Here is a 230,686-nt window from a genome sequence, read left to right on the forward strand (position 1 = left end):
TTCGAGCTGTCCCTTGAAGAGCTCGGTGCGCGGGTCGTGGCCCACCGCGATGAACAGGCCGGTCACCGCGAGCTCGGACGTCTCGCCGGTCTTGGTGTTCCGGAGGGTCAGCCCGGACAGCTTCTGCTCGCCGTGTACTCCGGCAACCTCGCTGTCCCAGGCGAACTTGATCTTCGGGTCGGCGAAGGCGCGGTCCTGCATGGCCTTGGAGGCGCGCAGCGAGTCACGGCGGTGGACGATGGTGACGGACTTGGCGAAGCGGGAGAGGAAGGTTGCCTCCTCCATCGCGGTGTCGCCGCCACCGACCACTGCGATGTCCTGGTCCTTGAAGAAGAAGCCGTCACAGGTCGCGCACCAGGAGACGCCGCGACCGGAGAGGGCGTCCTCGTTGGGCAGGCCGAGCTTGCGGTGCTGCGAGCCGGTCGTCACGATGACGGCCTTGGTGCGGTGCACCGTGCCGGCCGTGTCGGTGACCGTCTTGATGTCGCCGGTGAGATCCACGGAAACGACATCGTCGGGGACGAGCTCGGCGCCGAAGCGTTCGGCCTGGGCGCGCATGTTGTCCATGAGCTCGGGGCCCATGATCCCGTCCTGGAAGCCCGGGAAGTTCTCCACGTCGGTGGTGTTCATCAGCGCACCGCCGGCGGTGACGGCGCCCTCGAACACCAGCGGCTTCAGGGAGGCGCGTGCGGTGTAAAGGGCTGCGGTGTAGCCCGCGGGGCCGGAGCCGATGATGATCACATTACGGACGTCGCTCACGGGTTTCTTCCTCGTCTCTGCAGACTGCCTACTGTCCACGCCTACTGGGGTCGACTCAACGACTCTCACCCCACCCAACGGATCCTACGGGGGATGCATTCCCGACGTGCCGGGGCCGCGTCCGGCGCGATTTTCAGGGGCGCGCGTAGGCGCGGGTCAGCAGTAGCTTCCCCTTGGCGCCGGGCTTTTCCCGAACGCAGGCCGCGTCGACGACATACGCCTGGACGCGGGTCACGTCGGAGGGGTGCGGCAGGACGACGAGGAACGCATCCGCGCCCTCGTAGGTGCCTTCCTCCACGGCGAGGGCCGCGGCCTTCCGCCCAATGCCCTGCTCCACGCAGAGGGGAACGGACACGACGGGTGTGCGCAACGGCGTTCGAGGCGGCTCGGTCCCGGGAGGGTCGCTCTTGGGCGTCGACTGAATGCCGACGGACGGCGGTGCCTTCTTCTCGGTGACGGTGCCCTTGGGACTCGACGGCCCCGTGCCCGAGCCCAGAAGGAGCGTCTGGACCCGGCCTTCGAGTGTGGAGGCCGAGAAGGTTCCCGCGCCCTTCGCCGCGGAGCTGGAGCCCCGGTCCGCAGCCTTGAGGCCGGCATCCTCCTGGGACGGCTGGACGTTCTGCAGCATGAAGACGCCCACACCGACCACGGCTGCCCCGAGTGCGGTGCCGAGCACGGCTGAGCGGCGGCGCCGGGCCGGTCGGCGGCCGGGACCGGTGGTGGTGACCCGGGGACGTCCGGCAGGGCGGTCCGGGAGACCGAGCTCCGTTTCCGGCTTCTGCGCCGCAGAAGGTTCTGTTTCACGTGAAACATGCGCCGTGCCGACGGGCGCCGCGGTACTGAGAGCCTCGGCGGCGAGCGCGGCGTCGAGGCGGTCCGCGACATCGTCGGGCATGTGCTGGGGTGCGGGCACGGTGCCGAGCAGCTCGCGGATCTCCATGAGTGAGGCATGGACATCGCCGCAGAGTTCACAGCCGTCCACATGGCCGCGTACCTCGGCCGCACGTGACTGCGGGAGCAGCTCCTCCGTGAGATCGGAGATCTCCGAGACGTCCGGGTGCCGGTTCATGTCGGTCGTTGATGTCATGCGCGTCCACCTCCGCCCTTCACTGCAGCAGGATCGCTTGTACCGGCGTCCCTCGGCCCCGACGCGGGTGGGACGGATGCGCGAGGCGTCCGGTTCCTTCCCCCATCGGGTTCCTCGGCTCCTGTGCCCTCACTGCGGAGGTGAGTGAGCAGAGGGGCCAGCCGGGCTCTGCCCCGCGCGCAGCGACTCTTCACGGTGCCTGTCGGGACGTCGAGGATGCGAGCTGCTTCGGCCACGGGGTATCCCTGCATGTCCACGAGGACCAGGGCGGCACGCTGCTCGGCGGGGAGAGTAGCGAGTGCGGCCAGGAGCTCGCGGTGCAGGTCCCGGCGCTCCGCCGGGGCTTCCGCGGACTCGTGCGGTTCGAGGAGCTGGTCGAACCGTTCGGTGTCATCGACCGGCGAGGTCTTGCGGGTGGCTGCCTTGCGGACCCGGTCGAGGCAGGCATTGACGGTGATGCGGTGCAGCCAGGTGGTGACGGCGGACTGGCCGCGGAAGGTGTGGGCGGCCCGGAAGGCGGAGACCAGCGCGTCCTGGACGGCGTCGGCGGCTTCCTCGCGGTCGCCCAGGGTCCGCAGGGCCACGGCCCACAGCCGGTCGCGGTGGCGTTGTACGAGCTCGCCGAAGGCGTCGGGTTCACCGGCCACATGGCGAGCGAGGAGGTCTGAGTCGCTGAGTGGTTCCGACGGCTCGGCGGCCACCTCCTCCTCCCTCCCTCTCTGCGTCAAGGTGCGTCTGTCTATCACGATTCGAGTGAGCAGGGGCAGTGGGCGGCAGCCGTTCCTTAGGGGATCGTCCCGGTCGGCGGTCGGCATGCGAAAGGCCGGTGGGGGCTCCCCACCGGCCTTTCGCGTCAGCCGAGTACCGAGATCTCCGAGATTCCGCCGCGGTAGCCGTCGGACGTCCCGTCCGACGGCAACTCCGTGATGTGGATCAGCACGTAGCGGGTCCGTACGGGCTTGGCGAGGGACTCCTTCAGCTCGCCCCCCACCATTCCGAGCTTGGTGAGGCGGTGAGAGAAGTCCGAGAGCGACGACGGGGCGGAGGCGTTCGCGTCGGCCGCGAGCACTTCGGCCTTCTGCCCACTGCGAAACATCTCGACCTTGATGCCGTTGACGTCCTGAACGCTGCCCAGATCGACGATTATGCCGCTGCCGTCCCGGCGGTTCGGGATGTTGCCGAAGTTGGCGTAGCCCTGGTAGCGGTACGTGATCCAGGCGGTACTCGCATTGCCGTCGACGGCCTTCGGCGCGTCCTCCGGCTTCATCCCCGAACCGCTGGGCATGAACTCCGTCGCAGCGGCTATCCGCAGCGGCTTGAGAGGGGCCGGAGCCTTGTTGTCCTCGTTCTTCGGGGTCGTCTGCGTGGTGTCGTCGCTCCCCGAGTCGTTGCTGTGGTCGAGGAGCGTCTCGGCGAGCTGCCAGCTGCCGAGGCCCAGCGCGGCGATGAGCAGTGCGGACACCGCCCACTTGAGGACCTTGCCGGTGCGGCTCTGGAGCGGGGCCGGGGGCACGGCGATCACGGGCTGCGTGGTGACACCGGAGGCCGTGGGCGGGCGCCCGTAGGTGCCTTGCTGGTAGGTCGTGCGCTGGTACTCCGGGGGCGCCGTGAAGGTGGGCTCCGGAGGACGGATGCGGGGCATCGCGGCAACGGCCTTGGCCAGTTCGTCCGGGGTGGTGCACGGCTGCTCCTGCCGGGAGGCAGTGGCGCCGTCGTTGGCGAGTGCGCGCATGGCGATCTCGGACAGGCCGCGGTGGACACCGGCCCGCACCTGGTCGGGGGCGATCAGCCCCACTCCCTTGGGCAGCCCGGACAGGCCGTAGGCGTCGGCCTCGTACGGCCAGCGCTGGGTCAGCGCGGCGTAGAGCAGGGCGCCGATCGCCTCGGTGTCCGCGCGCTGCGGGCTGTCGGAGGTGATACCCCGCAGCGCGGCGTTCACCGCGAGGCCGCGGATCCGGTACTGCCCGGTCGAGCTTCGCAGCACCGCGCCCGGGGTCAGCCTCAGATGTGCGAGCCCCTCGCGGTGTGCGGCCGCCATGGCCTGGGAGACCTGGCTGACGAGCTGGTACGCGTCGTGTGCGTCCATCGGTCCTGCGGCCAGCAGCGAGGTGAGCTCGGTGGCGTCGGGGAGCCATTCATGGACGACGTAGACGAGGTCGTTCTCCTCCACCGCGTCGAGCACCTGCACGAAGCGCGGGTCGCCGAGCAGTGCGGAGGAGCGGGCCGCGGCCAGCACCGAGCGGGCTCGGGGGTGGTCTGCGGGAAGCAGATGGACGCCGACCGCGCGGCGCAGCTTCTCGTCGACCGCGCGCCAGCTGCTGAACCCGTCCAGACGGGTGACGCACTCTTCGAGCCGGTAGCGTCTGGCAAGTTTGTGTCCGCTGTGCAGATCGGGGCTCGGCAGGGCGGTCTCGGAGCTGATGTGCTCACCGTCCGTTTCCTGCTGCTCTGTGCCCGTTGTGTCCTGAGCTTCCGCCGTCCCGTCGGTCGTGGCCTCGTCCGCCTTGGCGGCCAGCGGTTCATCACCGCTGTTGTCGGCCACGTCGACGGCAGCCGTGCTACGTTCCGCCACCGTCGTTCCTGCCTCCCCATCCGTTGCGCGATGCCAGCCAGCTCTGCACAGTCATGCCAATTGTGCCCACACTCCGGCGCTATGCACGACACGCAAGGGGCGGTGATGGTTGTGCGGCTGTGTTCCTCAGCGCCCGAGCCGCCCTCGAACCATGCCGACCATGCCGTTGATCTCTTCGATTCGCATCCGCTTGGCAGCGAGGAAGAAGACTCCCAGCAGAACGGCCCCACCGCAGATCAGCGCGACGAGTGACCCGAAGGCACCTTCGCCGAGTCCCATGAGGACAGCGAAGCCGACGCCACCGCCGAGCGCCGCCGCCGGGATGGCGGCCAGGCACAGACGGGCATAGGTGCGCACGACGTGGGAGCCGTCCAGATCGCCGCCCAGCCGGTTGCGGAGCCGTCGCCAGGCGATGCCCACGCCGACGGCGTAGGCGAGCCCGTACGAGGCAGCCATGCCGACCACGGCCCACTGGGCCGGCAGGATCATGTAGCAGAGGATCGAGGCAGCCGCGTTGACCGCGGCGACGATGACCGTGTTGTAGAAGGGCGTGCGGGTGTCCTCGTAGGCGTAGAAGCCTCGCAGCACCACGTACTGCACGGAATACGGGATCAGGCCGAGACCGAAGGCCATGAGGATGAAGCCCATGGACCGGGCCGCTTCGGTGCCCGCGGAGGCGTACAGCAGGGTGCACATCGGCAGGCCGAGGGCGAGGAACATGAAGGCCACCGGCACGATCGCCACGGCCGAGTTCCGCAGCCCCTGAGAGATGTCGTCGCGTACGGCGCCCGGGTCGTCGTCGTGGGCGGCGCGGGAGATGCGGGGCAGCAGAGCGGCCATGACCGACACGGTGATGATCGCCTGCGGCATGCCCCAGATGAGCTGGGCGTTGGAGTACGCGAGGAAACCGGCGCCGTCCTTGCCGGACAGCTTGCCGGCCGACGTCGCGAGCTGGGTGACGACGAGCACGCCTGCCTGGTTGGCCAGCACGAACAGGACGGTCCACTTGGCCAGCTTGACCGTCTTGCCGAGCCCGTGCCCCTTCCAGTCGAAGCGCGGACGGAAGCGGAAACCCGCCTCCCGCAGATACGGGACCATGGCCAGGGCCTGGACGACCAGACCGAGCAGCGTGCCGATGCCCAGGAGCCGCACGCCCTCCGGCGGGATCGTCTGGACCCCCATCTGGGATTCGGCGGAGGTGCCGTAGACCCAGATGAACATGCCGAACGTGAAGATCATGACGATGTTGTTGAGGACCGGGGTCCACATCATCGCGCCGAACCTGCCGCGGGCGTTGAGGATCTGGCCCATCACGACGTGCACGCCCATGAAGAAGATGGTCGGCACGCAGTACCGGGCGAACGTCACCGCGACGCTGTTGGCCGCCGTGTCCCTGGCGATCGTCGGCGACATCATGTGGATCAGCCACGGCGCGGCGAAGACGGCGATCGTGACGATCACTCCGAGCGCGACCATCACGAGGGTCAGCAGCCGGTTGGCGTAGGCTTCGCCGCCGTCCTCGTCGTCCTTCATGGAACGGACGAGCTGGGGAACGAAGACCGAGTTCAGCCCGCCGCCGACGGTGAGGATGTAGATCATCGTCGGCAGGGTGTACGCGATGATGAAGCTGTCGCCGAGCAGTGCCGCACCGAGCGCGGCGGTCATCACAAGCGTGCGGACGAATCCGGTGAGCCGGGACACCAGCGTGCCGGCCGCCATCAGTGCGCTGGACTTCAGCACGCCGGAGGCGCGTCCACCGGACTTGGGCGGTGCGGGCGCCGGGGCGGGCTCGGGGGCGGCAGGGACGGGCGAGGAACCCGCCGGGCCCTCCTGGTCCCGGAACAGATGTGCGAAGGCGTCCGGCTGCTCACGGACGTCGGACGCCTGGCTGACGAGATCGTCGACCCCGACGAACTGGGTGGTCGCCGGGTTGTCGCCGTACGGCAGGTGCCGCGACGGCCCGTCGGGCTCGGGCGGTGGGGTCTGGGCCCAGACGCGCGGGTCGGGTGCGTACTGCGCCGCGGGCGGCTGCTGGTAGAGCGGCTGGGGCTGCTGGTAGGTGCCGGGGGGCGGCGGCGGGTGCGCGGCGCGGTCGTACAGCGCCTCGGTCACCGGGTCCTGGACGGACAGATCCTGAGCCCGGTAGGGGTCGTAGTCGTACGCGGACTGAAGGTACGGATCGGGCGTCGGCGGAAACTGGTCCGGTCCGGGAGGGACCGGGGAGCCACCGGAAGACCCGGCTCCGCCCGCACCCTGACCGCGGTCACCGTCGTACGGCGCGTTCATCGAAACCCCACCTCATCGTCCCCGGCCGACCGGCCACGACAGACATCGCTCAACGTTCCACTTTCTCACCCGGGCCCGACGGCGCCCCGCTTTCCGGACCGGTGTCCGGTGTCGGGTCACTCGGCTGCTCGGGATCGCTGCCGTCGCCCCCGTCCGTGCCGCCGGCGTTGGCCCGCTTGCGCTGGGTGTACATCCTGATGCCTGCGAGGACCAGGAGCAGCAGCCCGCCGGCGATCACCAGCAGCACGGTCGGTGTGAGCTCGGAGACCTTCACGGTGAAGGTCATCTCCCCGCCGTAGGGAGTGCCGTCCTCGGTGTAGAGCTGTGCGGTCATCTGGACCTGGCCGTTGACGTTGGCCGCGGCGTCGAACTTCACGGACTGGCTGTGGCCGCCGGCGATACGGATCGGCTGCTCCGCCACGGCTCCGCCGTCGTTCAGCTTGAGCCGGGTCGCGTTCTCCGACTTCAGCCGGAGGACCAGGTGGTCCACGCCCTGCAACAGCCTGTTCTGCACGGTCACGGGGATCGTGGCGCTGCGGCCGGACAGGGTGACGTCCGACTTCGAGATGAGCTGGACCTCGTTGATGAGGCCCTGCAGATAGGTGCGTACCGAGTCCCGGTACTGCTGGGCCTCCAGTGGCCTGCCACGCCACGACGTCGACATGGACCGGTTGACCGCATTGCCGAAGGGGGTCACCACCCGCTCGGGGTGGGTGAGGATGACCTGGAAGTTGTTGAGCGAGGCCTGGGTGGACTTGATGTCCTGGAAGGCCTGGGTGGGCAGCTCCTGGCTGCGGAGCTTCTTCGGGTACTGGGAGGACCCGGGGACGCTGGTCGTCGCGTCCGCGTCGGGCTTCGCCTCGGCCGCGTCCACGAGCCCGAGGGGCTGGGTCCAGCGTTCGTCGTCGAGGGCGTGCAGGGCGTGGGCCATCGACTGGGCCTGGGCGACCGTCGGCATGCGCTGCGGCGCGACGACGATGCTCCGTTCCTCGTCCGTGTCCTGATCGGCCAGTGCGAGGGTCAGTGCGAGGAACTTCTGTACGGCCAGGGTGGATTTCCCCGCCTTCGACATATCGCCCTGGAAGGCCGTGGAGAGCCGGGCGTCGGCCACCACGGCGGTGGTGCCGCCGCCGATGGGACGGGCCGAGGTCGGCGTGTACGGCAGCCTGTCGGTCTCCTGGAGGCTGTCGCTGCGGGCGATCACGTTGTGCGCGCCGGCCGAGGTGGCGACGTCGACGATCGACGGGTCGATCGCCCCGTCGACGGGCCAGGCGAAGTCGGTCGACGGCTTCACATGCAGGATGGTCTGCACCGTCGTCCCGGCCACATCCGTGGCGGTCTGGAGGTGGCTGAGGGTGCCCGACACGTTCTTGCCACGGTGGGCGAGGGACGCCAGATCGGGGTCGGCGAACGGCAGCGCGATGACCTTGCCGTCGGATACCGCGGCCTCCAGCGAGGTGAGCCACTGCTTGGCGACGGCCTGGTTCTTCCCGGCGACCGTGGTGTCGCCGGATTTCACGCGGTAGTTCCGTGCCATCGCGTCGATGCTGGCCAGCAGATCCGGGTCGATGACCCACGTCACGGGCAGCTGGCTGCCCAGCGAGACCAGCTGTTCGAGGCGGCCTCCCGGGGCGAGCTCGGCGGCCAGGTCGTCGTCCGCGAACACGGGTGTCTGCTGATCGTCGGAGCCGGTTTCGGCGGTGACGTGGGGTGATGCGATGAGTGGCCAGAGGTAGGTGACCTTCGTCCTGGAGTCGCGCTGCCCCTCCTGCCAGGGCAGGAAGGTGCGCTGGATCCCCAGCACCTGGTCGTAACGGGCGCGGGGGGTCTGCCCCGACAGTGAGACCCCGAGCTGGTAGACGCCGTCGTCGCCGAGCCCCAACTTGCCGACCGGGACGGACAGCGTGAAGTCCTGGCTGATTCCGGAAGGGAGCTTCGCGAGTTTGACCGTGTACTTGCCGCCGAGCGGGGCGGGGTCGCTGCCGGGGACGTACCCGGTGCGCTTGGCGGCGGTGTCGACCGCCGTCCTGCCGTAGAGCCTCGGGCCCACCCGCAGGTCGACCTCCGCCTGTGTGATCGTCTCCTTGCCCCGGTTGGTCACGGTGCCGGAGACGGTGAGTGTGTCCCCCTTGACCGGTGCGCTCGGGGAAACGGTGTTCAGGGACACGTCGACCGTGTCGGAGACGCCGCGGACCTTGGCCGTCCCGCCGGCCTGCGCGGCGGATGCGGTCGGCCCGGCCAGCAGCGTTGCGACGAGCGGTGCCCCGATGATCAGGGCGGCTGTGCGCCGCAGCCACCGGCGGGCAGGAGAGGGACCGATCCCCTGAATGTGTGCCGCCTCGGCCACGCGCCTACCCGTCCCTCGTCGTCGTCAGCTGGTGTCGATGGTTGTCGGTTGCTGCGTCCCCGCATGGTAACGATGTGCGCGGGCATCAAGTGCTGGGGAGTCCGCTACATGATCGGAAGAGTCTCGCAGGACGGGACGAAACCAGGACGACCGGGCCGGTCCGGGCACGTACCCTTTTCAGTTGTGTCGAACGCCAATGAAGACAGCTCCCGTGCCCTGACCCAGGTGCAGCACCGCGCAGTCAGCGAACTGCTGCGGGTGTCACCGGTCGCCGACGATCTCGCCCGCCGTTTCCAGGATGCCGGATTCAGTCTCGCTCTGGTCGGCGGCTCGGTCCGGGACGCGCTGCTCGGCAGGCTCGGGAACGACCTGGACTTCACGACCGACGCCCGCCCCGAGGCCGTACTGAAGATCGTCAGGCCGTGGGCCGACTCGGTGTGGGAGGTCGGGATCGCCTTCGGCACCGTGGGTGTCCAGAAGGACGGCTACCAGATCGAAGTCACCACATACCGGTCGGAGGCGTACGACAGGACCTCGCGCAAGCCCGAGGTGTCCTACGGCGAATCCGTCGAGGAAGACCTCGTCCGTCGTGACTTCACGGTCAACGCGATGGCCGTCGCGCTTCCTCAGAAAGACTTCGTCGACCCCCACGGCGGCCTTGAGGACCTGGCCCAGCGGGTGCTGCGCACCCCCGGCACACCTGAGGAATCCTTCTCCGACGATCCGCTGCGCATGCTGCGTGCCGCTCGCTTCGCCGCGCAGCTGGACTTCGACGTCGCTCCCGATGTGGTCGCGGCGATGACGGAAATGGCCGCGCGCATCGAGATCGTCTCCGCCGAGCGGGTCAGGGAGGAGCTCAACAAACTGCTGCTCTCCGCCAACCCCCGCAAGGGTCTGGCGCTGCTCGTCGACACGGGTCTGGCGCAGCAGGTGCTGCCGGAGCTCCCGGCCCTACGGCTGGAGAGTGACGAGCATCACCGTCACAAGGATGTCTACGAGCACTCGCTGACCGTCCTTGAGCAGGCGATCGGCATGGAGGAGGACGGCCCCGATCTGGTTCTGCGCCTTGCCGCTCTCCTCCATGACATCGGCAAGCCGAGGACGCGGCGCTTCGAGAAGGACGGGCGCGTCTCGTTCCATCACCACGAGGTGGTGGGCGCCAAGATGACCAAGAAGCGGATGACCGCGCTCAAGTACTCCAACGACATGGTCAAGGACGTCTCGAAGCTCGTGGAGCTTCATCTGCGCTTCCATGGCTACGGCGACGGTGAGTGGACCGACTCCGCAGTGCGCCGGTACGTGCGTGATGCGGGCCCGCTGCTGGAGCGACTGCACAAGCTGACCCGCTCGGACTGCACCACGCGGAACAAGCGCAAGGCCGCCGCCCTCTCGCGGACCTATGACGGGCTCGAGGAGCGCATTGCGCAGCTGCAGGAGCAGGAGGAGCTGGATGCCATCCGGCCCGACTTGGACGGCAACGAGATCATGAAGACCCTGGGTGTCGGCCCGGGGCCGGTGATCGGCAAGGCTTACGCGTTCCTTCTGGAGCTGCGGCTGGAGCATGGGCCGATGGGGCATGACGTGGCGGTCGAGAAGCTCAAGAAGTGGTGGGCCGCGCAGAACTGAGACCGCTGGAGGCTCGATCGGCGCGCACCGGGAACGGGGGCGGTCATGTTTCACGTGAAACATGACCGCCCCCGCTGCGGCGAGGGGTGCTGTTTCACGTGAAACAGCACCCCTCGCGCACAGGTCAGAGCGCCCTCTCGGCACGGCCCCACCGGAACAGCGGTGCGGCGACGGCCGCATAGAGCACCGCCACCCCGATCACCACCACGAACGACCGACCATCAGGAGGCAGCATCAGGGCGGAGACCGCGGCAGCGCCCACGAACGCGACGTTGAACAGCACGTCGTAGAGGGAGAAGACCCGGCCGCGGAAGGCGTCGTCCACCGAGGTCTGCACCACTGTGTCGGTCGCGATCTTCGCCCCCTGAGTGACGAGCCCGAGGATGAACGCCGCGACGAGTATCGGCACGGGGACGAACCACAGCCCCAGCGCGGGTTCGAGGACAGCGGCCGCCGCCGCGCACACGGCCATCCAGCGGAACCGCCCGAGCCGTCCCACCGCCCACGGTGTCATCACGGCCGCCGCGAAGAATCCCGCACCGGATATGCCCACAGCCAGCCCGAGGAGGGCCAGGCCCTCGGATTCGCTGTCGGACCAGGCGTACCGGCACAGCATCAGCACCATCACGGTCAGCGCCCCGTAGCAGAAGCGGATCACGGTCATGGCGGCCAGCGCGCGGGTGGCCTGCTTCCGCTCCGCCAGATGGCGCAGCCCGTCGGCGAGTCCGCGCGCCGTGATGGCCAGAGCCTTCCGCAGCCGGATGCGGCGTCCGTCCCGGTCCGGTCCGAGGAGCCCTGTGGCGAGGCCCAGGGAGGCCAGTGCCGAAGCGAGGTAGAGCGCCGCGCCCAGCAGCACCACCGCCGCGTCGGAGTCGGCGAGCACCAGCCGTACGACGAAGGCGAGGCCGCCGCCGGCCGTGGCGGCGAGTGTGCCCGCGGTCGGTGAGAGCGAGTTGGCCAGCACCAGCCGGTCCTTGTCGACGACACGCGGCAGGGCGGCCGAGAGCCCGGCCAGCACGAAGCGGTTGACCGCGGTGACGCACAGCGCCGAGACGTAGAAGAGCCAATCGGGTGCGGAACCCAGGATCAGGAATGCGGTGCAGCAGGCGAGTGCGGCGCGCAGCAGATTGCCGTACAGAAAGACCTGACGGCGTGGCCAGCGGTCCAGCAGGACGCCGGCGAAGGGGCCGATGAGTGAGTACGGCAGCAGGAGCACGGCCATGGCGGAGGCGATGGCCCCTGCCGATGCCTGTTTCTCCGGGGAGAAGACGACGTGTGCCGCCAGCGCGACCTGGTAGACGCCGTCGGCGGACTGGGAGAGAAGCCGCACGGCGAGCAGACGACGGAAGTTCCGAAGGCGCAGCAGTACGCGCAGATCACCGACGACGGACATGTGATCAAGAGTCACATACGTCGAGGGTCCCCGGGTGGATGACCCGGGGACCCTCAACGGTGCGGAAGGGACGGAGCGTTGTCGCTCAGTACCGAACCGCGTCGACACGCCGTGTCCGGTCGCGTCAGTTGGCGACCTCGCCCTTGATGAACTTCTCGACGTTCTCGCGGGCCTCGTCGTCGAAGTACTGAACCGGCGGGGACTTCATGAAGTACGAGGACGCGGAGAGGATCGGGCCGCCGATGCCGCGGTCCTTGGCGATCTTCGCGGCGCGGACGGCGTCGATGATGACACCGGCGGAGTTCGGGGAGTCCCAGACCTCCAGCTTGTACTCCAGGTTCAGCGGAACGTCACCGAAGGCGCGGCCCTCGAGGCGCACGTAGGCCCACTTGCGGTCGTCCAGCCAGGCCACGTAGTCCGACGGACCGATGTGGACGTTGTCCTCACCGAGCTCGCGGTCGCGGATCTGGGAGGTGACGGCCTGCGTCTTGGAGATCTTCTTGGACTCCAGGCGCTCACGCTCGAGCATGTTCTTGAAGTCCATGTTGCCGCCGACGTTCAGCTGCATCGTGCGGTCCAGGATGACGCCCCGGTCCTCGAAGAGCTTCGCCATCACGCGGTGGGTGATGGTGGCGCCGACCTGCGACTTGATGTCGTCGCCGACGATCGGGACACCGGCCTCGGTGAACTTGTCCGCCCACTCCTTGGTGCCGGCGATGAAGACCGGGAGAGCGTTGACGAACGCGACCTTGGCGTCGATGGCGCACTGCGCGTAGAACTTCGCAGCGACCTCGGACCCGACGGGCAGGTAGCAGACGAGGACGTCGACCTTGCGGTCCTTGAGGACCTGGACGATGTCGACCGGGGCCTCGGCCGACTCCTCGATGGTCTGGCGGTAGTACTTGCCCAGGCCGTCGTGGGTGTGGCCGCGCTGGACGGTCACGCCGGTGCTGGGAACGTCGGCGATCTTGATGGTGTTGTTCTCGCTCGCACCGATGGCGTCCGCGAGGTCGAGGCCGACCTTCTTCGCGTCGACGTCGAAGGCAGCGACGAACTCGACGTCCCGCACGTGGTAGTCGCCGAACTGGACGTGCATCAGACCGGGCACCTTGCCGGCCGGATCGGCGTCCTTGTAGTACTCGACGCCCTGGACCAGCGAGGCGGCGCAGTTGCCCACGCCGACGATGGCTACGCGAACCGAACCCATTCCGGTTGCTCCCTGTGTGTAATGGATGTTCCCGATGAAGCCCCGCGGATCTGCGGGGACCTCACTTTGAGGTGTCGTCGGACGGATCCGGCGGGGTGTTCCCCCGATGCCGGGGCAGGCCGTCCGTCGCTCCTGCTGTGTTCTGCTGAGCTTCGCTCCCGGGCGAGGATCGTCGCTGATCCCGTCCCGACCGCTCGCTCTCGATGAGCTCGTTCAGCCAGCGCACTTCGCGCTCCACGGACTCCATGCCGTGTCGCTGCAGCTCAAGTGTGTAGTCGTCGAGGCGCTCGCGGGTGCGGGCCAGAGAGGCCCGCATCTTCTCCAGGCGCTCCTCCAGCCGGCTCCGTCGGCCTTCCAGCACCCGCATCCGCACTTCGTGCTCCGTCTGCCCGAAGAAGGCGAAACGGGCTGCGAAGTGCTCGTCCTCCCAGGAATCGGGGCCGGTGTGCGAAAGCAGCTCCTCGAAGTGCTCCTTACCTTCCGCAGTCAGCCGGTAGACGATCTTGGCGCGGCGCCCGGCGAGTGAGGACGCGGGGGCGACCGCACGGCCGGCGGCAGGCGGAAGGGCGGCCGGAGCGGTTCCCGGTTCCTCGATCAACCAGCCGTTGGCGACCAGCGTCTTGAGGCAGGGGTAGAGGGTGCCGTAGCTGAAGGCGCGGAAGATGCCCAGCGAAGTGTTGAGGCGTTTGCGCAGCTCGTACCCGTGCATCGGGGATTCGCGGAGCAGACCGAGGACGGCGAATTCGAGGATGCCGGAGCGTCTGCTCACCTTCGCCTCCTTCCTGTCCGAGTGCCCTTGCGGAGCCCTGTGCCGAGCTGATGTACCGAGCTGATGTATCGACTCGATACATCACGACGATAGATCGGTCGCCGCGCTGCGACAAGGGGGGTCATCGTGAACGGCGTCACATCGTGAATTCGTAGGCACCGACTTGCGTTGTTTGGGGTGAAGTTCGGCCCTAGGAGGGTTTTGACCGTGCGTAGTCTGTGCGGCATGCAGACCACCGGGAACCGTGAGACGGCCGCGCGCGTCAGTCTTCGCGGGCCAGCCGGATGCGCTGCGGATGAGCCTGTCGCAGGGCTGGTCCGTCATTCGGGGGGACCGGATCTCAACTGCCGCTTCCAGGCGCTCTCGCCTGCCCGAGGAGTAGTCGTTCCATGAGCGAGCACCGTCGCAAAACGCCGCAACCGCAAGGTGGCGGGCGTGCAGCGGCCAGACGAGCCGCCCAGCAGTCCTCAGGACGCCGCGCCGCTCCGTCACGCGGAGTAACTTCTGAATCACCGGCCGATTCGCAGGGCGGGGAAAGCCCGTACGGCGGGCGTGCAGCGGCCAGACGGGCCGCCCAGCGAGGTGGCGGCCGCGGTGGCGGCGGTGGCGGTGGCCGTCGGCGCGGAGGCAGCGGCGGCGACGGACACGAGGGCCCGGGCCGGGGGCGCGGCCGCGGTGGTCAGCGCCCTGTCAAGAAGCGCTTCATCGACTACCCGCGCGCCGGGAAGTACGGCGCGCGGCGCTGGGTGCCGTCGTGGAAGCTCGTCTCCAGCCTCTGCATCGGCTTCCTCGGCCTGCTGATGGGCCTGGCCGGCCTCGCGTACGCGATGGTCACCACGCCCCAGGTGAAGGACACCGCGAAAGCGCAGAACAACGTCTATTTCTGGGACGACGGCACGCAGATGGTCGCCACGGGCGGTGAGGTCAACCGTCAGATCATCGGGTACGAGCAGATCCCCGAAGCCATGCGGAACGCGGTCATCTCGGCCGAGAACAAGTCCTTCGACCACGACCGGGGTATCGACCCCATGGGCATCGCCCGCGCCCTGTACAACATGGCGTCGGGCGGCGAGACCCAGGGCGGATCGACGATCACCCAGCAGTACGTGAAGAACTCCTACCTGTCCCAGGACCAGACCCTGAGCCGGAAGTTCCAGGAACTCTTCATCACGCTCAAGGTCGCCAACAAGATGGACAAGAAGGTCGTCATCAGGGACTACCTCAACATCTCGTACTACGGGCGGGGTGCGTCGGGGATCCAGGCGGCGGCCCGTACGTACTACAACAAGGACGCCAGCCAACTGAACGCCAGCCAGTGCGCGTTCCTGGCCACGCTGCTCAAGGGGGCCACCTACTACGACCCGGCGGGCGCCCCCGAGATCGACGCCACGCAGGCCACCGAGGCGAAGAACACCGAACGGGCCAAGAAGCGGTGGAAGTGGATCCTCGACGAAGAGGTGAAGGACAAGCGCCTTTCGCCCGAGGAGCGCGCCAAGTACACCGAGTTTCCGATGCCCGTTCCGCCGAAGAAGAATGCCCAGCTGGGCGGCCAGACCGGCTATCTGGTCGACCTCGCCAAGTCGTACTTCCTCAACAACAACGACAAGGGCGTCACGGCGGAGAAGCTCGCCCAGGGCGGCTACGAGATCCACACCACCTTCAACAAGAAGAAGGTCAAGGAGCTCGACGCCGCGGTCCAGAAGGTCTACGACGACAAGATCAAGCCGAAGGAGCGCCCGCAGACGGACACCCATGTCCAGTTCGGCGGCGGGTCGGTGGATCCCAAGACCGGCGCCATCGTGGCGATCTACGGTGGTCAGGACGCGACCAAGCACTACACCAACAATGCCGACCCCACGGGCGCGCAGGTCGGGTCGACCTTCAAGCCGTTCGTGCTCGCGGCGGCGATGGAGTACGGCAAGCGCGACCCCGCGCTCGGCCCGGACCAGGCCGTGTCGCAGCGTGAGCAGGTCTCGCCGCTGAGTGTCTACAACGCCAACGACAGACTGAAGATCAAGAAGTACAACGGCCAGATCTGGACCGACGAGAACGGAAAAGAGTGGCTACAGGCCAACGACGGCCATGAGTCGAAGGGCAACATCACCCTTCGTGAGGCGATGCAGTGGTCCGCCAACTCCCCGTACGTGCAGCTCGGCATGGATGTCGGCACCGACAAGGTGAAGGACATAGCCATAGCCGCGGGGCTCAAGGACGACAACAACATGGCCGACTCGAATGTGCCGTCGTTCTCCATCGGTACGTCCTCGCCCAGCGCGATCCGCATGGCCGGCGCGTATGCGACCTTCGCCGCCAGCGGGCAGCAGCGCGAGCCCTTCTCGGTCACCGAGGTGAAGTACGAGGGCGATGTCATCTACCGGCACAAGGCAGTCACCAAGAGTGCCTTCGGTGCCGACATCGCCGACAACGTCACCGATGTCCTGAAGAACGTCGTCGAGAAGGGCACCGGTACCCCCGCGCAGCTGCCCGGCCGCGACGTGGCGGGCAAGACGGGTACGACGGACGACAACAAGTCGGCCTGGTTCGTCGGCTACACCCCGCAGCTGTCGACGGCCATCAGCATGTACCGGCTCGACGACAACGAGAAGAACGCGAACCGCGAGTTCCAGAAGATGTACGGCACGGGTGGTGAGAAGACGATCCACGGTGCTTCGTTCCCGGCCCAGATCTGGCACGACTACATGGCGGGCGCGCTGAAGGGCCAGCCGGCCCTGACCTTCCCGGAGCCGTCGCCGATCGGTGAGAAGGTCTACGGCGGCGGCGCACAGAGCCCCAGGCCGACGCCCACCAAGGAGGATTCGCCCTCGCCGCCCAAGAAGCCGTCCGAGCGGCCCTCGACGCCTCCGTCCCCGCCGGTGCCCGACCCCACCGAAACCTGTGGCGCATGGGACTGGAACTGCCAGAACGACAACGGCGGAACCAATGCCGGTGCTGCGAACGGCGGAACCGACGGCGGTCCCGGCGGCAGCCCGCCCCCGTCACCCCCGCCGGAGGGCGGCAACGGAAATGGCAACGGCAACGGCAATGGCAACGGCAACCCGAATGGTGGCGGGATCTTCGGGGGCCCGTCCGGCTGACGCCGGTCCGCCCGGACGGACCGGCGACCCGACCCGGTCATGAGGGCCGCCGCACCACACGGTGCGGCGGCCCTCGTCGTTCCCTCAGTCCCGTACGGCAGGATGAGCGGCATGCCAAGCGCAGAAGACACGAGTGTGCACGAGGAACGGCCCGTCGTACGGCCCACGCACCAGGACGAGATCGCCGAGGCCGGCAGTGAGCTGATCGGCGGGCGGTCGGGGCGCTGGGCACGTCTCGGCAGCACGGCACTCACGCCCGTGGGCGTCGTCGCGCTGGCGGCCCTCGGGATGTTCGCGCTCGGCATGGTGCAGAAGCTGCCCTGCTACAACTGGGCGTGGTTCAGGGGTGCCGGTTCGCAGTACACGCACGCCTGCTACTCGGACATTCCGCATCTCTATGTCGCACGTGGCTTCTCCGAGGGCCTCGTGCCGTACTTCGACCGGCTGCCCGGCGACATGCAGTACCTGGAGTACCCCGTTCTGACGGGTGTGTTCATGCAGATCGCGTCCTGGCTGACGCCGGGCGGATCCATCCAGCACCGTGAGCAGATGTACTGGATGGTCAACGCGGGCATGCTGATGATCTGCGCCGTGATCATCGCGGTCTGCGTCGCCCGTACGCACCGGCGCCGCCCCTGGGACGGACTGCTGGTCGCCCTCGCGCCGGCCTTCGCGCTCACCGCGACGATCAACTGGGACCTGCTGGCCGTCGCGCTGACGGCCGCGGCGATGCTCATGTGGTCCCGCGGCCGGACGCTGGCGTTCGGCATCCTCATCGGGCTCGCCACGGCCGCCAAGCTCTATCCGGTGTTCCTGCTGGGCCCCGTCTTCGTACTGTGCTGGCGGGCCGGTAAATGGCGGCAGTTCGGCCTGGCGACGCTCGGGGCGGCCCTGTCCTGGCTGGTGGCGAATCTGCCGGTGATGATCTACGCCCCCGAGGGGTGGAAGAAGTTCTACACGTTCAGCGAGGAACGGGGCATCGACTTCGGCTCCTTCTGGCTGATCATCACCCAGCGCACCGGCCAGCCCATCGAGGTCGCGACCGTCAACACCGTCTCGACCCTGGTGACGGTCCTGCTGTGCGCGGCCATCGGTGCGCTGACGCTGATGGCGCCGCGCAGACCGCGTTTCGCGCAGCTCGTCTTCCTCGTCGTCGCCGCGTTCATCCTCGTCAACAAGGTCTACTCGCCGCAGTACGTGCTGTGGCTGATCCCCCTGGCCGCCCTCGCCAGGCCGCGCTGGCGCGACTTCCTGATCTGGCAGGCGTGCGAAGTCATGTACTTCCTGGGCATCTGGATGTACCTCGCGTACACGACGAGCGGGGACAAGCACCAGGGGCTTCCCACGGAGGGGTATCAGCTGGCGATCGCCCTGCATCTGCTGGGCACGCTGTACCTCTGCGCCGTTGTCGTACGGGACATCCTCATGCCGGAGCGGGACGTCGTACGACGCGACGGGTCGGACGATCCGTCCGGCGGAGTGCTCGACGGCGCCCGGGACGTGTTCGTGCTGGGGCGGGCGGCGCGTCCGCCGCACCATGCCGTGGCCGCCGTGGAAGGGCCGCAGGCGGAATGGGACACGGCGCACGGACCGGTCGCCGACTGAGACGGGGCGCTCTCCGGGTCTCCGGAAAGCGCCCCGGCACCTTGCCGCCCGCCAGTGGCCGACGGGGCGGTCGACGCCAGTGGCCGGCCCTAGTGGTCGACGAGACGGTCGAACTGGGTGGTCGTGTGGCGCAGATGGGCCACCAGCTCGTCGCCCACCTTCGGCTCCTGCGCGTCCGACGGGACGAACAGGATCGACACCTGCATGTGCGGCGGTTCGGCGAACCAGCGCTGCTTGCCGGCCCAGACGAACGGGGACAGGTTCCGGTTGACGGTGGCCAGGCCCGCGCGGGCGACGCCCTTGGCGCGTGGCATCACACCGTGCAGGGCCTTCGGGGCTTCCAGGCCCACACCGTGCGACGTACCGCCCGCGACGACCACCAGCCAGCCGTCCGAGGCGGCCTTCTGCTGGCGGTAGCCGAAACGGTCGCCCTTGGCGACACGCGTGACGTCCAGAACGGCGCCCCGGTACTCCGTTGCCTCGTGGTCGCCGAGCCACAGCCGGGTGCCGATGCGGGCGCGGAAACGGGTCTGCGGGAACTGCCGCTGGAGCCGGCCCAGCTCCTCGGCGCGCAGATGGCTGACGAACATGGTGTGCAGCGGCAGCCGGGCCGCGCGCAGCCGGTCCATCCAGCCGATCACTTCCTCGACCGCGTCCGAGCCGTCCGTGCGGTCCAGCGGCAGGTGCAGGGCGAAGCCTTCGAGACGTACGTCCTCGATGGCGGCGTGCAGCTGCCCGAGCTCCTCCTCCTTGACCCCGTGGCGCTTCATCGAGCTCATGCACTCGATGACGACCCGTGCGCCCACCAGGGCGTGCACGCCGTCCACGGAGGAGACGGACCGGATGACCCGGTCGGGCAGCGGCACCGGCTCCTCGCCCCGGCGGAACGGGGTGAGGACCAGCAGGTCGCCGCTGAACCAGTCCTTGATGCGGGCCGCTTCATAGGTGGTTCCGACGGCGAGCATGTCGGAGCCGAAGCGGATGGCCTCGTCGGCGAGGCGCTCGTGACCGAAGCCGTATCCGTTGCCCTTGCAGACCGGGACGAGGCCGGGGAACTGGTCGAGGACGGATTTCTGGTGCGCCCGCCAGCGCGCGGTGTCGACGTAGAGGGAGAGCGCCATGGCCGGTCCGGAACCCTTCTGGTGGCTGCGGTGTGTGGGAGGTGTGCGGAGCCGAAGCCCCATTGAAACGAATGAAGCCGGTTCAGTCAGCGGGACGGTGCCTGTCAGCGGCGCGACATGTATATGTCGAGTGCCTTGTGCAGCAGCTTGTTGAGCGGGAAGTCCCACTCTCCGAGGTATTCGGCCGCCTGCCCGCCGGTGCCGACCTTGAACTGGATCAGGCCGAAGAGGTGGTCGGTCTCGTCCAGCGAGTCGGAGATGCCACGCAGGTCGTAGACGGTGGCCCCCATGGCGTACGCGTCGCGCAGCATCCGCCACTGCATCGCGTTCGAGGGCCGGACCTCGCGCTTGTGGTTGGCGGACGCACCGTACGAGTACCAGACGTGCCCGCCGACGATCAGCATGGTCGCGGCCGCGACGTTCTCGCCCTCGTGCCGGGCGAAGTACAGCCGCATCCGGTTGGGGTCCTCAGTGTTGAGGGCCGTCCACATGCGCTGGAAGTAGCCCACCGGACGCGGACGGAAGCGGTCCCGCTCGGCGGTGATCTCGTACAGCCGCTGCCACTCGTCGAGCTCCGCGTAGCTGCCCTGGACGACCTCGACGCCGGCCTTCTCGGCCTTCTTGATGTTGCGTCGCCACAGCTGGTTGAAGCCCTTGTGGACGTCTTCGAGCGACCGGTTCGCCAGCGGCACCTGGAACACGTAGCGGGGCTGTACGTCACCGAATCCGGCACCGCCGTCCTCGCCCTGCTGCCAGCCCATCTTCCGCAGCCGGTCCGCGACTTCGAAGGCACGCGGCTCGATGTGGGTGGCCTCGACGTCGCGCAGTCGCTTCACGTCCGGGTCCTGGATGCCCGACTTGATGGCGGCGGAGTCCCAGCGGCGGATGACGACCGGCGGACCCATCTTCACGGAGAAGGCGCCCTGCTGCTTGAGATGCGTCAGCATCGGCTGGAGCCAGTCGTCCAGATTCGGGGCGTACCAGTTGATGACCGGGCCCTCGGGCAGATAGGCGAGATAGCGCTTGATCTTGGGCAACTGCCGGTAGAGCACCAGGCCGACGCCGACGAGCTGCCCGCTCTTGTCGAACCAGCCCAGACTCTCCGAGCGCCACTCGGCCTTCACATCTGCCCATGCCGGGACCTGCATGTGACTCGCCGCGGGCAGGTTCTGGATGTACGCCAGATGCTGCTCTCGGCTGATGGTCCTCAGGGTCAGGCTCATGCGGGGCGCTCCTCGGCAGGTGTGTCCCCATCGGTCAGGGGCTCCGGCTCTCGCGCCGAAGCCTACTGCGACCGGGGAGCGCGCCGTCTGGCCCTATGGGACCTTGCCGGTCCGCCCCCGCCGGGACGGACCGGCAAGGTCCCGCCCCTTTTGGGGAGCGGATGGACCCGTTCCCGCCCGATGCCCGGCGCCAGGGCCCTCGGGGCTCCTCGCGCCGGGCGTCGCGCTACCGGCTGTATCTGGTCGTATGTGTCTGGTCGTATCTGTCGCGGATCAGCCCACCAAGCCGCCGAAGAGGCCACCGTGGGCCATGCCCAGGAAGAACCCGATGGCGGACGCGCCCATGCCGATGATCAGGGGGAACCGCTCGCGCGTGGTCACCGAGACGTACTGCCCGTACGCACCCACCAGGATTCCGATGAGTCCGGCCCACGAACTGATCAGATGCAGGTTGTGGAACATCGCCGTCACGAAGGCGAGCGCCCCGAGGACGAGCGTCGCCGCCACCAGGGTCTCCTGGAGCGGGTGGGGCCTGCCGTCCGTGGCGAGAAGGGAAATCCGGGGACGGGGACGGGATCGTATTGCCTGTGCCATGGAGACCTCCTGGCCGGAAGGTGGCGCGTTGTGGCGCCACTCACATCCGATGTGTCCAGATTGCGTCTCCTGACCACCGGATTTCAACCGGAAGCCGGTGTGCGGGTACTCTGTACGGTCTGCACCGGTGTCTGCCCAGGCCAGCACGTCAGCCCCCTCTCGAAGGAGGGCGTTGTCAGTGGTGGCTGTTCCACTCGGAGACACTGAATGCTCACGCATCACGACCCTCCTGCCACGGAACGACCGTGGCCGCTGAGTCCAAAGGAGGTGGGTTCCACATGCGTCACTACGAGGTGATGGTCATCCTCGACCCCGATCTCGAGGAGCGCGCTGTCTCCCCGCTGATCGAGAACTTCCTCTCCGTCGTCCGTGAGGGCGATGGAAAGGTTGAGAAGGTCGACACCTGGGGCCGTCGTCGTCTCGCTTACGAGATCAAGAAGAAGCCCGAGGGCATCTACTCGGTCATCGACCTGCAGGCCTCGCCTGCGGTCGTCAAGGAGCTCGACCGCCAGATGAACCTGAACGAGTCGGTCCTCCGGACCAAGGTCCTCCGTCCCGAGATCCACTGAGCATCTAGCTCAGCGGTCATCGGGTCCGAGTAGCAGCAAGCAGCCAGAAGCAATCCCCGCCGAGAGGTTCACCCATGGCAGGCGAGACCGTCATCACGGTCGTCGGCAATCTCGTCGACGACCCCGAGCTGCGCTTCACCCCGTCCGGTGCGGCGGTCGCGAAGTTCCGTGTCGCGTCCACTCCCCGCATCTTTGACCGGCAGACCAATGAGTGGAAGGACGGCGAAGGCCTGTTCCTCACCTGCTCGGTCTGGCGGCAGGCGGCGGAGAACGTCGCCGAGTCGCTCCAGCGAGGCATGCGCGTTGTCGTGCAGGGCCGGCTGAAGCAGCGGTCGTACGAAGACCGCGAGGGCGTCAAGCGCACGGTCTACGAGCTGGATGTCGAGGAAGTCGGCCCCAGCCTCAAGAACGCCACGGCCAAGGTCACCAAGACCACCGGTCGCGGTGGCCAGGGCGGCCAGGGTGGATACGGCGGCGGCCAGCAGGGCGGCGGCAACTGGGGCGGCGGTCCCGGTGGCAGTGGCCAGCAGGGCGGCGGCGGCGCTCCCGCCGACGACCCGTGGGCCACGAGCGCTCCGTCCGGCGGTCAGCAGGGCGGGGGCCAGCAAGGCGGAGGCGGTTGGGGCGGAAGCTCCGGCGGCTCCGGCGGCGGCTACTCGGACGAGCCTCCCTTCTAGGGCAGCTCGTACCCCCACTTCTTGATCACACAGGAGAAACACCATGGCGAAGCCGCCTGTGCGCAAGCCTAAGAAGAAGGTCTGCGCGTTCTGCAAGGACAAGACCCAGTACGTGGACTACAAGGACACGAACATGCTGCGGAAGTTCATTTCCGACCGCGGCAAGATCCGTGCCCGCCGCGTGACCGGCAACTGCACGCAGCACCAGCGTGACGTCGCCACGGCCGTCAAGAACAGCCGTGAGATGGCGCTGCTGCCCTACACGTCCACCGCGCGATAAGGGAAGGGTGACCGAATCATGAAGATCATCCTCACCCACGAGGTCTCCGGCCTCGGTGCTGCGGGCGACGTCGTCGACGTCAAGGACGGGTACGCCCGTAACTACCTGGTTCCGCGTGGCTTTGCCATCCGCTGGACCAAGGGTGGCGAGAAGGACGTGGCGCAGATCCGCCGCGCCCGCAAGATCCACGAGATCGCCACGATCGAGCAGGCCAACGAGATCAAGACCAAGCTCGAGGCCGTGAAGGTCCGTCTGGCCGTTCGCTCCGGCGACGCCGGCCGTCTCTTCGGCTCCGTGACCCCGGCCGACATCGCCTCGGCGATCAAGGCTGCCGGTGGCCCCGACGTCGACAAGCGTCGCGTCGAGCTCGGCTCGCCGATCAAGACGCTCGGCGGGCACCAGGTGTCCGTGCGTCTGCACCCCGAGGTCGCTGCTCAGCTCGGCATCGAGGTTGTTGCTGCCTAAGGGCACAGCTCACCAGAGCAGGTGAAGGGCCGTACCCCGCGGGTACGGCCCTTTGCTGTTTCACGTGAAACGGGGCGCCGGCCGATGGGTCAGCGAGTGGCACCGGTGACGATCCACCGGCCCGACCGGGTGCGCAGCCAGAGCGTCGCCATGCGAACGGTCATCATCAGGGCCATCGCCCACCACAGCGCCGTCAGACCGCCGCCGAATGCCGGAACCAGCAGAGCGACCGGAGCGAAGGCCGCCAGGGTGATGAGCATGGCCCAGGCCAGGTACTGGCCGTCCCCGGCTCCCATCAGCACTCCGTCCAGCACGAAGACCACACCGGCGATCGGCTGGGACAGCGCCACCACCAGCAGCGCCGGGAGCAGGGTGTCCTGCACGGACGGGTCGCCGGTGAACAAGGGCACGAACAGCGGCCGGGCAAGGATGATCAGGGCCCCGAACACCACCCCGGAAGCGATGCCCCACTGCACCATGCGGCGGCATGCCTCACGTGCTCCCTTGGCGTCGCCCGCTCCCAGACAGCGACCGATGATGGCCTGCCCCGCGATGGCGATGGCGTCGAGCGCGAAGGCCATCAGGCTCCAGAGCGAGAGGATGATCTGGTGCGCGGCGATCTCGGTGTCGCCGAGGCGGGCGGCGATGGCTGTGGCGATCATCAGGACGGCGCGGAGCGACAGCGTACGGACCAGCAGGGGGACGCCCGCCCGGGCGCTGGCCTTGATGCCTGCGGCGTCGGGACGCAACGAGGCGCCGTGCCGCCGCGCCCCCCGTATCACCACGATCAGATAGGCGGCGGCCATGGAGACCTGCGCGATTACGGTGCCCCAGGCCGACCCGGCGATGCCGAGTCCGGCGCCGTAGACAAGTCCCGCGTTGAGAGCCCCGTTGGCAGCGAAGCCTCCGACGGCGACATAGAGCGGGGTCCTGGTGTCCTGCAGACCGCGGAGCACGCCGGTCGCGGCCATCACCACGAGCATGGCCGGGATGCCGAGGCTGGAGATCCTGAGGTACGTGGTGGCATAGGGGGCCGCCGTGTCGGAGGCGCCGAAGATGTCCACGAGCCAGGGGGCTGCGGGAAGTGCGAGGGCGATGACGACGATGCCGAGCAGGAGGGCCAGCCAGATGCCGTCCATGCCCTGCCGGATCGCGGCGGCCAGGTCACCCGCCCCGACCCGTCGCGCCACTGCCGCCGTGGTGGCGTACGCGAGGAAGACGAAGATGCTGACGGCGGTGGTCAGCAGAGCGGCGGCGACGGCCAGACCGGCCAGCTGCGGTGTGCCGAGATGGCCGACGATGGCGCTGTCGACCATCACGAAGAGCGGCTCGGCGACGAGCGCGCCGAAGGCAGGGACGGCGAGCGAGATGATCTCGCGGTCGTGCCGTCGACGACTGGGCGGCGGGCTCGCCGGGGCCTGGATCATGGGGGTCAATCTAATCTTCCACAGGTAATGGATGCAATGCCCTAGTAGTCCTTACATTTACTCACGGTCGGCGTTCTCCCGTGCGCTGTTTGTCGTGATCTTGCGCCGACTCGGAAAGTTTTTCTCCCCCACAGCCCGTGGATGGAGAAACCCCAGGTCAGGGCGGTGATGGTCGGGGGGCTATGAGTTTGTCCACAGTGCTGTCCCCCGCTCCGTGCACAGGTTCCGCAGACTTCTCCACAGCATCTGGTCCGTCGTCCACATGCCCTGTGGATAACCAGATTGGCTGACGGTGCTGAGCGGCCTACCGTGGTCCGGCGCCCGCACTCTGTTCCGGCCTTGGAACCCCGTAGAACTCGACGCGCCGGAACCGGAGTCGGGCGTCTTGTTTGTCGGTGCTGTGCCGTAAGAAAGAGTGGCACGGCGAGGTCCGCGGAGCGGACGGGAGGAGGTGGCCCGGTGAGCATTCCCGAGCCTTTGGACGACCCCTGGGCCGACACCGGTCCCAGTGACCGTCTGCCCGTCACCCGCCAGCGCCGCGGCGAGGGCCGGGACCGCGGAGAACAGCACGAACGCGGCAGGGAGAGCGGCGGATGGGAGGGCGGTTCCCCCGGTTTCGAGCGGGTGCCGCCCCAGGACCTCGACGCCGAGCAGTCCGTCCTCGGCGGCATGCTCCTGTCCAAGGACGCCATCGCCGACGTCGTGGAGATCATCAAGGGCCACGACTTCTACCGTCCCGCCCACGAGACCGTCTACCAGGCGATCCTCGACCTCTACGCCAAGGGCGAACCGGCCGACCCGATCACGGTGGCGGCCGAGCTGGTCAAGCGCGGTGAGATCACCAAGGTGGGCGGGGCTCCGTATCTGCACACCCTCGTCCAGTCCGTACCGACCGCGGCCAACGCCTCGTACTACGCGGAGATCGTCCACGAACGGGCGGTCCTGAGGCGGCTCGTCGAGGCCGGGACGAAGATCACGCAGATGGGATACGCGGCCGACGGCGATGTCGACGACATCGTGAATTCCGCGCAGGCCGAGATCTACGCCGTCACCGAGCAGCGCACCAGCGAGGACTACCTGCCGCTCGGCGACATCATGGAGGGCGCTCTCGACGAGATCGAGGCGATCGGTTCGCGCAGCGGCGAGATGACCGGGGTGCCGACCGGCTTCACCGACCTCGATGCCCTGACGAACGGCCTGCACCCGGGCCAGATGGTTGTCATCGCGGCCCGTCCGGCCATGGGTAAGTCCACGCTGGCGCTGGACTTCGCACGGGCCTGTTCGATCAAGAGCAATCTCCCCAGCGTGATCTTCTCCCTCGAAATGGGGCGCAACGAGATCGCGATGCGACTGCTGTCGGCCGAGGCACGGGTGGCGCTGCACCACATGCGTTCCGGCACCATGACCGACGAGGACTGGACGCGGCTGGCCCGCCGGATGCCGGATGTCTCGGCCGCCCCCCTCTACATCGACGACTCCCCGAATCTCTCCATGATGGAGATCCGGGCAAAGTGCCGTCGCCTCAAGCAGCGCAACGACCTCAAGCTCGTGGTCATCGACTATCTGCAGCTGATGCAGTCCGGCGGTTCGAAGCGTGCCGAGAGCCGCCAGCAGGAGGTCTCGGACATGTCCCGAAACCTCAAGCTGCTCGCGAAGGAGCTGCAGCTCCCGGTCATCGCGCTCTCCCAGCTGAACCGTGGTCCCGAGCAGCGCACCGACAAGAAGCCCATGGTCTCCGACCTGCGTGAATCCGGATCCATCGAGCAGGACGCCGACATGGTGATCCTGCTGCACCGCGAGGACGCGTACGAGAAAGAGTCCCCCCGCGCGGGCGAGGCCGACCTGATCGTGGCCAAGCACCGTAACGGCCCGACGGCGACGATCACCGTGGCCTTCCAGGGGCACTACTCGCGTTTCGTGGATATGGCACAGACCTGAGCGAGCCATATGTAGGTTTCCGAAACGCGTGGCCACTTTCCATCGGCGATGGCCACCGCGTGGCCGATGGGACACGGGATGGAAATCATGCTCCGTGGACGAGTAGTTCCCCTCTTCGTGTACAGGACCTCCCCGGTCGTCGTCTCCACAGCCGGCCGGGGCAGGACCCCAGCGTTCGGCGGCCAGTGGGACCGCCTTCGCGAGTTCGGCCGCAGTGTCACGTTGTCGGACGCTCAAGGAAGCCGCTGACGCGCTCGGAACCCGGGACCCTGTGCCGCTTCCGACGCCTGATTCTCAGCCGGGTTGCTTGGCCATGATGACCAGACCCGGCCCGCTTTGCTCATCTGCAGGGAGCCGAAGTTCGGCGACCGGGCGCAGTCCGGCCTGCTCGATCAGGTCCACGAGTTGTTCCGGCCGCCATTTGTGTGTCGTCCAATGAACGGGTACACCCCCGTATGCCTCGGTGCGTACCGCGTCTTCGTCGCCGACGTGTGTTGCGGTGATGAAGTGTCCGCCTGGCTTCAGGGCGCGCGCGAACTGGGCGAGAACCTGGGGAAGGACGTCACGGGGGAGGTTGAACAGTGACCACCACCCGAGCACGCCGCCAAGGGACGCTTCTCCAAGGTCGAGGTCGGTCGCAGAGGCGACGCTGAAGCGGCATTGCGGATGAAGACGGCGCGCGTTCTCGATCATGCGGGGGGAGAGATCGACCCCTGACACGTCGAGTCCGCGTTCGGCGAGGTAGGCGGTCACCGTTCCGGGTCCGCAGCCGACGTCGAGGACAGGTCCAAGGTCGCTCACGGTGTCGGCGAAGGCGTCGATTGATGCCTTGAGCCATGGATGTCTACGGATGTCGCCGACTCCCGTCGTCACCACCATGTGGGCGTAGTTGTCGGCCACGCGGTCATAGGACTCACGGACCACGTCGAGATCGGCCGGGCGGTCAATACGGTGGGCGCGCATCAGCCAACGATAGGACTGTGCGACGGCCTTGGGACTGATATCGGCCTTGGTCCTGGCGGCACATGAAGTCTCAGCAAGGCTGTCATCGCCGGGTGGGATACTTACCTCGTGGACGCATCGAGGGCTTCCTGGGTCAACACGACGCACGATTGGTCCGGATTCGTTGATGCGGATCATCTGTCGTATATCCGGCAAAATCCCGACGAGTTCGCTCCGGGCGGGCCTTGGCACCTCGCCCTTGAGGTGCTTGCCTATGCCGCCGACGAAGCGGCAAGCGGGGGTGAGGGACGATGTGTCGTTATTCTCCATCCCGACGGTTCCCTGTCTGTGCGGGACGACGGACGGGGTACTGACACCCGCGTGGACGAACACGACCAGAACGTGAAGAAGCCGGTTATGGCTACGAAGGATCTCCGGTTCTTCGACTTCCCGCAGGCCGAGGCACTGCCTGACGGCTGTCCGCGGCGCGGCATGTCCGTGGTTGCGGCACTCAGCGAGTGGCTCGTCCATACCAACCGCCGCCTCAATGGCGCTTGGACCCAGCGCTACGAACACGGCGTTCCCGTCAGTGACCTTGAACCCGTCGAGGTCGACGGCACGACCGGGACGCTGGTCCATTTCAAGCCGGACAAGTCGCTGGGTTCGGTGACCCTGCCGGGGGACGGCGACCTCTCGCCCCTGGCCACGACCTGGCCTCATCTAAAGGTTCAGGTCGATGACCGGCGGCTGCGGCGTCACGGGCCGGGGTCCGCCGAATAGAGCCGCCGTCAGTGAGCGGCCGTCAGCTTCTCCATTCGCTGGGGAAGATGACACGAAAGCGGGACCGCGCCACTGACACGACCGCGGAATCCAGCCTGAAAGTGCAGGTCACTGCAGCTTCAGAGGACACGTCCCGTGCAGCCAGGACACGACCCGAAGGTCGCGTTCGTCGTTCTTCGGCATCGCGACCAGCTCGTAGGTTGTGGTGGGTCTGCCCGTGATGTCGACGGTGCGATACACGATCTGCTTTCCCCCCGTTCAGCAAGAGCCGGGTCATTCGATTGCACCGGCCCTCAGCAGTCTCGAACGGCCGGGCGCCTCCACAGTCCGGCGAACTGCCGCCCGCCCCAGGTGCTTCGGCAGGACACCCGATTCGGTGGCAGGGCCGTCTCATGCGGACCGGCGGATTCCCGCGGACGCGACGAAGCCGTGAGGCACAGCGCGTACGACATCCGGGGAGGCAGCGGCAGCAGCGGAGATCACTGCCCCGGCATACGACCGGTTCCGGGGCGGCTCAGGACGGCGGGACGACGCGCGTGACCACCAGTTCCACCAGCCGGTCCACAGTGGACTCGGCCCGGGAACCGCCCTCGGGGCCGGCGAGAAGGGCGGGCAGCGTGAAGTGTTCCAGCAGCAGGCCCGTCATGGCCAGGTAGAGCACCAGGAAGGCGTCCGCGTCGCCCGGCAGGCCCGCCTCTCGGTGGAACCGGGCGCTCTCGTCGACGTTGGCGCGGACGGACTGCGTCAGACGGTCGCGGAGCGCCGGGCGGCGGGTGGCCTCCAGACGGAGTTCCAGCATGGCGAGGTAGCCGGAGCGGTCGTCCTCCATGCGCTGCACCAGCCATCGCATCAGATCGGTGACCAGCTCACGCGAGGGTGCCGGGCGCATGGCTTTCTCGACCCTGGCCGGGTCCGGTGTCACCCGGACGGTGATACGGGCGGCCGCCTGCATGAACAGGTCGTCGCGGTTGGTGAAGTAGTTGGACGACGTGCCCACCGGGACGCCTGCGCGTGCGTCGACGGCGCGGAACGTGAGTCCTCGCGCGCCCTCGTCCGCCAGCACTTCGATGGCGGCATCGACGAGCGCGGTTCTGCGCTCGGGGTTCCTGGCCATACCTGGGCCTCCCTCGTCTTCTCTTCGGGTCCTCGGCGGAAAGGGATTGCGCAACCACTACATATGAAGCACTCTAGTTGAAGTGGTTGCGGCTCGGATACGCCGCAGCGGAACGGGGATCCTGTGCGAAAACTGACCTACTTCATCGCTTGCTCCATCGATGGTTTCATCGGAGACCCGAGTGGTGACGCGTCGTCCTTCCACCAGTTCGTGGACGAGGAGTTCCTTGAGTTCCTGAAGACGCAGTACCCGGAGACGGTGTCGACCGAGGGCCGCAAGGCTCTCGGCTTCCACGACGCCGAGAGCCGGCGGTTCGACACCGTGATCCAGGGACGGGCCAGCTACCAACTGGCGCTGGACATCAACATCACCAGTCCGTACGCCCAGCTGCGCGAGCTCGTGGCTTCGCGGACCCTCAAGGAGTCACCCGACCCGAACGTCGAGCTCATCTCCGACGACGTGGTCGCAAGGGTCCGGGAGCTCAAGGCGGAGGACAGCGGGCTCGGCATCTGGCTCTGCGGCGGCTCCCAGCTCGCCGGAGAGCTGATCGATGAGATCGACGAGCTGGTGATCAAGACGTACCCGATCGTCTACGGCTCGGGCATGCCGATGTTCGGCTCGGATTTCGCGCCCACCACGTTCGCGCTGGACTTGGTTCGCGTCTTCGACAATGGCGTGCTGGTCAGGATCTACAACCGGACGCGCTGACCGGGCAGTCGGTGGCTGCGGCGGGGTGTGGCCCGGGTGCTGTGAAATGCGTTCGCAGTGTCGGGTGTGGCCCGGGCGCTGTGAAATGGGTTCGCCACAGCTCGGGTCCTACGGGTAGTTGTTGAACATGACCTCCCCATCTGAACAGTTGCTCCCCGGTACCCGGCGCGCTCTGCTGCATCGCATCGCCATCGCGCAGTCGGAAGGCCGCGCCCCTTCGCTCGTCGCCGCGGTACAGAGGCAGGGGCAGACCGTCTGGAGCGGCACTCGCAGCTGCGTGGACGGCCACGCCCCCGACGCCGATACGCAGTTCAGGATCGGCTCGATCACCAAGACGTTCACCGCGGTGCTGGTCCTGCGGCTGCGCGACGAGGGGCTCCTGGACCTGGACGATCCGCTGGAGAAGCATCTGCCCGGTACGGGTGTTGGTGGAGTCACTGTCCACCAACTCCTGGGTCACAGCGCGGGGCTCGCAGCCGAGTCGCCCGCCCCCTGGTGGGAGAGGACTCCGGGCGCCCTGCGGCCCGAGCTCGCCGATGTACTCGGTGAGGGGACGAGGATGCACCCTCCGGGCCGCCGTCACCACTACTCGAACCCCGGCTACACGCTGCTGGGTGCGCTGGTCGAGAAGGTGCGCGGAGCGAGCTGGGCGGAGGCGCTGCGACGCGAGATCCTGGAACCGCTGGGCATGCACCGCACGAGCACCCAGCCGCAGGCACCGCACGCAGGCGGCTGGGCCGTGCATCCCTGGGCCGATGTGATGCTGCCCGAGCCGACCGAGGATCTCGGGCTGATGGCCCCGGCCGGCCAGCTCTGGTCCACCACCGGCGACCTTCTCCGCTTCGCGGCCTTTCTCGCCGAAGGGGACGACCGGGTGCTCCGTGCCGCCTCTGTGGAACAGATGCGTGAACCGTCCGCGCCGCCCGAGACCGGTGGCTGGGAGTCGCAATACGGCCTCGGTCTTCAGCTCGTACGGACGGACGGTCGCACGCTCTTCGGGCACACGGGTTCGCTGCCCGGCTTCCTGGCCACCCTGTGGGTCGACGTCGAGGACGATGTGACGGCCGTCGTCCTCGCCAACGCCACGTCGGGGCCGATGGTCGGAGGTGTTGCCGCCGATCTCGTGAAGATCGTCGCCGAGGCCGAGCCCCGCATTCCGGAGCCCTGGCGTCCTCTGCCCGCGGTGGACACGGAGCTTCTCGCGCTGACCGGTCCCTGGTACTGGGGCACGCACGCGAACATCCTGCGACTGACCTCGGACGGTGGGCTGGATCTTCAGGCTCTGCGTGGCAACGGCCGAGGCGCCCGTTTCACCGCACAACCCGACGGCACCTGGGTCGGACTCAACGGCTATTACGCGGGGGAGACGCTGCGTGTCGTCCGGAACGCCGACGGCAGCCCGAACCATCTGGATCTGGGTTCGTTCGTCTTCACGCGTGAGCCGTACGACCCCGCGGCGGCCGTACCCGGCGGTGTGGACGAAGGCGGATGGCGGGGCCTCCGAATCTGAGCCCCACGTTGTCCGCTCTCTGTCGTTTCTCCGCTGTTTCACGTGAAACGGCAGAGAGCGGACGACTCGGGCTGTCAACTCCCGTTCTGTTCGCCGCCGGTGGCGGGACCGCAGGACCGCGGGCAGCGCGGGCAGCAAGGGTCTGCCGCTCGGCACCACCCCCCCCGGACTCCGGCCTGCGGACTCCGGACTGCGATCAGAGCGCGAGCTTGAAGCCCACGTGGCTGGCGGTGAAACCCAGCCGCTCGTAGAAGCGATGAGCATCGGTCCGGGCCGCGTCGGACGTCAACTGGACCAACTGGCAGTCCTGGCGCCGGGATTCGTCCACGGCCCATTCGATCAGCCGGGTGCCGAGGCCGCTGCCGCGTTCGTCGGCATGGATGCGGACGCCCTCGATGACCGAGCGGGTGGAGCCTCGTCGGGAGAGTCCGGGGATCACGGTCAGCTGCAGGGTTCCGACGACGCGGTTTTCGCGTACGGCGACGACCAGGCGCTGGTTCGGGTCGTCCGTCAGCCGCCGGAAGGCTGCGCGGTACGGAGTGAGGTCGTCCGGCGACTCGCGCTGTGAGCCCAGCGGATCGTCGGCGAGCATGGCCACGACTGCGGGGATGTCGGCGAGAGCCGCAGGGCGTATTTCGAGATCGCTCATGATCGGCAGGTTACGCAGATCACGAGCACGGCGCGGCCGTTCTCCGGCCTCTGCGGCGGCTCACGCGACCTGTACCGGGGCCTTCAGCTCCTCGACCGCCGTGACGAGCGGGGCCAGCTCGGGGTTCCTGGCGGCTTCGTCGAGTGCGGCGCGCAGCGCGGTGTCATTGGTCGGCCGGGCTTCTGCGAGCAGGGTGAGGCCGGCCTCGGTGACGTCTGTGTAGATGCCCCGGCGGTCGGTGTCACAGAGATACCGGGTCAGCAGTCCGCGGTCCTCGAGCCGGGTGACCAGACGGGTGGTGGCGCTCTGGCTGAGCACGACGGCGTCCGCGACCTGCTTCATCTGGAGATGGCCGCCGGGACCGCTGTGCTGCCGGCTCAGGACGTCGAGCAGGGAGTACTCCCGCACGCTGAGCCCGTGCCCGGTCTGCAGCGCCCGCTCGATGCGGGCCTCGATCTTCCCGTGGAGCAAGGAGAGAGCGCACCAGCCCTGGGAGAGGGCGGTCAGTGCGGGGTCTGTCGCTGTCATGGGTCTCTCCTCCGTCTCGGAGCCGCTTGGGTCCAGGATAGGCGACCTTCGCAATAGCCCGCGCTTGCAATTAATCGGCGTCTGCAATTATTGTGGACGCTCGTAAGGCGCAGACGCAATCTTCCGGGAAGGTGAAACCCATGCCGCTCGCGCTCCTCGCCCTCGCCATCGGGGCTTTCGGTATCGGAACCACCGAGTTCGTGATCATGGGGCTGCTCCCCGAGGTTGCTGCGGACTTCCAGGTCTCGATTCCGGCCGCGGGATTCCTCGTCACGGGGTACGCCCTCGGTGTCGTCCTCGGCGCCCCGCTGATGACGGTTCTCGGCACCCGCGTCACCCGCAAGCGCATGCTCATGCTGCTGATGGGGCTGTTCGTCGTGGGCAATGTCGTCTCCGCCGTCGCCCCGGTCTTCGGCGTGATGCTCGCCGGCCGCGTGATCGCCTCGCTCGCCCACGGTGCCTTCTTCGGCATCGGATCGGTCGTGGCGGCCGATCTGGTCGCCCCGCAGAAGAAGGCCGGCGCGATCGCCATGATGTTCACCGGCCTCACCGTCGCCAATGTCGTCGGTGTACCGCTGGGCACCTACATCGGACAGAGCGTCGGCTGGCGGACCACGTTCTTCGTCGTGGCCGCGCTGGGTGTCGTCGGCCTTCTCGGTGTGGCCAGGCTCGTCCCCGAACAGCCCCGGCCCGAAGGCGTACACCTCCGGCACGAGCTGGCCGCGTTCCGCAATGTGCAGGTCCTGCTCGCCATGGCGATGACCGTGCTGGGCTTCGGCGGCGTCTTCGCCGCGATCACCTACATCACTCCGATGATGACCGAGATCGCCGGATACTCCGCGTCCTCCGTCACCTGGCTGCTGGTCCTCTTCGGGCTGGGCATGGTGGGCGGCAACCTGCTCGGCGGCAAGTTCGCCGACCGCCGTCTGATGCCGATGCTGTACGTGTCTCTGGGCGCCCTCGCCGGGGTCCTGGCCCTGTTCACCCTCACCGCCCACAACAAGATCGCGGCGGCCGTCACCATCGTCCTGATCGGGGGCCTGGGCTTCGCCACTGTGCCGCCGCTGCAGAAGCGGGTGCTCGACCAGGCCGCCGGTGCTCCCACCCTCGCCTCCGCCGTCAACATCGGTGCCTTCAACCTCGGCAACGCACTGTCGGCCTGGCTCGGTGGCCTCGTCATCGCAGCCGGCCTCGGCTACACCGCGCCCAACTGGGTGGGTGCCGCACTGGCCGCCTCCGCCCTGGTCCTCGCCGTCGTCTCCGGTGTTCTGGAACGCCGCACGGTCACCCGGAGCCGACTCGTCGCCCGGCACAGCCCCGAACCACTCGCGGCACCCACGGCCCAGTGCTGACCGCTCTCACGCCCCACACACCAAGATCCCACCCGCAAACAGCACCGCACTGCACCACACGCACTGCACCACACGCACAGCCCGCACTGCACAGCACAGCACCAAGGAGCCCCCATGAGCACCACCATTGTCGCCGTCGCCCCGCTGACCACACCGGACGCGGAGGCCCTCGTCGAAGCGGCCCGCAGTGCCGCCGAAGCCGCCGGGGTCGCCGTTGCCGTCACGGTCCTCGACGGGGGCGGTCATCTCCTGGCCTTCCGGCGGGACGACCGGGCCGTTCTCATCGCGGGCGAGACCAGTACCCGCAAGGCCTACACGGCCCTCCAGCTCGACGCTCCCACCGCCGACCTCGTCGCCGCCGTCCAGCCGGGCGGGCCCTTCCACACCCTGCCGACCGCCCTCGACCGGCCGCTGCTCTTCATCGCCGGTGGTGTCCCGGTCCATCGCGACGGCCGGCTCATCGGTGCCATCGGCGTGGGCGGAGGCGCTCCCGACCAGGATCACGGCTTCGCGAGGGCCGCCGTGAAGGCTCTCGTCTGACGCCCGTCCCACCGCCCACGGGGCGGTGACGGTCCAGCAGCCGGGTGTGTCAGCCCGTCGCCACGGTCAGCGGAGCGTAGCGACGGGCCCGGTCGCCCGGCAGGTCCGAAGCCCCGTACGTCATCACCGTGGTTCCGGAGCCCGTCCGCAGACCGCTCTCCTTGAACCAGGTGAGCAGATCCGCGTGGCGGGTGTCGATGTCCGCGCGCAGGGGCAGATCCGTCGCGCGGGCGAGCGAGGCGACGAGTGCCTGAGCCGTGGCGGTGTCGGGAGCGGTCAGCGGGCCTATCACATGCGTACGGTCGCTCGGCCAGACCGCCGCGTACCCGATGAGCTGTCCTTCGTTCTCCGCGATCCGGATGTGGTCGGCGTACGCGGGCAGGCGGGCGAGGACATGTGTCCGGTCGGCGCCGAAGACGTCCGAGTCGAGCCGGACGATGGACTGCAGGTCGTCCGCCGTGGCCGGGCGTACGGTCGCGGCGGACGCTTTGCCGCCGGTCGGCCGGAAGAATCCGGTGACCCGCTCGACGTGGCCGACGACCGAGAACCCGAGCTGTTCGTAGAGCGGTTGTCCCGCAGGTGTCGCGTACAGACTGAGGGGCATTCCCGCGGTCTCGTCGATCACGTGCCGCATCAGGAACCGGGCCACTCCCTGTCGCGCGTACCGCTCGGCGACGAGCAGCATGCCGATGGCAGCCAGTCGCGGACCGTAGGAGGTCACGACGCACGCGGCCATCAGGCCTTTGCCGCCGGGATCGTCCAGGCCGTAGCCGGTGCCTGCGGCGAGGAGCAGACCCCATCGGTGCTCGTCGCGCGGCCAGCCCCGGTCCTCGCAGAGATCAGCACAGGCGACCAGGTCGCCCAGGGTGAGACGCCGGACAGGCAATTCGGCGAGCGGGCGGGGCAGCGGGATGGGCATGAGGGTCAGGCTGTCCGACGCGGCGATCGTTCGTCCACTCCTTTACCGGCTCCGGCTTCCCGGGCTCCGGCCGTGCCGGCCCTGGCCGAGCCGCGGAGCCGTCGGCCGCGCCGGGTCATTCCCCAGGGCTTCAGCACCGATATCGCGGTGATGAACAGATACGTTGCCGTCGCCACCGACGGAGCGACGACCAGATCGATGTCGGCAGAGCCGCGCGCCGCCGCCTCGTTGATGCCGGGACGCAGCGAGAAGACCGACAGCGCCGCGGTGATCAGGGTGAGCCAGAATTTCGTCCAGACCCATCGGTGCCTGGCCAGCCCCCACGGCGTACCGAGCGCCAGGACGAGGCCGCTGAGCAGGGAGAACAGGGCTACGGGGACGATGAGCCAGTCCCCGAAGATCTTCATGGCGCGGGTGGCGGCCTGCGCGGTGGCGGGGTCGCCGGTGAGGAAGGCCGTGATTCCGAGCGTCAGTAGTCCGACGGTCAGTCCCAGCCAGCTCACGGATATCGAGACATGCGCGACGAGGAGGCTGCGGCGGGCGGAGCGGTTGAGTGGTTTCACGTGAAACACCGTGCCTGGAACGGGACACTCGGGCGTCCGACAGCGGGAGTATCCGCGCGTACCGGCCTCGGCGTACAGAGCACGCTTCTTATGGCCTTCCCGGCAAGGGCAGTTGGTGTGCCTCCCCCTGCGGCCTTCCTGGTGAGGGCAGTTGCGACCCGGTGCCGTGGCGGTGCGGAAACGGGCGGTGGCGACGGATGCACGGCTCGGCCGTGGGGCAGAGGAGCGTAACGGGAAAGCCGATTCGGATACCCGGACTTCCCGCTGTTTGTCCGGTCTGTGTCCCCGACGAGGCATGCTGGGGCGAGTAACCGCGGTCAGACGGCGGCCGACGACCGGGGGCAGCATCCGACCACGCCCGCAGACGGGGGCAGCGGGCCGCGTGGGTGCGCAGGCGACCAGAAGACGTTCGAGGCGAGGCACAGCATGGATGCTCCGGCCACCAGGTGGACCGAAGACGGAACGGGTAGATCTCCCGACGCGACCTTGATCCACCGCACCCTGGCCGAGATCGCGCCGATCGCGGATCAGGTGACTTCGTACTTCTACGCCCTGCTCTTCATCCGGCACCCCGATCTGCGTGCCCTGTTCCCGGTCGCGATGGACGTCCAGCGCGACCGCCTCCTCCGTGCGATCCTCACCGCGGCCGACCGGCTGGACGACCCCCACGCGCTCGCCGAGTACCTCGGTGAACTGGGCCGGGGGCACCGCAAGTACGGCACACTGCCCGCGCACTACCCCGCAGTGGGCGAGGCGCTTCTCGGGGCACTGAGCCGCTATGCGACCACCATCTGGGACGCGGAGACGGAAGCGGCATGGGTCCGCGCCTACACCGAGATGTCGCAGATCATGATCGATGCGGCCGCCGACGACGAGGAGCGGGCTCCCGCCTGGTGGCACGCGGAGGTCGTCTCGCACGACCTCAGGACCCGGGACATAGCGGTCCTCACGGTCCGTCCCGACCAGGTCTATCCCTTCCTCGCAGGCCAGTACGCGGCGATGGAGACCCCGTGGTGGCCTCGGAACTGGCGGCACTACTCCTTCGCCTCGGCGCCCCGCCCCGACGGTCTGCTCACCTTCCACGTCAAGGCCGTCCCGGCGGGCTGGGTCTCCAACGCCCTGGTGCACCGCGCCCGCCCCGGCGACATCGTGCGCCTGGGTCCGCCCACCGGCTCGATGACGGTCGACCACTCCACCCACAGCGGCCTGCTCTGCCTGGGCGGCGGAACGGGCATCGCGCCGATCAAGGCGCTCGTCGAGGATGTTGCCGAACATGGCGACCGGCGTCCCGTGGAGGTCTTCTACGGCGCACGCAGCGATCTCGATCTGTACGACATCGACACGATGATGCGGCTCCAGAAGACCTATCCCTGGCTGGCGGTGCGGCCGGTGGTCTCCACCGGCCGGGGGCCGGAGGGCGGTCTCAAGGGGCCGCTGCCGGAGGCGGTGCGCGCGTGCGGGCCGTGGCACGAGTACGACGCCTATCTCTCGGGCCCGCCCGGCATGATCCGCAGCGGTGTGGACGTGCTCAGGGGCATCGGCATGCCGGCCGAACGCATCCGGCACGACTCCGTCGAGGAACTGGCGGCCACCGGCCCCTTCTGACCCGGCGAGCGCCGGCCGAGCGTCCCGATGCTCCGGTCCCGCTCCCGGCGCCGGGCCCGCCGCCGCGAACGGCGGCGTCAGCCCAGGTCGGGGGCGTGCATCGCCCGTACGCCCTCGATATTGCCGTCCAGGTAGTGCCGCAGCGACAGCGGTACGAGATGAACCGCCGCGATCCCCATCCGGCTGAACGGCACCCGTACGACGTCGTACTCCCCGCAGGGGGCGTCGATCTCGGGACCGTGGCGCCGGGACAGGTCCATGGACTCCAGCCGGCAGACGAAGAAGTGCTGGACTTTCACGCCCTTCACCCCGCCGCCCTCGATGTGCTCCACGGTGTCGACGAAGCAGGGGACCACATCGGAGATCTTGGCGCCGAGCTCCTCGTCCAGCTCGCGGTGCAGGGCGTCGACGACCGTCGCGTCCTCGGCCTCGACGCCGCCGCCCGGTGTGAGCCAGTACGGATCGACCCCGGGCTTGGTGCGCTTGATGAGGATGAGGTCGTTGCCGTCGAGCAGGATGGCGCGTGCGGTGCGCTTGACCACTGGGCGTTCGGTCATGGCAAGAGAGTGGCCCACCGAACCGTTTCTGAAACACCTGACCCGCGCCGGACCGTCCTGCGCTCACCAGGCGGCGGCAGCGCGCAGCAGCCACTCGTGCGCCCGCGCGAGGTGCGGCAGTGCGAGCGTGCCGGTACGCACGGTCAGGAAGTAGGTGCGCAGCGGAGGCACGGGAGGATCGAGAAGCGCCACCACCTCGCCCCGTTCCAGCGCCCCCTCGCACAGGTAGCGCGGCAGTACGGCGAGTCCGGCGCCCGCCGCGGTGCATTCCAGTACCGCCCGCAGATCCGGTGCGATGACGGTTCCCGCGGCGGCGGGCCGGCCGTCGAAGACGGCGGCCCAGTAGCGGGAGACGAGCGGCAGGCTCTCGTGCACCTCCACGACCGGCAGCTGGTCCAGCACCACGGGCCCCTTGTGCCGCAAGGCCCCGGGCCCCAGGCGCCCGGCCCAGCGGGGCGCGGCGATCAGCACGTGTTCTTCGTCGCAGAGCGGGGTCGCGGTGAGCAGCTCACCGCGCGGACGGGCCGTGGCAATGGCCAGGTCATGATGTCCGGCGGCCAGTCCCTCCAGCGTCTCCTCGGCGTCGGTGAGGAACGTGCTGCGCAGAGCCAGGCCCTGGGCGATGAGCGGGGTGAGTGCAGGCAGGGCACGCATCGACGTGAACTCGGGTGGTCCGGCCAGATGCAGGGTCCGTACGCCCGACTCCTCGTCGAGCTCGGTCTCGGCGATCTCGACCAGCGCGTCCAGGTGGGGCGCCGCCCGGTGCGCGAGCTCGTCGCCGATGGTCGTCGCGGTCACGCCGCGGGCCCCGCGAAGGAAGAGCGGGCGGCCCAGCTGCCGCTCCAGGGTGCGGATCTGCGAGGTGACCGCGGGCTGGGAGAGGCCGAGCAGGGCGGCGGCCCTGGTGAAGGAGCCGGCTCGGTGCACCGTGACGAATGTGCGCAGCAGGGCCAGGTCCATGTCCTGTCCCCTCCCACCCTCGCGATGCTTCGGACCCGTACAACTATAAATATGTCGATAGGTCGCTGTCGCTACCGTGATTGGACACTGACGGAGAGTCAACTAGCCTTGTCCGGACGGTTCTTCGCATAGGGAACCGGGACGGTCCGAGCCACGAGGGGGGAGGCTCGGACCGTCCGTACCACCGATACCGGCTCAGCTCTCGCCGAGTGCCGCGTCCAGTGCCCGCTCCACGTCGGCCACCAGGTCGTCCGGACTTTCGGCGCCGGCCGAGAAGCGGATGAAGCCCTCCGGGACGGCGTCGCCGCCCCAGCGTGCCCGCCGCTCGGCGGTGGAGCGCACGCCGCCGAAGCTCGTCGCGTCGTCGACCAGCCGCAGCTCGGTCAGGAAGCGCTCGGCCCGCTCGCGGTCGGGGAGCACGAACGACACCACGGAGCCGAAGCGCCGCATCTGCCGGACGGCGTTCGGATACGAGGGGTCGCCGGGCAGCCCGGGGTACCGCAGACCGGTCACCCCCCGGCGTTTGCCCAGCGCCTCGGCGAGGGTCAGGGCGGTGGCGCACTGCCGGTCGATCCTCAGCTCCAGAGTGGCCAGAGAACGGTGTGCGAGCCAGGCCTCCATCGGCCCGGGGATCGCCCCGACGACCTTGCGCCAGCGCCGCACCCCCGCCGCCAGCTCCGGATCGCGGCAGGTCACATGGCCGAGCAGGATGTCTCCGTGCCCGGTCATGCCCTTGGTGTCACTGGCCACCGAGAAGTCGGCCCCCAGTTCCAGCGGGCGCTGGCCGAGCGGTGTGGCGAGGGTGTTGTCGACGGCCACCAGAGTGCCGGCCGCGTGCGCGGCCCCGACGAGCCGGCGCACGTCGCAGACATCGAGCCCCGGATTGGACGGGGTCTCGATCCACAGCAGCTTGGCGCCTTCGAGGACCGCCAGCTGGGCATCGCCGCCGGTCGGAGCGGTCCGCACCTCGACGCCGTACGCCTCCAGCTGCTCACGCACCAACGGCAGGGCCTGATATCCGTCGTCGGGCAGCACGACCACATCGCCGGTGCGCGCCTGGGAGAGCAGCACAGCCGAGACCGCCGCCATTCCGGAGGCGAAGACGGTGGTCTCGACCGGCTCGCCCGGCGCCTCCAGCTCGCCGATGGCGCGTTCCAGATGGGTCCACGTCGGATTGGTGTCCCGGCCGTAGGTGTACGGGCCGACCGGTTCACCGGAGAGATGGAAGTGCGCGGCGAAGGCCGGTCCGGGCAGGGTGGGCTCGAACTGCTCCGGTTCGGGCAGCCCGGCCCGTACTGCCCGGGTTCCGTCACCCATGGTGTCCATTCCGTTCCTCACTTCTCTCCCCGGTGTGCCACCGGTCCCGCCCGCGCTGTTCCAGTGGGTGTCGGGTCAGTCCTCGTCGGGCAGGATCACGTTCAGCGCCCACGACACGATCGAGATGATCAGGCCGCCGAGCACGGCGGTCCAGAAGCCGTGGACGTGGAAGCTCAGGCTGAACTGGCCGGCCAGCCAGGAGGTCAGCAGCAGCATGAGGGCGTTGACCACCAGGGTGATCAGCCCCAGCGTGAGGATGAAGAGCGGCAGCGTGAGCAGTTTCACGATCGGCTTGACCACGAAGTTCACCAGGCCGAAGAGCAGGGCCACCACGATCAGTGTGAGTACCTTGCGCCCGGTGCTGCCGCCGCTCAGCGTGATGTCCTGGAGCAGCCAGATGGCCACGGCCAGCGCACCTGCGTTGGCGATCGTCTTGACTACGAAATTCTTCATGTGTCTGATCGTGGCAGACATGATCGGTGGCGGACACCGGCGGTACAGAGGCAAGGGACGGACGGGCCATGAAGGCATTCAGACTGGACGAACTGGAAGCGGAACGGGCTGCGAACGACGGCGCGTATCTGCAGTTCGTGAAGGAACGGAACATGTCCGTCGGCCTGTACGCACTGGACGCCGGCGACCACGACCCGCAGCAGCCGCACAAGGAGGACGAGGTCTACTTCATCGTCAGCGGCCGCGCCTCGATCACGGTCGGCATGGAAACCACGCAGGTGGGACGAGGGAGCGTGGTGTACGTCCCCGCCGGAGTCGCCCACAAGTTCCACCACATCACCGAGGACCTGCGGGTCATGGTGGTCTTCTCCCCGCCGGAGAGCTGAGCGGCGCAGGGCTCCCGGCTTCGGGTTCCGGACTCAGGGATCCCTAGGGGGTCGATCAGGGGACTTCAAGGGCTGCGGAATCCCCGTCGGCCCCCTCCGCGCCTCTAGCATCGAGGTATCGAAGAAGCATCGGAACAGGAACTCACAGAGACGAGGCAAGGACGATGGCCGTGCGGGAGATATTCGCGGGGATGCCCTGGTGGGTGAAGTGGATCGCGGTGCCGGTCATCGCGATCGTCGTGTTCGGCGGTCTGATCGCCAGCGTGGTCGGATTCGTGATCGGTCTGCTCTTCAAGGTCCTGGTCTTCGTGATCCTGGTCGGCGGACTCGTCTTCGTCGTACGCAAGTTCATGTCGTCGTCCTCCTCGCGCGGCGACTGGTAGGACGATCGGAAGCCGACCGCGGCGATTAGCCCAGCTGAGCTAAGTAGAAGACGAAACGACACCCCTTGCGGATGCGGCCGATATGGTGGCAGTCCGCCGCCACCACCTGGGAATTAACTGTCCGTCACCACCCTGACCAGTGGTTTATACGGCGTTCGGTCTCCGAACCCCAGTCATGCGGCGGTTTGTGGGGGCGGCCCCCACAGGCGGGCTGACCGCCCGTCACCATGCCTGGGGGTGACCGTTGACCACGGCATCGAGCACTGCTGTACCGACGTTGATCGGTTCGGTTCAGCGAGCGCTGAGGCTGCTGGAAGCCGTGGGCGCCCATCGACAAGGGGCGCCCGCGAAGCAATTGGCCAGGGAAGCGGGCCTTCCCCTTCCCACCGCCTACCACCTGCTGCGCACCCTGACCCATGAGGGCTATCTACGCCGGGAGAGCGGTGTGTTTCTCTTGGGGACCGCGGCCGAGCGCCTGGTCGGGGAAGGTTCGCTGCAGAATCGTCGCAGCAGGATGACGGAGTCGCTGAGCCGCTGGCGCGACACCATCGGCGCACCGGTGTACTGCGCCGTCTACCGTGAGGGTGAGATCGAGCTCGTCGCGGTCGCCGACGCCCCCGCCACCCCCGCGGTGGCCGAGTGGGCGTCCTTCCGGGAGACCGGGCACGCCCATGCGATCGGCCAGTGTCTGCTGAGCCAGCTCGACGAGAAGGCCCGCGAGGACCATCTGGACCGGCATCCGGTGCGGCCGCTGACCCGCTACTCGGTGCGGGACCGCGCGACGCTCCTTGAGCGGTTGCGGTCATTGGAGCGGATGGAACCTGTCATCGAACGGCAGGAGTACGCCTTGGGGACGGTCTGCGCGGCCATCCCGATCACTGCCGGATTCACCGCCGCCGCGATGGCGATTTCAGTACCCCTGGAGCAGGAAGACCGGTTGCTCCCCGCAGTCGAACAACTACGTGGCGAAGTGGCCAACCTCTTGCGTTCGTTCGTGTTCTCTATCAGTATCTGAAAAATCACTCCTTGTGATCTGCTATCGCGTGCACCACGATGGCGTCAATAGGGCCACGGGGGATCATTCCTGGCCAGATTCATCTACTGCGGGGTTGAACGATGCGCGAGTCGGTTCAAGCTGAGGTCATGATGAGCTTCCTCGTTTCGGAGGAGCTCTCTTTCCGGATCCCGGTGGAGCTCCGGTATGAAGTGTGCGATCCGTATGCGATCCGGATGACCTTCCATCTGCCCGGCGACGCCCCCGTCACCTGGGCATTCGGCCGTGAGCTGCTGCTCGACGGCCTCAACAGTCCAAGTGGCGACGGCGATGTACACATTGGACCCACGGAGCCCGAGGGGCTTTCCGATGTACACATCCGGCTTCAGGTGGGCGAGGACCGCGCCCTCTTCAGGGCCGGTACGGCGCCGCTCGTGGCCTTTCTCGACCGGACGGACAAACTCGTGCCGCTCGGGCAGGAATGCACGCTGGGTGACTTCGAGGGCAACCTGGAGGAGGCCCTGGGCCGGATCCTGGCCGAGGAGCAGAACGCCGGCTGAAGAACACGGCGTCGCAGACCGGCCCGCCGGTCGAACGCGACACCTGCCGAACGGGTGAATCGCTCTCCGTACGGGGGCGTTCAAGGCTTCGTCCTGCGACGGCGGCCTCTCCCGGTCCGTACGGGTGCTGGAGCTCCGGCTTCCGCGCCGAGCCCTGTGCGGTCCGCGGAGACGACCAGCGCGGCGAGCACTGTCGTCACCGGCACCGAGGCGACCAGTCCGATCGAGCCGACCAGCGTCCGCACGATCTCCTCCGCCACCAGTTCGCTGTTGGCCACTGTCCCCACGCTGCTCTGGGCGATCGAGAACAGCAGCAGCAGCGGCAGCGCGGCGCCCGCGTAGGCGAGCACCAGCGTGTTGACGACCGAGGCGATGTGGTCGCGCCCGATCCTGATCGCCGCCCGGTAGAGCCCCCGCGCGCCCATCGTCGGGTTCGCCTGGTGCAGCTCCCAGACCGCCGATGTCTGGGTGACCGTCACGTCGTCGAGTACCCCGAGCGAACCGATGATGACACCGGCCAGCAGCAGGCCGCTCATGTCGATGTGCGGGTACAGGCCGTGGATGAGGCCGGTGCTGTCGTCGGTGTTGCCGGTCAGGCTCGCCCAGCCGATGAAGAGCGATCCGAGCAGTCCGATCAGCAGGAGCGAGATCAGTGTGCCGATCACCGCGACCGAGGTGCGCGCGGTCAGACCGTGGCACATGTAGAGCGCGATCAGCATGATCGCACTGGCCCCGATCACCGCGACGAGCAGGGGATTCGAACCCTGGAGGATGGCCGGGAGGATGAACAGGGTCAGCACGGCGAACGACACGGCGAGCGCGATCAGTGCCATCACTCCACGCATCCTGCCCACCGCGACCACGACCAGGGCGAAGATCCCGGCCAGCAGTGTCATCGGGAACTTCCGGTTCACATCCGTCACCGAGTACTGCAGGTCATGGGGCGCGTCGGGCGCGTAGGCCACGACCACGCCCTGCCCCTCGCGCAACTGACGCGGTGCGTCGGGCTGGACGATCTCGACGAAGGTCCGGCCCTTGTCGTGACCGGTCGTCACCTCGACGGTGGCCTTCTCGCACAGCCCCGGCCCGCTCCCCGACGGCGGGATGGTCTCGCCGCTGGTGGGCATCTGGGCGGCGTTCACTTCCTTGCAGTCCACCTTGTCGACGTTCACCACCTTTCCCTGCTGGGTCTGCCGGTCGAAACCGACACCGGTCCGCTCGTGCGGTGGCGCACCGCCCGGCCAGAGCACCGCCAGGCCGACGACGACCGCGGCGGCGAACGGGATGAGTACGGCCGCGATCACCTTGCGCAGATGCTTGGAGACGGGCGCGGCAGGACCATGACTGTGCGAGTGGCCGTGCTGATGGCCCTGTGGGTCGGGGTCGATATGGGGGGACGTCACCGGCCGATCATCGCAAGAAGGGAAGGGCCCTCTGTTCATCGCGCCGGACGGGGCGCTAGCGTGGAGGAACCTTTGCACACGCGGGAGCTCGGAGCACCGGGCTGAGAGGGCGCTGATATCCGTACGCCTGTACGGGACAGGCTGCGCCGACCGCCGAACCTGTTACCGGGTAATGCCGGCGTAGGGAGTAGGTCTCATGACCACATCGGACGCACGCACGCCTGCCTCGAACCAGAGCGACGAGGCCGGGAAGTCCATCGGCTGGCACAAGGGATACGTCCAGGGTTCACGCCCGGACCTCCGGGTGCCGGTCCGTCAGGTGCACCTCACCAACGGCAAGGACGTGACGCTGTACGACACGTCGGGGCCGTACACCGATCCCACCACGGAGACCGATGTCCGTCGCGGACTCGCACCGCTGCGGGAGAACTGGATCATCGCGCGCGGCGACACCGAGGAGTACCCGGGCCGCCCCGCCCGCCCCGAGGACGACGGGCTCAAGCACACCTCGCCGCGTGGCGGGCTGCGCAACCTCGACGCCGTCTTCCCCGGCCGGCCGCGGCTGCCCCGCCGCAGCCGGGACGGGCAGCCGGTGACCCAGCTCGCGTACGCCCGCCGGGGCGAGATCACCCCGGAGATGGAGTACGTGGCGATCCGGGAGAGCGTCGAGCCCGAGGTGGTGCGCGAGGAGATCGCCGCCGGCCGGGCCGTGCTGCCGGCCAACGTCAACCACCCCGAGATCGAACCGATGATCATCGGGAAGCGGTTCCTGGTGAAGGTCAATGCCAACATCGGCAACTCCGCGGTGACGTCCTCCATCGAGGAGGAGGTGGAGAAGATGACGTGGGCGACGCGGTGGGGCGCCGACACGGTCATGGACCTTTCCACCGGACGCAACATTCACACCACCCGTGAGTGGGTTCTGCGCAACTCCCCCGTGCCGATCGGCACCGTTCCCCTCTACCAGGCCCTCGAAAAGGTCGACGGCCGGGCCGAGGAGCTGACCTGGGAGATCTACAAGGACACCGTCATCGAGCAGGCCGAGCAGGGCGTCGACTACATGACGGTCCACGCCGGCGTGCGCCTGCCGTACGTCCCGCTGACCGCTCGACGCAAGACCGGCATCGTCTCCCGCGGCGGCTCGATCATGGCCGCGTGGTGCCTGGCGCACCACAAGGAGTCGTTCCTGTACGAGCACTTCGAGGAGCTCTGCGAGATCCTCGCCGGCTACGACGTGACGTACTCGCTGGGCGACGGTCTGCGCCCCGGCTCGATCGCCGACGCCAACGACGAGGCGCAGTTCGCCGAACTGCGCACGCTCGGCGAACTGAACACGATCGCCAAGCGGTTCGGCGTCCAGACCATGATCGAGGGGCCGGGCCATGTCCCGATGCACAAGATCAAGGAGAACATCGACCTCCAGCAGGAGATCTGCGAGGAGGCGCCGTTCTACACGCTCGGCCCGCTGACCACCGATGTCGCGCCGGCGTACGACCACATCACCTCGGGCATCGGCGCGGCGATGATCGCCTGGTGGGGCACGGCGATGCTCTGCTACGTCACGCCCAAGGAGCACCTCGGCCTGCCCAACCGCGACGATGTGAAGACCGGCGTCATCACGTACAAGATCGCGGCGCATGCGGCGGACCTCGCCAAGGGGCACCCGGGGGCGCAGGACTGGGACGACGCGCTCTCCGACGCCCGTTTCGAATTCCGCTGGGAGGACCAGTTCAATCTGGCTCTCGACCCGGTCACGGCACGGGAGTTCCACGACGAGACGCTGCCCGCCGAACCGGCGAAGACGGCGCACTTCTGCTCGATGTGCGGCCCGAAATTCTGTTCGATGAAGATTAGTAGAAGCATCACAGAGCAGTTCGGCGGTGAGGCGCCTGTGAACAGCGAGGATGATGTCACGGCCGGGATGCTGGCGAAGTCCGCCGAGTTCGCCGCTCAGGGCAACCGGTTGTACCTGCCGATTGCGGAGTGATCAGCCTCCTTCCCGCTGTCCTCCGGCTCGCGTGTCGAGGGACAGCAGGGCGGGAAGTTCCCACGCGGGTGCCCGCAGACGGGTAAGCACGGCGTGGGCAGGTGCGGTGCCGAACCTGCTTCTGGCCAACCCGATGGGGAGGTCTCCCAACGTCAGCCGACGGTGTCAGGCAGTTCGGCGGAGGCGGTGTCGGCCACTAGGCCCGTACTTCGCAGGTCACCCATTCGGGTAGATCAACTGATCACGGCCGATCAGTCATCGATCAGTGCAGTGGTCCGCGTTACAGAACCCGCCGAAGCGCGAAGGGAGCCGCCCGGCGGCCTCGCCACCGAGCCCGACGATCACGGCCTCGGGCGCTCGTGCGGCGGTCTGACCGCCAAGCTGCACCTGGCCGTCGAGCAGGGGCAGAAGCCCATGTCCATCGTGGTCACCGCCGGGCAGCGCGGGGACTCACCGCAGTTCGAGGCCGTCCCAGGCCGCGTCAGGGTCCCCCGGTTGAGGCCGGGCCGACCGCGCACCAGGCCGCGGCGGGTGCGCGCCGACAGGGCATATGCCTCTCGCAAGAACCGCGCCTACCTGCGCAAACGCGGCATATGCTGCGCCATCCCGGACAAGGCCGACCAGGCCCGCAACCGAAAGAAACTCGGCTCCTGCGGCGGCCGTCCGCCGAGGTTCGACCCGGAGGATTACACTCCTCGCCCACGGCGCCGATCCCGATCTCCGCGAAGATCACGGCATGGGCCGTTCCCCGCTTGACTGGGCGACGACCGGGCCCTATCCCGAAACGATTGCCATGCTTCTCGCGGCAGGCGCCCGACCGCACGACCGAGCCACGTGAACCATCCGTAGTACCAGGTCTCGTGATCCACCTTCGGCACACACCCTAGGTGGCGGAGGCGATGGCAGCACTCACTGGCGGCCCGCCCGCGGCTGCACCGACGATCCGGATCTCGCCTTGCGGCGCCCCCGAGCAGGGCTGACACTCGGAAATGTGAACACGACGGACATGTCACCGAGTGTCTCTTCGAACTCACACGGGGCACCGGCCGCCGACGTTCTGGTGGTCGGGGCCGGTCCGACCGGCCTCCTGCTCGCGGGTGACCTCGCCAAGTCCGGGGCCAATGTCACACTGTTGGAGCGACGCGACCACGAATCCAATCTGAGCCGCGCCTTCAGCCTCCATGCGCGAACCCTGGAGCAGCTCGACGCCCGAGGCCTGGCCGACGGACTCCTCCGTATCGGCACACCAACCCGGGCGCTGCATCCGTTCGGCTGTCTCAGTATCGACTTCTCCAGGCTGCGAACGCGCTTCCCTTTCATCCTCACCATTCCTCAGTGGCAGGTCGAGCGGGCCCTGCTGCGCCGGACCGAGGAAGCGGGAGCCACCATCCTCCGTGGGGCTCGGGTCACCGGGCTACGGCAGGACCCGGACGGCGTTGACGTGGACGTGTGCCATCCGGACGGCACCACGGCCACGCTTTGGGCCCGTTACGTCGTCGGTACGGACGGGGCGCACAGCACCGTCCGGCAGAGCCTGGGTATGCCGTTCCCCGGCAAGTCGGCCATCCGCTCCGTGATGTTGACTGATGTACTGCTCAACCGCGCCCCTGACGACGTCTTCAAGTTCAGCTCGAATGAAGAAGGTTTCACGTTCTTCGCGCCGTTCGGGGACGGCTGGTACCGGATCGTCGCCTGGGACCGGCACGAACAGGTGCCTGACGATGCGCCGATCACCTTGGAGGACGTCCGGGACATCACCAAGCGTACGATCGGCAACGACCTCGGGATGCACGACCCGCGGTGGCTTTCCCGCTTCCGCAGCGACGAGCGGCAGGTACCCCACTACCGGCAGGGACGAGTGTTCCTCGCGGGCGATGCCGCACACATCCACTCGCCCGCCGGCGGTATGGGCATGAACACCGGGATCCAGGACGCCGCCAACCTCGGCTGGAAACTGGCAGCCGTCCTGCACGGCTGGGCTGGTGACGCACTGCTGGACAGCTACCACGCGGAACGTCACCCGGTGGGGCGCATGGTCCTGCGCGTCAGTCACGTACTCCTCACGGCCGTCACCACCGGGTCACCTCTGATCCGCGCGTTGCGGGCCGCACTGACGACCGCCGTGCACCAGTTGGTCGTGGTGGAGGCGCGCGCAGCACGCGGCATTTCCGGCATCGGGATCACCTACCGGGCACCCCGCGGCTCTCATCCGCTCGTCGGACGCCGGGTACCGGACCTCCGCCTGGCAGGAAAACCGGCCCGGCTCTATGAGGCACTGCGGGAGGGCAAGTTCGTGCTGGTAGGCCGCGATGTTGCTGCGGTTGCCACGCCGTGGACGGGGCGAGTGGTGACAGCCTCCCCGGCGACCAGCCTGCGCCCGACCCTCCTGGTCCGGCCCGACGGCTATGCCGCGTGGGCGGCCGAGGACCCCGACCCGGACGAGGTGCGCAAGGCTCTGACGCAGTGGCTGGGCTCGGTGGACCGCCAGGAAGCGTGAACGGGCTTCCCGGTCTCGTGGGCATTGCGCCGCAGGAGACCTCTTCCCTGGCGCTGCCAGGTGGTACGGACTCACGGCGACGAGGAATACGAACGACGACCACACCATCGGGAAAGATCACCCGTACAACACAGGTGAGGAGTGACCCTTTTTGCGGGCTCCGACTGCGTGGCGGGGTCGGCCCGCCCCCGGGCGAGGCACCCGGATGCGGCTGAGCACCGCCTCGAACTGCGGGGAGTCACCCCGCTGCCCGGCCGTGATCACGAGGGACATGGGCTTTTGCCCCTGTTCGACGGCCAGGTGCAGCCTGGTGGTCAGACCGCCGCGCGAGCGGCCGAGCCCGTGGTCGGCCGGCTCCGCCTGGACGCCGCCGGGCGGCTCCTTTTGCAGCTCCCCCTTTTTCACCACCGCCAGGAAGGTGCTCATCGCCTCCTCCGGGGTGGCATCCAATTCAGCCAAGATCTCTAAGCCGGACGATTCTCCTGACATCTCGACCGGGGTCCCGAGGATCAACCATTTCCCATCGCGGATCTTTTGCTCGACACTGGTGTTCACTTGATCCTTCCAGGTCCCTCCTGCGCATCGAACCTTTGCGTCTAAGGGAGTTGAGGCCATGTCGCATGGGGCGAGACCTGACGATTGCCCCGCGCTACGGCACCCCGCCGGCACGGAGGTTCCCGCGGGCGCGCTTCGAAAGCTACGACTGCGGGTTGCTGTTCGTGTGAGGTCAACTGCTCGATGAAGATTTCCCAGGACATCCGCCGTGAGCACGGCGGTTCGCCGGAGGAGATCGAGGCGGGCATGGCGGAGAAGTCCAAGGAGTTCGCGGCGGCCGGCAACCGGGTCTATCTGCCGATCGCGGACTGATCCCGTTCGATGGGGCCGGGTGGTGAAGGCGTGCGGCAGGTCTTCGCCACCCGGCCGCTGCCCTCCCGCGGGCGCACGGCAGGGATGGGGAGGGGCGGTGCCGGAGAGCCGGTGAACGGGGGCGGGGGAAAAGCAGGTGATCAGGGCGATCGTGTGTTCGTAGGATCCGCGCATGGGCGATATCGCGGCGGAGACGACCGAGGCAGACCGGCAGCCGTGCTGGAGGGGGCGGAACATCGCGTTCGTTCCTGTCGAAGTCGATGACGCCGAGTTGCTGCAGGAGTGGCGGTCCGACCCGGCAACCGCCCATGCGATGGGTATCTGGCCGCGTTCGCTCGCGTCGCTGCGGGAGCGCATCGAGCGCAATCACGACGACCAGGACCGTGACGACTTCATCGTCGTGCTGGCCGACGGCACACCTGCCGGCCACCTGGCCCTGACCGCACAGGACGTTGCCGACGGAACGGCCGACGTCGAACTGATGCTGGCCCCGCGGCACCGCGGTCACGGATACGGCACGGACGCGCTCGATGCCCTGACGGATCTGGCGTTCGGCGAGTTGCCCATGTACCGCCTCCAGGCGGTCACCCACACGGACAACGCGGCCGCGCTCGCCGTCCTCGCCAGGTCGGGGTTCGTGCGGGAGGGGATACAGCGATCAGCGTGTCTGCACCGGGGACGCCGCCATGACATCGCGGTGCTCTCCCTGCTCCGTCCCGAATGGGAGGCACTGGCGCGCCCGAAGGCCTGGGACCTCTGACCCGCGGCGGTCTTGGCACGTGGCCGGTACGCGGTGAAGGGCGCGGGGACCGGCCGGGCCGTACGGTTCTCCTGGGAGGCCGGGGCCGGTCAGTCCGTTTCGTGCTCCGGGCCGCCGAAGTCGGGGCTGGTGAAGTCCGGGCTGGTGAATGTCGGGCGGGGGCCCGCCGCCGGGCCTTCGTCGGGGCTGGTGAAGTCCGGCCGGCTGTAGCCGATCTTCGGGATGCGGTTCGCCGAGCGATGCGGTGTGCGTGCCGCGGGTCCGGCGTCCGGGTCGGCGAGCGCATCCCTGAGGAACGGAAGGATTCCGCGCTCCAGCAGGGCGTGGCGCCACGCCTCCCTGGCGCGCGCCACATCCTCCGGCAGCTCGTTCCCGAGATCCTCGGCGGGCGGCGGCGCCGATCCGTTGCGCAGCGCGGTGACGAGCAGCCCGACGGCGGCGGCCAGCATGGCAGCAGCCATGACCGCCGCGAAGAACCAGCCTGCGGCGACCATGGTGGAGGCGAAGGACGGCGGCGGGCTGAGTAGTTTCAGCAGATAGCCAGCCAGCAGGAATATGAACGCGGCGGTGCCGGCGAGCACCGGCGCCAGGACCGTGACGACGGCTCCTATGCCGGCGCCCGACTGGTTCTGACGGATCGCGCCGTACCCGGGACCCGTGTCCTCGTCCGCCTCTTCGGCCGGTCCGCGCAGCTCTTCGCGGGCCTGCACGTAGTGCTCGTACTCCGTGGCGGCCGTCGCGGTGATCATTGCCGTGGCGTCCAGCGCCATGGTGCGCAGCTGCACGGCGTTGAGCCGCTCGCCGACCGCGGCCAGATCTGGTCGTTCATGAGCATGGCGCAGTGCGTCGTCGAGGATCCGCTCGTACTCGGGGCGGTCCTCGGCCAGCAGGTGCGGAGCGCTGTTCATGTGCATCCCCCGATGCTCCGTCGGGCCTGAGTGCCCGTGAGGACCGGGCAGTTGGGCGGAAACGGAGGAGAGCCTGCTACTGACACGCCGATGGTAGAGCGCCCACGGCACGACGTGACAGGGGGTTTCCGTAAATAGGCCCGGTGGTCGGCGTGGTCAGGTCGTGGAGCGTCTTCCCGGATGGACGTCAGTCAATGCAGGGGCAGTTGGACGACCAGTAGCTTTCCGGCCATGGTCACTCCGCCGTCCATGGCGATGGCGAGTCCGTCCGCGTAGACGTGCGGACCTTCGACCACGGGTCCGGAACTGTCCTCCCCGTCCTCCGATCCGACCTCGCCGAGGAGGTACGGAATAGGGCTGTGACCATGGACGATGCGCTGTCCGCCGTAGGCCGACATCAGCTCCCGGACGGCCTGCGGCCCCGCCTCGTCGCGGAAGGCGAACCGCTTGGTGAGCTTCCGGAAGAGGTCCCAGCACTCATCGGCGTCGTTGCGCGTGAGAATGGCGTGCACGGTGTCGTTGACGTCCTCGATGGTGTTGCCGTAGTCGAGGTACGCCGTCGTGTCGGAGTGCATCAGCAGATGCCCGTCCTCCTCGACGATCGCGTCGAGCCGGGACATCCACTGGAGGTGGACGTCCTGGAGCCGTTCCATGTCGTTCTTCTGGCCGCCGTTGAGAAGCCAGGCGGCCTGGAAGGTGGCGGTGCCCGCACCGGAGTTCACCGGGGTGTCGCTGAACCGTTTGGCGCCGATGAGCAGCAGTTCGTGATTGCCCATCAGGGCCTTGCAGTAGCCCCCGGCGGCCGCGGCCTCGGCGGACAGGCGCATCACCAGGTCGATGACGCCGATGCCGTCCGGGCCCCGGTCGGTGAAGTCGCCCAGGAACCAGAGCCGGGCATTGCCCGCGGACCAGTTGCCCTCGGCGTCGATGAGGCCCTGCTCGGCGAGGGCGGCGTGGAGCTCGTCCAGATAGCCGTGGACGTCGCCGACGACGTACAGCGGTCCGAGCCCCGGCTCCGGGATGGGCCGCGGGTCGGGGACGGCCCGCACCTGGACGGTGTCACCGCGGTTGATCACCGGAAGGTCGCGCGCGGTGGGGGTGTACCCCTCCGGCGGCTCGTCCCCCGGAACGGCATTGCCCGGGTGCGGCGGTGGAGGCGGCACCGGGGTCTGCGCATAGGGCGGTACGCGGAAGTCACGCAACGTCGCAGTCCGCACCACGGGTTCCTGACCGGCCCCCTGTGTCATCGACCCCTCCACCACCGTCGCGCCGCCGTACACCTGACGGGCCCAGCTGGTCGGGGCGGTCCGCGGTGTCGTGCGCCCATCATAGGAATGCGGATCGTGCTGTGTGACGCACCAGGGGTGGTGAATCCGGGCGCACGTCGGGTTCACCGGTTGTTTGGTCCGAAATCGCCTGATCAATCCCCGGCGGGGGAGCGGGGCGGGCTGACCGTGGTGCGGGGCGGACGGCGTTGCGAGGACGTCCGGACGATGAGCTCCGTCGGTATGACCTGCTCCACCGGTCCGTCGTGATCCACGCCTTCGATGGCGTCGATCAGGAGCTGGACGACCGCCGTGCCGATTCTGCGCGGCTTGAGCGAGAGGGTCGTGATGGGGGGCTCGGTCGTCGCGTACACGGTGGACTCGCTGCAGCAGACCAGCAGCAGGTCCTCGGGGACGCGCAGACCGTACCGGCGGGCGGCTGCCAGGAGGTCGGTGCCGTTGGGGTCGAAGAGCCCGTAGACGGCGTCGGGCCGGTCCGGGCGGGCGAGCAGCCGGTCTGCGGCGACCGCGCCCGCGCACGGGTCGTGGGCGGGGTAGGACTCGTACACGGGGTCCTGGCCCACGCGCTCGCACCAATGCAGGTATGCGGTGGTGGACAGGCGGGTGTAGGTGTCGGTCGTGGTGCCGGTGAGCAGGCCGATGCGGCGGGCTCCGGCGGCGGCGAGATGGTCGAGGAGGTCGAGCACGGCCGCCCGGTGGTCGTTGTCGACCCAGGCGGTGACCGGGAGGGTTCCGGCCGGCCGCCCGTCCGAGACGACGGGCAGCCCCTGGCGTACGAGTTCCGTGACGACCGGGTCCTGGTCGGAGGGGTCGATCACGACGGTGCCGTCGAGAGCGACGTTCGACCAGACGTCGTGGCGTGAGGTGGCGGGCAGGATGACGAGGGCGTAGCCGCGGGCGAGCGCGGCGGAGGTGGCCGCTCTGGCCATCTCGGCGAAATAGGCGAACTCGGTGAAGGTGAAGGGTTCGTCCCCGTAGGTCGTCACCGTCAGGCCGATGAGGCCGGACTTGCCGGTACGGAGGGTTCGGGCCGCGGCGGAAGGGCGGTAGCCCAGGCGCTCTGCGACCTCGCGGACATGGCGGCGGGTGGCTTCCGGGAGCCTGCCCTTGCCGTTGAGCGCGTCGGAGACGGTCGTGATGGAGACCCCGGCGGCGGCGGCCACATCCCGGATTCCCGCTCGTCCTTGCCGGCCGCCGCGCCGGGGTGTCTCCGTCCGGCTCACCTGGTGCTTCCCTGCTGCTGTCATGGCGAGCCGATAGTAGGGCTCGGACGGGAGGTTGGCCTGGTCGCATATTCGCTCGTTGACAGGCACGTTTCTGCATGATCATTAAATGCCAAATGCCTTGAGAACGAAGGGCGTTGGCGGGGTTGACCGTAGTGTGTCATGTATCGGACCCGATGGGCCTACTAAATGGTCGATGTCTCGAAGAGGTCTCATCTCACCTCTTCGAGGGACGCGCGCCACGGAGTGAGCCACCGGCGCGCGTCGGGGTGGGAAGCGCTCCCCCATTCCCGGTCGTACCGGACGAGGAAGCGGCTCCGGTCCCGGCCGTACCGGGATGTCGGGGCGCTTCGGCCATTCGCAGCAGCGCCCAATCCTCATAAGGTGAGCAGTATTGATGTGTACAGACGGTCGAGGAGGACCTGCGGTGAGCGAGACGAGCCCCAAGCTGCGCGCCGAGCTGGACGGCGTCCCCGCCTATGTGCCGGGCAAGCCGGCTGCTGCCGGTGGACCGGTCGCGTTCAAGCTGTCCTCCAACGAGAACCCCTATCCGCCGCTGCCCGGGGTGATGGAGACCGCCCTCGCGGCGGCCGCGAACTTCAACCGCTACCCGGACATGGCCTGCACCGGTCTGATGAACGAGCTGGCCGACCGTTTCGGTGTGCCCGTCTCGCACCTCGCCACCGGAACCGGCTCGGTCGGAGTGGCGCAGCAGCTGCTCCAGGCCACCTCGGGCCCGGGTGACGAGGTCATCTACGCCTGGCGCTCCTTCGAGGCCTACCCGATCATCACGCAGGTCAGCGGTGCGACCTCGGTGAAGATCCCGTTGACCGACGGCGATGTGCACGACCTCGACGCGATGGCGGACGCGATCACGGACCGCACCCGGATGATCTTCGTCTGCAACCCGAACAACCCGACCGGCACCGTGGTGCGCCGGGCCGAGCTGGAACGGTTCCTGGATCGGGTGCCGGGCGATGTCCTGGTGGTGCTCGACGAGGCGTACCGGGAGTTCATCCGCGACGCCGAGGTTCCGGACGGCATCGAGATCTACCGGGACCGGCCCAATGTGGCGGTGCTGCGGACGTTCTCCAAGGCGTACGGCCTGGCCGGTCTGCGGGTCGGTTTCGCCGTGGCCCACGAGCCGGTGGCGGCCGCGCTGCGCAAGACGGCGGTGCCCTTCGGGGTCAGCCAGCTCGCGCAGGACGCGGCGGTCGCCTCGTTGCGCGCAGAGGATGAACTCCTGGGGCGGGTGGGCTCCTTGGTGTGCGAGCGCAACCGGGTGCAGCGGGCGCTGGCGGGCCAGGGGTGGACCGTTCCGGAGTCCCAGGCGAACTTCGTCTGGCTGCGGCTCGGGGACCGTACCGCCGACTTCGCCGCGGTGTGCGAGCGGGCCGGAGTGATGGTCAGGCCGTTCGCGGGCGAGGGTGTGCGGGTCTCGATCGGGGAGGACGAGGCGAACGACCTCTTCCTGAAGGCGGCGGAGTCCTTCCGCAAGGAGCTGTAGGACGCCTGCGCGCACCGGAGGGCCCAGGGCCCCGTACCTCGTTCGGCGAGGTGCGGGGCCCTTCGCGTTCGTGGGGGAAGGCGTCCGGACGGGAGTGTTCCGGGGTGTCTGCTTCGGGGGGATTGATCGGAACATCCCAAGAGGGGTACCCCGCCCGAACGTCCCGAAAGTCCGTACGTCATAATTGCTTGTGAATGTGAACGCGTTCACAAGCGTGTCCTGTTTCCTCCCCTGATTAGTCGGATTTAACGGGCAAACTGCCGGTGCGACTACGGCGACGTAAGGAGAAGACGACGTGGAGCTAGCTCTGGCGCCGGAAACCCTGGCGCGATGGCAGTTCGGTATCACCACCGTCTACCACTTCTTGTTCGTCCCCCTGACGATCTCTCTTGCCGCGCTCACCGCCGGCCTGCAGACCGCCTGGGTGCGGACGAACAACGAGAAGTACCTCAGAGCCACGAAATTCTGGGGCAAGCTCTTCCTGATCAACATCGCCATGGGCGTCGTCACCGGCATCGTCCAGGAGTTCCAGTTCGGTATGAACTGGTCCGACTACTCGCGGTTCGTCGGCGACATCTTCGGCGCCCCGCTCGCGTTCGAGGCTCTGATCGCCTTCTTCTTCGAGTCCACGTTCATCGGGCTGTGGATCTTCGGCTGGGACAAGCTGCCGAAGAAGATCCATCTCGCCTGCATCTGGATGGTCTCCATCGGGACCATCCTGTCCGCGTACTTCATCCTGGCGGCCAACTCCTGGATGCAGCACCCGGTCGGCTACCGGATCAACAAGGAACGCGGCCGGGCCGAGCTCACCGACTTCTGGCACGTGCTCACCCAGAACACCGCGCTCGCCCAGTTCTTCCACACGATCACTGCCGCCTTCCTGGTCGGAGGCGCGTTCATGGTCGGCATCGCGGCCTTCCATCTGGCGCGCAAGAAGCACATCCCGGTGATGCGGACCTCGCTGCGGCTCGGACTGGTCACCGTGGTGGTCGCCGGACTCCTCACCGCCGTCAGCGGCGACCAGCTCGGCAAGGTCATGTTCAAGCAGCAGCCGATGAAGATGGCCGCCGCCGAGGCGCTCTGGGAGGGGCAGGACTCGGCGCCCTTCTCGATCTTCGCGGTCGGTGACGTGGCCAAGGGCCACAACACCGTGGAGATCTCCGTCCCGGGGGTGCTGTCCTTCCTCGCGGACGACAGCTTCACCTCGTACGTCCCCGGCATCAACGACATCAACAAGGCCGAGCAGGAGAAGTTCGGCCCCGGCGACTACCGGCCCAACATCCCGGTCGCCTTCTGGAGCTTCCGCTGGATGATCGGCTTCGGGATGGCGTCCTTCGCTCTCGGCATCCTCGGACTGTGGCTGACGCGGCGGAAGTTCATGCTGCCGCCGGCGATGCGGACCGGTGAGGACGAAGTTCCCCATCTGGTCCTCTTCAAGAACAAGGCCCTCAGCCCGAAGCTCGCCAAGTGCTACTGGATCGTCGCGCTCTGGACGCTGCTCTTCCCGCTGATCGCCAACTCCTGGGGCTGGATCTTCACCGAGATGGGCCGCCAGCCCTGGGTCGTCTACGGCGTGCTCCAGACCCGCGACGCGGTCTCCCCCGGCGTCTCCCAGGGCGAGGTCCTCACCTCGATGATCGGCTTCACCCTGCTCTACGCCGTGCTGGCGGTGATCGAGGTCAAGCTGCTCGTGAAGTACATCAAGGCCGGACCGCCGGAGCTCACGGAGGCCGACCTCAACCCGCCCACCAGGATCGGCGGCGACGATCACGAAGACGCCGACCGGCCGATGGCCTTCTCCTACTGAGAGCAGAGGAGCTGAGAGATGGAACTCCACGACGTCTGGTTCGTGCTCATCGCCGTCCTCTGGACCGGCTACTTCTTCCTGGAGGGATTCGACTTCGGAATCGGTGTCCTCACCAAGCTGCTGGCCCGTGACCGCAAGGAGCGGCGGGTTCTGATCAATACGATCGGGCCCGTCTGGGACGGGAACGAGGTATGGCTGCTCAGCGCGGGCGGCGCGACCTTCGCCGCCTTCCCCGAGTGGTACGCCACCCTGTTCTCCGGCTTCTACCTGCCGCTGCTGATCATTCTGATCTGCCTGATCGTGCGGGGTGTCGCCTTCGAGTACCGCTCGAAGCGGCCCGAGGAGAAGTGGCAGACCAACTGGGAGCACGCGATCTTCTGGACCTCGCTGATCCCGGCGCTGCTCTGGGGCGTGGCCTTCGGGAACATCGTGCGCGGGGTCAAGATCGACGCCGACATGGAGTACGTGGGCAACTTCTGGGACCTGCTCAACCCGTACGCCATCCTCGGCGGACTGGTCACGCTCACCCTCTTCACCTTCCACGGTGCCGTGTTCGCGGGGCTCAAGACCGTCGGCGACATCCGGGAGCGGGCGCGCAGGCTGGCGCTGAAGCTGGGGCCGGTCACCGCCGTACTCGCGCTCGGCTTCCTGATCTGGACCCAGATCGACAACGGCGACGGCTGGAGCCTGCTGGCGATGATCATCGCCGCGGTGGCGCTGGTCGGTGCGATCGGTGCGATCGCGGCAGGACGCGAGGGCTGGTCGTTCGCGCTCTCCGGCGTGACCATCGCGGCCGCGGTCGCCATGCTCTTCCTGGCGCTCTTCCCGAACGTCATGCCGTCCTCGCTGAACGACGCCTGGAGCCTCACGGTCACCAACGCCTCGTCCACCCCGTACACGCTGAAGATCATGACCTGGTGTGCGGGCATCGCCACCCCCGTCGTCCTGCTCTACCAGGGCTGGACGTACTGGGTGTTCCGCAAGCGCATCGGCACGCAGCACATCGCCGAAGCGCACTGAACCCATCCGGGCCCGTCCGGCACTGATCCGCCGGACGGGCCCCGGCCCACCGACCGAGTTCATCAGGGGCTGTTTCACGTGAAACCGATCGACCCGCGCCTGCTCCGCTACGCCCGCGCCACCCGCCTCTTCCTGGCGGCCGTGGTGGCGCTCGGAGTCGTCGGCGCGGCGCTGGTCATCGCCCAGGCCATGCTCATCGCCGAAGTGGTGGTGGGCGGGTTCGAGAACGGGTCGACCGCCTCCGGGCTGCGGACCCCGCTGATCCTGCTCGCGGCGGTGGCGCTCGGCCGGGCGCTGGTCTCCTGGCTGACCGAACTGGCCGCGTACCGGGCCAGCGCGGCGGTCAAGTCCGAACTCCGCGGCCGACTGCTGGAGCGGGCGGCGGAGCTCGGGCCCGGCGGGCTGGGCGGCCGGCACACGGGCTCCCTGGTGACGCTCGCCACCCGGGGTGTCGACGCGCTCGACGACTACTTCGCGCGCTACCTGCCGCAGCTCGGACTCGCGGTGGTCGTGCCGGTGGCCGTCCTGGCCAGGATCGTCACCGAGGACTGGGTCTCGGCGGCGATCATCGTGGTCACGCTGCCGCTCATCCCGCTCTTCATGATCCTGATCGGCTGGGCCACCCAGTCGCGGATGGACCGCCAGTGGCGGCTGCTGTCCCGGCTCTCCGGGCACTTCCTCGACGTGGTCGCCGGACTGCCGACGCTGAAGGTCTTCGGCCGTGCCAAGGCGCAGGCCGAATCCATCCGCACCATCACCTCGCAGTACCGGCGGGCCACGCTGCGGACCCTGCGGATCGCGTTCCTGTCGTCCTTCGCCCTGGAGCTGCTGGCGACCCTGTCGGTGGCCCTCGTCGCCGTCACCATCGGCATGAGGCTCGTGCACGGCGAACTCGACCTCTACACCGGCCTGGTGGTGCTGATCCTGGCCCCGGAGGCTTATCTGCCGCTCCGCCAGGTCGGAGCGCAGTACCACGCGGCCGCCGAGGGACTCTCGGCCGCGGAGGAGATCTTCTCGGTCCTGGAGACCGAGCCCCGGCGGGGCGGCACGGCGGACGTCCCGGAGTCGCTGCGACTGGAGCTGGAGGGCGTGACCGTACGGCACGAGGGCCGCAGTGAGCCTTCGCTGGACGCGGCCTCGCTGGTGGTGGACGAGGGAGAGACCGTTGCCCTGGTCGGCCCGAGCGGCGTCGGGAAGTCCACTCTTCTCGATGTGGTGCTGGGCTTCACGGCACCCGACGAGGGGCGGGTGCGGGTCGGCGGCGTCGATCTGGCGACCCTGGCGCCGGAGCGCTGGAGGGAACGGATCGCCTGGGTGCCGCAGCGCCCGTATCTCTTCGCGGGCACGATCGAGGAGAACGTACGGCTGGCCAGGCCGGACGCGGACGACGGCGCGGTGGCGGCGGCGCTGCGGGACGCGGGGGCCCACGACTTCGTGGCGGAACTGCCGGACGGCGTGCGGACGCTCCTCGGCGAGGACGGTGCGGGCCTCTCCGCCGGTCAGCGCCAGCGGCTCGCACTCGCACGCGCCTTCCTCGCCGACCGTCCGGTGCTGCTGCTCGACGAGCCGACCGCGAGCCTGGACGGCGAGACGGAAGCGGGGATCGTCGAGGCGGTACGCAGGCTCGCGGCCGGGCGGACCGTGCTGCTGGTCGTGCACCGCCCGGCGCTGCTCCCGGTGGCCGACCGGGTCGTGCGACTGGAACCGGGAGCGGCACTCCGGCCGCAGAGGCCCGAGACGTCCGTCGCGGTGCCGCGGCCGACGGGCGCTCCCGCCGGCGGAAACGAAGCGGCGCCGGAGCGCGAGGTGCTGCGGGACACCGCGGCCCGTTCCGGGCGGGTCCTCGCCCGGGTCAGGGAGGCCGCGGGGGCGCAGCGCGGACAGCTGGCACTCGCGCTGCTGCTGGGAAGTCTCGCCCTGGGCTCGGCCGTCGGCCTCATGGCCGTCTCCGGCTGGCTGATCTCCCGCGCCTCCGAGCAGCCTCCGGTGCTCTATCTGATGGTTGCCGTGACCGCGACCCGCGCCTTCGGCCTCGGACGGGCCGTCTTCCGCTACGCCGAGCGCCTGGTGTCGCACGACGCGGTACTCAAGATGCTCGCCGAGCTGCGCGTCGCGGTCTACCGGGGGCTGGAGCGCATCGCGCCGGCCGGGCTGCGCCGGACCCGGCGCGGAGACCTGCTCTCCCGGCTGGTCGCCGATGTCGACGCCCTCCAGGACTACTGGCTGCGCTGGCTGCTGCCTGCCGGTACCGCCGTTGTCGTGGGAGCGGCGACCGCCGGATTCGTCGGCTGGCTGCTGCCGGCGGCGGGCGTCGTGCTGGCCGCCGGACTGCTGCTGGCCGGAGCGGGAGTGCCGCTGATCAGCGGCGCCTGCTCCCGCCACGCGGAACGCCGGCTGGCCCCCGCACGTGCCGATCTCGCCACCCGGATCACCGATCTGCTCGGCGGGACCGCCGAACTGACCGTCGCGGGGGCGCTGCCCGCCCGCACGGCGCGGACCCGGGAGGCCGACGGCGTACTGACCCGCATCGCCGCCCGCGCGGCGACCGCCACGGCGCTCGGCGGCGGCCTCATCGCCCTGATCGGCGGCCTCACCGTCGTCGTCACCGCACTCGTCGCCCTCCCCGCCGTCCGCGACGGGCGGCTCGCGGGTGTGGAGCTCGCGGTGGTGGTGCTCACGCCGCTGGCCGCCTTCGAGGCCGTGACCGGTCTGCCGCTCGCCGTGCAGTACCGGCAGCGGGTCAGGCGCAGTGCGGAGCGGGTGTACGAGGTGCTGGACGCCCCGCTGCCCGTGTGCGAACCGGACAGCCCGGCCGAGACGCCCGGGTCGCCCTTCCCACTGGAGGTACAGGGGCTGTCCGCCCGGTACGCGGGAGCGGAACGGGACGCCCTGGACTCCGTCGACCTCCGCCTGACAGCCGGTCGGCGGATCGCCGTGGTCGGGCCCTCCGGCTCCGGAAAGACGACTCTCGCGCAGGTCCTGCTCCGCTTCCTGGAAGCACGGGAGGGGACGTACCGGATCGGTGGTGTCGAAGCCTCCGCCCTGGAGGGGGACGCGGTCCGGCGGTTCGTCGGGCTGTGCGCCCAGGATGCCCACATCTTCGACAGTTCCATCCGTGAGAACCTGCGGCTGGCCCGTACCGGCGCGACGGACGAGGAACTGCGGGCCGCTCTCGGCCGGGCACGGCTGCTCGACTGGGCCGAGGCGCTGCCCGAGGGGCTCGACACCCTGGTCGGCGAACACGGCGCACGCCTCTCCGGCGGCCAGCGCCAGCGCCTCGCACTGGCCAGGGCGATCCTCGCCGACTTCCCCGTACTCGTCCTGGACGAGCCCGCGGAGCACCTCGACCTGGCGACCGCGGACGCCCTGACCGCGGACCTTCTGGCCGCCACCCGAGGGCGCACGACGGTGCTGATCACCCACCGCCTGCAAGGGCTCGAAGCCGTCGACGAGGTGATGGTGCTGGACGCCGGCCGGGTCGTGCAGCGGGGCTCGTACGCCGGTCTCGCCGCAGAGGACGGCCCGCTGCGCCGGATGCTGGAACGCGAGCGGGAGACCGAAGGGGTGCTTGAGGAGGCGGCGGGCGTGCGGGTGTGAGCGGGAGGCCGAAGGGGTTCCCGGGGCAGCCGTCGGCGTACGGGTGTGAGCGAGGCGGCACGATAGCCGACTTTCCTCCCCTATAGGGACTAACTAGTCTCGGGGTATGCCAGAGCAGGACCCCAAGGACTCACTCGAAGCCGCGACCCGGGCGACCCGCAGCCTGCAGGGCCTGTCCACCGAACTCACCGCCCGCGTACCACAACTGCTGGAAGCCATGCGCTCCGTCGGCACGGGCCTCGAACTGCACTCCACCCTCGACCGGATCTGCGAGACGGCAGCCGAACTCGCCCACTCCCGCTACGCCGCCATCGGCGTCGTCGACGAGGAGGGCGAGGGGCTCTCCGATTTCGTCACCTACGGAGTGCCGGACGAGGTGGCGCACGAGATCGGCCGCCGCCCCGACGGCCACCGGGGACTGCTCGGCGCACTGATCCACGACCCTGCCCCGGTGAGGCTCGCCGATCTGACGGCCGATCCCAGATTCGCCGGATTCCCGCCCGGCCATCCCCCGATGCACACCTTCCTCGGTGTCCCGATCCGCGTCCAGGGGGAGATCTTCGGAAATCTCTATCTGGCGGAGAAGGACGACGGCGGCGAGTTCAACGACTACGACCTGCACATGCTGCGGGTGCTCGCCACGGAGGCCGGGATCGCCATCGGCAACGCCCGGCTGTACGAGGCGGCACGCCAGCGCGAGCGGTGGATCGACGGATCGGTGGCGGTGACCACCGCCCTGCTCTCCGGCGGTGACGCCGATGACGCGCTCGCTGTCGTCGCCGAGCAGGCCCGCCATCTCGCCGCGTCCGCCGCCGGGATCGTGCTGCTGCCGGCCGAGGAGGGCGGCTTGGAGATCGTCGCCGTCTCCGCGGACGACTCCTGTGTGCCGCTGGGGGTGATCATCGGGCCGGAGAGCCCGGTGGCGGCGAAGCTGCTGAGCGGCGAGGCGGTCTTCATCGACGACTCGGCCACCGATCCCCGCATGGTCACCAAGCTGGCCCACCACTTCGGCCCCAGCATGCTGCTGCCCCTGCACAGCGGCGGACGGGTGCTGGGCGCGCTCGCCACCCCCCGCGCCCGGGGCGACCGGCCGTTCACGGAGACGGAACGGACCCTTGCCACCCAGTTCGCCTCACAGGCCGCACTCGCGCTGATGATGGCCGAGGCACAGCGGGACCGGGAGCGGCTCGCGGTGTACGAGGACCGTGACCGGATCGCCCGTGATCTGCACGACCTGGTCATCCAGCGGCTGTTCGCCACCGGAATGATGCTGGAGAGCGCCCAGCGCCGGTCGGTCGTGCCCGAGGTGCAGACAGGTGTCGGCCGGGCGGTCGACGAACTGGACGTGACCATCCAGGAGATCCGCACCGCGATCTTCGCGCTCCAGCAGGAGCCGGCCGAGGCGCCGTCCGGGCTGCGCACCCGCGTGCTGCGCGAGATCAACATGGCGGCGGTCCCGCTGGGCTTCAAGCCCTCGCACCGCTTCCTCGGCCCGGTCGACTCGCTGGTCGGTGAACTGACCGGAAAGAATCTGATCGCGGCGCTGCGGGAAGCACTCTCCAACGCCTTCCGGCATGCCGATGCCTCGGCGATCGACGTGGTCGTCGACGCGACCGTCGCGCTGCCCGACGGGAGGGACGCGGTGAGGCTGTCGGTCGCCGACGACGGGGTGGGCATCCCGGTGGGCGGCCGGCGCAGCGGGCTGCGGAACCTGGCGCGCCGAGCGGAATCGCTCGGCGGTGCGAGCTGGTTCGGGCCCGGCATCGGGGATGACGGGGGCGGCACGACGGTGGTGTGGGAAGCGCCGATCTGAGGCGGCCGGGAATTCAGGGCCCGGGAATTCGGGCCCGGCAATTCAGGGGCCCGATCCCTCAGTGGTCCGGCGGTCCGGCGGTCCGGTGGCCCGGTGGCCCGGCCTCCGGCGGAGGGGCCGGAGGGGCCGGGCCTCGGCGGTGGCCTCAGTGGTGGGATCAGTGCTGAGCGCCGGGCATCCGGCGCTCGGCGAGGATCCGTTCGATGACGACGGCGACCCCGTCGTCGCCGTTGGTGGCGGTCCGGCCGGACGCGGCGGCGAGGGCGGCCGGGTGGGCGTTGCCCATCGCGTACGACGTGCCTGCCCAGCTGAGCATCTCCACGTCGTTGGGCATGTCGCCGAAGGCGACGACCTCGGCGGGCGAGATGCCGCGCTCGGCGCAGCAGAGTGCCAGGGTGCTGGCCTTGGAGACCCCCGGGCCACTGATTTCGAGCAGGGCTGTGGGGCTGGACCGGGTGAAGGAGGCCCGGTCGCCGGCTGCCGCACGGGCCAGGGCGAGGAAGTCGTCCGGAGTCAGTTCGGCGTGGTGGGCGAGGAGCTTCAGTACGGGGGCGCCGGTGCCCGGCGCCTCCTCGTGGAGCAGCTTCTCGGCAACGGCGACGGTGGCACCCGGGTCCAGGTGGAGGGGCGGGTAGGCCGGTTCGTAGTGGATGCCCGTGGCCAGCTCGACGGCGAAGGAGGTGCCGGGGGCGGCGGCGCGCAGGGTGTGCACGACGTCGAGGGCGATGTCGCGCTCCAGCGGGCGGACCTTGACCAGCTTGCCGTCCGCGTGGAGATCGGCGACCGCGGCGCCGTTCGCGCAGATCGCCAGGCCGTGGCCGTGGACATGGTCGCTGACGACATCCATCCAGCGGGCCGGGCGTCCGGTGACGAAGAAGACCTCGATCCCGGCCTCCTCGGCCGCGGCGAGCGCGGCGACCGTACGGTCCGAGACGGTCTTGTCGTCGCGCAGAAGGGTGCCGTCCAGGTCGGTGGCGATCAGCCGGGGAACGGCAGGCGAAGGCGAGTCGGTAGCTGAGGTCACACGCCTATTCTCACGTACGACGGTGCACGGTCGTGCGGAGGGGCGCACATATGAGGCTGCGCGCCGCTGACCGGGGAACATGCCTGGCGCATATGCCAACGGGCCCGAGTGGTCGCCCCGGCCCGTTGGGCGCTTGTACAGGAGCCGGGCCGGGGCCGGGACCGGACCCAGCCGGTTTCGAGCCGGTTTTGAGCCGGTTTTGAGCTGGGGTCCAGCCCAGCCCGGTCCGGTCCAGCCCGGCCCGCGCCGGCCCGAGCCGGGCGCCCGGTCAGCGGCCGAGCTGGGCCAGGCCCTCGGTGGCGATGCGTTCGAAGATCTTCTCGTCCGCGGCGAAGTCGGAGTCGGGGATCGGCCAGTGAATGACGATCTCCGTGAAGCCCAGCTCGAAGTGGGTGCCGGCGAAATCCACGAAGGCGTCGAAGGACTGCAGCGGGCGGTCCGGCGTGAAGCCGGTGAGAAGGACCTTGTCCAGCTCGGTGACGTCCCTGCCGAGGGACTCGCAGGCCGTGCCCAGCTTGGTGAGCTGCCCGCGGATGGCCTCCACGGACTGCTCCGGGGTTCCCGCTTCGTACAGCTTCGGGTCGCCCGTGGTGACCCAGGCCTGGCCGTACCGCGCGGCGAGCTTCATTCCGCGCGGCCCGGTGGCGGCCACCGCGAAGGGCAGCCGGGGCCGCTGCACACAGCCGGGGATGTTCCGGGCCTCGTTCGCCGCGTAGAAACGGCCTTCGTACGTCACCGAGGGCTCGCGCAGCAGCTGGTCGAGCAGCGGTACGAACTCGTCGAAGTGATCGGCTCGTTCGCGCGGCGTCCACGCCTCCTCGTCGCTCCGGCGCAGCGTCGTGGCGTCGAATCCATTGCCGCCGGCGCCGATGCCCAGGGTGACGCGGCCGTGGGAGACGTCGTCCAGCGTGATGAGGTCCTTGGCCAGCGTGACGGGGTGCCGGAAATTCGGGGAGGTGACGAGGGTGCCCAGGCGCAGCCGCTGGGTGGCGGCGGCAGCGGCGGTGAGGGTCGGTACCGCGCCGAACCATGGCCCGTCGCGGAAGGTCCGCCAGGAGAGGTGGTCGTACGTGTACGCGGTATGGAACCCGAGGTGTTCGGCCCGCTGCCAGATCTTCTGTCCTTCGGCCCACCGGTGGATGGGGAGGATCACCGTGCTCAGACGCATGCCCCCGACGATACGCGTGCTTCCTGCTGCCACGGATATGCCGACGGAGCAGATCCGGGAAGCCACGCCGACGTCGCGATGGGGTCGCTACCGTGGCGTCATGGGCACACTGGGTAGGACCGAACTCGAGGCCATGATCGAAGAGGCGACTGTCGACGCCTACAACGAGGACGAGCAGCTGACCGGTCTGTTCACCATGCTTGAGGAGTGCCTCGACCTGCCCTTCACCACCGCGGTTCTCGGCGTCGAGGCAACTGTGCACGGCGTCGACCTCACGTCCGACGGCAGGATCGTCGCCCTGTGCTCTCGTGGCCGTGTCCGGCAGTCGATCGGCATCCTGGAGCTGCCGTTGCCCAGCCCGGCGCCCGAGGGGGCGGACTGGATCGAGGCGTACCGCCACTGGGCCGGTTGAGGCCGGGCACCTCTCACTTCACGCGGAAATGGTTCGTACGAAAGGGCTGAACGTGGCTGAGGCCGCACAAGGCGCGTATCACGGTGCCGGTGAACCGTCGCTGGCCGATCTCATCGAGCACAGCGCCGAGTTGAAAGGGAAACTGGTCACCTTCGCTCAGAGCGCCTGCTTCGACCGGTGGTTGACGCCCCTCCTGCTGGATGCCGCTGGGCCCGCAAGGCAGCTGGACGAAGGTGAGGCGATCCGGATCACCGACCACTTCATCCTGCGGTATCGCCTGCCGGACGGTTCGACCGTGGTGGACCGGTTCGTCGCCGGACGGAAGGACTTGACCGCGGCCGACCGGGAGATGCTGCTCGGCTGGCGTGACCCGGTCGAGGGCATCTTCGAGATCCAGCGCAAGGACGGGGATGCCGTCGTCCTGCTGAACCTTGTCGACGACCTGGAGTACCGCACGTACTCGAATGTCGGGCCGGCGGCGTTCCGCGGAGTGTCCAAGGGGGGATTCCTCCACACCTGCCTGGTACCCGTCCACCCGGGCGACGGGGCGTGGCTGGTGTCCGGGGCGATGTCGTACTACCCCAGGTCCAGTGCCACCGACATCGCACAGGCGGCGCTCGAACTGGCCACCAGCCAACCCGAGCTGGTCTTCCGCAACCCCGAAAAGATCGAGCAGGGGTGGCAGCGGATGCGGGAGGACCGGGCCGCGTTCGTAGAGTTCTGCGGCAGCGACGAGCTGGTCCTTTCGCCTGCCGAAGCCGAGGACCTCCTCAACGCCTACTACCGCCACCGTCAGGAGGCTGCCGTCGCCGCACAGCCCGGCCGTGCCCGGCGCAGTCGGCTCCCTTGCCTGGACCTGCCCTTCTTCGAACTTCCGCCGGAACTGGCGGACTCGGACACCATCGGTGTCATCTACGACCGGATCGACGGGCTCAACTTCTACGCCGACTACGGGATGCTGCGGGACCTCTTCGCGGATCCCGCCCTCACGGGCCGCAGGCGACACCAGGATCTGCTGCGCACGTACCTGCGTGAGGAGTCGATCGCGCCATTGCCGATCCGCCGTCTGGCCGCCGTTCACCCGAAGACCGCTGACGAGGTGTTCCGGAAGCTCCTGCGGAAACCCGGCTTCACCTGGAGCGAGCATGGTGAGACGCTGCTGCGCCGACGCAAGCCCTGGTACTACGAGAACGAGCCCCGTCCGGGCGTTTCCGTCATCGGCGACCGCCTCAGCAGGCTCGCCGCCGGCAGCCGGTAGTCACCGTGAAGCGCCCGCGAGGCCCTCTCAAAGCTCTCCCGTCGGCACCGTGGCACGACCGTATGGCTGGACGTCGCCCGCAGATTGGACCTGCTCGTATTCGGCGGGGCCCGGGCGGGACTGCGCGTCGCCGCACGGGAAGGACGTGAAGGGGCGGCCCAATCCGGGATCCGGCACTCCGACGAGTGGCTGACAGGTGCCGGCAGATGTCCGAGGGACATCCTGGACGATGCCGCCCAGCACGGTGGGCCGAGGACGCGTACGCGGACTTCATGCGGGACTCGCGGGACATCGACGCCATCAGCAACCACACGCAGGGGCTGGCTCGCGACAACGGAGCGACGGGATTCTCCTCGGAGGAGACCACGGCGATCAAGAAGCATGTCTTCGACACGGAACACCCCATCGAGGACTACGAAACAGGGAAGGTCGTCGTGCGCAAGTCCGACGCCGATGCGGAGATCGCAGATGCGTGGATTCGCTTGAGATCCGGGAACTCTCTGCCCGAGGGCAGACTCCTGCTGGAGCACGAGCTGGCCGAGCTCACCTACCTCCGGGAGAACCCCGGAGCGACCTACCAGGAAGCGCATCGGGTCGCCAACGAAACGTACAATTGGCAGGATTCCGTGCCGCTGAACAAGCGGGAAGACTTTGAGGGTGAGTGGTGTGGCCGCACTCGTCTACTTCCGGAAGATCTCCGGGGAAGCGGAGCTGGTCCGCTACGAGTTCGGGGACGATCCGGACAGCTTTTCGCGACACCTGACCATGGACAAGGAATCCCGCACGTGTTCGGCCGACGACGGCCGGACGGACTACTCGTTCCTCAAGGCGTCCTGGAAGATCAACGCGATGCGCGAGGAGCGCGGTCAGTGGCCGGACCGTGGCACGAGCGTGAGTTGACCGGCCTCTGTCATGGCTTCAGTCCAGTCCCTCGTCGACCAGGGTGCTGCCGACGTCTGGGCCGTGGAGGCACGAGCAGATATCGCTGAAGTCACAGGTCAGGCCGCGATAGGTGAACAAGGCTTGACTGAGGTGACGAGGGTGCCCAGGCGCAGCCGCTGGGTGGCGGCGGCAGCGGCGGTGAGGGTCGGTACCGCGCCGAACCATGGCCCGTCGCGGAAGGTCCGCCAGGCCAGGTGGTCGTAGGTGTAGGCGGCGTGGAACTCCAGCTCCTCGGCGCGCTGCCAGAGCTTTTGGCCCTCGCTCCAGCGGTGGATCGGCAGAATCACAGTGCTCAGACGCATGACTACGACCATACGGGGCCGACATGGGCGGGCCCGTGTCCGTGGCGGCGCACCGGGCCTTGGCGGGCCGGCCGGGGATCAGTCGCGGAAGCGCAGGAACGCGGGCGGTACGGCGGCGGTGAGCCAGACGCCGTTGGCGCTGACGCAGAAGGTGTGACCCGCACGGTGCATGGCGCCCGAGTCCACGGACAGGACCACGGGGCGGCCGCGCCGGGCACCGACCCTGGTCGCGGTCTCGCGGTCGGGCGAGAGGTGGACGTGCGTGCGGTTCATGGGGCGCAGGCCCTCGCCGCGGATCGCGTCCAGCGCGCTGCCCACCGTGCCGTGGTAGAGGTACGCGGGCGGCTCGGCCGGCGGGAGAGCGAGATCCACGGGGACGGTGTGGCCCTGGCTCGCACGAATGCGGCCGTTCTCGACGGCGAAGCGCTGTTTGTCGTTGACGGCCACTACATGATCGAGCTCACTCCGGGTGAGGGGAAAGCTGTTGCGGGCCGTGGCGCGCAGCAGTTCGTCGATCGGCACCCAGCCGTGGGGGTCGAGCGTGATGCCGATCCGTTCCGGCTGGTGCCGCAGGTGCTTCGAGAGGTACTTGGACACCTTGACGGTGCGTTTTTCGTCCATTCCGTCAGAGTGCCGTCGACGGTCTGCTGGGGGCATCCGAATTTCACCCCGATTCACTACAGCAATTTTATTCGCTGTGGCAATTTTCGTCCACGGGTTTGATCCACAGCCAACACGAGTTATCCACAGGCTACTTGGCGATTCTGTGGACAAGTCGCCGAAGAATCAACCGATTTGATCAATTGGCCTTATTTTATTGTGAGATGCGGCAAGTGTGTCCAATGTCCTTGACTGCACCTCGCGTTCCGCAGCAGCCGCGACGAACGCGGAGACGTTCTGCGGTCCAACCAGCCGTTGTACGGCCCGGATCGTCTGAGCCGGCAGGTCCACCGCGCGCGTTCCGGACACCGGGACCTCGGGAGCGAGCGGGGCATCCGTGCCGAGGTGGTGCCGCAGATGGCGGGTGGCGAACGTCCGCATCGCCCGCGCGAGTTCGGCGTCCACCGTCTGCTGGGCGAGCGGGCGAAGCCTGCGCACCATGGTGGCCGCCTCCGCCGCGTCCGAGTCCGTCGGCGGACGATGACCCAGATAGCGTGCGAAGACGTGCTCGGTGGTGAACTCCAGGAACCGCGAGGCGATCTGCTCGACCTGGCCGCGAAGTTCCCTCAGATGGACGGAGATTGCGCTGAGAGGGACACCGGCGGCGTGCAACTCGACGGCGACGGCGAGCTCTTGTGGGCTGGGTACCAGGAATTCGTCCTCTCGCCCCGGGACACGTTCGAGTACACCGAGGTCCACCGCCTCGGCGACCGCCTCGTCGTCCGGGCTGCCGCCGAACCTGGCGTTCAGCTCGGCCCGGGTGATCCGGTCGGCCTGCTCGTCCGTCCAGGGGCCGTGCACCTCCGCGACGAGCCCGAGCACCCCGCCCAGACCGCGGCCCGTGTCCCATGCCTCCAGAAGTTCCTTGATGCTGGCCAGGGTGTAGCCGCGGTCCAGCAGATCGGCGATCTGCCGGAGCCGGGCGAGGTGGGTGTCGCGGTACACATTGGCCCGGCCGCGCCGCTCCGGTGTCGGCAGCAGGCCGCGGTCCTGGTAGGCGCGGATCGTACGGACCGTGGCGCCGCTCGCATGCGCCAGGTCCTCGATCCGGTACTCGGCGGCGGACCGGCCGGCCGCCGCCGACGGCGGCTGCTCACGGCCGCTCACAGCGGCGGCTTCAGCCGGGCGATCCCGCGCAGCGCACCGGGGCTGAACCGGGACAGGAACCGGGCACCGCGGGCCTCCGGAGTCACCGGCACGACGGCCTGGTTGCGCACCACCGCCTTGAGGATCGCGTCGGCGACCCTCTCCGGCGGGTAGTTGCGGAGCCCGTACAAGCGGCTGGTCCGCTTCTGCAGCCGCTTCTCCTCCGCGGCGTCGGCGCCGGCGAAGTGCGTCGTCGCGGTGATGTTCGTGTTGACGATGCCGGGGCAGATCGCGCTGACCCCGATCGACCGGTCGGCGAGCTCGGCCCGCAGGCACTCGCTGAGCATCAGCACGGCCGCCTTGGAGGTGCTGTACGCGGGCAGAGCCCGGGAGGGCTGGTAGGCGGCCGCGGAAGCAGTGTTGACGATGTGGCCGCCCTGGCCGCGTTCGGCCATCTGCCCGCCGAAGATCCGGCAGCCGTGGATGACCCCCCACAGATTGACGTCGAGGACGTTCTTCCAGTCCTCGCTCGTCGTCTCCAGGAAGGAGCCGGACAGGCCGATCCCGGCGTTGTTGACCAGGACGTCGACGATGCCGTACTCGGCGGCGACCTTCTCGGCGAGCTTCTCCATCGCCTGCTCGTCGCTGACGTCGACCGCTTCGCCCCAGGCCGCGGGGGAGCCGATCAGCCGGGCCATCTCCGCCGTCCTGGCCGCTCCCTCCCCGTCCCGGTCCACGGCCACCACCCGGGCGCCCGCCTCGGCGAAGGCGAACGCGGTGGCCCGGCCGATGCCGCCGGCCGCGCCCGTCACCAGGACCAGTTGCCCGCCGAACCGGTCCGCGTACGCCCCGGTCGGCGCGATGTCCTGCACCGGTCGGCCGTCCGCCAGCGCCTCCTCGTTGGCGGCGGCGAACTCGCCGATCCAGGAGGCGAGCCGGTCCGGCCTGGTGCGCGGCACCCAGTGCTTGCCCGGCAGGGAACGGCGTAGCAACTGAGGTGCCCACAGCTCCAACTGGTCGTACAGCTTCTGTGACAGGAAGATGTCGTCGGTCGGTGTGATCAGCTGGACCGGTACGTGCGCGTAGGCGTCGGTGCGGGGCCTGCGCAGCCGGGTCCGGACGTTGTCGCGGTAGAGCCAGGCGCCGTGCGCCGCATCGCTGGGCAGGGAGGACGTCGGGTAGTCGCCCGCGGGCACCTTTTCCAGCCGCTGGAGGATCCTCGGCCACTGCCTGCCGAGCGGGCCGCGCCAGGCGAGCTCGGGCAGCACCGGAGTATGCAGCATGTAGACGTACCAGGACTTGGCCCCCTGGCCCAGCAGCTGGCCGACCCGGCGCGGGGTGGGCCGGGTCACCCGCTGCTTGATCCAGTGCCCGAAGTGGTCCAGGGACGGCCCGGACATCGAGGTGAACGAGGCGATCCGGCCCTCGGTCCGCTTGACCGTGACGAACTCCCAGGACTGGACCGACCCCCAGTCGTGCCCCACCAGGTGCACCGGCCGGTCCGGGCTCACCGCGTCGGCGACGGCCAGGAAGTCATCGGTGAGCTTCTCCAGGGTGAAGCCGCCGCGCAGCGGCTTCGGCGCTGTGGACCGGCCGTGCCCGCGCACGTCGTACAGCACGACGTGCCACTGATCGGCCAGCCGCCGCGCCACGTCCGTCCAGACCTCCTTGCTGTCCGGGTAGCCGTGGACGAGGACGATCGTCGGCCGCGCCTCGTCGCCCAACTCGGCTACGCACAGCTCGATTCCGCCCGTGCGAACCCGGCGCTCGCGCGCCTCCGGCAGACTCTGCGGACTCATGCCGCCACCCTCTCCTCGGCCCAGCGCCGCACGTGCGGCAGATCGTCGTCCAGCCAGAAGGCGCTCTGCTCGGGGTCCTTGGAGTCGGTGACCACCAGGATCTCCTCGAACTTGGCGCCCGTACCCCGGAATCCGAGGTGGGGTTCGACCGCCCACAGACCGGGCTGCGGCGGGTGGTCGGAGAAGCGGTACGGACTCCACAGCGGCGACCAGCCGTCCCGGTGTCCGTGCACCGCGTCGCTCAGGAGTCCCTTGAGCGACTGGGTTCCGAAGCCGAACACACGTGGCGACCAGCGGCGCTCGGTGACGCGGTCGACCTTGTGGGCGATGACGCCGAAGGGGTAGGCGCGATGCCTGTTGGCGTACCCCTGCTTGATCATCTGGCGTTCGACGTCCTCGTAGATCTCGCGCAGCGAACGCCGCTCCCGCACCTCGCGCAGAATCAGCTCGCGGTGGACCTCCAGATCGGCCAGGAGCTTGTCGTGCAGGGGATTGAGCCCGAGGCAGCCGGAGTAGCCGATGTCCGCCGTGAAGCCCTTGTACACCGGGGCCATGTCGAGGATGAACGGCATCCCCGGCTCCAGCTTCCGGTTGGTCGGGAAGAACTGCAGGGGCACCTTGAAGCCGGCGAAGGCCGTGCGGTCCCCGAACCAGGCGAAGGGGAGGTGGAACCAGTCCCGCACCCCGCGCTCGCGCAGCCAGTCGCGCTGCATCCGGGCCGCCTCGCGCTCGGTCACCCCCGGCCCGAGCCGGGCGGCGACCGCCTCCGCGCAGTCGTACGCGAGACGCTGCACCTCTCTGAACCCCCGCAGCTCCGGGGCCCGTCCGTCCTTCACTGCCGAGGTCATGCCACCGTCCGTTCCCTGCCGTGTGCGGTACGTGTCCGTAACGTGACACTGATGAATGTGACAATGTCCGGCGACTACGTCAAGAGGCGTGCGGAGACCTGTGGACAACTCCGGGGCGCCCGGCCCCCGACCCCAGTACTCCTCCCCTGTGGTGGCCCCCTACGGGTCCGTACGCCTGGAGACGGATGCGGATCCAACCGCCTGGGCTGACGTCCGCTGTGGCCCGCGCCACTATCGTCGAGGACGTGACTGTGATCGCGACCGAAAGCCTGAGCAAGCGGTTCCCCCGGGTGACCGCGCTTGACCGGCTCTCCCTGGACATCGGACCCGGTGTGACCGGCCTGGTGGGTTCCAACGGAGCCGGCAAGTCCACATTGATCAAGATCCTGCTGGGCCTGTCCCCCGCCACCGAAGGCCGGGCCGCGGTGCTTGGGCTCGACGTCGCCACCAGTGGCGCCGCCATCCGGGAACGGGTCGGCTACATGCCCGAGCACGACTGCCTGCCACCGGACGTCTCGGCCACCGAGTTCGTCGTCCACATGGCGCGGATGTCCGGACTGCCACCGACGGCCGCACGCGAGCGCACCGCGGACACACTGCGCCACGTCGGTCTCTACGAAGAGCGCTACCGCCCCATCGGCGGCTACTCGACCGGCATGAAGCAGCGCGTGAAGCTGGCCCAGGCGCTGGTCCACGACCCGCAGCTGGTCCTGCTCGACGAGCCGACCAACGGTCTGGACCCGGTCGGCCGCGACGAGATGCTCGGGCTGATCCGCCGCGTGTACACGGACTTCGGCATTTCGGTCCTGGTCACCTCGCACCTCCTGGGCGAGCTCGAACGCACCTGTGACCACGTCGTCGTCATCGACGGCGGCGCACTCCTGCGCTCCAGCTCCACCAGCGACTTCACCCAGACCACCACGACCCTCGCGGTCGAGGTCACCGACAGCGACACCCACCCGGACGGCACCGACGCGCTGCGCCGGGCCCTCACCGGAGCCGGAGTCACGCTCGTGGGCCTCGACGGCCTCGACGGACAGGGGCTTCCCGGCGCGGGCCACATCCTGCTGATCGAGGCGACCGGCGAGGAGACGTACGACATCGTGCGCGACAGCGTCGCCGGGCTCGGACTCGGTCTCGTACGGATGGAGCAGCGACGCCACCACATCGCCGAGGTCTTCCATACCGAAGGGGATCCGCAGGCCGCGGCCGTGGCACAGACCGCGTCCGCGGGCGCCGGGGCCGTACAGCAGAAGGGGAACGGTCGGTGATGAGCACTGAGACCGGGGCCGTGAGCGGGAGCGAGACCTCCCGGATCCACAACATCGGATACCGCTCCTACGACGGCAAGCGGCTGGGCCGCGGCTACGCGCGGCGCTCGCTCTACTCGCAGTCCCTGCGGGGCTCCTTCGGACTGGGGCGTTCCGCCAAGTCCAAGGTGCTGCCGATGCTGCTCTTCGGAGTGATGTGCATGATCGCGGCGATCATCGTCGCCGTCGCCATCGCCACCCCTGGGAGCACGGCACTGCCGATCAAGTACACGGCGTTCGCGATCTACCTGCAGGCCGTCATTGGCCTCTTCCTGGCCGCGCAGGCACCGCAGTCGGTCTCCCGGGACCTGCGCTTCAAGAGCGTGCCGCTGTATTTCTCACGGCCGATCGAGCGGGGCGACTACGTCGTCGCGAAGCTGGCAGCCATGGCGTCCGCGCTCTTCATCCTCACCGGGGCGCCGCTCGTCATCCTCTATGCGGGCGCGCTGCTCGGGAAGTTCGACTTCGTCGAGCAGACCAAGGGGTTCGGACAGGGGATGGTCTCGGTGGCGCTGCTCTCCGTGCTCTTCGCCGGACTCGGGCTGGTGATGGCCGCGCTGACGCCGCGCCGCGGTTTCGGTGTCGCCGCGGTGATCGCCGTGCTGACCATCTCCTACGGTGCGGTCTCCACGGTCCAGGCCATCGCCTGGCAGACGGATTCCGCCGGGGCCATCGAGTGGCTGGGGCTCTTCTCCCCCATCACGCTGATCGACGGTGTGCAGACCGCGTTCCTCGGAGCCAATACGGCCTTCCCCGGAGGGGAAGGCCCGGGAGCGGGGGCCGGCCTGGTCTATCTGATCGTTGTTCTCGCGCTCATCGCCGGCTCGTACGCCGTACTGATGCGCCGCTACCGGAGGGTCGGGCTGTGACCACCATCGAGATCGACCACACCTCGCGCTGGTTCGGCAATGTGGTCGCCGTCAACGACGTGAGCATGACGGTGGGCCCGGGCGTCACCGGGCTGCTCGGCCCCAACGGCGCGGGGAAGTCCACGCTGATCAATATGATGGCCGGTTTCCTCGCACCGTCGACAGGGACCGTCACGCTCGACGGCCAGGCGATCTGGCGCAATGAAGCGGTGTACAAGGAGATCGGGATCGTGCCGGAGCGGGAAGGGATGTACGACTTCCTGACCGGCCGCGAATTCGTCGTCGCCAACGCCGAGTTGCAGGGGCTCGGCGACGCGGAGGCGCAGAAGGCGCTGGCCACGGTCGAGATGGAGTACGCGCAGGACCGCAAGATCTCGACGTACAGCAAGGGCATGCGCCAGCGCGTGAAGATGGCGTCCGCCCTGGTCCACGAACCATCGGTGCTGCTGCTCGACGAGCCGTTCAACGGGATGGACCCGCGCCAGCGGATGCAGCTGATGGAGCTGCTGCGGCGGATGGGGGCCCAGGGCCGTACCGTGCTCTTCTCCTCCCACATCCTCGAAGAGGTGGAACAACTCGCCTCGCACATCGAGGTGATCGTGGCGGGGCGGCACGCGGCGTCCGGTGACTTCCGGAAGATCCGCCGGCTGATGACGGACCGCCCGCACCGCTATCTCGTACGTTCCAGTGACGACCGCGCCCTCGCCGCCGCGCTCATCGCCGACCCGTCGACGGCCGGTATCGAGGTGGACCTCGGCGAACAGGCCCTGCGCATCCAGGCGGTCGATTTCGGACGCTTCACCGAGCTGCTGCCCAAGGTCGCACGTGAGCACGGAATTCGCCTTCTGACCGTTTCGCCGTCCGACGAGTCCCTCGAATCGGTCTTTTCCTATCTCGTAGCGGCCTGAGTAGTGGCCTGAAAGGAGCTGTGAAGCGTCATGTACGACCCCACAGTCGCCCGGCTCACCTACCGGGCCCTGCTCGGCCGGCGCCGGGCCGCCATCCTCTTCGTCCTGCCGGCATTGCTGGTGATCATCGCCGTGGCGGTACGGACCTTCGCCGGAGCCGATGACCAGGTCGCCTCGGATGTGCTGGGCGGCTTCGCCATCGCCACGATGGTGCCGCTGATCGGCGTGATCGCCGGAACCGGAGCCATCGGTCCCGAGATCGACGACGGATCGATCGTCTATCTGCTGGCCAAGCCGGTGAAGCGGCCGACGATCATCTTCACCAAGCTGATCGTGGCCATCGCCGTCACGATGGTCTTCTCCGCACTGCCCACGCTGATCGCGGGGCTGATCCTCAACGGCAACGGCCAGCAGATCGCGGTGGCGTACACCATCGCGGCACTGGTCGCCTCGATCGCGTACAGCTCGCTGTTCCTGCTGCTGGGCACCGTCAGCCGGCACGCGGTCGTCTTCGGCCTCGTCTACGCGCTGGTGTGGGAGGCCCTGTTCGGCACCCTGGTGCCGGGGGCGCGCACGCTCAGCGTTCAGCAGTGGTCCCTCGCGGTGGCCGAGAAGGTCGGCGGGGCGGGCGCGATCACCTCCGACGTCGGGCTGCCGGTCGCGACGGTCCTGCTGGCGGCGGTCACGGTGGTGGCGACCTGGTACGCCGGGCAGAAGCTGCGCACGCTGAAGCTGGCCGGGGAGGAGTGACCGGGGGCCCGCCTCCGGACACCTTCTCGGGTCTCCGCGGCTGACTCTCCGATCCCGGTCACCCCTGCCGACGTCAACCCTCGCCTGCCGGGCGGGGGTTGATGCGTTTCGGACAGCAGTACGCGTGACTGTACGGTTATCGGTTCGTTGGGCAGGGCGCGTGGAGGCAACTGGAATCCGTGGCGTCGTGGCTTTCGTGAAACAGGGATTGCCGATGCCGGCGAGGAGCACCCGCCGGGTCGGTCATTGAGTGAGTGGCAACCGTGAGCGTCCTCCGCCCCTCAGGCCCGGGACAGGGCTGTCCGCCATCGGTTTCACGATCGGAAGGCATGCCCATGCCCACGGAAGTCGCCCTGCTCGAATCGCGTGCGCTGCGCGTCGAGCAGATGGGGCGCGTCGATGTCCTCGACAAGGTCAAGAGCCTTGTCATGCTCCCGGACGGTATTCACCTTCGCACAGAGGACGTGGCTCGTTACTTCGAAGTATCCACAACCGCTGTCAGGAGGCTTACCGACCGCCATCAGAACGAGCTCGTGGAGAACGGGATGCGCGTGCTCCGCGGCGCTGATCTGCGCTCCTTCCATAGCGACATGATGTCGCTATGGGTGGGTGAGGGGCCGGGAAGTTATCCACAGGCGGCGACCCAGCTCAGGCTCTACACCCGCAGAACCGTCCTCAACATCGCGATGCTTCTTCGCGACAGCGACATCGCCCGATGCGTCCGTACGTATCTGCTCGACGCCGAGCAGGACCTGCGAGCGGGCTACACCTCGCTCGAACACCGCGTCACCCGGATCGAGAGCTGCCTCGCCGGAGTGGGCGCCGCGCTTCAGGAGCTCGGGCCCGTCCTCAACCGGATGTCGCTCCGGCTCGACAGCCTCGACCGGAGACTGGACGTCACCCATCAGGTCGTCGGCGCCATGAGCGTGCGGCTGGGGCACGTGTCCGAGGACCTCGTCCGTATCGACGGCAGGTTGGACGATCTCGCCCGCCACCTGAAGGATCTGAGCCGCCGAGGCAACAAGCAGCGCTGATCCGACCGGTGTTCGCGGTCTTTCGGTGATGCCCGGAAAACGGGTGGCACCGAAAGGCCGTGCCGGGCACAGTAGTGGGTGCAGCACATGCCGACGCCGGTGCGGAAGCCCCGGCGCGACCAGCAGCGAGCCGACAAGCACGCCACAGGCCGGGAGAGGAGCGCGACGATGACCGAGAGTCCGAGTCCGTCGAGTTCCCAGCAGGGCGGGCCCGAGCCGGCACCGGAGTAGTCACCGACGACTCCGCCGTGCCGATCGGAGCAGGATGCCCGGGGCGGTTCCTCCGCGCAACGCGCGGCCGCCCTCCCGGAGGATTGGCCGAGTGGTAAGGCAGCGGCTTGCTAAGCCGTCGTCGGGGCCGTGAACCCCGCGCGCGTTCGATCCGCGCATCCTCCGCAGCAGCACCGTCCACTGCCGGTACGGGCCCGGTCTCCGGCAAGCTCGATCTCCGGCAGGCCCGAACTCCGGCGGGCCTGATCTCCGACACGTCCGGTCTCCGACTACGGGCCCGGTCCGGTCCGGTCGGAGACCGTACCTGTGCCGCCCGAGCCCGTACGGGCTACAGCAGCTGTTCCAGCACCACAGCGATGCCGTCGTCCTCGTTGGACGCGGTGATCTCCTGAGCCACGGCCTTCAGATCCTCATGTGCGTTGGCCATGGCCACACCCCGCTGCGCCCAGGCGAACATCGGGATGTCGTTCGGCATGTCACCGAAGGCCAGGGTGTCCACGGCCTTCACACCCAGGCGGCGCGCGGCCAGCGAGAGTCCGGTCGCCTTGCTCAGCCCCAGCGGCAGGATCTCCACCACGCCCGGACCGGCCATGACCACGTCCACCAGGTTCCCGACAGCGGCTCGCGCGGCCTTCGCCAACGCGTCGTCGTCGAGGTCGGGGTGCTGGATGTAGACCTTGTTCAGGGGAGCCGACCACAACTCGGCCGGGTCCTCGGCGAAGACAGCCGGAAGCGGCCCTTCCTGGACGCGGTAGCCGGGGCCGACCAGCACGTCGCCGTCGAGCCCGTCACGGCTCGCCGCCAGTGCCAACGGGCCGACCTCGGCCTCGACCTTGGACAGCGCGAGACCGGCGAGCTGCCGGTCCAGCGTCAGCGAGGTCAGCAGCTTGTGCTCGCCCGCGTGGTAGACCTGCGCGCCCTGGCCGCAGACCGCGAGCCCCTCGTAGCCCAGGTCGTCCAGGATGTGCCGGGTCCACGGGACCGCGCGGCCGGTGACGATGATGTGTGCGGCACCGGCCGCGGTGACCGCGGCCAGCGCCGCACGGGTGCGCTCGGAGACCGTGCCGTCGTTACGCAGAAGCGTGCCGTCGAGATCGGTCGCGACGAGCTTGTACGGAAAGGTCACTTGGCGACCGGCTCCAGAACCTCGCGCCCGCCCAGGTACGGCCGGAGCACCTCTGGCACCCGCACCGAACCGTCGGCCAGCTGGTGGTTCTCCAGGATCGCCACGATCGTGCGCGGTACGGCGCAGAGCGTGCCGTTCAGCGTGGCCAGCGGCTGGAGAACCTTCTTGCCGTCATGGGAGTCGCGCATCCGGACGGACAGTCGGCGCGCCTGGAAGCTGTTGCAGTTCGACGCGGACGTCAGCTCGCGGTACTTGCCCTGCGTCGGGATCCACGCCTCGCAGTCGAACTTCCGGGCGGCCGAGGCCCCCAGATCACCGGTGGCGACATCGATCACCTGGAAGGGCAGCTCAAGAGCGGTGAGCCACTGCTTCTCCCAGTCCAGGAGCCGGCGGTGCTCGGCCTCGGCGTCCGCCGGATCGACGTACGAGAACATCTCCACCTTGTCGAACTGGTGGACGCGGAAGATGCCCCGGGTGTCCTTGCCGTACGTACCGGCTTCACGGCGGTAGCACGGCGAGAAGCCCGCGTACCGCAGCGGCAGTTTGTCGGCGTCGATGATCTCGTCCATGTGGTACGCGGCGAGCGGGACCTCGGAGGTGCCGACCAGGTAGTAGTCGTCCTTCTCCAGGTGGTACACGTTCTCCGCGGCCTGGCCGAGGAAGCCGGTGCCCTCCATGGCGCGCGGGCGGACCAGCGCCGGTGTGAGCATCGGGACGAAGCCGGCCTCGGTGGCCTGGGCGATCGCCGCGTTGACGAGGGCGAGCTCCAGCAGCGCGCCGACACCCGTCAGGTAGTAGAAGCGCGAGCCGGAGACCTTGGCGCCACGTTCCATGTCGATGGCGCCGAGCATCTCGCCGAGCTCCAGGTGGTCCCTGGGCTCGAAGCCCTCGGCCCCGAAGTCACGGATCGTGCCGTGCGTCTCCAGGACGACGAAGTCTTCCTCGCCGCCGATCGGCACGTCCTCGTGGACGATGTTGCCGAGCCGGAGCATCAGGCGCTTGGCCTCCGCGTCGGCCTCGTCCTGCGCCGCGTCGGCCGCCTTGACGTCGGCCTTCAGCTGCTCGGCCTTCTTCAGGAGCTCGGCGCGCTCCTCGGGCGAAGCCTTGGGGATGAGCTTGCCGAGCGCTTTCTGCTCGGAGCGGAGTTCGTCGAAGCGGACGCCGGACGACCTGCGCCGCTCGTCGGCGGAGAGAAGGGCGTCGACGAGCTCGACGTCCTCTCCACGGGCGCGCTGGGAGGCGCGAACACGGTCGGGGTCCTCACGAAGCAGGCGAAGGTCAATCACCCCTCCAGGCTACCGGTGCGCGCTTCTCCGGCTCGAACCGATATTGCCAAGCGTGTCACTTTGTCCGAATTGCCGGAATTGGAAATGCTGGAAGATGTGGAATCGCCGGAGTTGATCTCGGTTGATCTCGGCTGAACTTAGCCGTCAATAAAAAGACTTTATTCCCCTAAAAGGGGCAGAAGGTATCGGTCGTCTTGACGCATCTTCCGTGCGGGGAAGGGGAGTTGACCGTTGCTTGTCCACAGGTGTGGGCGGTTCCCGGAGTTATCCACAGGCTGTGAAGAAGATCTGTGGACACTGGGGTCGGGCATTCCCAAAGTCGCTTGAGGGCTCACGGATTCCCCGTTCAAACCCACTTCAGACGCTCGTTCAGGTGGGAATTTTCCATTCTGAAGAGTTGATCAACGGAATTGGAGTGACACGGGACGACCTGGGTGGCCTTCTGGCCTGTGGACGCTTCTGAGGGGACTGGGGTGATATGTCGACCATGTCGCATTGGAGCGCCAGCGAGTGTCGACTTGTCCCCAGGTCGAGAGTCGACGCTGTGGATAACTCTGTGGATGGCGAAAATCGGCAGTTAATACTGTCGGCTGTGCGAGCACGCCGCGCCGGTGGTGCGGACGCATCAGCATCCGGGCCGGGGCGGGCCGCCGGCCCCCGGAACCGCCGCCCCTTGAGCCGGTCAGCACCGGAACCACCGGCCATTGGAACCGCCGGCCCCCGGAACTGCCGCCCCCTGAGCCGTCAGCCCCGCCCGGCATGGTCGGCGCTCGTGACTGTCAGTCCCGTGCCGCGCCCCGTACAGCCGAGCCCTCAGCCCCGCCCGTCCAGATTGCGGGCCAGCCAGTCGGAGGCCTCCGTGAACTCCGCGTCCGACGTACCCGCCCGCAGCGGCCGTACGTCCTGCAGCGCCACCCCGGCACGCGGGTACGACCCGAGGAACCGCACCTTCGGGCAGATCCGCTTCAGCCCCATCAACGCCTCGCCGACGCGACGGTCCGCGATGTGCCCCTCGGCGTCCACGGCGAAGCAGTAGTTCCCGATTCCGGCACCCGTCGGCCGCGACTGGATCAGCATCAGGTTCACCCCGCGCACCGCGAACTCCTGGAGCAGTTCGAGCAGCGCACCGGGGTGGTCCTCGCCCAGCCAGATGACCACCGACGTCTTGTCCGCGCCCGTCGGCGCCGCCGGCCGGGCCGGGCGGCCCACCAGGACGAACCGGGTCTGCGCGTTGACCGCGTCATGGATCTCGGTCACCAGCGGTTCGAGACCGTAGGTCGCCGCCGCGAACTCACCGGCGAAGGCGGCGTCGTACTGCCCCTCCTGCACCAGCCGGGCACCGTCGGCGTTGGAGGCCGCGGACTCCCACACGGCGTCCGGGAGATGGGCGGCCATCCAGTTGCGCACCTGCGGCTGCGCGGCCGGGTGCGCGGTGACCGACTTGATGTCGGTCAGTTTGGTACCGGGCCGCACCAGCAGCGCGAAGGTGATGGAGAGCAGCACCTCGCGGTAGATCATCAGCGGTTCGCCGGTGGTCAGCTCGTCGAGCGTCGCGGTGATGCCGCCCTCCACGGAGTTCTCGATCGGTACGAGCGCTGCCGCGGCCTCCCCATTGCGCACCGCGTCCAGAGCCACCGGTACGGAGACCATCGGGACGAGTTCGCGGGTGGCGGCTTCCGGGAGCGTACGGAGGGCGACCTCGGTGAAGGTGCCTTCGGGGCCGAGATATGCGTAGCGCGTGGCGGACATACCGTCACCCTAATGCGCCCCGGTCGCTCAGGACTCCAACAGCCGCTGCCCCACGTACTCGCCGTCCGCCGCGCCACCCGGCACCGCGAACAGGCCGCTGGCCTCGTGCCGGATGAACGGCGACAGAGCATCCCCCCGGTCCAGCTTCCGCTGCACCGGGACGAACCCCCGCAGCGGATCCGCCTGCCAGCAGACGAACAGCAGCCCCGCGTCCGGCGTGCCGTCCGCCGCGATGCCGTCGTGGTACGAGAAGGGGCGCCGCAGCATGGCCGCGCCGCTGTTCTTCTCGGGGGAGGAGATCCGGGCGTGGGCGTTGTCCGGGATCAGGAGCTTGCCGCCGGCGCCCGCCTTGTCGAGGTCCATCGCGGTGGTCTCGGTTCCGCCGCTCAGCGGAGCGCCGTCCTTCTTGCGGCGCCCTATGACCTGCTCCTGCCGTTCCACCGGGAGCTTCTCCCAGTCGTCGAGCAGCATCCTGATCCGGCGTACGACGGCATACGAGCCACCGGCCAGCCAGTCGTACTTCTGGTCCGTCCCGTCGGGAACGAAGATGCGCCGGTCGAAGTCGCTCTCGGCGGGCTTGGGGTTGGCGGTGCCGTCGATCTGGCCCATCAGGTTGCGGGCGGTCATCGGCTGCGCGGTGGCGCCGGGGCTGCGGTTGAAGCCGTTCATCTGCCAGCGGACCCTGGCTGCCGGGGCGGCCTCCTTCTGTACGGCACGCAGCGCGTGGAAGGCGACGAGTGCGTCGTCGGCGCCGATCTGTACCCAGAGTTCACCGTCGGAGCGCTTGGTGTCGAGGTGGTCGGAGGAGAACGGCGGCAGCGGGTCGAGCCCCGGCGGCCGGTGGCCGACCAGGCCCGTGCGATCGAAGAAGGTGCGGCCGAAGCCGAAGGTGACGGTCAGCGAGGACGGTCCGGCATCCAGCGCGATGCCGGTGTCATGGGCGGCGCCGTCCGCCGCGCCGCTGTCGGCGGGTTCGCCGGCCATCAGGCGCCGGGCCACGGCCGACCAGCGGCGCATCAGGGCGGCCGCTTCCTTCCGTCCCGCACCGGGAGCCAGATCGAAGGCGACGAGATGGCCGCGTGCCTGAAGCGGAGTGGTGATCCCCGGTTGATGTTTCCCGTGAAACATCACCTGGGTGGAGCCGACCTCGGTCAGCGCGGTCGGCTTGCCGGGCCGGGTCGCGGCATAGCCGGTCGCACCGCCCGCCGCGCCCAGGACCAGCCCGGTCGCACCGGCCACGCCGGCGCTGCCGAGCAGCCGCCGGCGGGAGATGGCGCCGCTGCCGCGGGCTCCGTCTTCCCCGTTGCCCGCGGCGGGCTCTCTGTTGCCGGTGGGGGGCGCGCCGCCTGCGGAGGTCTTCGCGCCGCCTGCGGAGGTCTTCCGGTTGCCGGGGGAGGTCCTGCTGCTTGTTCCGCTCACGATCCTGCTCAGCCGATCTTCACGTTCTTGTCGATGGTCGTCTGATCGATGTCCGACGTCCGTACGGTCACGGCGACCTTCCAGTCGCCCGCCATGGGGATCTGGACGCCGCTCGCGGTCCAGTGGCCCTCGGTGAGCCGGACAGGGGTGATGGGAAGCGGGCCGATGTCCTTGGACTCCAGAGTGAAGGCGAGCTTCAGTTCGGGGACGTCCATGGCCTTTCCGTCGGTGCTGTCGATCCAGAGGTGGAGCTCATTGGTGCCGGTACGGGCGGGGTCGATGTCCATCCGCACGGTTCCCTTGCCGTTCTTGCCGCCGGTGTCGAAGGGCAGCGTCAGATTGACCGGGCCCGTGGCTGCGGGGGCGGTTGCCGCCGTGGAGCCGCGGGCCGCTTCCTCCTCGGTGCGTCCCGGCTCGGTCGAGGTCAGTACGGTCGCCACGGCCAGCAGCGCCACGGCGACTGCGACCTCCGCCAGTACCGAACGGCGCAGCCCGGACCGCTCGGTGTCGGCATCGCGGACCCGCTTCTTCTCGGCGGTGGCCACGGCGGCCCGCTGCCGGGCGAGCTGGGCCGCCCGTGCGGGGTCCTCGGAGGCGGGCGACGGCGTGACCGGGGCGGCCTCCTCTTCTTCCATCCCAGCCCCGGCCCCGGCCTTCGCCTCGGCAACGGCCCCGGCCCCGGCCTTCGCCTCAACCCCGGCCTCCAGCCCGGCCCCGGTCTCCAGTCCGGTCCCGGTTTCCTCTTCCGCCGCGGCGGCTCCGTTCATGACCAGTCGCGCGGTCCAGCGGCGTGAGAACCAGGCGATCCCGACCAGGACGGCGACGAGCCCCACCTTCACGAGCAGCAGCTGCCCGTACCCCGTGCCGGTCAGCGCGGACCAGGTGCCGACCTGGCGCCACGACTGGTAGATCCCGGTGGCGGTGAGCACGAGCACGCTGCCGAACGCGACACGGGAGAAGCGCCGTACGGCCGTCGCTCCGATGTCCGGCGTCCGGTACAGCGCGACCAGCAATGCCGTCAGCCCGCCCAGCCACGCCGCGACGGCCAGCAGGTGGAGGATGTCGACCGGCATGGCGATGCCCGGCTGGAGCCCGGTCGAGGCGTGTTCGGCGAGTGCCCAGGTCCCGGCGATCCCGGCGGCGATCACGGTGCCGCCGATGGCCAGTCCGAAGGTGAGGTCCTTCTTCTCGCGCTCGTCCTCGCGCTTCGCGTACGCCCCGAACAGCACGGCGATGAAGAGTGCGGAAGCGCCGAGCAGCAGCAGCCGGGATACGAGCGCCGCGCCGGGCTTGGTGTCGAGGACAGCCTTCAGGCCGTCGAGGTCGAAAGCGTCCCCCAGTTTCCCGGAGCCGGTGTACGGGTTGCGCAGGAGGAGCATGGCCAGGGTGGCCACGGTGAGGGTCATCCAGCCGCGTACGACCAGGCGTTGCAGCGGCCGTGCGCCCGCCCCGCGCTGCCAGCAGGCCAGCACGAAGGCCGCGCCACCCGCCAGCAGGATGAAACCGGCGTACGCGGCATAGCGTGCGATGCCGTAGAGGGTGCCGACGAGGCCGCCCCCCGCCTCGTCGGCCGGGAGGGCGACCTTGGTCTTGGAGGGGGCCCCGATGGAGAAGGTGAAGGCGCCCGAGACGGGGTGGCTGTCCGCCGAGACGGCCTGCCAGGCAACGGTGTACGTGCCGTCGGGCAGCCCGGCGTGCAGCGTGACCCCGTACTTCACGGTGGAGCCGCTTTGCAGATCACGTGGTGCGCCGGTGTCGGCGCGTTTGCCGTCGGGGTCCAGGACCCGGATGGAGCCGTCGCTCATGGCGACCTGTTCGGAGAAGGTGAGCGTGACCTCCTTGGGAGCGGTGTCGACCACCGTCCCGTCCTGCGGATCGCTCCCGGTGAGTGCGGCATGCGCGGACGCGGGGCCCGCGCCGCCCAGCAGCAGGCCGAACACCATGCCGACGAGGGCGGCCAGGAGCGCGGCCGCGGCGAGCGGCCGGCGCGGTGCGGGAGCGGCCGGGGGCGGTCCGAAGTGCGGGACGGTGGTGGCTGTCATGGCGAGTCAGGCCCTCACTGCTTCTTCGGGTTGTGGGTGGTCTCCTTCACGGGAAGGTCGATCTTTATCGGGTCGGCCTTCTCGAAGTGCAGCTCCACAGATACCTTCTCGCCCTGCTTGGGCCGCTGCTTGAGCTTCATGAACATGATGTGGTTTCCGCCGCGTTCCAGATCCAGCTCGCCGCCCGCGGGCACCTCGAAGGACGACACCATGCGCATCGTCTGGTTCTTCGTCTCGTGGATCGTGATGTCGTCCGAGAGCGGGCTGGTGACGGAGGTGAGCCGGTCGGAGGTGTCCCCGCTGTTCCGTATGACGAGGAAACCGGCCGCCATGTCGCTGACGGGCTGCGGCATGAACGCACCGCTCACCTTCAGCTCGGGCTTGCTGTCCGAGGACGAGCACCCCGCCAGCATCAGCCCGGTGGCGAGGGCGGCGACAGCAACGAGGGTGGTGCGGCGGTTCACGGGTTCTCCCCCTTGACGATCTTGGGGAGGTCCTTGGTGTAGTCGTCGGGCGAGGTGTCCTCGCTGTATACGAGGTAGCCCTTGTCGGTCTTCGGGGAGAACGCGATGACCTGGGATCCGTGCATCGAGACGATCGTGCCGTCCTTCTCCTTCTTCGGGGCGTCGATGCCGATGCCGATCTGGCGCGCGCCCGCCTGGATGGTCGGGAAGTCGCCGGTGAGGCCGGTGAAGGAGGCGTCCTGGGACTTGAGCCAGGTGCCCAGCGAGGATGGCGTGTCGCGCTCGGGGTCGGTGGTCACGAAGACCACCTGGAGCTTGTCCTGGTCGGCCTTGGGCAGGGACTTCTTGGCGATGGCGATGTTGCTCATGATGAGCGGGCAGACGTCGGGGCAGTTGGTGTAGCCGAAGTAGATCAGTGTCGGCTTGCCCTTGGTCCGCGCACGGAGGTCGTACTTCTCGCCGTGGGTGTCGGTGAGGACGAGGTCGGGCTTGGTGAACGGCTGGTCGAGTACCGTCGCGGCCTTGGTCTTGGCCTCGACGGACACATCGGCGATGGGCTTCTTCGCGCCGTCGTCGCTGCTGCCGCAGGCGGACAGGGTGAGTGCGGCCGCGGCGGCGAACGCCGCGGCCAGCACAGTTTTCTTACGCATGGAGCACTGATTCCTGGTGGGTCGATGGGTCGGTGGGGCTGTGGAACCGGTGGGGTTTCGGGACCGGTACGGCTGTGGGACCGTCGGGGCCCCGGGACCCGTGGGGCTCCGGGGCCCGTGGGGCTCCGGATCAGGCGGTGCGGCGCCGGCCCGCGAGGATGCCGAAGGCCACCCCCGCGATACCGATGACGATGCCGACGATGCCGAGGACGCGGGCCGTGGTGTCACTGGAGGACTCGTCCGACGCGGCCGTCGTCTGCTTGTCCGCCGCCTTCGCGGCGGCGTCGGCACCGCTCTTGTCGTCGGCGCCGGCGCCGTGCTCACCGGCGGTCGCCGCGGTCAGCTTGAGGACCGGTGCAGGGCTCTCGGGCTCGTCGGCACCGTCCTTCTGCTCCTCGATCCAGCGGACGACTTCCTTGTTGTCGTACGTCTGGATGGCCTTGAACACCAGCTGGTCGGTGTCCTCGGGGAGCTGGCCGATGGAGAGCGGGAACTGCTGGAAGCTGCCCGGCCGGATACCGCGCGCGTCCTTGTCGCCCGTGGCCGTCCAGGTGACCTTGGAGACGGCCTCGTTGATCTTCTGGCCGTGCATCTCCAGAGGCTTGGCCAGCTTGCTCTTGGCGACCTCGATGTCCCAGCCGGGCACGGCCTGCGGCATGACCGAGGCCAGCGGGTGGTCGGTCGGGAAGTTGACCTCGACCTTGGTCGTCGAGGCGTCGTCACGCTCGTTGGGGACCTTGAAGTTGACGGTGGCGTAACCGCCCTTGGCGGCCTCGCCCTGCGGCTGCACGCTGACGTGTGCGGAGGCCGTACCGGCGAGGATCAGCACGGTGGACGCGGCGATGCCGCCGACGAGGGCGATGCGGGAAACGTTCATGACAGGAATCACTCCACGGAAGCACGAAAGGTGGTCCGGCGCGCGGATGCGCGACGGCATCGCGACACCTCTTCCCCATATGCGGTGTGTGTGCACGACGCGTACGGCACCGACGCGTACGCGCCGTGTGGCGCTTGTGCGTCGAGCGGTACGTGCGTCGAGTGGCACGTGCATCGGGTGGCGGGTGTCGCGTCAGGCTGCGCGTACGTATGCGGGGGGCGGCCCGCGCCTGATCACCATGTGCTGCAACGGGTCCCCGGTGGCGGGGGTCGGGGTGTCGACCGCAGTACGGAGGGTGCGCGGCCCGGCCGCCGGGGCGCCGGGCAGTCCGGCGCGCAGGGCGTTCACGAGCGCGAGCGCGGCGCGCAGCGCGCGCAGCCGGGCGCCGGCCGCGACCTGCTGGGCGCCGTGCGCGGACAGCCGGGCGAGCCGGAACAGGGCGATCTCGCCGCGCCGCAGCAGCCAGCCGGTGGCCACGGCGGCCAGCAGGTGGCCGAGCAGCATGGGCAGGCTGGGCAGCAGACCGGTGAGGCCGGCCGGGTCCGAGCCGGCGGCGGAGGCCATGTGCTGGTGTCCGCGGGCCGCCACCGACGCCGGGTCGATGCCCGCGGTGGTGACGATGCGGTGCGCTTCGGCGGCGTTCAGCTGCGCCGGTCCCATGCCGCAGACGAGGCTTGCCGCGAACCTGATCAGTGAGTCGTCGCCCGCGGCGGTGTCCGTCGGGGCGGCGTGCGTACCCAGGCCGAAGAGGGTGTGCAGGGCGAGCTGTCCGCCGGCCAGCGTGGCGGCGATGGACGGCAGTGAGCGCTCGCGTCCGGCGAGCGGTGCCGTCACCGCGAAGACCCCCAGGAAGCCGGCGAGCAGCGTCCACCAGGGGACGGCCGCGCAGGATGCCAGGGAGTGACCTGCCGCGGACAGCGCGACGCAGACCGCGGTGAACACCGCGGCCCTCAGGAGCCGCAGACCGGCTCCGGCGCGTGCGACAGGCATAGACATGGCGGGGCCATCATCGCACCGTGCCCCGGGCCTCCGCGCGGCAGGTCCGGAAGGTCGCCTTCCGCCCGGTTGGGCACGGGACGGGGGTGCCGTGACCGGATCCGGACACCGGTCGGGACGATCGGCCGGGTCGGGCATACACGGGTGCGGGGAACGCTGGTATCCGCCGAATGAGCGGTGTCACATCCGGTGCGCGCTTACGAACGGCCCCGCGCGGCAATACGTATCGGTATGTCGAGCCGCAGCCAGGAGGCTGGAGCATGAGCATCTGGTGGTCCCTCCATTTGCGGCGTGAGGCTGCGAGCGTTCCGCTCGCCCGTCGTTTCCTGCTGGGCACGATGGAGACCGCGGGCGTCGATCCGGAGATCTCCTTCGACCTGTCGGTCGCGCTCACCGAGGCCTGTGCGAACGCCGTTGAACATGGTGGCGACCACAAGGTTCAGGGAGAACAGAGCGTCGGCCGGGATCCGTGGGACGTATGGGAAGAGCTGCCCGGGACGGCCTCCGGGCAGTACCGGGTCACCGCGTATCTGGACGGCGAGAAGTGCCGTATCGAAGTCGCCGATTCAGGACCGGGCTTCCCCGCCCGGCGCACGCTGCGCTCGTCCGCGCGGCAGCACGATCCCCAGTACCCGCCGCTCGGCGCGGAGGACGGCCGGGGGCTCTGTCTGATCGAGCAGCTCGCCGATCACGTCCACTTCCGCAACCGTCCCGGACGCGGTGCCGTGGTGAGCTTCGACAAGGTCCTGAAATGGCGGAAGGACGCCCTGCTCATGGTGTCCTGAGCGGGGCGTCCTTCGACGCGTGGAAGACCAGTTGCCGGGCCTACTGTGCCTACCGGGCCTTTTGTTCAGCCCTCGGAGCCCTCGGGAGCCCCGGGGACCCGGCCCTTGAGACTCAGCCCCGGGACCCGGCCCTTGAGACTCAACCCCCGGGATCCGGCCTTTGGGACTCAGCCTTTGAGACGCAGCCCCTGAAGCAGCCCCTGAGACTCGGCCTTTGGGACTCAGCCCTTGAGCTGAGCCATCCACGCCTCGACCTCGTCGGCCCGGCGCGGCAGCTTGTCGGAGAGGTTCCGGTTCCCGTCCTCGGTGACGAGGATGTCGTCCTCGATCCGGACGCCGATGCCCCGGTACTCCTCGGGCACGGTCAGGTCGTCGGTCTGGAAGTACAGACCGGGCTCGACCGTGAGGCAGACACCGGGCTCCAGCGTCCCGTTGACATACGTCTCGGTGCGCGCGGCGGCGCAGTCGTGGACGTCCATGCCGAGCATGTGGCCGGTGCCGTGCAGCGTCCAGCGCCGCTGGAGGCCCAGCTCCAGGACCTTCTCCACGGACAGGTCGCCCAGCAGGCCCCACTCGACGAGCTTCTCGGTGAGTACGCGCTGTGCCGCGTCGTGGAAGTCGCGGAAGTCGGCACCGGGCTTGACGGCCGCGATACCCGCTTCCTGCGCCTCGTACACCGCGTCGTAGATCTTCCGCTGCAGCGGCGTGAACGTGCCGTTGATCGGAAGGGTGCGGGTCACGTCGGCGGTGTAGAGGTCATTGGTCTCCACACCGGCGTCGAGCAGCAGCAGGTCGCCGGAGCGCACCGGGCCGTCGTTGCGCACCCAGTGCAGGGTGGTGGCGTGCGGGCCGGCGGCGCAGATCGAGCCGTAGCCGATGTCGTTGCCCTCGATGCGGGCGCGCAGGAAGAAGGTGCCCTCGATGTAGCGCTCGCTCGTCGCCTCGGCCTTGTCGAGGACCTTCACGACGTCCTCGAAGCCGCGTGCGGTGGCGTCGCAGGCCTTCTCCAGTTCGGCGATCTCGAAGGCGTCCTTGACCAAGCGGGCCTCGGAGAGGAAGACGCGCAGTTCCTCGTCACGCTCGGCGGTGACCTTGTCGGCCAGCGCGGCCTCGATGCCGGCGTCGTGGCCGCGGACGTTGCGGACCGGGCCGGTGGCCTCGGCCAGCGCGGCCGGGAGCTCGCGGACGTCCTTCGCCGGGATGCCCAGCAGCTGCTCGGCCTCGGCGAGGGAGTGGCGGCGGCCCACCCACAGCTCGCCCTGGCCGTCGAGCCAGAACTCACCGTTCTCGCGGTTGGAGCGCGGCAGCAGGTGGATGGTCGCCTCGTGCCCGTCCCGGGTCGGCTCCAGGACGAGGACGCCGTCCTGGGTCTGGTCGCCGGTGAGGTACGCGTACTCGGTGGAGGCGCGGAAGGCGTACTCGGTGTCGTTGGAGCGGGTCTTCAGGTTGCCCGCGGGGACGACCAGGCGCTCACCGGGAAAGCGCGCGGAGAGCGCGGCGCGGCGGGCGGCAGTGTGCTTGGCCTGGGCGATCGGTTCGAGGCCGTGGAGTTCCGTATCGGCCCAACCGGACTTCATGTTCGCGGCGAGTTCATCGGAGACGCCCGGGTACAGGCCGTTCTTCCGCTGCTTGACCGTCGCTTCTTCTTCGGTCTCCGGGGTCTCCGGGGTGAGCTCCTCAGCCACGACTTGTCTCTCCTTGATACGACACTGGACCCCGTCCATCGTACGGGCGTACGGAAGGGGGCACAGGGCCGGAAGACCTGTTACACGGCCTGGCCGGGACGGACCGAGGACGTGGCCCGGGTCCCGCGCCGGCCGGCCGGGGCGGGGGCGGGACGCGCAGCCCTCAGTCGAAGCGCGCGGCCAGAACGACCACGTCCTCCGCGCTGTCGTCCTGGTCGAGACCGTCCGGCAGGACGGTTCGCAGCACATGGTCGGCGACAGATCCGGCGTCGTCGCGCAGTGCCTTCGGCACCCGCGCCGCCGCCGAGTGGAGCCGTGCGAAGGCCCGGTCCGTCGAGTCGCCGGTACGGCGCAGCAGCCCGTCGGTGTAGAGGAGTACGGTCTCGCCGGGCGCCGGGGTGATCTCCACGCTGGGCGCCTCCCAGCAGGCGAGCATGCCCAGCGGCGCGGAGACCGAGGTCTCGATGAACTCGGTGCGCCGGTCGCCGATCACGAGCGGCGGGGTGTGGCCCGCACCGGCCAGCAGGATCTTGCGGCGGGCGGGTTCGCAGTAGGCGAACAGGGCGGTCGCGGAACGGGCGGGTTCGGTCAGCCGCAGCAGCAGTTCCAGGTCCGAGAGCACGGCGACCGGATCCTCGCCCTCCATCACGGCGTACGCCCGCAGACCGGCACGCAGCCGGCCCATGGCGGCCAGGGCGCGGGGCCCGGAGCCGTTCACCGAGCCCACGGCGAGACCGAGCGCGCCCTCCGGCAGGGCCAGCGCGTCGTACCAGTCGCCGCCCCCCAGCGGGGCCGCGCGGTGGCGTGCGGCCAGCTGTACGCCGGTGACCAGGGGCAGCCGGGTGGGCAGCAACTCCTCCGTGACGGTGGCGACATCGGCCCTGGCGCGCTCCAGCTCCAGCAGCCTGGCCAGATGCTCGCCGGCGTGTCCGGCGTAGAGGTCGACGAGATGGCGTTGGCGTTCCAGCGGTTCGGCGGGTTCGTCGTACAGCCAGACGGCGGCACCGAGCCTGCCGGTCGCTTCGGCGGTGAGCGGCAGGGCGTAGCTGGCGGCGTAGCCGAGTCGGGCGGCGACCTCGCGGCGGCGGGGGTCGAGAGCGGTGTCACCGAGCAGGTCGGGGGTGGTCCGCGCCCCTTCGGTGTCCGGGAGCCCTTCGAGGATCCGGCCGTAGGAGGTGGCGCTGCGCGGCACCGTCTCGATGTGTCCGAGCTCGGCGTGGGCGAGTCCGAGGCCGATGGTGCTGGCGGGGCCGCGGCGGTCGGACGGTTCGAAGACGACCAGCCCGCGGCGGGCGCCGACCAGGGCGGCTCCGGCGTCCAGCAGTTCGTGCAGTGCGTCGTCGAGCGTGCTGGTTCTGGCCAGTCGCTCGGTGTGTTCGTGCAGCGTGGTGAGATCGGAGACCCAGCCGGCCAGCCGGTCCTGGACGAATGATCCGGGGGCGGCCGGTACTTCGGACAGAGAACCGGCAGTGTGCGCTGAAACAGGAACCATGGGGTCGATTCCAGCCACTTTCGGCAGGTGCGGGGCGCTCATGACAGTCGGCTTTCCCACCGGTGCGATTCGTCGAATAGCATCGCAAACCCCCATGTCATTCTGCGCCGCTATCAGTGCATCCACATGTACACGTAGCATCCACATGTACACGCACAAGTAAGGCGATGTCCAGCATTGTCCCTGCGGGATTTGTGGTGTCCGAGCGGCTGCTAAGTTGGCTGAAAAATGCACCCCGGGGCGGCTATTTGCGGTCGACTGGGCGTGCTCGACAAGGGGGTGTTCTCGGGGTGAAGTCCCGGAGGAAGCGTCATTTCGGGCATGCTGGGTACGTAAACGATGATGGCCAGGGGCAGTTCTGATCGCCCCGGAACCCGGCAGTGGGCCCGGGCGTCCTCTTCTGTGACGGCCACGCCCCACCCCCGAGTGGCGGGGTCTGCACCCTGGGGCGACAGGCGCGATGCGTGCGCCGCTCCCCGCCGCGATTGTGTCCGGACCCGTCCCGCCCCTGCTCGACCCGGCTCGGCCCACGCTCGGTACCGACGACCCACCCGTACCGCAGATTCGAAGAGCATGTACGCACAGTGAAGAGATGAACGCGTGCTGTGACGCGCACGTGATGTGATGTGGACCCTCGGCGTTCAACGGAAAGGAACGAGCGCTCATGCGCGAGATCCTCGGAAGGCGACGCAGGCTCCGGCTCCGGCGCAAGGGAAGGCCCGCCCAGCTCGACGCGGTCCTGACCTGTGCCACGGCATGGCAGTGGCCCGTGCTCCCCGGAGTGGGACTGGAGGCGGCCGGTGGCCGCGGTGACCGCGGCCGTGGTTGCGCCTGCCCCGATCCCGAGTGCGTCGTACCCGGCGCACATCCCTTCGACCCCGGTCTCCTCGCGGCGACCACCGACGAGCGCATGGTGCGATGGTGGTGGACGAACCGGCCCACCGCTCCGATCGTGCTGGCCACCGGCGGACGCGCCCCGTGCGCGCTGAGCCTGCCGGCCGTGGCTGCCGCCCGTGCGCTGGCCGACCTGGATCGGATGGGCACGCGGCTCGGCCCCGTGGTGGCGACGCCGACCCGGTGGTCGCTGCTGGTCGCCCCGTACACCCTCGAACGGCTCGGCGAGCTGCTGCACGCCCAGGACTGGGTGCCCAGTTCGCTGCGATTCCACGGCGAGGGCGGCTATCTCGTCCTTCCGCCGTCCGAGGTGGGGGCGGGGCAGGTGCGCTGGGAACGGGCTCCCGCGCCGGACCCCCGGCCGGGCTCGAACCGGGGAGCCGTCGCCGCCGGGCCTGCCGCACCGTGGCTGCCGGATGTGGGGGCGCTGCTCGACGCGCTGGTCGAGGCGAGCAATGGCGCACCGGACGGCGGCAGCCGGCTCGCCTACTGACGCGGAGACCGGCCCACTCGCGGAGGTCGGCTCACCCGCCGAGGTCAGCTGATCCGCCGAGGCCGGCTCATCCGCCGAGGCCGGCTCATCCGCCGAGGCCGGCTCACTCGCTCGGACGTGGGTCGGCCCGAGGTGCCGGAACAGAAGGGGCGTGTGGTGCCGGGGCGTCGATATCTCCGTCGATATCCCCGTCGGTCCGTCAGGAATTCGGGCGAAGCCGACCGGCGCCGACGGGGGTGACGGGGGTATACGGATGAGGCCGTGCGTATTTTCCGGACCCTCTCTCCGCCCCGGTTCTCCCCGTCCTCGTTCTTCCGTCGGTCCATGTGAAGTCTGACGCTGCAAACGTCGCTGGCTCAGGGCTTTCTGACGGATCTTCCGAAGGCTTCCCGATTGATTTTTCGAAAATCTATTCGACTAATGCCGGTGGGGATTATGCGCAGAGCATTTCTGGTGTCCGGCCTCGACCGGCGCGGATCTCGACCGAGGTGCATCTCGATCGGGACGGACCTCGACCGGGGCGGACATGTCGTCAACCCGGGTTCTGGCTCGTCGGGTTGACGACGGAGAGAGGCGCCGGGAAGCCGGGTTCGGTCGTCGAGGGGCCGAGGGGCCAGGGGGGAGTGCGGTGGCTCCGCGCCGTACCCGCGGGGTTCGTGCGCGGGCTCGCGCGCCCCGGTATGCGCTGTGCGCCGTACCCGGAAATGAGGATGCCCGATCGCTGGCGACGGGGGATGCACCAGCGACCGGGCTTCTAGAACGGTAACAAGAGATCTGCCGTTCGCAAATTCGATCTCGCGTATTCGGACAGTGATTTACCTATGAGTACGGGGAGTTGTGACGCGTGTCACCTTGCGGCCCCGAGATTCGTCACTGTCAGCTGAGCGTCACTTGGCGGTTGGTGAGCCCGCCGCGGGCCCGCCGCTCCTCGGCGGTGAGCGGCGCGTCCGAGGCCAGCGCCGCGGTCAGCCGCTCGGCGAGTTCGGCCGCGGGCTTCTCGCACTCCGCGGCTCCCATCGCGCTCGGCAGATCCCAGACCGGGACCATCAGCCCGTGCGCCCGGAAGGAGCCGACCAGCCGCGTCCCCTCGCCCAGCGAGGAGGTGCCGGCGGCGTGCAGCCGGGCGAGCGCGTCGAGGAGCCGCTCCTCGGGGTGGGGCATGACCCAGCGCAGGTGGTTCTTCTCGGGGGTCTCGCACCAGTACGCGGCGTCGACACCGGAGAGCCGCGTCGTCGGGAGCGCCGCCTCGTTCGCGCGCTCCAGGGACGCGGCAACCTCGGGCGCGGCGTTCTCCGCGTCCGGGACCCAGAACTCGAAACCGGAGTGGACCACGGGCTCGAACGCCGCACCGGGGTCGAGCACGTCCTGCAGCCGCGGACCGTCGGCCGGTGCGCGCCGGGCCGTCACGGGCGAACCGGGCTCGGCGGCCAGCGCCCGCTGGAGCGTGTCCGCGAGGTCGCGGCTGAGGTCGCCGGACGGGGTGTCGTTCTGCAGGGCGAGCAGCACCGAACCGTCGTCGCGGCGGAGTGCCGGCCATGCCATCGGCAGGACGGTCGCCATCGTGACGGAGGGTACGCCCTCGGGCAGCCCGTCCTTCAGCGCCAGCTCGACCGTGGCTGCGGGCACCAGCTCGCGCAGAGCGACCCAGTCGCACTCACCGGCCAGCCCCTCGAAGGGGCGGTGGACCAGCTCGGTCACGGCCTGGGCGGCGGCGCGGCCGTGGCACGCCTTGTAGCGGCGGCCCGAACCGCACGGGCAGGGCTCACGAGCCCCGACCACCGGGATCTCGCCGTCCTTGAGTTGCTGCTTCCCGGCCTTGGTCTGAGGGCGCTTCTTGGCCATGGTGGGCTTTCTCCCGATTGCGACAGTGCGGTCTGGGCCGCGAGCCTAGCCGCCCGTGTCGCGTCCGGGACACATGTGCCGACGCCGCCGGGTGACGCGGGGGTGCGGAACGCCCGTGCCGTACGCCCGCCGCCTGCCTGTACGCCCGCCCGCCGGCAGGAGTGCCGGTGCGGTGCCCTGCCGCGGCCCCCGCACACGTCCGTGCCCGTACGGGGACGTCAGCCCACGTCGTCGAAGGCGTCCGCGAAGCTCAGCCCGTCGAGCCCCGGCACAGCCGGTACCCCGGCCATCCGCCCGTGCCCCTCGCTGACGAGGACCCAGACGGTGACTTCCCCGGACACGCTGTCGCGCACGCCCCACTCCTCGGCGAGCGCGCTGATGATGTTGAGCCCGCGGCCGCCGCGCGCCGTCACCGACGGTGTGGCCGGAATCGGTCGGGTCGGACCGCCTCCGTCCGTCACTTCGACGGTCAGCCCGCCCGCTCTGTCCACGCGCCATGCGGCGCGGACGTCGCCGTCACCCACGTCTGTGTGCCGCCCCAGTGGCCTGCCGTGCCGACAGGCGTTGCTGAGTAGTTCGGAAAGGATCAGTACAGCATCGTCGACAACCGAATCCGGCACCCCGTGGCCGCGCAGTTGCTCGCGCATCCGGTGCCTCGCCTGGCCCACGCCCGCAGGGCCATGGGGTACGGCCATGCTCGACGACGTGGGCACTTCCTGTGCCACCACCAACGCCACCCCCGAGACCTCCTTTGCCCCACGCCACGGAGTGGATGCCCCCCTGAGCTGGACCGGAAACCGGCCAATCGACTGCCAATGACGCACTCGTCACGATCGAATACGGTTCGAATGCGCCGGTGTACTCCGTGTAACGAATGTCAAGAGCGTCCCAGTTGTGCCAGAACCTGTTTCGGGCGGTTGGTGATGATGGCCTCGACGCCGAGATCGACGCAGAGCTCGACATCCTCCGGTTCGTCGACCGTCCAGACGTGTGCGCGATGGCCCGCGCGGTGCAGGCGTTCGATGTAGCCGGGGTGACTCCGTACGATCCTCATCCCCGGACCGGCGATCCGCGCCCCGGCCGGCAGCCGCCCGTCACGCAGGCGCGGCGAGACGAACTGCATCAGGTAGACGGTGGGCAGTGTGGGGGACGCCGCCTGGACGCGGTGCAGGGAGCGCGCCGAGAAGCTCATGATCCGTACCGGTGACGGGCCGCCGGCCGGCGGGGCGTCGAGTTCGAAGTGCCTCAGCAGCTGCAGCAGCCGCTCCTCGACCTGGCCGGCCCAGCGGGTGGGGTGCTTGGTCTCGATGGCCAGCTGGAGCGGGCGCCCGGCGGCCCGGGTCTCGGCGACCAGTTCGAGCAGCCGTTCCAGGGTGAGTACGGAGGTGAGTTCTCCCGGCACCGGATCCCAGTCCGGGGACTCCGACTCCTCGCGGTCCTTCCAGGACCCGAAGTCGAGGGCGGCGAGCTCGGAGAGCTCCAGCGCGGAGACGGCCCCGCGGCCGTTGGAGGTGCGGTTCACCCGGCGGTCGTGTACGCAGACGAGGTGACCGTCGGCGGTGAGCCGTACATCGCACTCCAGGGCATCGGCGCCGTCCTCGATCGCCTTCCGGTATGCGGCCAGGGTGTGCTCGGGGGCGTCGTCGGACGCGCCCCGATGGGCGATGACCTGGATGGGATGGTGCGTGGATTGCTGCCGTGCGTGGGTCACTGCGTCATGGTGTCACCGAGGAGCGAGTGCTGGGTACAGCTTGCACCGCGGTTGCGTGCGCCCCGTGCCGGTGGTCCGTTTTGCCGGATGTAAAGATTGGTGTGCGGATGCACAGGTCCTGCTTACAGTGGCCTGACGCGCCTTGGGAAAAGCTGTCCCGGGACACGTACACAGCGGATCTCTTGCCGAAAATGATGTGGAACCGAGGAGTAAAGAGCTGTGAGCACAGAGAACGAGGGCAACGAGGGCACCGCGGCCGGGGCCGTTCCGTCCGTTCCGTCCGCACCTCCAGTGCCGGCCGACGCTCCTCAGGGGTCGCCCGAGAGCACGCACGGGTCCCCGCCCGCCCCGGTGCACCCGGAGGCGCCGGACGCGGCGGCCGCGGGGCAGCCGCCCCACGCGCAGCAGCCGTTCCCCCCGTCGGAGGAACCGGCCACCGCGACCGCTCACACGGCTCCCCTGCCGGCCACGCCTCCCCCCGGGTTCCGGTCGGCCGCCGAAGCCAACTGGCCCCCGCCCCCTCCCGCCGTCCCCGCGTACGCGCACCACGGCGCGGACGGCGGCGGCCCGGTCTGGGGCGCCCCGGCCCAGCTCCACTCCCCCGAAGGCCCGCGCAAGCGGGGCATGGGCGGACTTGCGGCCGCTGTGGTGGCGGCGGCGCTGGTCGCAGGCGGTATCGGCGGTGCCCTCGGCTACTGGGCGGCCGACCGGAACAGCGGCTCCGGCTCGACCACGGTCTCGGCGTCGGCCAACCCGCGGGACCTCAAGCGCGATCCCGGCACGGTCGCGGGCGTGGCGGCCAAGGCGCTGCCCAGCGTCGTCACCATCGATGCGCAGGGCGGTGACGGCGAGGGCGGTACGGGGACCGGCTTCGTGTACGACAAGGAAGGCCACATCCTCACGAACAACCACGTGGTGGCCTCCGCGGCGGACAGCGGCCAGCTCACGGCGACGTTCTCCAACGGCAAGAAGTACGACGCCGAGGTGGTCGGCCGGGCGCAGGGGTACGACGTCGCCGTTCTGAAGCTGAAGAACCCGCCGTCGGGGCTCACTCCGCTGTCCCTCGGCAACTCGGACCAGGTCGCGGTCGGCGATTCGACGATCGCGATCGGCGCCCCGTTCGGTCTGTCCAACACGGTGACCACGGGCATCATCAGCGCCAAGAACCGGCCGGTCGCCTCCGGTGACGGTTCCGGTGGCAGCAACTCGTACATGAGCGCCTTGCAGACCGACGCCTCGATCAACCCGGGCAACTCCGGCGGCCCGCTGCTCGATTCGCGCGGCGCGGTCATCGGCATCAACTCCGCCATCCAGTCGAGCGGCAGCAGTGTCGGCCAGACCCAGGCGGGCTCCATCGGCCTCGGTTTCGCGATCCCGATCAACCAGGCGACGAACGTCGCCCAGCAGCTGATCAAGACCGGCCAGCCGGTCTACCCGGTGATCGGGGCCACGGTCATGATGGACGACAAGACCGGCGGCGCGGTCATCTCCGACCAGGGCGCGGGCGGTACGGCGGCCGTGTCGAAGGACGGCCCCGCGGCCAGGGCCGGTCTCAGGGCGGGCGATGTCATCACGAAGTTCAACGACACCGTGGTCGACAGCGGCCCGACCCTGATCGGCGAGATCTGGACCCACAAGCCCGGCGACCGGGTGACCGTGACCTACAAGCGCGACGGCAAGACGGCAACGGCCGAAGTCACCCTGGGGGAGCGCAAGGGCGACAGCTGACCGGCTAGGCTGTCTTCGCGTCAACCCCGGTCCATGGACCGATGACGCGGGGTGGGTTGCCCGAGCGGCCTAAGGGAACGGTCTTGAAAAACGTGAGGACGTGCAAGCGTCTTCGTGGGCTCGGATCCCACCGCCTGCGCAGGTCATAGACGTGCTGGTCAGAGGGGGTGTCCCTTGATGAGGGACGCCCCCTCTGCATGGGACCTGTCTCACTTTGATCCAGCTCTATGGCGTCGTGGATCACTGTGTGTGGACCAGGCGTGGACCAACGTGAACCGAGTCTCAACCATCCCTCTCCAGCTGGAGATAGGTGTGCGCCACGTCTGACTAAACCAGCCAGCTTGCCGACTGGCAGCGAGTAATCTGTGCGCTCCGTGGCGAAGCGCGGCCGAGCGCATCATGCTCAGAGGGGGAGAACGGTCCGTGGAATTGGGGCGCACATCCATTGGCTTAATTTCGGCAGTATCTGTGCCTGCTGCCTTAGGTTGGCTCAAGAAAGATCCCTGGTGGGGAGTTTTGTTTACTCTCCTGTATGCGGGCGTGGTCATACTGCCCGAAAGTCGGGATATTCATGCCTGGCTCGTATTGTTGGGTGTCACCCTGATTTCCGTTTTTGGTGCCGTCTTTAATAGGCCATGGACTAGTCTATCGATAGATTTCAGCTGGCTTCCAGCCATGTCTCCTGTGCGATACGCGGCAGTTGCCGGGGTGGTGGCGTCATCCTTTCTGTTGACCTATATCGGCTGGGGTGCCGGATTGGATCACTTGCGGGAAGTAGTAGTTGATGACGACCGATTTATGGTCACCGCGTCGGGTCTGTTGTTGGCTGTGTTTGGATTTCAGTTCTTGATCTCTTTTGCTGTTGATCCTCTCGTTAATAAGATCGACGCCGAAATTGCGGCTGGGCGACTCCTGGCGAGTGTAAGGAAATTCGTTGAAGTCGGATCTCACGTTGGCTGGATTGAGAGGCTCATCCTCTTCTCCTTTCTTGTCTCGGGGAGTCCGGAAGCGGCTGCTTTGGTGGTTACCGCAAAGTCTTTCGCGCGTGCTCCAGAGGTCAGGGAGGGGGGACGGCTGATTGGGGACTACTACCTGATCGGAACCCTTGTCAGCGTGGCGGCTGCCCTTGGGGTGTCCGTCATTACCAGGCTGGGGCTTGGCCTGTCGCCTTTCTAGGGGAGCCTAGATGTTGCGTGAGCATCCTTTCTTTCGAGAGCTTATTTCGCTGGGGCTTCCAGTGGATAGCTACGTGGTCGCTGGAAGCGGGGCTATGTTCGCGCGCGGCCTTAGGAAGGAAATCGGGGACGTCGATGTTGTGGCTGGCGGAATCGCGTGGAGAATGGCCCTAGAGTTGGGGCAGCCGGAGCCAGCGCCGCTGGGGTATGCGCAGCGCATAGTTTTGTGTGATGGGGCCATCGAGATCTTGGATGGATGGTTCGGTCATCCTGTCGATTCCCTGATTTTGGAGGCTGAAACGATCGAGGGGATCAAGTTCATGCCCCTGAAAAGCGTCCTTGAGTGGAAAATTAGATTCAGGAGCAATGGGATGGGTCGCAAAAAGGATGCGCGGGATATTGAATTGTTGGAGGAGTATCTGCGGTAGATCAGTTTCGTCCCTGAATGGTGAAATGGGGGCTTGTCTCCGATCTCCCATTGGTCAGGTCTTGATTGGCGGGTCTTTGAAGTTGACGGCCGAGCGGCAGTCAGGGCGTCAAGATTCCTCGCGCACCGCTAGCCTCGATCATTCGTGACGGTCCGTCGGTTCCTTCGACGGGCCGTTTTGGTTGTTCGAGCTGGTGGTGGCCAGGCTGATGGCCCGGCTGTCGCGTCGGGTGGGCGCCGGGTTCCACGGCTCCGGTCGGGGTGGTGCTGCTCGCTGGGACGGGAACGCGCTGGTCAGCCGGGGTTCGGGAGAGCTTCAAGCCGTGCCAGGGCGTCGGTGATCACGTCGGTCCAGGGCCAGTGGTGTGCGAACCTCAAGTGTCGGCGGCGGGCGGTCGTGACGATCTGGGCGGCGGCGGAAAAGAGGCGGAACCAGAGATGGCGGGGCTCCCACCTGCGGGTTTTGCCGGTCAGCGCGAGCATGGGCATCCAGGCCAGCAGGTCAAGCGCGACCTGGACGATCTCCAGCTGGATTTGGTTCTGCGCGGTGTCGTGCAAGGGCAGGTTGCGCAGGCCGGTAGCGCGAGCGTTTCGGATGCGGTCCTCGGCGCGGGCCCGCTGACGGTGTCGCAGTTCGAGTCCGGCGATCGGGACGCCGGTGGTGTTGGTGGCGAACGCGGTGAGCCGCAGGCCGTCGGCATCGGTGAACCGCAACTGCGCGCCGGGGTGCGGGCGTTCCTTGCGGACGATCAGCCGCATCCCCTGCGGCCGGCCCTTGAGGACGTCACCGTCGAGTTCTCCCGTCGGACAGCCCGTTTCAGTCGGGTAGCGGGGACGCATTGCTGCGTCCCCGCCCCCTCAGAACCGTGCTTGCGCCTTCCAGCGCACACGGCTCAAGCGGGCCTGTGGCCGCTCAGTTCGGTGCCATTCTTCCGGTCACCGGCGTGCAACTGCCGGTGGCACAGAGTGTGTACGACTTCCAGATTGTCGAGGTGGTCGCTTCCACCTCGGCTGCGGTATTGCAGATGGTGCACGTGAATTCCCCGGTATGAGGCCGTGAACCAGCGAGCCCAGTCGTTGACGTCATCAGGGTCGTACCCCGCGCCTTCGACCAGGTCCTGCCCGCATCTGGGGCACAGTCCCTTCTGTCGGGCCGCCAGCAGAAGGATCCGTTTGGATTCCACTCCCGGCATCCGCTTTCGGGCTCGTTTTCTCCAGTAGCTGTCCAGTTCCGCGTCGTCCCGGGAGGAGTTTCCCTTGACCATCACGTGCCGGACGATTCCGGTCCAGGCGAACTTGGGCAAGTATCCGGCTTCGGAGCCGAATACCCACCTGTCCTCTCGGCTTTTGTCGAACTTCCCCCAATACCGCTCCCGGAGCCAGCGAGGCGTCTTGCGTCGATTGCAGTAGATCGCCCACCTTCTCAAGGCGTGGTGTGTGAAGTCGTCCAGCTTCCTGAAGGTTTCCTTCGAGACAACGTGCCGATAGTAGATGGACCACCCTCGAACAAGGGGGCTGAGGGCACCCGCCAGGCGTTCGGCGGGTGCGCCCCGGTGTTGTCGGATGATGGCCTTCTTCTTCTTGACCCGTTGTACTGCGTCCTCGCTCGGTTTGATGATCAGCTTCTGGTCGTAGCGCCTGACGTTGAATCCGAGGAAGTCAAATCCATCAGCGAGATGGACGACACGCGTCTTCTCCTCGTTGAAGGAAAGCCCTCTCGGCTGGAGCCAGGCAGCCAACTTCGTTTGCAGATCATGTGCCTCCGACTCCGAGGCGCACAGCACCACGAAATCATCGGCGTACTGAACAAGAGCGGGGGGAACATGCCTAGTCCCTCTGGCGGGAACATTTGCGTTAATCGCGCCCCCCATCCCGTGCAGGGCCACATTGAGCAACAGAGGACTGATGACTCCGCCTTGCGGCGTGCCTTCGATTGTGTGCGCGTAGGTGGCCTGCTCCATGACCCCAGCGCGCAGCCATCCCCTGATCTGCCGCCGGCCCGGAAACAGGCCGATGGAGTCCATGAGGTGACCGTGGCTGATGCGGTCGAAGGCCGCCGACAGGTCCGCGTCGAGAACCCACAGCCGTTTTGCGGTCTTCTGGCAGGCTATCTGGAAGATAGCCCCGATCGCGTCAGCGCATCCCCGCCCCGGCCGGAACCCGTAGGTTCGACCGTCGAACCGCGCTTCCCATTCCGGCTCTAGAGCATTCTTCACCCTCGCCTGGTTTGCGCGGTCGCGTATGACAGGAATGCCAACGGCCGGGTCTTCCCATTCGCCTTCGGGATGTACACACGCTTGACGGGCTTTGCCGGGATATCCGGTTGAGCGAGAGTCTTCCTCGCTAGAGAACCCCGGTCCTTCGGGGTCAGCGCAACGACCCCATCGATACCCGCCGTCTTCTTTCCGGTGCTCTGCTGTGCCACCCGGCGAACACTTGTCAAGGTGTTCGCCCTGGAGCGCAGCATGAGCTTTTGCAGGTTGCGCACCCGCTTCATGTTGCCGTTCCGTGCGGCCCTGTAGATCCTCTGGCGCAGCCGCTTTACGGATGCTTCTTCTGAGCGCCAATCGATACCGGCCCAGAATTCCGCGTCGCCCTCGGGTCCGTTCATCGGGAGGGCATACTGCGACACCAAAGACATTGCCGCCCCTCCTCCTGTCTAACTTGTGCCTCGGTGCAAGGTTTTGCCCTTTGGCTCTACATGGCCTACCTGTCCCACGTCAGCGCTCTTTCGAGCCCAGCTATAAAGCTGGTATCCGCCGAGTTATACCCGGAGGGGGAGAGTCCCCAGGGCCCGAGCTTTCCTCTGGGCTTTCGCCCGAGCGGCATTCGCTTCTTGGGACATCCTGTTCCCGCACCGGATTTCTGCCTTTGTTGCCTCCGGCTTACCGGCTGACCAGCCGGACCCGTACGGGGTTCCCGTGTTCCACTGCCAACAGTTGCGTCCGGACAGGGCGCCCTCTCTAAACCGACTCCCACGGTGACCTACGCTGGAAAACCACAGGTTCCCTTGAGCCTCTTTCAATACAGCTCGCGTCGTGTCGCACTTCACAATGCAAGGAGTTCCCACCGCCGACCGCTTCGCCATTGACGCGGTGTTCCTCATGTCGGCTCGTAAGGACAAGGGTTCGCTTTCGCTCGCCCGCTCGGACTTCCCCTTCGCTTGTGGCGTGATGATGGCCCATCGTGCCCTTGAGCTTTACCGCCTCGGCTCAGCACCCCCGCGTCACCGCAGACGCACCCGAGGCTGGGGACCGGCCATCGGTCACAGGCCGGAGTAGTTGACTCCTCTCCTTGCAACTACCACTGCATGACAGCGACTTCACGTCGCACTGAAAGCGCGAGGCTAGCCCTTGCCTGTGAGATCGTCGGCAGGCTGCTGGCCGCTGCCCCGTGAAGGGCGGGGATGTGGCCGGTGGTGATGTCGGGGCGGGGTCGGGGCTCGGTCTCGGAGGCCCGCACTGGGGCGCGGCTCAGAGCTGAACTTGGACGAGCGAACAGAGCCAGTGGACCCCGTGTGGACCACGCCCCCACGATCAGCTCCGATCCCGGTACGCTGTACCCCGCCCCATCCCTGGTGGGCGGGGCCGAGGTGGGTTGCCCGAGCGGCCTAAGGGAACGGTCTTGAAAACCGTCGTGGCAGCGATGTCACCGTGGGTTCAAATCCCACACCCACCGCAGCAGGTCAGCGTTAGCGCTGGTCAGAGGGCGTGAACCCGGTTCGGGGTCACGCCCTCTTCGCTTGGCCTGTCTCACCCTGATTCGGGGATGTACCGCCTCTGACCAGTGCGTGTGGGCCATGCGTGGGCCAGGATCAGGACCCTTCTGCCTCCTCCAACCCCTTCTGAATCAGGCTGTTGGCGTGGGCCGAACTGCCCTTCAGGAGCTTGGCGTAGAAGCGGTAGAGCACCGCTACGCTGTGGCCGGCGCGGTAGGCGACTTCCACCGGGTCCACGCCCTGTTTGATCCACAGGGAGACCGCGGCATGGCGCAGGCAGTACGGCACAGCGGCCATGCCGGACTTCACCTCAGCAGGGGTGAGGACGGCTTCACGGGCCGTGTCCCAGACGGCGCAGTACTCATTCGAGGTGACCCGGCCACCGCGCGCGGCCCAGAACAGCCGACCGTCAGGGGCGACGCCGCGAGCGATGTGAGCGCGGACCATCCGGACGTAGACCGGGGGGATCGGAACGGCACGAACGGAGTTGCGGGCCCGGTGCTTAAGCCCGCGCTCATCGTGAGACTTCCCTCCGTCCGTCCATCCCGCCCCGACCTCTGGGTGACTCTCAGAGACCAGCACTTCGCCCCAAGCGTCCGGCTCGCTCTCAGGCGGTAGCGTGAAGTCGTCCTTTCGGAGCGAGACGGCCTCACCGGGGCGAGTGGCCAGGTAGTAGATCGCGCCGAAGAACGTCTCCAGGTGCTCGCCGCGCGGACCCTGCGCCGCGATAGAGCCGAGTAGCCGGCGCGCCTGTTGCGGGCCCGGGACGTATCGGAAGTCGACCTCGTCGGACGTAGATGGAGCGGTCCAGTCGACGGCGAGGAATGGGTGGCGGTTCAAGAGTGCGTGTTCTTCAACCGCGTACCGAAACGCGTTGCTGAGGACCATTCGCTTGCGATTGGCCGTGTTCTCGGCGGCCGAAGCACCGTTGAGCTTCTTCGACAGGGCGGCGAATGCGGCACGGATGTGCTCCGGCCTGGCGGCCTCACTGACCTTCAGGGAGTTGGCGGCGACCCAGTCGAGCGCCTTCCTCATGTCCTCCGGCAGTGCCTCGGTCTCGCAGCGCGACACCCAGTCGCCTCCTTCGGGCTTCACGGCCCTGAACGCCCACTGGTAGAGCGCGGCGCGCAGCGTTCGAGGGTCCGGCTGCCCGGCGGTGGCGCGCACAAAGACCGGCGTCACGACGGCCAGTGATTCAGCGACACTCGCGCGGTGCTTTCCTGCCGCACCTGGCCATTTCATCAGGGCGTACGCTGGGTGACACACCGCCTAAGGCGGTGGCGGTGCAGAGGCCGCCTGCGTAGCAGCGGCGTGCGCTTGGCTTGCGGCGCGCGTCTGCGCTCCGTCCGTGCGCCGCAGCACGAAGAGGGACGCCAGTGCGAGCACACTCGGCCCTGAGAGCATGGAGGCCAAAGCCACATGCCCCTCTCGACCCACCACAACGGCTCCCGCGAGCATGCCTGCGCTCAGCAGGAAACCCGCAATGAGTCCGGTGATCAGTAGTATGTGCGACCTGCGTGCCGCCTTCTCACGAGTCTGCAAACGCAGACTCTCTAGCTCTAATTGCTGAAGAGCGGTTTGTTGGGTCATTCGAAGTTCGTGCTCTCGCCGAAGCTGAGGCTCAAGGGCTTTGAGGGCGACCTGCAAATGCTCCGCTGGCAGATCTGCCCACTGCATCGCTATCTCAAGGCCGGTGTGCTCTCGGCGCGGAGTGTCCGCCGTCTCACTACTCATCGTGCCGTCCCGCCTCCGCCGCCAGATACCGGTTCTTGCTGTCTGATTCCCGGAGGCGGAGGACCCAGGGCCCTGAATAGCTCATCGAAACTGCGCCCAAGCTGTCGTACGGCCTCGCCCGTGTCCTGATTTTCAGTTAGCTCCATAAGGTCGGGAGCCGGAAGCTGCGGGGTGATCACCACCATGCGCTCGACTAGTCGTAGAAACATGGCTGTGTCACGGAGCAGGTCATCTGCGTCCCTCTGGCTTGCTGCACCCTGAATACCCGCTTCACAACGCGCTCGACGTGTTGAGCCGGAGGCAAACAGGGCGCTCCACTCGGCAAGTTCTGGCGCTACCTCGGGGAGTACCTCCCAAGCACTCCGGATCCGCGCCCGCTTGCGTGAAGCTTGCTCAGGACGCCCACGTGCGGCGAGTACGGCTGCGGCAGCTCGCAATGCCGCAAGGTGAGCAGACGCATAGCGCTGGTTGGGACTAGTCATGCTTGCGGCGTCATCCAGACCCGCTCGTGCCTGTACGAGCAAGTCCGCTGCCGCGGGGGGCATGCCGCGGGCATGGAGCCTAAATCTAGATGTGGGGTCCGGGTCGAGCACCCGGGGGCTTGGTTCCGGTCGCGGCTCAGGTGAGGACTGGCTGCTCAGCGAATCCCAACGGTTCTGTAGGGCCTTGAGGTCATCTGGGTCCACGGCCTCTTGGGCAGATAGCCAAGCGCGGTCCCCAACTGCTTCAAGCGCTTGCCGATAGGCATCTCTGAGCAGAGTCCCGGGTGCACTGCCGCCGCTTTGCCTCATGTACGACTTGATGGTCGGCTCGCGCCGTTGGCGTATGTCGCTGACGAGTCGTAATGCTCCGTACAGGGATAACACTGCGAAGATCGTCACGAGTGCCCCGAGTGCCCATGCCATGTCCACACCACCCCCAGATTGCGCGACAGATTACCAAGAGGCACCCCGTGCAGCCACGCTGCGAAGTGACGGCTGGGCCTGGAACTCTTAGGGACCTCATACGCGGCTTGGCTGCTCATGGGCCATGTGTGGGCCAGCGGGCATTCGGAAGAATCGCGGATAGCCGCTCACCTGCCCATATGGGGTGTAGGCGCCACGGTCTTGAAAACCGTCGTGGCAGCGATGTCACCGTGGGTTCAAATCCCACACCCACCGCGGCAGGTCGGCGAATGCGCCGACCGGAAGGGGCGTCCCGTTCAGGGGCGCCCCTTCCTCATGGGGTCCGTGGTCCACACGTTGTCCGGCCTGTGCGTTTACGGGGCCGTTTTGAACGGTCCGGGGTGCGGGGGCGTTGCCTACTGGGCGCCCAGGAGCCCCAGGACCTTGTCGACCGCGTCGGCGACCGGCTGGCCGAGCGCTCCGACGGTCGCGGCGATGGTCGCCACGGCGATCAGGGCGCGGTGCCGCTCCTGCGGCGCGTTCGTGTGTGGGGTGATCGCGGGCAGGGAGTCGTCGATGACCTGGGCGCTCGCGGGCGCGAGCTCACCGCGCAGCTCCTGGAGGAGCCGCACCAGCTCGCCGATCGCCTCCGGCAGAGCCGGGGACTGGTGCTTGACGATGCCCCTGTTGCCCGATCCGCCGTACATATTGACGTTGTCGCCGTGGATGTTGTTGCCGTAGTGGTAGGAGTTGCCGCTGCTCACTTGCTCACCCCTGTATTGAACAGACCGCCGTACATGTTCACGTTGTCGCCGAAGTGGTAGTTCTTCGGATTGACCAGCACGCGCTCCACGCGCACCTGGAACTCGGCCTCCGGGTTCTCGATGGCATTGACGAGGTACACGACCAGCTGGCGCAGCTGGTCCGGATTGGGCAGCGTCACCAGGGCGGTTGAGGTGCTGGAGGTCTCGACGGCCAGTACGTGTTCGGACGACGCCGACAGTTCCTTCACGAGGTGGACGACCAGACCGATCGCGACCGCGACGGCGAGCAGCAACAGCGCCCTGGAGGAGCCGTTCGCGCTCCCGTCGTCGTACGCGGAGTCCTTGCTGGTCATCTGGAGCAGGACGAACGCCACGAACGTGATGCCGAGCCATTTCAGGAAGCTGGTGAAGGCTTCCATGCGCTTGGGCCTGAGCACGAAGGTGTGGACCCGGGTGATGTTGTGCAGGGGATAGGCGGCCTCGCCCACCCACAGCAGCCGTCTGCTGACCCTGAGGTCGACGCCGGTTCCGGTCGGCGGTGGTGGCGGTGGTGGTGCGGGCAGTGAGTGTCCTGCGGTTCCGGTGTTCTCCACGCGTTCCCCCGTACGTATGCGGCACAGCGCCGGTGTGGGGACCATTAAGTACGCGCGTTCTCCGTTCCACGAGAGACCAAAAGCGGCCAATCTCGGTGCCCTGTCACGTTGCCGGGTCCGATGGCCCGTACGGGGCCGTCCCGGGTCCCTTCCCGTTCCCGTTCCCGTGGCCCGTGGTGAGGCGGGCTGCCGAGGCGATGGTGGCGCGGGCCTCGCGTTCGGTGAGGCCGGTGCGGACGGCGGCGTGGGTGAGGGCGTCCGCCAGGGCGTCGCCGAAACCGTGTTCATAGGCGCGGCAGGCTGCCCAGAAGAGCCGTGTGTTGCGCCGGCCCTCGTGTGCCGCGAGGACGAACCGGACCAGTCCTCGGCCCTGATCGGGCCGGGGAGCGGGGCGGTGAGGGCGCGCGGGGGGCCTGAGCAGGTGGAGGAGTGCGCGGGGGCAGGGGGCCGGCGGGAGGGCGGCGGTGCCCGGGGCGAGCCGGTACGTGCCACGGGCGGTGACGGAGCCGGGGCCGACCAGGTAGCCGCCGGCGCCCCGTACGTCGATGCCGGGGGCGAGGCGGCTCGCGGAGTTCGGGACGGAGACGCCGGGCGGCCCGGTCAGCCAGATGTGGCGGCCGCCGCTGGGTGTGAGCACCGTGACGGTCGGCGGGATGGTGAACAGGTGGTGCAGGGCGAGCTGCCGCAGGGATGCGGCGGAGTCGTTCCTGCCGGTGGTGTCGACGTCCAGGTCGATGCCGATGAGGTAGTGCGGGGGGCGGCCGCAGGCGATGCCATAGCCGGTGGCCCAGGGGGCGGCGGCGAAGAGGGCGCGCACGGCGGCGGGGTTCGTGGTGGCGTCGTGGACGCCGTGACCGGGAAGGCCGCAAGCGCCCCGGCAGGCGACCGGCCGGACTTCGTTCCGGTGCGGAGAGGGCAGGGCGGGGAGCTTTCCGGCGGAGAGCGGGATGACGGGAAGCCCGCGCTCGGCGGCGGCGAGCGCGTGGGCCAGGGCCAGGGTGGCGGTCTGCCGGTCGGTGGTGGCCATGGTTCTATTTTCGTACATACGTTCGAAGAAGGAAAGAGGGCGAGTGTCGGCGCGCGCGGGTGCCGGAACGCTTCTTCTCTTGGGGGGTGCGGGATCGAGCGGGGCGGAGGTGGTGGGAGGGGGCGCAGAAGGGGTGCGGGCTGGGGTTCTGGGGCGCGAGAGGGTTTACCGGACGTTCCTCATGCGTGCGGGGGAATCGGATTGCCCGGGTGGTTCGCCGCGGATTCGGTGGGCAGCCCTGGTGTCGCGACGTCGTGACCAAGCCGGGGCGGTCGGCCAGCTGCCCCGGAACAAGCCGGACTTTCGGTTCCTGGAGGAATTGACATGGCAAGCATCCGTACCGCTCGTGCCCTCGCCGCTGTCGCAGCCCTGCCTCTCGCCGCCGCTCTCTTCGGCGGCGTGGCCCAGGCCGACAACGGCTCGTTCGCGAACGACGGATCGAACGCGGCTGTTGCCACGGCCGGCGGCAGCGGCGCCGGCGGCATCAACTCCGGCAATGAGTCCACGTCGCAGCAGCAGGCCGTCGGCTCCGGAGCGTCGAACCAGAGCAACTCGGCCCAGGTGAACGGCTCGGCGATCACTCCGATCGATCAGCACAACGAGAATCTCGCCGTGAACTTCACCCATCTCTGCTGAGCCGGGGCCGGCCTCGGCCCGGTCGGGGGGTTGGTCCGCGGCTGGTTGAACAGCGGCCTGCGCGAGGGTGCTCCGGTACCCATGCGCAGGCCGCTTCGTGTGGTGCCGGTGGTCGTGTGCAGGCTGCTTCTCGTGGTGTCGGTGGTCGTGCCGGGTTGTCGCCGACCTTGACAGCGCGTACGTATCTGACGGACAGTCAGAAACCTTGAGCCCGTGTCCGTGTCCGTACGCCCGTGTCCGTATGCCCGTGTCCGGGAGGCAGCCGCCGTGCACCTCGCCCAGACGGAGCGACAGCAACAGCTGCGCGCCGAACTCCGTACGTACTTCCGCAAGGTGATGCCCAGGAGGGACGCGAGAACGGGGCCGCCCGGGGCCGAGGACCCGGCCGGGCAACGGCAACTGCTCCGCCGGATCGGTGCCGACGGAATGCTCGGGCTCGGCTGGCCCGTCGAATACGGCGGCCAGGGCCGCGGAGCCGACGAGCAGTTCGTCTTCTTCGACGAGGCCTACCGGGCGGGGGCGCCCGTCTCGATGGTCACCCTCAACACCGTCGGCCCGACGCTGATGAAATACGGGACCGACGAGCAGAAGGCGTACTTCCTGCCCAGGATCCTCAGCGGCGACCTCGTCTTCGCCATCGGGTACAGCGAGCCGGAGGCCGGTACGGACCTCGCGGCGCTGCGCACCAGGGCCGTGCGGGACGGCGACTCCTGGGTGATCGACGGGCAGAAGATCTTCACCAGCAACGCGCAGCACGCGGACTGGATCTGGCTGGCCTGCCGTACGGACCCGGATGCGCCCAAGCATCAGGGCATCTCGATCATCCTGGTCCCGACGGACGCCCCCGGGTTCTCCTGGACGCCGATCGAGACCGTGGGCGGACTGACCACGACGTCCACGTACTACGACGGCATAAGGGTGCCCCTGACCCGTCTGGTCGGTGCGGAGAACGGCGGCTGGGGGCTGATCACCAACCAGCTGAACCATGAACGGGTGGCTCTCGCCGCCATAGGAATGCAGGCCGAGGACTTCTACGAGGCGGCACGCGCCTTCGCCCGCACCCCCGACCCGGTCACGGGCCGACGTCCGGTCGACGAGCCCTGGGTGCGGAGCCGGCTGGCCGAGGCATACGCCCGGCTGGCGGCGACGCGCCTGCTCAACTGGCGCCTGGTGGGGGATGTCGGCGCGGGTGCGCTGGCCCCCGGCGAGGCGAGCGGCGTGAAGTTCGTGGGAACCGAGAGCGCCGTCGAGGTGTACCGGATCTGCCAGGAGATCACGGGTGAGGCCGGAACGATCCGGGGCGGTTCGCCCGGCTCCTTCGGGGACGGGGAGCTGGAGCGGATGAACAGGGCTGCGCAGATCAACACCTTTGGGGGCGGAGTGAGCGAGGTGCAGCGGGAGATCGTCGCGACCATGCGGCTCGGGATGAAGAGGGGCAAGCGGTGACGGGCGCGCGGGAACGGCGGGAAGAGTTGGAGGAACGGGAAGCGAGGGAGGGACGAGAAACGCGGAGAGGACGGGAGGAGCAGGGGGGACGGGAGGAGCAGGGGGGACGGGAAGCGCGCGACGAGTTGTATGAGCGGCTCAAGGCGTTCGAGGGGCGGCCCGCCGCGACCGCGGGCGTCGGCAAGGATCCGGTCAACGAGCCGATGATCAGGCACTGGTGCGAGGCGATGGGGGACACCGCCCCCGCCTACACGGGTCCGGACGCGATCGCTCCGCCGACGATGCTGCAGGCGTGGACGATGGGCGGTCTGTCGGGGCACACCGACCGCTCCGACGCGTACGAGGAACTGTTCGGGCTGCTCGACGGCGCGGGCTGCACCTCGGTGGTCGCGACCGACTGCGAGCAGGAGTACCTGCGGCCGCTGCGGCCGGGCGACCGGATCACGTTCGACGCGGTGATCGAGTCCGTCTCGGAGCGCAAGACGACCAAGCTGGGGACGGGCTACTTCGTGACGACCCGGATGGATGTCCGCGCGGAGGGGGAGCCCGCCGGGACGCACCGCTTCCGGATCCTCAAGTACGCGCCGGCAGCGGTGAAGCGGGCGGCGCGGCCCGGCGGACGGAGCCTGCGCCCGAGGCCGGTGATCAACCGGGACAACGCCGGGTTCTGGCAGGGCGTCGCCGAGCACAGGCTGCTGATCCAGCGGTGCGGCGCGTGCGCGACGCTGCGCTTTCCCTGGCTGCCCGGCTGCAACGGGTGCGGCAGCCAGGAATGGGACACGGTCGAGGCGAGTGGCGAGGGCACCGTCTTCAGCCATGTGGTGATGCACCACCCGCCCTTTCCCGCGTTCAGCGCCTTTGACGGTGGCGGTCCGTACGCGGTGGCGCTGATCGAGCTGGCGGAGGGGGTGCGGATGGTGAGCAATGTGATCGGGGTGCCGTACGACAAGGTGCGGGCGGGAATGCCGGTGCGGCTGGAATTCCTCCGTACGGACCCGGAGTTGGAGCTTCCGGTCTTCCGGGGAGGCGAGGGCTGACATGGATTTCGCGCCCACTGAGGAACAGACCGCGGCGCAGGGGCTGGCCGCGCGGATCTTCGGGGATCTGTCGACGCACGAGCGGCTGGCCGGGGCAGGCACGGGGACGGACGCCGAGCTGTGGAAGGAGCTGTGCGCGGCCGGACTGACCGCGGCGGTCGAGGAGATCGGGCTACTGGGCCTGGTGCTCCTGCTGGAGGAGCAGGGCCGGACGACGGCGCAGGTGCCGTTCGCGGCGAGCTGTGTGTACGGGCTGCTCGCCGTCGCCGCGCACGGTACGGACGAGCAGCGGGAGCGGCTGCTGCCTCCGCTGCGGGACGGCACGGCCGTCGCCACCGGGGCGTTCCCGGCGCGCGGGGGGATGCGGGCGGACGACGAGGGACGGCTGAGCGGCAGCGTGCCGTACGTGCCGTGGCTGCGGGACGCGTCCCTCGTCCTCGTCGCGGACTCGGACCGGGGGCTGTGGATCGTACGGATCGGTGATCCGGGTGTGGGGACCGAGCCGGTCGAGACCACGGCGCCGTGGTCGGCCGCGCGGCTCGTCCTGGACGGGGCGAGAGGGGAGCGGCTCGGTGGTGAAGGGGCGCCTGAGGAGCGGCGCACGGGCATCGTCGGAGCCGGAGCACGCGGGGGGCCGGGTGTCGTGGGCGCCGGAGCGCACAGAGAGTCACGCGCTGGCGCACGCGGGGGGCTGGGCGTCGTGGGCGCCGGGGCGTACGAGGCGGTGCTGGCCGCGAGCCGGATCGCGTTCGCCGGACTGCAGGCCGGGGTGTGCGCCGGTTCGCTCGCCCGTGCCGTCGCCCACACCAACACCCGGGAGCAGTTCGGGCGGCCGCTCTCCACCAAGCAGGCGGTACTGCTGCGCGCCGCCGACGCCCATATGGACACCGAGGCGATCCGCGTCACCGCGTACGAGGCGGCCTGGCGGTATGACACGGGACTGCCGTACGGACCTCAGGCGCTGACCGCCGCCTGGTGGGCGTCGGAGGCCGGAAAGCGGGTGGTGCACGCCGGACAGCATCTGCACGGCGGAACGGGCGCGGACCTCGACCACCCCGTACACCGTCACTTCCTCTGGGGCCGTCAGCTCGACGCCTACCTGGGGTGCGGCAGCGAAGTGCTTCAGGAGCTCGGCGGGTTGCTGGTGAAGGAGGGACCGGAGTGAAGGTCGGTGGTGAAGGAGGGACCGGAGTGAAGGTCGGTGGTGAAGGAGGAGCCGGAGTGAAGGTCGGTGGTGAAGGAGGGACCGGAGTGAAGGTCGGTGAGGAGCTGGCGCCGCTGGAGATCGCGGTGACCCGCACCCTGATCGTGGCGGGTGCCATTGCCTCCCGCGACTACCAGGACGTGCACCACGACGCGGAACTCGCCCGGGAGAAGGGCTCCCCGGACATCTTCATGAACATCCTGACGACCAACGGCCTGGTCGGCCGGTACGTCACCGACCGCTTCGGCCCGTCGGCCGTGCTCCGCAAGGTCGCCATCAGGCTGGGCGCGCCCAACTACCCGGGGGACACCATGGTCCTGAGCGGCACGGTCACCGCCCTCGGGGAGGACGGGACGGCCGAGGTGAAGGTCGTCGGGACCAACGGTCTCGGCAGGCATGTCACCGGCACCGTGACCGTCGGCGTTCCGGAGGGGGCGGCATGAGCCTGCGCAGGGCCGACTCGCTCGGCGGCAGGGCAGCGGTCGTGGGGATCGGGGCGACCGAGTTCTCCAAGGACTCCGGGCGCAGCGAGCTCAGACTGGCCGTCGAGGCGGTGCGGGCCGCCCTCGACGACGCCGGACTGACGCCCGCCGACGTCGACGGCCTGGTCACCTTCACCATGGACACCAGCCCCGAGATCACCGTCGCCCAGGCGGCCGGTATCGGTGAGCTGTCGTTCTTCTCCCGCGTCCACTACGGCGGCGGGGCGGCCTGCGCCACCGTCCAGCAGGCGGCCCTGGCCGTGGCGAGCGGGGCGGCGGACGTCGTGGTCTGCTACCGCGCGTTCAACGAACGCTCCGGGCGCAGATTCGGCTCCGGAGTGCAGCAGCGGGAGCCCACCGCGGAGGGCACGGCGCTCGGCTGGAACCTCCCCTTCGGGCTGCTCACGCCGGCCTCCTGGGTCGCCATGGCCGCCCAGCGCTATCTGCACGCGTACAACCTGACGCCGGACGCCTTCGGCCATGTCGCCGTCACCGACCGCCGCCATGCCGCCCGGAACCCCGCGGCGTACTTCTTCGGGAAGCCGATCACCCTGGCCGACCATGCCGCGTCGCGGTGGATCGTCGAACCGCTGCGGCTGCTCGACTGCTGCCAGGAGACCGACGGCGGGCAGGCGATCGTCGTCACCAGCGCGGAGCGGGCCCGGGATCTGCCGCAGCCGCCCGCCGTGATCGTCGCCGCCGCCCAGGGGGCCGGGCGGGCGCAGGAGCAGATGACCAGCTTCTACCGCGACGGTCTCACCGGGCTGCCGGAGACGAGGGTGGTCGCCCGGCAGTTGTGGCGGAACTCCGGCCTCTCCCCCGCCGACATCGATGTGGGCATCCTCTACGACCACTTCACCCCGTTCGTCCTGATGCAGCTGGAGGAGTTCGGCTTCTGCGCACCGGGCGAGGCGGCCGATTTCGTCGCGGCCGACGCGCTGCCCCTGAACACGCACGGCGGCCAGCTGGGGGAGGCGTACCTGCACGGGATGAACGGCATCGCGGAGGCGGTCCGGCAGATCCGGGGCTCGTCGGTGAACCAGGTGTCCGGGGTGGCCCGCACCCTGGTCACGGCAGGCACCGGCGTGCCCACCTCGGGGCTGATACTGGGCGCGGACGACTGACCCGGCGGCCGACCCTGAGCCCTGACGACGACGACTCCACCTACAGGAGGTGGAACAGGCCCTACCCCTACACCCTGAGACGGACGCCGTTTCGGGACCTGGGGCCGATCCCCGGGGCGGTGCCCGCTCCTAGCGTGGAGCCATGACCACGCCAGTCTGCACGGGCACCTCCGGGGGAGCTGCCATCACCGGACACATCCCGCACAGCTCGCACGGGACGTACACGGCGCACGGGACGCACACGTCGCACGCAGCGCAGGCAGCGCACGCGCCGTTCGCCTCGCGCCCTTCGTACGCCTCACGGGCTCCGTACGCCCCGTATCCGTCGTTCTCCTCGTTCGTACGGGCACGGGGACCCGTTCTGCTGCGCGCCGCCCGCTCGCTCACCGCGAACCCGAGCGACGCCGAGGACCTGCTGCAGACCGCGCTCACCAAGACGTATGTCGCCTGGGAACGGATCGAGGACCACCGGGCACTCGACGGCTATGTCCGCCGAGCACTGCTGAACACCCGGACCTCGCAGTGGCGCAAGCGCAAGGTCGACGAGTTCGCCTGCGACGAACTGCCCGAGCAGGAGGCCCCCGGGGCCCCCGACCCGGCCGAGCACCAGACGCTGCACGACGCGATGTGGCGTGCCGTGCTGAAGCTTCCCGACCGGCAGCGGGCGATGGTGGTCCTGCGGTACTACGAGGACCTGAGTGAGGCCCAGACGGCCGAGGTGCTCGGGGTGTCCGTCGGCACCGTGAAGAGCGCGGTGTCGCGCGCGCTCGGCAAGCTCAGGGAGGATCCGGAGCTGGCTCCGGTCCGCTGACGCCGAGCCGGGCGGGTGTGAGGGTGTCGGCGGGTGTGATGGTGCCGGCGGTGTGACGGTGCGCGGCGGGTGCGACGACGTCGGCCGGTGTGATGGTGCCGGGCGGGTGTGACGGCGCCGGCGGATGTGAGGGTGCCGGCCGGTGTGACCGTGCCGCCGGTGTGACGGTGCCAGGGGGTGTGATGTTGCCGATCGGCGCCGATTCGTACGCCCGGAGTAGTGACATACCGAATGGTATGTGAGCAGAATCAGCGGAACCCTACTGCCGCGTAGCGCCCACCGGGAGGACGCCGTGCTGAGCACCATGCAGGACGTACCGCTGACTGTCACCCGCATCCTCGAACATGGGATGACCAATCACGGGAAGTCGCAGGTCACGACCTGGACCGGCGAGCCCGAGCCGCAGCGGCGCAGCTTCGCCGAGATCGGCCGGCGGGCCACCCAGCTGGCGAACGCGCTGCGCGACGAGCTCGGTGTCGACGGCGACCAGCGCATAAGCACCCTCATGTGGAACAACGCCGAACACGTCGAGGCGTATCTCGCGATCCCCTCGATGGGCGCGGTCCTCCACACCCTCAACCTCCGCCTCCCCGCCGAGCAGTTGATCTGGATCGTCAAGCACGCCGACGACAAGGTCGTCATCGTCAACGGCTCCCTGCTGCCGCTGCTCGCGCCGCTCCTGCCCCATCTGACGTCGATCGAGCACGTGATCGTCACGGGGCCGGGCGACCGTTCCGTCCTGGACGGCGCGGCGCCCCGGGTGCACGAGTACGAGGAACTGATCGCCGGCCGTCCGACCAGCTACGACTGGCCCGAGCTCGACGAACGCCAGGCCGCCGCCATGTGCTACACCTCCGGCACCACCGGCGATCCCAAGGGCGTCGTCTACTCCCACCGCTCCATCTACCTGCACTCCATGCAGGTCAACATGGCCGAGTCGATGGGCCTGACCGACAAGGACACCACGCTGGTGGTCGTCCCGCAGTTCCACGTGAACGCATGGGGTCTGCCGCACGCGACGTTCATGTCCGGCATCAACATGCTCATGCCGGACCGGTTCCTGCAGCCCGTCCCGCTCGCCGACATGATCGAGCGCGAGAAGCCGACCCACGCCGCCGCGGTGCCCACCATCTGGCAGGGGCTGCTCGCCGAGGTCATCGCCAACCCGCGCGACCTCAGCTCCATGGCCCGCGTCACCATCGGCGGCGCCGCCTGCCCGCCCTCCCTCATGGAGGCGTACGACAAGCTCGGCGTCCGCCTCTGCCACGCCTGGGGCATGACGGAGACCTCACCGCTCGGCACCATGGCCAACCCGCCCGCCGGGCTGACCGGGGAAGAGGAGTGGCCCTACCGCGTCACCCAGGGCCGCTTCCCGGCCGGCGTCGAGGCACGCCTGATCGGCCCCGGCGGCGAGCTGCTGCCGTGGGACAACGAGTCGGCCGGTGAGCTGGAGGTGCGTGGCCCCTGGATCGCCGGGGCGTACTACGGGGGTGCGGACGGCGAGGCCCTGCGCCCCGGGGACAAGTTCAGCGAGGACGGCTGGCTGAAGACCGGTGACGTCGGTGTGATCAGCGACGACGGATTCCTCACCCTGACCGACCGGGCCAAGGACGTCATCAAGTCCGGCGGCGAATGGATCTCCAGTGTCGAGCTGGAGAACGCCCTCATGGCGCACCCGGACGTGGCCGAGGCGGCGGTCGTCGCCGTCCCGGACGAGAAGTGGGGCGAGCGTCCGCTCGCCACCGTCGTGCTCAAGGACGGGGCCATGGCCGACTACGAGGCGCTGAAGGGCTTTCTCGCCGAGTCCGGCATCGCCAAGTGGCAGCTGCCGGAGCGCTGGACGATCATTCCGGCGGTGCCGAAGACGAGCGTCGGCAAGTTCGACAAGAAGGTGATCCGCAAGCAGTACGCGGAGGGCGAGCTGGACATCACCCGGCTCTGACCGGGCCAGGCGGGGCCGGGTCGGGTCGGGTCGGGCCAGGTCGGGCCAGGCGGGGCCGGGTCGGGGCAGGTCGGGCCGGGTCGGGGAGTACGACGAGGGCGGTACGGGAGATCCCGTACCGCCCTCGTCGTCATCTGCCCTTGTCCGCCGGTCAGTTCGTGCCGATCTTCGCGAGCAGGTCGACGATGCGCGACTGCACCTCCTCGCTGGTGGAGCGCTCGGCCAGGAAGAGCACGGTCTCGCCCGAGCTGAGCTTCGGCAGCTCCGTCCCGGCCATGTCGGCGGAGGTGTAGACGACCAGCGGGGTCCGGTTCAACTGGCCGTTGGCTCGCAGCCAGTCGACGATCCCGGCCCGGCGGCGGCGCACCTGCATCAGGTCCATCACCACCAGATTGGGCCGCATCCGGGTGGCGAGCGCCACCGCCTCGTTGTCGGTGGAGGCCCGCGCAACCTGCATGCCGCGGCGCTCCAACGTCTCCGTCAGCGCCAGCGCGATCTCCTCGTGCTCCTCGATCAACAGCACCCGCGGCGGATGCTGTTCGCTGTCGCGCGGGGCGAGTGCCTTCAGGAGCACGGCCGGGTCGGCACCGTACGCCGCCTCCCGCGACGCCTGCCCCAGACCGGCCGTCACCAGTACGGGGACCTCGGCCGCCACCGCCGCCTGACGCAGCGACTGGAGCGCCTTGCGGGTGATGGGACCGGTGAGCGGGTCGACGAAGAGCGCGGCGGGGAACGCCGCGATCTGGGCGTCGACCTCCTCGCGCGAATGCACGATCACCGGCCGGTAGCCGCGGTCGCTCAGCGCCTGCTGGGTGGAGACGTCGGGCGCGGGCCAGACGAGCAGCCGCCGCGGGTTGTCCAGCGGCTCGGGGGGCAGCTCGTCGTCGACCGGCTGCGGCGACGGGCGGTTGGCGACCTCGACCGCGCCACCCGGACCGTCCAGCGGCTCCGGACCCTCGGCGCCCTCGTCGGGCGCGCCTATGGCGTACGCGCGTCCTTCGGCCTCCGGCGTGGAGAGCAACTGCCCCGAACCCGGGTTCGGGCCCTGCCCGGCGCCCGACGGAGACGGCGCGGACGGGGACGGCGCGGACTGCGGCAGTGCGGCCTGCGGGGCGTGTTCGTCCTCCGGCGGGGCGGCGAGCTTACGGCGCCGTCCGGCTCCGCCGAGCGTCTGGTTCTGCTGATGCGCGATGTGCTGGGCGAACGGCACGCCCTGACCGAGCGTCCGCACGCTGAACGCGCGGCCCTGCGTCGAGTCCGACGAACCGCCGGGCACCGGAGCCTCCGCGGGCAGCGGCTGCCTGCGCGCGTCCGGGCCGGGCGCGGCGTTCTGGGGACGGCTCTCCGCGATGCCGGTGGCGTCGGCGGCGCCCGCGACGGCCGTGGTGCCGGTGGCGTGCGTCGTGTGTCCGGCCTCGGGCCAGTCCGGTTCGCCGCCCGGCCGGGCGGCGGGCTGATCGACGGCCTGCTCGCCGGGCCGGCCGTCGGCCCGCACGGCCGGCTGGGGAACGTCGGCCTGCTGAGGGGCGTCGGCCTGCTGGGGAGCGTCCGCATGACGCGCCCGGCGCCGCCCGGTCGGTACGGGGTGCGCCTGGGGCGGGGTGTGGTCCTCGTCCGGCGCGATGCGAACGGCGTCGTGGCGTCCGGGCAGCGAGGCGTCCGCGTCGGCGGCGGCCGGGGCCGGGGTCCGGTCGGCATCCGCCGGCGGGAGGGCGAACGGGGTACGGGGCCCGGTCGGCTCGGCCTGGGCCGACCGCTCCTGCGCGGCCGCCAGGGCCCGCCGCGCCCGCCGCCCGGTCGGCTGGGGCGCCGCGGCGGTCCCGGCCCCGGTCCCGGCCCCAGCCCTGTCCCCAGCCTGCGGGAGGCCCTTGGAAGCGGAGGGAGAGGGGGAGGGGGAGGTAGAAGCCGCGGAAGAAGCCGCGGAAGAAGCAGCGGGAGAAGCCGCGGAAGAAGCAGCGGAAGAAGCCGCGGAAGAAGCAGCGGGAGAAGCCGGCAGGGCCAACTGGTTCTCGCCGCCCTGGCGCGCCCGGTGCCCACCCGTCGGCACCGGCACCGGCGCCTCGACCGGAACACCCTGCGGCGGCACGGTCTGGCCACGCTGCGAACGGCCACCGCCACCCTGAGCGCCCTCGGCAGCCGTCACCACCGCCCCCTCGGACGGTGCGGAAGCCGCGGGCAGCGCCAGCGCCTGCCCCGTCCCCTGCTGCTGCTCGGCAGCGGGTTCTCCGGGCCCCTGGCCCTGTCCCCGGCCCTGCTCGGGCAGCTGGGACAGCTGAGCCGGAAGCGCATGCTGAGCACCGGTCTCGGCCGGGCTCGGCCGCCCCCGCCTGCGCCCCGAGCCCTCGCCCTGCTGGACGGGAATCATGTCGTGCGCGCCCTGCGTCTCCCGCGCGCCCTGCGCCGCGGGGTCACGGCGCGCCCGGCGCCGCCCCGTCGGCTCGGCCGCCGCGGTGTCACCGTCACCGGAACGGTCACCGGAACCGTCGTCGGTCCCCGCTCCGGAACCCGCCCCGGAACCGCCCACGGGGCTCTCCAGGAACGCGTCCGTGGACGCCCGCCGCGCCCGCCGCCGTCCGCCGCCCGGACCGCCCTGACCGGCCACCGGCTCCGACTCCGGCCCCGGACCCGGCCCCGGACCCGGCTCCGGTTCGGGCTCCGCCCCGGGCGCCGGTGGCATCACCGTTCCCGAGCCCGCGCCCAACGGCACTTCGAGCACGTACGCGCTGCCGCTCATCCCCGGCACCTCGTGCGTCTGGAGCACACCGCCGTGCGCCCGCACGATCCCGCGCACGATCGGCTCGTGCACCGGGTCTCCCCCGGCGAACGGCCCACGCACCTCGATCCGTACGACCTCACCGCGCTGCGCCGCCGCGACGACGACCGTCGAGTCGACGTAGCCGCCGCCGGGCACCACGCGGGCCTTGCCGGTCGAGTCGACCCCGGCGACATCCGCGACCAGATGGGCGAGCGCGGTCACCAGCCGGGCCGCGTCCACCTCGGCCTCGATCGGCGGCGCGTGCACCGCGAACTGGGCGCGCCCGGGACCGATCAGCTCGACGGACGCGTCGATACCGGCCGTCACGACCGAGTCGAGCAGCACGTTCGCCTTGACCAGGTCCTCCGAGCCGGCGTCCAGGCGCTGGTAGCCGAGCACGTTGTCGACGAGCGTGGTCATCCGGGCATAGCCCGCGGCCAGGTGGTGCAGGATCTGGTTGGCCTCCGGCCACAGCTGGCCGGCCGGGTCGGCGGCGAGCGTGGAGAGTTCGCCGCGCAGCTCCTCCAGCGGCCCGCGCAGCGACTCGCCGAGAACGGCGGTGAGCTGGGCGTGCCGGGCGGTCAGCGCGGCCAGCTGCTCGGCCTGCGCTTCCAGTTCGGCGGTGTAGCGCTCGGCCCGGTCGGCCAGTTCCGCGCTGTGCCGTTCCGTCAGCTCGGTGACCTCGGCGGTGTGGCTCGCGGTCAGTTCGGCGACCTCGGCCGTGTGCTGCTCGCCGAGCTCCTCGTACGGCCTGCGGTCGGTGAACGTCATGACGGCACCGACCAGCTGGTCCCCGTCCCGGACCGGGGCGGTGGTCAGGTCGACCGGCACCTGCGCACCGCTCTTGGACCACAGCACCTGCCCGCGCACCCGGTGCTTGCGGCCGGACCTGAGGGTGTCGGCGAGCGGCGACTCCTCGTACGGGAACGGCTCGCCCTCCGCCCGCGAGTGCAGGATCAGCGGATGCAGCTCCTGGCCGCCCAGATCGCTGGCGCGGAAGCCGAGAATCTGCGCGGCGGCGGGGTTGACCAGGACGACCCGGCCGTCGGTGTCCGTACCGACGACGCCCTCGGCCGCGGCCCGCAGGATCATCTCGGTCTGCCGCTGCGAACGGGCCAGTTCGGCCTCGGTGTCGACGGTGCCCGACAGGTCCCGTACGACGAGCATCAGCAGCTCGTCACCCGTGTAGCTGCCGCTGTAGCTGCTCTGGAAGTCGCTGTACGCGGCCTGCCCGTCCTCCAGGCTGGCGCTGGTGACCTCGACCGGGTACTCGGTGCCGTCGGTGCGCCGCGCGGTCATCCGCGTCGGCTTCGTGCGGACCCGGTCGTCGGCGGACTCGGGACGGCGCATCGATCCCGGAATCAGCTTGGAGTCGAACTCCGGCACCAGGTCGAGGAGCCCGCGCCCGACGAGTGCGGTGCCCGGCGTCTCGAACATTTCGAGGGCGATCGTGTTGGCGTTGACGACCGTGCCGTTGCAGTTGACGAGCAGCAGCCCGTCGGGGAGTGCATCGAGTATTGCTGCGAGGCGAGCAGCGCCTCGGGATGGCCTGCTGCTCACGACGACGCTTCCTCCCTGGTTACCGCACCTTGCCGACAGCGGGCCCCATCTTGCCCCTCGGGCCGCGGGCTGTCACGGAAGGAGTCTAAAGGCAGGGGAGGGGCGTCGGTCGGCGGATGCGGGGGAGCTCTCACCAATGTTCTGTGCATACGGTGCTCCGGACAGGGGTACGGAGCCCCGCTCATCGGACGTTGGGGAGCACGGGCCGCAGATTGTTCCAGCGCGAGATCTCGCAGCCGTTGCTCCGGTGGAAGACCGTGTCGATGCCCCGTCCGCGCCAGGTACCGGTGACCCGGGCGGTGGCCGGACCCCCGAACTGCTGGGTGCACATCGCGCCCCGGGGCACCGGCGCGAACGGGGCCGCGCCCTCCCGCGCCAGCTCCTCCAGCCGGTCGCAGGCCGGCTGCGCCGCCGGGTGGCTGCCGCCCGTCGGCCCGCACTCCAGCTCGAAGACGCCCTCGGCCGCGGGGTCCCCCGAACCCGAGACCGTCACCGTCAGCCGGGTACGGGCGTCGTCCCCGGACAGCAGCGGCAGCGGCAGCGGAAAGGATCCGCCGGCCGCGGTCGCGGCCGGCGCGGCGGCGGTCAGCGCGGCGAGGGACGCGGCGGCGGTGAGGGCGAGACGGCGCAACATACGGGCTCCTGTGCTCGGGCACTTCGGCGGGACGAACGGCCTCCGCCCTCACTGACTCGGCGGGACGAACGGCCTCCGTCCTCACTAACGCTTCGCGCGCCACGGCGTTGCGCAACGGCAGGCGCTTTGCCCTCGTGCCCGACTGCCTAGTACCGTAGGCAGCGATTGGTGACGCAGTACTCAGCTGTGACATCATCTGCACGCACCACTCGCGCTCGCGCGAGGTGTGCTGGAGGCGTCGCCTAGTCCGGTCTATGGCGCCGCACTGCTAATGCGGTTTGGGTCTTAAAGCCCATCGAGGGTTCAAATCCCTCCGCCTCCGCTCTCTGACCAGGGAGTTCAGCCCGTCTCGGCTGAACTCCCTGAGTCGTTTTCAGAGCAGTTCTCAGAGCTGTTTTCACCCGCCTGATCGCACGGGTGACGTGACCAGGGGCCGGTCCCCGGCTACTTCCGGGTGGCGCAGGGGTCGCAGCAGGAGGGGGCCGGCTCGACGCAGATGGTGACGGTGTCGGTGTTGTTGGTGGGGTCGGGATCCTTTTCGTTGCCGGTGACGGTGGCGGTGTTGCTGATCGGACCGGCCTCGGTGGCCTTGGCCCGCAGCACGAGGGTGGCTCCGGCGCCGTCGGCCAGGGTGCCCACGGTCCACCGTCCGGTGGCCGGGTCGTAGCTTCCGGGGCCGTCGGCGGACAGGAAGGCGAGACCGTCCGGGAGCCGGTCGGTGACGGTGACGCCGGTGGCCCGGTTCGGGCCGGCGTTGTGGACACTGATGCGGTAGGTCACGGTCTGGCCGACGGTGACGGTGGTCGCGTCGGCCGCCTTGACTACGGCCAGGTCGGCGGCCGGGTTGACCTGCGTGATCTGCTCGTTGGAGGTGGCCGTCAGCCGCTCCGGGGTATCGCCGAGGCGGTTCTCGTAGGAGGCGGTGGCGGTGTTCCTGATCTGCTTGCCACCGGCGGCCCGGTCGATGGTGACCCGGTATTCGGCCGTGGTTCCCGCCGGCAGGGTCTCGGTGTTGGGCAGGCTGCCGCCCTCCCCGGCGGTGGTGATGTTGCCGAGTTCGAAGGCGACCTTGTCGGCCCGCGCGTCGTAGTACGCCTGGTCGTCACCCTGCGCGTCGGTCTTCGCGCCGGCGTTCGGGCCGTCGACGATACGCAGGGAACCGGGCAGATACGTCGTGCCCTGCGGGACGACGTCGGCCAGGACGAGGTTCTCGGCCGCGCCGCCGCCCTCGTTCCTGGCATTGATGCGGTAGGTGACGACGTCGCCCACCTCCAGCGGTCCCGTGGGAGCGGCGCTCTTGGTGAGCACCAGCTAGGGGGCGGTGCCGAAGAAGATGCCGTCCAGGAAGTTGCCGATGCTCTGGTTGCCCCCGGCGGCGGAGACGGAACGGAAGGCGAAGCGCGTCAGCGTCTGGCCTGCCGGGACGGTGTAGGTGCCGGTGTAGTAGCCCCAGGCGGTGTTGCCGTCGGTGAAGCGTCTCTGCTGCACCGCGGAGCCCGGCGCGCCGATGTCCAGCGCCATGGTGTCGTCCCCCTGGCGGCCGCGGTGGTAGAGCCGCCAGTACAGCTTCGTACCCGGTGTGGTGGGCAGGTCCTGGTAGAGCGTGGAGACCTGATTGGCGTTGAGCTCGGCGAACTGGGCGCCGTCGGCCGCCGGTACTCCGTTGAAGCCCGAGTGCCACAGCTCGATCATGTGGTCGGTGGCGGTGGTGAGCCAGCCCGGGACCCGCTTGGGCGCCTGCGTCTGTGAGGAGTCCGGCAGGATCTCCACACCGGTGACGACGGGCTGTTCGAAGCTGCCGTTGGCCAGGGCAACCCGGAGCGGAGCAGGAGGTGTGGACAAGGTTCTTCCCCTCAAGTCGACGCTGCTGGAACGCTCCGCCGTCCGACCGCACGTCTGCGCGCCGTGGCGGAGCCGGTGCATTCAGTAGCGCAATGCATTCGGGTGATCGCGTAAAGTGATGAACGGGGCAGTTCGGCCAACCCCGCGCGGCGGGTTTGTGAAACCCGCCCCTGGGTGACTCCCGCCACACCATCACCCGCGCCGCCGTCGGTGCGCCGCGCCCGCCGCACGCACCTCCTGGTTCTCTCCCGCCCACCCCGTCATGGCCTGAAGCCTTCGCCGCGCCTCGTGCGCCCACCCCTGCTCAGGGTGAATCGGCCACCACCGAAGTTGACGCCCCCGGCGCCGCGGCGGCGCCCGCGTGAATGTCCGCGTGAATGTCCGCGTGAATGTCCGCGCGAATGTCCGCGTGAACGTCCGTGGTGACGAGGGCCGCTGGCGCGCGCCGGGACCTCACCCGCCGACGGACCGTCGTCCCCGCCTGCCGGCGCGGGGCTTCGGCCGCATCCGGACCCGAGCCGTCCGCCGACCGCCCCGCACGGGCGCGGCGATACGCCCACGCAACCGCCGATCATGGTGTTTCCGCAGGTCGGGGCAGGTTTGGCTAATGGATTTCGCGCTACGGCGCAGGTCATGTAATGTTGTTCTCGCAACGCCGACCAGGCAGAAAAGCCCGGGAAGCACAAGCACTCGTAGCTTAACGGATAGAGCATCTGACTACGGATCAGAAGGTTGCAGGTTCGAATCCTGCCGAGTGCACAGCAGACCAGAGGCCCTGTGGAGTGATCCACAGGGCCTCTGGCTTATGCCTTGACGGCAGTGTTTGACGCCCGGCGGACCTCACACGCCTGGCTCGCCTCATCGCCCACAGCAGTGCTGACGAGGAACAGGTGCGCGCCGAGGACCGCGGGCACAACCCGTTCCACCGGGCGGCAACCAAGTTGAACAGCAGAACCCCAGGACCGCTGACCCTCTACGTGTCAGCAGCAATCGTGGACCGGGCAAGCCGCGCAGAGGGCTGATCTCCCACTGCAGCACGGGCAGTCGAGTGCCTCTTCACCACGAGGGTGACGCTGACCGCCCCCGCCCAGACGAGGGCCGAACCCAGAAGGTGCAGGACGACCGCCACCGAGGGCAATGAGGTGAGCGACTGGAACACACCGACTGCACCCTGCAGAGCGAAGACCGCCAGGAACACCCCGGTTCGCCGGCGAGCCGAAGAACCGGCGGGCAACGCGGTGAGCAGCAGTACCCCCAGCACGAGACAGGCCACAGCGATCGCCCCATGCACGATGGTGGCGCTCTCCCAGCCGAACGGCATCCGAGTCACATCGGAGGAGTCACCGGCATGCGGTCCGGAACCCGTCACCGCAGTGCCCACCACCAGCAGTGCAGCAGCACCCACCAGCAGCAGCCGGCTCAAGGTCACGGCCCTCCGGGACACGACCTCTTGTGCCGACACCCCACGCTCCTGCCATTGCACGCGTTCCCACGTGACAACCGCCGTGGCGAGCAGAAGCGACGCGGCAAGGAAGTGCGCGGCAACGATGTACGGGCTGAGCCGCATCCATACGGTGATGCCGCCGACTACGGCATTGAGAACAACCACCCAGAACTGAGCCCATGCCCCGCGCAGCACGTTTCGCGACGGAACACTCTGCAGGCGTGCGGCGATGATGAGCCAGCCGACCGCCACGCACAGGACACCGGTCAGGAGCCGGTTGCCGAACTCGATCGCACCGTGCACACCCATCTCTGCCGTGGGCGCGAGACTCTCGCCGGTACACGAGGGCCACTCCGGACAGCCCAATCCGGACCCGGTGACCCTCACCACTCCACCGGTCACAATGATCAGTACGGCCGCTGCAACCGAAGCCGCCGCCGCTCTGCGAAGGCTCTGCGGCCCCCACGTGTATCGGTCAGCTAGCCAGGAGAGCGGTGTCCGCACGATGACTCCTCACTGAGATCCGTGTTCCCCGGAGACATCCTAGTGAGGCTCACCAGCGAGCTCTGTCCTGCCTAGCCCCGAGATCACGAGCGCTGGCCAGACCCTGCATGCCGCACCAGCCCTGGCGATGCTCTGCGTCGGAACACACGCAGCTCAGCTGCATGCGAGCTGTTCAGAGTTTCTGTACTTCATCAAGGCGGCCCGCTGGCGCGGGCCGCGCCGCGCGGCGGCCCCAGGCCGCCGCTGGCTCCATGTCTCCGCCACCGCCTGCGACGGCCCCCGCCCACTCGCGCCGCAAAAGTCCGAAGAGCGGGCAGCCGGACCCCGGAAGAACCCAGACCGGCTGACCCGCGGCGAGCACGGCCAGGAGAGCGGGACGCACGCCAAGCCCGCGCAGGTCACCGCGGATTGCTGTCCACCCACATGGGGCCGGGGCCGGCGGCCTCCACGGCTTTACCCACCTGTTCGGCTCGGGGCCCGCGTCGGGCAAGTCCAGGGGGCCACTCGATCAAATTCCGGGCAGGATCAAAGCCTGCCCGAGTTGCCGGACAGCGTAAGGCCCCCTGAACATGCCCGACCCCAACCCGAACAGGACACCGGCCAAAGCCGCTCCGGCCACCGGCGTGGGTGAGGCGGGGGCCGTCATTGCAACGGCCAATAAAGGGGCGGAAGTTGATGCGCTATGTGATGGCGCACTAATCGTGTCGCTGGGCCTCTTCCTGCTACGGTCATCCGTTCGCCGAGGAGGTCGTGATGACTGGTTCCCTGCCCGTTGCTGCCCAGGTGGATCTCCGCCGTCAGCCGGTGGAAGACCTGCTGGAGCGCGTGGAAGAGGCCCTGCATGTGCGGTTGGTTCGGGAGGCCCTGGTGCGCAAGCGCCGTTCCTTGGGGGGCCGTACGGAGCGGGGCACGTGGGTGCGTATCGAGCGGCGGGGATTCGAGCGGATCGGCCCGCAGGGTTGGAACGGGACCGAGGCCGCTGCTGTGCTGCAAGGGGTCGCGATGCCCGAGTGGTACCAGGGCGTGGCGTGGCGCGAGCCGGGCGAGCCGGTGATGTGGCGCGCGGATGAGCTGGAGCTGATTCCATCGCCCTCTGTCGGCAAGGGCGCCCTGGTGCTCGAAGACCCGGGCCTGCCGGACGAGTGGTGGGAGGCGCTGAACGCTTCGCTGGACGCGCTTGCCTCACAGCAGACGCCCCGGATCGCGACGCCGGACACGGTGACGATCAGGCAGGAGCAGGTGACCCAGACCATCGGGGCGGTCTTTCCCGGGGTGGCCGATACGCGGATCGAGCGGTGGGCGCCGGCTCATGCGGATCTGACCTGGGCCAACGTGATGGGACCGGAGTTCTCCCTCATCGACTGGGAAGACTGGGGCATGGCGCCCCGGGGCCTGGACGCCGCAACGCTGTGGGGCAACGCGCTTGCCGTCCCGGGGCTCGCGGACCGCGTCCACCAGGAGCGGCGTGCGGACTTGGAGAGCCGGGACGGCAAGCTGATGTCGCTGTTCTTCCTGTCGAAGATCGTCGGACCCTACGCGTACGAGGAAGATCCGCTGCTGGCCCCAGCCCGGAAAGAGGCCGAGCGCCTGGTAGCCGAGCTTCAGCTCTGACGGTGTCCATGGAGGGCCCGCAGGTACTGACTGACGGCGGCGGTGTCCACCTCCGCGCCCAGGGCCTGGACCAACTGGGCCAGATGCCCAGGGTCGTCGGTACCGACCGCCATCGCGGAGGCGCTGGGCAGGTGGAACGCGGTCCGGAACGCCGCCTGAACGCGGGACAAGCCATCGTGGGGCGGTCGGAGGAACGGGCGGGGATCGAACTCCTCCCACACCTTCCTGTGGCCGCCACCGAAGGGGCTCATGCCCCAGGTCTCGCCCGCCTGCCAGGCGGTGCGCAGGACGGTGGTGGCGTCGAGGAGGTCGATGCCCACGAAGAACCCGGCCCGGACCATGAGGACGTCCGGAGACGGAAGGTCCTCCACCCGGACCACGCCGAGCGACCGGGTATCCCAGGAGGCCACACCCCAGGCGCGGCACAGACCGTCGCGGGCGGCGTCGGCCAGAGCGGTGCAGGCGCTGCCGAGGAGGGCGTGGCCATCGGCCGGGGACAGGCCCGCGAGGCTCCGTTCGGGGTTGTGTAGGAGCACGGTGTCAGGTTCCCTACCGAGTTCCCGGGCCGCCCGCTCGACGGCCAGTCGCAGCCGGACCGGATCAAGGGAGTGCTCAGTACCTCCGGCGCTCGGGGAGAAGCCCACTTTCGTGGAGAGGGTGAACCTCGGCAGGAGATCGGCGGCCGTGTCGGCCAGTGCCACGTGCGAGCGGAAGCTGAAGTAGGGAGCCGCAGTGTCCAGGGCGGTGACGCCGAGGTCGAGTGCGGCCGTCAGGATGTCGCGGTGGTGACGAGACCGGTGTAGGCCGAGGACAAGGCGGGGGTCAGCTCCGTGCACAGTTCCTCCTTCAGCAGGATCGCGACGACCAGCAACTGACCGCCCGCATCTCCGAACTCACCAATGCCAACAGACGACTTGAACAGGAGATCGCCCAGCTTCAGCCGTTGAAGGACCGAGTCGACGAACTCGAGAAGGACCTGGCAGCTGCCCGCAGCAGTCTGCGCAAAATGATCCGCGCGGAGAATTCCTGACCCACCTATCCGCCTCTGCGACGGGGGCCTGACCAGCAGCCTTCTACGCTGGTCAGGCCCCCACTCGGTCAGTAGCTGTTGGCCAGTGTGCGGTCGAGGAGGGGGAGCAGGCGGTCCCAGTGGCGCTGTAGTCCGGCGGGGTCGAAGGCGTCGGTGTCGGACATGGTGAACCCGTGGACGGTGCCGGGGTAGATCTCGGAGGTGTAGTCGACCTTCGCGGCGTCCAGGGCCCGGTTGAGCTCGCCGAGGGCTTCGGGCGTCAGGTCGCTTTCGGCATGGCCGAAGTGGACCTGGGCGGTGATCCCGGCGAAGGCACCCGGCCCGTCCACGCCCACGGGGCCGTGGAATGCGGCGAGGGCGGCCACCTGGTCGGGGTGGGCCGCGGCGGTGCGCATGGCCAGGAGGCCGCCTATGCAATAGCCGGTCACGGCGACCGGTCCGGCGGCGACCTCGGGCTGGGTGGTGAGGAACCTGAGGTAGGCGTCGGCGTCACGCAGTACGCGTTCGGCGGTGTGCGCTTCGATCAACGGCATCAGCTGGGCCATGAGCGCGGGCCGGGCCTCTTCTCCGATGTGCTCGGGAAGGTCGATCAGCGGTGCCGGGCCGTGTCGGTAGAAGAGGTTGGGGACGAGTACGTAGTACCCGTGCCCGGCCAGTTCGCGGGCCATCTCCCGCAGCAGGGGCCGGATGCCGAAGCCGTCCGCGTACATCAGCACCCCTGGGTGCCGCTCGCCGCGGTCGGGGAAGGTGGCGAAGGCGTCGGCTTGGCCGTCCGTGGTGGGAATCTGCAGCGTCTTGGTGGGCATGAACTCTCCTGTCGTGGTTGATGTGTTGAGCCTGTGATCAACACGACGGAGGCGGAGCTCGCGCAGCAGCGCAAGATCCCCGATCAAACAGCGGGCCCGCACCGGCCCGTACGGCGCTCAGAAGAGCACCGGGTCACCAATCCGTGTGTGGCGCAATGCCGTCCCGGTATTCATGGCCACACAGCGTAGCCCACCGGGCAAAAGGCGACGCCAGCACCCCAGTTCACAGTACGGCGCGACGTCCCCGCCGCAAGCTTCGTGCTAACCCCACTCCGGGACCACAACACAACGTGCCTTACGTGCCTGCTACCGACACGGCGCGTTGACCTGCCAGGATCATTTACAACTCTAGATAACGATCGGGTGGACGTACTTCGATGCCCGGCAGTACCACCAGGCCCGCGCGTACTTCTCGGAGGCTCTGCAACTGGCCCGGGAGATTGACGACCACCCATTCATGGCCAACGTTCTGGCGTGCATGAGCCTGCAAGCGACCTACCAGGAGAAGCCAGCGGACGCACTTGCGCTGGTGTCTGCCGCCCAAGACCAGGCCCGAGCGGCCATCGGCACGACGCCGAGAGTCCGGGCCATGCTGGCCATGCGTGAGGCGTTCGCCCACGCGACCTTGGGTGACCGGACAGCGACCCACACCGCGATCTCCGAGGCACATTGTCAGTACGGGCGGATCAAGGCGGACGACCCGGACCCGGCATGGGTGACGTACTTCGACGAGCCGAAGCTCATCGTGGACACGGGCATTGCGCACGGCCGTCTCGGCGAGGCGGCGATTGCCGAACCGTTGATCGCCGATGCGCTGGAGCGGGAGGACCCCGCGAACCAGCGAGGTAGGGCGTTCCACGCCTTCTGGTTGGCCCGTACGCAGCTCCAGCGGGGCAAGCTCGACCAGGCGTGCCACACGGCGATCGAGGCACTGGTGCCCGCCGCAGCCGTGTCGTCCGAGCGGGTGACCGGGCACCTTCGCGAGTTCTACGAGCAGCTTGCGCCGTATCGCGAGGTGCCGGCCGCAGTCGCCTTCGAGGCACGCCTACGAGCGATGCTTCCCTCGCAGGGTCAGCGAACCCCTTCGTCCATCAGGACGTAGAGGAGGCCGACGAGGGAGCCGCTGCTGACGATCTCGCGGCGGTCGATCATGCCCCGGATGCTCGCCAGTGGGATCCACTCGATCCGGTCCGACTCGTTCTTCTCGGTCGGCGGCCCGTCGTACGTGGCGCCGTCGGCGCGGAACAGGTGGTGCTGCGAGTCCGTGATGCCGTTCGCAGGTTCGGCGTAGATCAGCGGCTTCATCGGGCCTGGACGCCAGCCAGTCTCTTCGAGGACTTCACGGGCGGCAGCCTCGCCGGGCGTCTCGTCCGCCTCGACCAGGCCCATGGGCAGCTCCCAGGCCCACGCGTCCGTGATGAAGCGGTGACGCCACATCATCAGGACCTCTTGGCGGTCGTTGATCACTGCGGCTACGGCCAGGTGGCGGAGCTTGACGACGTGGTGTTCCCAGCGGTTCCCGTCCGGCGTCTCGATGTCGGTGAGCCACAGGTTCACCCACTTGTTTTCGTAGATCGGACGTTCCCCGTGGATCTTCCACCGCATCGCTGTGGCCCCTCTCGATCGACCTCCGGCATCACAGACAGGGTGGAACTGCCACCTGGCCAAGCCGGATTGTGCGTTGGCGAGCGTCTGGCAATGCCTGGGCGGCGGCGAGAGCTGTTTGCTGGTGACGGCTACAGGGCCAGGGCCCGCGTGAACAGCCGTGCCGGGGTGAGGCCGGTCAGGTGGCGATGTCCGCGGTCGGCCGGGGTGTGGCCGCCAGGCGTCGGGATCGCATGGCCAGGATGATCATGACCGCCGGGATCAGGAGGTCGTTGACGAGGACTCCGCCGGTGTTGCCGGGGGCGTGGTCACCGTGGGCGAACCACTGGTGGACGTGGCCGGCCGCGGCTCCCCAGAGGAACATCCCGCCGCCGAGCCCGATGGTGATGCGCTCGCGCGCGGATGCCGAGGCGGCCCGGAAGCCCATGACGGCCAGCCCGAGGTTGGCGAAGGCGATCTCGAACATGAAGGGCGTCCGGTCGAAGCCGATCGCGGTGGCCATGACGTCCGGGAAGGCGAGGAACGCGACCGTCATCCACAGGCTGCCGCAGCCGAAGGCGCCGATGGCCCACCAGCGCTGCCAGGTTTCCAGCGCCTGCTGGGGTGACTGGGCGCGGCGGGTCCGTAAGAAGGCTCCGACGGCCGGCACCACGATCCAGACCAGGGGGAACGCGGACTGGGCGAGATAGGAGAAGGTGTCCATGCCTCAGTCTTACCTGGTTAATATTAACCAGTCAAGAGTTAGGTATAGTGGTGGTGTGGATGACGGACTCGCAGACCTGCTGCACCGCGTGGTCATGCTGCTGGGCGAGGCCACCCGGCAGCGCACGGATGACCCCGACGGCTTGACCTACAGCCAGATACGACTTCTGGGCACGCTGGAGGACATCGAGCCGGCGACGCAGCATCGGCTGGCGCAGGCGCTGTCGGTGTCGGATCCGGCGATCAGCCGGGCGCTACGACCGCTCGAAGCGGGTGGCCTGGTGCAGATCACCGTCGACCCCGAACACGCGCGGCGGCGGCTGGTCCGCCTCACCGAGGCCGGCCGGAAAGCCTTCCACACCGCCGGAAAGCCGCTCTACGACGAGCTCCGCGCCGGGCTGGTAGCGGCCGGGTTTCCCTACGAGCGCTACTTCGAAGACACCCTTCGGCTGGCCGAGTTCCTCGCATCCGACTGAGGACGCTTCTGCGTGGACGGGTGTCGGTGGGCCTGTCGCCGTCCGGGCCGCTGACTTCGAGCGACTGCTGCCGGCCCGAATTGACGCTGCCCTTCGGGACCGTGACCGCCGCGGCGGAGCCGCCGTCTCGGGCGGGGCTGTCACTGCCGTCCGCTAACGTCTTTTTGAGGGGTGTTCATGGCTATGGGATGGCAGTGCACCGGGCTGCGGTGGCCCGACGCGCAGGGGCCGCCCGTGCTGGGGTGGCGGCGGGGCGGGGTCGTGCGGGTGAGTGCGCCGGCCTTCGGGACGGAGCTCGGGTTCCGGGCGGTCGGGCGGCGGCGCTGTGTCGGGGCGCGTGGGAACGCGTGTCCGGTCGGGGCCGGGGTGTCGGGGCGGAGTACGGGGGCGCGGTGTCCGGAGTGTGCGCGGCTGGACCGGGCACACTCGGTGGCCGCCGACACGATCGCCGACGACCCGAGGACGTACCGCGTGTATCTGGCCTGGTTCGGGCCGGGGATGGTGAAGGTCGGGATCACCGCGGAGGAGCGGGAGGCGGCGCGGCTGAGGGAGCAGGGGGCCGTGGTGTTCAGCTGGCTGGGGCGGGGGCCGTTGATGGCGGCGCGGCGGACCGAGGAGCTGCTGCGGTCGGCGCTCGGGGTGCCGGACCGGATTCCGTACGCCGGGAAGCGGGCCGTGCGCGCGGCGCTGCCGGAGGCGGCGGAGCGGCGTGCCGAGGTGGCGGAGCTCTACGGGCGGGCCGCGGCGCTGGAGGGGGCCGGGTGGCCGGAGTCGCTGGAGCGGCTGCCGTTCGAGGCGGTCGACCACGCCGGGGTGTTCGGTCTCGACGGCACGGTCGAGGTGGCGTGGGCGGTCACGGAGTTGGTGGACGGGGGCGTGGTCGCGGGGCGGCTGGTGGCGGCGGCCGGGCCCGATCTGCATCTGGAGACGGTGACGCACGGCGGTGTGGTGCTGGACACCCGGCTGATGACCGGATGGGAACTGGCGGGCGCCGACGCGCGGGCCGGGGTGGGCGTGCCGGTGGCCGACCTCGGGGGCGGCGGCGTGCAGGGCGGGCTGTTCTGAGATCGTCGGGGCCGGACGGCGAAAGGGGAACGCGATGAGGAGCGGCGCCGACGACGTCGTGCGGTTCCGGGAGCGGCTGGGGCTGCCCGGGATCATCGATGTCCATACGCACTTCATGCCGGAGCGGGTGCTCCGCAAGGTCTGGGCGTACTTCGACTCCGCGGGGCCGCTGACCGGGATGGAGTGGCCGATCGAGTACCGGCACGACGAGGACGAACGGCTGGGGCTGCTGCGCTCGTTCGGCGTGCTCCGGTTCACCTCGATGCTCTATCCGCACAAGGCGGGCATGGCGGCCTGGCTGAACGGCTGGGCGGCCGACTTCGCGCACCGGGTGCCGGACTGTCTGCACACCGCGACGTTCTTCCCGGAGGAGGGCGTGGAACGGTATGTGCGCGAGGCCGTGGAGGCGGGGGCGCGGGTCTTCAAGTCGCACCTCCAGGTCGGCGCGTACGACGCCAACGACCCGTTGCTGGAGCCCGTGTGGGGGCTGCTCGCGGAAGCCGGGATCCCGGTGGTGATGCACTGCGGCTCCGGGCCGGCGCCCGGCAGGCACACGGGACCCGAACCGGTCGGCCGGCTGCTCGCCCGGCATCCGCGGCTGCGGCTGATCGTGGCGCACCTGGGGATGCCGGAGTACGCGGAGTTCCTGGCGCTGGCGGAGACGTACTCCGAGGTACGGCTCGACACGACGATGGCGTTCACGGACTTCACGGAGGACTTCTCCCCGTTCCCGGTGGCCGAGCGGGGGCGGCTCGCGTCGCTCGGGGACCGGATCCTGCTGGGCACGGACTTCCCGAACATCCCGTATCCGTACGCGCATCAGCTGCACGCGCTGGAACGGCTGGAGCTGGGGGACGACTGGCTGCGCGCGGTCTGCCACGGGAACGCGCGCGCGTTGTTCGCCGTGGAGTGAGCGGACCGGCGTCGGAGAGGGCGCTTCTCCCGGTTTTTCTCAGGGAATTCACAGATTCGGGAAAGGGCCCTCTCAGAGGGGCCTCACAGGGTTGAGGCATGACGACGACCTTGCCCCAGGGGCGTACCGAACTGCTGAGGGCGGACCGCAGCCCCGTCCGTGTACTGGTGGTGGACGACGAGGCCCCGCTCGCCGAACTGCTCTCCATGGCCCTGCGCTACGAGGGCTGGGAGGTACGCAGCGCCGGGGACGGTGCCGGTGCCGTACGGATGGCGCGCGACTTCCGGCCCGACGCGGTGGTCCTCGACGTGATGCTGCCCGACACGGACGGCTTCGCCGTACTGGGCAGACTGCGGCGCGAGCTCTCCGAGGTTCCCGTGCTGTTCCTCACCGCGCGCGACGCGGTGGAGGACCGGATCGCGGGGCTGACGGCGGGCGGCGACGACTACGTCACCAAGCCGTTCAGCCTGGAGGAGGTCGTGGCGCGGCTGCGCGGGCTGATCCGGCGCTCCGGCACGACGGCCGTACGCAGCGAGTCGACGCTCGTGGTCGGCGATCTGACCCTGGACGAGGACAGCCACGAGGTCGGCCGGGGCGGTACGTCCATCCACCTCACCGCGACCGAGTTCGAGCTGCTGCGCTTCCTGATGCGCAATCCGCGGCGGGTGCTGAGCAAGGCGCAGATCCTCGACCGGGTGTGGAACTACGACTTCGGCGGGCAGGCGAACGTCGTCGAGCTGTACATCTCGTATCTGCGCAAGAAGATCGACGCCGGACGGTCGCCGATGATCCACACCCGACGCGGGGCGGGGTATCTCATCAAGCCCGGTGAGTAGACCGGTGAGCGGGCGGCCGGACCGGTGGCGGGGGCCGTGGACGCTGCGGACCCGGCTCGTGGTCTCGGCGGTGGCGCTGATCGCCGTGGTCGCCGCGGTCATCGGTTCGGTCACCACCATCGCCTACCGCAGCTACATGTACGGCAAGCTCGACGACCAGCTGCACTCCCTCGCCATGCGCGCCTCGAAGCCGCCCGGCGGCGGGGGACCGATGCCCGGTGGTGGGCCGCGGAGCGACGACCCCCTGGCCTTCGTCGGCGCGCGCGGGCTGCCCATGGGCGCCTTCGGGGCCGTGCTGGCGGACGGCTCCGTCACCGGGTCGAGGGTGGTCACGGAGAGCTCCACCACGCCGGGGCCGGGGAGCGAGGACAGCGGGCAGCCGATGACCGGCGCCCAGCAGAGCGCCCTGGCCGCGGCGGACCTTCCTGCCGGCGGCGGGGCGGCGACCGTCGATCTGCCCGGCCTCGGCTCCAACCGGGTGGAGACCGTCGAGGGTCCGCACGGGACGACGATCCTCGTCGGGATCCCCGCCACCGAGGTGAGCTCCGCCCTCACCACCCTGATCCTCGTCGAGGTCTGCGTCACCGGCGCCGGTCTGATCGCGGCCGGTATCGCGGGCGCCGCCATGGTCGGTGTCGCGCTGCGGCCGCTGCGCCGCGTCGCCGCGACCGCGACCCGGGTCTCCGAACTCCCGCTGCACAGCGGCGAGGTGGCCCCCCTGGAACGGGTCCCGGAGGCCGAGGCCGACCCCCGGACCGAGGTCGGGCAGGTGGGCGCGGCGCTCAACCGGATGCTGGGCCACGTCGGTTCGGCGCTGGAGGTGCGGCAGGAGAGCGAGACGCGGGTGCGCCAGTTCGTCGCGGACGCCAGCCATGAGCTGCGCACCCCGCTGGCCTCGATCCGCGGATACGCCGAACTGACCCGGCGGGGCGGTGAGGAGACCGGCCCCGACACCCGGCACGCCCTGGCCCGGATCGAGTCCGAGGCGGAGCGGATGACGGGCATGGTGGAGGATCTGCTGCTGCTCGCCCGGCTGGACGCCGGGCGCCCGCTCAGCCGCGAGAGCACCGATCTCTCGCCGGTCGTCGTCGACGCGGTGAGCGACGCCCGCGCCGCCGGGCGGGGGGACCACCACTGGCGCCTCGAACTGCCGGACGAGCCCGCGACCGTGCACGGTGATCCCACCCGGCTCCACCAGGTGCTGGTCAACCTGCTGGCGAACGCCCGTACCCACACCCCGCCCGGCACCACCGTCACCGTGCGGGTACGTACCGAGGCCGCCCGGCCCTGGGTGACGCTGGAGGTCGGGGACGACGGGCCCGGCATTCCCCCGGAGCTGCTGCCGCACGTCTTCGAACGGTTCGCGCGCGGCGATGCCTCGCGCTCCCGCCACGCGGGCTCCACGGGGCTCGGGCTCGCCATCGTGCAGGCCGTCGTCGCCGCGCACGGCGGCCGGGCGGAGGTGTCGTCCGTTCCGGGACGCACGGTGTTCGCCGTCCATCTGCCCGCGGGGCCTGTCCCCCCGGCGTACTCACAGCGGGGGGACAGGCTCAGCACATCGGCGTGACAGCGGGGCCGCCGAGTGTCGACGGCATGCGAACCGACACTCCTTGGAGCACCCTGCCGGCCCGGGACCACCTCCTGGCCGGAGCGGTCGACGCGGCAGGTGCCCCCGTACTCGACGTGGTGGTACCCGTCTACAACGAGGAGAAGGACCTCGAACCGTGCGTGCTGCGCCTGCACGACCATCTGGCGCGCACCTTCCCGTACGCCTTCCGGATCACCGTCGCGGACAACGCGAGCACCGACCGGACGCCGCAGGTGGCGGCCGGGCTCGCGGCGGCGCTGCCCCGGGTGCGGTCCTGCCGGCTGGAGGAGAAGGGCCGCGGGCGGGCGCTGCGTACCGTCTGGTCGCACTCGGACGCCCCGGTCCTGGCGTACATGGACGTCGATCTCTCCACCGACCTCAACGCGCTGCTGCCGCTGGTCGCACCGCTGATCTCGGGCCACTCGGACCTGGCGATCGGCTCGCGGCTGGCCCGCAGCTCGCGGGTGGTGCGCGGCTCGAAGCGGGAGTTCGTCTCGCGCGCCTACAACCTCGTCCTCCGCTCGTCGCTGGCCGCCCGGTTCAGCGACGCGCAGTGCGGGTTCAAGGCCATCCGGCGGGAGGTCGCGCAGCGGCTGCTGCCGATGGTGGAGGACCCGGGGTGGTTCTTCGACACCGAGATGCTGGTGCTCGCCGAGCGCGCCGGGCTGCGCATCCACGAGGTGCCGGTCGACTGGGTCGACGACCCCGACTCCACCGTCCACATCGTGCGGACGGCGGCCGAGGACCTGAAAGGTGTGTGGCGGGTGGGGCGGGCGCTGGCGGTCGGCGCACTGCCGCTGGACCGGCTGGCGCGGCCCTTCGGGGACGATCCGCGCGACCGCGCGCTGAGCGGGGTGCCCGGCGGCCTGGCCCGGCAGCTCGTCGGTTTCTGTGTCGTCGGCGCGCTCTCCACGCTCTTCTACCTGGCCCTGTACTCGCTCTTCCGGCTGGGCGCCGGCCCGCAGACCGCCAACGGCGGCGCGCTGCTGGTGTCGGCCGTCGCCAATACGGCGGCCAACCGGAGGCTCACCTTCGGCGTACGCGGCCGGGGCGGAGCCGTACGCCACCAGGCGCAGGGACTCGTCGTCTTCGCCATCGGTCTCGCCCTGACCAGCGGCTCGCTGGCGGCACTGGGAGCCGCCTCCGGATCGCCGTCGCACGGCACGGAACTCGCCGTGCTGATCGCGGCCAACCTCGCGGCGACGGTGCTGCGGTTCCTGCTCTTCCGCGCCTGGGTCTTCCCGGAGCGGGCCGCTGCCGGAAACCCCGCGGCTCCCGAAGCCTTCGCGGCTCCCGAAGCCTTCGCGGCCGGGCGCGCCGACGACACCCACCACGAACTGGGGAACGCCCGATGACCACGCTGCATCCCGACCACCTCCCGGTCCCGCCGGGTGCGCCGGCCCCCGCGCCGTCCACCGCACCGGCCCACGGCCGCCCGAACGGGCCCCTGGCGCACCGCGTGTGGCGGGGCAGGCCCGAGGATCCGCGCTGGGCGCGGCCCGCCTTCCTCGCCCTGCTGCTGGTCATCGGGGCCGCGTACCTGTGGAACCTCAGCGCCTCCGGATACGCCAACTCCTTCTACTCCGCCGCCGCCCAGGCGGGCAGCCGGAGCTGGAAGGCCCTCTTCTTCGGCTCGCTGGACGCGGCCAACGCCATCACCGTCGACAAGCCCCCGGCCGCCCTCTGGCCGATGGCCCTGTCGGTGCGGATCCTCGGCCTCAACTCCTGGGCGATCCTGGCCCCGCAGGTGCTGATGGGGGTGGCCACGGCCGGGGTGCTGTACGCGGGCGTACGCCGCCGTTTCAACGCCGTGGCCGGGCTGATCGCGATGACGGTGTTCGCGCTCACCCCGGTGGCCGCGCTGATGTTCCGCTTCAACAACCCGGACGCGCTGCTGGCGTTGCTGATGACCGCCACCGTCTACTGCGTGCTGCGCGCCATGGAGAACGGCCGGACCAAGTGGCTGGTGTGGGCGGGCGTCGCGGTCGGGTTCGCCTTCCTGGCCAAGACCCTCCAGGCGTTCCTGATCCTGCCGCCGCTGGCCGTGCTGTACGCGGTGTTCGCGCCGGTACCCGTACGCAAGAGGCTCGGCCAACTCGCGCTCTCGGCCCTCGTGACGGTCGTCGCGGGCGGCTGGTGGGTGGCGATCGTCGAACTGTGGCCCGCCTCGTCGCGGCCGTACGTCGGCGGCTCGCAGAACAACTCCTTCCTGGAGCTGACCTTCGGCTACAACGGTCTCGGCCGGATCAACGGCGACGAGACCGGCAGTGTCGGAGGCGGCGGGGGCGGCGGCGGTGCCGGCGGCCAGTGGGGCGAGACCGGCATCGGCCGGATGTTCAACTCCGAGATCGGCGGCCAGATCTCCTGGCTGCTGCCCGCCGCGCTGATCCTCCTCGTCGCGGGTGTCTGGCTGACCTGGCGGGCCGGGCGCACCGACACGGCCCGTGCGGCGTTCCTCGCCTGGGGCGGTTCGCTGCTGATGACCGCGGTCGTCTTCAGCTTCATGGCCGGCATCTTCCACCAGTACTACACGGTCGCCCTGGCGCCGTATCTCGCGGCGCTCACCGGTATGGGCGCGACGGTCCTGTGGGAGGAGCGGGCCAAGTGGTGGGCGCGCGGGGCGCTCGCCGCCACGGTCGCGGTGACCGCGCTCTGGGCGTACGTGCTGCTGGGGCGGACCCCGGACTACCTGCCGTGGCTGCGCACGGCCGTGCTGGTCGCCGGGATCGCCGGCGGGCTGGGTCTGCTGCTCGTGTCCCGGCTGGGGCGCCGGTCGGCACTCGTCGTCGTGGGGCTGGGCCTCGCCGCGTCGCTGGCCGGGCCGTCCGCGTACGCCGCGAGCACACTGAACACCGGGCACCAGGGCTCGATCGTGACGGCCGGCCCGTCCGCGGGCGGCATGGGCGGTCCCGGCGGCAGGGGTGGCGGCGGACGCGGTGGTCCCGGCGGCGGGATGCGTCTCCCGGGGCAGGGCAATCAGCAGGGCAGTCAGCAGGGTGGCGGCATGGGGCAGCCTCCGACCGGCACCCCGCCCGGCCAGGGCCAGGGCCAGAGCCAGGGCCACGTGCCGGGCCGGCCCGGCACCTCGCAGAACGGCCGGCAGCCCGGCGCCATGCCCGCCATGCCCCGCATGGGTGAAGGCTTCGGAGGCGGCGGCATGGGCGGGCTGCTCAACGGCGCGTCCGTCGGCGCCGAGGCCGAGAAGCTCCTGGAGGAGAACGCCGGGGACTACACCTGGGCCGCCGCCGCCGTCGGATCCCAGAACGCCGCGAGCTACCAACTCGCCACCCAAGAGCCGGTGATGGCGATCGGCGGCTTCAACGGCAGCGACCCGTCCCCGACGCTCGACCGGTTCAAGCAGTACGTCGAGGACGGGAAGATCCACTACTTCATCGCGGGCGGAATGGGCGGCGCGGGCGGGGGCGGCGGCAGCAATGGCACCTCCTCGCAGATCTCGTCCTGGGTGGAGGAGAACTTCAAGGAGGTCACGGTCGGCAGCGCCACCCTCTACGACCTGACCCGGCCGAAGCAGGGCAGCTGAGGCTCAGCGCCGCAGCAGCAGGTCGGCGACCACCGGGCGGTGGTCCGAGGCGAGCGTCTCGGCCACCGCCGCGTCGCGGACCTGTACGGAATCCTTCGACACCGCCACGTAGTCGATCCGCTGCACCGGATCCTGCGCCGGGTACGTCGGCCCGCCGGGCTCGACGTCCGTCAGCCGCTCCCACAGCGGGGCGAGCTCGGGAGCGTCCGGGGCCGCGTTGAAGTCGCCGAGCAGGATCTGCCGCACCTTCTGCCGCCCGGCCCCCGGCCCCGATGCCCCGTCCTGCGCCATGATCCGGCGGGTGTCGGCGACCTGGGCGGTCCGTACGGACGGGTCGGCGCGGTAGTCGAGATGCGTCACGTACACGTGCACGGGCAGTCCCTTCACCCGGAGGACCACCTCGCCGAAGCCGGGCGCGGGGGCCGGCACCGGGTTCGGGTCCTGGGTGGAGAGCCGGGTGATCTCGTGGTTCTCGGCGCTCGTCATCCGGTACCTGGACAGCACCGCGACCCCGAACTCGCGCCGGGGCGCACCGGGAGTCCCGGGATCGAGGCTGTATATCGGGGCGAACGAGACGTGCATGTGCAGCCGCTCGGCCAGCTCACCCGCCAGGTCGCGCCACTGGCTGCGGGTGCCCCAGTGGACGTCGACCTCCTGGAGGCCGATCACATCGGCGTCCAGTGCGCGCAGTTCGGCCGCCTGCCGGTCGAGATCGAAGACGTTGTCCATGCCGGCGCCCGCATGGATGTTGTAGGTGGCCACGCGCAGCGGCACCGCGTGCCCCTGCCCGGCGGCCGACGCGGGAGGCGCGAGGACGGCCCCCGACAGGCCCGCTGCGATGAGAACGTCCACCGTACGACGACGCAGTGACATACCACTCCAGTCCTTGTCGGATCAGCGGCGAGCACGGTACCGCGCGGAAATGAGTTGTACACCGTATAAGGCGAGCTATACGGTGTACGTCTTATCCCTGTACGCCGTATAAGAAACAGAACGCAGGAGTCCGCATGACGGCGACCGTCGCCGAGCAGAACCACCTCTCGCCGCCGAGACATCCGCAACGCTGGTTGATCCTGGGCGTCATCTGCCTCGCCCAGCTCACCGTGCTGCTCGACAACACCGTGCTCAACGTGGCGATCCCCTCCCTCACCCAGGAGCTGGACGCCTCCACCGCCGACGTGCAGTGGATGATCAACGCCTACTCGCTGGTCCAGTCGGGTCTGCTGCTCACGGCCGGCAGCTCCGCCGACCGCTACGGCCGCAAGAAGATGCTGGTCGCCGGGCTCGCGCTGTTCGGCACCGGTTCACTGGTGGCCGGGCTCGCCCAGACGTCCGCGCAGCTCATCGCCGCCCGTGCGGGCATGGGCATCGGCGGCGCGCTGCTGATGACGACGACCCTGGCCGTCATCGTGCAGATCTTCGACGACTCCGAGCGGGTCAAGGCCATCGGCATCTGGTCGACCGTCAGCTCGCTCGGCTTCGCCATCGGGCCGCTGATCGGCGGCGTGATGCTCGACCACTTCTGGTGGGGCGCGATCTTCCTGGTCAACATCCCCGTCGCCGTCATCGGCCTGGCCGCCGTCGTCCGGCTCGTCCCGGAGTCCAAGAACTCCAGCAGCGAGCGCCCCGACCTGCTCGGCGCGCTGCTCTCCACCATCGGTATGGCTTCCGTCGTATACGCGATCATCTCCGGCCCGGAGCACGGCTGGACGTCGGGCCGGGTGCTGCTGACCGCCTTCGTCGGGATCGTCGTCCTCGCCGGATTCGTGCTGTGGGAGCTGCGCATCCCGTATCCGATGCTGGACATGCACTTCTTCCGGAACCAGAAGTTCATCGGGGCGGTCGCGGGCGCGATCCTGGTCGCCTTCGGGATGGGCGGTTCGCTCTTCCTGCTCACCCAGCAGCTCCAGTTCGTCCTCGGCTACGGGCCGCTGGAGGCCGGTCTGCGGACGGCTCCGCTGGCGCTGAGCGTCGTCGCCCTCAACCTCACCGGACTGGGCGCCAGGCTGGTGCCCAAGCTGGGCACCCCGGTGACCATCGCGGCCGGGATGAGCCTGCTGGCCGCCGGTCTCGCCGCGATCGCGCTGCTCGGCGGCGACGGTTACGGCGGCATGCTGCTCGGCCTGGTCGTGATGGGCGCCGGCATCGCGTTGGCCATGCCCGCCATGGCCAACGCGATCATGAGCGCCATTCCGCCGGAGAAGGCGGGCGTGGGCGCGGGGGTCAACGGCACGCTCGCCGAATTCGGCAATGGGCTGGGGGTCGCCGTCCTCGGCGCGGTGCTCAACTCCCGGTTCGGGGCGCTCGTGCCGGCCGCCGTCGGGGCGGCCTCGCTGCCCGCCGCGCTGGCCTCGGCCACCGACGACGGAGAGCGGGCGCGGATCACGGACGCCTTCGCCTCGGGGCTGGAGACCAGCCAGCTCGTCGGAGCGGCGGCGGTGCTGGCCGGCGGCCTGCTGGCCGCGGCGCTCCTGCGCCGTGCGGAGCGGGCGGAATCCGTCCGGGCGGACTCGGCCGGCGCCACCGCATCGGCATAGCATCGAGGCGGGGCGCATCGGACCGTACGAATCCGCTTCGGGCGCGCTGGTACGTATCCGGTCCGTCCCGTCGGCGAGAAAGAGGAGAGTGCGCCATGGTGTCCGCGGACGACCGTGTGAAGAGCCCTGTCAGGACCAGTGTGTGGCTGGAGCAGCGGGCACCGTCGCGCACCCGCAGATCGGACCAGCCGGCCGGCCTCGACCGGGAGAAGATCACCGCGGCGTCGGTCCGGCTGCTGGACGCCGAGGGCCTCGCCAAGTTCTCCATGCGCCGGCTCGCCGCCGAGCTGGAGGTCACCGCGATGTCCCTCTACTGGTACGTGGACACCAAGGACGATCTGCTGGAGCTGGCCCTCGACTCGGTCTACCGCGAGATCGCGCCCCCGCGCGAGGACGCGCCCTGGCGCGACCGGCTGCGCGAACTCGCCGTCTCCTACCGGGAACTGCTGGTCCGCCATGTCTGGGTGTCTCCGCTCGCCGGCCACTTTCTCAACATGGGCCCGTACTCGATGCTGTTCTTGCACGCCATCCAGGACGTGATCCGGGCGACGGGGCTGCCGCTGCACCAGCAGACGGGCGCGCTCTCCGCGGTCTTCCAGTTCGTGTACGGATTCGGCACCATCGAGGCCCACTTCGTGCAGCGCAGCGCGGAGACGGGGGTCAGCCAGGACGAGTTCTTCCAGCAGTCGCTGCGCGCCATCCGGAGCCAGCCGCAGCTCAGCGGGATCGTCGAGTCCTCGCAGGACCTGATGGACGCCCGGGGCGGCGACACGGTCGAGGAGATGCGCGACCGGGACTTCACCTTCGCGCTGGACCTGCTGATCGCGGGCATCGAGGCCATGCGGGACCGCTGAGCTCCGGCCCGCCCGTACACCGGTCCCCGGCCCGGACGCCCCGGACGCTGGCCCGGCCCGGGCGCCGTCCCGGCCCGAAGGACCCCGCCGTCGGCGCGGCCGGCAGCCGGGCCCGCGCGAGCAGGCCCGGCGACGGAAGGTGCGCCGGTATCCGGAAGGGCAATCCGGGAGCGGCCGTCAGCTGCCGGACGCGAGAGACGCGGGGAAGCCCCCGGTGGCGACCGGACCCCACCGCTCCGGCGTGATCCGGATGATCGACTTGCCCTGCTTCACCATCGCCGCCCGGTACTCGTCCCAGTCCGGGTGCTCACCCGAGATGTTCCGGAAGTACTCGACGAGCGGCTCGACCGAATCCGGCGAGTCGATCACCTCGGCCGTACCGTCGATCTGCACCCACGGCCCGTTCCAGTCGTCCGACAGCACGAGGACGCTCACCCGCGCGTCCCGTTTCGCGTTGCGGGTCTTGGCCCGTTCGGGGTAGGTGGAGACGACGATCCGGCCCGCGTCGTCGACTCCGCAGGTCAGCGGGGAGCCCTGGGGACGGCCGTCGGACCGGGTGGTCAGCAGGATCGCCCGGTGCCGGGGTCGTACGAAAGCAAGCAGCTCGTCGAGTTCCACAGCGGTGTTCGTAGCGATGTGAGGTGCCATGTCCGCAGATTACGACGGCAGGGACGCACCCTGCACGGCCTGGATGTCCAGTTCGATCCGCAGTGTCGTGCCGATCGCCGAGATGCCCGCCTGCACCACCTGGTTGTAGTTCATGGCGAAGTCCTCGCGGCGCAGCTCGGCCGTTGCGCTGAACGCCGCACGCACCCCGCCCCACGGGTCCGGGCCCGTCCCGAGGTAGCTCAGGTTCAGGTCGACCGGGCGCACGACGCCGTGCAGCGACAGCTCACCGTGGACCAGCCAGCGGTCGGGGCCCGCCGGGGTCAGCCCGTTGGAGCGGTAGGTGATCTCCGGGAACCGGTCCGAGTCCAGGAAGTCCGGGGAGCGCAGGTGCTTGTCGCGCATCCCGTTGCCGGTGTCGATGCTGGCCGCGTTGATGACGGCGTCGACCCGGGACCGGTGGACCTCCTCCGCGATCTCGATGCGGCCGCCGAACTCGGTGAACCGGCCGTGCACGCTGGAGATCCCCAGGTGCTGCGCGACCGCGCCCACCGAGGAGTGCGCCGGGTCCAGCGACCAGGCGCCCGGCGGCGGCAGCTCCACACCGCCCTGGCGGGCCAGCACCACCGTGCCGGCCTCGGCCCGCCCGCTCGCCGTGACGAGGGCGGTGGAGGCGGCGGGGGCGTACCCGACCGCCGTGACGATCACTGTGTACGCGCCGGCCTGGAGGGGGGTGTCGGTCCGTACCGTCCCGTCCTCGTCGGCAGTGGCCCGCAGCACCTGCGTGCCGGACATGTCGGTGACCGTCACGACCGCGTGCTGGACCGCCCAGCCGTCCCGCGTCCGTACCTGTGCGCGAAGTCCCATCCCGTTCTCTCTCCTTGCTCAACGACTCAATGAGTCGGGCCCCGGGGCGAGGACGGCAGGCCGTCCCCTGCCTGCCGTCCCCGCCACCGGGGCCCATTTCCACCGGCCGGTACAGCGTCTCCGCTCGAAACGCCGACCCGCCAGGGGTCTGTGGTTACTCGCCGGGGTGGGCGAGCTCGATGTCGTGGCCGTCGACCCCGCGACCGGCCACGGTCAGTGCACCGGCCACCGGCGGGTAACCGGTCGCGACGACCGAGTACTCGCCCGCGTCCAGGTCGGTGAAGGCGTACGCCCCGTCCTCCCCGGTCGTCGAGGTGGCGACGACATTGCCCGCCGCGTCGACCAGCGTGACCCGGGCGTCCGGCAGCGGCCGCCGGCCGGAACCGGCCCGCACGACACCCTGCACCAGCGCACCGGCCTGCAGCGCGGCCTCGATCCGGGTGACACCCTGGCCGCCGATCTCCACCGGCAGCGCCAGCGGACGGAACCCGGCGGCGTTCACCGCGACGGTCACCGGACCGGGGACCAGCTCACCGAAGGCGAACTCGCCCGTCTCGCCGGACTTGCCGGTGGCCAGCACATCGCCGCGCACATCGGTCACGACGACCATGGCGCCCTCGACCGGCGCGGCGGTCTCGGCGGTCCGCACGGTCACGGCCAGGCCGCTCGTACCCGAGAGCAGGATGTCGTACGAGAGCGGCTCGGCACCGACGACCACGGTGGACGCCTGCGGCTGGAAGCCGTCGGCGGACGCGATCAGGACGTAGCTGCCGGAGCCCGGCGCGTCCAGTGCGTAGCCGCCGTCGGCCTGGGCGACGGAGCGTCCCAGCTGCCGGCCGGCCAGCGAGATCAGCGTGACGGCGGCCCGGGCGACGGGGGCGCCCTCGGCGCCGCGCACCACACCGTGCACGGTCGTGCCCTGGAGGGTGGCGACGGGGGCTTCCAGGGTGTCGGCCGGAGTGGGCCCGGCCGTTCCCTCGGAGACCGGCGCGGCCGTGATGGCGGTGGTGGTGGCAGTGGTGGCCGTGGTGGCCGGTGCCTCGACCGCTTCCGCGACGGGGGACTCGGCCGCGGCCGGAGCGTCGTTCGCCGCGTTCGTCTTCAGCGCGACCTCCTTGATGAAGATCGTGATCACGAAGGCGATCAGCGCGGCCGGGGCGGCGTACAGGAAGACATCGCCGACACCGTGCCCGTAGGCGCTCTCCACGACCGTGCGGAACGGCGCGGGCAGCTTGTCCAGGTCGGGGATGCCCCCGCCGCCGGTGCCGCCGTGGCCCATGGCAGCGCCCTGGGGACCGAGGTCCGCGAGGCCGTCCTTGACGTAGTGGGTGACGCGGTTCGCCATGACGGCGCCCAGCGCCGAGACGCCGATGGCACCACCGAGCGAACGGAAGAAGGTGACGACGGAGCTGGCCGAGCCGAGGTCGGACGGGGCGACCTGGTTCTGCGTGGCGAGCACCAGGTTCTGCATCATCATGCCGATGCCGAGACCCATGACGGCCATGAAGACCGCGATGTGCCAGTACTCCGTGTCGTACCGGATGGTGCCCAGCAGCCCGAGCCCGGCGGTGACCAGGAAGCCACCGGTGACGAGCCAGGCCTTCCAGCGGCCGGTCCTGGTGATGACCTGGCCCGAGACCGTCGAGGAGATGAACAGCCCCGCGATCATCGGGATCGTCATGACACCGGACATCGTCGGCGACTTGCCGCGCGCCAGCTGGAAGTACTGGCTGAAGAAGACGGTGCCCGCGAACATCGCGATACCGACGAACAGCGAGGCCATCGAGGCCAGCGTGATGGTGCGGTTACGGAAGAGGCGCAGCGGGATGATCGGCTCGGCGGCCTTGGACTCGACGGCGATGAAGAGCGCGGCGAGCGCGGCGGAGCCGATGAGCATCGCGGCGGTCTGCCAGGAGAGCCAGTCGTACTTGTCGCCCGCGAAGGTCACCCAGAGAAGGAGCAGCGACACGGCGGCGCTGATGAAGAACGCACCCCACCAGTCGACCTTGACCTCACGCTTCACGACCGGGAGCTTCAGCGTCTTCTGGAGCACGATCAGCGCGATGACGGCGAACGGCACACCGACGTAGAAGCACCAGCGCCAGCCCATCCAGCTGGTGTCGGTGATGACACCGCCGAGCAGCGGACCACCGACGGTGGCGACGGCGAACACCGCACCGATGTATCCGCTGTAGCGACCGCGTTCACGCGGGGCGATCATCGCCGCCATCACGATCTGCGCGAGGGCGGAGAGACCGCCGACGCCGATGCCCTGGATGACACGGCAGGCGATCAGCATGCCGCTGCTGGTCGACATACCGGCGACGACCGAGCCCGCGACGTAGATGACGAGTGCTATCTGGACCAGCAGCTTCTTGCTGAACAGGTCGGAGAGCTTGCCCCACAGGGGGGTGGTGGCGGTCATCGCCAGCAGCGAGGCCGTGACGACCCAGGTGTAGGCGCTCTGGCCGCCTCCGAGGTCGGAGATGATCTCCGGAAGGGCGTTCGAGACGACCGTCGACGACAGGATCGCGACGAACATGCCGAGCATCAGCCCGGCCAGTGCCTCCATGATCTGTCGGTGTGTCATCGGCGCGCCGGACGAGGCATCGGGTGATGCCCCGTGCTTGGCGTGGCCGCCCCGCACACCGGTTGGTGTGGTCGTAGCCATTGAGTTCCTTGTCTTTGCTTCTGTTACACAGGTGTACGGGTGTGCACGTCGTTGTCGCTGTCGGCGGGCCGCGGGCGGCAGTCGCCGATGTGTTTTCCGGGGGCGCACCCCCCGGGGCCGCGGCAGGCGAAACTGTCGCGCAGCCGGGCCAGCAGCGTGTTGAGCTGTCCGACCTCGTCGTCGGACCAGTCGGAGAGGTTGTGGACGAAGAGTTCGGTGACCCGCTGGTTCAGATCACTGAGCAGGTGACGTCCGGCGGGGGTCAGCCGCAGGATGCGGGACCGCTTGTCCGCCGGGTCCGGAGACCGCTCGATCCAGCCGCGTTCTGCCACGTGGGCGACGTGACGGCTGGTCACGGACATGTCGACGGCCATCAGTTCGGCCAGCCTGCTGATCCGCATTTCGCCGTGCTCACGCAGGAGCGCCAGTACGGCGGCGGAGCCGGCGGGACATTCGGCGGGCAACATGCGGGCGAGACCCCGTTTGACGGCTCCGACGGCGCTGAGCTGCCGGGCCAGTTCTTCGTACTGACCTCGTACAGCCACGAGCCCCCCAGGCGTCTCATCGGTTCATCTTGTTGTCATCTTGTTGCTTAGGGCAACCATAGAAGCCGATGGTTGCTGAAGGCAAACGAAAGGGCGCTTGCAGAAGTAAAGGAACACAAAAGGCTGCGTAGGGCTTGGGTCAAACGCCCAGCGTGCGGGGGCGGGCCGGGGCGGGTGTGTCTCCTGCCACAGCCGGGGCGGTCGGGCACCCCGCCTGCGGTGCGTGCGGGACGGCTCCGCCGCGTAGGTGGCCGCGTATACAGACGCGTATACAGAGGTGTGCGGGCACGGGGGGCGTCCGGGCGCCGGTACGCGAGGGGGGTCGCCCCTTTCGTGCCGGTTCACATCGTCTCGCGCTGGCTCATACCGGCTCCGCGATGGTTCTACGGCGGCTCCACACCGGCTCGGCGGTGGCTCCGCGGGTGGCTCCGCACCGGTTCTGCGGGTGGCTCCGCACCGGTTCCACAGAGGCTCCGTAGCGGCCTCGCGGCGGGGTGCGCGTCTCTCCCCGACCCGGTCCCCCGGCACCGGCCACGGCCCTTCGGCGACCCGGGGGTTGGGCCGTAACGCCGAGTTCGCTAGGGTCCTGGCACATGGCACACAACCCCCACGCCCCGCAGGGCCCCGAGGGCAACAACGACCCGGCCGGCAGCACCCAGATGTTCCGCGCCTTCGTCGACGAGGGCGAGCCGCAGCGCCGGCAGCAGCCGGCCGCCTCGTCCGGACCGAAGACCGGGGTGATCGTCACCGTCGTCGCGGTGCTCGTCGTCCTCGCGGCGGTCGCCTGGCTCGCGCTCGGCTGACCGGCACACGGGTTCCCCGTACCGCCCCGCCTCCACCCGTCACTTCGATACGGCGGTGACGTCCCGGGTCTCGACATGCATCCCCAGGGGCACCCGCCAGGCGTCCACGCAGACGGTGTACGTCTTCGTCCGCGCAGCTCCCGCACCGATCGGCGCGGGCAGCGGCGCGGACGTCTCGACGGTCGCCCAGTCGATCCCCAGCCCGCCGATGATGTGCGTGGCGAAGGTGGCGGTCCCCGACCGCACCGGTGATCCTCCGGTGTTGCGGAATTCCACCGTCACCTTCTCGCACCAGCGCTCGTCCGCGCCCGCCCGCTCGGGGGCGCCCACCACCAGCACGGCAGGCCCCGCGGGCGGGGTGGTGCCGGGGCCGGGCGCGGAGGGGACCGAGGGATCCGAGGGGCCGCTGCCCGTACCCCCGGCACCGCCCGAGCCGCCGGCACTCCCGCCGCCGGAGCCGGACGTGCCAGGGGTCCCGGACGGCCCGCCGGCCCCGTCGCCCGCGCCGCCCGTGCCTCCGGAGCCGTCGCGGTCGCGGTCGGCCGAGGTTCCCGACGACGCCGCGTCGCCGTCCGCCCGGCCCCCGGTACTCCCACCGGCCCCGTCGCCCTTGCCGCCGCTGCCGCCGCTGCCGTCCTCGCCGTCCCTGCCACCCCCGCCGCTCCCGCCGCTCCCGCCGCTCCCGCCGCTCCCGCCGCTCCCGCCGCTCCCGTCCAGCGGTACCAGCGTCACCTTTCCCGACGGCGGCACCGCACCGGACAGCGGTCTCTCCGGGCCGGTGCCCGCCGCGCCGACCGCCACGTAGCCGTCGTCCGCCGCACCGCCGCCGCAGGCGGCCAGCGCGCCGCCCAGACACAGCACGGCCGCCGAGGCGACGATCACGGTGCCCCGGCGGCCGGTCGAGTCGAGTATCTGACGTCGCATCGCGCCAGTGTGGCTGACGGTCCGTCAAATCGGAACCCTTGCGCCGCGGTACGGCGGTCCATGGCGATCAGTCGGCGATGAGCCCTTCCCTGAGCTGGGCGAGCGTACGGGTCAGCAGGCGCGAGACGTGCATCTGCGAGATCCCGACCTCCTCGCCGATCTGCGACTGGGTCATGTTGGCGAAGAACCGCAGCATGATGATCTGGCGCTCGCGCGGCGGAAGCTTGGCCAGCAGCGGCTTGAGCGACTCGCGGTACTCGACGCCCTCCAGCGCCGAATCCTCGTACCCCAGCCGGTCCGCGAGGGAGCCCTCGCCGCCGTCGTCCTCGGGCGAGGGCGAGTCCAGCGAGGACGCGGTGTACGCGTTGCCGACGGCCAGGCCGTCGACCACGTCCTCCTCGGAGACACCGAGCGCCTTGGCCAGCTCCGGCACGGTCGGCGAGCGGTCGAGCTTCTGGGAGAGCTCGTCACTGGTCTTGGTCAGCGCGAGGCGCAGCTCCTGCAGGCGGCGCGGGACGCGCACGGACCACGAGGTGTCGCGGAAGAAACGCTTGATCTCCCCGACGACGGTCGGCATCGCGAACGTCGGGAATTCCACGCCCCGTTCGCAGTCGAACCGGTCGATCGCCTTGATCAGGCCGATCGTGCCGACCTGGACGATGTCCTCCATCGGCTCGTTGCGGCTGCGGAACCGCGCCGCCGCGTACCGCACCAGCGGGAGGTTGAGCTCGATGAGCGTGTCCCGTACATAGGCTCGCTCCGGGCTGTCCGTTCCGTCGGGGCCCGGTGCGGGCCCCAGCGCGGCGAGCCGCAGGAACAGCGAGCGGGACAGCGTGCGGGTGTCGATGGCTTCCGACGAGCTGGTGAGCACAACGGGTGCGGGTGCGCTCTTCGTGAGCGTGAGCACCTTCGAGCTGCCCTGTTCTGCGGACATGCCACCCCCTTGAGGTCGCGGACGGTCGCGTGGAGCCGCGACCATCGGAGGAACGCAGCCTCCACCTGAATACCGGAGGCGAGGCCACGGCAAACGCGGTTCCCGCAGAATGTCACATGTCGGCAACACGCTGTAGTGACATGTCGACAAGTCTTTGCGACATCCGCGCAGTTAACGGGGGGTGTGAGGCAATTCCAGCCGTCTGAACCGGACTTCGAGTGCTCTACCCGATCCGGTTAGGCTTCGATCCTGTTTGCGGATCGAAGTCGGGCGAAGCTGCGGGCCAGCAGCCTTGACACATGCATCTGGGAGACACCCAGTTCCGCACTGATCTGTGACTGGGTCAGATTGCTGTAGTAGCGCAGCAGCAGGATGCGCTGTTCGCGCTCGGGCAGCTGTACGAGCAGATGTCGGACCAGGTCGCGGTGCTCGACCCCGGCGAGGGCCGGGTCCTCGTAGCCGAGGCGGTCCAGCAGTCCGGGCAGCCCGTCGCCCTCCTGGGCGGCCTCCAGCGAGGTCGCGTGGTAGGAGCGGCCCGCCTCGATGCAGGCCAGCACCTCGTCCTCGGAGATCTTCAGCCGTTCGGCGATCTCCGCGGTGGTGGGCGAGCGGCCGTGAGCGGTCGTCAGGTCCTCGGTGGCGCCGGTGACCTGGACCCAGAGCTCGTGCAGCCGGCGGGGGACGTGGACGGTGCGCACATTGTCCCGGAAGTACCGCTTGATCTCGCCCACGACGGTCGGCATCGCGAAGGTCGGGAACTGGACACCGCGTTCGGGGTCGAAGCGGTCGATGGCGTTGATCAGGCCGATCGTGCCGACCTGGACGACGTCCTCCATCGGCTCGTTGCGGCTCCTGAAACGCGCCGCCGCATACCGCACGAGAGGGAGATTCGCCTCGATCAGCGCAGCCCGCACCCGGCCGTGCTCGGGAGTCCCCGGATCCAGGTTCTTGAGCTGCCCGAAAAGGACCTGGGTGAGCGCCCTGGTGTCCGCGCCCCTGGTCCTGGCGGGCGTCGCCGTGGTGCTGTCGGGAGTCTCTGTCTGGATCGTCTGGGTTGCTGGGGCCGTCTCGACACTCTGGACGGTCTGGGGAGGCACTTGAGGCGCTGTACTGGCCGGCACGGTGAGGCCACCCCTTTGCGGTCAACTTCGGTCAACTCATCCGTCAAAAGCGGTCATAGCATCACAAGACATGTCCACTGTGCGCAAGCACCGTATAGCGTCGTGTTGGGTTCAACTTGGTTTAAACACTAAAAAAAGCCCCTCACCGCAATGGTGAGGGGCTCGGGGGACCGGCTGCAGCAGGCGGAGCGGACGGATCAGAACGGATAGTCGGCAATCACCCAGGTGGCGAACTCGCGCCACTGGGCGGCGACCGCCTGATGGGCCGGATGCCCTACGTAGCGCTTCAGCGCGTCCTCGTCGACGACCGCGGAGTTGATGGCGAAGTCGTACGCGATCGGCCGGTCGGTGATGTTCCAGGCGCACTCCCAGAACTCCAGCTCGGGGATCTGCCCCTCCAGCTCCCGGAAGGCCTTCGCCCCGGCGACGACCCGCGGGTCGTCCCGCTCGACGCCGTCGTTCAGCTTGAACAGGACCAGATGGCGGATCATGGGGGTACTCCTACTTCACGAGCTCGGACATGAAGTCTCCGACGCCCTGCGCGGCACTCGAAACGCCCTCGAACCCTACCTGGACAAGATCCGCCGCCCGGGCCGGGGACGTGATGATCGTGTACAGCACGAAGACGACTACCACGTAGAGAGCTATCTTCTTCGCTTGCACCATCAGCCCCTGCCTCCCCTTCGATCCCCTGTGCAGTCGGCCGATTCTATCCGCACGTATGGCCGCATCCCCTGATGGTTCCGATCACTCACCTCGCCTTTAAGGACCAAGGGCCCGGCCATCGGGGTCCTTTGCCTGCTCGCGGGGCCCCTGCGAAGCCCCAGGATGGACGGTGAGCCCCGCGGATCCGGCAGGAAATCCGAGGGGCGAGGAACAGGACCTCACTGTGGGGCCCTCGCCGCGAGCTTCCCCCCTGACCGCGGCGAGGGCTTGAGTGGCCTGTTCTCATCGGGGGAAGCGGCTTGTCCCCCCGATGCCGCTTCCCCCGACCCGATCGCCCCCACCACGGCCTTCTTGGGCGAGGCCACCCCCGCGTGCGCGGGGACCATCCCACGGCGACCAGCACGTACGCGTCGGCCTGGGGGTCAACCCCGCGTGCGCGGGGACCACCTGTCCCAGCCGTAGCCGTCGGGGATGCCCCGGGGGCCACCCCCGCACGCGCGGGGACCACCCCCCACCCCTCCACAGAGGGGTGGGGGCGCCGGGACCACTGCGGCGCCCAAGCACATGCGGTACAGGTCGAGGGACCACCCCCGCACGCGCGGGGACCACGATGGCGCCGGGCTGGTCGAGGGCGTCGGGGTGGGACCACCCCCGCACGCGCGGGGACCACGTCCGTCAGGCCGGGAGCAAGGCGGAGGCGGCGGGACCACCCCCGCACGCGCGGGGACCACTCCACAGGGGCGATCCGGACATCCGGTGACGAGGGACCACCCCCGCACGCGCGGGGACCACCCGGGCCTGCCGAAGATGGCCTCGGCTTCGCGGGGACCACCCCCGCACGCGCGGGGACCACTCCGTGACCCGGTCGTCGACCGGGTACAGCGCGGGACCACCCCCGCACGCGCGGGGACCACATCACCACCCGCGACAGCTCCCCGCAGCGCACGGGACCACCCCCGCACGCGCGGGGACCACCCGTCGGTCATGGTGACGTCGGTGAGGACCCGGGGACCACCCCCGCACGCGCGGGGACCACATCCCCGCCCCCGGCCCGCACGGCACCGCGATGGGACCACCCCCGCACGCGCGGGGACCACCATGGCATGGCCATGCACCCCTGCGCCTCGTGGCTGTCCCGGCCGTAGTTGGGACCACCCCCGCACGCGCGGGGACCACCCTTCGTCCTGAGACTTGAACTTCGGCTTGTGGGGACCACCCCCGCACGCGCGGGGACCACCCGGACATTGGACGGGGCCTCTCTGCGTGATGGGGACCACCCCCGCACGCGCGGGGACCACCTGCACCCTGCCTCTCCTGGCCACGGCCGCCGGGGACCACCCCCGCACGCGCGGGGACCACGACGACGGCCTGTTCGACGGCGACCGTGCCGAGGGACCACCCCCGCACGCGCGGGGACCACATGACGCTGACGACAGCGACGTTTCGCGTGGCGGGACCACCCCCGCACGCGCAGGGACCACGGCGTGGGCCGAGTCGGTCCGGGCGTCCGGCGGGGACCACCCCCGCACGCGCGGGGACCACCGGTGGCCCGGCGGGGCAGGCTCGACCCTGGGGGGACCACCCCCGCACGCGCGGGGACCACCGGGCGACATGGTCGGGGTGGGCGTGCACATGGGGACCACCCCCGCACGCGCGGGGACCACACCGCCGCCGCCTCCGCGGCCGCGCAGACGACGGGACCACCCCCGCACGCGCGGGGACCACTCATACAGCGGCGGGTCCGGAAACTGTGTCGAGGGACCACCCCCGCACGCGCGGGGACCACCCGACGGCGGCAAGGGCCAGGTCTACCTGGTCGGGACCACCCCCGCACGCGCGGGGACCACATCTTGTCGGCCCCAGTAACGGAGGCCACCCTGGGACCACCCCCGCACGCGCGGGGACCACCACCAACGACCCCTCTCAGGAACTCGGTAACCGGGACCACCCCCGCACGCGCGGGGACCACCCCATGAAGATCCTGGTACTGGGTGGAACGTGGGGACCACCCCCGCACGCGCGGGGACCACTCGTAGCTCCACGGGAAGTCTGCCTGCCGGAAGGGACCACCCCCGCACGCGCGGGGACCACATCCGAAAGCTGTACGTATCCGGAGACCCGAAGGGACCACCCCCGCACGCGCGGGGACCACGACGCCAGCGGCCACGGACAGGACGACTGCCTGGGACCACCCCCGCACGCGCGGGGACCACTCCTGAGAGGTGTAGATGCCCTGCGCGACAAGGGGACCACCCCCGCACGCGCGGGGACCACGGACCCGCACCACCACGCAGAGGAGCCCCCATGGGACCACCCCCGCACGCGCGGGGACCACACCGGCCGGGTTCGGTTCACCTCCGGTGATCAGGGACCACCCCCGCACGCGCGGGGACCACCACCCGTACTCCACCGGTGTGTTCTCCCCGGTGGGACCACCCCCGCACGCGCGGGGACCACGGAGCGCCCAACGCAGCAAGATCACGTTACTTGGTGTGAAGGACCACCCCCGCACGCGCGGGGACCACCCGAGCTGATCGAGGCCAGCCGCCTGCCGGGCGGGACCACCCCCGCACGCGCGGGGACCACCGGTGGTGCTTGCAGAAGGCGCGGATCTCCTCGGGACCACCCCCGCACGCGCGGGGACCACTTGGCCTCCGCCTCCTGCGGCGTTCCGATCGCGGGACCACCCCCGCACGCGCGGGGACCACAGTTGTTGACCTGCGGTTCTATGCGGGCAGGGGCCTGTTCTTCCCCACTTGTTTGGATTCCGGCATAACCGACATGGTTTCCCTTTCTGCCCACCGGGCGAGAAACGAAGCGCATCGGCAGTCCTCCCGCCGCGCCCCGACAGACGCCGACCCGTAACCTGGCCTACCGCCCGCCGTATCTTCTCCGCTTGGATGCCTTGCTCCAGCCCTGGCGGGGGACGTCGGCCGGCTTCTGGGAGGTGTCGGGTGGGTTGCGGTTGGGGCGGTGGATCAGGGTGAGGCCCTCGTGGTCGGTCGGATGCCAGGCGTGGTCGTGGGTCTCGAAGGTGTAGCCCTGCTCATTTTTCGTCTGGTAGGCGAGCAAGGCGCGTCCCTGGCCCGCGTATTGGCGGACCTCGTTCCACAGCACGTCGCGGATGCGTGCGGACGGGGAGCCGAGGAAGACTCCGGGCGAGATCTCCAGCAGCCAGCGGGTGAGGAAGCCTCGTAGGCCGACCGGGCAGTTGGTGAGAACGATGACGGTCACCAGATGATCTCGCCGCCGTGGTTGCGGCCGCTCTCGACGTGGAGGTCCCCGTCCGACTGGAGGGTGACCCGGTCCTGTGGCGCGTCGTTCGCCTCGGCGGTGTCGCGGGTGCCGTCGTAGCCGAGCAGGTTCTTGATGTCCCGGACGCAGCGTTCGAGCAGGCCGGTCCGGTTGATGCGGTCGCGGAGCTTCCGGCGGGTCCGCGCCGCGACGTCCTCTTCCCCCTCGGCAGCAGCGTCGAACGCCGCGGGGATGGCGATCTCCGTCTTGTAGAAGTCCGCCACGTCCATGACGAAGGACCTCTCGTGCCCGGAGTGCACGAAGCCCAGTCCCGGAGAGCAGCCAAGAGCTGCGACCACGGAGTGGGAGACTCCGTACATGCATTGGGCCGCGGCCGTGACGGCCTGATTGGGAGCGTCTCCTGCCGAGAAGTCGTCGCGGTGGTACTCACGGCGGCGCCAGGGGACGCCCGTACGCAACGACTCCCGTTTGTAGCAGTCCCGCAGGCGCGTGCCCTCTTTGCCGAGGAGTTCCTTCCGCGTGCAGCCCGCCGTGTCCTCGTCCGGGAAGCGCAGGCGGTACATGGCCCGCGCCACGTCCAGGCGGGTGCGCCGGTTCGCCCAGGCGGTGGCCTGTGCCTCGATCAGACCCGAGGAACGCGTCAGGGCCCGCCCTCCTGCGTAATACCGCACGCCGTGCTCACCGACCCAGGCCACGCCGGCACCGGACTCGCCGAGGAGCGCCATCGCCTGGTGGGTGACGCGGGTTCCCGGGCCGAGCAGCAGCGTGCCGATGGTGGCGGACGGGATGTGCGTGACGCCGTCCGCGTCCTCCGCGGTGATCGCGTGGGAGTCCCGGTGCACCGTGCAACGTTCCAGGTAGACGAACGAGAGACGGTCTGCGATCCGGGTGAGTTCACGCGGTGAGGATGCTCCCCTGCGGCCGACCGTGCTCATGCCTTCCCCTGTACCGGGGCGAGCGTCATCAGGCCGCAGCCGTACGCCTTCGCCTTGCCCAGGCCGTGGGTGAGGGTGCGGCGGAAGAGGTCCGGTTTCGTGACGCGCAGGCGGCCGTCGAAGGTGACCTTCGTGATGCGTACGTCGTTCCTGCTCGTCTTCGCGGGGGGCCGGCGGAACTGCAACGGGATCTGGTCGCGGACGATCAGTTCGTACTCGTCCCCCTCGGGCAGCAGGCGGCGCTCCACCGGCTTCTGGACGATCTCGAATCCCGCGTCCTCCTGTCTCTTCAGCAGCCAGTCCATCTGGTGACGGGGGGTCCGGTGCGCGGCGCGCTTCGTCCGCTCACCTTCCTTGACGTACTGGTGGCGGATGTTGTGCACGGGGTTGGCGGTGAGCCTGAACCCCCAGGTGTCGCCCGGATGGAGAGCGGCGAGGAAGTCCTCGTACGCGAACGTCGTCCAGCCCGGTTCGTCCGAGGCCGGCCAGCCCGCCTGCTGGACCAGGCCGGTCAGATCGGGACGGGTGGGGCTGACGATGTACAGCAGTGTCTCGGAGGTTCCGTTGCGGTCCACCCGCCACAGCACCCGGGGACCCGATCCGTCCCGTGCGGGTGGCGTGGGAAAGGACATGTTCACCGCCCCGTGCATGCGGTGCGGTGAACCGAGCAACTGCCGGGCATCGGATCGTCCGGTGTTCACGCGGAAGCGGGTGAGGTACATCAGTCGGTCCTCGGTGTGACGGGCGTGAGCAGGGCGGTGGGCTCGTGCGGCGGGGGCGGGGGTGATTCGGGGCCGACGGGTACGGAGACATGCAGCGACCGGATGCCGCGCAGCCCGTACCGCCGGTGACGCGGATCGAAGCTCACCGGGAGATCGCGCAGCGTGACGTCCGGCCGAACCTCGGGCGGGCTGTCCAGCAGCAGATCCAGACGCGCCGCGTCGGACGCCGTCCCGCCCGTGCGCCGGAGGGACGCCGCGCGGCGCTCCCGATATCGCTCGGACGCTTCCCACTTCGCCTCGCGCAGGGCCTGCTCAAGGCCCTTGTCCAGCGGCTCCCCGATAGTGATCGGCTCCGAGGGCGGGCAGGAGCGGCGCCCCAGGTACGGCAGGAAGACGGGCTCCATCAGCGCCTCGTACAGCCGCTGCACGAGCGCCGCCTCGCCGCTCACACCCGCCACGAACACGGCGTCCGCCAGGTAGAAACGCTCCGACAGCGGCATGGCCTTGAGCGTGTCGCTGTGATGCGCCGTCTGGAAGTCCCGCAGCCGGGTGCCCGGCTGATCGATACGGACGCCGAACTCCAGCTCTGCCAGATCGGAGAGGTCGGCATCCCGTCTGCGCCCCTGGGCCGCGGCGAGGAGCCCGACCACTCCGCTCTTCGTCGGCGCGGTCTCGGTGGTGCGGCGCACGAAGCGGGCCGTGGACCCCCAGGACTGCAGGGGGCCAGCGAGCCGCATCAGCAGCACGCTCATGCCCCGGGCTCCGCAGTTGCCCTGTCCCGGTCGGCGGCCGCCGTCTCCGGCTGGAGCCGATCGACCACGGTGTCCCCCACGGCGGCCAGCAGCTCGGGCAGATTCACCCCGGTGCCCAGCCCGTCGAGCGCGCTCGTCTCGTCGCCCACCCGCAGCACCCAGCCCTGCCTGTTCCCGGCGAGGCCGTAACGGTCTTCCAGGTCCGGTACGAACGTGGCGAGCCGCTCGCAGGCATCCTGGAGGAATCCGCCGCTCTCCCCCATCGGAACCGGTCGTTCGAAGGCCCCGACGTAGCTGATCGGCCGCCGGGAACGGACCTTGACGATCACCGCAGCCGGCAGCGTCTGGTTGCCGAACGTGTTGATCTTCCCGGTCGGGAGCGAGGTGATGAAGCCTTCGAGGAACGCGGTGACCGCTCGCCGCGTGGGCTCCACCGGCCGGTCCTCGTCGTCTCCGCCGCTGCCCAGGTTCTCCTGGAGACGGTTCACGTCGACGGCCGCGTACCGGTACAGAGTCGCGGAGTTGAAGTCGACCGTGCCGATCATCCCGGCACCCGGCTCGGCGGCTGTGTTCCTGTCGTCGACCGCCGTGTAGTAGTCCGACTCGACTTCCACCGGGTGAACACTCAGTGCGTGGGCGACCTGCACGGCCGCGTCCACGCTCAGGTCGGCCGAGTCCGCGACCATGCGCCCGAACAGCGAGATATCCACGGAGTGTTCGGTGTCGGCGGCCTGCTTGGCCCGGTCCTTGTTCGCCTTGACCTTGAAGAAGTCCTTGAGCGCCTTGACGTCACCGCCCTTGCCTCCCTCGACCGCGAGAGCAGCGAGGGCGTTGAACTGCCGATCGCTCAGGAACATGAGGTATCCGGATTCCCCGGCGGGCTCCCCGCCCTCATCGTCCTTGCTCTTGCGCTTGGGCACGGTGATCTTCGAACCGGTCGCCGTGGAGATCGTCTCGGCGGCCAGCTCCAGCGCGGCGGCGCGGGTCAGCGACGGTTCGAGTCTCTGGACGCGCCCCGCGAGCTCCTCCGCGACCTTCTTGGTACGGATGCCCAGTTCGGACTTGTCGAGCAGCTCGCTGAACGCCGCGCGGGTGGCCCGCTTCCATGCCTGACTGGACACCCGGGAACGCTGCACACCGCCGTACGTTGCCGACTTCGGCGCCCCCGTGTCATCGCGGTTCAGATTGCTCGGCGGGACGGTCTGGAGGATATGGATGTCAAGAATCGTCCTGGTCACGCGTTTTCAAATCCTCTGTTAGGTAAGGCAGTTCGTGAAGTAGGAGGCGTCTTGCCGAGGCAGGGCGGGTCGGTCGCCGAGGCGCGGTGAGGGCGGTGAAGTCAGGAGACGTCACTCCCCGGCCGCGTACCCGCCGTACGTTCCCTCCTCGTCCGCACCCAAATTCGGGTCGATCGCGTCGTCCCCCTCGGCGCCGGATGTCTGCCCCTTCTTGGCGCGAGAGGCAGTGGCAGCCAGGTGGAACTCGCGCCCCCACTCGCGCTGCACACCGGCACGCTCGGGCCGGTGCTGCCATCGGTAGAGCTGACCGGCCAGGCGCGCGTAGTCGAGGGGGAGCGGCTCCGGTGCGGTGCGCAGGAGCAGCACGATCTCCCTGAGCCGCACGGCGACCGAGTCGAGCGACTCGGCCGTACCGACGCGGACCAGGCGCTTGCGCAGGGGGGATTCCTCGTCGTCCGTCCCCGGTGAGTCCTTCAGCCGGATCAGCGAGCGGACCGCGCCGCCGAGGCTGCGGCCCTTGGCATACATGCCTTGGTCACGGCGGGATTGCTGATGCAGTGCCCACAGCGTCGAGGTGAGAAAGACCGCCTCCTCGGCCTTCTCAAGGCGGTCGGAGTCGTGCCTCCCCTCCAGCAGTTCGGCAAGATCCTCCAGAGCGCCGATTCCCCACAGGTCCTTGACCTGGTGCGCTCTCTTTCCCGCACCACGGCGCAGCCGGGCAAGTTCTGCCACGGCCGCCGGCTGATCTCCGAGATAGCGGGGCTGGAGTTGCGCGATGTATGTACGCGTCGCTTGTTCGACCAGTTTCTGGATTGATGGTTCCTTCGTCTGCTTGCCCGGTCGTTGGCCCGAAGCGGTGGTCATGAGACTCCCCCCGGAGGGTTGTCGTCGGGATACGGGCCGGCGGACGGGCCCGGCTGTTGGTACGGCAGTGACGGTTCAGGCGCCTTCGGCAGCACCTTGTTCATCCGGGTCCGGAACCACAGATCCGCCCGTGAGCTGTCGATCCAGCGCTTCCCGACCCCAGGCAGCTCCACCACCCGGCCTTCCGCTGCCGCCCGGCCCGCGCTGTCGAGAAGCTCTCGGCCGAGGTCGAGAACGATGCGACGGGCGTCGGCCTGCCATGCCGCGCGCGCGGCATCCGGGTCCGCTTCCTTCCCGAGGTCCACCAGCCAGCGTCGGTACGGTCCGTCGAGTGCCCCGAACCCCAGATCGCGCACGGTGTTCGTGGCCGGACCGGGCGGCGAACCCGTCGCGCGCGCGAGATTTCCGGCCAGGTGCCCCAGCGCCGACACGGCCCGCTCCGCGTCCGCGACCGCGCCCACCGCCGCCGCGCCGTGCAGCGGGCGGTGCTCGTGGAGCAGAACGACCGGCAGGGTGACCCCGTCGTCGACCACCTCGTCCACCACGGACTGCTGCGTCCCGTACACCGCGCCGACGAGCCGGGTCCGGATCAGCGACTTCTCGGGCAGAACGCCTTCGTTGGAGAGCATGGACAGCCACCGCACCACGCCGGACGGCTTGCTCTCGTCCGTACCCCGGCCCGATGTCCCGGGGTCCGACCCCTGCGCGTACAGCAGACTCGCGAGACCCCGCCAGGCGGCCCGGCTCGGATCGTGCTGACGCGGTAGGTAGACCAGCGGGCGGCCCAGCTTTTTCTCCTGCGCCCGGCTGCGCCGCCAACCGGTCATGGGTTCCGCCTTCCACCGATTGGCGGGCGTGAGCGGATCGCCGTATCCGAGGACGACCCCCGTGACGTCATCGCCCTCGGTGTGCAGGAGCAGCCGCCGGGACTGCCAGGTGTAGAGGTCACGCGGACCTGCGGGACGGGGTACGGACGGGTCGTCCTCCAGCACCCCGGGGCCAGGAGGCGTCTCGCGGCGCCAGACCGGGAGGTCGGCCTCCCGGCCCGCCGCCGAATCCAGGATGTCCTCCTGTGTCGGGATCAGGTTCAGCAGCAGCGTCTCGCGCAGCGTGTGCCCTTCGGCCTGGACGCCACCGAGCGCGCCCGCCCATCCGACTCCCTGGGGATAGACCTTCCCGCCCTTTTCCCGATCGTCGCCCTCCATCCCGGACTTGATGCCGGACGAGTCGTAGGCGTGGGTGTGCACCAGCCACCGGGCCGCCTCGGCAAGGCTCAGCCGGTCCACGCCCGGCCGGCGCATCGAGAAGAACGCCTCCCCGTTGGGTACGTCGGCGACGATCCGGTTCAGCGGGGCGACCTCGTGCTTCGACGTGTGCAATCCGGCGACCTGGAAGAACGGACGCTCGGGATGGAGCAGGTCGAAGCGCTCACGGTGACGGTCGAGGTAGTCCGCGACGACGGCGAGGGACTTCTCGTCGTGCCACAGCTCCTCCCAGTCCTCCAGCTCGGTAGGGGCCCCGGCTTTCCCGCCCCCTGCCTCGTCGAGTGCGTCGTACAGGATCGCCAGCAGCAGCCGCAGCAGAGCGAACTCCTGGGTGGGCAGATCACCCACCAGCCGCCGCAGCATGTGGGCCTGCGCGAAGACGTCCGTCAGCGACAGCTCGTCCATCGTGCCGTCGCCGCGCTGTACGGGCAGCCAGGGCCGGGAGACCAGGTCGAAGGAGGGCGACATCGGTTCGAGCCCCTTTGCTGCGCGCGTGCCGACGGAACCCACCCGGAGTCCGTCATCGGCGCTGTAGTGGATTTCCAAGCCTGACAGGCGGGTCTGACAACGCTCGTCGAGGACGAGCAGCAACTCACCCGCCAACCAGGGGCATTCCTTCACCTGCCAGGCCGGAACGACGAATCGCTCCAGCTCGGAGATGGTCCGGTCGATCACGCCGGGATGTGTCAGGGAGCGAGGCAGCGTCAGCGCGCTCGCGGCGACCGCCTCGGCGGCCCGGCGTACCGGAGGCGCATGCTCCGGGAGGTCCAGTCCGCCGCGTCCGCCGCCGAGCCAGCCCACCGTCGTCAGCCGGCCGTCCTCCCGACGCTGGACGACGAGTACCTCCAGGGTCTCCTCGCTGTCCCGTACCTGTGCCCGCCCGGTGCGGCTGTCGTCGGCGTCGCCGGCATTGCCGTCCAGCCAGCCGATGACCGCCCGCCCGGCCCGCCGTACCGGAGCGAGCCGGAACGCGTTCGCGCGCTCCCGCTTCTCCGCGAGTTGCTTCAGATACTTCCGCCGGGCGTCGGCCAGCACGGGTGCCCAGTGTTCCGGCCCGGTCGGCCGATCGTCGTAGGCGGCCTGAACCAGCGGGCTGATGTGGTCCGGCAGCACCAGCGGGGCGCCATCGAGGTGCGGGCCCAGCACGGCGAGCGACCGGAGGAGGGTGTGCGCTCCCTGGTACACCGCGAGCGAGCCGCGTACGGGTACCGGCGGGTCGGCGCCCCAGTCCTCCACCCCCGTCACCAGACAACGGGCCTTCGCCAGAAGCGGCGGACGCGTACGGGGATGGCGGTGCAGCCGCCCCATGCGCTGGAGCATCAGGTCCACGGGCGCCAGGTCGGTGACCAGGAGGTCGAAGTCGATGTCGAGCGACTGCTCGACGACCTGGCTGGCCACGACGATGTGCGGCCCGGCGGGCCGGTCGCCGCCGGGCCCGAACCGTTCGCGCAGGTCCGTGTCCTTGCGGGCCCGGTCGGCGGCGAGGAACCGGGAATGGGCGACGGTCACGGCCTCCGCGCCGAAGCGCTTCCGCAGATACGCGGCGGCCTCCAGTACCCGGTCGACGGTGTTGCGCACGACCAGCGCGCATCCCCCGTCCCGCAGCTCGCGCTCCAGCCGCCCTGCCAGCGCCGGGAGGTCGTCGTCGAGTCGTTCCACCGTCACTTCGGTGCGGCGCCCCGAGGCCGGCTCGGGCCGAGTGGTGCGGGCGACACCTCCGGGCGCGACGGCGGTGATCAACGGGTAGGCGTCATCCGGGAGATGCAGCGCATCGGCCAGCTCGGCCGTCTCCTCCCCGGCATAGGCGGCGGCCAACTCCCGCCGTCTCACCGCCGGAAGGGTCGCGGAGAGCATCACCACCGGCACCCGGTAGGCGGCCAGCCACTCCAGTACCCGGTCGAGATAGGTGTTCATGTACGCGTCGTAGGCGTGGACTTCGTCGATCACGACGACCTTGCCCGCGACGGCCAGGTGCCGCAGCGCCAGATGCCGGCTCTTGAGCCCCGCGAAGAGCACCTGGTCGATGGTGCCCACCGCGAAGGAGGCGAGCAGAGCCTTCTTGCGTCCGCGCAGCCACTGGTGGGCGTGCAGTTCGGCAGGGTGGGAGGGGTCGGCCGCCCCGGGACTGGACATCTCCTCGCAACCGTCCAGTTCGACGGCGGCGATGGTACGGTTTCCCGCCTTCGTCATCCCGGCCCACACCTCGTTGAGCGCGGCCTTGGCATGGGCAAGGACGACGGACAGCGGGCCGCCCGAGGGCAGACGGTCCAGCCAGCTCAGCAGCCGGGGGAACATGGCGTCGCCGGTGGCCCGGGTCGGCAGCGCGACCAGGCAGCCTCCGGCTCCGGTGCGCGCCGCCAGGATCTCCGCCGCCGCGAACGCCGCCTCGGTCTTGCCCTCGCCCATCGGCGCCTCGATGATCAGCAGCCCGGCGGCGGGCATGCTCCGCGCCATCCGTACGGCTTCCTCCTGTACGGGCCTGATCCGGGCGCCGTCCGGCAGGTCGAAGCGGTTCCGGAACAACTCGGCCGCGTCCTGTTCCGGCTCCTCCGGCCGCCACGGCCCCGGCAGATCCAGCCCCGTCCAGGCGGCATCGAGCCGCCTGGCCTCACCGTCCTTTCCTTCCCTCGGCGACCAGGACGAGGGGTCGTACGGGAACAGCTCGGACGAGCTGGCGATCCAGTCGGAGACGATCACGATCGCCGTCAGCACCACCTGGACAGGTTGTGGCAGCCGCACGGACTGCCACTCCGCGAACCGTCCCTCCACCCCGGCCCGCCGCGCACACGCGTCCATCAACTCGTACTGCACCGAGCGCCAGACGGCCTCGCTGTCCCCTTGTGTGCGCAACAGCCGGGGATGGAGCCCGAGGTCGTGGATCTGCTGGTGATCGGGCGGCGTCCCGTGGTGCCCACCCGCCACGACGGCGAACTGACCGGACGCCCGCCCACTCCAGCCGAACCGCTCGGACAGCCACTCCTGGATGAGGAACTGACCGGCCAGCCCGTGCGGGGCCATGCGGCGGTCTTCGCCGAACTGCTTCTGGTCCGGCATGTCGAGCCCGGCCCTTCGCATGCGGTGGGCAAGCCCCTCCACCTGACACGCGAAGGCGGGTGTCGCCTTGCCGATGTCGTGGACACAGGCCAGGTAGACGGCGAGCCGACGGGCATCCACCGCGCCTTGGGGGAGGGAGGCCGCGACGAGCGCCTTCACGTTCTCGGGCACCCACGCGTCCCACAGCCGGCCGGCGACGGCGGCACTGTCCGCCATGTGCCGCCACAAGGGGAGCCACTCCTCGGTCGCCCGGTCGTGCTTGCCCCAGGCTGTCCGCGCTGCGGGGGACAACTTGTTGTAAGCCGTGGGGACGTCGGGGTGGTCATGGCTCATGGCTGTATTTGACATGGGTGGCTGGCGTTCATGTGTCGGATTCCGAAATGGATCGGAACTGACCGATCGTGAGCGAATGTTTTATTCATCGAGCGGCGCAGGCGCGAGGTGGGGGAGGTCGGGTACTGCGAGAGTCTTGCCCGAGGTCGGTCGCCGCGGTCTTGGAGGCGGGGACGGCTTGGTGAGCGCGCGACAGCAGCTGCCCTGCGTCGGTGCGACTGCAGGGGTGTCCCCGCTAGTGCCAACTCACCGGAGCAAGCGCACCCGGAATGGTCCGCCGGTCCATCCGGCGGACCGCTACGAGGATCCGGGGCTCAGCTGGCTGATGGGACAGAGGGGCGGAGCCTGCGCGGCCAGCAGCCTCTGCTGCGGGGGTGAAGAAGGACGATCACGACGATCACTGTCGCCCCCCAGCCCCAGATTTCGGGGCCGGCGAGGGCTGGGGGTACGAGTAGACCGCCTGAGATCACGGCGAGGGTGAGCTGCGAAGCATCCAGCACATCTCGACTCTGTTCGGCGGGGGCTGTCGGCATTAACATTTGCCACACTCCTTGTGTGTTGATGAGCGCTCAGGGGTGAACCGGGCTCCACTTCCCGCTGGCACGGGGAGCTGATGGGTCCGGTTTTTTCTATGTACGGACTTCAACTCGTCGTCTCGGCACGGCTGTTCGGCGCTGACGCTCTCTGTACCGTACGGCCTCAGGCCTGCCATGGTCTACTCGATCTTGAAAGTTCTCGTTAGTAAGGATCGATGACCCAAAAGCGGCCAAATCGCCCTCGCTCACGCAATCGGTTTCCCCAGTTGCGAATAAGAGTGTCTTCGCTCTGATCAGGGAAAACGTTGCCCTGTAGCCCCGCGAAGGCGGGGAACACTCACTCGCACTCTCGCGTCAACGGTTGCCCCAGGGGGCATCCCCGCGTGCGCGGGGACCATGACGACGACTCCATAATGCCTCACCGTGTGGCGGACCCACCCCTGCGCGCGGAGACCGTGAACAGTTCCTGGGCTTCTGATGCGGCCTGCATGGGACCACACCGCATGCGCGGGGACCATCGGTACGAGAGGGGCCCAGGGAGGCCGCATCAGGGACCAACCCCGCACGCGCGGGGACCACTCCAGATCGTTGAGCATCTCCTCGTCGGCGATGGGACCAACCCCGCATGCGCGGGGACCACCGGGCCCGGCTGCTGTCCGTGGGCGGCGGCGAGGGACCAACCCCGCATGCGCGGGGACCACTACCGCCGTCACCGCGCCGACGGTGGCCGAGCGGGACCAACCCCGCACGCGCGGGGACCACAAGCAAGGTCTTGGACGGAGTAGGTCGGACTGGGGACCAACCCCGCACGCGCGGGGACCACTCCGCCCTGCGTCGCTCCTCGGCAGCGCGCTGGGGACCAACCCCGCACGCGCGGGGACCACAAGCAAGGTCTTGGACGGAGTAGGTCGGACTGGGGACCAACCCCGCACGCGCGGGGACCACGGTGAGAAGGAGGGCATGGACCTGGGCAAGCAGGGACCAACCCCGCACGCGCGGGGACCACATCGGGCCGGGCGAAGGGACCTACGCCCGCCTGGGACCAACCCCGCACGCGCGGGGACCACCAATGAGCATCGTGTCGGACATAACAGAGGTAGGGACCGACCCCGCACGCGCGGGGACCACCGGACCTTCGGCGCCCACACGCCTTGCGCGCGGGGACCAACCCCGCACGCGCGGGGACCACTACAACACGGCCGGCGCCGACATCACCGACGAGGGACCAGCCCCGCATGCGCGGGGACCACGTAGGTGGGGTTCGCCATGCGCTGCTGGTGGAGGGACCAACCCCGCATGCGCGGGGACCACGTCGGGCTCCAGGTCAGCAACCCCGACGGCTTGGGACCAACCCCGCATGCGCGGGGACCACGTCGTGCTCAACCAGGCCGAGGCTGAGGAGAAGGGACCAACCCCGCATGCGCGGGGACCACGACGAGCGGGAGCGGATCGGGCAGGCGGTCACGGGACCAACCCCGCATGCGCGGGGACCACGTCCGGCGGAGCAAGGTTCTGCCTGCCGTGCGGGGACCAACCCCGCATGCGCGGGGACCACGTCCGGGCCGCCCGGCGCACGCCGGTGAGCGGGGGACCAACCCCGCATGCGCGGGGACCACGCGGGCTGGCTGCCCTGGGCCTCGCGAATCTTGGGACCAACCCCGCATGCGCGGGGACCACCCCGCCCCGTTCCGAAGCCCGCCGTGCGCAAGGGGACCAACCCCGCATGCGCGGGGACCACATGACGCTCTGGACCATGTCGGTCATGCCGGCGGGACCAACCCCGCATGCGCGGGGACCACCCTTCCAGACTCCCGGTGTTTCGCCTCACCCGGGGACCAACCCCGCATGCGCGGGGACCACTGGAGAAGGAAGGACGGGACGGGACGGGGTGCCGGGACCAACCCCGCATGCGCGGGGACCACCGCCACCACGAGCGTGGGACAGCTGTAACCAGGGGACCAACCCCGCATGCGCGGGGACCACGCTGAACGGAACCACCCCGAGCTGATCCAGAGGGGACCAACCCCGCATGCGCGGGGACCACTAGAGGAGCTGAGAGTGCGCCTCGTCAGCAGCGGGACCAACCCCGCATGCGCGGGGACCACCACTTCGGGCAGAGGGTCTTGCGCAGCGCCTCGGGACCAACCCCGCATGCGCGGGGACCACCTCAAGGAGAAGATCTGGGCACTCCAGGCGCTGGGACCAACCCCGCATGCGCGGGGACCACCTAATTTGCCCCTGACCTGCTGCGAGTCTCGGGGGACCAACCCCGCATGCGCGGGGACCACGCCTCGCGGACCTCGCCGAGCGGGACGGCGAGGGGACCAACCCCGCATGCGCGGGGACCACAAGGGGAGACGGTACCTCTCAGCAAGGAAAAGAGGACCAACCCCGCATGCGCGGGGACCACGCCCAGACGGTGCCGTGGGTGGTGAAGACGAGGGGACCAACCCCGCATGCGCGGGGACCACCACCCATGCCTCTGAGGTTCATGACTGGTGTCGGGACCAACCCCGCATGCGCGGGGACCACTTGGTGTAGGCCATGGCTGCGTCACACTTGGCGGGACCAACCCCGCATGCGCGGGGACCACACAACCCGATCATCCCGATCGCCACGCGCACCGGGACCAACCCCGCATGCGCGGGGACCACAGTTGCTGACCTGCTGGTTTATGCAGGGGCAGCTCTGTTTTTACTCACTTCTTGAGATTCGGACATATTGCTCACCCCTGCGCCTTCGTCTCCCTGAGCGAGCAAAAGGTGGATCACACGAGGCCGGCAGCCACCGCGTCGACCATTGTGGAGAGGGTGTCGTGATCAAAGATCAGGGCCGGCCCGTTCTGGACCTTGCTGTCGCGGATCGCGACGCTTTCGGCGTCGATGATGCCGCACTCCACGCAGTCGGACTGGGCAGCTGACTGCGACGACTTCCACCACGTCACGGGGAGGGTGGAAGAGTCACGAACGGTGCGTGCTGCGGAAGATGTGGTCATATCTGGTCCCTAATCTCAGTGATCAAATCTGCCGAGTCGGCTGCTGACAGCGCACTGGCTTTGAGGGTTTCGATGGCGTCTTGGTACGCAGCCACGTTCTCCCTGCCTTCGACGTAGAGAGCCTGCGTCAGCGACTCGATGTGAACCACGTCGAGGCTCGCGTGAGATCCGTAGCCAAGGATGGAGTAGGCGCCGGTCTGACCCACGTGTGGTGGGTGGCTGAGCGGCAGTACCTGGACCGTCACGTTTGGCCAGCGGCCTGCTGCGAGGAGCCGGGCAAGCTGCTCGGACATGATCCGCGGGTCTTCGGTGCGGGTGCGCAGTGCGGCCTCGCCGATGACCGCTCGCAGGGTCAGCGGATCGTGCCGGGTGAGCACAGCTTGGCGGGCCAGGCGCACCTCGACCAGGGCGGTTACGCGGTCCGCGATGGCGTCGCCCATGGCAGTGGCCGAGATTATGTGTCTGGCGTACTCGCCGGTTTGAAGGAGGCCCGGAATCATGACTGGCTGCCAGGTGCTGATCTGCTCCGCTTCGGATTCGAGGCTGATGAGATCTTCGTAAGCAGGGCTGAGAACGCTGCGATACGACTGCCACCATCCGCGGCGGGCGCCCTCGCGCGTGAGCCGGAGCAGGCCGGACCGCGTCTCCTCGTCGGTGATGCCACATGAATCGAGGATGAGCGACACGTCTGCGGCCGTCGCTGCCGTTACGGCCGTCTCGATACGGCTGATCTTTGCCCCGTTGAGCTTGCCTCCGGAGCGGGCCGCTACTTCGTCCTGTTTCAGGCCGAGTGATTCGCGAAGGGCCCGCAGCGTGCGGCCCAGCTGCCGCCTCCGCACTGTGGGTGCGCTCACGAATTCGGGTCCTCTCGCAGTCTGGTCGGGATCAGTCTGCCGCGCCTTGTGGCGCTCTGTCACCTTCGCGCACCCCTTCCTACAGGCATTCTCTCCGTGATGTGCAAATTCTCATTTCACTCGTAAGATGCTTGCACCTCCAATCGTATGGCATGCATTCTGATGTCAGAGTTCCATCGCTATCGACACGGGATCCAGGCCCGCGTCGGCCATACCTTGAGGGGTTCGTATGGGTTCACACGCGTTACCGTCGGCTCAGCTCTCCCGGGCACCTGCCGTGCCCCCGGAAGCGATCTACCTGTCCAAGCCGGAATCAGTGCGTCCCGCGAGGCGGTACGTCCGGGAGGCGGCCGTTCATCAGGAACCTTCAGTGCCCGAGGACGCGCTCGACACGCTCGAACTGCTCGCCAGTGAGCTGGTGACCAACGCGGTGAGGTACGGGCAGGAGCCCGGCGATTCGCTGAAGGTGACCGTCGACGCGTCGCCTGGGCGGTGTCGGGTCGAGGTGCATGACACTCGCCGCAGGCAGCCGCGCGCCCGGCCGGTCTCGAACGAGCGTGCCCGTGGCCGGGGGCTGCATCTGGTTCAGGCCCTGGCAGCGCAATGGGGCGTCGCGGAACGGCCGTTCGGGAAGGTCGTGTGGGTGGTGGTCACGTGGTGACGGGGGCCGGGCGGTGGCAGGTGGCCGACGACGAGGTGTTGCACCGAGCCGCTCTCGACCACACAGTGCTGCGCGACACATGCAGTCGGGGCGGTCCGTTTTCATACCTGAGGCGGCTGCGGGAGTTCGCACGCATCACGGCCCGGATCCGGGCGGTTGGAGCTGATCCCGTGCTCGGGTGCGTGGGAGGCGGTTCGCCCCGTGCTGGGGATGGGATCAACGGCCCTGGGGAGCATGGCGGATGCGCAACAGCATCTGTGTGCGACGGGGGCGCGTGTGAGTGTCGCCCGAAAGCGCCTCGATAGGGCGGTAGAAACGGGGCGTCCCCGGAGTGGTCAAGACCCCGGGGGCGCCCTCCGCCCACACGGTAGTCGGTGCGTGGTGGGAAGGTGGCCTCACTGTCCCTGTAACGCGCGAACGCCCTCCCGTTCTGCGTTTCCGCAGTTCGGGAGGGCGTCGATGGCGGTAGCGGAGGGATTTGAACCCTCGGTGAGTTTCCCCACACTCGCTTTCGAGGCGAGCTCCTTCGGCCGCTCGGACACGCTACCGAGAGAGAGCTTAGACCATCCCCGGGCGTGGACAGAAATCCAATGTCAGAGCTCGCGGAAGAACGCCGTCAGCCGCTCGGCGCAGATGTTCTCCAGGACGCCGTGGATCACCTCGGGGCGGTGGTTGAGCCGGCGGTCGCGTACGACGTCCCAGAGCGAGCCCGCCGCGCCCGCCTTCTCGTCGCGGGCTCCGTAGACCACCCGGTCCACGCGGGACTGGACCAGCGCGCCCGCGCACATCGTGCAGGGCTCCAGGGTGACCACCAGGGTGCAGCCGGACAGCCGCCACCGGCCGAGCGCCGCTGCGGCCCGGCGGAGGGCGAGGATCTCGGCGTGCGCGGTCGGGTCGCCGGTCGCCTCGCGTTCGTTGTGTCCCGTGGCGAGCAGAGTGCCGTCCGGGCCGAGCACGACGGCGCCGACCGGCACATCGCCGGCCCGCGCCGCCAGGTCGGCCTCGGCCAGGGCGCGGCGCATGTGCGCCCGCCACGGGTCTTTAACGGGGTCGTGCGGATCTCTGGTGGGTTCGCACGGTTCACACGGTCGGCACGGTTGGTGCTGTGCCTGCGGTCCTTGCGGGTGCGGTGGTTCGCTCACCCGCGGACCCTAACGGACGGTCTCCAGGACCTCGGCCGCACCCAGCGCGTCCGCGATCTCCACCAGTGCGTCCGTACGCAGCATCAGCAGTTCCGCCTCGGGGAGCCCGAGGTCGGCCAGGACCCCGGTGTCGCCGAGCGGGCCCGCCGGTACGGCGTCGGCATCGAGTCCGTCGTCGTCATCGTCGTTGTCGTTGTCGGGGGTGGTGTCCGGTTCGCCGTCCTCCGTACCGTCGAGGCCGACGAGCTCTTCGAGAGCGGCAATCGTGTCCTCGGCCCCGGGTTCGCGGCCGAGCAGTTCATCGGTGAGCAGGATCTCCCCGTACGAGGAGCGGGCGGCGGCGGTGGCGTCCGAGATGAAAATACGGGGGTCCTCCTCGCCATCCACCCGGACGACGCCGAACCAGGCGTCCTCCTGCTCGATGAAGACGAGGACCGTGTCCTCGTCCACCGAGGCCTCACGGGCCAGATCCGTCAGGTCGGACAGGGTCTCCACATCGTCGAGTTCCGTGTCGCTCGCTTCCCACCCGTCTTCGGTGCGCGCGAGCAGTGCGGCGAAGTACACCGTGACTCTCCCACTGGTCATAGGGGTGTCGGTCCGGCGGGAGGGCAGTCGGTGGCCCGGCTGCCCTGCGTCCCGCCCATCGGAATCGTGGCAGAAACAAGGCCTTCGCGAGAGGAGTTCGGCCGTTGCGTCGGCCATCAGTTCTCCTGGACGCCGCCACCAGGGGGACCCCGGGCCGCCGTAAGACCTACCAGCGGAAGGTTCGCATCCGCATCGCCTGGCGCATTCGGGCCGCGCGCGCCCGGCGCGGCTGGACCCGGTCGCGCAGCGCCTTCGCCTCATGAAGCTCGCGCAGGAACTGGGCGCGCCGTCTGCGGCGCGCCGCCTCGGTCTCCTGCGGATCCTGCGGATCCTGCGGATCCTGCGGATCCTGCGGGTCCAGCGGGATCTCCGCGTCCTCCGCGTCCTGCGGGGCCGGCGTGTCCGGCTGGTCCCGCTCCCGCTGTTCCCCGTCCGGCATCGGTTCATCACCCCAAGGCTGGGTCCGTATGCCACCACCTTCCCTCCGAACGTGCGGTTGATGCCAGCGCACGGGTGCGGGAGGCCCGGTTACTGTTGAGCCCATGCGGATCCACGTCGTCGACCACCCGCTGGTCGCGCACAAACTCACCACCCTGCGCGACAGGCGCACCGACTCCCCGACCTTCCGGCGGCTCGCCGACGAGCTGGTCACCCTGCTCGCCTACGAGGCCACCCGGGATGTGCGCACCGAACAGGTCGACATCGAGACCCCGGTCACACCGACGACCGGTGTGAAGCTGTCGCACCCGCGCCCCCTGGTCGTACCGATCCTGCGGGCCGGCCTCGGCATGCTCGACGGCATGGTGCGGCTGCTGCCGACCGCCGAGGTGGGCTTCCTGGGCATGATCCGCGACGAGGAGACGCTCCAGGCGTCCACGTACGCGACGCGGATGCCGGAGGACCTTTCGGGCCGCCAGGTGTACGTCCTGGACCCGATGCTGGCCACCGGCGGCACGCTGGTCGCGGCCATTCAGGAACTGATCAAGCGCGGTGCGGACGATGTCACCGCGGTCGTGCTCCTCGCCGCGCCCGAGGGCGTCGAGGTGATGGAGCGCGAGCTGGCGGGCACGCCTGTGACCGTGGTCACCGCCTCGGTCGACGAGCGGCTCAACGAGAACGGTTACATCGTCCCGGGCCTCGGCGACGCGGGCGACCGGATGTACGGCACGGTCGACTAGGGTCTTTCGTTTGGATCAGGCCGGATCAGGGTGCGTGCCGGACCCCGCGAGCCCGGCGTGATCCAAACGAGGGGCTCGCGGACCGAGCGGGTTGTGCTGGGCTGCCGGGACCGACCCGGCAGCCGTCAGCAGGACGGTGCGGGGGCCGGCTTCGCCAGGGCGGCGAGGGCCGCCGCAGCCGACTGGGGCGTGCTGAACGCCTTGAACTTCGTACCGAGAATCAGATCGACGTCCGCCGTCCTGCGGGCGTCGGTCTTCGGAACGGCCCCCTGCAACTGCGTACCGAGGACCGGCAGCGAGCCGTTCGTGGCCGACGGGGCGCCCAGCAGCACCCCCGGACCCGCGACCTTCTTGTCGTACGCGGCCGGGGCGTTCCCCACCTTGCCGATGGTGAAACCGCGCTTCTTCAGCTCGTCGGCGGCCTGCTTGGCGAGGCCGCTGCGCGGTGTCGCGTTGTAGACGTTGACGGTGATCTTCGCGGGCTTCGGCAACACCTTCACGGGCGCGGACGGATTGGCCGTCGGGCAGTCCGTCTTGTGGTCGGCAGCGCTGGCCTTCCGGTTGTTGCCCGTGAAGACGTCGATGAGCTGCAGTGTGCCCCATCCGGCCAGGCCGAGGGCGACCACGGACGCGGCGGCGGCGAGGATCAGCCTGCTGCGACGCCGGGGGCGGCTCATGCGCGGGTACTTGTCGCCCGTGATGCGGTACTTTCCGCCCATGCCGGGGGGAGTGAGCATGCTCATGGGCGCAGCGTAGTGCGGCCCGGTGATGATGCCTACTAAATGATCAATGGATCGCACCCGTCCGGGTGCAAAAGCACCCGAACGAACCCGGACAGGGTCCGCAGGGTTTGCGGGCCTCGTACGAGATCTGCGTACGAGGGCCCGTAGAGAAACCCGTATGAGATCCGCGGGGACCCGCGGGCAACTCGTGGGGAGCCCGCGGGGCTTCGTCAGCCGAGTTCGAGTACCCGGGCGTGGAGTACCTGGCGCTGCTGGAGGGCGGCGCGGACCGCGCGGTGCAGCCCGTCCTCCAGGTAGAGGTCGCCCTGCCACTTCACGACGTGCGCGAACAGGTCGCCGTAGAACGTCGAGTCCTCGGCGAGGAGGGTCTCCAGGTCCAGATTGCCCTTGGTGGTCACCAGCTGATCGAGGCGGACCGGGCGCGGCGCGACATCCGCCCACTGCCGGGTGCTTTCCCGGCCGTGGTCGGGATAAGGCCGCCCATTTCCGATGCGCTTGAAGATCACACGGAAAGCCTACCGGGCAAGAGCCTCCGGGCGCAGCCATGGGGCGGGACTGTCATGCTGACAAGAACGCCACAAAAGCGGGCATTCCGGAACAGGGGCCGTGATGAGTGACAGCGACAGCACGGGTGGAGGCGCGGGTCCGGACGCCGGCGGCGGTTCGGACACCGGCGTGGCGCGGGACACCGGCGTGGCGTCGGGTGCGGGTGTGGCGCCTGGTGGTGGTGCGGCGGGTGGTTCGGGTGTGGCGGCGGGTGGTTCGGGTGTGGCGCCTGGTGGTGGTGCGGCGGGTGGTTCGGGTGTGGCGGCGGGTGGTTCGGGTGTGGCGCCTGGTGGTGGTGCAGTGCGTGGTTCGGGCGTGGCGCCTGGTGGCGCGGGGGTGCTGCCGACGCAGGCGCAGGAGATCGCCGACGGGTACGCCGTTTCCGCGGCCGCCCTCGATCTGGGCGCGCTGCTCTGGGACGGTGCATGTCTGCCGGACGCGCAGATCCGGATTCCGCTCGCGATGCTCAACCGGCACGGACTCGTTGCGGGTGCCACCGGCACCGGCAAGACCAAGACACTCCAGCTGATTGCCGAACAGCTGTCGGCCAACGGTGTCCCCGTCTTCCTCGCCGACATCAAGGGCGATGTCTCCGGCATCGCCGCCCCCGGTGTGCCGGGCGGCCGGGTCGCCGAACGGGCCGGGCAGGTGGGGCAGGACTGGGAGGCCAGGGGCTTCCCGTGCGAGTTCTACGCGCTCGGCGGGATCGGGCCGGGAATTCCGCTGCGGGCGACCGTCACCAGCTTCGGCCCCGTACTCCTGTCCAAGGTGCTTCAGCTCAACCGGACGCAGGAACAGTCACTGGGTCTGATCTTCCACTACGCCGACGCCAAGGGCCTGGAGCTGATCGACCTCAAGGATCTGCGGGCCGTCGTGGCGTTTCTCGTATCGGACACGGGCAGGGCCGAACTCAAGGAGATCGGCGGCCTGTCCACTGCGACGGCCGGAGTGATCCTGCGCTCGGTCACTGCCTTCGAGCAGCAGGGTGCGAGCGACTTCTTCGGCGAACCGGAGTTCGACACGGCCGAGTTCCTGCGGCAGGCACCGGACGGGCGCGGACTGGTCTCCGTACTGGAACTCGCGGCCGTGCAGGACAAGCCGCAGCTCTTCTCGACGTTCCTGATGTGGCTGCTCGCCGACCTCTTCCACGATCTGCCGGAGGTCGGCGACCTCGACCGGCCCAAGCTCGTCTTCTTCTTCGACGAGGCGCATCTGCTCTTCAAGGGTGCCTCGACGGCTTTTCTCGACTCGATCACCCAGACTGTGCGGCTGATCCGTTCGAAGGGCGTGGGCATCTTCTTCGTCACGCAGACGCCGCGCGACGTGCCCGGCGATGTGCTGGGGCAGCTCGGCAACCGGGTGCAGCACGCGTTGCGCGCCTTCACTCCGGACGATGCGAAGGCGCTGCGGTCGACGGTGAAGACGTTCCCGAACTCGCCGTACGACCTGGAGGAGTTGCTGACCGGGCTGGGCACCGGTGAGGCCGTGATCACGGTCCTGAGCGAGTCCGGCGCGCCGACGCCGGTCGCCGCGACCCGGCTGCGGGCGCCCCAGTCGCTGATGGGGCCGTATCCCGCCGCCGAGCTGGATGCGGCGGTGCGCGGCTCGTCGCTGTACGGGCGTTACGCGCAGGCGGTGGACCGGGAGTCGGCCTACGAGAAGCTGAGCGCCGAACAGGGGGCGAAACAGCGGTCCGAGGAGGAGGCCGCGGCGGACAGGGCTGCGGTGGAGAAGGCGGTGAGGGGAGGGGAACGGGCCGGGGGCAGGACCGGGGACAGGGCTGCTTCGGGAGGGACGCCGTCGGGAAGGGCGCCGTCGGGAAGGGCGCCGTCCGGTGGGGCCGGGAAGGCGCCCAAGGAGGACGCCTCGCTGGTCGAACAGGTGGTGGCGAGCGGGATGTTCCGGTCGCTGGCACGCTCCGTCGGGACGCAACTGGGGCGGGAGATCTCGCGGTCGCTCTTCGGCACGGCCCGCCGCAGGCGGTAGTTCCCGACGGTGGGCGTGCGGTGGGCGTGCGGTGGGCGTGCAGTGGGCGGGGGTGGCGTGCGGCGGGCGTGCGGCAGCGTTCGGAGGGCGTGCGGCGGTCGAGGGGGCGCGCGTGCAGGCGCGCGTTGGGCCGTGGGCGTACGGGCGGGTGCGCGGTGCGGGTGTTCGCCGACTACTTGTCGGCTGCGCGTTTGGTCGCCCTGGCCGCCTGTTTGGCCTGCTGCTTGTATGCGCGGACCTCGGCGAGTGACTCCGGACCGGTGATGTCGGCGACCGACCGGTGCGAGCCCGCCTCGCCATACGGTCCGGCCGCCTCCCGCCAGCCCGTCGGCCGGACCCCGAACTGCTTGCCCAGCAGAGCCAGGAAGATCTGCGCCTTCTGCGTGCCGAACCCCGGCAGGGCGTTCAGCCGTTTCCGCAGCTCGGCCCCAGTAGGGACGTCGCTCCACACCGCGCTCGCGTCGCCGTCGTACTCCGCCACCAGGTACTGGCACAACTGCTGGACCCGCTTGGCCATGGAGGCGGGATAGCGGTGCAGGGCGGGTTTGGCGGTGAAGAGCTCGACGAAGACCTCCGGGTCGTACACGGCGATCTCATGCGCGTCCAGGTCGTCTCCGCCCATCCGCACGGCCAGGGCGTACGGGCCGGAGAAGGCCCACTCCATCGGCACCTGCTGGTCCAGCAGCATGCCGACCAGCGCGGCGAGCGGGCTGCGCGCGAGGAGTTCGTCCGCCGCCGGCGCCTGGGCGATTCGCAGGGTGATGTCCGGGTCCTTGCTGGTCTTCGTCATGCCTTCGATCATCCCGACGGCGGCGTGACCCGGCCACTCCGCTGCCCGTCGATGCAGCCGTTTGCTGCCGGATTCCGTCCGGGGAGGGGAGGGAGAGGGGGAGAGGGAGGAGGAACGGGGGCGAGGAGCGGGGCGGGACGTGAGGCAGGACCGTATGAGGGACTGTATGAGGCGGGACCGTACGAACGGCCCGGGTGCCCGAAGGGGCAGTGCCGGCTGCCCCCGGCCGGCGGGATCCGGGCTGGACGAGGCAGTGGCCCGTCGTGAAGGTGGAGTGGTGGGGCCATCACGACGCGCCTTCGACCGGGGCGCGGTCAGGGGAGATGACGATGCACGCACAGGAATGGGACCGGGAGCACGACCACGAGCATGACCACGGGCATGGCCAGGAGCAGGTGCACGACGAAGCCGCGCACGCCGCAGGGGCGGCCGATGGCCTGCAGGCGGCGGGCACCCCGCACCTCTACCGCGCGGCGGCCACCGGGCGGGCCGATGTGGTCGGGGCCGGCGGCATGAGCGTGCTCCAACGGGCGGTCGGCAACAGCGCCGTGGGGTCGATGCTCCAGAGGCAGGGGGAGGAAGAGCGCTCCCCCGTGCACGACGTGGTCTCGTCCGGCGGCGGGCAGCCCCTGGACACCGACACCCGCACCGATCTGGAGGGGCGGATGGGCGCGGACTTCTCCGACGTGCGCGTCCACACCGGCTCCGCCGCGCACGAGTCGGCGAAGGGCGTGGGCGCCCACGCGTACACGGTCGGCAACAACGTGGTCTTCCAGCGCGACGCCTACGATCCGTCCTCGCCGCAGGGCCGCACCACGCTGGCCCATGAGCTCACCCATGTGATCCAGCAGCGCAACGGCCCGGTGGAGGGGACCGAGGCGCCGGGCGGGATCCGGGTGAGCGATCCGTCCGACCGCTTCGAGCGGGAGGCCGTCGCGAATGCCGACCGTGTGCTGTCGGACCCGGCTCCGGCTCGCGCCTCGGACCCGGCTCCTGCTGCGGACTCGGCTGCGGGTGGGGTCTCGGCCTCCGACCTGTCTCCGGCGACTGCGACTGTGACTGGCGCGGCCGGCCACGATGCGTCCGCCACCGCGGCGCCCGCCGTTTCCCCCGCCGCGATGCCCGCCGCGCCGCCCGCGGTGCAACGGGCGGCGACGGAGGACGAGGACGAGCAACCCGCCGATGTCCAGGGCTCCTTCGTCCAACGGGCGGAGGAAGGGGCCGAGGAGGAGGAAGAGTCCCCGCCCGCCTGATCGGAGTCAGCCCGCGGTGTCCGGCCGCATCGTGCCACCGAGGAACAGCGATTCCGCACACCGCGAAGGTGTCGGCGCGTTCACGGGCTTGCCCACCTTCCGGCAGTCGACGGTCATCGTGACCTTGCCGCCCGCGGGCACCAGGATCGGCGTGACGAAGTGGTAGTCGGAGTCCCGGAAGTTCTCCATCGCGAGGCGGAGCACCGGCGCGTTCCGCCCGGAGGAGACCACGAGCGTGCCCGCGTCGCCCTGCGGGTTCTGGACCACGATGTCCGTCAGCTGGAAGGTGTGCCCGCGGGGCACCTGGAGGGCGGTCGAGGTGTTCGACCCGCCGCCCACCGAGTCCCTGACCTGCACCTGCGCACTGGTCGGGGCGGCGGCCGCCGCCCCGCCGGACCCGCCGCCGGACCCGCCGCCGGACCCGCCGTCGGAGGTGCCGGGGCTCGGTGAGGGGCTCGGCTTCGGCGAGCCGCCGTTCGCCCCCGAGGTGGCGCCGCCGCCCGAATCCGCTCCACCCGTCGAACCGGTGTCAGGAGCCTTGCTCTTGTCGGCCGCGGCGGCGGCGGAGCGGACCGCGTCCGGCGTGATCGCCTCCCGGGCCGCCGACTTCACGGCCGGTCGCAGCAGTGCGTACCAGAGCCCGACCAGCGCGATCAGCAGAACAGCCGCGGTGATGAGCGCCCGGGGGAGCCAGCGCGGCAGGATCGGCTCCTGCTGGTACGAACCGTCCAGGACCACCGGTGCGACCGGGGGCTGGCCCTCCGCCACATCCGGTGTGGCGACCACCTGGAAGGGGTGGGTGACCGGCGTACCGCGCCACACACGCTTCGCCGGCCGGATCCGCAGCTTGCCGAACCCGGCCCGGCCGGGCTCGATCTGCAACGTGTCCGCCGCGAACGCGACCCGGGACCGCTCCGTACCCGACCGGGCCCCCAGCCGCACGGTCGCCGGGCTGTTTCCCCGGTTGTCGACGGCGACTTGATGCCTGCCGCGCCAGGCGCCGTGCGAGCTGCGCGGTACCAGCTCGGCGGTCGTCTCGGTGAAGGGGAGTACGGTCACCCGCCCTTCGGGCACCACCGTGTCGCCCTGCTCGCTGGTGGGTACCACCCGTATCCCGAAGGGTGTCTCCCCTGCGAGTACGGTCGAGTCACGGGGCGGACGCAGTACCAGGGAGACGGTCTGGGAGTCGCCCGGATACAGGGACAGACTCGCCGGCTCCACCGCCGACCAGGCGGCACACGCGCCGATCACCTCGAAGCGGTACTCCTCGACGGTGCTGCCGGAGTTGAGGATCCGCAGAGGGAGAGCCGTCTCCTCACCCGGTGCGGCAGTGACGGACGAATCGTCGAGGCTTGCCGTGAGACTCATACGGCGCACCGTAGGGGCGGTGCCGAACGCCGGCATCGGCCGCGAAGGAACACTTCCGGGCAGATTCTGTGCCCGGATCGGCTTTCTTGTTTCCCTGTAGGTATACGCGGGAATCGTTTGACCGCCTCAGGACGAATGAGGCACACGAAAGCAGCCGTGATGGTTGTGTTCAGTGTGATGCCATCGGCTGTTGCCCAGGGGGAGCATTGCCATGGAGCGCACCACTGTCGCATTACGGGCCCAGGATCCGATCTCGCAGGCGGGCGTGGCCAGTCAGTTACGAACCCGGCCCGAGATCAGCGTGACGGAGTGGGGGGAGGGCGACGCCTCACCTCAGATCGTGATCGTCGTCGTGGACGCGGTCGACGAGGAGGTGCTGACGATGCTGCGCCACATCCAGCGCACCAGCACCTCACGCACCGTCCTTGTCACCACGGACATCGACGAGCAGAAACTGGTGAGCGCCGCGGAGTGCGGTGTCGCCGGTGTGGTCAGGCGCTCCGAGTCGACCCCGGAGCATCTGGTCCAGGTCATCGGGACGGTGGCGCGGGGCGAAGGCCACCTCCCCTCCGACCTGCTGGGAAGACTGCTGGAGGAGGTCGGTCGCCTCCAGGGGCAGGTGCTGGGTCCGCGCGGACTGCACTTCACCGGTCTCGCGGCGCGCGAGGTGGATGTGCTGCGCCTGGTCGCGGAGGGGTACGACACCGCGGACATCGCGACGAAGCTGGCCTATTCCGAGCGCACGATCAAGAACGTGCTGCATTCGGTGATGACCCGGCTGCAGCTGCGGAACCGCTCGCACGCCGTGGCGTATGCCATGCGGCAAGGGCTGATCTGAGCGGTCCGGCACGCGCGCGTCCGAGGGGTGCGGTGCCTGCCCGAAAGGGCAGTGACGGCTTCCCGGGGGTGTGACTCCCGCACCGCTGCGGGCCGGTCGTACGTACGGGACCGTGGGGCCCGGTACGCCGATCGGCCGAGGGTGGGGGAGGACTTCCGTGCGCTGGATCCAGCCGTTTCAGCGGGCTGCGCGGTCGCGGCCGGACCGGTCTGTCCGGCCCTGGTCGGCCCGGTCCCGATCGGCGCGGTCCGGATCGGCGCGGCTGGGTTCGGCTCGGCCGGCTCGGCCGGGGTCGGCGCGGCCCCGGGCTTCGGCCTCGCGCAGGACCTTCGCCGTGCTCCGGGTCCCGGCGTTGGCCCTGCTCCTCGTGGTCTCCGGCATCGCGCCCGGCTCGGCCGTGACCTCGGGGACGCCCACGGCGGCGGTACCCGAGCCCTGGGTCACCCCCGCCGAGTTCACCGACACGGTCGATCCCGGCGGTTCCACGGGCGTGGCCAAGCAGGTGCGTACACCCGCGATTCCGCCGAAGCCGGATGTGGTGCTGCTGGTGGACGGTACCGCCAGCATGGCCGACCCGATCAAGAGCGTGCAGGACAACCTGCCCAAGATCACCGGCAAGATCCTCGCCGAGCAGCCCGAATCCCGGTTCGCCGTGGCCACGTTCGGCGATCAGGAGGGCGACCCCGACGCCGGTTTCAGTGTGCTCCAGGGGCTGACGGACGACCTCGACGCGGTGCAGAAAGGCGTCGACGAACTCGACACCGCGCTGGGCGGCAAGAGCCGAGGCCCGTCCGAGGACTGGATCAACGGGCTGTGGCAGATCGCGAACGGGGCCGGCGGCCAGACCGTTTTCCGTGACGGGGCGAGTCCGGTCGTCGTGCTGGTCGGCGACGCTTCCAGCCACGCCCCGAGCAACGGTCACAGCATTGACGACACCATCTTCGATCTTCAGGACCGGAGCGTCCGGGTGATCGGTGTCGATGTGGCGAGCGAGATCGGCGACGGCCTGAACGGCAACGGTGACGCCGGTGATCCCGAATACGTCGAGGATCCGCTCACCACCCCGGACCAGGCCACCCGCATCATCAACGCCACCAACGGCCGGCTGCTGGAGGGGATCGACGGCGACAAGGTCGCAGAGGCGATCGCCGAGGGCTTCAACAACCTTCCCACCACGGTCGGTTACCGGCTCGACCACTGCGACCCGTCCCTGGCCGTTTCCCTCGATCCCCCCACGCGCAGCGTCACCAGCGGCGACACCGCCTCGTTCGCGGAGAACATCGATGTCGCCGCGGACGCGCCGCAGGGCACCACTCTGACCTGCACTGTCCAGTTCCTGCTGGGTACCCGGGTCCCCGGCACGGATGCGATCGGGCCGGCCGCGGCCGCCGATCCGGACTTCCAGGAGCAGATCAGCATCGAGGTGAACGACATCGACGCGCCCGTCGTCACCGTGGACGATCTGACCGTCCGGGCCAAGGACAAGAAGGGCGCGCGCGTGACGTACGACGCCACCGCCCAGGACACCACCGACGGCACGCTCCCCGTGACCTGCACCCCGCCCTCCGGCTCGCTCTTCCCGCTCGGCATCACCACGGTGACCTGCTCGGCGACCGACTCGGCGGGCAACACGGGAACGGACACCGCGCAGATCGAGGTCCTCAAGGCTCCGGTGCCGCCCTCGGCGGACGTGGCGATGAAGGTCGACGTCAGCCCGGACCGTACCTACACCGGCCGCCCGGCCCGGGCCCGCTTCACCGTCACCAACGCGGGCCCGGACGCGGCGACGGGCGTGGTCATCGGTTCCAGCTGGCCGAAACCGTCCAGCGCGAAGGACCGCAGCCTGCCCGGCCCGACCCGCTGCACGGCGGCCGAACCCTGCACCGTTCCGGCCGGTGGCCGCATCGAGGTGACGCAGACGGCGACGTACCGCGCGGCGGTCACCGGGGACGTACGGGCCACCGTGCGCGGCACCCTGCCCGACCGCCGGAAGGCCAACAACCAGGACACCGACCGGCTGCGCGTTCTGAAGCCCTCGCTGACCGTCACGCCGCAGGTCGCCAAACCGGGCCAGCCGGTGCTGGCCCGGGGCAAGGACTACCCGCCGGGCGCGACCGTACGTTTCACGTGGAACACCGGTATCACCCCCAGGGGAGCGGTCGCCACGGTGGGCCGCGACGGCACCTTCGAGGTGCAGGTCCTGGTCCTGCGCAAGGACAGACTCGGCCCGCGTGAGCTGCGGGTGGACTCGCGCGGCCTCGACCGGCTGAAGAAACCGGTCCTGGTGGTGCAGCGGAACCTCCAGCCACCGGACTTCGCGGGCCGCGCGTGAGCGCCGACGACCGTACGGGAGTGATCGGGTGATCCACGAGGTCGACGACGTACTGCGTGCCCTGATCAGGACGGAGGTGCTCGAAGGCGGCCAGATCGCGGTGGTCTTCGACGCCCCGACCCGGGAGTGGGCGGCGAAGGTCAACGCGCCGATGGTCAACCTCTACCTCTACGACATCCGCGAGGACATGCGCAGGCGCGAGCGGGGTCTGCACAACGAGTACGACGGGCGCGGCACGATCGTCGCGCGCCGCCGTCCGCCCCGGTTCTTCAAGCTGTCGTACCTGATCACGGCATGGACGAAGCGCCCGGAGGACGAGCACCGGCTGCTCTCGTCGCTGCTCGGCTGCCTGCTGCGGTACGAGGCGCTGCCTCCGGAGCGGCTGGCGGGCACGCTGGCCGAGATCGGGGCGGCCGTACCGATGTCGATCGCGCTGCCGCCGCCGGAGGACCGCTCGTTCGCCGACGTGTGGAGCGCGCTGGGCGGTGAGCTGAAACCCTCGCTGGACCTGGTGATCAGCGTGCCGGTGACGGCGTCCCCGAGCTACGTGGTCGGTCCGCCGGTGGGGGACGAGGGGTTGCAGGCCCGCTTCGGGGACGTACCGGAGGAGGCCGAGCCGTTGTCGGAACCGATGCCGGGGCGCGGCGGGCTTCCGGTGTACGGAGGCCGTCCGGGCAGGCCTGGCGGTTCCGGTGGTTCTGGCGGTTCCGGTGGTTCCGGTGGTCCTGGTGGTTCCGGCGGTCCTGGCGGGGGCGTCCCCCGTACCCCTGACGGGGAACGGCGGCGCGGCCTGTCGCTCCGTATCACCGAGAACCGGAGGGCCACTGCGACGGACCGCGTGCGGGGCAGCGGGGCGGACCGTACGCAGACCGGGACGGCGGCGGAGGCGGAGACGGAGGCGGAGACGGAGAGCGGAGCAGCGACCGAGGCGGAGACGGAGAGCGGGACGGCGACCGAGGCGGAGACGGAGAGCGGGACGGCGACCGAGGGCGGCGCCGGATGATGCCCTCGGGCGACCCGAATCTGCGCCATCTCCTCGCCCGCGCGGTGGCGGTGGAGCACCGCATCCGAGAAGCGGTCGAGGTCCGGCAGCGCACGGACCCGGACCCGGACGACGCCTTCCGCGGCCTCTACCTCACGGACGAGAACATCGCCCGTCTGCTGGACCAGGAGGAGGCCCGCGCCTTCCCGTCCCCGGTGCCGTCCTTTGCCGCGGACGGCGACGGGATGCCGGTCGGGCCCGCCAGACTCACCTCTCTGGCAGGGGAGTTCGGCCTCACCGCGCTCGACATCGAGATCCTCCTCATCACGCTCGTCCCGGATCTCGACGACCGTTTCGAGGCGTTCTACGGCTACCTGAACGACGACGTCACCCGCCGTCGCCCGTCCATCGGCCTGGCCCTGGGCCTCTGCGGCCTGTCCCCCGCCGACGAGGCGGCGCGCGGCCGGCTGTCGGCCCTCGCCCCGCTCCGTGAGGGCCGCCTCCTCCTGGTCGAGGACCTGGACCGCCCGTTCCTGAGCCGTGCGCTCCGCGTCCCCGACCGGGTCACGGCGCACCTCCTGGGCGACGACACCCCCGACCCGCGCCTGGCGGATCTCCTCGCCCCCTGGCACCCCGTACCGGGCGTCGGCGATCCGGCTCCGCTGGCCGCCGCCCTCGCCCGGGGCGTCCCGCTCGCCTACCTCCGGGAGGACCAGGGCGGCGCGGGCACGGCCCTCGCGGCCTCCGCGCTGACCCACGCGGGCCATCGGGTCCTGGGCCTGGACCTGGCACGACTGGCCGAGGATCCGTCACCCGCCGAGGCCGTCCGCTCTCTGGTCCGCGAGGCCCGGCTGACCGGCGCCGGTCTGGTCTGTGCCCCGCTCGACGCCGTCTCCCGCGAACACCCGGGACTCCTCCGGCTGCTCGCCTCCACCCCGGTCCCCACGATCCTGGTCGGCCGCGCCCCCTGGGACGCGGCCTGGTCCACCGCCCCGCCCCTCCTCCTCCACGCGCCACGCGTGGAACCCGCGACCCGGGCCGCCCTCTGGACCGACGCGTACGACGCCCCCCTCCCCGAAACCATCGACGTGGACCGCCTGCTCTCGCCGTTCCTCCTCACCCCGGAGCAGATCACCCGCGCCGCCCGGGGCGCCGCCCAGACCACCCATCTGGACGGCGGCGTCCTCACCCCCGACCACGTGCGCCGGGGTGCCCGCGCCCAGAACGCGGCGGGTCTGGACCGGCTGGCCCGCCGCATCGAACCCACCGTCGGCTGGAACGACCTGGTCCTCCCCCCGGGCACCCACACCCAACTCCGCGAGCTGGCCGCCCGCGCGCGCCATCGCGACCGGGTCCTGGGCGAGTGGGGCATGCGCCCCGGTGGCGGCAGGGGCCGCGGCGTGTCGGCCCTCTTCGCCGGCGACTCCGGCACCGGCAAGACGATGTCCGCCGAGGTCATCGCCGCAGACCTGGGCCTGGACCTCTACACGGTCGACCTGGCGACGGTGATCGACAAGTACGTGGGCGAGACGGAGAAGAACCTGGAACGGATCTTCTCCGAAGCGGCGGGCGTGAACGGCGTCCTCCTCTTCGACGAGGCGGACGCGATCTTCGGCAAGCGCTCGGACGTGAAAGACGCCCACGACCGCTACGCGAACGTCGAGAGCGCGTACCTCCTCCAGCGCATGGAGTCCTTCGACGGCCTGGCCATCCTCGCCACCAACCTCCGGGCCAACCTGGACGACGCCTTCACCCGCCGCCTGGACCTGGTCGTCGACTTCCCGGTCCCGGACCCCGAACAGCGCCTCCTGCTGTGGGAACGCTGCCTGGGCCCGGTACTTCCCCGGGGCAGGGACCTGGACCTCTCCTTCTGCGCGGAGAACTTCGAGCTGGCGGGCGGCAACATCCGCTCGATCGCGGTGACGGCCGCGTACCTGGCGGCGGACACGGGCGGGCCGGTGACGATGCCGACGCTGATCCACGCGATCCAGCGCGAGTACCAGAAACTGGGCCGCCTGACGCTGGCGTCGGAGTTCGGCCCCTACCTGGGACTGCTGGCGTGAGGCCGCCGGCCGGAGACCGTGAGCCCCTGCGTGGGCCCTTGCGCGGACCCGGCGTTGCCGCCACCGTGGTCGGGGCCGGGCCGGTGACCGACCGGTCCGCTCCGTACGGTGACGGGAGTCGGCGTGACCGCATTGCCTGTTCTGCCCCACGAACTGCACGGCGACGGCCCGCACAAGGTGATCGCGGTGCACGGCTGGCTGGCCGACCGGTCCGCGTACGGTCCGGTGCTGCCGGATCTCGACCTCGGCTCGTTCCAGTACGCGGTGGTCGATCTACGGGGATACGGCGAGGCCAGGGACGCGAGCGGTACGTACACGACGGCTGAGGGCGCCGCGGACGTGATCGCGCTGGCCGACCGGCTCGGCTGGGAGCGGTTCTCGCTGATCGGCCACTCGATGGGCGGCTCCGTCGCGCAGCGGACGCTGGCCGTCGCGCCGCAACGGGTGCGCAGGATCGTCGGGGTGTCGCCCGTCCCCGCGTCCGGCCTGCCCCTCCCGCCCGACCAGTGGGAACTCTTCTCCGGGGCGGCGCACACCCCGCAGAACCGGCGGACCATCCTCGACGTCACCACGGGAGGCCGACGCCCCGCGGGCTGGCTGGACCGCATGGTGCGCCGCTCGGTCGCATGCAGTGACGTCAAGGCGTTCCGGGCCTGGCTGGATTCCTGGGCGGGCGAGGACTTCCACGACCAGGTCGAAGGTTTGTCCGTGCCCGCCCTCGCCGTCGTGGGCGCGCTGGACCCGGCCCTGTCCGCCGAGTTGCAGCGGGCCACCTGGATGCGCTGGTTCCCGCGGGCCGAACTGGTGGAGCTGCCTTCGTGCGGCCACTACGCGATGGACGAGGCCCCGCTCGACCTGATCCGCGTGATGGAGGACTTCCTACGGGCCGATACGGAGGACGGCGAGGCGAAGGCATGACCGGGCCCACCCCCGAAGCGCCGGAGCAGACACCCGTACCGGACGTCTTCGATCCCGGGCAGTACGGGCGGGGCATCCCCCACGACCGCTACCGTCACCTGCGCGACCACCACCCCGTGGCGTGGCAGGAGGAGCCGGAGGTGCTGGGCTGGCCGGCGGGCCCCGGCTTCTGGGCGGTCACCCGGCACGAGGACGCCGTCCGGGTCCTGAAGGACTCGTCGGCGTACTCCTCGTACCTCGGCGCCACCCAGATCCGCGACCCCGACCCCGCCGACCTGCCGTTCATCCGCCGCATGATGCTCAACCAGGACCCGCCGCACCACCGGCGGCTGCGCACCCTCGTCAGCCGCGCCTTCACGCCGAAGCGCGTGGACCGGTTCGGGACGGTCGTCCGTGAACGCGCCCGCTCCCTGCTCACCGGGGCGGTCACCGAGGCGCGGGCCGGCGACGGCACCTGCGACCTCGTCACTCAGGTCACGGACGACTACGCCCTGCTCAACCTCACCGACCTGCTGGGCGTGCCGGACAGCGACCGCGGACTCCTCCTGCACTGGACCCGGCGCGTCATCGGCTACCAGGACCCCGACGAGGCCGGAACGCCGGAACTCGGCCCGGACGGCAAACCGGTCAACCCCCGCTCCCCGGCCTCACTGCGCGACATGTTCGACTACGCGCACGCCCTGGCGGCCCACAAGCGCCGGCGCCCCGCCGACGATGTCATGACGGCCCTGGCCACGGACCCCGAACTGACCGCGCCCGAACTGGAGATGTTCTTCTTCCTGCTGGTGGTCGCAGGCAACGACACGGTACGCAGCGCGGCCCCGGGCGCCCTGCACCTCCTGGCGGAGAGCCCTGGGGCGTACGGCCGCCTGTGCAACGGCGAGGTGGGGTTCACGACGGCCGTGGACGAACTCCTCCGCCGCCACCCCCCGGTCCTCACCTTCCGCCGCACGGCCGCCCAGGACACGGTGTTGGCGGGCACCCGTATCCGCACCGGCGACAAGGTGGTCGTCTTCCACGCCTCGGCCAACCACGACGAACGCGTCTTCCCCGACCCGTTCACCCTGGATCTCTCCCGCACCCCCAACCCCCACATCTCCTTCGGCGACGGCCCCCACGTCTGCCTGGGCGCGCACTTCGCCCGCCTGCAACTGAGAGCCCTGTACGAGGAGGCGTGCCGCGCCCTCCCGGCCCCACTCGAACGCGCGGCCCCACCGCGCCGCCTGGTGTCGAACTTCATCAACGGGCTGAAGTCGTTGCCGGTGCGGGTGGCCGACGCGTGAGAACCGGGCCGTCTTTACGAGGCAGTGAGAACGTGTTGTGCACCTCGGTACGGCCAGGAGCCATGTGGCGATCGGACGGTGCTTTCCGGAACGAATCGCCTCCGGACTGTATTTGATGCCGATCAGTGGCGGACCGACTACATCGGCGGGTTTTCGGATCCGGATTTCAGAGCATCGAGGACACGTGCAGCCTGATCGCGTACCTCATCTACAGGGTCCTTTTTGCTGATCTCGTCCAGGGCCGGGACAAAGTTCTCCCAACCGGTGATGGAGACTGCCAGAAGTGAAACCCTTCGAATCAGAGGGTCCGGATCGTTCAACCCCCAGCGCAGCAGAGCGAATGCCTGAGGGTCATAATTTGAATATGCGACGATTGCGGTGCGATAGAGAGTGTCTATCAGGACATCCGGGTCTCGGTCTGCAATCACTCTGGCTTGCAATTGTTGGATGTCGTCCATCGGGAGTTCGGACCGGATGCTCTCGGCCAGAGCGGCGGCATTGACTCCGCGCACAGCGATGTAGCTGACATCGAGCAGTTCGTCATCAATCCAGTGTGCTGCCGTTTTGGCGTCGCCTGTCAGCCAAATCTCCTCCTCCGAAGGTTGATCGGTCTCGGCGGCGTAAGCGGCGTGCCTGGTGAGCCCCAATGACGTGAACGCCGCCGCCACCGATTCAAGATCCGCCGGAGGCGTAGGAACGAGTCGAACGGTGGAAATGCTCACAGAGTCCCTCCAGGTAGGACATAGGTCGCAATGCGCGACTTCAAGTGACTTTCCATCTTCGATTCGACGAAGATTTTACATTCGTGTTCGCTCTCAAACAATGGATTGTCACCAGTCATGAGACTCTTTACCCATCGGACGGTGGTATCCATCTCGTTCTTGAGCATCCGATCGACCTTCAACTGCACTGCGGCCGACCGTTCACTCTCCGGCACGAGCGCTGCTCTCACTGTTGCATTGATCCCTTGCGGGGCCATCGGATTGTAGTTTATTACCACATCTTTCCATGTGGTGTTGGGCAGATGTGCCGATTCCCATGTCATTGTGCTGGTCGCCAACGCGATCGGGTTGCGGCCTCCTTCCACGGCAAACATCAGTCGGACCAAGGCGGCGAGTTGTGCGGCCGCCTGAGGGTCGCTCGAGATTCTCGCGTTTGACGGCCGTAAGCCTTGAGCTATTTCTGCGACGGCTTGTTGAATCTGCGGAGTGGCATACCCTTTTCCGGATAATTCATTGAGGATCTTGATGACCGCCGGATCGTAGTGGCCCACGCCGAGGCCGTAAGTCTTTATGTGGCCCGGCCCTGATGAGTAGGTCTGCCGTTCTTTCACCTCAAGCCCCGGGGCGACTTCAATGAGGTCGTCGGTGTGTGGGCGGCGGCGCAGGTTCTGGTCATGAATGGCCAGGGCCTCGGCTGCCTGGGACTGTCCCGTACGTGACGATAGGGGCACGTCCTCGACCTTGGCTTCTTTACCAGTGGCGGCAGCCTGGGCTGCTGCTTTTTCCTCTCGCTGTCCCTGTGTCTCGGCCCGCTCCTTTTCGCGTTGTTGTTTGGCTTTGAGTCGATCCTGTTGGATCTTCTTTGCGGTCTGTATGATATCCGGACGAGTTATCAGGTCATTTCCAATTCTAGATAACATTGCGTGCAGGTCTGGTCCAAGTTTACTGACAACTTTTTCGGCTACTTTTCCTTCCGGATTTACCTTGGCGATGACGTCGACATTGTCGCCATTGTGTTTGACGATAAGGCTGGAAAGGCGGTGCCTTCCGCGCCAGACGAGGAGTTGAGCGCGAAGTCGCGACTCGGATACTTTGCGCCCGATGAAGGCGTAGACCTTCGGTCTCAGGGCGTTGATGGCTCGGTCGAGGCGTCGTTGTTTTTCTTGCTGACTCTGCTCGGATGGGTCCTCTTTGAGGGTATTCTTTTCCTTCTTTCCGTTCTTTTTCTTCAGTTTTGTCCAGAGAGATTTTCCCTTCTTGGCGATGAAGTTGACGATCTTGTCGATGGCCCTGTTCACAGGTTTGGCGACGGCGTGGAAGACGGATTTGACCTTGCCGGCGAGGTTGCCGATGCCGAGGAGGGAGGCGAGGAAGCCGATGAGGAGGGGGACGCTGGCGGCGAGGGCTGCTTCGACCATCTTGGGGACGCCTGCCGAACCCCCGTTGGCGATGGCGATCACCGCGTCCAGGACCGCGTTGACGAACTCCACTATCTGGGCGCCCTGGTTCACGATGAACGTGACGATGTCGATGATTCCCTTGACCGCGCGGACGAAGGCGGAGGCGGGGTTGAGGAGGGAGATGATCCAGGTGATTCCGGCGATGACGACCGTGGGGATCAGGTAGCTGGTGAGTTTTTCGAGGATGGTGGCCTTGAGGTCGCCGGCCTCGGACTCGATTTCTTTTACGGCGCCTGCGGGGCCTTCGGCGGCGAGTTTCTTCGCGACCGGGACGGACTGTTCGACGGCGGTCAGGGCCTGGTCGGGGATGCCCTTGCGGGTGATGCGGGCGCGGATGTTGGCCCAGGTCAGGCCGAGGAGGGAGCCGATGAGCTGGATGATGCCCTTGAGGTCGAACTTCTGGGGGAGTTCGAGGCCGGCCTTGACCGCTGTGCCGAGCAGCCAGGAGACGACGCCTGTTTTGAGGTGTTCGGCGACGTTGGTGATGAAGAGGTTCAGGCCCGCGCCGACGGCTCGTACGAGATTGCCGAGGAACCCGATGGGGTCCTTGATGATCTTCATGATGGCCGAGGCGGCCTTGGCGAGGATGCCGAGCAGGAGGTTCTTCAGCTCGTTGATCGTCTTGATGACGCCGACAATGGCGTCCTTCGCCTTGTCGATCAGACCCTTGTTGGCCTCCTGGAGCTTCTTGATCTCCTCGTCGACCTTGTTGAGGGCGGCGGTGTATTTCTGGGCGAGGTCCTGGACGAGTTGTTCGGACTTCTCGTTGACGGTGGATTCGAGGTCGTCGAATTTTCCCGCGAAGTCCTTGGCCGCGTCCTGGCCGAACTGCTGGAGGTCGGCGGGGAGTCTGTCGACCTCGGCCTTCAGCTCGGTGCGGCCTTTCGCGATGCGGGTCTTGGCCCTGCCGAGTTCGGTGCCGATGATGTCGGCGACCGAGGAGATGACGGTCTGCATCTTGGCGACGTAGAGCTTGCGGGCTTCCTGGAAGAGGTCGTTGGCCTCCTTCGGCATGCCCATGAGCTTGTCCTTGGCCCACTTCGCCGGGCCGAGCATGCCTGAGTAGCGTTTGTCCTTGTACTTCTTCATCCGGCGTTTGTGGTCGGCGGTGAACGCGTCGCGGGCGGCCTTCTCGCCCTGCGTGAACGCGGTGTCGACCTTCTTGTCCAGGCCGGACAGGGTCTCCTCGACGTCCTTCTTCGTGCCGTCGTAGACCTTCTGGAGTTTCGCGGTGACCTCGGCCCGCCGTTTCTCGTCCTTGGACTTCGTCTCGCCCTTTCCGCTGTCGACGTGCTTGCCGGCCGAGGCGCGGGCCGCGGTCAGCGCGTTCATGGCCTGGGCGCCGGAGGCCGCGGCGCCCGCCTTCGCGGTGGTGAGGTGCTGGTTCTCGGCCGCTTTGCCCTGGGCGGGGGCCTTCGCGGAGTCCTTTTCCGCTGTCTTCTTCGCGGAGAGCGCTTCGTCGAACTCGGGTTCGTTGCCCTTGACGAGCTGGTCCTCGGTGACTTCGGCGTCCGCCATGGCCTTGTTGTTCTCTGCGGGGCCCTGGGAGAAGTCGGTGACGGAGTCGGGCTGCCTGGGCGGGACGGCGTCCTGTGCGGACGGAGCGCCGGGGTTGGCGGGCGGCTGGTCCGGGGTCATCGGGGTGACCGGTTTGTCCTTGGCCGCCGCGGTGTCGGGTGGGGCCTTGGTCGCGGTGTCGATGTCCTTGGCGGACTTCTCCTTGCCGTCGGTGACCTTCCCGTCGACCTCGTTCTTGATCTTGTCGGCCCTGCCGGACGTGGAGAACTTGTCGGCCTGGTCGAGGTTCTTGGGGGCCTGGGCGTCGATCGCCTTGTTCACGGCGTCGATGAAGGCCTGCTTGTTGAACTCACCGGGTTTGGCCGCGTTCATCTTCTCCGCGTTGGCGGCCTTGCCCTGGGCTTCCTTGTCGTCGGGGGGTGCGACGGCGGCGTCCTGGGCGGATTTCGATTCGGCGGTGGCCGGAGCGTGGACGGCGATCCTGGTTCGTTTCGCCGCGACGTCGGCCTTGACCCTGCGGAAGCCGGGGGCCTGGGCGGGGGGCGGTTTGACGGGGGCGGTGTAGCGCTGGGCGACCAGGCGGGAGACGGCGCTGTTGCCGGCCGCGCGTTGCAGGCGTTGCAGGCTGCGGAGGTCGGGGGCGGGGCGGTCTCCGGACGGGCGGGTATCACCGGGGTGGTGAGGTGGGGGTGATTGCGAACGTGACACTTCGGGCGTGAGTGTCACGTTGTCGCGATGAGGGGTGCCTCCACGGTCGGATGCCGACGCGGACGCGGTGGGGTCCTTCTCCGGAACCGCCTTCATCCGCCCTCCCGGCCCGCCCCGTCCCCGGGCAGTCGGCACTCGATACGCATGGCCCTGCCGCCGCCCCAGAATGCGGGGGCGGTGGATCGCGTACGCAGCGCGCGGGGACGCGACCGGGGGCAGGGCCCACGGGGTCGTACAGCGCGAGAGCGTTGCCTGATCGGGCAGCGGCCGGTGCACGGGCGGGCGGCCGTGTGTCCGTTCCCGGTGATCGCGGCTGTCGCGAGAATTGCGGGCGTTCCCCGGCCAAGGAGAGACTCACATGCCGTCGTACCTGTCCCCGGGCGTCTACGTCGAAGAGATCGAGTCCGGATCCCGGCCGATCGAAGGGGTGGGCACCTCGGTCGCCGCCTTCGTCGGCTTTGCGCAGAAGGGCCCGTTCGACGAGCCGACGCTGATCACGAACTGGAGCCAGTTCGCCGGCACGTTCGGTGACTTCGTGGACGGCGCGTATCTCGCCTCCGCCGTCTACGGGTTCTTCACCAACGGCGGCGGCGTCTGCTACGTGGTGCGCATCGGTGACGGTACGGAGCCCCCGGCCGGGGACGGGAGCCGCCCGGCCGACGGACAGCTGCCCGCCGGGTCGGAGACGCAGCTCGGGCCGTACGCCGTGCGGCCCCGCCCCGGCGTGGCCGGTGAGATCACCGTCGAAGTGGCCGAGGCGGAGGGGGACGATCCGCCCTCCGACGTCTTCCAGCTGATCGTGAAGCGGGACGGGCACGTTACGGAGACCTACCCGGGTGTCACGACCAAACGCAGCAAGGAGAACGTCGCCACCCGGGTCAACGCCACGTCGGAACTCATCGAGATACGGGAGTCCGGGCGCGGCGCCGCGCCCGCCAAACCGGAGCCGCAGAGCGTCGCCCTGGCCCCCGCGGCGCCCGCGTCCCCCGGAGCCGGGGCACTGACCCCCGAGGTGTACGTCGGTGATCCCGACCGCCGGACCGGGCTCGGCGGACTCGAAGCCGTCGAAGAGGTCACCACGATCGCTGTGCCGGACCTGATGAGCGCGTACGAACGCGGGCTGCTGGACCTGGAGTCGGTCATCGCCGTGCAGCAGGGGCTGATCAGCCACTGCGAGCTGATGGGCGACCGGGTCGCCATCCTCGACCCGCCGCCCGGACTCAGCCCGCAGCAGATCCGCGCCTGGCGCACCGGCCGCGCCAACTTCGACTCCAAGTACGCCACGCTCTACTACCCCTGGATCAAGGTCGCCGACCCGCCCTCGGGGCGGGCGCAGCTGGTCCCGCCGAGCGGCCACATCGCCGGGGTCTGGGCGCGCAACGACGAGTCGCGCGGCGTCCACAAGGCCCCCGCCAACGAGGTCGTACGAGGGGCGGTCGCCCTGCAGACGCAGCTGACCAAGGGCGAACACGATCTGCTCAACCCGATCGGGCTGAACTGCATCCGGTCCTTCCCCGGCCGCGGTATCCGGGTCTGGGGCGCGCGCACGCTGGCCTCGGACCCGGCCTGGCGCTATCTGAACGTCCGGCGCCTCTTCAACTACCTGGAGGAGTCGATCCTCGCCGGGACGCAGTGGGTCGTCTTCGAACCGAACGACGACGCCCTGTGGGCCCGTATCCGGCGCACGGTCTCGGCGTTCCTGGTCAACGAGTGGCGCAAGGGGGCGCTGTTCGGGCTCACTCCGGAAGAGGCGTTCTACGTCAAGTGCGACCGTGAGACCAACCCGCCGGAGAGCATCGACGCGGGTCAGGTCATCTGCGAGATCGGGGTGGCACCGGTCAGGCCGGCCGAGTTCGTCGTCTTCCGCCTCTCCCAGCTGACCGGAGGCACCGGCGGTGTCGACGAGTAGCGCGCCGGGAGCCGGGCCGAGCAGGGTCCGGGCCGAACAGAGTGCGGACGTCCTGAGGTCCTCCGAGCGGCAAACGCGTTGAAAGCGGTAAAGGAGCCTGTTGTGCCACTTCCCGATCTCGACAGCACCGTCGGGGCCTCCTTCGGCCTCGAATTCGACAGCGTCGTCATCAAGCAGATCACCGAGGTCAGCGGTCTGAAGATGGAGCAGGACGTCATCGAGCTGAAGCAGAACACCGCTGACGGCCGCTACGCCATCAAGAAGCTTCCGGGCCGGCCGAAGGCCGGTGAGGTGACCGTGACCCGGGGCCTCACCGAGGACAACAGTTTCGAACGGTGGATCAAGGACTCCCGGTTCGGCCGGATGACCGCGGCCCGCCGCAACGGTGCCGTCATCGTGTACGACCACGAGGGCGTCGCCATCAAGCGCTACAAACTCATCAACGCCTGGCCGAAGTCGCTGGAGATCGGCACCCTCAAGGCCGGTGACACCTCGGTCCTGACGGAAAAGCTCGCGATCACCTACGAGAGCATGGAAGTCGACTGATGCGCCGTACGGCACCGGCCCCGGATCCGGCTGCGACCGTGCCGGCGGCCCCGGGGCGGCCGGACGGGCAGCTGCCGGCCGGCAGGGGCGGGGGGCACGGCCCGCGCGACACTCTGCGTACGGAGTTCTCCTTCGAGCTGCCCCGCGGGTACGTCGACGAGTCGGGCGCCGTGCACCGTACGGGAGTCATGCGGCTCGCGACCGCGCGCGACGAACTCGTGCCGTTGCGGGACGACCGGGTGCGCGAGAACTCCGCTTATCTGTCGGTCGTGCTCATCGCCAGGGTCGTCACCCGGATCGGCACGATCGACGACATCCATCCCGGCGTCATCGAGGACCTCTTCGCCTCCGACCTGGCCTTTCTGCAGGACTTCTACCGGCGGATCAACGCCGAGGGCCACACCCGCGCCGCCGTCTCCTGCCCGTCCTGCCAGGAGGAGTTCGCGGTGGATCTCGCCGGTGGCCGCCTGGGGGAATCGTGACGTACGCGGCCGACCTGCTCTACGAGGAGGTCGCGTACCTCGCCTACCACTTCCACTGGCCGCTCGATGAGTTGCTGGATCTGGAGCACCAGGAACGTCTGAAGTTCGTCGCACAGGTCGCTCGCCTCAACGGGCAGTAGCGAAGAGCGCAGGGAGGGCGGGAGAATCCATGGGCCTGATGTCCTGGCTGCGCGGTGGCGGGCGTACGGGGACGGGGGCGGGCGCGAGTGCGGAGGTTCCCAGGGAGAACCCCGCTCCGTTCGCCCCTCTGCGTGAGCGGATCGACCTGGCTGAACTGCCGCCCCTTCAGCGGACGTTGGGGAATCAGGGCCTGGTCATCGATCCTCACGGCTTCCAAGGATCGCTCGCCACTCGGCAGGACCCCGCACTCGGTACGCCCCTCGGACATCTGGTCAGTCCGGACGCGCCCACGGGGCTCGTGCACGGGATCACCACCCCGGCGCCGGGGGAGCAGACCCCGCCGGTGCAGCGGGCCGTGGAGCGGTCGGTGGAGTTTCCGGTTCGGGGCAGGTCCGTATCCGGGCCGGTGCCTGTGTCCGTCCCCGTGCAACGTGCGGAGGGCGGTGATGCGCCCGCGATGACGTCGGCAGGGGAAGCGTCCGCCGCGGAATGGCCGGTACGCCAACTGGTGGGCGAGCAGCCCTTCGTACCGGCTTCGACTGCGCCCGGCCCTCAGTCCGAGCCTGCGCCCGTGTCCGTGCCCATGCCCAGTTCTGCATCCGGACCTGCGTCCGCATCCGCATCCGCATCCGCATCCACATCCGCGTCCGCGCCGGCGCCGGCGCCCGCGGCCGTTCAGCGCGCCGTGACGCCTCCGGCCGCTGAGCGGTCCCGGCGGACGCCCGGTCTCGGGGCGCCCATGTCCGCCCTGCCGACCACGGCGCAGCGGCAGACTGCCGTTCCGGACGTGACGGCCGGGGCGGTTCCGGTTGCCCGGAGCAGGGACGACAGCGGGGCGGGCGAAATACCCGGGGCCACCGAGGACACCGGGGCCCGGGAGGCGCCCGCGGCTCCGGATCCGGCACCCGACGCCCACGCGCCCACCGCACCGTTGCTCGGCGACGACCCGCTGCTCTCCGCCCCGTCGGAGCCCGCACCCACGCCCGCGTCCGCACCCGCACCCGCATCCGCACCCGCATCCGCACCCATCTCCGGCCCGGCGGTGCAGCGGACCCCCGTCGTGCCCGGGAACACACCCCTGGCGCCGCCCCCGGCCCCCGGCCCCGTCGCGCCGCTGCTGGCCGACCGGCCCTTGGCGCTCCGTTCCCGGGAGAGCGGTGAAGCGGGTGGGACGGCGGCCGTTCAGCGGTCGGTCGGGGGCGGCGGGGCAGCGGCTCCGTCGGCCTGGACCGTGCACGGCTCCCCGCCCGACGCCGTTCCGGTGCGCTGGACGCCGACCGGGGCCGGGGTGCCGTCGGTGGCGGCAACGGCCCCCGCGCCAGCGGCTCTGCAACGTACCGTCGCACCGTCCGGGCAGGCGCCGGGGACGGTTGCTCCGCCACGTCCCGCCCTCCAGCGTCAGGCAGTCGGCGGGCCGCCGGTGCCCCGTTCGCTGCTGGATTCCGGTAGCCGTACAGCGTCCTCCGCGGCTTCCCCGCACGCGGTGGTGCCCGCCGCTCACCCCTTTCCGACGGCCGGTTCGGTTGCGGTGGCCGCAGGGGTGGCCCAGCGGATGGCCGACGGCAGTGTGGTCTTCGGCCCGCCGCCCACGCCGTACGCACCAGCCGTCGTCCAACGGGAGGCGGAGACCGCGGAACCACCGCCTCCGGAGCCACCCCAGGAACCCGAGGCCGCACCGGAACCGGAACCGGAGCCGGCTCCCGGGCCCGCGGCCGAGGAGCACGGCGCGCCGGGAGCCCCCACCCCCACCCCCGCCCCCGGCGGCCCGCCCGTCGTCACCGACGAGCTGGTGCGTGCCCTCTACCCGCCGCTCAGCAGGCTCTTCAAGGCGGATCTGCGGCTGGAACGCGAACGTGCCGGGTTCCTCATCAACACGCGGCATTCATGAGCGCCGACGAACAGCGGCGACACCACAGGGAATGGAGAGGTACGCGCCATGGCCACCGCCCAGGACAACGATCCCGCCGTCAGCGTCTGCTTCGTCGTCACGATCGACGACATCGAACTCGGGTCGTTCAACACATGTGACGGGCTGGGCTGTGAAGTGGTGCTCGAAACACGTGAGGAGGGCGGCAACAACGGGCATCTGTGGCAGCTGCCGACCCGCCTGAAGTACTCCAACGTGAAGCTGTCCAGGCCGCTGACCAAGGAGACCGAGAAGGTGGCCCGCTGGTTCGCCACCATGACGACCGGGTTCAGCCGCAAGACGGCGCACATCGAGGCGCGGACCGGGGACGGGCAGAAGGTGGCCCAGTGGGGGCTGCTGGAGGTCGTGCCCGTCCGCTGGACCGGCCCCTCCTTCACCCCCGAATCGCCCAAGGTCGCGATGGAGACGATCGAGATCGCCCATCACGGCTATGTGATGGAGGGCTGACCGTCGTGAGCGGTGCGGGTCCCATCGCGTTCAGCGCCGCCGGTACGTCGGGGGCGTCGGCGGGGGCGAAGGGCAAGGGAGGTTCGGCCCGGCCCAAGCTGGAGCACGCCTATCTGGAGCTGCGGACGCCGCCGACCGGCGGTGGCCTCACGCCCGGCGGTCCGTGCGGACGGATCGACTTCCAGTTCAACCCCAAGGAGCTGAGCCTCACCAAGGCCGCCTCCTGGAAGCGGAGTCCGGCCAAGGGTGCCAAGAGTTCGGGACCGCCGGAGTACCAGGGCTCGCAGCCCAGCAAACTCACCGTGGAGATGTTCTTCGACGCCAGCGACACCCAGGACACCCGTGTGGTGACCGCGGTGGAGCAGCTCTTCGCCTGCTGCGTGCCGACGAGCGAGACCCGGCAGCAGCAGCGTTCGTCGCCGCCGTGGGTGGTCTTCCACTGGGGCGGGCTGACCGGGTTCCCCGGCTATGTGAGCCAAGTACAGGCGAAGTACACCCTGTTCACCACCTCGGGGGTGCCGATCCGGGCAGTCTGCCAGGTGACGATGGAGGAGATCAGCGGCGACACCCCGGGGCAGAACCCGACGTCCGGGGCGCTCGCGGCCCGTCGGGTCCACCGGCTGGACGCCGGGGACTCGCTGCCGTCGCTCGCCCAGCGCGAGTACGGCGACCCGGCCGCCTGGCGGGTGATCGCGGAGGCGAACGGGATCGACGACCCGATGCGCCTCGCCCCCGGGCAGCAGCTGCTGCTCCCCGCGCTCGACGAGCTGGGCCGGCTCGAAGAGGAACGGGACAGGGGGCGGTCCTGATGGCGCAACCGGGCGTCGCGACGGCGCTGGTGGTGGAGTTCGGCGGCCGGCCACTGCCGCCCAAGTTCGTGAACACGCTGGTCGAGGGGTACGTCGACGACAGCCGGACGCTCCCCGACCTGTTCCTCCTGCGCTTCCGCGATCCGGACCGGGTGCTGCTGGAGCAGACCGGACTGAAGATCGGCAGCGAGGCCCGGCTGCTGGCCCGCGCGGGTGGCGACACGGCGCCGAAGCCGCTGCTGAAAGGGGTGGTCACCGCCCTGGAGGTGGAGCTCGACGAGACCGGCACCTTCACCGTCGTACGCGGGCTCGACGAGTCGCACCGGCTGTTCCGGGGGCGGCGGGTGGCCAGCTACCAGAACATGACGCTCGCCGACATCTGCGCCCAGGTGGCCCAGCGCGCCGGACTGAAGCCGGGAACGGTCGATGTGGCCGGCCCAGTACTCGAACACATCGCTCAGCCCAACGTCACCGACTGGGAGTTCGTGCGCGACCTCGCGGAGGAGGCGGGTGCCCAGGCGTACGTGCTCGACGGGCAACTGCACATCACCCGCCCCGCCGAGGCGAGCGGCGCACCGGACGGCTCGGCGCGGGCGGACCGGAACCCGCTGGTCCTGGAGATGGGCAGCAACCTGCTGCGCTGCCGGGCCGGGGTGTCCTCCGCGGAGCAGGTCTCCGAGGTCGAGGTGCGCGGCTGGGACGTCAAGACCAAGCAGCCACTGATCGGGCGGGCACCCGCGGGCAAGTCGGCGACGCTGGAGCTGGGGGTGAGCGCGGCCGAGGTGTCCGCGCCGTTCGGCGAGGCGCGTTTCGTCGTCACGGACGCGGCGTACGGGGCCCAGGCGCAGGTGGACCAGGCGGCGAAGGCCCTGGCGGAGCGGATCGCCGGATCGTTCGCCGAGCTGGAGGCGGTGATCCGGGGGAACCCGGAGGTGCGGGCGGGCAGTGCGGTGGCGCTCAACGCGGTGGGGGCGCCCTTCGAGGGCCGGTACACGGTCACGTCGTCGCGGCACGTCTTCGACCCGTTGCGCGGGTACGAGACCTGGCTCACGGTCTCCGGGCAGCAGGAGCGCTCACTGTTCGGGCTGACCGGCGGAGGACCGGGGTCCGGCGGGTCCGGAGCGGGGGCCGGTGGTGGGTCGCGCTGTGCGGGCCTGGTCAGCGGGACGGTCACGGACACCCAGGACCCGGAGGGTTCGGGCCGGGTCAAGGTGCGGTTTCCCTGGCTGTCGGACGAGTACGCGAGCGACTGGGCCCGTACGGCGCAGTCGGGCGGGACGAGCGGCGGCGAGGCGTTCATCCCCGAGGTCGGGGACGAGGTCCTGGTGGGATTCGAGCACGGGCATCTGGACCGTCCGTACGTCCTCGCCGGTCTGTACAACGGGAAGGACCGGCCGTCACAAGGGAGCGGGGGCGGCGGCAGCGGCAGCAGCGCCGGCGGCCATGGCAGTGGCAGCAGCGGCGGCGCCGGGGCAGCAGGAGCGACCGGAGCCCCGGCCGCTTCCACCGCCGACTCCGCCCCGGGGGACCCGCTGGTCGACCCGACCAGTGGGGCCGTCAACCGGCGCTCCGTCGCCTCCAGGAGCGGAAACCAGCTGGAACTCCTGGACGGCGCCAACGGACCGCAGGGCGTACGCCTGCTCACCGGCGACGGAAAGCTGAAGATCGACCTCGACCGCAGAGGCACCGTGATCGTGATCAACAGCGACGGCAGCGTGAACATCGAGGCCAAGCAGCAGGTGTCCATCAAGGCGGCCCGCGGAGTGGCCCTCGACGGCGGTCAGGGGGCGCTCGAACTCAGCGGCGACAGCGTCACGTTGACATCCCGCAGCGGCGTCCGGGTCGACGGTGGAAACGGCGAGGTCAAGCTCTCCACCGGCGGCACGGTGGATGTCCGGGGTGCGCAGGTCGCCGTCAACGGGACGCAGCGGACGGACATCAAGGGCGGCAGCTCCCTGGCCATCAACGCACCCCTGGTGAAGATCAATTGACGGTGGGCGGAAGCGCCGCGCGACCCGTACGACCCGCGCGACCCGTACGACCCGCGCGACCCGTACGACCCGTACGACCCGAGCGAGCCGAACGACCCGAACGACCCGAACGGACTGAGCGAGCCGAACGAGAGGACCGGACTTCCATGTCAGCAGCCGCGGCGGCAGCCGCACGGGTCGGGGACCCCACCGGACACCCGGGCACGGTCGGCCCGCCCGGTGTCCCGTCCGTGCTCATCGGCGGCCTCCCCGCCGCCACGGTCGGCACCCCGCACGTGTGCGCGTCGCCGCCGCCCGCGGTGCACCCGCCGTCCGCGCTCGCGCCGCCCGGCAGCACCACGGTGCTGATCGGCGGGCAGCCCGCCGCCCGCGTCGGGGACCTGGCCGCCTGCGGCTCACCCGTCGTGTCCGGTTGCCCGACGGTGCTGATCGGAGGCTGAGCGTCCATGGGCCAGCAGTTCATCGGCGCGGGCTGGGCCTTTCCCCCGCGTACGGACGCCACCGGTTCCATCGCCCTGGTGCGCGGCGAGCACGAGCTGGAGGAGTCGATCCGGCTGATCCTCGCGACGTCACCGGGCGAGCGGCCCATGCGGCCGGAGTTCGGCTGCGCGATCAACGACTACGTGTTCGCCCCGGCGGACGCGGGCACGGCCGGACAACTGGCGTACGAGGTACGCCTGGCGCTGGACCGGTGGGAGCCCCGGATCGAGGTCACGGAGGTCGTCGTCCGCTTCGACGAGGTCGACAACGGGGTCCTGTACATCGACATCGGCTACACCGTACGGGGCGCCAACGACCCCCGGAACCTGGTCTTCCCGTTCTATGTGATCCCCCAGTACGAGGAGGTGGACGGCGCGTGACCCTGCCCAGTCCGCATCTGGACGACCGCCACTTCCAGGGCCTGGTCGACGAGGCGAAACGGCTCGTCCAGCAGCGCTGCCCCGAGTGGACCGACCACAACGTCTCCGACCCCGGCGTGACCCTCATCGAGGCCTTCGCGACCATGGTCGACCAGCTGGTCTACCGGGTGAACCGGGTGCCGGAGAAGAGTTATCTGACCTTCCTCGACCTGATCGGGGTCCGGCTCCACCCGCCGACGGCCGCCCACACGGACGTGACGTTCCGGCTCTCCGCGCCGCAGCCCGAACCGGTGCGGGTGCGGGCGGGTACGGAGGTGGCCACCGTCCGTACGGAGACCGAGGAGGCGGTCGTGTTCACGACCGTCCGCGAACTGTCCGTCGTGCCGTGCGAGTTCGCCCACCTCGCCACCTGGCCGACGTCCGGCGACGCCGTCGACCGCACCGAGGAACTCGCCCTCGGCCGGGCCGTCCCCTGCTTCGACACCACGCCCACGCCCGGCGACACCCTCTATCTGGGCCTGTCGGCCGCCGTTCCGTCGGGCGTCGTCGTGCTGCGGCTGGACTGCGCGGTCGAGGGCGTCGGCGTGGACCCGCTGCGGCCGCCGCTGCTCTGGGAGGCCTGGGACGGCAGTGCCTGGGCGGTCTGCGAGGTCGAGAAGGACGACACCGGCGGCTTCAACCGGTCCGGGGAGCTGATCCTGCACCTTCCGGAGGGCCACACTCCGGCCGTTGTCGTGCGCCGGACCGGCGGCTGGCTGCGGTGCCGCCTGGTGGAGGCCGCCCCGGGGCAGCCCACCTATATGGCACCCCCGGTGGTGCGCCGGATCACGGCGTTCACGATCGGCGCGACCGTCGGGGCCGTCCACGCCGAGACCGTGACCGACGAGGTGCTCGGCCCGGCCGAGGGCGTACCCGGACAGGCCTTCACGGTGAGCCGCCCCCCGGTCGTCCCCGGCGCATTCGTCGTCGAGGTCGCCGACCCGGCCGGAGGCCCGCAGGGCACGGAGTGGACCCGCGTCGACGACTTCGCGCACTCCGGACCCGACGACCGGCACATCACGCTCGACCCCAACTCGGGGCGGGTCGAATTCGGTCCGGCGGTACGGGAGCGGGACGGCTCCATCCGTTACTACGGCGCGGTGCCGCCGAAGGGTGCCACGGTCCGCGTGCGTGCGTACCGCACGGGCGGCGGACTGCGCGGCAATGTCGCCCGTTCCACGCTCCGGGTGCTGCGCAGCGCCATCCCGTACGTGGCCCGGGTGGAGAACCGGCGGCCCGCGCTCGGCGGAGTCGAGGGCGAGACGGTGGACAGCGCGCGGGTGCGCGGGCCCATGACGCTGCGGACCCTGCACCGGGCCGTCGTACCGCACGACTACGAACTGCTGGCCCGCGAGGTCGCACCCGACGCGTCCCGGGTGCAGTGCATCCCGGCCGGCGGGGACTCGGACGTCGAGGCGGGCGGGGTGCGGCTGCTCGTCGTGCCGGCCGGACGCAGCGACGAGCAGGGCCGGATCCAGTTCAACGAACTCCTCCCGCCGCAGCACACCCTCGCCCTGATCGCGGGCCATCTGGACGAACGGCGGCCCATCGGCGCCCGGTTGGTGGTCGAACCGCCCTACTACCAGGGGGTCACCGTGGTCGCCTCGGTCCAGGCCCGCCGGGGCGCCGTACTGGAACGGGTGCGCGAGGAGGCGCTGGCGGCCCTGTACGGCTACTTCAACCCGCTGAGCGGCGGACCCGGCGGCGACGGCTGGCCGTTCGGCCGGCCGATCCAGTCGGGCGAGGCGTTCGCCGTACTCCAACAGGTTCCGGGGGTCGATCTGGTGGAGGACGTACGGCTCTTCCCCGCGGACCCCGTGACCGGGCAGCGCGACGAACCCGCCACCAAGATCACGCTGGACCGGCACGCCCTGGTCTTCAGCTACGAGCACCAGCTCCGGGTACAGGAGGCCTGACCGCCATGCGCACAGCCGTGACCGGCCTGCCGACTCCGCACCCGCTGATCGAACAGCTCCCGGCGGTCTATCTGGAGCAGGACTTCCTGCGCCGGTTCCTCGCGGCGCTCGACGACGTACTCGCCCCGGTCCTGCTCTCCATCGACAATCTGCCCGCCCACCTCGATCCGCGCAGCGCGCCCGAGGACTTCCTCTCCTGGCTGGCCCAGTGGGTGGCCGTCGACGTCCGTCCGGACCACCCGGCCGAGCAGCGGCGCGCGGCGGTGCGCGGCGCGGTCGAGCGGCACAGCAGGCGCGGCACCCGGCGCGGTCTCGCGGAGGCGGTGCTCCTGGAGACCGGGACCGAGCCGGACATCGTGGAGAGCGGCGGCACGGCGTGGTCGTCGACGCCGCACACGCAGTTCCCGGGCGGCCCGCGGCCGTGGGTGACGGTCCGGGTGCGCGCCTCGCAGCCGTACCAGGTCGACCGGGTGCGGCTGGAGGAGCTGATCCGTACGGAGATTCCCGCGCATGTGGGGTTCGACCTGGAGGTCTTGTGATCTGCGAGGTGTGCGGTCAGACCAATGCGCCGGGGACGCAGTTCTGCACGTCGTGCCGGGCGTTCCTGGAGTGGGAGGGCACGCGGGGAGCGGGAGAGGGTCCCTCTGCGGGCTCTGCGGGCTCCGCTTCATCCGCGTCTCCTGCTGCCCCTGCTGCCCCTGTTGCGCCGGATACACCTGTCTCCCCACCCCTGCCGCCACCCACGCCCCAACCGTCCCCCCAGCCGCAACCGCAGCCCCAGCCCCAGCCGCAACTGCGCGCCGAGCCGCATCCCCGACCCGCCCTCAACCCTGCCCCCAACCCCGTCCCCAACCCCGCCCCTCAACCCCCCGTCTCCGCGGCCGCACCGCGTCGCCCCGGTGACGAGCCGGACGTGTCGGTGCCGGGGCCCGAGGCGCTGCCCGACGTACGGCCGGGCCCCGCGAACACACCCCCCGGTCCGCCTCCCGCCGCCCCTGTCCGCTGCCCCAACTGCCGTACGGCGAACGCCCCGGACCGCACCCTGTGCATCCGCTGCGGACTGCTCCTGGACCCGGGGCCGCCGCCCGAGGTCCGGCCTCCGTGGTGGTGCCGGATCCTGCGGCGGCGACCGCGTCAGGCACCCACCGCGGGTACCCGGCCGCGGCGCAGGCTGTGGCGCCGCCCCGGGCTGGCGCTTCCGGTCGCGGCGATCGTGGTGGCGTGCGGCGTCTGGTTCGCCCTTCCGCATCTGTCCGGCTGGTTCGGCCTCGCCAAGGACGAGACCGGAACGCCGGAGGCGGTGCCGCCCACCCGGTTCCGGGCCTCCAGCGGGGCGCCGGGCCACCCGGCGGGCGCGGCGTTCGACGGTTTCAACAACCGTTACTGGGCGCCGTCGGCCGCGGGCCCCGGCACCGGTGTGGGCCAGTACCTGGAGTGCGACTTCGAGCAGCCGGTACGGGTGCTGAAGCTGGTGGTCTTCTCCGGTACATCGGCCAAGATGGACGAGTTCCTCACCCAGGCCCGCCCGGCCAGGATCACCGTCCGGCTCACCTCCGCCGACGGAAGCCGGGTCAGCAAGGAGATCAGGGTCAAGGACCAGCCCGGTCAGCAGACCTTCGACCTGCGCGGCTCGGAGATCGTCCGGGCCCGCCTCACGACGGACAGCACCTATGGAGCGGGCCCCGGCCGCCGCCTGGCCGTCGCCGAGGTCGAGTTCTTCGGCCGCCGGTCCTGACCCCTGTTCCGGGGGCCGGGGGCAGGGGGCAGGGGGTTGGGGGCCGGCGGACGTCTCGCCGGAAGGCTCAGTCCGCGTCCGGGGCTGCGTCCGCGTCCGCGTCCGGAGCCGCGTCCGCGTCCGGGGCCGCCAGGGCCACCAGAGCGTCCGCCTGTGCCAGGCCGCTCTCCTCGACGACCTCGCGCACGCTCTGCGCCTCGCGTACGAGCGCGAAACGCACCTGCCCGTCCACACCGGTGCGATAGCCGTACACGGCGGGCCGGGGCAGCGAGTTGTACGAGAAGTGCGACGAGAAGTAGTACGCCCCGGTGTCGTGGAGCGCCACCACGTCGCCGGGCTCGACGGCCGGGAGTTCACGTCCGGTCGCGGTCAGGTCCCCGGCGAAGCAGCACGGTCCCGCGATGTCGACGATCTCGGTCGGGCCCTGCTTGGGCCGGCCTGCGGCGTCGAACACCCCCACGCGCAGCGGCCAGGAGCCGGGCATGAACACCGTACGGGTGGCCACCTGGGCGCCCGCGTGCGTGACCGCGATCCGCCGCCCCCCGGCCGACTTGGTGTACTCGACGACCGTGCCGACCGTCCCGCTCTTGGCCAGCAGGGAGCGGCCGAACTCCGTGATCAGGGTGTAGCGCCCGTCGAACAGACCGGGTACGCCGCGGCGGAGTTCGGCGACGTAGTCGGCGTACGTCGGCCGGTCGTCCTCGCCGTCGAAGTTGACGGGCAGGCCGCCGCCGATGTCGATCCCGGTGATCCGGTCGTGGCCCAGCTGCGCGTTGATCCGCTCGGCCAACTCGTAGGCGACGCGGATGCCCTGGGCGATGAGCGGCAGCGGGCAGCCCTGGGAACCGACGTGCGCGTGCAGCCGGTTGAGCCACGGCCGGCGCGCGAAGGCGTCGGTCACCGCGTCGACGGCCCCCGGATCGCGCAGCGCGACGCCGAACTTCGAGGTCGCGGTCGCGGTGCTCATCGCGCCGATGGCACCGGCCCCCACCTGCGGATTGACCCGCAGCCCGATCGGCCCGGCGGCCGGGCGCCCGGCCAGCAGACGGTCCACGCGGGCCATCTCCTGGAAGTTGTCGAGGTTGATCGCGATGCCGTGGGCGAGGGCGAACTCCAGCTCCTCGACCGTCTTCGCGGGGCTGTCGAAGACCAGCCGGTCGTACGGGAAGCCGGCCGCCAGGGCCTGTTCCAGTTCACCGGGCGAGGCCACCTCGCAGCCCATCCCCGCGTCGGCGAGCAGCCGCAGCACGGGCACCAGACCGCACGCCTTGGCCGCGAACGTGTGCCGCACCGGGGCGGGGCCTTCGAACGCCTCGTTCAACGCGTCGACAGCGGTGAGCACACCGTCCACGTCGAGGAGGCCGACCACGGGCGCGTGCGGACCGAGCAGCCCCTCCTCGACGGCGCGCGCCAGCGCCGCCGCCCGCCGGGTTCCGCGCTGCTGGGCCGCGGAGCCGGCTGCCGAGCCGGACGTCATGTGAACCACGACAACTCCCCTCCATCTGCCACGTACTGCTGTACGGCGCTGTGGCCGCACGGGCGTACCGGTCGGTGTACGGCTGTACCGCTGTACCGCTGCGAGACCGCCGTACGTACAGCTTCGACGTGGCGGGGAGGGCGCGTCTTCGACCGACACGACGACACCTGCCCGATTCCTTTGTGGCACCGGACAGCCGAAGGATCAGCGGCTGCTCGGCCCCCGCGTTCCGCGTTCCGCGAGCCGCAGCCCGATGTCCGCGAGGAGCCGTACGGCCGGGTCGTCCAGATCGACGCCGAACAGCTCCCGGGCCCGGCGCAGCCGGTAGCGCAGCGTGTTGGGGTGCACGTTCAGGCGCCGTGCGGCCGCGCCCGTGTCGCCGAACGCGTCGAGGTAGGCGGTGACCGACGCGCCGTACTCCGAACCGTGCGCGCGGTCGTGCTCCACCAGCGCGTGCACCGGCCCCGCCAGGGACGTCCACAACGGCGCGACCCGGTCGAGCACCCGGAGCACCGACGTGTCGGGGACCAGCTCGCCGAAGGCCGCGACCGCCGACACCACCTCCGCGACCGGCAGCGCCGCGGACCGCTCCCGCAGCACCCGCACCACCAGTTCCGCGGCCTCCCGCGACGCGGGCAGCCCCGACAGGTCCGCTGCCACCGGGCCGACGCCCGCGAACACGACACTGCGCGGCACCGAGCGGGCCGTCGCCAGCAGGGCGCGCGCCGGATCGGCCTCACCGTCCACCGCCGGGACCAGGACGTACAGCCGCCGCCCCGAGCGCGCGGTCACACACCCCGGCCGGTACGCGGCGGCCTGCAGCGCGAGCACGTCCAGAACCCGCTGCTCGGCGGCGCCCCCCGGGCCCGGACCGGACGCGGCGCCGAGCGCCCGGCTGTCGTACGCCTCCGCGACCATCACCGTGTACGGGCGGTCCGGTGCGATTCCGGCATCGTGCGCGGCCCAGGCGCCGTGCGCGCCCCGCACCGGGTCGGTGTCCGGCACCGCGTACGCGTCCTGTGCCGCGTATCCGTCGTGGACCCCGTACGTGTCGTGGACGGCGTAGGTGTCTCGTACCGCGTACCCGTCTCGTACCGCGTACCCGTCTCGTACCGCGTACCCGTCCCGTACCGCGTACGCGGGCCCGTACAGGAGCGCGTGCACGGCCTCCTCCTGTGCTCGGGCTGCCGCCCGGCCCCACGTCCGATGGTGGGACAGATGCGGTACGGCGGCGCGGGCGGCCGTGCGCAGCGCCGCTGCCGCGCCCTCGGCGAGCGGCCGCCCGTCCGCCGCGGCCCAGATGGATCCGAGCACCTCGGACCCGTGCCGCACGGCGATGGCGAGCCGCTCGGCGGACCGGTCGTCGGCGGGCCGGTGCACCACGTCGTCGGTGCTCCACAGCGCTTGGAAGAAGCCGCTCTCGCGGAGTTCGACGACCCGCCAGCGGGGGACCTCCTGCCCGAGGATCGTCAGTCTGCGCAGCGGATCGGGTTCGTGGTGCATCCGTGAGTACGCCAGCACCCGCGACTGCGGGTCCTCGATGGTGATGGCACCGCCGACGAGGTCCGCCACCGTATTGGCCAGCCCCGACAGATCGCCGAGCCGCAGTCCGCCCACGCCGCCGGTGCCGACCGCACCGCCCACACCACCCACACCACCCGCCCCGTCAGGTCCGGTCGGCCCGGGGGCGGAACGGGTCGGGGCGCTGTGCGCCAGAGCGGTCCGCAGCCGGCCGAACACTTCGGTCCACCCCTGCCCCGGCCGCCGGGTCAGCAGCGCCGTACGCCCCTGGCGGGCCGCCTCCACCAGCGCCGCCCGGGGCCCGCGACCGCCCCGCCGCAGCACCACGGCCGCGGCCCCGGCCCGGTCGGCGTCGCGCAGCACGTCGACGGCCTCGGGCGAGGCGGCCTCCACGCCCACCGCGAGCAGGATCAGCCCGGACGCGGACACCGGCCGGGCCCCCTCGTCCCGCTCCTCACCGGCATCGTGCAGCGCCACATCGGCCACCGGCACACCGGTGCCGCGCGGTGCCACGACGACATCGAGCATCCCGGGGGCGATGAGCCCGAGGATCTGCTCCAGCGAGGGCCATGTGTCGTGCCGGTCCGGTTCACGCGTAGGCATCCGTCCATCATGGTCGGCGGTCCCTGACAGAAGCGACAGAAGCGACAGGAGCGACAGGAGCGACAGGAGCCATGGCTAAGGGCTGTCCCTCAGGCACGGAGCCCGTCGAACGCGATGTCCAGGTGGCGGGGCCCGCGCAGCACGGCGTTCTGCCGGTACGGGGGAGGGTCCTTCACCAGCCGGGGGCCGTCGAGCCTGCGGGCGAGCGCGGTCAGGGCGAGCTGTGCCTCCAGGCGGGCGAGGGGCGCGCCGAAGCAGTTGTGGATGCCGCTGCCGAAGCCGAGGTGCTGGTTGTCCTCGCGGTCGGGGTCGAAGCGGTCGGGGTCGGTGAAGCGTTGCGGGTCCCGGTTGCCGGAGGCCAGGACGAGCCAGACGGAAGCGCCCTTGGGGATGGTGGTGCCGCCGATGTCGATGTCCGCGAGCGTGGTGCGCTGCGGAAGCAACTGCACGGGAGGTTCGAAGCGCAGGAGTTCTTCGACGATCGGGAGGGCCGACCCGGCGTCGTTCCGCAGCCGCTCCAGGACGTCGGGGTGGCGGAGCAGGGTGAGCATGCCGTTGGTGATGAGGTTGACCGTGGTCTCGTGACCGGCGATCAGGAGCAGCGCGGCCGTGCTGAGCACTTCCATCCGGGTCATCTGCCCGTCCGTGCCGCCGTGCTGGTTGATCAACTCGGAGAGCATGCCGTCGTCGGGCGCGGTCCTGCGTTCCTCGATGAGCTCGGACAGGTACGCGCCCAGTTCGGTGCGGGCCTGCTGGGTGACGTGGCGCCGCTCGCCGGCGTCCTGGCCCGGGTCCGGGTCGAGTCCGGCGGCGATGGTGTCGGCCCAGGCGTGGAAGCGCGCCTCGTCCTCGCGCGGGATCCCGAGCAGCCGGCAGATCACGGTGACGGGGAAGGGGTACGAGAAGTCCTCGACGAGGTCGACCTGGTTCCGGTCCCCGAAATCGTCGATGAGGCCGGAGACGATCCGGGCCAGTTCGCTGCGCATGTCGTGGATGCGCCGGGGGGTTTCCGGCGGACCGAAGGGGCGCATCGCCATGCGGCGCAGCCGGTCGTGCTCGGGAGGGTCGAGTCTCAGGAAGGCGGGCGGCAGAGCAGACTCCTCCTCCTCCTGGAGGTACGTGCCGGCGGCCCCGGGGGAGAGGTTGCGGGCGTCCGAGCTGATCCGCGGGTCGTGCAGCAGGTTCTTGATCTCCCAGTACGTGCTGACGACGAAGATGTCGCTCCCCTCCTGAAGCACCGGCGTCTTGCGGAGCTCGGCGTACAGCGGATAGGGGTCGGCGCGGTTGGAGTAGTCGAGGATCTGCCGCAGGAGTGTGTGGTGCGTCATGGTGGCGTCCTTGTGGGCGGTGGGACGGCGGGCTTCCGGTCTCCGGGCTTCCGGTTTGCGGGTTTTACGAGGCTTCCGGCCGGTCCGGGCTTGCGGTCGGTCCGGGCTTGCGGTCGGTCCGGGCCCTCCGAGTGGTCCGGGCTTCCGGGCCGTGGGTCAGGCTCGGGCGGGGGTGAAGGTGATCCGCTGGTCGGTCGGTGAGTAGCCGCTCACGGTGACGGACGGCCCGTGGGTGGGCAGGGAGGGATCCGGGAACTCGGCCGGGACCGGCCGCAGACCTTCGGGACGGCGGTCCACCGAGGAATAGACCGGCGGGAACGGCGCGGCCGACTCGATCTGCCGCTGGTAGAACTCCAGCCACTTCGTCTGGTCGAAGGTGACTGCGGCGATGACACGGCCCTGGTATCCGTACACGCAGGTGAAGCGGTGATCGGAGAGCGACCCCTGGGCGACGATGATCTCCTCGCCCAGCGACGGGACGCCGACCGACTTGATGTTGACCCCGAACTGGGCGGACCAGAAGGCCGGCACCCACAGATGCGGACGGCGCTCCGAGCTGCTGCTGATCATGTTGTGCGCGGCGGTCTCGGCCTGGGCGACGGCGTTGCCCCAGTGTTCGAGGGACAGGAACTGGTACCCGAACAGCGCGTGCGGGGACCGTGCCACGTCACCGGCGACGAAGACGTCGTCGGTCACGATGCCCCTCACGTCGAAGGCCCGGCATCCGGCGTCGCAGGCGATTCCGCGCGGGCCGGCGCCGAGCCCGGAACCGGCCAGCCACTCGGTGTTCCGCGACGCGCCGAGCGAGACCACCGCGACATCCGTGTCGACGGTGGTGCCGTCGGACAGATGGGCGCGCCGGAGCCGCCCTGCCGGGTCGCCCTCCAGGCTCGTGACCATGATCCCGCAGCGCAGGTCCACGCCGTGGTCGTGCTGCAGCTCCGCGGCCACCCGGCCGATCACTCCGCCCAGCGCCCCCACGAGCGGCGCCGCACCGCGCTCGGCGACGGTCACCGGCAGCCCGCGCTCGCGGCAGGCCGAGGCGATCTCCGAACCGGTGAAGCCGGCGCCCACGACGAGCACCCGGCGGGGCGACGCCGCCAGCCGCCGCTGCAACCGGGCCGCGTCGTCGCGCGTACGCAGCACGAAGACCCCGTCCAGTCGGGCCTCGGTCTCGTGCGGCCAGGGCCGCGCGTGCACACCGGTGGCGATCAGCAGCCGGTCGTACTCCACTTCGTCCCCGTCGGCCAGCCGCACCCGCCTGGCCGCCATGTCCAGCCCGGTGGCGGCGACACCGAGCCGCCAGTGCGCGTCGAGGGCGAGGCGCCGGGGCAATTCGGTGCGGTCGGCGGTCGCGTGGCCCAGCAGGACCTGTTTGGACAGGGGCGGCCGGTCGTACGGTTCGTGGGGCTCGTCGCCGATCAGCGTGAGAGAACCGGCGAAGCCCTCCTTCCGCAGGGTCTCCGCCGCCCGGAGCCCGGCCAGCGAGGCGCCGACGATCACGATGCGGCCCTCGCGCCTCAGCCACTCCAGAAACCCGTCACCGGACACTGGACAGCCCCTTTTCCGCCGCGGCCGGTGCACCGTCCAGGTCCTCCACCTGAATGGCCCGCACCGGACACGCGGTCGCGGCACGCATCACCTGCTCCCGCTGCATCTCGTCGGCGTGCGGGTTGTACAGCAACGCCTCTTCGCCGTGCATGGCGAAGACATCGGGTGCGAGGAAGGCGCACTGTGCGTACCCCTGACACCGGTTGAGATCGACGACAATCCTCATCAAGGGGCCGCCCTTCCTGTAGTACTCCCGCCTCAGCCTGCGAGCACCGTTCAGGATCCGCGCGCAATGGCGGACCAATGGAGTCATCCGCACAGGTACCGGCACAGGTACCGGCACAGGCCCAGGCACCGGCCACCACACCGGCACCGCCCACCACCCCGGCACCAGCGCAGATGGGATTTTTCTCAGGAAGATCCAGCAAACCCCTTGACCCGGGGCGAATACGGAGGAAAATCATCAATACACCAGAAAACCAGAGCGAGCCGTACTGTCGACGAAGACGTTCGCCGATGCGCGTGACCCACTCGTTGGCTCTGGCCAGGCCCCCGGCAGATCCTCTCGATACCGGAGCTCTCAGCGACGGCTGAAACTCACGGAACCGCGAAGGACTACCGGGGACTGCATGTCCGCACCCGCCTGATGCCTCGCGGCGTTGCGTGTCGCAGTTGCCGCGCGGCGTTGTGTGTCGCTGTACGCAACCGGGGCCGACCGGCCCCTGGGTCCCGCACGACACTCCAGGGCCCCGCACGACGGACGGCGCCCCCTCCAGGACCGTGGAGGGGGCGCCGTCCGTTGTGCGGAACGCCGAACCGTTTCCGGCTGCCGGAAGGTTCCGGCGGACCCGTCAGCCGCGGGTCGTCGTCGGGGGGAGCACCTTGGACCGCTCGATCAGACCGTTGACCGAGTGGTCGCCGGTCCCGGTCATCGGCGTGGAGTAGTCGCCGACGGCCCAGAAGTCGCCGGAGTCGCCGGCCGGCGCCAGATCGTAGAAGGAGTAGGACGGCCACCGGGTGTCGCCGTCGGGCGCCGTCGCTCCGGGTTCCTTGGTCCACGTGGTGCCGTCGTAGTGCCAGAAGACCGGCTCGGATGCGGCCGGTTCGGCCTGGTCGTTGCCGGTGACCCACAGACCGCCGCGGCCGTCGGAGGCGATCGCGTGGAGGTAGAGGCCGGCGAGCGATCCGGTGACGTCCTTCCACGCGGTGCCGTCCCAGTGCGCGACGCTCGGGACGGGCGGGTCGGCGTCCGGGCCGTCGGCCCACCCGGCCACGTAGACACTGTCCGGGGACTCCGCGGTGATCTTGGCGGTGTCCGTACCGGCACGCACGGGGGGTTCCTCCATCAGCGTCCAGGTGGTCCCGTCCCAGTGGTAGGTCACCGGGTGGCCGCCGTCCACCGGGTACCGCATGCCGGTCGCGTAGGCGTCGTCCGCGGACAGGGCGTCGATGTCCCGGATGTCGACGAGGCGGGGCAGCGCGAAGGTCTGCCATGCGCCGTCGGCATACGTGTAGAGGGCCTGGCCGCCCTTGAAGAGCCGTCCGGGGACAGCCTTGATCGGGACCTCGGGCCAGGAGTCGTCGGCGGGGCCGGTGGTGGGAACACTGGTCCAGCGTTCGCCGTCGTAGTGCACCAGCGCCTGGTCCCTGCCCACCGTGCCGTAGGCCCAGACGTCGTCGGCGGACACGGCGCTGACCGACGACCATTGCCAGACGTCGGGAAGCCCCGGGGCGGTGTCCTCGCCCCACTTCTCCCCGTCCCAGCGCATGATGACGCCGTGCTGTTCCTTCCGGCCGACCGCCCAGGCCAGATCGTCACCGACGGTGGAGACCGACATCAGGGATTCGGCAGGGCTGTCCCCGGAGAGGGAGACCTCCCAGTGGGAGGCCGCGCCGACCGCCTCGGCGCCGCCGGTGGCGAGCAGGGTGGCGGCGAGGGTCAGCGAGACGGTCGCGGTGCGCAGGAGGTGCCGTGCGAGCATCGGTGAGCGTTCCTTTGCGATGAGAGAGCTCCGCCCACGTGGCTTTCATATACAGGCCAGAAGGCTGCTGGACGATGATCCAGACCTGCCGCGACGTCGGATGGTTGTAGCAGAGCGGGCCGCGGGGGCCTGCCGTTCCGCCGGCCGGCGGTCAGGTTGCCGACGGTCAGGTTGTCGGCGGTCAGTTTGCGGGTGGTCGGGCTTCGGGCGGTCGGGCTGCGGGTGGGCAGTTCGCCGGCGGTCAGGTTGCCGGCGGTCGGGCTGCGGGCGGGGCCGCTTCTCCGGGCAGTTCCAGGGTGGCGACGGCTCCGCGGGGGGTGGCGGCGTTCGCCAGGGTGAGGCGGGCGCCGATGACGTGGGCCTGGCCGAGGGCGATGGTGAGGCCGAGACCGTGCCCGTGGCCGCGTTCCGCGGCTCCGGTGCGGAAGCGCTGGGGTCCGTGGTCGAGGAGTTCCTGGGGGAAGCCCGGCCCGTGGTCGCGGACGACGACGGTCATGCCGTCGACCGTGACCTCGACCGGTGCCGCGCCGTGGCGGTGGGCGTTGAGGACCAGGTTGGTGACGATGCGGTCGAGCCGACGGGGGTCGGTCGCGGCGACCGGCTGACCGGTCACCGCGATCCGCGTCTCCAGGCCCGTGCGCCGCACGGATTCCGCCACCAGCTCGCCGAGCGGCACCGGTTGGGCGTCCGCCTCCTCGGCCCCCGCGTCCAGGCGGGAGATCTCCAGGAGGTCGTCCACGAGGGCGCGCAGCACCTGGACGCGGTCGCGGACCAGGTCGGTGGCCTCGCTCTCCGGGAGGAGGGACGCGGAGGTGACGAGGCCGGTGAGCGGGGTGCGCAGTTCGTGGGCGACGTCGGCGGTGAAACGCTGTTCGTTGTGCAGCCGGTCCTGCAGGGCGTCCGCCATGAGGTCGACCGCGGAGGAGATTTCGCCGATCTCGTCGTGGCTGCGGCTTCGGGTCCTGGCGTCCAGGTCGCCGCGTTTGATGCGGCGGGCGGTCCCGGCGACCCGGCGCAGTCGCCGGAGCACCAGTTCGGCGGCGAGGACGGTGAGGGGGACGACGACGGCGAGCGTGGCGAGAGCCGCGTATCTCATGTGCCGGTCCAGGGCCTGGACACTGCGCAGCTCGGCGCCCATGTCCACCCAGACGGCCAGCACTGTGCCGTCGACGCGGTCCGCCGCCCACATCCGCGGCCCCTGGGCCGGCTTCCGGGTGTCGTACCAGGTCACGACCATGGGCCTGGGAGCGGAGGCGAGCCGTTTCTGCAGTTGATCCGGTACGTTGTCGCCGACCAGGTAGATGGCAGCAGGCGCGGACGGTGACGTCCGGGCGGTCGGTGCGCCCCGGAAATCGGCTTCGGCCGCATCCAGTTCACGCAACGCGGTGGAGCGGCCGATGTTCATGGAGCGGGCCTCGGTGGTCCGGTGGACCAGGACCCCGATGCCCAGCGCCATCGCGCAGGCCGCTGCCGCGACCCCGGCAGCGATCTTCCAGCGCAGTGATCGCAGGTCGGTGAGGCGGCGCAGCGCGTGGCCGAGGCCGTCGTCGGACGGCATGCGGTCGGCGCGGGCACCGAGGGCGGGGGCGGGGCCGGTCGTCTGCCGCATCTCAGCGCCGGAACTTGTAGCCGAAGCCACGTACGGTCTCGATGTGATCGGCGCCGATCTTCTTGCGCAACCGCTGCACCGCCAGATCGACCACCCGGATGTCGCCGTCCCACCCGTAGTCCCACACCTTGCGCAGGAGTGTCTGCCGTTGCAGGGCGATGCCCGGCGCGGCCACGAACTCCAGGAGCAGCCGCAGCTCGGTCGGGGTGAGCGCGAGCGGTCGCCCGGAGACGCGGACTTCCAGACCACGGGTGTCGACGGTGAGGTCACGGAAGGTGAGAAGACCGTCGTCGACCGGCCGGCCGGCGGCTGTGGCGGGCGCGGTGAAGGTGGCCCGGCGCAGCAGGGTGCGGATCCGCGCCACCAGAACACTGGTGTCGACGGGTTTGACGACGTAGTCGTCGGCACCGGCCTCCAGCCCCGCCACCACGTCCAGCGCGTCGCCGCGAGCGGACATCATCAGAATGGGCGCTTGGCTCGTCTCGCGGATCCTGCGGCACAGTCCGATGCCGTCGAGGTGCGGCAGCATGATGTCGAGCAGCAGCAGATCGTGCCGGCCTTCCCGGAACATCTCAAGGCCCGTCAGGCCGTCGGGCGCCGCCGACACCTGGTAGCCGTAGCGGTCCAGGGCCATCCCGACGGACCTGCGGATCGCTTCGTCGTCCTCGACCAGCAGGACGTGAACGGACCCGGAGCCGGGGACGGCAGCCGGGACGGACGCTCCGGCAGGGGAGGCAGGGGAGGCAGGGGAGGCAGGGGAGGCAGGGGTGGGGCTGGTGGGGCCGGTGGGACCGGCGTCGTGCTGACCTGCCGAGCCGCGGTCGTGCTGTTGCATCACGTCACCTGAAAGTCGATCGGTACCGAACTGCCCGAGATCACTGGTTGTCCCGAGGGCATCCCGTTGTGGAGGGAAGTGGCCACCGCCCGCCCCCTCAGAGGCGCAGAGCCGCTGCGACCGGCAGATGGTCGCTCCCGGTGGACGGCAGGACCCAGGATGATACCGGTATGACACCCTTTACCAGGATCTGGTCGATCCGGGCCACCGGGAACGACGCGGGCCAGCTGAAGCCGAAGCCGTCACCGGCCTCCTCCTGGGCCGACCGTAGCCGGGAGGTCACCGGCCGCAGCGCGCGGTCGTCGGTCGTGCCGTTGAAGTCGCCCACGACCACGACCCGGGCCAGCGGTTCGGCTCGTACGGCATCGGCCAGCTTCCCGGCCGCCTCGTTGCGCCTGGCCGTGGTGAAGCCCGCGCTCGGGAGCACCCGTACCGACGCCAGATGGGCGGCATAGACGGCGACGGCCCCCTTCGGGGTGTCGGCCGTGGCCCGCAGGGCACGGGTCCACGGCATGATCGCGACCGGCTCCACGTCCCGCAGCGGGTACGTGCTCCACAGCCCGACCGTGCCCTGCACCGAGTGGTGCGGATACGTATCGGCCAGGGCGCGCTCGTACGCGGGTGCCGTACGCGCGGTCAGCTCCTCCAGGGCGAGCAACTGGGCACCGGAAGAGGCCAGTTCGCGCGCGGTCCGGGCCGGGTCGGGGTTCTCGTCGTTGACGTTGTGGCTGACCACGGTCAGATCCCCGCCGGCGGACCCCTTGTCCACGAGCATGCCGCCGAACAAGGAGCACCAGACGACGGCCGGAAGCAGTACCGCGACACCTGCGGTTGCCGACCGCCGCACCGCCGCCGACGCGAGCAGCACGGGCACGCTCACCCCGAGCCAGGGCAGGAACGTTTCGAGGAGGCTGCCGAGGCCGCCGAACCCGTTCGGCATCCAGGTGTGCCCGGCCATGACCAGCGCGGACAGTGCGGCGGCCGCGGCGGTCACCCGTCCGCGCCGCCAGGCGCCCCCGTCGCCTCGGGCGATCAGCCGTCTACGCCGCCAGGCGCCCCCGCGGCCTCCGGCGGTCAGCCGTCCGCGCCGCCAAGCGCCCCTGTTGGCCGCGGCGAGCGGCCATCCATGCCGCCACGTGCCGGTGCGGCCCGCAGTGGGTTCCGGTCGCGCTCCGGCCTCACGGTCCGTGCACTCGACCGGTGCGGTCATGACCGCACCGCCCTGCCACCGTGCTCGGCGAGGGCGCCGGGAAGGTCCTTCTGCACCGCGTCGATCAGGCGGCCGCTGCTCTCCAGGGCGGCCTGGAGGCCTTCGGCGGGCGTCGTGTGGGGCCTCTGCCCCAGCACGACACCGAGCACGAGATGCCGTGCCGTGCCGGATGCCGCCTCGGCGGCCCACATCAGATTGCCGCCGGCGGGCGTGCTCGACCCGGTCTTCAACCCGATCACGCCGGGCCTCTCCAGCAGCCGGTTGGTGTTGATCACGGTGCCGGGAACCCCGGGGACCGTCGTGTCGCGCATCGCCACCACCGCACGCAGCACCGGGTCCTTCATGGCCCGGCGGGCGAGCTTGAGCTGATCGTCGGCGGTGCTCCTGGTGGTGGGCTCAACACCGCTGGCCCCGGTGTACGTCGTCCGGGTCATCCCCAGTGCGGCTGCGGCGCGGTTCATCTTCACCACGAACTCCTGCTGACCACCCGCGTCCCAACGGGCCAGCAACCGGGCCACGTTGTTGCCGGACGGCAGCAGCAACAGCTCCAGGAGCTTGCGCTGGGTGATCCGCTGCCCCTCGCGGACCGGGGCGCTGGACTCGCTGAGCGAGTGGGCCTCCTGCGCGGCAGCCGCGTCGACCGTGATCTCCGGCCCCTTCTCCCCGTCCTTGAGCGGATGCTCCTTGAGGATCACGTACGCGGTCATCACCTTGGTGACGCTCGCGATCGGCACGGACTCCTGCCCGCCCTTGCTGCCGAGGCTGCCGATGCCCTCGACCTCGATGCTCGCCTGGCCCTCCCGCGGCCACGGCAGGTCCATCCGGTCCGCCACCTCCGCCGCCCGCACGGCGGCGGCCCCGGACCCGTCCCCTCGCCCCCCGCCGCTGCCGGCGGAGAGTCCCACCCAGCCGCCGATCCCGACCGCGGTGACCGCGACGGCCGAAGCCCACACCACCCCACGCCGTGCCTGCCCTTCCCTGCCTGTCCCAGCAGTACGTATCCGAAGAACAGTCACCGACAACCACCTCTCATCGCCCGGCGTACACGAGTACCGCGTACGGCGCCCAGCCTGCGAGGTGGCCGTGTCCGGCCGATCAGGGCCGTGCGTCCAGCACGGCGCGAATTTGTGTCAGCCGGGTATCAGGCCCGCTCCGGGCGGGAGGCAGAGCGCCGAAGCGGCCGTTGTCCCGGACGGCGCACCGAGGGTCCGGCCCGGAGACCGGGGCTGTCCCGTGGCCGCGAACGGTCCGCGGTCTCCGGCCGGGGGACAGTGGCCGTGAACGGTCCGCGGCCCTCCTTCCGCCGCCGGTCGGGCGACCTTGTCCGAGAACGGCTGCCGCCCGGACGCCACCACGCGGACACCTGAGCGGGCGAGCGTCGAACAGAGCGGTGACCGGCAGGAGCGTCGACAGGCAGCCATCGCCCCCGACGCCGTGAGGACGCTCCCGCGCGAGGCCGCCCTCGCGGGCGGACACGCCGGGCCGTCGAGGAGGGCCGTCGAGGACGGCGGACGCGCCGGACGGACGAGGAGGGCGGACGCGTCGGGCCGTCGAGGAGGGCCGTCGAGGACGGCGGACGCGCCGGACGGACGAGGAGGGCGGCCGCGCCGGGCCGTCGAGGAGGGCGGACGCGCCGGGCGGTAGAGGACGGCGGACGCGTTGGACCGTCGAGGGGGCGGTAGAGGAGGGCGGATGCGTCGGCTATGCGCCGGCGGCCTGGTCCCGCCGGGTGCGCGCGCACCGGGCCCGCCCGATCCCCGGTGACGTGTTCTTCACCGGGGCCAGTCCGGGGCGGGGTCCTTGCCGAGGAGGGGCCGGATGGCGCCCAGAACGGCGCCGATGCACACATCGCGCAGTTCGGCACGGGTGCAGGTCTCCTTGGCGAGCCAGTCCAGGCACAGCACCTGGACGAACACCAGCCAGCTCTTCAGAACGCCCGACACCGCCTCCCGGGTGGCGTCGTCCGTGAGCGGGAGCACGCCGAGCAGCCGCTGGCGCAGGGCGTCGAGTTCGCCGGAGATGATCGTCTGGACCAGGCGGTCGCCCGCCAGCACCCGGTTCGCCGCCAGGACGGTGTTGCGGTTCTCCGCGAAGTACTCGATATGGGCGTCCAGGCCCTCGATGAGCTGCTCGATCAGGGTGTCTGCGGGGTCGAGCCGGGTCTTGGCGAGCAACCGCTCGGACACCTGCTGGTAGAGGGCGGCGAAGAGCTCTCGCTTGCTCGGGAAGTGGCGGTAGAGCAGCGCGCGGGAGACCCCGGCGTGCTCGGCGACGTCCTCCATCGTCACCTCGTCGTACGGGTGCGCGGCGAAGAGCTGCGCGGCGACGGCGAGGAGCTGGGCACGGCGTTCGGCGGGGCTGAGCCGCTGGCGGGGAGGCACAGGCGGATGTTACTTGACACATGTCTACTAGTGGGCCGTACCTTAGTAGACGAGTGTCTACTAGCGGCGGGGGGGTGCCGAATCATGCTCAGGATCAAGGCACTTCGGGGGCTCGCGCAGGCGATGGGGTACGCCTGCGTGGCGATCGGGCTCTTCCACGTACTGCTCGGCAACGCCGCGATCCCGGGCGCGGGTCCGGCCGGACCGACGGTCGACAGCCTCGGGCGTTTCTTCGGTGCGATCTTCGCCGGGTACGGCCTCGCCTGGCTCTGGGCGGCCCGGCAGTCGCCGATCCCCGCGACGGCGGTGCGGTGGCTGGCCGGGGTGTTCCTGCTGGGCGCGCTCGGGCGGCTGCTGTCCCTCGCCGCGCTCGGGTGGCCCCACTGGTTCCAGGTGGTGCTGACCGCGGTCGAACTGGTGCTGCCTCCTCTGTTCTTCCGGCTGGCGGACGCCGAGGAGAAAGCCCTCCGGATCGAGGTCCGGGGTGAAGGCGTTCCGGATTGAAGTCCGGGGTGAAAGCGTTGTGGATCGAGGTCCGAGGAGAGAGCGTTCCGGGTTGAGGTCCGAGGAGAGAGCGTTCCGGATTGAGGTCGGGGGTGAGGGCGTTCCGATTCCGGTCGGGGCGCAACCATGAGGTCGTTAAAGCGGACTGACGTACTACAGGTGAATATGCGGAGATTGCGATGTGTCCGGGGCCGGGCACGGGCACTCTGCTGAGTGTCGATCCGAGGGGCGCTGCGGCGGAGGATCCCCGGGGACCGTCCGCGGAGCAGGCCGGTCCGCCGTCTGCGGAGCAGGCCGGTCCGCCGTCCAGCCGGGGCGGAACTCGCCCAGGCCCCGACAGGTTTCCGGCGGATGCGCAACGCGCTCGGCAGAGCCCGGACGCAGCGGGGCGCTGTCCGGGCCCACGGCGGCAGTGTCCTGCCGCCAGGAGGCGCTGCGACCGGCAGGTGGGCACGAGGCGGAGGGGGACTGTGGTGCGGCAGCCGGGAGAGTACGGATGACGGTTGAACGAGCCGACGGCACCTCTGCCTCGTCATCGGCCCATCCGCCTCCGCGTCGCCCGACCGGCGAGGACCGGCGCAGGGGTGTGCCGCGCCATGTCGCGTGCGTGATGGACGGGAACGGCCGGTGGGCGGCACGGCGGTCCTTGCCGCGTACGTCGGGTCACCGGGCGGCGGAGACGACGGTGATCGACGTCATCGAGGCGGCGCGGACGTCGGGAGTGGAGTGGCTGAGCCTGTACGCGTTCTCCACCGAGAACTGGCAACGCCCGGGCAACGAGGTCGACTTCCTCATGCACCTGGCGCGCCGCGTGGTACGCAAGCACGCCCCGTTGCTGCACGCGCGCGGCATCCGGTGCCGGTTCCTCGGGGTGGCGGACCCGAGGATCCCCGGGCCGCTGGCCCGGGACTTCGCCGACCTGATGACGCTGACCGCCCCGAACCGAGGCATGACGCTGACCGTGGCGTTCGACCACGGTGGACGCAGGGACATCGTCGAGGCGGCACGGTCCCTCATCCGCAGCGGGGTGCCGGCCGACGCCGTCGACGAGCAGCACTTCGCCGCTCACCTGCCCTTTTCCGATACGCCCGACGTGGACCTCGTCATCCGGACCTCCGGCGAACAGCGGATCTCCAACTTCATGCTCTGGCAGGTGGCCTACGCCGAGTGGATGTTCCCGCCGGTGCTCTGGCCCGACTTCCGCGCGCCGCACTTCTCGGAGTGCCTGCACGCCTATCAGCAACGCAATCGCCGCTTCGGCGGCGTGACGCCGCACGCGAACGGAGCACCTCACCCGTGACGGACACAGGCAGCAGCCGCCCCAGGCACACGCGTTCCGGAGCCACCGATCACCACGGTGACCCGGCACGGCCGGCCCCCGAAGCACAGTTCGGCTCTCTGTTCGGTCCTGACTCGCAGTTCCACCGGTTCTTCAACGATCCGCGCTGGGCACTGGCCATGGTCAGGGCCACGGTATTGGAGGCCGCCCACCCGCAGATCGGCGCGGCCCTGATCGACAACTCGACGTTCGTCGCACACCCGTGGCGACGGCTGCGCAACACTCTCGTGAGCCTGCAGCGCATGTTCGGCACCGACGATCACGAGCGGCAGAGGGAGGCGGCCCGGCTCAACCGCCTGCACGCGCGATTGAGCGGCACCGACGCACAGGACCGGCCCTACGACGCGATGGACCCCCAGGTCCGCGCCTGGGTGGTCGCGACGCTCTTCGAGAGCTCCGTCACCATGTGCCGACTGAGCGGGCAGCCGCTCGACCAGATCTCCATGGAACGGCTCTACGCCGAGTACCAGGCATTCCTTGCGGCCCTGGGGGACGGGGCCGGCCATCTGCCGCCCACGTTGCAGGAGTTCTGGCCGTACTACGACCACATGGTCCAGGAGGAACTGGAGGACACGGAGGCGCTGCGCATCATCCTCTACAAGCTCTTCGACCATCTCCCGGCGCCGCCCCTGCTGGACGGCCTGCCCACCGTGTGGGCGGCGGGCCGCGCGCTCGCGGGCCCGGTCATCGGCACGATCACAGTGGCGTCCCTCCCCGAGCCTTTCCGCCGACGGGCGGGTCTGCCCGAAATTCCTGGTGCCCAGACGCTGATGCAGAGCGTCTACGTGGCCGCCGGCCTGGCACGCTTCCTGCCCGACAACTGGCTCCGGACCGAGAGCCTCACCGGCCTGCTCCACCCGTCCCCGTACAGCGACGCCTCTCAAGCCGCGACGCTCACCGCGCTGCGCGGCCGGATGAAGCAGGCCGGTGCCCTGTTCCGGCTGGTCACGCCGTCAGCCGTGCAGCACGGTCCCACCGAGGGAACCGGGTCGCAGCGGAGCGCCGGCGCATTCTTCACCGAGGTGCTGGACCAGACCGGCGACGGCTACCTGGACTGGCCCGATCTCGCCGCCATGGCCCGGGAGTTGTCGTCCCGCCTCGATCTGGACGAACCGGAGGAGACCAGGCTCTACAACGCGTATGCCGAGTGGTGGAGAGAACTCCAGGCGGCCCTCGACACCGACGGCGACGGCCGCATCAGCAAGGAGGAGTACGCCGCCGCCGTCCCCTCCCTCGCCGGGCCCGCGCTGATCAGGGTCGCCGAAGTGCTCTTCGACGTCACCGACGCGGACGGCAACCAGTTCATCGACGCGGACGAGTACCGGGCCCTGTTCCGGACCGGGTTCCAGCGCACGGTGGCCGACGCCGACGCAAGGTACTCCCGCAGCGCGTTCGTGAAGGACTTCCTCTCCTTCATGTCGGGTCGCCGGCGCTCGACCGCGTACGACCCACTGCTCGCCGACGCGTAGGAAATCCGGACTCGGCAGGGGCGGCCGCGAGGACAGAACCACCTACCGATCGCTGTGCAACGAAGGGGTACATCGGCGCACGGTTCCGTGCACATCGCATGCCGTCAGACGCCAGAGGCGCGGCCGTCCGCACTCACCACGGCCGTCCCACCAAGCCCGTTGGTGTCAGCCCCATTTATGGCCCCGGCCCCCGTGTGGCCCCCTCACGCCGATGGCCCCGGCCCCCGCGTGGCCCCCTCACGCCGATGGCCCCGGCCCCCGTGTCGGGGGCCGGTGCCATCGTCCAGGTGGTGCGCTCAGGCACCGTCAGCGTGGGACGTCTGGTCCCCGGGTGTCAGCCCTGGCGCGCGTCCGTGACCTTCCCCGTGAGGAGAGGGCCCTCCAGCCAATCGTTCTCCTTGAGGATGTACACCTGCATCCGCAGGGACTCCTCCGACTCGGTCAGCGCGTCGGCGATCGTGGGCACGGACACTTCGGTGCTCGTCTCGCCCTTGCGGACGGACACCCAGAGGGAGGGGCTGTTCGTGGACAGGGGCCGCTCCGGGTCTGCGGCCTCGCCGAGACTGGAGAGCCACTCCTCGTCGACGTCCTTCGTGGACAGCTCCGTGCCCTCGCTCACCGGCAAGAGGTCGAACCTCGTCTCGATGTTGACGTCGGCGGGCTGAGAGAGCTCCACCTTCCAGGTGAGCTTCTGGCCCTCGGTGACCGAGTCGGCGACCGGGGTCACACTGACCGTGGGCATGGGGTCGTCGTTCTCGACGAGCACGCCCCCGAAGGCGCCGCCGACCGCCGTGCCGCGCACGGCCTTGGCCGCGACCTCGTGGCTGAGGTCGTAGCTGAAGCGGGAATTGCCCTTGACCGTGATCGGCACGTCCACGGAGCCACCGGCCTTCACCGTCACGGTGCGGACGGTGGACTCGTGGGTCTCCGGGTCGCGGACGGCGAGCTTGATCACGCCGGTGCCCTTGCCGGTGACCTGGACGGGCACGTTGTAGGTGCGGGTGCCGGAGTCGCCCTCCTTGACCGTCAGCTTGCCGATGTCGACACGCGAGAGTGCGACGGGGCGTACGGCCGGGGTGCCGGGGCGCCAGCCCCAGGCGTCCATCAGCCAGAACTCGCCGGAGCTGCTGCGCGGGGTGAGCTCCAGCGACTGCACCTGCTTCAGGTCGACACCGGCGCTGACGGCGGCCTTCAGCGGGACGCGGACCTCACGCGCCCAGTACGCGGCCGTCGAGTCGGAGCCGGGGAGGCCGTCGGCGGTGACCTGACCGAGCCCCACCCGCTTGCCGGAGGTGTCGGTGAGGGCGACGTCGAGCTGGGTGCCCCGGGTGTTCGGCGGCACTATCACCCGCAGGGCGAGCGCGTCGGAGCCCGCCAGCGAGAAGGCGTGCTTCGGCGTCAGCCGGACCGGGGTGCCCGGCGTGGTCCAGCGGGCCGTGACCGCGTTGCGGCCCGGTTCATCGGTGGTGTCCGCCCAGGACGCGAAGTGCGGCGACGCACCGGGGGCGGAGTCCGGCCGGCAGGCCTGGGCGGCGCTCGTCGTGACCTGCTGGCACACGCGCCCGTTCGTCACCGAGAGCGGGTCGTCGGGCCGGATCGCCGGGGTGCGGTTGCCGCCGACGGCGTGGGTCAGCACCCGGGCGGGGTCGGCCGAGGGCGCGCGCCGGTCGGAGCCGTCGAGCAGCGGGCGGACCCGGTCGTCGCCCGCGAGGAAGAGCTGCGCGGCGGCGGCGATGTAGGTGGCGCCCGCCGTCTGCTGCTGCTTGGCGCTCAGCCGGGTCTCGGCCCGTGCCGAGCAGACCGGGTCCGGGTTGGCCTTGTCGTCCCAGAAGTCGTCGGCGGCCGGGCCCTCGGCCTGGCCGGGCGTCCACTCCGTGTTGAAGAAGTTGTGGTTGGCGCCGACCATGTACACCGCGCTGTGCAGCGCCGTGCCCTGGCCGATGCCCCGGGTGCCGTCGAGGTAGATCTGGCCCTGGAGGTTGCTCACATCGCCGTCACAGCCCGGCAGGAGGGTCATGGAGGGCACGTCGGGCGTGGGGTTCTGGCCGAAGTTGGTGGGGCCGATCAGGACGGTGCCGCGGATCCGCCAGCCCACCGGCCCCCGGTAGCCGTCCTCGGCGGGCGGCGGCGGGGAGATGCTGTCGAGAGCCGCCCGGTTGACGCCCTCGCCGCCCCGGGAGTGGCCGACCAGGAGCACCTTCGAGAGGTCCGCGGGCTCCGTCGCGCGCACGGCCTCGGGGGCCTTCGCGGGGTTCGCGCCCCACTCCGCCCAGCGGGCGAGGTGCTGGCGCACCAGGGACGAACGGGCCTGCGCCCCGAAGTCGGCCGCGCGGCCGTCCTGCGCGTTGACACCGTTCGCGGAGATGGAGACCGTCACATAGCCCTGGGATGCCAGGAGCTTCTGGTCGTGCAGAAAGCCGCGGTAGCTCGGGATCTCCTTGTTGCCCGGCTTGCACGGCCACTCCATGCCCGCGCTGTTCTTGCCGGGCTCGTAGCAGGTGGCACTGCGGCCGTGGACGAAGAGCGCCAGCGGTCGCTTCCCCGGCGCGTCCGTCGGGCCGACGACCGTGGCGCGCATCTCCACGGGCTCGGCGTAGCCCGGCAGCTTCACCGACTTCAGGGAGTACTCACCGCTGGTGGTGTGGTACTTACCGGCGACACCGGGGTCGACCGGGTTGGCGGGGAACGGGGCCTGGGGCGCCGTCGCGGCCGACAAGCGCCGCTTACCGGGTGCGTGGTCGGCCCTCGCGGCGTCCAGCCGCCGTGAACCGGCGACCACCTGGAGTTCGCTCACCGGTCCGACCTTCGCCCCGTCGAGGCGGAGCCGGAAGGTGCGTTGGTCGGGGGAGGGCTTCGGGACGCCGAGGGTCCGCTCTCCCGAGCGGAACTCGACCAGGGCGCCACCCATGCCCACGGGCTCGGGCGAGCTCCAGGTCAGCTCTCCGCCCTCGACGCGCCACCCTTCCGGCAGCTGCTCCCCGGAGGCGCCCGGAGGCGCGCCGGGTATGGAGTCGGCGGCCGGCTGCGCATGCGCCGGCCCTGGCACACCCGCTGCCAGCGCGACGGCCGCCAAGGCAGCCGTCAGCGCGCGTGAGACCTGTCTCACGATGGTGTCTCCTCGTTGTTGGTCGTGCTTCAGCGCCCCAGGAATCCCAGGAGCACCCCCCGCACCGGGGAGAGGGTGACGTGCCGTCACTGGTTGGCCCACCTCGGGGAACCTGACAGGAATCTGACAGGAGCCAGACAGGAATCAGACGGAAGCCGTGGGGCCGGCCCGCTGATCGAGGGCCCGGCCCGCCGTTCGAGGGCTGCCGGCCCGGAGCGGCGGCCCGACGTCCGCGCGGCGAGCGATGCCCGGCGCCCCGTGTCCGCCGACGCTCGCGGCGACCGGGCCGGCGGGACGAGCGGGAGCGGGTGATGTCCGGGGCTCCGGCTCCCGATCGACCAGCCGACGTCCCGGCCTTGCGCGGGGTGGTGGCCACGGTGTCGGCACGCCGGTGGTCACCGGTGCGGCCCGGGGCGACCGGTGCGTGGCGCATGGATCAATGACCGAGCAGAGACGACCACCGCCTCCACGATCAAGACGAAGGCGATGCAGCGGCTTCCCGTACTGCCGCCACCCATCGAGGTGCAGCACCGCAGCGCTGATCTCCCGCGAGTGACCTGCCCGCCGCGAGCGAATAGCCCGGCTCTTCGTGGCTGCCCTGGCTTCCGCGGTCGTCGCCCTGCCGGCCTTCATGCTGAAAAGGGGCTCGGGGACGGGACAACCCGAGGCTGTCTTCGTAGTCGGCACGGCGTTCGCCGACGACATGGCCTTGTGCCTCGGGGCGCCGACCGTGGCCTCCGGTACCTGACCTGCTGCCTGCCTGGACGGCGAGGGGAACGCCAAAGGCCCGCACAGGCAGCGCTGTCCGGGCCGCAAACGGAGTGGCCGAGGGGCGATCTGGCGGACGGCCCCGGACGGGGGCGAACGCAACCAGAGCTGCAGCCATCGCCCGACTATTTACGGCCCTCCGGGCCGTACCACTGGAGGGGCTGGCCGGTCACTGCTGCGATGCATTCGAAGTCGTGGTCGCAGTGCGGGAAGGTGAGCCCCTGCAACTCGCCGGTCGCGGCGACAACGAGATCCACCGGACCGGCGCTGCGGTGCTTGCCTTGTTTGGTGAGGGCCTCCTGGACCTCCCAGGCCCGGTTGTAGGCGCGGTCTTCGACCGGGATCCGGTCGAAGATCGGCCGGACGTCCTCGATACCGCGTGCCCGGTCGGCGGCCGATCGCGCGCTGCATAAGAACTCCAGCTCCGTGATGGGGCACGTGGCGATCAGGCCGGCGGCCGCTACCTTGGTCCCAGCCGTGTTGTTCCGCGTCGCCCCGCATGCAGCGGGCGAGGGCGCTGGTGTCGATCAGGTAGAGGGCGGCGTTCACCGTCGGTAGTTCCGCTTGTCCTCGAAGAGTGTCAGATCGAACGAGCCTTCGTCGGCCGCCGCGCGAAGGCGGGTCAGGGCCAGTGCACGCCGCCTGTTCTCCAGTACCTCGCGCAGAGCTGTGTCGACCGTCTCCTTCTTGGTGCTGGTCCCCAGGGCTTTGGCCACGTCCGCGACCAGCTCGTCGTCGAGGTCGATCAGCGTCCGGCTCATTGTGCACCTCCCTGATATCAAGTATGGAGACAGCTATATCTCTCACGGTTCACTGGCGCCATGGTTGCGGAGCTATGCCGGCATCACGCCGTGGATCCGGGAGAGAGTGAAGACGCGTTCGTCGTTTCGCAGGTGGCACCAGGCGTTCAAGTAAGGCGGATCGAGATCGAGCCGGCTGAGGGTGCGGATGGTGCGACTCCCCGACGTGGCGACGTATTCGATGGTGATTGCCCGGCTGTCATCGACTGCGTGGGCGAGCTGGCGGACGTCGGTGAGGGACAGCCGACGTGCGTTTCCGGCAATGATCTCCTCAGTGTCAGTGTCGAACGGGATTCCGCCGTTGTACGGGTCGGGCTCGGGTGAGGAAACAGGGGCGGCCCGCAAACGGGCAGCCAGAGCTGCCAGGTCCACGGGCACTGGGGTCTGGTCCGCACGAGCGCCTGAGCGCCGGGCACGAGCTGCGCGGCCGGGCGTGCGTGGAGCCGGAACCGGGACGGTGGCACGACGATGCGTGGGCCGCTCGATGCGCACGGTTCCGTCGGCGGTCTCCGCCATGGGCGCGTAGCCCTCGGCCCGTAGCGCGGTGAGTGTCTTGTCGAGCGGGGTACGACTGATCAGCACCGTGGGTGCCAGTTGCCGCAAGCCGAGTCCGGCGAACTTCCGATGTGCGGCGAGCTCGGCCAGCAAGGCGGGCTCCGGGCTGTGGATCACGCAGGTGGCGGGGGCGACGCGCACCCGGCCG

At 69.8% G+C, this 230,686-nt stretch carries 189 protein-coding genes, 5 tRNA genes, 8 pseudogenes, 2 CRISPR repeat arrays and 1 riboswitch (2 of these 205 running past the window's edge); of the genes and pseudogenes, 92 read left to right on the forward strand and 110 right to left on the reverse strand.

Features of this window, described 5'->3' with window-relative positions:
* From trxB to ACIOMQ_RS07695, 6 genes are all read right to left on the reverse strand, one after another.
* Positions 1–759 carry the 5' portion of a thioredoxin-disulfide reductase gene (gene trxB / locus ACIOMQ_RS07670; RefSeq protein ID WP_362192456.1) on the reverse strand. 204 nt of this gene lie to the left of the window's left edge, so 759 of the gene's 963 nt are visible here — the first part of the coding sequence; its start codon is at positions 757–759; its stop codon lies beyond the left edge, outside the window.
* Between the two features lie 133 nt (positions 760–892).
* Positions 893–1,846, reverse strand: a complete 954-nt coding sequence (locus tag ACIOMQ_RS07675) for a hypothetical protein (protein WP_401985918.1) — start codon at positions 1,844–1,846, stop codon at positions 893–895.
* Positions 1,843–2,547 carry an RNA polymerase sigma factor SigM gene (gene sigM / locus ACIOMQ_RS07680; protein ID WP_401985916.1) on the reverse strand — a complete coding sequence of 235 codons (705 nt, stop codon included), beginning with the start codon at positions 2,545–2,547 and terminating at the stop codon, positions 1,843–1,845. Before sigM ends, ACIOMQ_RS07675 begins: the two co-directional genes overlap by 4 nt.
* Before the next feature lie 152 nt (positions 2,548–2,699).
* Entirely contained in the window at positions 2,700–4,418 is a 1,719-nt protein-coding gene (locus ACIOMQ_RS07685; protein ID WP_362192447.1) for a protein kinase family protein, read from the reverse strand.
* 126 nt (positions 4,419–4,544) lie between these two features.
* Entirely contained in the window at positions 4,545–6,704 is a 2,160-nt protein-coding gene (gene murJ / locus ACIOMQ_RS07690) for a murein biosynthesis integral membrane protein MurJ (RefSeq protein WP_402188204.1), read from the reverse strand.
* Positions 6,705–6,753: 49 nt separating this feature from the next.
* Entirely contained in the window at positions 6,754–9,051 is a 2,298-nt protein-coding gene (locus tag ACIOMQ_RS07695; RefSeq protein WP_402188206.1) for a DUF6049 family protein, read from the reverse strand.
* 183 nt (positions 9,052–9,234) lie between these two features.
* Here ACIOMQ_RS07695 and ACIOMQ_RS07700 point away from each other — a divergent pair, with 183 nt between their 5' ends.
* On the forward strand, positions 9,235–10,677 hold the full coding sequence (locus ACIOMQ_RS07700; protein WP_402188208.1) for a CCA tRNA nucleotidyltransferase: 1,443 nt from the start codon (positions 9,235–9,237) through the stop codon (positions 10,675–10,677).
* Between the two features lie 124 nt (positions 10,678–10,801).
* Here the strand turns inward: ACIOMQ_RS07700 and ACIOMQ_RS07705 are convergent, their stop codons facing one another.
* The 3 genes from ACIOMQ_RS07705 to ACIOMQ_RS07715 form a co-directional block, all read right to left on the reverse strand.
* A complete protein-coding gene (locus ACIOMQ_RS07705) occupies positions 10,802–12,070 on the reverse strand; it encodes an MFS transporter (RefSeq protein ID WP_362210811.1) in 1,269 nt (422 codons plus the stop codon).
* 124 nt (positions 12,071–12,194) lie between these two features.
* Positions 12,195–13,277 carry an inositol-3-phosphate synthase gene (locus ACIOMQ_RS07710; protein WP_362210808.1) on the reverse strand — a complete coding sequence of 361 codons (1,083 nt, stop codon included), beginning with the start codon at positions 13,275–13,277 and terminating at the stop codon, positions 12,195–12,197.
* 61 nt (positions 13,278–13,338) lie between these two features.
* On the reverse strand, positions 13,339–14,046 hold the full coding sequence (locus ACIOMQ_RS07715) for a helix-turn-helix transcriptional regulator (protein ID WP_362210805.1): 708 nt from the start codon (positions 14,044–14,046) through the stop codon (positions 13,339–13,341).
* A gap of 389 nt (positions 14,047–14,435) precedes the next feature.
* Between ACIOMQ_RS07715 and ACIOMQ_RS07720 the strand changes: the two genes are divergently transcribed.
* A complete protein-coding gene (locus ACIOMQ_RS07720) occupies positions 14,436–17,141 on the forward strand; it encodes a transglycosylase domain-containing protein (protein ID WP_402188211.1) in 2,706 nt (901 codons plus the stop codon).
* Positions 17,142–17,252: 111 nt separating this feature from the next.
* Positions 17,253–18,746: a glycosyltransferase family 87 protein gene (locus ACIOMQ_RS07725; protein ID WP_402188213.1), complete on the forward strand. Its 1,494-nt coding sequence runs from the start codon at positions 17,253–17,255 to the stop codon at positions 18,744–18,746.
* A gap of 89 nt (positions 18,747–18,835) precedes the next feature.
* Here the strand turns inward: ACIOMQ_RS07725 and ACIOMQ_RS07730 are convergent, their stop codons facing one another.
* The 3 genes from ACIOMQ_RS07730 to ACIOMQ_RS07740 form a co-directional block, all read right to left on the reverse strand.
* Entirely contained in the window at positions 18,836–19,867 is a 1,032-nt protein-coding gene (locus ACIOMQ_RS07730) for an alanine racemase (RefSeq protein ID WP_362210817.1), read from the reverse strand.
* Between the two features lie 104 nt (positions 19,868–19,971).
* Positions 19,972–21,090 carry a peptidoglycan bridge formation glycyltransferase FemA/FemB family protein gene (locus tag ACIOMQ_RS07735; RefSeq protein ID WP_362210796.1) on the reverse strand — a complete coding sequence of 373 codons (1,119 nt, stop codon included), beginning with the start codon at positions 21,088–21,090 and terminating at the stop codon, positions 19,972–19,974.
* Between the two features lie 273 nt (positions 21,091–21,363).
* On the reverse strand, positions 21,364–21,684 hold the full coding sequence (locus tag ACIOMQ_RS07740; RefSeq protein WP_362210793.1) for a hypothetical protein: 321 nt from the start codon (positions 21,682–21,684) through the stop codon (positions 21,364–21,366).
* A 278-nt stretch (positions 21,685–21,962) separates the two neighbouring features.
* On the opposite strand from ACIOMQ_RS07740, the gene rpsF reads away from it, so the two are divergent.
* The 4 genes from rpsF to rplI all read left to right on the forward strand — a co-directional run bounded on the left by rpsF (position 21,963) and on the right by rplI (position 23,675).
* Positions 21,963–22,253 (forward strand): 30S ribosomal protein S6, encoded by a 291-nt coding sequence (gene rpsF / locus ACIOMQ_RS07745; RefSeq protein WP_362210791.1) that lies wholly within the window; start codon positions 21,963–21,965, stop codon positions 22,251–22,253.
* Positions 22,254–22,327: 74 nt separating this feature from the next.
* Positions 22,328–22,930, forward strand: a complete 603-nt coding sequence (locus tag ACIOMQ_RS07750) for a single-stranded DNA-binding protein (RefSeq protein ID WP_362210790.1) — start codon at positions 22,328–22,330, stop codon at positions 22,928–22,930.
* A gap of 43 nt (positions 22,931–22,973) precedes the next feature.
* Complete coding sequence (gene rpsR, locus ACIOMQ_RS07755; RefSeq protein ID WP_003967857.1) at positions 22,974–23,210, forward strand: 30S ribosomal protein S18; 237 nt, start codon at positions 22,974–22,976, stop codon at positions 23,208–23,210.
* A gap of 18 nt (positions 23,211–23,228) precedes the next feature.
* Positions 23,229–23,675 (forward strand): 50S ribosomal protein L9, encoded by a 447-nt coding sequence (gene rplI, locus ACIOMQ_RS07760; protein WP_266747338.1) that lies wholly within the window; start codon positions 23,229–23,231, stop codon positions 23,673–23,675.
* 89 nt (positions 23,676–23,764) lie between these two features.
* Here rplI and ACIOMQ_RS07765 read toward each other — a convergent pair whose 3' ends face one another.
* Positions 23,765–25,102, reverse strand: coding sequence for an MATE family efflux transporter (locus ACIOMQ_RS07765; RefSeq protein WP_362210786.1), 1,338 nt, complete (start codon positions 25,100–25,102; stop codon positions 23,765–23,767).
* Between the two features lie 459 nt (positions 25,103–25,561).
* Here ACIOMQ_RS07765 and dnaB point away from each other — a divergent pair, with 459 nt between their 5' ends.
* A complete protein-coding gene (gene dnaB, locus ACIOMQ_RS07770) occupies positions 25,562–27,040 on the forward strand; it encodes a replicative DNA helicase (protein WP_327368615.1) in 1,479 nt (492 codons plus the stop codon).
* Positions 27,041–27,334: 294 nt separating this feature from the next.
* Here the strand turns inward: dnaB and ACIOMQ_RS07775 are convergent, their stop codons facing one another.
* Positions 27,335–28,003 (reverse strand): methyltransferase domain-containing protein, encoded by a 669-nt coding sequence (locus tag ACIOMQ_RS07775; RefSeq protein WP_362210814.1) that lies wholly within the window; start codon positions 28,001–28,003, stop codon positions 27,335–27,337.
* Between the two features lie 360 nt (positions 28,004–28,363).
* Here ACIOMQ_RS07775 and ACIOMQ_RS07780 point away from each other — a divergent pair, with 360 nt between their 5' ends.
* Positions 28,364–28,762, forward strand: a complete 399-nt coding sequence (locus tag ACIOMQ_RS07780) for a hypothetical protein (protein WP_402188215.1) — start codon at positions 28,364–28,366, stop codon at positions 28,760–28,762.
* A gap of 108 nt (positions 28,763–28,870) precedes the next feature.
* Here the strand turns inward: ACIOMQ_RS07780 and ACIOMQ_RS07785 are convergent, their stop codons facing one another.
* On the reverse strand, positions 28,871–29,002 hold the full coding sequence (locus ACIOMQ_RS07785; RefSeq protein WP_402188217.1) for a hypothetical protein: 132 nt from the start codon (positions 29,000–29,002) through the stop codon (positions 28,871–28,873).
* A 274-nt stretch (positions 29,003–29,276) separates the two neighbouring features.
* A complete protein-coding gene (locus tag ACIOMQ_RS07790; RefSeq protein ID WP_401261976.1) occupies positions 29,277–29,876 on the reverse strand; it encodes a TetR/AcrR family transcriptional regulator in 600 nt (199 codons plus the stop codon).
* A gap of 123 nt (positions 29,877–29,999) precedes the next feature.
* On the opposite strand from ACIOMQ_RS07790, the gene ACIOMQ_RS07795 reads away from it, so the two are divergent.
* Both ACIOMQ_RS07795 and ACIOMQ_RS07800 read left to right on the forward strand, forming a co-directional pair.
* Entirely contained in the window at positions 30,000–30,584 is a 585-nt protein-coding gene (locus ACIOMQ_RS07795) for a dihydrofolate reductase family protein (protein ID WP_362210773.1), read from the forward strand.
* A gap of 127 nt (positions 30,585–30,711) precedes the next feature.
* Complete coding sequence (locus ACIOMQ_RS07800) at positions 30,712–32,094, forward strand: serine hydrolase domain-containing protein (RefSeq protein WP_362210770.1); 1,383 nt, start codon at positions 30,712–30,714, stop codon at positions 32,092–32,094.
* Positions 32,095–32,290: 196 nt separating this feature from the next.
* On the opposite strand, the gene ACIOMQ_RS07805 is transcribed toward ACIOMQ_RS07800, so the two are convergent.
* Together ACIOMQ_RS07805 and ACIOMQ_RS07810 are read right to left on the reverse strand one after the other, a co-directional pair.
* The gene (locus ACIOMQ_RS07805; protein ID WP_362210767.1) at positions 32,291–32,743 is read right to left on the reverse strand and encodes a GNAT family N-acetyltransferase; all 453 of its coding nucleotides are present in this window, start codon (positions 32,741–32,743) and stop codon (positions 32,291–32,293) included.
* Between the two features lie 60 nt (positions 32,744–32,803).
* Complete coding sequence (locus ACIOMQ_RS07810) at positions 32,804–33,271, reverse strand: MarR family transcriptional regulator (RefSeq protein WP_362210764.1); 468 nt, start codon at positions 33,269–33,271, stop codon at positions 32,804–32,806.
* A gap of 140 nt (positions 33,272–33,411) precedes the next feature.
* Here ACIOMQ_RS07810 and ACIOMQ_RS07815 point away from each other — a divergent pair, with 140 nt between their 5' ends.
* Both ACIOMQ_RS07815 and ACIOMQ_RS07820 read left to right on the forward strand, forming a co-directional pair.
* A complete protein-coding gene (locus tag ACIOMQ_RS07815; protein ID WP_402188219.1) occupies positions 33,412–34,623 on the forward strand; it encodes an MFS transporter in 1,212 nt (403 codons plus the stop codon).
* 114 nt (positions 34,624–34,737) lie between these two features.
* Positions 34,738–35,163 (forward strand): heme-binding protein, encoded by a 426-nt coding sequence (locus ACIOMQ_RS07820; RefSeq protein WP_402188221.1) that lies wholly within the window; start codon positions 34,738–34,740, stop codon positions 35,161–35,163.
* Positions 35,164–35,212: 49 nt separating this feature from the next.
* Here the strand turns inward: ACIOMQ_RS07820 and ACIOMQ_RS07825 are convergent, their stop codons facing one another.
* On the reverse strand, positions 35,213–36,082 hold the full coding sequence (locus ACIOMQ_RS07825; protein WP_402188223.1) for a GNAT family N-acetyltransferase: 870 nt from the start codon (positions 36,080–36,082) through the stop codon (positions 35,213–35,215).
* 5 nt (positions 36,083–36,087) lie between these two features.
* Positions 36,088–36,645, reverse strand: a complete 558-nt coding sequence (locus ACIOMQ_RS07830; RefSeq protein WP_402188225.1) for a DUF2269 domain-containing protein — start codon at positions 36,643–36,645, stop codon at positions 36,088–36,090.
* A 264-nt stretch (positions 36,646–36,909) separates the two neighbouring features.
* On the opposite strand from ACIOMQ_RS07830, the gene ACIOMQ_RS07835 reads away from it, so the two are divergent.
* On the forward strand, positions 36,910–38,250 hold the full coding sequence (locus tag ACIOMQ_RS07835; RefSeq protein WP_401755200.1) for a globin domain-containing protein: 1,341 nt from the start codon (positions 36,910–36,912) through the stop codon (positions 38,248–38,250).
* 77 nt (positions 38,251–38,327) lie between these two features.
* On the opposite strand, the gene ACIOMQ_RS07840 is transcribed toward ACIOMQ_RS07835, so the two are convergent.
* The 4 genes from ACIOMQ_RS07840 to ACIOMQ_RS07855 all read right to left on the reverse strand — a co-directional run bounded on the left by ACIOMQ_RS07840 (position 38,328) and on the right by ACIOMQ_RS07855 (position 41,537).
* Entirely contained in the window at positions 38,328–38,807 is a 480-nt protein-coding gene (locus tag ACIOMQ_RS07840) for an NUDIX hydrolase (protein WP_362210746.1), read from the reverse strand.
* Between the two features lie 63 nt (positions 38,808–38,870).
* On the reverse strand, positions 38,871–39,767 hold the full coding sequence (locus ACIOMQ_RS07845; protein ID WP_362210744.1) for a LysR family transcriptional regulator: 897 nt from the start codon (positions 39,765–39,767) through the stop codon (positions 38,871–38,873).
* Positions 39,768–39,962: 195 nt separating this feature from the next.
* Positions 39,963–41,093: a cystathionine gamma-lyase gene (locus ACIOMQ_RS07850; RefSeq protein WP_362210741.1), complete on the reverse strand. Its 1,131-nt coding sequence runs from the start codon at positions 41,091–41,093 to the stop codon at positions 39,963–39,965.
* Positions 41,094–41,159: 66 nt separating this feature from the next.
* On the reverse strand, positions 41,160–41,537 hold the full coding sequence (locus ACIOMQ_RS07855; RefSeq protein WP_362210738.1) for a phage holin family protein: 378 nt from the start codon (positions 41,535–41,537) through the stop codon (positions 41,160–41,162).
* A gap of 68 nt (positions 41,538–41,605) precedes the next feature.
* Between ACIOMQ_RS07855 and ACIOMQ_RS07860 the strand changes: the two genes are divergently transcribed.
* The 4 genes from ACIOMQ_RS07860 to ACIOMQ_RS07875 all read left to right on the forward strand — a co-directional run bounded on the left by ACIOMQ_RS07860 (position 41,606) and on the right by ACIOMQ_RS07875 (position 43,860).
* Complete coding sequence (locus ACIOMQ_RS07860; protein WP_362210735.1) at positions 41,606–41,923, forward strand: cupin domain-containing protein; 318 nt, start codon at positions 41,606–41,608, stop codon at positions 41,921–41,923.
* Positions 41,924–42,093: 170 nt separating this feature from the next.
* Positions 42,094–42,306 carry a DUF5326 family protein gene (locus ACIOMQ_RS07865; RefSeq protein WP_114249160.1) on the forward strand — a complete coding sequence of 71 codons (213 nt, stop codon included), beginning with the start codon at positions 42,094–42,096 and terminating at the stop codon, positions 42,304–42,306.
* Between the two features lie 244 nt (positions 42,307–42,550).
* Entirely contained in the window at positions 42,551–43,321 is a 771-nt protein-coding gene (locus ACIOMQ_RS07870; protein WP_362210731.1) for a helix-turn-helix domain-containing protein, read from the forward strand.
* 101 nt (positions 43,322–43,422) lie between these two features.
* Positions 43,423–43,860: an SsgA family sporulation/cell division regulator gene (locus tag ACIOMQ_RS07875; RefSeq protein WP_266747352.1), complete on the forward strand. Its 438-nt coding sequence runs from the start codon at positions 43,423–43,425 to the stop codon at positions 43,858–43,860.
* 80 nt (positions 43,861–43,940) lie between these two features.
* Here ACIOMQ_RS07875 and ACIOMQ_RS07880 read toward each other — a convergent pair whose 3' ends face one another.
* Positions 43,941–45,263: a YibE/F family protein gene (locus ACIOMQ_RS07880; RefSeq protein ID WP_401755019.1), complete on the reverse strand. Its 1,323-nt coding sequence runs from the start codon at positions 45,261–45,263 to the stop codon at positions 43,941–43,943.
* Between the two features lie 70 nt (positions 45,264–45,333).
* Positions 45,334–45,467, forward strand: a riboswitch (TPP riboswitch).
* Here ACIOMQ_RS07880 and thiC point away from each other — a divergent pair.
* The 4 genes and pseudogenes from thiC (at position 45,460) to ACIOMQ_RS07900 (ending at position 49,747) form a co-directional block, all read left to right on the forward strand.
* Positions 45,460–47,250: a phosphomethylpyrimidine synthase ThiC gene (gene thiC / locus ACIOMQ_RS07885; RefSeq protein ID WP_401755022.1), complete on the forward strand. Its 1,791-nt coding sequence runs from the start codon at positions 45,460–45,462 to the stop codon at positions 47,248–47,250. Its footprint overlaps the riboswitch before it by 8 nt.
* Positions 47,251–47,520: 270 nt before the next feature.
* A complete protein-coding gene (locus ACIOMQ_RS07890) occupies positions 47,521–48,006 on the forward strand; it encodes a transposase (protein ID WP_402188228.1) in 486 nt (161 codons plus the stop codon).
* Positions 47,942–48,088: pseudogene (locus ACIOMQ_RS07895) on the forward strand (ankyrin repeat domain-containing protein); the annotation flags it as partial. The gene ACIOMQ_RS07890 and the pseudogene ACIOMQ_RS07895, both read left to right, overlap by 65 nt.
* A 153-nt stretch (positions 48,089–48,241) precedes the next feature.
* Entirely contained in the window at positions 48,242–49,747 is a 1,506-nt protein-coding gene (locus ACIOMQ_RS07900; RefSeq protein WP_401261954.1) for an FAD-dependent oxidoreductase, read from the forward strand.
* A gap of 171 nt (positions 49,748–49,918) precedes the next feature.
* Here the strand turns inward: ACIOMQ_RS07900 and ACIOMQ_RS07905 are convergent.
* A pseudogene (locus ACIOMQ_RS07905) lies at positions 49,919–50,095 on the reverse strand (IS5/IS1182 family transposase); the annotation flags it as partial.
* Between the two features lie 339 nt (positions 50,096–50,434).
* Between ACIOMQ_RS07905 and ACIOMQ_RS07910 the strand changes: the two are divergent.
* Positions 50,435–50,614 (forward strand): annotated as a pseudogene (locus tag ACIOMQ_RS07910) (phosphomethylpyrimidine synthase ThiC); the annotation flags it as partial.
* 172 nt (positions 50,615–50,786) lie between these two features.
* On the forward strand, positions 50,787–51,374 hold the full coding sequence (locus ACIOMQ_RS07915) for a GNAT family N-acetyltransferase (protein WP_401261951.1): 588 nt from the start codon (positions 50,787–50,789) through the stop codon (positions 51,372–51,374).
* Positions 51,375–51,463: 89 nt separating this feature from the next.
* Here the strand turns inward: ACIOMQ_RS07915 and ACIOMQ_RS07920 are convergent, their stop codons facing one another.
* From ACIOMQ_RS07920 to ACIOMQ_RS07930, 3 genes are all read right to left on the reverse strand, one after another.
* Positions 51,464–52,288, reverse strand: a complete 825-nt coding sequence (locus tag ACIOMQ_RS07920) for a hypothetical protein (RefSeq protein ID WP_362201693.1) — start codon at positions 52,286–52,288, stop codon at positions 51,464–51,466.
* A gap of 185 nt (positions 52,289–52,473) precedes the next feature.
* Complete coding sequence (locus ACIOMQ_RS07925) at positions 52,474–53,529, reverse strand: metallophosphoesterase (RefSeq protein ID WP_401261949.1); 1,056 nt, start codon at positions 53,527–53,529, stop codon at positions 52,474–52,476.
* Between the two features lie 173 nt (positions 53,530–53,702).
* The gene (locus ACIOMQ_RS07930) at positions 53,703–54,815 is read right to left on the reverse strand and encodes a LacI family DNA-binding transcriptional regulator (RefSeq protein ID WP_362201687.1); all 1,113 of its coding nucleotides are present in this window, start codon (positions 54,813–54,815) and stop codon (positions 53,703–53,705) included.
* A 403-nt stretch (positions 54,816–55,218) separates the two neighbouring features.
* Here ACIOMQ_RS07930 and hisC point away from each other — a divergent pair, with 403 nt between their 5' ends.
* The 5 genes from hisC (at position 55,219) to ACIOMQ_RS07955 (ending at position 64,535) form a co-directional block, all read left to right on the forward strand.
* Complete coding sequence (gene hisC, locus ACIOMQ_RS07935; protein WP_402188230.1) at positions 55,219–56,298, forward strand: histidinol-phosphate transaminase; 1,080 nt, start codon at positions 55,219–55,221, stop codon at positions 56,296–56,298.
* A 295-nt stretch (positions 56,299–56,593) separates the two neighbouring features.
* A complete protein-coding gene (locus ACIOMQ_RS07940) occupies positions 56,594–58,105 on the forward strand; it encodes a cytochrome ubiquinol oxidase subunit I (protein WP_362201681.1) in 1,512 nt (503 codons plus the stop codon).
* Between the two features lie 18 nt (positions 58,106–58,123).
* The gene (cydB, locus tag ACIOMQ_RS07945) at positions 58,124–59,125 is read left to right on the forward strand and encodes a cytochrome d ubiquinol oxidase subunit II (protein ID WP_362201678.1); all 1,002 of its coding nucleotides are present in this window, start codon (positions 58,124–58,126) and stop codon (positions 59,123–59,125) included.
* A 78-nt stretch (positions 59,126–59,203) separates the two neighbouring features.
* Positions 59,204–62,722 carry a thiol reductant ABC exporter subunit CydD gene (cydD, locus tag ACIOMQ_RS07950; protein WP_402188232.1) on the forward strand — a complete coding sequence of 1,173 codons (3,519 nt, stop codon included), beginning with the start codon at positions 59,204–59,206 and terminating at the stop codon, positions 62,720–62,722.
* 106 nt (positions 62,723–62,828) lie between these two features.
* A complete protein-coding gene (locus ACIOMQ_RS07955) occupies positions 62,829–64,535 on the forward strand; it encodes a GAF domain-containing sensor histidine kinase (protein ID WP_401939427.1) in 1,707 nt (568 codons plus the stop codon).
* Between the two features lie 157 nt (positions 64,536–64,692).
* Here ACIOMQ_RS07955 and ACIOMQ_RS07960 read toward each other — a convergent pair whose 3' ends face one another.
* Both ACIOMQ_RS07960 and ACIOMQ_RS07965 read right to left on the reverse strand, forming a co-directional pair.
* A complete protein-coding gene (locus tag ACIOMQ_RS07960) occupies positions 64,693–65,559 on the reverse strand; it encodes a Cof-type HAD-IIB family hydrolase (protein ID WP_401939429.1) in 867 nt (288 codons plus the stop codon).
* Positions 65,560–65,827: 268 nt separating this feature from the next.
* Positions 65,828–66,727 carry an LLM class flavin-dependent oxidoreductase gene (locus tag ACIOMQ_RS07965; RefSeq protein ID WP_362201665.1) on the reverse strand — a complete coding sequence of 300 codons (900 nt, stop codon included), beginning with the start codon at positions 66,725–66,727 and terminating at the stop codon, positions 65,828–65,830.
* A gap of 100 nt (positions 66,728–66,827) precedes the next feature.
* On the opposite strand from ACIOMQ_RS07965, the gene ACIOMQ_RS07970 reads away from it, so the two are divergent.
* From ACIOMQ_RS07970 to ACIOMQ_RS07980, 3 genes are all read left to right on the forward strand, one after another.
* The gene (locus ACIOMQ_RS07970) at positions 66,828–67,139 is read left to right on the forward strand and encodes a hypothetical protein (protein WP_401939432.1); all 312 of its coding nucleotides are present in this window, start codon (positions 66,828–66,830) and stop codon (positions 67,137–67,139) included.
* Between the two features lie 52 nt (positions 67,140–67,191).
* Complete coding sequence (locus tag ACIOMQ_RS07975; RefSeq protein ID WP_362201660.1) at positions 67,192–68,397, forward strand: hypothetical protein; 1,206 nt, start codon at positions 67,192–67,194, stop codon at positions 68,395–68,397.
* Between the two features lie 657 nt (positions 68,398–69,054).
* Positions 69,055–69,297 carry a hypothetical protein gene (locus ACIOMQ_RS07980; RefSeq protein ID WP_401755038.1) on the forward strand — a complete coding sequence of 81 codons (243 nt, stop codon included), beginning with the start codon at positions 69,055–69,057 and terminating at the stop codon, positions 69,295–69,297.
* Positions 69,298–69,395: 98 nt separating this feature from the next.
* On the opposite strand, the gene ACIOMQ_RS07985 is transcribed toward ACIOMQ_RS07980, so the two are convergent.
* The 5 genes from ACIOMQ_RS07985 to ACIOMQ_RS08005 all read right to left on the reverse strand — a co-directional run bounded on the left by ACIOMQ_RS07985 (position 69,396) and on the right by ACIOMQ_RS08005 (position 74,034).
* Complete coding sequence (locus tag ACIOMQ_RS07985; RefSeq protein WP_362201654.1) at positions 69,396–69,641, reverse strand: LLM class flavin-dependent oxidoreductase; 246 nt, start codon at positions 69,639–69,641, stop codon at positions 69,396–69,398.
* Between the two features lie 78 nt (positions 69,642–69,719).
* Positions 69,720–70,262, reverse strand: a complete 543-nt coding sequence (locus tag ACIOMQ_RS07990) for an RNA 2'-phosphotransferase (RefSeq protein ID WP_362201651.1) — start codon at positions 70,260–70,262, stop codon at positions 69,720–69,722.
* Positions 70,263–70,427: 165 nt separating this feature from the next.
* Positions 70,428–71,408 (reverse strand): MerR family transcriptional regulator, encoded by a 981-nt coding sequence (locus ACIOMQ_RS07995; protein ID WP_401985892.1) that lies wholly within the window; start codon positions 71,406–71,408, stop codon positions 70,428–70,430.
* Entirely contained in the window at positions 71,405–73,186 is a 1,782-nt protein-coding gene (locus ACIOMQ_RS08000) for an SDR family oxidoreductase (protein WP_402188233.1), read from the reverse strand. The genes ACIOMQ_RS07995 and ACIOMQ_RS08000 overlap by 4 nt, the downstream gene beginning before the upstream one ends.
* Complete coding sequence (locus ACIOMQ_RS08005) at positions 73,183–74,034, reverse strand: M24 family metallopeptidase (protein WP_362201642.1); 852 nt, start codon at positions 74,032–74,034, stop codon at positions 73,183–73,185. Before ACIOMQ_RS08005 ends, ACIOMQ_RS08000 begins: the two co-directional genes overlap by 4 nt.
* A 218-nt stretch (positions 74,035–74,252) precedes the next feature.
* On the opposite strand from ACIOMQ_RS08005, the gene ACIOMQ_RS08010 reads away from it, so the two are divergent.
* The 6 genes from ACIOMQ_RS08010 to ACIOMQ_RS08035 all read left to right on the forward strand — a co-directional run bounded on the left by ACIOMQ_RS08010 (position 74,253) and on the right by ACIOMQ_RS08035 (position 79,301).
* Positions 74,253–75,305 (forward strand): ABC transporter ATP-binding protein, encoded by a 1,053-nt coding sequence (locus ACIOMQ_RS08010; protein ID WP_401261930.1) that lies wholly within the window; start codon positions 74,253–74,255, stop codon positions 75,303–75,305.
* A complete protein-coding gene (locus ACIOMQ_RS08015; RefSeq protein WP_362201639.1) occupies positions 75,305–76,213 on the forward strand; it encodes an ABC transporter permease in 909 nt (302 codons plus the stop codon). The genes ACIOMQ_RS08010 and ACIOMQ_RS08015 overlap by 1 nt, the downstream gene beginning before the upstream one ends.
* Positions 76,210–77,121: an ABC transporter ATP-binding protein gene (locus tag ACIOMQ_RS08020; protein WP_389792473.1), complete on the forward strand. Its 912-nt coding sequence runs from the start codon at positions 76,210–76,212 to the stop codon at positions 77,119–77,121. The genes ACIOMQ_RS08015 and ACIOMQ_RS08020 overlap by 4 nt, the downstream gene beginning before the upstream one ends.
* A gap of 30 nt (positions 77,122–77,151) precedes the next feature.
* Positions 77,152–77,871 carry an ABC transporter permease gene (locus ACIOMQ_RS08025; RefSeq protein ID WP_362201633.1) on the forward strand — a complete coding sequence of 240 codons (720 nt, stop codon included), beginning with the start codon at positions 77,152–77,154 and terminating at the stop codon, positions 77,869–77,871.
* A gap of 335 nt (positions 77,872–78,206) precedes the next feature.
* Positions 78,207–78,905: a hypothetical protein gene (locus ACIOMQ_RS08030; protein WP_401262618.1), complete on the forward strand. Its 699-nt coding sequence runs from the start codon at positions 78,207–78,209 to the stop codon at positions 78,903–78,905.
* A gap of 308 nt (positions 78,906–79,213) precedes the next feature.
* Positions 79,214–79,301, forward strand: a tRNA-Ser gene (locus ACIOMQ_RS08035).
* Between the two features lie 163 nt (positions 79,302–79,464).
* Here ACIOMQ_RS08035 and ACIOMQ_RS08040 read toward each other — a convergent pair.
* From ACIOMQ_RS08040 to ACIOMQ_RS08080, 9 genes are all read right to left on the reverse strand, one after another.
* Positions 79,465–80,262 (reverse strand): HAD family hydrolase, encoded by a 798-nt coding sequence (locus tag ACIOMQ_RS08040; protein WP_362201630.1) that lies wholly within the window; start codon positions 80,260–80,262, stop codon positions 79,465–79,467.
* The gene (gene serS, locus ACIOMQ_RS08045) at positions 80,259–81,548 is read right to left on the reverse strand and encodes a serine--tRNA ligase (protein ID WP_362201627.1); all 1,290 of its coding nucleotides are present in this window, start codon (positions 81,546–81,548) and stop codon (positions 80,259–80,261) included. Before serS ends, ACIOMQ_RS08040 begins: the two co-directional genes overlap by 4 nt.
* An 813-nt stretch (positions 81,549–82,361) precedes the next feature.
* The gene (gene pheA / locus ACIOMQ_RS08050; protein WP_401261924.1) at positions 82,362–83,297 is read right to left on the reverse strand and encodes a prephenate dehydratase; all 936 of its coding nucleotides are present in this window, start codon (positions 83,295–83,297) and stop codon (positions 82,362–82,364) included.
* A 27-nt stretch (positions 83,298–83,324) separates the two neighbouring features.
* Positions 83,325–84,716, reverse strand: a complete 1,392-nt coding sequence (gene efeB, locus ACIOMQ_RS08055; RefSeq protein WP_402188234.1) for an iron uptake transporter deferrochelatase/peroxidase subunit — start codon at positions 84,714–84,716, stop codon at positions 83,325–83,327.
* Positions 84,717–84,724: 8 nt separating this feature from the next.
* Positions 84,725–86,758, reverse strand: coding sequence for a copper resistance CopC/CopD family protein (locus ACIOMQ_RS08060; RefSeq protein ID WP_402188236.1), 2,034 nt, complete (start codon positions 86,756–86,758; stop codon positions 84,725–84,727).
* 14 nt (positions 86,759–86,772) lie between these two features.
* Positions 86,773–87,222 (reverse strand): copper chaperone PCu(A)C, encoded by a 450-nt coding sequence (locus ACIOMQ_RS08065; RefSeq protein WP_362201618.1) that lies wholly within the window; start codon positions 87,220–87,222, stop codon positions 86,773–86,775.
* Complete coding sequence (locus tag ACIOMQ_RS08070; protein ID WP_362201615.1) at positions 87,219–87,872, reverse strand: SCO family protein; 654 nt, start codon at positions 87,870–87,872, stop codon at positions 87,219–87,221. The genes ACIOMQ_RS08065 and ACIOMQ_RS08070 overlap by 4 nt, the downstream gene beginning before the upstream one ends.
* Before the next feature lie 130 nt (positions 87,873–88,002).
* Positions 88,003–88,749 carry a YcnI family protein gene (locus tag ACIOMQ_RS08075; protein ID WP_401261918.1) on the reverse strand — a complete coding sequence of 249 codons (747 nt, stop codon included), beginning with the start codon at positions 88,747–88,749 and terminating at the stop codon, positions 88,003–88,005.
* Between the two features lie 192 nt (positions 88,750–88,941).
* On the reverse strand, positions 88,942–89,745 hold the full coding sequence (locus ACIOMQ_RS08080) for a hypothetical protein (protein WP_401939455.1): 804 nt from the start codon (positions 89,743–89,745) through the stop codon (positions 88,942–88,944).
* Between the two features lie 260 nt (positions 89,746–90,005).
* Here ACIOMQ_RS08080 and ACIOMQ_RS08085 point away from each other — a divergent pair, with 260 nt between their 5' ends.
* Positions 90,006–90,530 carry an ATP-binding protein gene (locus tag ACIOMQ_RS08085; protein ID WP_389792454.1) on the forward strand — a complete coding sequence of 175 codons (525 nt, stop codon included), beginning with the start codon at positions 90,006–90,008 and terminating at the stop codon, positions 90,528–90,530.
* 221 nt (positions 90,531–90,751) lie between these two features.
* On the opposite strand, the gene ACIOMQ_RS08090 is transcribed toward ACIOMQ_RS08085, so the two are convergent.
* Entirely contained in the window at positions 90,752–92,215 is a 1,464-nt protein-coding gene (locus ACIOMQ_RS08090; protein WP_401261916.1) for an aminopeptidase P family protein, read from the reverse strand.
* 163 nt (positions 92,216–92,378) lie between these two features.
* The gene (locus ACIOMQ_RS08095; RefSeq protein WP_362201601.1) at positions 92,379–93,707 is read right to left on the reverse strand and encodes a PP2C family protein-serine/threonine phosphatase; all 1,329 of its coding nucleotides are present in this window, start codon (positions 93,705–93,707) and stop codon (positions 92,379–92,381) included.
* Between the two features lie 664 nt (positions 93,708–94,371).
* Between ACIOMQ_RS08095 and ACIOMQ_RS08100 the strand changes: the two genes are divergently transcribed.
* Positions 94,372–95,094 (forward strand): bifunctional DNA primase/polymerase, encoded by a 723-nt coding sequence (locus tag ACIOMQ_RS08100; RefSeq protein ID WP_401755049.1) that lies wholly within the window; start codon positions 94,372–94,374, stop codon positions 95,092–95,094.
* An 876-nt stretch (positions 95,095–95,970) separates the two neighbouring features.
* Here the strand turns inward: ACIOMQ_RS08100 and ACIOMQ_RS08105 are convergent.
* The 3 genes from ACIOMQ_RS08105 to ACIOMQ_RS08115 all read right to left on the reverse strand — a co-directional run bounded on the left by ACIOMQ_RS08105 (position 95,971) and on the right by ACIOMQ_RS08115 (position 98,647).
* Entirely contained in the window at positions 95,971–96,936 is a 966-nt protein-coding gene (locus ACIOMQ_RS08105) for a DUF5926 family protein (RefSeq protein WP_362201595.1), read from the reverse strand.
* A 218-nt stretch (positions 96,937–97,154) separates the two neighbouring features.
* Positions 97,155–97,760: an ATP-binding protein gene (locus tag ACIOMQ_RS08110; RefSeq protein WP_362201592.1), complete on the reverse strand. Its 606-nt coding sequence runs from the start codon at positions 97,758–97,760 to the stop codon at positions 97,155–97,157.
* A gap of 53 nt (positions 97,761–97,813) precedes the next feature.
* On the reverse strand, positions 97,814–98,647 hold the full coding sequence (locus ACIOMQ_RS08115; protein ID WP_362201589.1) for a glycerophosphodiester phosphodiesterase: 834 nt from the start codon (positions 98,645–98,647) through the stop codon (positions 97,814–97,816).
* Positions 98,648–98,866: 219 nt separating this feature from the next.
* On the opposite strand from ACIOMQ_RS08115, the gene ACIOMQ_RS08120 reads away from it, so the two are divergent.
* The 3 genes from ACIOMQ_RS08120 (at position 98,867) to ACIOMQ_RS08130 (ending at position 101,978) form a co-directional block, all read left to right on the forward strand.
* Positions 98,867–100,375 (forward strand): S1C family serine protease, encoded by a 1,509-nt coding sequence (locus ACIOMQ_RS08120; protein ID WP_401755052.1) that lies wholly within the window; start codon positions 98,867–98,869, stop codon positions 100,373–100,375.
* A 423-nt stretch (positions 100,376–100,798) separates the two neighbouring features.
* Positions 100,799–101,551, forward strand: coding sequence for a hypothetical protein (locus tag ACIOMQ_RS08125; protein ID WP_401985880.1), 753 nt, complete (start codon positions 100,799–100,801; stop codon positions 101,549–101,551).
* Positions 101,552–101,561: 10 nt separating this feature from the next.
* Entirely contained in the window at positions 101,562–101,978 is a 417-nt protein-coding gene (locus ACIOMQ_RS08130; RefSeq protein ID WP_401985879.1) for a hypothetical protein, read from the forward strand.
* Positions 101,979–102,271: 293 nt separating this feature from the next.
* Here the strand turns inward: ACIOMQ_RS08130 and ACIOMQ_RS08135 are convergent.
* From ACIOMQ_RS08135 to ACIOMQ_RS08145, 3 genes and pseudogenes are all read right to left on the reverse strand, one after another.
* Positions 102,272–102,775: pseudogene (locus tag ACIOMQ_RS08135) on the reverse strand (transposase); the annotation flags it as partial.
* A 95-nt stretch (positions 102,776–102,870) separates the two neighbouring features.
* Entirely contained in the window at positions 102,871–104,193 is a 1,323-nt protein-coding gene (locus ACIOMQ_RS08140) for a group II intron reverse transcriptase (protein ID WP_402188239.1), read from the reverse strand.
* Positions 104,190–104,618, reverse strand: a complete 429-nt coding sequence (locus ACIOMQ_RS08145) for a reverse transcriptase N-terminal domain-containing protein (protein WP_402188241.1) — start codon at positions 104,616–104,618, stop codon at positions 104,190–104,192. Before ACIOMQ_RS08145 ends, ACIOMQ_RS08140 begins: the two co-directional genes overlap by 4 nt.
* 950 nt (positions 104,619–105,568) lie before the next feature.
* Here ACIOMQ_RS08145 and ACIOMQ_RS08150 point away from each other — a divergent pair.
* Positions 105,569–105,655: transfer RNA gene (locus ACIOMQ_RS08150), tRNA-Ser, on the forward strand.
* Positions 105,656–105,791: 136 nt separating this feature from the next.
* Here the strand turns inward: ACIOMQ_RS08150 and ACIOMQ_RS08155 are convergent.
* From ACIOMQ_RS08155 to ACIOMQ_RS08175, 5 genes and pseudogenes are all read right to left on the reverse strand, one after another.
* Positions 105,792–106,877, reverse strand: coding sequence for a tyrosine-type recombinase/integrase (locus ACIOMQ_RS08155; RefSeq protein WP_402188243.1), 1,086 nt, complete (start codon positions 106,875–106,877; stop codon positions 105,792–105,794).
* Between the two features lie 548 nt (positions 106,878–107,425).
* Positions 107,426–107,974: pseudogene (locus tag ACIOMQ_RS08160) on the reverse strand (SAV_6107 family HEPN domain-containing protein); the annotation flags it as partial.
* Between the two features lie 755 nt (positions 107,975–108,729).
* Positions 108,730–109,077, reverse strand: a complete 348-nt coding sequence (locus ACIOMQ_RS08165; RefSeq protein ID WP_401755057.1) for a hypothetical protein — start codon at positions 109,075–109,077, stop codon at positions 108,730–108,732.
* The gene (locus ACIOMQ_RS08170) at positions 109,074–109,670 is read right to left on the reverse strand and encodes a DUF6232 family protein (RefSeq protein WP_362201537.1); all 597 of its coding nucleotides are present in this window, start codon (positions 109,668–109,670) and stop codon (positions 109,074–109,076) included. The genes ACIOMQ_RS08165 and ACIOMQ_RS08170 overlap by 4 nt, the downstream gene beginning before the upstream one ends.
* Positions 109,671–109,773: 103 nt before the next feature.
* Complete coding sequence (locus ACIOMQ_RS08175; RefSeq protein ID WP_362201534.1) at positions 109,774–110,697, reverse strand: bifunctional DNA primase/polymerase; 924 nt, start codon at positions 110,695–110,697, stop codon at positions 109,774–109,776.
* Positions 110,698–111,021: 324 nt separating this feature from the next.
* Here ACIOMQ_RS08175 and ACIOMQ_RS08180 point away from each other — a divergent pair, with 324 nt between their 5' ends.
* The 8 genes from ACIOMQ_RS08180 (at position 111,022) to ACIOMQ_RS08215 (ending at position 119,379) form a co-directional block, all read left to right on the forward strand.
* Entirely contained in the window at positions 111,022–111,333 is a 312-nt protein-coding gene (locus ACIOMQ_RS08180) for a hypothetical protein (protein WP_362201531.1), read from the forward strand.
* A 267-nt stretch (positions 111,334–111,600) separates the two neighbouring features.
* The gene (locus ACIOMQ_RS08185; protein WP_401755063.1) at positions 111,601–112,779 is read left to right on the forward strand and encodes an acyl-CoA dehydrogenase family protein; all 1,179 of its coding nucleotides are present in this window, start codon (positions 111,601–111,603) and stop codon (positions 112,777–112,779) included.
* Between the two features lie 125 nt (positions 112,780–112,904).
* The gene (locus ACIOMQ_RS08190) at positions 112,905–113,816 is read left to right on the forward strand and encodes a bifunctional MaoC family dehydratase N-terminal/OB-fold nucleic acid binding domain-containing protein (protein WP_402188245.1); all 912 of its coding nucleotides are present in this window, start codon (positions 112,905–112,907) and stop codon (positions 113,814–113,816) included.
* 1 nt (position 113,817) lies between these two features.
* On the forward strand, positions 113,818–114,981 hold the full coding sequence (locus ACIOMQ_RS08195) for an acyl-CoA dehydrogenase family protein (protein WP_402188247.1): 1,164 nt from the start codon (positions 113,818–113,820) through the stop codon (positions 114,979–114,981).
* A gap of 86 nt (positions 114,982–115,067) precedes the next feature.
* On the forward strand, positions 115,068–115,463 hold the full coding sequence (locus tag ACIOMQ_RS08200; RefSeq protein ID WP_362201519.1) for a MaoC family dehydratase: 396 nt from the start codon (positions 115,068–115,070) through the stop codon (positions 115,461–115,463).
* Positions 115,460–116,626: a lipid-transfer protein gene (locus ACIOMQ_RS08205; protein WP_362201516.1), complete on the forward strand. Its 1,167-nt coding sequence runs from the start codon at positions 115,460–115,462 to the stop codon at positions 116,624–116,626. The genes ACIOMQ_RS08200 and ACIOMQ_RS08205 overlap by 4 nt, the downstream gene beginning before the upstream one ends.
* A 142-nt stretch (positions 116,627–116,768) precedes the next feature.
* The gene (locus ACIOMQ_RS08210; RefSeq protein WP_362201513.1) at positions 116,769–117,437 is read left to right on the forward strand and encodes a SigE family RNA polymerase sigma factor; all 669 of its coding nucleotides are present in this window, start codon (positions 116,769–116,771) and stop codon (positions 117,435–117,437) included.
* 292 nt (positions 117,438–117,729) lie between these two features.
* The gene (locus tag ACIOMQ_RS08215; protein ID WP_362201510.1) at positions 117,730–119,379 is read left to right on the forward strand and encodes a long-chain fatty acid--CoA ligase; all 1,650 of its coding nucleotides are present in this window, start codon (positions 117,730–117,732) and stop codon (positions 119,377–119,379) included.
* 151 nt (positions 119,380–119,530) lie between these two features.
* Here the strand turns inward: ACIOMQ_RS08215 and ACIOMQ_RS08220 are convergent, their stop codons facing one another.
* Positions 119,531–123,694 carry a PAS domain-containing protein gene (locus ACIOMQ_RS08220; protein ID WP_402188249.1) on the reverse strand — a complete coding sequence of 1,388 codons (4,164 nt, stop codon included), beginning with the start codon at positions 123,692–123,694 and terminating at the stop codon, positions 119,531–119,533.
* Positions 123,695–123,875: 181 nt separating this feature from the next.
* Entirely contained in the window at positions 123,876–124,328 is a 453-nt protein-coding gene (locus ACIOMQ_RS08225) for an SSI family serine proteinase inhibitor (RefSeq protein ID WP_401261896.1), read from the reverse strand.
* A 231-nt stretch (positions 124,329–124,559) separates the two neighbouring features.
* On the opposite strand from ACIOMQ_RS08225, the gene ACIOMQ_RS08230 reads away from it, so the two are divergent.
* Positions 124,560–124,650, forward strand: a tRNA-Ser gene (locus ACIOMQ_RS08230).
* Positions 124,651–124,772: 122 nt separating this feature from the next.
* On the opposite strand, the pseudogene ACIOMQ_RS08235 reads toward ACIOMQ_RS08230, so the two are convergent.
* A pseudogene (locus ACIOMQ_RS08235) lies at positions 124,773–126,170 on the reverse strand (hypothetical protein).
* Positions 126,171–126,856: 686 nt separating this feature from the next.
* Between ACIOMQ_RS08235 and ACIOMQ_RS08240 the strand changes: the two are divergent.
* Positions 126,857–126,929 (forward strand) — tRNA-Arg (locus ACIOMQ_RS08240).
* A gap of 214 nt (positions 126,930–127,143) precedes the next feature.
* On the opposite strand, the gene ACIOMQ_RS08245 is transcribed toward ACIOMQ_RS08240, so the two are convergent.
* Positions 127,144–128,118, reverse strand: a complete 975-nt coding sequence (locus ACIOMQ_RS08245; protein ID WP_362201497.1) for a COX15/CtaA family protein — start codon at positions 128,116–128,118, stop codon at positions 127,144–127,146.
* 753 nt (positions 128,119–128,871) lie between these two features.
* Here ACIOMQ_RS08245 and ACIOMQ_RS08250 point away from each other — a divergent pair.
* Positions 128,872–129,729, forward strand: coding sequence for a hypothetical protein (locus tag ACIOMQ_RS08250; RefSeq protein WP_402188251.1), 858 nt, complete (start codon positions 128,872–128,874; stop codon positions 129,727–129,729).
* Here the strand turns inward: ACIOMQ_RS08250 and ACIOMQ_RS08255 are convergent.
* Both ACIOMQ_RS08255 and ACIOMQ_RS08260 read right to left on the reverse strand, forming a co-directional pair.
* The gene (locus tag ACIOMQ_RS08255) at positions 129,720–130,565 is read right to left on the reverse strand and encodes an aldo/keto reductase (protein ID WP_362201491.1); all 846 of its coding nucleotides are present in this window, start codon (positions 130,563–130,565) and stop codon (positions 129,720–129,722) included. The genes ACIOMQ_RS08250 and ACIOMQ_RS08255 overlap by 10 nt on opposite strands.
* A 262-nt stretch (positions 130,566–130,827) precedes the next feature.
* Entirely contained in the window at positions 130,828–131,565 is a 738-nt protein-coding gene (locus ACIOMQ_RS08260; RefSeq protein WP_362201488.1) for a dienelactone hydrolase family protein, read from the reverse strand.
* A gap of 361 nt (positions 131,566–131,926) precedes the next feature.
* On the opposite strand from ACIOMQ_RS08260, the pseudogene ACIOMQ_RS08265 reads away from it, so the two are divergent.
* Positions 131,927–132,667: pseudogene (locus ACIOMQ_RS08265) on the forward strand (hypothetical protein); the annotation flags it as partial.
* Here the strand turns inward: ACIOMQ_RS08265 and ACIOMQ_RS08270 are convergent.
* Together ACIOMQ_RS08270 and ACIOMQ_RS08275 are read right to left on the reverse strand one after the other, a co-directional pair.
* Entirely contained in the window at positions 132,637–133,170 is a 534-nt protein-coding gene (locus ACIOMQ_RS08270; RefSeq protein ID WP_401755080.1) for an NUDIX hydrolase, read from the reverse strand. The pseudogene ACIOMQ_RS08265 and the gene ACIOMQ_RS08270 sit on opposite strands and share 31 nt — an antisense overlap.
* A gap of 178 nt (positions 133,171–133,348) precedes the next feature.
* Entirely contained in the window at positions 133,349–133,873 is a 525-nt protein-coding gene (locus ACIOMQ_RS08275) for a DUF6790 family protein (RefSeq protein ID WP_362201482.1), read from the reverse strand.
* A 55-nt stretch (positions 133,874–133,928) separates the two neighbouring features.
* On the opposite strand from ACIOMQ_RS08275, the gene ACIOMQ_RS08280 reads away from it, so the two are divergent.
* The 7 genes from ACIOMQ_RS08280 to ACIOMQ_RS08310 all read left to right on the forward strand — a co-directional run bounded on the left by ACIOMQ_RS08280 (position 133,929) and on the right by ACIOMQ_RS08310 (position 142,291).
* Positions 133,929–134,348, forward strand: a complete 420-nt coding sequence (locus tag ACIOMQ_RS08280; protein WP_402188254.1) for a MarR family winged helix-turn-helix transcriptional regulator — start codon at positions 133,929–133,931, stop codon at positions 134,346–134,348.
* 177 nt (positions 134,349–134,525) lie between these two features.
* Positions 134,526–135,413, forward strand: a complete 888-nt coding sequence (locus tag ACIOMQ_RS08285; protein WP_362201476.1) for a DUF2797 domain-containing protein — start codon at positions 134,526–134,528, stop codon at positions 135,411–135,413.
* A 34-nt stretch (positions 135,414–135,447) separates the two neighbouring features.
* On the forward strand, positions 135,448–136,326 hold the full coding sequence (locus ACIOMQ_RS08290) for an amidohydrolase family protein (protein WP_362201473.1): 879 nt from the start codon (positions 135,448–135,450) through the stop codon (positions 136,324–136,326).
* Positions 136,327–136,424: 98 nt separating this feature from the next.
* Positions 136,425–137,162, forward strand: a complete 738-nt coding sequence (locus ACIOMQ_RS08295; protein ID WP_362201470.1) for a response regulator transcription factor — start codon at positions 136,425–136,427, stop codon at positions 137,160–137,162.
* The gene (locus ACIOMQ_RS08300; protein WP_402188257.1) at positions 137,155–138,729 is read left to right on the forward strand and encodes an ATP-binding protein; all 1,575 of its coding nucleotides are present in this window, start codon (positions 137,155–137,157) and stop codon (positions 138,727–138,729) included. The genes ACIOMQ_RS08295 and ACIOMQ_RS08300 overlap by 8 nt, the downstream gene beginning before the upstream one ends.
* Positions 138,730–138,755: 26 nt before the next feature.
* Positions 138,756–140,105: a glycosyltransferase gene (locus ACIOMQ_RS08305; protein ID WP_401988581.1), complete on the forward strand. Its 1,350-nt coding sequence runs from the start codon at positions 138,756–138,758 to the stop codon at positions 140,103–140,105.
* The gene (locus ACIOMQ_RS08310; protein WP_402188259.1) at positions 140,102–142,291 is read left to right on the forward strand and encodes an ArnT family glycosyltransferase; all 2,190 of its coding nucleotides are present in this window, start codon (positions 140,102–140,104) and stop codon (positions 142,289–142,291) included. The genes ACIOMQ_RS08305 and ACIOMQ_RS08310 overlap by 4 nt, the downstream gene beginning before the upstream one ends.
* Positions 142,292–142,294: 3 nt before the next feature.
* On the opposite strand, the gene ACIOMQ_RS08315 is transcribed toward ACIOMQ_RS08310, so the two are convergent.
* On the reverse strand, positions 142,295–143,164 hold the full coding sequence (locus ACIOMQ_RS08315) for an endonuclease/exonuclease/phosphatase family protein (protein WP_402188261.1): 870 nt from the start codon (positions 143,162–143,164) through the stop codon (positions 142,295–142,297).
* A 134-nt stretch (positions 143,165–143,298) separates the two neighbouring features.
* Here ACIOMQ_RS08315 and ACIOMQ_RS08320 point away from each other — a divergent pair, with 134 nt between their 5' ends.
* Both ACIOMQ_RS08320 and ACIOMQ_RS08325 read left to right on the forward strand, forming a co-directional pair.
* The gene (locus tag ACIOMQ_RS08320; protein WP_362201454.1) at positions 143,299–144,828 is read left to right on the forward strand and encodes an MFS transporter; all 1,530 of its coding nucleotides are present in this window, start codon (positions 143,299–143,301) and stop codon (positions 144,826–144,828) included.
* Between the two features lie 95 nt (positions 144,829–144,923).
* Positions 144,924–145,682, forward strand: a complete 759-nt coding sequence (locus tag ACIOMQ_RS08325; RefSeq protein ID WP_362201451.1) for a TetR/AcrR family transcriptional regulator — start codon at positions 144,924–144,926, stop codon at positions 145,680–145,682.
* 177 nt (positions 145,683–145,859) lie between these two features.
* On the opposite strand, the gene ACIOMQ_RS08330 is transcribed toward ACIOMQ_RS08325, so the two are convergent.
* From ACIOMQ_RS08330 to ACIOMQ_RS08345, 4 genes are all read right to left on the reverse strand, one after another.
* Positions 145,860–146,330: a PPOX class F420-dependent oxidoreductase gene (locus ACIOMQ_RS08330; RefSeq protein ID WP_362201448.1), complete on the reverse strand. Its 471-nt coding sequence runs from the start codon at positions 146,328–146,330 to the stop codon at positions 145,860–145,862.
* A 9-nt stretch (positions 146,331–146,339) separates the two neighbouring features.
* Entirely contained in the window at positions 146,340–147,155 is an 816-nt protein-coding gene (locus ACIOMQ_RS08335) for a YceI family protein (protein ID WP_362201445.1), read from the reverse strand.
* Positions 147,156–147,309: 154 nt separating this feature from the next.
* The gene (locus tag ACIOMQ_RS08340; RefSeq protein WP_362201442.1) at positions 147,310–149,826 is read right to left on the reverse strand and encodes an MFS transporter; all 2,517 of its coding nucleotides are present in this window, start codon (positions 149,824–149,826) and stop codon (positions 147,310–147,312) included.
* Positions 149,827–149,849: 23 nt separating this feature from the next.
* Positions 149,850–150,371: a MarR family winged helix-turn-helix transcriptional regulator gene (locus ACIOMQ_RS08345; RefSeq protein WP_401261862.1), complete on the reverse strand. Its 522-nt coding sequence runs from the start codon at positions 150,369–150,371 to the stop codon at positions 149,850–149,852.
* A gap of 593 nt (positions 150,372–150,964) precedes the next feature.
* Between ACIOMQ_RS08345 and ACIOMQ_RS08350 the strand changes: the two genes are divergently transcribed.
* Positions 150,965–151,174 (forward strand): hypothetical protein, encoded by a 210-nt coding sequence (locus tag ACIOMQ_RS08350; RefSeq protein WP_362201435.1) that lies wholly within the window; start codon positions 150,965–150,967, stop codon positions 151,172–151,174.
* A 39-nt stretch (positions 151,175–151,213) separates the two neighbouring features.
* Here ACIOMQ_RS08350 and ACIOMQ_RS08355 read toward each other — a convergent pair whose 3' ends face one another.
* The 14 genes from ACIOMQ_RS08355 to ACIOMQ_RS08420 all read right to left on the reverse strand — a co-directional run bounded on the left by ACIOMQ_RS08355 (position 151,214) and on the right by ACIOMQ_RS08420 (position 171,622).
* Complete coding sequence (locus ACIOMQ_RS08355; protein ID WP_402188263.1) at positions 151,214–152,098, reverse strand: hypothetical protein; 885 nt, start codon at positions 152,096–152,098, stop codon at positions 151,214–151,216.
* Positions 152,099–152,165: 67 nt separating this feature from the next.
* A complete protein-coding gene (locus tag ACIOMQ_RS08360; protein ID WP_362201429.1) occupies positions 152,166–153,032 on the reverse strand; it encodes an RNA polymerase sigma factor SigF in 867 nt (288 codons plus the stop codon).
* A 236-nt stretch (positions 153,033–153,268) separates the two neighbouring features.
* Complete coding sequence (locus ACIOMQ_RS08365; protein WP_401261857.1) at positions 153,269–154,153, reverse strand: RNA polymerase sigma factor SigF; 885 nt, start codon at positions 154,151–154,153, stop codon at positions 153,269–153,271.
* Between the two features lie 197 nt (positions 154,154–154,350).
* Positions 154,351–154,644 carry a Dabb family protein gene (locus ACIOMQ_RS08370; protein WP_362201422.1) on the reverse strand — a complete coding sequence of 98 codons (294 nt, stop codon included), beginning with the start codon at positions 154,642–154,644 and terminating at the stop codon, positions 154,351–154,353.
* A 10-nt stretch (positions 154,645–154,654) separates the two neighbouring features.
* Positions 154,655–154,819: a hypothetical protein gene (locus ACIOMQ_RS08375; protein ID WP_356481987.1), complete on the reverse strand. Its 165-nt coding sequence runs from the start codon at positions 154,817–154,819 to the stop codon at positions 154,655–154,657.
* A gap of 580 nt (positions 154,820–155,399) precedes the next feature.
* Positions 155,400–157,527: a CRISPR direct-repeat array (repeat unit 29 nt; unit sequence GGGACCACCCCCGCACGCGCGGGGACCAC).
* A gap of 163 nt (positions 157,528–157,690) precedes the next feature.
* Positions 157,691–158,053 carry a type I-E CRISPR-associated endoribonuclease Cas2e gene (cas2e, locus tag ACIOMQ_RS08380; RefSeq protein WP_402188265.1) on the reverse strand — a complete coding sequence of 121 codons (363 nt, stop codon included), beginning with the start codon at positions 158,051–158,053 and terminating at the stop codon, positions 157,691–157,693.
* Complete coding sequence (gene cas1e / locus ACIOMQ_RS08385; protein WP_401939504.1) at positions 158,050–159,009, reverse strand: type I-E CRISPR-associated endonuclease Cas1e; 960 nt, start codon at positions 159,007–159,009, stop codon at positions 158,050–158,052. Before cas1e ends, cas2e begins: the two co-directional genes overlap by 4 nt.
* Entirely contained in the window at positions 159,006–159,731 is a 726-nt protein-coding gene (gene cas6e / locus ACIOMQ_RS08390; RefSeq protein ID WP_362201410.1) for a type I-E CRISPR-associated protein Cas6/Cse3/CasE, read from the reverse strand. The genes cas1e and cas6e overlap by 4 nt, the downstream gene beginning before the upstream one ends.
* Positions 159,731–160,483, reverse strand: a complete 753-nt coding sequence (gene cas5e, locus ACIOMQ_RS08395; RefSeq protein ID WP_362201407.1) for a type I-E CRISPR-associated protein Cas5/CasD — start codon at positions 160,481–160,483, stop codon at positions 159,731–159,733. Before cas5e ends, cas6e begins: the two co-directional genes overlap by 1 nt.
* Positions 160,480–161,721, reverse strand: coding sequence for a type I-E CRISPR-associated protein Cas7/Cse4/CasC (gene cas7e / locus ACIOMQ_RS08400; RefSeq protein ID WP_362201404.1), 1,242 nt, complete (start codon positions 161,719–161,721; stop codon positions 160,480–160,482). Before cas7e ends, cas5e begins: the two co-directional genes overlap by 4 nt.
* A 111-nt stretch (positions 161,722–161,832) precedes the next feature.
* Positions 161,833–162,585 (reverse strand): type I-E CRISPR-associated protein Cse2/CasB, encoded by a 753-nt coding sequence (gene casB, locus ACIOMQ_RS08405; protein ID WP_402188268.1) that lies wholly within the window; start codon positions 162,583–162,585, stop codon positions 161,833–161,835.
* A complete protein-coding gene (gene casA, locus ACIOMQ_RS08410) occupies positions 162,582–167,237 on the reverse strand; it encodes a type I-E CRISPR-associated protein Cse1/CasA (RefSeq protein ID WP_402188270.1) in 4,656 nt (1,551 codons plus the stop codon). Before casA ends, casB begins: the two co-directional genes overlap by 4 nt.
* 964 nt (positions 167,238–168,201) lie before the next feature.
* Positions 168,202–170,427: direct repeats of the CRISPR family, unit length 29 nt; unit sequence GGGACCAACCCCGCATGCGCGGGGACCAC.
* A 113-nt stretch (positions 170,428–170,540) separates the two neighbouring features.
* Entirely contained in the window at positions 170,541–170,768 is a 228-nt protein-coding gene (locus ACIOMQ_RS08415) for a DUF397 domain-containing protein (RefSeq protein ID WP_402188272.1), read from the reverse strand.
* Positions 170,765–171,622, reverse strand: a complete 858-nt coding sequence (locus ACIOMQ_RS08420; RefSeq protein ID WP_362201392.1) for a helix-turn-helix transcriptional regulator — start codon at positions 171,620–171,622, stop codon at positions 170,765–170,767. Before ACIOMQ_RS08420 ends, ACIOMQ_RS08415 begins: the two co-directional genes overlap by 4 nt.
* A gap of 229 nt (positions 171,623–171,851) precedes the next feature.
* On the opposite strand from ACIOMQ_RS08420, the gene ACIOMQ_RS08425 reads away from it, so the two are divergent.
* On the forward strand, positions 171,852–172,283 hold the full coding sequence (locus ACIOMQ_RS08425) for an ATP-binding protein (RefSeq protein ID WP_362201389.1): 432 nt from the start codon (positions 171,852–171,854) through the stop codon (positions 172,281–172,283).
* A gap of 460 nt (positions 172,284–172,743) precedes the next feature.
* Here ACIOMQ_RS08425 and ACIOMQ_RS08430 read toward each other — a convergent pair.
* The 4 genes from ACIOMQ_RS08430 to ACIOMQ_RS08445 all read right to left on the reverse strand — a co-directional run bounded on the left by ACIOMQ_RS08430 (position 172,744) and on the right by ACIOMQ_RS08445 (position 174,449).
* Positions 172,744–172,831: transfer RNA gene (locus ACIOMQ_RS08430), tRNA-Ser, on the reverse strand.
* Between the two features lie 45 nt (positions 172,832–172,876).
* On the reverse strand, positions 172,877–173,305 hold the full coding sequence (gene tadA / locus ACIOMQ_RS08435) for a tRNA adenosine(34) deaminase TadA (RefSeq protein WP_362201386.1): 429 nt from the start codon (positions 173,303–173,305) through the stop codon (positions 172,877–172,879).
* 129 nt (positions 173,306–173,434) lie between these two features.
* Positions 173,435–173,989, reverse strand: coding sequence for a hypothetical protein (locus ACIOMQ_RS08440; RefSeq protein ID WP_362201735.1), 555 nt, complete (start codon positions 173,987–173,989; stop codon positions 173,435–173,437).
* Positions 173,990–174,176: 187 nt separating this feature from the next.
* Entirely contained in the window at positions 174,177–174,449 is a 273-nt protein-coding gene (locus ACIOMQ_RS08445; RefSeq protein WP_402188275.1) for a hypothetical protein, read from the reverse strand.
* A 103-nt stretch (positions 174,450–174,552) separates the two neighbouring features.
* Between ACIOMQ_RS08445 and upp the strand changes: the two genes are divergently transcribed.
* Positions 174,553–175,188, forward strand: coding sequence for a uracil phosphoribosyltransferase (upp, locus tag ACIOMQ_RS08450; RefSeq protein WP_093900065.1), 636 nt, complete (start codon positions 174,553–174,555; stop codon positions 175,186–175,188).
* Between the two features lie 125 nt (positions 175,189–175,313).
* Here the strand turns inward: upp and ACIOMQ_RS08455 are convergent, their stop codons facing one another.
* Positions 175,314–175,907, reverse strand: a complete 594-nt coding sequence (locus ACIOMQ_RS08455) for a LytR C-terminal domain-containing protein (protein WP_401988656.1) — start codon at positions 175,905–175,907, stop codon at positions 175,314–175,316.
* Positions 175,908–176,140: 233 nt separating this feature from the next.
* The gene (locus ACIOMQ_RS08460) at positions 176,141–176,437 is read right to left on the reverse strand and encodes a type II toxin-antitoxin system VapB family antitoxin (protein ID WP_072488263.1); all 297 of its coding nucleotides are present in this window, start codon (positions 176,435–176,437) and stop codon (positions 176,141–176,143) included.
* A gap of 103 nt (positions 176,438–176,540) precedes the next feature.
* On the opposite strand from ACIOMQ_RS08460, the gene ACIOMQ_RS08465 reads away from it, so the two are divergent.
* Entirely contained in the window at positions 176,541–178,463 is a 1,923-nt protein-coding gene (locus ACIOMQ_RS08465; protein ID WP_402188277.1) for a helicase HerA-like domain-containing protein, read from the forward strand.
* 172 nt (positions 178,464–178,635) lie between these two features.
* Here ACIOMQ_RS08465 and ACIOMQ_RS08470 read toward each other — a convergent pair whose 3' ends face one another.
* A complete protein-coding gene (locus ACIOMQ_RS08470; protein ID WP_401939517.1) occupies positions 178,636–179,253 on the reverse strand; it encodes an HhH-GPD-type base excision DNA repair protein in 618 nt (205 codons plus the stop codon).
* Positions 179,254–179,576: 323 nt separating this feature from the next.
* Between ACIOMQ_RS08470 and ACIOMQ_RS08475 the strand changes: the two genes are divergently transcribed.
* Positions 179,577–180,506: a DUF4157 domain-containing protein gene (locus ACIOMQ_RS08475; protein ID WP_402188279.1), complete on the forward strand. Its 930-nt coding sequence runs from the start codon at positions 179,577–179,579 to the stop codon at positions 180,504–180,506.
* A 6-nt stretch (positions 180,507–180,512) separates the two neighbouring features.
* On the opposite strand, the gene ACIOMQ_RS08480 is transcribed toward ACIOMQ_RS08475, so the two are convergent.
* Positions 180,513–181,874 (reverse strand): hypothetical protein, encoded by a 1,362-nt coding sequence (locus ACIOMQ_RS08480; RefSeq protein ID WP_402188281.1) that lies wholly within the window; start codon positions 181,872–181,874, stop codon positions 180,513–180,515.
* Positions 181,875–182,085: 211 nt separating this feature from the next.
* Here ACIOMQ_RS08480 and ACIOMQ_RS08485 point away from each other — a divergent pair, with 211 nt between their 5' ends.
* From ACIOMQ_RS08485 to ACIOMQ_RS08510, 6 genes are all read left to right on the forward strand, one after another.
* Entirely contained in the window at positions 182,086–182,712 is a 627-nt protein-coding gene (locus ACIOMQ_RS08485; protein WP_362201363.1) for a response regulator transcription factor, read from the forward strand.
* Between the two features lie 334 nt (positions 182,713–183,046).
* Positions 183,047–185,044: an HYR domain-containing protein gene (locus ACIOMQ_RS08490; protein WP_402188283.1), complete on the forward strand. Its 1,998-nt coding sequence runs from the start codon at positions 183,047–183,049 to the stop codon at positions 185,042–185,044.
* A 28-nt stretch (positions 185,045–185,072) separates the two neighbouring features.
* Positions 185,073–186,047 carry a DUF4255 domain-containing protein gene (locus tag ACIOMQ_RS08495; RefSeq protein WP_402188285.1) on the forward strand — a complete coding sequence of 325 codons (975 nt, stop codon included), beginning with the start codon at positions 185,073–185,075 and terminating at the stop codon, positions 186,045–186,047.
* Positions 186,044–188,089, forward strand: a complete 2,046-nt coding sequence (locus tag ACIOMQ_RS08500; RefSeq protein WP_402188287.1) for an ATP-binding protein — start codon at positions 186,044–186,046, stop codon at positions 188,087–188,089. Before ACIOMQ_RS08495 ends, ACIOMQ_RS08500 begins: the two co-directional genes overlap by 4 nt.
* 123 nt (positions 188,090–188,212) lie before the next feature.
* Positions 188,213–189,007 (forward strand): alpha/beta hydrolase, encoded by a 795-nt coding sequence (locus ACIOMQ_RS08505; RefSeq protein WP_362201351.1) that lies wholly within the window; start codon positions 188,213–188,215, stop codon positions 189,005–189,007.
* The gene (locus ACIOMQ_RS08510) at positions 189,004–190,290 is read left to right on the forward strand and encodes a cytochrome P450 (protein WP_402188289.1); all 1,287 of its coding nucleotides are present in this window, start codon (positions 189,004–189,006) and stop codon (positions 190,288–190,290) included. Before ACIOMQ_RS08505 ends, ACIOMQ_RS08510 begins: the two co-directional genes overlap by 4 nt.
* 137 nt (positions 190,291–190,427) lie before the next feature.
* Here the strand turns inward: ACIOMQ_RS08510 and ACIOMQ_RS08515 are convergent, their stop codons facing one another.
* Complete coding sequence (locus tag ACIOMQ_RS08515) at positions 190,428–191,012, reverse strand: HEAT repeat domain-containing protein (RefSeq protein WP_401755141.1); 585 nt, start codon at positions 191,010–191,012, stop codon at positions 190,428–190,430.
* On the reverse strand, positions 191,009–194,794 hold the full coding sequence (locus tag ACIOMQ_RS08520; RefSeq protein ID WP_402188291.1) for a hypothetical protein: 3,786 nt from the start codon (positions 194,792–194,794) through the stop codon (positions 191,009–191,011). The genes ACIOMQ_RS08515 and ACIOMQ_RS08520 overlap by 4 nt, the downstream gene beginning before the upstream one ends.
* A gap of 262 nt (positions 194,795–195,056) precedes the next feature.
* Between ACIOMQ_RS08520 and ACIOMQ_RS08525 the strand changes: the two genes are divergently transcribed.
* From ACIOMQ_RS08525 to ACIOMQ_RS08585, 13 genes are all read left to right on the forward strand, one after another.
* On the forward strand, positions 195,057–196,607 hold the full coding sequence (locus ACIOMQ_RS08525; RefSeq protein ID WP_401261809.1) for a phage tail sheath family protein: 1,551 nt from the start codon (positions 195,057–195,059) through the stop codon (positions 196,605–196,607).
* 102 nt (positions 196,608–196,709) lie between these two features.
* Positions 196,710–197,153, forward strand: a complete 444-nt coding sequence (locus ACIOMQ_RS08530) for a phage tail protein (protein ID WP_266747442.1) — start codon at positions 196,710–196,712, stop codon at positions 197,151–197,153.
* The gene (locus tag ACIOMQ_RS08535; RefSeq protein ID WP_362201336.1) at positions 197,153–197,635 is read left to right on the forward strand and encodes a hypothetical protein; all 483 of its coding nucleotides are present in this window, start codon (positions 197,153–197,155) and stop codon (positions 197,633–197,635) included. The genes ACIOMQ_RS08530 and ACIOMQ_RS08535 overlap by 1 nt, the downstream gene beginning before the upstream one ends.
* A complete protein-coding gene (locus ACIOMQ_RS08540) occupies positions 197,632–197,775 on the forward strand; it encodes a DUF6760 family protein (protein WP_362201333.1) in 144 nt (47 codons plus the stop codon). The genes ACIOMQ_RS08535 and ACIOMQ_RS08540 overlap by 4 nt, the downstream gene beginning before the upstream one ends.
* A gap of 740 nt (positions 197,776–198,515) precedes the next feature.
* Positions 198,516–199,664, forward strand: a complete 1,149-nt coding sequence (locus ACIOMQ_RS08545; RefSeq protein ID WP_402188293.1) for a hypothetical protein — start codon at positions 198,516–198,518, stop codon at positions 199,662–199,664.
* A gap of 48 nt (positions 199,665–199,712) precedes the next feature.
* Positions 199,713–200,150 (forward strand): phage tail protein, encoded by a 438-nt coding sequence (locus ACIOMQ_RS08550; RefSeq protein WP_093549687.1) that lies wholly within the window; start codon positions 199,713–199,715, stop codon positions 200,148–200,150.
* 23 nt (positions 200,151–200,173) lie between these two features.
* Complete coding sequence (locus ACIOMQ_RS08555) at positions 200,174–200,959, forward strand: LysM peptidoglycan-binding domain-containing protein (protein WP_401988658.1); 786 nt, start codon at positions 200,174–200,176, stop codon at positions 200,957–200,959.
* Complete coding sequence (locus ACIOMQ_RS08560) at positions 200,959–202,950, forward strand: VgrG-related protein (RefSeq protein WP_401261801.1); 1,992 nt, start codon at positions 200,959–200,961, stop codon at positions 202,948–202,950. The genes ACIOMQ_RS08555 and ACIOMQ_RS08560 overlap by 1 nt, the downstream gene beginning before the upstream one ends.
* A gap of 146 nt (positions 202,951–203,096) precedes the next feature.
* Positions 203,097–203,390, forward strand: coding sequence for a PAAR domain-containing protein (locus ACIOMQ_RS08565; RefSeq protein ID WP_362201321.1), 294 nt, complete (start codon positions 203,097–203,099; stop codon positions 203,388–203,390).
* Positions 203,391–203,396: 6 nt separating this feature from the next.
* Entirely contained in the window at positions 203,397–203,810 is a 414-nt protein-coding gene (locus ACIOMQ_RS08570) for a GPW/gp25 family protein (protein ID WP_402188295.1), read from the forward strand.
* A complete protein-coding gene (locus ACIOMQ_RS08575) occupies positions 203,807–205,765 on the forward strand; it encodes a putative baseplate assembly protein (protein WP_401988604.1) in 1,959 nt (652 codons plus the stop codon). Before ACIOMQ_RS08570 ends, ACIOMQ_RS08575 begins: the two co-directional genes overlap by 4 nt.
* A 5-nt stretch (positions 205,766–205,770) precedes the next feature.
* Positions 205,771–206,304 (forward strand): phage tail protein, encoded by a 534-nt coding sequence (locus ACIOMQ_RS08580; RefSeq protein WP_401261795.1) that lies wholly within the window; start codon positions 205,771–205,773, stop codon positions 206,302–206,304.
* 374 nt (positions 206,305–206,678) lie between these two features.
* Entirely contained in the window at positions 206,679–207,500 is an 822-nt protein-coding gene (locus tag ACIOMQ_RS08585; RefSeq protein WP_402188298.1) for an NADase-type glycan-binding domain-containing protein, read from the forward strand.
* A 67-nt stretch (positions 207,501–207,567) separates the two neighbouring features.
* Here the strand turns inward: ACIOMQ_RS08585 and ACIOMQ_RS08590 are convergent, their stop codons facing one another.
* From ACIOMQ_RS08590 to ACIOMQ_RS08640, 11 genes are all read right to left on the reverse strand, one after another.
* Entirely contained in the window at positions 207,568–208,977 is a 1,410-nt protein-coding gene (locus tag ACIOMQ_RS08590) for a diaminopimelate decarboxylase (protein WP_402188409.1), read from the reverse strand.
* 204 nt (positions 208,978–209,181) lie between these two features.
* Positions 209,182–211,101: a PucR family transcriptional regulator gene (locus ACIOMQ_RS08595; RefSeq protein ID WP_401261793.1), complete on the reverse strand. Its 1,920-nt coding sequence runs from the start codon at positions 211,099–211,101 to the stop codon at positions 209,182–209,184.
* A gap of 89 nt (positions 211,102–211,190) precedes the next feature.
* Positions 211,191–212,429 (reverse strand): cytochrome P450, encoded by a 1,239-nt coding sequence (locus tag ACIOMQ_RS08600; protein ID WP_362201303.1) that lies wholly within the window; start codon positions 212,427–212,429, stop codon positions 211,191–211,193.
* A 156-nt stretch (positions 212,430–212,585) separates the two neighbouring features.
* Complete coding sequence (locus ACIOMQ_RS08605) at positions 212,586–213,980, reverse strand: FAD-dependent oxidoreductase (RefSeq protein ID WP_362201300.1); 1,395 nt, start codon at positions 213,978–213,980, stop codon at positions 212,586–212,588.
* Positions 213,970–214,206, reverse strand: a complete 237-nt coding sequence (locus ACIOMQ_RS08610) for a ferredoxin (RefSeq protein WP_362201297.1) — start codon at positions 214,204–214,206, stop codon at positions 213,970–213,972. The genes ACIOMQ_RS08605 and ACIOMQ_RS08610 overlap by 11 nt, the downstream gene beginning before the upstream one ends.
* Positions 214,207–214,831: 625 nt before the next feature.
* Positions 214,832–215,962, reverse strand: a complete 1,131-nt coding sequence (locus ACIOMQ_RS08615; protein ID WP_362201294.1) for a hypothetical protein — start codon at positions 215,960–215,962, stop codon at positions 214,832–214,834.
* A 241-nt stretch (positions 215,963–216,203) separates the two neighbouring features.
* Positions 216,204–217,520: a HAMP domain-containing sensor histidine kinase gene (locus ACIOMQ_RS08620; RefSeq protein WP_362201726.1), complete on the reverse strand. Its 1,317-nt coding sequence runs from the start codon at positions 217,518–217,520 to the stop codon at positions 216,204–216,206.
* Between the two features lie 52 nt (positions 217,521–217,572).
* Complete coding sequence (gene cseB, locus ACIOMQ_RS08625) at positions 217,573–218,205, reverse strand: two-component system response regulator CseB (RefSeq protein ID WP_401262600.1); 633 nt, start codon at positions 218,203–218,205, stop codon at positions 217,573–217,575.
* Between the two features lie 298 nt (positions 218,206–218,503).
* Complete coding sequence (locus tag ACIOMQ_RS08630; RefSeq protein WP_402188411.1) at positions 218,504–219,484, reverse strand: endonuclease/exonuclease/phosphatase family protein; 981 nt, start codon at positions 219,482–219,484, stop codon at positions 218,504–218,506.
* A 128-nt stretch (positions 219,485–219,612) separates the two neighbouring features.
* Positions 219,613–220,572: a D-alanyl-D-alanine carboxypeptidase gene (locus ACIOMQ_RS08635; protein ID WP_362201288.1), complete on the reverse strand. Its 960-nt coding sequence runs from the start codon at positions 220,570–220,572 to the stop codon at positions 219,613–219,615.
* 816 nt (positions 220,573–221,388) lie between these two features.
* A complete protein-coding gene (locus ACIOMQ_RS08640) occupies positions 221,389–221,997 on the reverse strand; it encodes a helix-turn-helix domain-containing protein (protein WP_362201285.1) in 609 nt (202 codons plus the stop codon).
* Positions 221,998–222,081: 84 nt separating this feature from the next.
* On the opposite strand from ACIOMQ_RS08640, the gene ACIOMQ_RS08645 reads away from it, so the two are divergent.
* From ACIOMQ_RS08645 to ACIOMQ_RS08655, 3 genes are all read left to right on the forward strand, one after another.
* A complete protein-coding gene (locus ACIOMQ_RS08645; RefSeq protein ID WP_362201282.1) occupies positions 222,082–222,501 on the forward strand; it encodes a DUF4345 domain-containing protein in 420 nt (139 codons plus the stop codon).
* 496 nt (positions 222,502–222,997) lie between these two features.
* Positions 222,998–223,801 carry a polyprenyl diphosphate synthase gene (gene uppS / locus ACIOMQ_RS08650; protein WP_362201279.1) on the forward strand — a complete coding sequence of 268 codons (804 nt, stop codon included), beginning with the start codon at positions 222,998–223,000 and terminating at the stop codon, positions 223,799–223,801.
* A 98-nt stretch (positions 223,802–223,899) separates the two neighbouring features.
* Positions 223,900–225,309 (forward strand): oxygenase MpaB family protein, encoded by a 1,410-nt coding sequence (locus ACIOMQ_RS08655; RefSeq protein ID WP_401262597.1) that lies wholly within the window; start codon positions 223,900–223,902, stop codon positions 225,307–225,309.
* A 334-nt stretch (positions 225,310–225,643) separates the two neighbouring features.
* Here ACIOMQ_RS08655 and ACIOMQ_RS08660 read toward each other — a convergent pair whose 3' ends face one another.
* The 4 genes and pseudogenes from ACIOMQ_RS08660 to ACIOMQ_RS08675 form a co-directional block, all read right to left on the reverse strand.
* Positions 225,644–228,415: an alpha/beta hydrolase family protein gene (locus tag ACIOMQ_RS08660; protein ID WP_402188301.1), complete on the reverse strand. Its 2,772-nt coding sequence runs from the start codon at positions 228,413–228,415 to the stop codon at positions 225,644–225,646.
* Positions 228,416–229,308: 893 nt separating this feature from the next.
* Positions 229,309–229,732 (reverse strand): annotated as a pseudogene (locus tag ACIOMQ_RS08665) (PIN domain nuclease).
* Complete coding sequence (locus ACIOMQ_RS08670) at positions 229,729–229,944, reverse strand: type II toxin-antitoxin system VapB family antitoxin (RefSeq protein WP_401261782.1); 216 nt, start codon at positions 229,942–229,944, stop codon at positions 229,729–229,731. Before ACIOMQ_RS08670 ends, ACIOMQ_RS08665 begins: the two are co-directional and overlap by 4 nt.
* Before the next feature lie 72 nt (positions 229,945–230,016).
* A protein-coding gene (locus ACIOMQ_RS08675) for a helicase C-terminal domain-containing protein (RefSeq protein WP_401988608.1) crosses the window boundary here: on the reverse strand, positions 230,017–230,686 show its 3' end. Its footprint extends 1,766 nt past the window's final position; the window shows 670 of its 2,436 coding nt (coding positions 1,767–2,436); its start codon lies beyond the right edge, outside the window; its stop codon occupies positions 230,017–230,019.

Source organism: Streptomyces sp. NPDC087845 (genome assembly GCF_044742755.1).
Classification (GTDB): Bacteria; Actinomycetota; Actinomycetes; order Streptomycetales; family Streptomycetaceae; genus Streptomyces.

What these genes read in the sequence shown, in the direction of transcription:
- ACIOMQ_RS07675 (WP_401985918.1), bottom strand. Translation starts at nt 1,846, where the DNA reads ATGACATCAACGACCGACATGAACCGGCACCCGGACGTCTCGGAGATC.
- murJ (WP_402188204.1), bottom strand. Translation starts at nt 6,704, where the DNA reads ATGAACGCGCCGTACGACGGTGACCGCGGTCAGGGTGCGGGCGGAGCC.
- ACIOMQ_RS07705 (WP_362210811.1), bottom strand. Translation starts at nt 12,070, where the DNA reads ATGTCCGTCGTCGGTGATCTGCGCGTACTGCTGCGCCTTCGGAACTTC.
- ACIOMQ_RS07710 (WP_362210808.1), bottom strand. Translation starts at nt 13,277, where the DNA reads ATGGGTTCGGTTCGCGTAGCCATCGTCGGCGTGGGCAACTGCGCCGCC.
- ACIOMQ_RS07720 (WP_402188211.1), top strand. Translation starts at nt 14,436, where the DNA reads ATGAGCGAGCACCGTCGCAAAACGCCGCAACCGCAAGGTGGCGGGCGT.
- ACIOMQ_RS07725 (WP_402188213.1), top strand. Translation starts at nt 17,253, where the DNA reads ATGCCAAGCGCAGAAGACACGAGTGTGCACGAGGAACGGCCCGTCGTA.
- ACIOMQ_RS07730 (WP_362210817.1), bottom strand. Translation starts at nt 19,867, where the DNA reads ATGGCGCTCTCCCTCTACGTCGACACCGCGCGCTGGCGGGCGCACCAG.
- ACIOMQ_RS07735 (WP_362210796.1), bottom strand. Translation starts at nt 21,090, where the DNA reads ATGAGCCTGACCCTGAGGACCATCAGCCGAGAGCAGCATCTGGCGTAC.
- ACIOMQ_RS07740 (WP_362210793.1), bottom strand. Translation starts at nt 21,684, where the DNA reads ATGGCACAGGCAATACGATCCCGTCCCCGTCCCCGGATTTCCCTTCTC.
- rpsF (WP_362210791.1), top strand. Translation starts at nt 21,963, where the DNA reads ATGCGTCACTACGAGGTGATGGTCATCCTCGACCCCGATCTCGAGGAG.
- ACIOMQ_RS07750 (WP_362210790.1), top strand. Translation starts at nt 22,328, where the DNA reads ATGGCAGGCGAGACCGTCATCACGGTCGTCGGCAATCTCGTCGACGAC.
- rpsR (WP_003967857.1), top strand. Translation starts at nt 22,974, where the DNA reads ATGGCGAAGCCGCCTGTGCGCAAGCCTAAGAAGAAGGTCTGCGCGTTC.
- rplI (WP_266747338.1), top strand. Translation starts at nt 23,229, where the DNA reads ATGAAGATCATCCTCACCCACGAGGTCTCCGGCCTCGGTGCTGCGGGC.
- ACIOMQ_RS07765 (WP_362210786.1), bottom strand. Translation starts at nt 25,102, where the DNA reads ATGATCCAGGCCCCGGCGAGCCCGCCGCCCAGTCGTCGACGGCACGAC.
- ACIOMQ_RS07775 (WP_362210814.1), bottom strand. Translation starts at nt 28,003, where the DNA reads ATGCGCGCCCACCGTATTGACCGCCCGGCCGATCTCGACGTGGTCCGT.
- ACIOMQ_RS07790 (WP_401261976.1), bottom strand. Translation starts at nt 29,876, where the DNA reads ATGGCCAGGAACCCCGAGCGCAGAACCGCGCTCGTCGATGCCGCCATC.
- ACIOMQ_RS07800 (WP_362210770.1), top strand. Translation starts at nt 30,712, where the DNA reads ATGACCTCCCCATCTGAACAGTTGCTCCCCGGTACCCGGCGCGCTCTG.
- ACIOMQ_RS07805 (WP_362210767.1), bottom strand. Translation starts at nt 32,743, where the DNA reads ATGAGCGATCTCGAAATACGCCCTGCGGCTCTCGCCGACATCCCCGCA.
- ACIOMQ_RS07810 (WP_362210764.1), bottom strand. Translation starts at nt 33,271, where the DNA reads ATGACAGCGACAGACCCCGCACTGACCGCCCTCTCCCAGGGCTGGTGC.
- ACIOMQ_RS07815 (WP_402188219.1), top strand. Translation starts at nt 33,412, where the DNA reads ATGCCGCTCGCGCTCCTCGCCCTCGCCATCGGGGCTTTCGGTATCGGA.
- ACIOMQ_RS07820 (WP_402188221.1), top strand. Translation starts at nt 34,738, where the DNA reads ATGAGCACCACCATTGTCGCCGTCGCCCCGCTGACCACACCGGACGCG.
- ACIOMQ_RS07825 (WP_402188223.1), bottom strand. Translation starts at nt 36,082, where the DNA reads ATGCCCATCCCGCTGCCCCGCCCGCTCGCCGAATTGCCTGTCCGGCGT.
- ACIOMQ_RS07840 (WP_362210746.1), bottom strand. Translation starts at nt 38,807, where the DNA reads ATGACCGAACGCCCAGTGGTCAAGCGCACCGCACGCGCCATCCTGCTC.
- ACIOMQ_RS07845 (WP_362210744.1), bottom strand. Translation starts at nt 39,767, where the DNA reads ATGGACCTGGCCCTGCTGCGCACATTCGTCACGGTGCACCGAGCCGGC.
- ACIOMQ_RS07850 (WP_362210741.1), bottom strand. Translation starts at nt 41,093, where the DNA reads ATGGACACCATGGGTGACGGAACCCGGGCAGTACGGGCCGGGCTGCCC.
- ACIOMQ_RS07855 (WP_362210738.1), bottom strand. Translation starts at nt 41,537, where the DNA reads ATGAAGAATTTCGTAGTCAAGACGATCGCCAACGCAGGTGCGCTGGCC.
- ACIOMQ_RS07860 (WP_362210735.1), top strand. Translation starts at nt 41,606, where the DNA reads ATGAAGGCATTCAGACTGGACGAACTGGAAGCGGAACGGGCTGCGAAC.
- ACIOMQ_RS07875 (WP_266747352.1), top strand. Translation starts at nt 43,423, where the DNA reads ATGCGCGAGTCGGTTCAAGCTGAGGTCATGATGAGCTTCCTCGTTTCG.
- thiC (WP_401755022.1), top strand. Translation starts at nt 45,460, where the DNA reads ATGACCACATCGGACGCACGCACGCCTGCCTCGAACCAGAGCGACGAG.
- ACIOMQ_RS07915 (WP_401261951.1), top strand. Translation starts at nt 50,787, where the DNA reads ATGGGCGATATCGCGGCGGAGACGACCGAGGCAGACCGGCAGCCGTGC.
- ACIOMQ_RS07920 (WP_362201693.1), bottom strand. Translation starts at nt 52,288, where the DNA reads ATGCACATGAACAGCGCTCCGCACCTGCTGGCCGAGGACCGCCCCGAG.
- ACIOMQ_RS07925 (WP_401261949.1), bottom strand. Translation starts at nt 53,529, where the DNA reads ATGACACAGGGGGCCGGTCAGGAACCCGTGGTGCGGACTGCGACGTTG.
- ACIOMQ_RS07930 (WP_362201687.1), bottom strand. Translation starts at nt 54,815, where the DNA reads ATGACAGCAGCAGGGAAGCACCAGGTGAGCCGGACGGAGACACCCCGG.
- cydB (WP_362201678.1), top strand. Translation starts at nt 58,124, where the DNA reads ATGGAACTCCACGACGTCTGGTTCGTGCTCATCGCCGTCCTCTGGACC.
- ACIOMQ_RS07955 (WP_401939427.1), top strand. Translation starts at nt 62,829, where the DNA reads ATGCCAGAGCAGGACCCCAAGGACTCACTCGAAGCCGCGACCCGGGCG.
- ACIOMQ_RS07965 (WP_362201665.1), bottom strand. Translation starts at nt 66,727, where the DNA reads ATGCGTCTGAGCACGGTGATCCTCCCCATCCACCGGTGGGCCGAAGGA.
- ACIOMQ_RS07970 (WP_401939432.1), top strand. Translation starts at nt 66,828, where the DNA reads ATGGGCACACTGGGTAGGACCGAACTCGAGGCCATGATCGAAGAGGCG.
- ACIOMQ_RS07985 (WP_362201654.1), bottom strand. Translation starts at nt 69,641, where the DNA reads ATGCGTCTGAGCACTGTGATTCTGCCGATCCACCGCTGGAGCGAGGGC.
- ACIOMQ_RS07990 (WP_362201651.1), bottom strand. Translation starts at nt 70,262, where the DNA reads ATGGACGAAAAACGCACCGTCAAGGTGTCCAAGTACCTCTCGAAGCAC.
- ACIOMQ_RS08000 (WP_402188233.1), bottom strand. Translation starts at nt 73,186, where the DNA reads ATGAGTCCGCAGAGTCTGCCGGAGGCGCGCGAGCGCCGGGTTCGCACG.
- ACIOMQ_RS08005 (WP_362201642.1), bottom strand. Translation starts at nt 74,034, where the DNA reads ATGACCTCGGCAGTGAAGGACGGACGGGCCCCGGAGCTGCGGGGGTTC.
- ACIOMQ_RS08015 (WP_362201639.1), top strand. Translation starts at nt 75,305, where the DNA reads ATGAGCACTGAGACCGGGGCCGTGAGCGGGAGCGAGACCTCCCGGATC.
- ACIOMQ_RS08025 (WP_362201633.1), top strand. Translation starts at nt 77,152, where the DNA reads ATGTACGACCCCACAGTCGCCCGGCTCACCTACCGGGCCCTGCTCGGC.
- ACIOMQ_RS08030 (WP_401262618.1), top strand. Translation starts at nt 78,207, where the DNA reads ATGCCCACGGAAGTCGCCCTGCTCGAATCGCGTGCGCTGCGCGTCGAG.
- pheA (WP_401261924.1), bottom strand. Translation starts at nt 83,297, where the DNA reads ATGTCCGCCACGCGCTACGCATATCTCGGCCCCGAAGGCACCTTCACC.
- ACIOMQ_RS08060 (WP_402188236.1), bottom strand. Translation starts at nt 86,758, where the DNA reads ATGACAGCCACCACCGTCCCGCACTTCGGACCGCCCCCGGCCGCTCCC.
- ACIOMQ_RS08070 (WP_362201615.1), bottom strand. Translation starts at nt 87,872, where the DNA reads ATGCGTAAGAAAACTGTGCTGGCCGCGGCGTTCGCCGCCGCGGCCGCA.
- ACIOMQ_RS08075 (WP_401261918.1), bottom strand. Translation starts at nt 88,749, where the DNA reads ATGAACGTTTCCCGCATCGCCCTCGTCGGCGGCATCGCCGCGTCCACC.
- ACIOMQ_RS08080 (WP_401939455.1), bottom strand. Translation starts at nt 89,745, where the DNA reads ATGTCTATGCCTGTCGCACGCGCCGGAGCCGGTCTGCGGCTCCTGAGG.
- ACIOMQ_RS08085 (WP_389792454.1), top strand. Translation starts at nt 90,006, where the DNA reads ATGAGCATCTGGTGGTCCCTCCATTTGCGGCGTGAGGCTGCGAGCGTT.
- ACIOMQ_RS08095 (WP_362201601.1), bottom strand. Translation starts at nt 93,707, where the DNA reads ATGGTTCCTGTTTCAGCGCACACTGCCGGTTCTCTGTCCGAAGTACCG.
- ACIOMQ_RS08100 (WP_401755049.1), top strand. Translation starts at nt 94,372, where the DNA reads ATGCGCGAGATCCTCGGAAGGCGACGCAGGCTCCGGCTCCGGCGCAAG.
- ACIOMQ_RS08105 (WP_362201595.1), bottom strand. Translation starts at nt 96,936, where the DNA reads ATGGCCAAGAAGCGCCCTCAGACCAAGGCCGGGAAGCAGCAACTCAAG.
- ACIOMQ_RS08130 (WP_401985879.1), top strand. Translation starts at nt 101,562, where the DNA reads ATGTTGCGTGAGCATCCTTTCTTTCGAGAGCTTATTTCGCTGGGGCTT.
- ACIOMQ_RS08145 (WP_402188241.1), bottom strand. Translation starts at nt 104,618, where the DNA reads ATGTCTTTGGTGTCGCAGTATGCCCTCCCGATGAACGGACCCGAGGGC.
- ACIOMQ_RS08175 (WP_362201534.1), bottom strand. Translation starts at nt 110,697, where the DNA reads ATGGCCACCACCGACCGGCAGACCGCCACCCTGGCCCTGGCCCACGCG.
- ACIOMQ_RS08180 (WP_362201531.1), top strand. Translation starts at nt 111,022, where the DNA reads ATGGCAAGCATCCGTACCGCTCGTGCCCTCGCCGCTGTCGCAGCCCTG.
- ACIOMQ_RS08195 (WP_402188247.1), top strand. Translation starts at nt 113,818, where the DNA reads ATGGATTTCGCGCCCACTGAGGAACAGACCGCGGCGCAGGGGCTGGCC.
- ACIOMQ_RS08205 (WP_362201516.1), top strand. Translation starts at nt 115,460, where the DNA reads ATGAGCCTGCGCAGGGCCGACTCGCTCGGCGGCAGGGCAGCGGTCGTG.
- ACIOMQ_RS08210 (WP_362201513.1), top strand. Translation starts at nt 116,769, where the DNA reads ATGACCACGCCAGTCTGCACGGGCACCTCCGGGGGAGCTGCCATCACC.
- ACIOMQ_RS08225 (WP_401261896.1), bottom strand. Translation starts at nt 124,328, where the DNA reads ATGTTGCGCCGTCTCGCCCTCACCGCCGCCGCGTCCCTCGCCGCGCTG.
- ACIOMQ_RS08250 (WP_402188251.1), top strand. Translation starts at nt 128,872, where the DNA reads ATGACTGGTTCCCTGCCCGTTGCTGCCCAGGTGGATCTCCGCCGTCAG.
- ACIOMQ_RS08260 (WP_362201488.1), bottom strand. Translation starts at nt 131,565, where the DNA reads ATGCCCACCAAGACGCTGCAGATTCCCACCACGGACGGCCAAGCCGAC.
- ACIOMQ_RS08270 (WP_401755080.1), bottom strand. Translation starts at nt 133,170, where the DNA reads ATGCGGTGGAAGATCCACGGGGAACGTCCGATCTACGAAAACAAGTGG.
- ACIOMQ_RS08275 (WP_362201482.1), bottom strand. Translation starts at nt 133,873, where the DNA reads ATGGACACCTTCTCCTATCTCGCCCAGTCCGCGTTCCCCCTGGTCTGG.
- ACIOMQ_RS08285 (WP_362201476.1), top strand. Translation starts at nt 134,526, where the DNA reads ATGGCTATGGGATGGCAGTGCACCGGGCTGCGGTGGCCCGACGCGCAG.
- ACIOMQ_RS08290 (WP_362201473.1), top strand. Translation starts at nt 135,448, where the DNA reads ATGAGGAGCGGCGCCGACGACGTCGTGCGGTTCCGGGAGCGGCTGGGG.
- ACIOMQ_RS08295 (WP_362201470.1), top strand. Translation starts at nt 136,425, where the DNA reads ATGACGACGACCTTGCCCCAGGGGCGTACCGAACTGCTGAGGGCGGAC.
- ACIOMQ_RS08305 (WP_401988581.1), top strand. Translation starts at nt 138,756, where the DNA reads ATGCGAACCGACACTCCTTGGAGCACCCTGCCGGCCCGGGACCACCTC.
- ACIOMQ_RS08310 (WP_402188259.1), top strand. Translation starts at nt 140,102, where the DNA reads ATGACCACGCTGCATCCCGACCACCTCCCGGTCCCGCCGGGTGCGCCG.
- ACIOMQ_RS08315 (WP_402188261.1), bottom strand. Translation starts at nt 143,164, where the DNA reads ATGTCACTGCGTCGTCGTACGGTGGACGTTCTCATCGCAGCGGGCCTG.
- ACIOMQ_RS08320 (WP_362201454.1), top strand. Translation starts at nt 143,299, where the DNA reads ATGACGGCGACCGTCGCCGAGCAGAACCACCTCTCGCCGCCGAGACAT.
- ACIOMQ_RS08325 (WP_362201451.1), top strand. Translation starts at nt 144,924, where the DNA reads ATGGTGTCCGCGGACGACCGTGTGAAGAGCCCTGTCAGGACCAGTGTG.
- ACIOMQ_RS08330 (WP_362201448.1), bottom strand. Translation starts at nt 146,330, where the DNA reads ATGGCACCTCACATCGCTACGAACACCGCTGTGGAACTCGACGAGCTG.
- ACIOMQ_RS08335 (WP_362201445.1), bottom strand. Translation starts at nt 147,155, where the DNA reads ATGGGACTTCGCGCACAGGTACGGACGCGGGACGGCTGGGCGGTCCAG.
- ACIOMQ_RS08340 (WP_362201442.1), bottom strand. Translation starts at nt 149,826, where the DNA reads ATGGCTACGACCACACCAACCGGTGTGCGGGGCGGCCACGCCAAGCAC.
- ACIOMQ_RS08350 (WP_362201435.1), top strand. Translation starts at nt 150,965, where the DNA reads ATGGCACACAACCCCCACGCCCCGCAGGGCCCCGAGGGCAACAACGAC.
- ACIOMQ_RS08355 (WP_402188263.1), bottom strand. Translation starts at nt 152,098, where the DNA reads ATGCGACGTCAGATACTCGACTCGACCGGCCGCCGGGGCACCGTGATC.
- ACIOMQ_RS08360 (WP_362201429.1), bottom strand. Translation starts at nt 153,032, where the DNA reads ATGTCCGCAGAACAGGGCAGCTCGAAGGTGCTCACGCTCACGAAGAGC.
- ACIOMQ_RS08370 (WP_362201422.1), bottom strand. Translation starts at nt 154,644, where the DNA reads ATGATCCGCCATCTGGTCCTGTTCAAGCTGAACGACGGCGTCGAGCGG.
- ACIOMQ_RS08375 (WP_356481987.1), bottom strand. Translation starts at nt 154,819, where the DNA reads ATGGTGCAAGCGAAGAAGATAGCTCTCTACGTGGTAGTCGTCTTCGTG.
- cas1e (WP_401939504.1), bottom strand. Translation starts at nt 159,009, where the DNA reads ATGAGCACGGTCGGCCGCAGGGGAGCATCCTCACCGCGTGAACTCACC.
- cas6e (WP_362201410.1), bottom strand. Translation starts at nt 159,731, where the DNA reads ATGTACCTCACCCGCTTCCGCGTGAACACCGGACGATCCGATGCCCGG.
- cas5e (WP_362201407.1), bottom strand. Translation starts at nt 160,483, where the DNA reads ATGAGCGTGCTGCTGATGCGGCTCGCTGGCCCCCTGCAGTCCTGGGGG.
- casB (WP_402188268.1), bottom strand. Translation starts at nt 162,585, where the DNA reads ATGACCACCGCTTCGGGCCAACGACCGGGCAAGCAGACGAAGGAACCA.
- casA (WP_402188270.1), bottom strand. Translation starts at nt 167,237, where the DNA reads ATGAGCCATGACCACCCCGACGTCCCCACGGCTTACAACAAGTTGTCC.
- ACIOMQ_RS08415 (WP_402188272.1), bottom strand. Translation starts at nt 170,768, where the DNA reads ATGACCACATCTTCCGCAGCACGCACCGTTCGTGACTCTTCCACCCTC.
- ACIOMQ_RS08425 (WP_362201389.1), top strand. Translation starts at nt 171,852, where the DNA reads ATGGGTTCACACGCGTTACCGTCGGCTCAGCTCTCCCGGGCACCTGCC.
- tadA (WP_362201386.1), bottom strand. Translation starts at nt 173,305, where the DNA reads ATGCGCCGCGCCCTGGCCGAGGCCGACCTGGCGGCGCGGGCCGGCGAT.
- ACIOMQ_RS08445 (WP_402188275.1), bottom strand. Translation starts at nt 174,449, where the DNA reads ATGCCGGACGGGGAACAGCGGGAGCGGGACCAGCCGGACACGCCGGCC.
- upp (WP_093900065.1), top strand. Translation starts at nt 174,553, where the DNA reads ATGCGGATCCACGTCGTCGACCACCCGCTGGTCGCGCACAAACTCACC.
- ACIOMQ_RS08455 (WP_401988656.1), bottom strand. Translation starts at nt 175,907, where the DNA reads ATGGGCGGAAAGTACCGCATCACGGGCGACAAGTACCCGCGCATGAGC.
- ACIOMQ_RS08465 (WP_402188277.1), top strand. Translation starts at nt 176,541, where the DNA reads ATGAGTGACAGCGACAGCACGGGTGGAGGCGCGGGTCCGGACGCCGGC.
- ACIOMQ_RS08470 (WP_401939517.1), bottom strand. Translation starts at nt 179,253, where the DNA reads ATGACGAAGACCAGCAAGGACCCGGACATCACCCTGCGAATCGCCCAG.
- ACIOMQ_RS08475 (WP_402188279.1), top strand. Translation starts at nt 179,577, where the DNA reads ATGACGATGCACGCACAGGAATGGGACCGGGAGCACGACCACGAGCAT.
- ACIOMQ_RS08480 (WP_402188281.1), bottom strand. Translation starts at nt 181,874, where the DNA reads ATGAGTCTCACGGCAAGCCTCGACGATTCGTCCGTCACTGCCGCACCG.
- ACIOMQ_RS08485 (WP_362201363.1), top strand. Translation starts at nt 182,086, where the DNA reads ATGGAGCGCACCACTGTCGCATTACGGGCCCAGGATCCGATCTCGCAG.
- ACIOMQ_RS08500 (WP_402188287.1), top strand. Translation starts at nt 186,044, where the DNA reads ATGATGCCCTCGGGCGACCCGAATCTGCGCCATCTCCTCGCCCGCGCG.
- ACIOMQ_RS08510 (WP_402188289.1), top strand. Translation starts at nt 189,004, where the DNA reads ATGACCGGGCCCACCCCCGAAGCGCCGGAGCAGACACCCGTACCGGAC.
- ACIOMQ_RS08520 (WP_402188291.1), bottom strand. Translation starts at nt 194,794, where the DNA reads ATGAAGGCGGTTCCGGAGAAGGACCCCACCGCGTCCGCGTCGGCATCC.
- ACIOMQ_RS08525 (WP_401261809.1), top strand. Translation starts at nt 195,057, where the DNA reads ATGCCGTCGTACCTGTCCCCGGGCGTCTACGTCGAAGAGATCGAGTCC.
- ACIOMQ_RS08535 (WP_362201336.1), top strand. Translation starts at nt 197,153, where the DNA reads ATGCGCCGTACGGCACCGGCCCCGGATCCGGCTGCGACCGTGCCGGCG.
- ACIOMQ_RS08545 (WP_402188293.1), top strand. Translation starts at nt 198,516, where the DNA reads ATGTCCGCCCTGCCGACCACGGCGCAGCGGCAGACTGCCGTTCCGGAC.
- ACIOMQ_RS08550 (WP_093549687.1), top strand. Translation starts at nt 199,713, where the DNA reads ATGGCCACCGCCCAGGACAACGATCCCGCCGTCAGCGTCTGCTTCGTC.
- ACIOMQ_RS08560 (WP_401261801.1), top strand. Translation starts at nt 200,959, where the DNA reads ATGGCGCAACCGGGCGTCGCGACGGCGCTGGTGGTGGAGTTCGGCGGC.
- ACIOMQ_RS08565 (WP_362201321.1), top strand. Translation starts at nt 203,097, where the DNA reads ATGTCAGCAGCCGCGGCGGCAGCCGCACGGGTCGGGGACCCCACCGGA.
- ACIOMQ_RS08570 (WP_402188295.1), top strand. Translation starts at nt 203,397, where the DNA reads ATGGGCCAGCAGTTCATCGGCGCGGGCTGGGCCTTTCCCCCGCGTACG.
- ACIOMQ_RS08580 (WP_401261795.1), top strand. Translation starts at nt 205,771, where the DNA reads ATGCGCACAGCCGTGACCGGCCTGCCGACTCCGCACCCGCTGATCGAA.
- ACIOMQ_RS08590 (WP_402188409.1), bottom strand. Translation starts at nt 208,977, where the DNA reads ATGACGTCCGGCTCGGCAGCCGGCTCCGCGGCCCAGCAGCGCGGAACC.
- ACIOMQ_RS08595 (WP_401261793.1), bottom strand. Translation starts at nt 211,101, where the DNA reads ATGCCTACGCGTGAACCGGACCGGCACGACACATGGCCCTCGCTGGAG.
- ACIOMQ_RS08600 (WP_362201303.1), bottom strand. Translation starts at nt 212,429, where the DNA reads ATGACGCACCACACACTCCTGCGGCAGATCCTCGACTACTCCAACCGC.
- ACIOMQ_RS08610 (WP_362201297.1), bottom strand. Translation starts at nt 214,206, where the DNA reads ATGAGGATTGTCGTCGATCTCAACCGGTGTCAGGGGTACGCACAGTGC.
- ACIOMQ_RS08615 (WP_362201294.1), bottom strand. Translation starts at nt 215,962, where the DNA reads ATGCTCGCACGGCACCTCCTGCGCACCGCGACCGTCTCGCTGACCCTC.
- ACIOMQ_RS08620 (WP_362201726.1), bottom strand. Translation starts at nt 217,520, where the DNA reads ATGCCGTCCGACGACGGCCTCGGCCACGCGCTGCGCCGCCTCACCGAC.
- cseB (WP_401262600.1), bottom strand. Translation starts at nt 218,205, where the DNA reads ATGGCCCTGGACCGCTACGGCTACCAGGTGTCGGCGGCGCCCGACGGC.
- ACIOMQ_RS08645 (WP_362201282.1), top strand. Translation starts at nt 222,082, where the DNA reads ATGCTCAGGATCAAGGCACTTCGGGGGCTCGCGCAGGCGATGGGGTAC.
- uppS (WP_362201279.1), top strand. Translation starts at nt 222,998, where the DNA reads ATGACGGTTGAACGAGCCGACGGCACCTCTGCCTCGTCATCGGCCCAT.
- ACIOMQ_RS08670 (WP_401261782.1), bottom strand. Translation starts at nt 229,944, where the DNA reads ATGAGCCGGACGCTGATCGACCTCGACGACGAGCTGGTCGCGGACGTG.